The following is a 226924-nucleotide window of genomic DNA, read 5'->3' as shown; positions in this document are numbered from 1 at the left end:
GCACGAGACGATCACCGCCGAGCAAGAGGCGTGGGGGTCGATCGCGCAACTCGCGGCTGAGTACGAGACGATCGCGCAAGCCGCCCAACACGACCGCTTCGCCACCCTCATCCGCCAATCCGGGCTCACCCCGGACGAATTAGAAGACGCGATCCACTCCGACGCCTTTGGGGCGCTCTCCGCTGAGCTGAGGCGTGCGGAGGCGAACCACCACAACATCGACACGCTCATGCCGCGCCTGGTCGCAGCCCGCGGCTTCGAGGACGCCGACGACATCGCCTCCATCCTGCACCACCGCCTCGCCCGCGCCACCGCACGCCCCGCGGGCTCTGGCCGCACTCGCAAGGCGCCCCGTCTGATCGCCGGCCTGATTCCTGAAGCCACCGGCCCGATCAGCAACGAGATGAAGAAGGCACTCACGGAGCGTCGCGAACTGATCCAGCAGCGCGCCGAAGCCGTCCTCGACCAAGCCCTCAGCGAGCGGCAGGAATGGGCGTTAGCACTCGGGGACGCACCCGCCGAGCTGGAAGCCGCAGCAGCATGGCGGCGGCAAGCGCAGACGGTGGCCGCCTACCGTGACCGCTACGGCATCACCGCGAAGAGACCACTTGGCCCGGCACCCGAGGGCGATGCGCAGAAGATCGACGCCGCACGTGCGAAAGCGGCCCTCGCACGGCTCCGCGTCTTCGCCAGCCCCGACGGCGGCGAGGATTCGTCGCGGACAGCTCGGCGGGAGGGCGCGAGCCGGGGCCTATGACCGGATTGCCCTTCCGAATGTCACCGGTGCGTCGTATCTTGTTAGAAGAGGCGGTTTTCTCCTTGATATGACGCTCCTAGGGGCAGGCCGCAAGGCCACTCACACACGCACCGCCTCCGACAATCTGTCGTGCATGTGAGAGGAACTCCCCGTCATGATCCGCCAGTTCTGGACCCTCAGCGTCCACACCCGCGCATTCCTGCGCCGCTACATGCCCACCAACATCCTTCTCGACACCATCCGTACCCGAAGAGGACTCAAATGGGGCCTACCCGCGATGCTCCTCGCCGCGCCCTACCTCCTCGCGGCGAGTACCTTTACCACCCTCATCGCGGACGACGGACCCGGATGGCTCAACCTCTTCGTCCTCCTGTGTCTGTGGAACACAATGAAGTTCATCATCATGGGACCGGTCAGCCTGATCCTGCTCGCCCGCGTCCGCGTGCGTGAGCGCGTCAACGTTCGGGCGGGACGGCGAGCAACGAGAGAGCCGGTCAGTCTGTCGGTCTGAACGACTGTTGACGATCCGGGCAGAGTCACGCGGCTTCGTCTGAGGAAGACGTGCATGTGATCCGACGGTGGGGGCGTGGCGTTATCCCAAGGCCTGGCGAAAAAGCCCGGAGACGTCAGTCAACGAGATAGTGCGCTTCGGCGTAGGCGACGGTCGAGTCGTACGGCTCGCCGACAGGTTTCAGCTTGTAGCGCCTGAACACGGCTGCCGCAGCTCGCCGAAGCGCTCTTCCGCGCGCTTCGGCGTTGTCGTATTGAGCGGCAAGCGTGTGCCGCACCACTTTGTCGATTTCCTCGGCCAGCCGGCGTTCAGTGACTGATAAGCCCTTTGGCGGATGATCCGCAATGATGCGCGACAGGACACCGACGTGGTCATCGTCCACAACGACAACCTCATCCGGCTTCTTCTGAGCGTCGACCACCGTCTGAGCGATCTTCAGGGCTTCGGTCAGAAAGTCGAGTGCATCGGATGCGCCCTGGATGATGCGTTCTCGCAGGTCCCGCAGCCGCTCTGCGAGTGCCACGTACTTCACTGAGTGTTCGTCGACGCCTTCGTCGAGCACTGCCTTTACTCGGTCGAGGATTTCCTTCGCAGTCGGCCTCTTCTCGTCTGTCTCATCGACCTCATCGGGCTTCTTCACCAAGTTCATCAGGTCCCTCAGCACCCGCAGACCTTGTGCATCCAGGGTCAGCGACTCTTCCTGGGACGCAGCGACCTCGAAGGAGTGCACGTTGGCGTTGATGATGTCGAGCACCATCGGGCCGAGTTCGGCGAGTCGCTCCTTGCGCTCCGTGTCCGTCACTTTCTTGAAGAGCGTCACGTAGACGGAGCCGAAGAGCGCGAACGAGTCTCGGTATCGGTCGACTCGCTTGTCAGTGGAAATGTATGGAAAAATCCGAGACAGCATGAGGTAGTTGTGCTTGAACGTCGCGGCAGCTGCATCGTCGGTGTGGAGAAAGGTCGAGATGCTCCGAACTGAGTCGTACGAGTTGCTGTTGATGTCCAAGTTGTCGGCGCCGGCGAGGAGATCCTCGAGGTGCGCGAACGCCTGCCGAAACTCGGCGAGGAGATCATTGACATCGTTGATGAATGAGCGGCCCGTGGGCGACTGGCCCGTCGACGTTGGGTCCTTGACGGCGGCTTGCACCTCATTCGCCAGGCCGATGTAGTCCACCACGGCGCCGCGCGGTTTCACATAGCCGCTGACCGGGGAAACCCAGGTTCGGTTGGGTCGGGTGATCGTCTGGAAGAGCGTGTGAGCTTTTAGCGGCTTGTCGAGGTACAGAACGCCTTCGTTCGGGGCATCGAATCCCGTCATCAATTTCGCGGTGACCACCAGGAAGGACAGCGGGTTCTCGGGTGTAAGGAAGCGACGTTTCTGGTCCTCCTCCTGCACCTCACTCAGTCGGAATGGACGCATCGCAGGGTCTTCATCCTTGGCGTCCGAGACCGATATGTTGACCTCGGCGGTGATCGCCTCGTGGCGCGGCTTACCGTCCTTGCCGAGGACGCTCTGCAAGACCTGCTTGACCTCGTAACCGCTCAGGATCTCGTTGATCTTGTCGGCGTAGGCGACCGCGAGTTCCCGGTTGTAGGCGACGACCTGTGCCTTCATTCCGTTGCGGTAAGTGCTGGCGAGGTAGTGATCGACGATGTGTTGACAGACGGCCGCGATACGATCCGGATTGGCGAAGACCGACGTCAGGCGGCCGAACTTGCGTGAGAGCGCTTCGCGATCCGCGTCGTCTAGGTCCTGTTCATCTGCGAACTCGTCGAACTCCTCCTGGAGGGCCTTGTCGTTCATCTCGAAGCCTACGGGGTGCGGCTCCAAAATGACGGGGACGGTCGCCTCATCTAGGAGGGAGCGTGTCATCGAGTACCGGTGCAGGACGCGGTCGGGGTCCTTCGGGTCGCCGAAGAGCGCGAAGGTATCGGTATGCAGGTTGCGGACCGGCGTGCCTGTCATGCCGAAGAACCGCGCGTTTGGGAGCGCCGCGCGCATCCGCCCAGCCAGCGAGGTATCCCTTGCCGAATGAGTGCGGTGTGCCTCGTCGGCCATCACCACGATGTTGTCGCGCAGCGAGAGATTCGCCCCCGCGTCCGCGAACTTTTGGATCGTCGTGGAGATGACGCCAGCAACACCGTCCGCGAGGAGGGTGCGAAGGTTTGCGCTCGTGGCGGGCTCGTGGAAGTGTGCGTGACCCATGGCAGAGACGAAGACGCCCGCGGTCTGACGTACAATCTGGGTGCGGTCTGAGAGGAGAACGATCGTTGGCGAGTCTGCGCGGGGGTCGTTTAGCAGGAGTGACGCCGTGAACACCATCAGCAGAGTCTTGCCCGATCCCTGATGGTGCCAGATCAGGCCCTTCTTGCCGCCGTCGAGGACCCGCTGGTGGATGAGGTGCGCGGCCTCCTTTTGCGGATAGCGCGGCAGGTACTTGCGGTCCGACCCGCCACCTGACGTGTCGAAGAGGCAGAAGTTCCCGAGAATGTCGAGCAGGTTCGCGGGGGCGAATAGCAACTCGCACGATCGCTGTACGTCGGCGAGACCGTTCAGGCTCTCATCATCCGTGCTCGACCGGAACGGCTGCCACGTATTGGTCGGCGCCCCTGCCGCACCAAAGCGCATCTTCACGCCGTCGGTTCCCACGCAGAAGACGTTCGGGGTGAAGAACCACGGGTACTCGGCGGCGTATACCGTGTTGATCTCGTCTGCAGCACTCCGCCACGACGAGTCGGAGGTCGGCGACTTCACCTCAACTACGACGAGCGGGAGGCCGTTTACGAAGTAGACCAGGTCGAACCGCCGCGAAGTCTTGCCGGGTACTGACATCGCGACCTCGTCGGAGACGACGAGCGTATTGTTGTTTGGCTCATCGAGGTCGACGAAAGCTAGGGCGTTCCATTGGTCGTCCTTGTCGCGAAATTCCTTCCCGCCGCGAAGGATGTTCAGAACGCGCTCGTTGGCCGTGACGACGCCGCCCTCAACGTTGTTCACCGTCGTGATCACTTCGTCGATCACGGCGTCGACGTCGTAGTTGGCGATGACCTTGGGGTTGAGCCGCTGTACTGCATCGCGAAGGTGCTCGGCGATGACGGTCTGCGTCTGCTGGCGAGGCAAGCTGCGCCCGGCGATGTAGGTCCACCCGATCGGGATGGACCACTCGATCATCTTGTTCTGGAACTCGCGCTCCCGAATGCCCTTCGCCATGTCAGGTGACCGTCCTTTCGGCCTGGCTGATTTCGATCTCTCGATTCAGCATTGCGCTCAGAAGCGCAGCGCGAGTGGAGCGAAGGCTCTCGATTTCGGCTCGAGTCGACGCGACCGCCGCCTCCATTGAGTGAAGTTCCGCCACCACCTTCGCTTGCTCTTCTGGAGATGGGATGGCCACCTCAGACGCCAGCAACATGCGCCGGTTTAGGGTCCGGTTCCGCCCAGCGCCGCCTGGTGAGCACGCGGCCAGGAGTCCGACTCCGGCATTGGTGGAGAACATGAAGCGGAGGAACTCGACATCGCCACCGTCCGGGCGTCGGTAAGCCGGGAACCTGTGTGACCCGCAGTAGCCGACTATCTCGGGTGGAATGACGGCCACGGCTCCTTCCCAAGCGAAGACTATGTTGATCACCAGGTCACCGGGCTCTACCCAATAGACCTTCTTGGAACCCAGGTCCTTGCCGCTGACGGCGTCCTTCGAGAAGATGCCGCGGCCATGGGAGCGGACCCCGATCTGGTGGTAGTCGGTAGCGGCGTCGACATCGACCGGTCTCTTGACCTCGTTCATCACGTCGCTTAGGCGCTTCAGTGGGGAGCTCGCGTTGAATGCTGAGAACCGGGACTCTTTGTGGCCGTTCAGCAGCGCGTTGAGCGCATCCGCTTCGGCTTCCAGGGCGGCGATGTGAGCGTCGATCGCGGCAACGGTCTCGATGATTCTTGCCTGGGCAGCGGGCGGAGGTAGTGGAACGACCCAAGCCTCGAAATCGGCTTCCTTCCACCTTGCTCGCCCTTCAGATCCGGCGCGGGCGAGACCGATCTGTCGCCGAACCTCAGCCTGCTGGAAGTAGAGCAACAGGAATCGCGCATCGACTTGCTTCCGGTCGACTTCGTAGAGCGGGAACTCGTTTGTTGCGAGCGAGCCGTCAAGGCCGTGGGGTACGACGTCGAAGGCGCCCTTTTGCGTATCGATGCGATTGAAGACGAAGTCGCCGGCACGTGCCCGGTAGAGAGTCTTCGCCTTCACGGTTTCCGTTGTGATGGTGCCGCGACTGTAGGCACCCTTGCCGTGCCATCGCACCCCCATCGCCCGATATTCGACCCCTGGTTGAAGACGCACCGTCTCGCGGCGCTGCTTCGTGACTGAGCCAGCCGGAACGAAGCGCCACTCCTCACTCATCGAGCCCCTTGACCCCGGCGTTCGCGAGGACTGCGAACATTCGCGCCTCAGTCTCTTGGCGTCTGGATCGTGCGAGGTTGTATCCGTCGATGAGCACACCGAGATCCTCTTGGTCGCCCGCGACTTGCTTGATGTACCGGCTAAAGCTGAGGTCGAAGAGGTTGCTTTCGATCTCCTCGCGCGTCACGAAACGCGTCTGAACGCGCTCCTCAGAAGGTCGGTCGGTCAGGCCGCCTGCCTTGTACGCAGACACAGCAGCAGCGATGTCGTCGTCGGCAAGAACGTTACGGAGCGTGCTCTTGGCATATCGCTGGGAAGCGTCGACGAAGAGCACGCCGTTCTGCCGGTCGACGGGCTTCGTTCCCGCCGCTCGGAACACCAGGATGCAAGTGGCGATCTCAGTGGCGTAGAAGAGGTTCTTGGGAAGAGCGATAACCGCCTCCAGCAGGTCGTCTTCGACTACCTTGCGCCTGATCGCCCCTTCTTGGCCCCCGCGAAAGAGAACACCGTGAGGAAGGACCACACCGGCACGACCCTTGCCGGGCTTCATAGAGGCGATCATGTGCTGGACGAACGCCCAGTCCGCGGAGGTTCGCGGAGCGATTCCGCCAAGCGCTCGCGGGTCGGTTTTCCACGGGGTCCACTTCAGCGAGTACGGTGGGTTTGCGACCACGACGTCGAACTGAGCGACGGAGCCATCCGGCTGCTTGAACTGCGGGTTCTTCAGTGTGTCGCCAACCTCCACCCGGAACTGGGTGAGGTTGTGCATGAACAGGTTCATGCGGGCGACGCCCGCAGTGTCGCCGACAGACTCTTGTCCGTAGAGGTGCAGGGAGTAGCCGCGGCCTCCGTGGCTCTTCAAGAGGTTCGCGGCTGAGATGAGCATGCCGCCGGAGCCGCACGTGGGGTCGTAGACCGACTCGAAGTTCTGCGGATCGAGGATCTCTGTGATGAGTTCGACTACCTCTCGCGGCGTGAAGAACTGTCCAGCGCGGGTGCCGGACCCATCGGAGAATCGCTTCAAGAGGTACTCGTAGGCGCCGCCAAGCACGTCGTGCGACATGTTGCCCTCGTGCATCGCGGGGACGCGGTCCATCGCGCGCATGACGCCGGTCAGGACGCTCGTGCGGAGAACCTCGTCAGAGGTCCATGCGAGCGATCCGAACAACTTCGAGAACTTGTCAGGGTTGGCCGTTTCGATGGTCCGCAAGCAGGTTCGTACCCTGGCCCCGAGCCCGGGTTGTGTAATGGTTGCGCGAACCGCTGACCAGGACGCGCGCATCTCGCCGACCTTGCCCCGCTGGATGAGCGGGATCTCGAACGACTGGTAGTCGCGGTACTCGATCTCGTGGGCCTCTTGTTCGGAGAGGTCCTCTAAGCCCTCGTTCTCCTCCAGGAACAGGGCGTGGTTGTGATCCCACGTGTCCGATAGATACTTCCAGAACATCAGTGGGAAGATCACTGAGGCGTACTGAGCCTCAGGCATCGCGACGCGCAATTCGTCAGCTGCATCCCACAACCGATTCTCGATCGCTGACTGTTTGATCTCTTGCGCTGCCAACTCCCCATCTTCCGTCGCTCAACACCGGGCTAGATTCCGTTCACAAGCCAGTCTACTGGGCGACCTGCGGGCCACATGCCTGGAAGCACACCCTTCGAGGGTGCGGAGGCTGCCCACCTCGCCGGGCTGGCTGGCTAGCCGGGCAAGCGCCGGAGATAGAACAGATAGAGATCGCAGGATCTGGAGGACGGGAGCATCTGTCCTGGCTCCATCTTCCTTTAGACTGAAGACACCGGTGTGAGGTGTACTTTCCATTCCTTGCTGAGGCGGGCGAGTTCGCCGGCCACGCCCTCGACGCCCTGCGACAGCCCTTGGAGTCCGGCACGATCGAGATCCATCGCGCCGGGTTCCGGGCGAGCTTCCCGGCCCGATTCCAGCTCGTCCTCGCCACCAACCCCTGTCCGTGCGGGAACTACGGCGTGCCGGGAGCGGAGTGCACCTGCCCGTCGATCGCGATCCGACGCTATCTGGGAAAGCTCTCGGGTCCGCTGCGCGATCGCATCGACATCGCGCTGTCCCTGCAGCGGGTCGCGACGACGCGCGCCGCCGATGACGGTCTCCGCAGCTCCTCGGTGACCGTCCGCGAGCGCGTCGTGGCGGCGCGCGACCGTGCCCGGTCCCGACTGCGCGCCACGACCTGGCGGACGAACGCCGAGGTCTCCGGATCGTGGCTGCGCAACGGTCCGCTCGCGCCGGACGCGCAGATCCGACGTCCGCTCGAGACGGCGCTGCACCGCGGCACCCTGACCCTGCGCGGCTACGACCGTGTGCTGCGCGTAAATAGTTTGCTTTAGGTCATACTTACTGCATGACTCTTGCAGGGCTCTACCTTCGTCAGTCGATGGACCGCGACGGCCGCTCCGAAGGCATCGACCGGCAGCGGGCGCGCGCTCGTGCGCTCGTCGAGTCTCGCGGCTGGGAGATCGTCGACGAGTACGTCGACAACGACGTTTCGGCGTCTAAGCCGCGCGGCAAGGGCACGGCGTGGCATCGCCTCATCGAGGACGCGAAGGCCGAGCGCGTCGACGTCGTCGTCGCCGTAGATCAGGATCGGATCCTCCGCGGCATCCGCGATCTCGTCACGCTTCTCGAAACGGGCGTGCGCCTCGCGACGGTCGACGGCGAGCTCGATCTCACGACCGCCGACGGCGAGTTTCGGGCGACCCTCGCGGCGGGGCTCGCACGCTTCGAGGTACGCCGCAAGAGCGAACGGCAGAAGCGCGCGAACGCTCATCGTCGCGAGCGGCTTCTTCCCGCGGGCGGGCGACGGGCGTTCGGGTACACGAAGCTTCGCGCGGGCGCGTCGACCGACTGGCCGAAGCGCGTCGCCGCCGATGGGCGAGAGTGGCCGGACTACGGTCACGAGCCGTTCGAGCCCGAGGCGACCGCCGTGAGGCGCGGATACGCGATGCTTCTCGCCGGGGCGACGCTCCGCTCGATCGCTCGCACATGGAACGCCGAAGGGCTCACGACGACCGTCGGCCACGAGTTCGAGGCGTACGCCGTGCGGAACGTGCTCGCGAACCCACGCAACGCCGGGCTCGTGGCGCCGCCGCGATCGGCGAGCACGCCCGGACAGAGCGCCGCGCAGAACCTACGCCTCGCCGATCTCCCCATCGGCTCGTGGGAACCGCTCGTGACGCCCGAGACGTGGGCGGCCGCGCGCGACCTTCTCGCCGACCCCACTCGCCGCACGAACCCCGGCGCTCCGCCGAAGAGCCTTCTCTCGGGGATCGCGAAGTGCGGCATATGCGGGGCGCCGATGAAGGCGGGCGCAGTGGCCGACGTGCGCTCCTACCGATGCGCCGAGCGGCCGCACCTTTCCCGCAAGCGCGAGGACGCCGACCACTTCATCACGCACGTCGTCCTCGACCGCCTCGCTCGGCCGGATGCCGCCGAGATGATCCTTCGACGTGACGACGCGCCGGATGCCGCCGCTCTCCGCGCGAGGCTTCTCGCGAAGCAGCAGGGCGAGGCGAACGTGCTTGCACTCGTCGCCGGCGGGCACACGACGCTCGCGAAGGCCGAGGCGATGCTCCGCGACCTTCGCGCCGAAATGGCCGCCCTCGAGGCGCAGATGACCGACCGGGGCCGGGTCGACGTCCTCGGCGACGTCGTCGCACGCGCAGACGCCGCGGGGGAGGGCTACGCGGCGCGCTGGACGGCCGTCGCGGACGCATGGCAAGCGCTCGACGTGGATCGGCAACGCGCGATCGTGCGGGCGCTCGTCGCGATCGAGATGAAGTCGCCCGGCAAGGGCTCCCGCACGCCGCGCGATCCTGCCGGGCGACTGGCGCACACCAAAGCGACGCTCGCGCTGACGTGGCACTAGCTCCGACCTTGAGCGAGCGCTTCGGCTCGCGTTGATCCGTGAGACATAGCTCGACCGTAAAGTCGCGAGTTATCGGCGCGCTCGGCGCTATCGCTGCGCGGCGGGACGGATAGCGGGGGATCTCGACCGGGCGCTCTCTCTTATCCCTCTCGCGCAGGGGTAGTTACGAGCGACGGCTACTTGCGCGTTGCCTCTCGACCTCGTCACGCGATGCGAGGGGGAGGTCAACGGATTCTCGACCTCTCTTTTCGCCCCTGATCGCCCCTCTGACTTCCCCCCCTTCTAGGGAAGGGGGGATGGGGGAAGTCGTCGGGGGCGCTATTCACGTCCCCCGTGGGGGAGGTCGGGGGGAGGTTGGGGGAAGTGGGGGAGGTCGTTTCCTCCCGCTGACCGGCGCTTCTCGCCCGGTCGAGCCGACACGCCGACACGCCGCCGAGTACGTTACACAGCCGCCGACCTCTGCTAACGTTGGAGCGTCTACAGGCGTTTGATCGCCAGCGGGACCGTGGCACCGAGGAGGTACGCGCGGAGGAAACCCGGTAGGACAGGCTCGAAGGCAGCAGCCCACCGCGGAAGCGGCGGAGGTCATCGCCGGTCGATCCGACACTCGGCCCGAATCTCGGGAAAGGAGTGCTCCGGATTCGACCGATCGGGCTCCTTCATGGCTCTCGCCGCCCCTCTCCTTCCGCTCTCTCCAGATGAGCGCGACGTCATCACGCGCGTCGTCGACAACGCCCCGCCGCTGCGCCCCGCGACCGTCGCCGAGCTCGCCGCCCTTCTTGGACGTGCATCGTGACCGCCGAGAGGCCGGACGGCGCCGAGAACGCTCGGCGCGGTCGTGTGGGCGGGTACGCATCCGCCGCCGCCCTAACGCCAGAGCAACGCCGCGAGCGAGCGCGCAAGGCCGTACAGGCGCGATGGGATCGTGAGAACGCCCGACGCGCTGCCGAGGGCAAGGCGCCGACGAAGAAGACGGCTCCCGCGCTCGACGACGAATCGCTCGACTACTACCTCGCGCAAGTCGACGCGCTCTTTCCGGATCGCGAGTGGAAGTTCGCGAGTGACCGGAAGCGTCAAGCGATTGCGCTCGCTCGTGCCGACGCCGCCCGCGCCGCCGCCGAAGCGTTCCGTCGCGCACAGATGGACCGCGGCGATGTCTGACGGCAAGAAGAAGGCGCAAGCGCTCGGCGCCCTCGGGCTTCCCGTCTTCCCGGTGCGCCCCCTCGACGCCGGCCGCGACGCGAAGACGCCCTATCCCGGCACGCACGGCCACCTTGCCGCGACGACCGACCGGGGGCAGATCGCGAAGATGTGGAAGAAGCATCCCGAAGCGATCCCCGCCGTATGGACGGGCGGCGCGGGGATCGTGGGGCTCGACGTCGACAAGAAGCCGGGCAAGGACGGCCGCGCGACTCTTCGCGAGTCAAACGTCGATGTCCCTCGCTCGCCGCTCAAGTACGCGACGCCGAGCGGCGGGTATCACGCCTTCTACGCCGAGCCCGAGGGCTTCGAGATCCCGAACGGCGTCGCGGACATCGCTTATGAGCGGAAGCGGCTCACCGGCGTAGACCGTCGCAGCGGCTCGTCTTACGTCGTCTGGTGGGGCGACGTCCCCGCGACGCTCCCGAAGCTCCCCACGGCTCCCGATTGGCTCATCGCGACGTCGGGCGTCTCCGACTCTGGCGAGCGAGTGGCCGAGTACGAGGGCAGCGTCGAGAAGTGGCTCGACAAGCGCGGCGGCGGGAAGCCCTCGCTTCTCATGCGCGACGCGATGGAGCGGACGCCCCGCGACGATTTCGGCCGCAATGAGCTCTTCCGCCGCATGGTCGAGATCGTCTCGCTCGGCGCCGAGGGGCAGAAGGGCGCACGACGCGCGCTCGACGACCTTCGGAGCGAGTGGCTCCGCGGCGAGTGGAACACGGCCGACGGCGCTCGCGAGTTCGAGACGTCGCTCGGCCGCGTCGTCAAGGCGCACGGCAAGAAGAAGCCGCCGACGATCACGACGCTCGCTCTGGACGAGCCGCACGAGCTCCGTGAGGACGAGAGCGAGGCCGGCGACACCTGGCGCGCCCGCGACGTCTCCGAGGCCCTGCGCGGCGTGCTCGCGGGCGACGTGGACCGTCCCGCGCCGACGATCGGTCGAGTCGAAGGGCTCGGCGCGGGGATCTTCTATCCGGGGCGCGTGAGCGGCGTTCACGGCGAGTCGGGCGTCGGGAAGTCGTGGCTCGTGTGGCTCGTCTTCGCGCAAGAGATCACGGCCGGTCATCACGTCGTGCTCGTCGATTACGAAGACTCGATCGACGCGGCCTTGCAACGCCTTCTCGACCTCGACGCATCGCCCGCCGACATCGAGCGCTTCTTTCACTACGTCCAACCCGAAGAGCGGAGCGCGGCGGGCATCGCCTACCTCGAAGCGCTTGTCGTCGAGCTCGGCGCGACGCTCGTCGGCATCGACTCGACCGGCGAGGGACTCTCGATCGACGGCGTCCAGCCGAACGCCGACGAAGAGGTCGCGGCATGGTTCCGCAACGTGCCGCGACGCCTCGCGAACCTCGGGCCGGCGGTCGCCGTCCTCGACCACTCTCCGAAGGCGACCGGCGACGGCGAGCTCTTCCCGATCGGATCGCAGCGCAAGCGCTCGGCGATCAACGGCGCGCAATACCTTCTTCGAGCCGGCGCCGCCTTCTCCCAGGGCAAGGCGGGTTACTCGACGCTCATCTGTGCGAAGGATCGCGGCGGGCACTACGCGAAGGGCTCGCGCGTCGCACGTCTCGCCGTCTCTGCCGAGGGCGGCTTCACGCTGACGGCCGAGCAAGCGCCCGTCGAGGACTTCCGGCCGACCGCCCTTATGGAGCGCGTCTCGCGCTTCATCGAGTCTTCGAGCACGCCGCCGTCGCGGAACGCCGTCGAAGACAACGTGACCGGCAACAAGGCCGCGATCGCGCGGGCGATCGATCAGCTCGTCGCCGAGGGCTTCGTGCGCCGCGATCCCGGCCCGCGGAAGTCGACCTTGCACACGTCGCTCGGCGTCTACCGGCAAGCGAACGACCCGAAGTCCGACGCCTACGTCCCCGCGACGGCAACAACCCTCCCCCTCGAAACAACCGAACCCACGAAGAGAAAGAGCGACAAATGACCATCGAATACAACCTCCGCACGAGCGTTGGCGGCTCGTACCTGATTAACCTTCCCGACCCGTCGCGCATCCCGGTTCCCGCCGTGCGAGAGGCCGTCGAGAAGCTCGCGAAGCACGTCGCGAAGCACCGCGACGCCGCGGCCGCGCTTGCGACCTCTCGGAACGCGATCGACCGGGCGAAGGAAGCCAACGGCGCCGAGGCAGCGGAAGCCGCGCTCGACGGCGGCGGCGTCCCCACGAAGAAGCTCGTCAAGCGTCTCCGCGCTGCCGAGGACGCACACGAAGAGGCGAAGCTCGAATACGCGGCGCGAGAGTCCGCTCTGATCAAGGCGTACGGCTCGCTCGTCGCGACGATCCAGCATCACGCCCCGGCATGGCGCGCCTCCGCTGACACCGCCGCCGACGCCGCCGTGCTTCGAGTCACGACCGCCCGCGAAATGCTTCGCAAGGCCGGCGCGGATCTCGAAGAGTCGCTCGGCACGCTCGGAATGCTCGACCGGCTCACGACCGGCTACCGCGTCGCGGGCAGGGGCGAGCCGGTCGTCGACAACGTCCCGGTGCTCTCGCCCATCGACAAGTCGAGCATGTACGTCTCGATCGCCTTCGAGAACATGGCTTCGGCGATCGGCGAGGCGATGGACTCGCTCGACGTGCAGCGGGGCGCCGTGAGCTCGAAGCCCGACGTCGTCGTCCCCGTTCCCGAGCACGAGACGGTCGACGAGTTCGCGATCAAGGCCGAGACGGACTCGGACGATGAGTAAGAAGTCGAAGGGCGACGTCGCGGTCGTCGCCGAGATCGAAGCCGACCGCGCCGTCGAGCGGGCGATCCGCGCCGTCGTCATGCGTCGCGAAGGCTCGTCGTGGGGCGACATCGCCGACCGGCTCGGCGTCTCGCAGATTGAGGCGCAAGAGCTCGCCCGCGTCGCGTACGCGCGGCTCGGCGAGGCCGAGGCCGATCACCTTCGGACGGAAGTCGAGGATCGCATCGACTCGATCGTCCGAAAGGCGAATATCGACCTCGCGCTCTGCCAGTCGCAGGGGGAGCGGACGGCGATCTATCGCGTCCTTCTCGCCGCCGAAGCGCAGCGGTCGCGGCTTCTCGGGCTCAACCTCCGAGCGGACGACGATCATGCCGCGTAAGCGCGTAGCCGCCGCGCAGCGGGAGACGCCGGCAATGCGCGCGCTCCGCGCGGCCGTGCTCGAAGAGCTCTCGCAACCGATCGGCGGGCTCTCGCCGAAGCGCGAGGCGAAGATCGAGCGAAAGGCGCGGCGATACGTTGACGCGCTGCCGAGCGACGACGGCGCGGCGCTCGCGATCATCCGCGCCGACGCCGCTCGCCACGCGACGAAGGCGGCGCGGCGCCCGAAGGCCGATGCCTACGCCGCCCATCACGCGACGTCGCTCCGAAACATCGCCGCTGCCGAGGCTGTGCGCCTCGCTCCCGCGACGAGAGAGGCAACGGCGACCGATGAGCCGCCCGAGCCGCCGAAGGCTCGCAAGCGCCGTCCGGCCGGGCTCGTCGCCTACATCGACCCCCGACTAATCGACTCTGACGAATGGGAGTGACTGACCATGACCACCGAAGAACGTGTGCAAGTGCTCGAAGCGCTTGAGGCGCTCGAAGCTCAACTCATCCGCTTGAGCGCGACGCTCACGGCAGACACGGCGGCGAACGCATGAGCGCCGAGTGCTGGTCGTGCGGCGTCGCGCAGGAACCGCGCCGGCCGATCCGATCCGACTTCGCGTCCGAGCCCGAGTGGTTGACGGCGTGCGCGGTATGGCTCGACTTCACCTTTCCGGCCCGCGTGCAGCAACGCGAGCGCATCCGCGAGTGGGACCGCCTCGCACTCGAAGCCGACCCGGTCGCCCTTCGCGGCCGGATCGCCGACCTTCTCTTCGCCGACGACCTCACGCCCGAAGACGACGTCGAGCTCGACCGGCTCATCGCCGCATGGAAGACCCTCCGACACGAATCACGACCCACACGAAAGGCAACATCATGAACGCATCCGAAGCCGCCGCCGCGCACATGCTCGCCACGCCCGGCACCGACCGCCCCGAGACGCGCGAGGCGACCGGCGACTACGCCCGTCTCCGTGAGTACGTGCTCGACCGCGACGACCTCACGGCCGACGAAGAGGCCGACTTCGCGGATCTCGTGGCGAAGCGCCGCGCGGGGACGCTCGAAGGTGCGCCCGCGCGCGTCGTGCGGAAACGGCAGAGCGTCGCCGGCGAGAGACAGCACGACGATGACTCGTCGGGATCGTCGAAGCCCGAGAAGACCGCGAGCGAACTCGCGGCCGAGCGGGTCGAGAGGTACTTCTGATGCGTAGCTCTCGGCAAGGCGCCATTCCGTCCGAGCTCGGGAACCTGATCGACGAGCTCGACGATATCCAGCGACGCCTACGCACTCTCGAAGCGCCCTCGGGCGAGTCGCTCGGAAACACGGTCGCGAAGCTCTCGGCGCTCGTGGCCGACATTCAAGCCGAGCTCGATGCGTGGGCCGCGACGCGCTGGACTAACGATCAGATCAACGCTCGCATCCTCTCGCTCATCGCGTCGCACATGGCGGGGAACGTCTCGATCGGCGGGGCGCTCAACGTGCTCGGCACGCTCGACGTCGCCGGCGAGGTCACGATGCCGAACGTCTTCGCGACCAACATCGTCCCGCTCGGCGGCACTCGATACGCCGCATGGGTCCGCGACGGCGGTCGTCTTGGACACACGTAAGCCGATGACCGCTCACGCCTGTCGCGTCGACTACAGCCGCGAGACGGGGACGCTCGTCGCGTGTACGTGCGGCTTCGTCCTCGGGCCGTTTCGCGACAAGGCGAACGCCGTCGAAACCGCGAACGCGCATCGTCGCGTGCATGAGCCGCCGACGCCGCCGACGCCGGAACAGAAGGCGCTATACGTCGCCCGTCAACGCGAGAAGCGGGCAGCGAGGCGGCGACTCAAGTAGTGGACAAGCGCCCCGGACTTCGGTTCGGGGCGCTTCGTCGTGGGGAGAGGTACGTCTCAGAGCGATCATTTGCGTGGCGTGGTCGGTCGCCGATCTGGCGGGCCACGACCGGCTGCAATCCTCGGACGTGGGACGGGCGCTGTACCTCAAGCAAGGCTTCGCGGGATGAGCGCCGTGCCCGATGCCGCATCCGCTCGACGTGCGCTGGCGGGTCTGGTCGACGACGGACTCGGTGACGACGACGTGCGCCGCATCTACGCGACGGCGGTCTGGTCGACACTCATCGAACCGGGCGACGGCGTCGCCGGTGCGCTCATCCGCGCGCTCGGCGCCGTCGACGCGCTCGAGACCGCGCTGTCGACGGCATCCGCCGGCGCGGCGGCGACCGCGGCCGGGATCGATCACGACGACGTGCATGCGGCGCGCCGCCGCTGGCAGCTCCGACAAGACGCGGTCGAAGGCGCACTGAGCGCGGCGCGGCGCGCTCGCGTGACACTCCTCACGCCCCGCGACAGCTCCTGGCCGCACCGGCTCGATGACCTCGGAGTGCACGCGCCGCTCTGCCTCTGGGTGCGCGGCGACCTCGCGGTGGCGGACGCCGAGGGCGCGGTGGCCGTGGTGGGTGCGCGCGCGGCGACGGCGTACGGCGTGCACGTGGCGGCGGGGCTGTCCGCCGACTGCGCGAGCGACGGCATCACGGTCGTCTCCGGAGCGGCCTACGGCATCGACGCGGCCGCGCACCGGGCCGCGCTGCGCGCCGGTGGTGCGACTGTCGCGGTGCTCGCGGGCGGCGTGGACCGTCCGTATCCGGCGGGGCACGAGGATCTCATCTCTCAGATCGCCGTCCGGGGCGCGGTCGTGGCCGAAGTGCCCTGCGGGAGCGCCCCGACGAAGTGGAGGTGTGTTTACCGGACTTGCGGTGCGGTAACTACGTTCACCGTGCGAGGCTCATCGTCGTGTCGTCAGGTCTGGCTGTGGGAGCGCTCGTTGAACCGCCGTTCTGGGCGGTCGGTGTCGACGGTGCACCGATGGCCGAGGTCGAGGACTTCCTGCTGGACTTCTGGGCGTGCGGCAATGCCGAGTCCAGCTGCCGCGCGTACGCGTTCGGGTTGCTGAGATGGTTTCGGCATCTTCAGATCGCGCAGACTTCGTGGGAGCGCGCCACGCGCACCACCGTTCGTGACTTCGTGCTTGCATGCAAGCAGCCGTCCGCGTTGTCATCGAGAACGTTGAAGCCGCGCACGATCAACCACAATCTCGCCGTCGTGTCCGAGTTCTATCGCTTTCAGCTTGGGCAGGGCCGCGGTCCCGTGTCTAACCCCGTGCCGCAACGCGGAGAGTCTCGTCGCAACGGCACAAGGAGCCCGGAAGCGCCGTTCCGACTGGACCCGCGCGCTGACCTTCGGCAGCGCGTCCCGCAGGGGCAGCCGCGATCGCTACCCGAGTCGCGCATCGCAGAGTTGTTCCGGATCCTCGATCACCCTCGTGATCGCGCACTCTTGGAGTTCTATCTCTCCAGCGCAGCGCGCCCATCGGAACTGTTGGCGATGACGTTCGAGGATGTCGATCCAGGCCAGCAGCAGATCACGGTCACGCGTAAGGGCACCAGAGCCCGCCAAGCGCTACCGGCGTCGCCGGAGGCCTTCGTGTGGTTGGCGCTCTATCAGCAGTCACTGCCGCCCGAGTTGCTCGCGCCGGGAAACCCAGTTTGGTGGACGACGAGACGCCCGCTTCGACAGCTGAACTATGACGCAGCACGCGCGATCCTGCGACGGGCAGGGTCCGCGTTGGGCAAACACGTCAAGCTCCATGACCTACGCCACACCGCCGCAGCGCAGATGGCACAGGACTCCGCGCTGAGCCTGTCCGACATACAGCGGGTGCTCGGTCACGTTCACCTCTCCACCACGCAGCATTACCTTCGCCAGCACGACTCAGACGTGCTCGCACGCGTGATCGAGCACCTACAGCGCCGGAACGAGCCACGCCCTCCACCATCGCGACCGCCGCTGGCGTATGACCCCGCGGATCTACACGAGCTAACCGGAGACGACGCATGGTGAAGGACCTGGTCGACGTCGACCTGGACGACGTACTTGACGCCGAGGAGACCTCGCCGCCGGCGAGGGTTCCGATCTTCCGACAGCCCTCCAACGCGGCGATCCCGCGAGAAGATCTGCTGGCCCTGGCTGGCGGGCCGAATCGGCTGGCGCAGAACATCGACCGCGACTACCGCCCGCAGATGGCACTCTTCCTCGATCGACTGCTGCAGGAGCCTGGGCGCACTTGGCAACAGCGATGGGAGGCGAGCGGCGCTGAGCGCGCGACCAAGATCGGAGGATGGGCGGACACCTTCCCCGGGTTGCACGCTGCGTCCGTCGCGCACAGCCGCAGCGGACCGGGCCGGATGATCACCATCCTGCTTCGCGCGGACGTGTTCCGCCCCTCGCTCGAGTTCCTCGCTCTGAACTCGAGGATCGATCTCAGCGGTCTTCCGTGGTCGACGCGGGGCCTGGATGAGGCGCTCGAACGATTCGAGCAGCGCAGTCATCTGATCGATACCCCAGCGCCGCGTCGAGGGCTGCTCGCGATCCAAGCTGCTACCGGAAAGCACCTTGATGAGATCGTCGTCGAGGAACTCGTCGTGCTGGGTCGCTCGCTGACCAAGTACCGACGCGCACAGGCAGCGAACGCCTGGGAGGTGCTCAAGCTGATGGGCATCGCTCCGACCGATGCACCGAGCCTCCGGCAGCTGACCCGAGCACCACGCCGCGACGCCACAAGCATGGTCGACTTCTACCAGGTGGAGCCACCCGCTATCCGAGAGATGTTCCTGCGATACCTCCGCGGGCGCGAAGCAACCGTCGACTACTCCACACTGCGCAACCTCGCCTACGAGCTCCTCAAGAACTTCTGGTCCAAGATCCGCGAGCACAACCCTGCTCAGGAGAACCTGCACCTCAGCCCAGAACTGGCGCATTGGTGGAAGGTCGAGAACGCCCGAGATCGAGTCGACGTGCACCGCACGCTGTTCATGGTCCGGGGTCTCTACAACGACATCGCCGCCTGGGCAACGCAGGACGCCTACTGGGCGGGATGGGCTGCGCCCTCGTTCTTGACGAAGAACGACACCGCTGGGCACATGAAGAACAAGCGGCGCATCCAAGCCGCGATGCACCAGCGGATCCGGCACTTCATCGACCGAGTCCCGCAGCTGCTCGACGCGATCGACACCGACAAAGAGAAACAGACGGCATTGCTCGCGATCGCCCTCGAGACTCCGATGGGCGAGCAGTTCGAGTTCCGCGGCGCACGCTACACGCGTCTCGCGCGGCCGCTGCCCGGCCCTGCGACCAAGGTCTGGATCCGCGACGAGGACACCGGCGAGCAGATCCCGCAGGCACGCATCGAACACTTGTCGTTCTGGGCATGGGCGACGACCCACATCCTCCACGAGACCGGCGTCCGCATGGAGGAGCTCACCGAGCTCACCACGACCGCGCTGTTCACCTTCCAACCTCGGGATGGCGATCGAGTGCTCCTGCTGCAGATCGTGCCGTCCAAATCAGACCGCGAACGGGTGCTCCTGGTCTCCCCGGAGCTCGCTCATGTGCTCGCCTCAGTGCGGCATAGAGTCCGCGGTGACGCTGACAAGGTGCCCCTCGCGGTCCGATACGATCCCCAGGACAAGGTGTTCTCGGAGAAGCTGCCCTTCCTCTTCCAACTACCGGGCCGCGGAACCAACCGAGTGATGGCCTACGCGACCATCTACACGTTCATCCAATACGCCCAGGACATCGCCGGGATCGCGAGTGACGGCACCCGACTGACCGCGCACGATTTCCGGAGGATCTTCGCAACTGACGCGCTTCGCACCGGGCTCCCGGTCCATATCCTCGCCAAGGTCATGGGTCACCAGAACCTCACCACCACCCAGGGATACACTGCCGTCTTCGACGAGGACGTCGCACGTCACTTCCGGGAGTTCGTCGATCGCCGCCGCGCGCTTCGACCCGTCGAGGACTATCGGCGACCCAGCGGGGAGGAACTCGACGAGTTCCAGCAGCACTTCGCGAAACGCAAAGTCGAGCTCGGCTCATGCTCCCGCGGCTACGGCACGCCTTGCATCCACGAGCACGCTTGCATCCGCTGCCCGATGCTGCGGCCTGACCCCGCTCAACGACGCCGACTCGAGTCGATCCGCGCGAATCTGCTCGAACGCCGAGGCGAAGCGACACGCATGGGCTGGCGCGGGGAGCTGGAAGGGATCGAAATCAGCCTCCGCGCCGCCGATGAGAAGCTCGCGCAGATGAGCCGCATAGTTAGGCTGACCCTCGAGCGACGTCGACCCGACTGAGCAACCCGTGACGCCCGGAACAAGAGCGATGGACTCGCGAACCACCTGATGGCTCGAGCATGATGTCGCAGGCAGCGTGTTTGGATGGGAAGCATGAAACGGTGGCTGGCGCGAGCAGTCGGAGCGCCGGGCTCCACGTCTCTGCGTCGCTTTCGTCGCGTTGTCTCACGCGCGAGAGAGAGACAAGAGTGGGCCGACCATCTCGCTGATGATGCGCTGGTCGACGCGGCGCGAAGCTCTTTCGCCGCCGCCGACCCTGGTTCGAGCGTTGAGCCGTCTCCAGAGCTCTTGGCGATCCTGCGCGCTGCCGCGCAGAGGACGCTCGCGCAGACGCCGTTCGATGAGCAGCTGCTGGCGTGCTGCGCGCTGCTAACTGGACATGCCGTCGAAATGGATACCGGCGAGGGAAAGACCCTGGTGGGCGCCCTCGCTGCCGTCGGTTTCGCGATCGCCGGCCGCAGGGTTCACGTGCTCTCAGTCAACGACTACCTCGCCGAGCGAGACGCCGACTGGATGCGTCCCCTGTTCGACGCGCTCGGGGTCAGCGTCGGCTGGATCGGCCAGCACACCGACTCATCGACACGCCGCGAGGTATATCGCAACGATGTCGTCTATGCTCCCGTCAGCGAGGTCGGCTACGACGTCCTCCGCGACAGGTTCGCCACGACCGAAGCCGACCGCGTGCTTCCCGTCCTGGACGTTGCGATCGTCGACGAAGCCGACGCCGTAATGATCGACGAAGCGATGTCGCCGCTCGTGCTCGCCGGGTCCTCGACGGACACGCCCAGTGACTTCACCGCCGCCGATACCCTCGTCCGCGAACTCGCCGCCGGCACGCACTACGCCGTCGACGGAGACCACGCGACCGTCTCGCTCACCGACGCCGGACTGGACCTCTTGGAGCATCGGCTCGGCGGGGTGAACCTCTTCGACACCGAGCACACGGCCACGCTCACACGAGTGAACCTCGCCCTGCACGCGCACGTTCTGATCCAGCGCGACATCGACTACCTCGTCGTCGAAGACACCATCAGGCTGATCAACACCGCCCGCGGCAGGGTCGCTCATCAGCAACGTTGGCCGGACGGATTGCACGCCGCGATCGAGGCGAAGGAGCAACTCGAAGTCTCCTCACCAGGCCTGATTCTCGACACACTGACCGTCCAGGACCTGCTGCGCGACTACGCGACGCTGACCGGCATGAGCGGCACCGTCGTCGCCGTCGCCGAGGAGCTCATCGAGTTCTACTCGCTTCCCGCCGGGCGGGTCGAACGACGGCTACCGAACCAGCGGGTCGATCACACGCCACGAGTGTTCCTCGACGACCAGACCCGTCTGGACGCCGTCGTGACCGAGATCCGTGATCGTCACCACACCGGTCAGCCGATCCTGGTCGGCACGCAGAGCGTCGCCGAGTCCGAGCGCTTCGCCGCTTCCCTCGCCGAAGCAGGCATCCCATCCCGAGTGCTCAACGCCCGAAACGATGCCCACGAAGCCGCCGTGATCGCCAGGGCAGGCGAGCTCGGAGCCGTCACAATCTCGACACAGATGTCCGGGCGCGGCACCGACATCCGACTCGGGGGAACCGACGAGCACGACCATGCTCGCGTGGCCGCGACCGGCGGCCTGGCCGTCCTGCAAGTCGGCCGCTACCCATCGGGACGCCTCGACGCGCAGCTACGCGGCCGCGCCGGCAGACAGGGCGACCCCGGCCTCACCATGACGTTCGTGAGCACCACCGACGAACTCGTGCAAGCCAACGCCCCAGCACATCATCTCGGGAAGATCACCAGACGCGGCCCGCGGTTGGATCAGGCCGCACTCGGAAGCATCGTCGACCAAGCTCAGCGAATCGCGGAAGGCATCCGACACGACCGGCACCGCGACACCTGGGACTTCAACCGCGCGATCGCACGGCAACGCGCCACTGTCCTGGAAGACCGCAACGAAGTCATGCATCACGACCGCGGCCTCATCGAGCTTGCCAACCGCGTCCCGTCGAAACTCGCAGAGCTCGAGTCAACCTCCTCATCCGAAGTCATCGCTCGCTTGGCCCGCGAAGTCACGCTCTGGTGCCTCGACGAACAGTGGTGCGACCACCTCGCCCACCTCAGCGAAATCCGCGACGGCATCCACCTCCAAGCCCTCGCAGGCGTCAACCCTCGCGACGAGTTCCACCGCATCGCACTCCGCGAGTTCCACGGATTCTTCGCGACCGCCTACGAACGAGCCGCCGACATCATCCAGAAGGCAACGCCCGATCAGCTCAGTCAAGGAATCGCAGGCCTCGGCCTGCGCAGACCCTCGGCAACCTGGACCTATATGACCAGCGACAATCCCCTCGGCAGCCCCATGGACCGCGCCACGCGCGAAGCTGGCAAATGGTGGCGATCACGCATATATCGCATCGAGTAGTTCCCGAGGCTCGTTGGACAAGAGGCCAGCACCGATTCGAGTCGCGTTAGTTCGGAGAAGGTTCCTCGCGCGCAACCGTCTGATCGCCGCCATGACCGACGCGACGGTCGTGGTCGAGGCCGCTCACCGCAGCGGCGCGCTGAACACGGCCCATCACGCCGCCGCGCTCGGTCGCCCGCTGGGCGCCGTCCCGGGACCGGTGACCAGCGCCGCCTCCGCCGGCTGCCATCGTCTGCTGCGGGAGGCCGACGCCGTCTGCGTCACCGGTGTCGCCGACGTGCTCGAGCTGCTGGGCCGCGGCGGCGACGCGACGCTCGAGGTCGATCCCGACCGCACGGACGACCGGACACGCGTGCTGGATGCGCTCAGCTCGCGCAGCCCTCGGCTCCTCGCCGACATCGCGCGTCGATGCGGGATGGCGCCGGAGGAGGTCGCCGCGCTGCTCGGCCTGCTCGAGCTCGACGGGGCCGTGGAGCGCCGCGGGGGAGGATGGGCGCGCCGGGCGTCCTCGGCGCCGCGCCACTGAGCCACTGAGCCACTGGGCCGCTGATCCGCTGATCCGCTGAGCCGCTGAGCACGCGCAGGATGACGGCGATCGGTGCGTCGGCGCCGCCGGCGCGCCGATGCGCGCGATGCTGGGAGCATGCGGCTATCGGAGGCGGTGACGACGTACACGCGGGAGCTCGCGGACGTGCGGCGTCTGTCTCCGGCGACGGTCCGCGCGTACGGCGGGGATCTTCGCGACCTGACCGCGGTTGTCGGCGACATCGACGTGCGCGAGATCGACCTCGAAGCGCTGCGCGAATGGCTGTGGGCGGCGACGCGTCGCGGCGACGCCCGCTCCACCCTGGCCCGTCGCACCGCGGCGGCGCGCGGCTTCTTCGCGTGGGCCGTCGAGAACGGACACGTCGGCACCGATCCGTCGCTGCGCCTCACCGCGCCGCGACGGGGGAGGCCGCTTCCCAAAGTGGCCACGGCAGGAGCCATGGAGAGCGTGCTCGCCGATGCCGGCGCCCGCGCCGACGCGGACGCGACGGATCCGATCGCGCTGCGCGACGCGGCCGTCCTGGAACTGCTCTACGCCTCCGCTCTGCGCGTCTCGGAGCTGTGCGGCGTCGATGTCGACGACGTCGACGCCGCGCGCCGGACCGTGCGCGTGATGGGGAAGGGGCGAAAGGAGCGGGTCGTGCCGTACGGCGCGCCGGCGGCGCACGCCCTGGACGCCTACCTCGTGCGCGGCCGTCCGCAGCTCGCGAGTATCGGCGCGGCGACGCCGGCGCTGTTCCTCGGAGCGCGCGGAGCGCGGCTGGGCGCACGCACCGCGTACGACGTGGTCTCGCGTGCGGTCGGCCCGGCCGTCGGCGCGGCGGCCGGGCCCCACACGCTGCGCCACTCCGCGGCGACCCATCTGCTCGACGGCGGCGCCGACCTGCGCACCGTGCAGGAGCTGCTGGGCCATGCGAGTCTCGGCACGACGCAGATCTACACCCACGTCTCTGCGGAACGCCTCGCCGCGGCCTATCGTCTGGCTCATCCGCGGGCGTGAGGGCCGCGGCACTAGCCTGCACTCATGGGAACACGCTCCGTCGTCATCGCCGTCACCGTCGCGGCCGTTCTCGCTCTGACCTCGTGCGCCGCCGAGGCGGCCCCGCGCCGCACCGTGCTGCCGACGCCGGGCATCACCTCGTCGGCATCCGCTTCGGCGACCACGCCGACGACGCCTCCCGCCACCCCGCCGTCCCCGACGGGCGAGCCGTCCGCACCGGCCGGCGCGATCGAGGTCGCCTGTCCGGGTGGAAGCGCCAGCGTGTCGGCGGGCTCCGGCAGCTACGTGCTGACCGAGCCGTGTGCCCGCGTCGCCGTGGCCGGAAACGCCATCATCCTCGAGACGGGAGGCGTCGCCATCGACACCCTCCTCGTCCAGGGCGACGGCAACACGATCAGCGGCAGCGGTGTCGCGGGGGCGGTCACCCTCGAGGGACAGGACAACGTCGTCGCGACCGGTCGCGCGGACGACGTGACGATCCGCGGGCAACGAAACAGCCTCACGAGCGCCGACCGGATCGCGACGCTTGAGATCGCGGGCAGTGCCAACACGATCGCCGCCCCCGGCATCGGCACCTCCACCGTCAGCGGAGACGGCAACACCTACCCCGGGTCGTGAGGCGCGTCGCAGCACGGCAGGAGGATCGCGCGCGGCAGCTCGGCGAGAAGGCGCAGCGGGGTGATGTACGCGCCGTCCTCGCGCGCGCCGAGGTGGAGCTCACCGGTTCTCGTGTGTCCGCCGGTGCCGACCGTCGCCACGACGTCGCCGGCGCGCACGACGGCTCCCGCGGCGACCAGGGGCTCGACCGGCTCCAGCGTGCTGACGAGGCCGCCGCCGTGATCGATCGTCAGGATGCCGCGGTCGACGACGGTGCCCGCGAAGGCGACCACTCCGTCGTCCGGTGAGGTCACCGGGCTGCCGACGGCCGCTGCCAGGTCGATGCCGCGATGCCCCTCTCCGTACGCGTGAGCAGGTGCCCGATACGGCTCGCTGATCCGCGGCGGGCGCACCGGCCAGGCCCATCGCGGCGGATGCTCCGCGTCGCCGTCCGCCGCCGCGGAGACGTCCGCGGGGGCACCTTCGAACGGGTTCCCGGAGGCATGCACCGCCGGCGGGCGCGCAGCGGCCGTCGCCGCCCCGGGCGGCAGCACGAACGCGACCGCCGAGAGGACGATGATCGCCCCGGCGGGGCCGCGTGCACGCATCCCTCCACCGTGGTCGACAGATGCGGTTCGCGCCGGACGACCGCCCGATCCGTGGACGCGAACCCGCGTCGCCGCGGCGGGGGAGGAGGCGGTGCGACTGATACACTGTTGCCTGCACCCCGCGCGTCGGGGTGACTCCGCGTGCCCACAGCGGGACCGTCCTGAGACGGATTCCGCGGCATCCACACCCCGAGGTCTCACCGTGAGAACGGCGAGCGGGTGTGCGCCGGGCGCCAGGCGCACGGGACCGACCGGTCCCCGCGATCAACCCAACGAAAAGGAGAACGGCCATGGCCGTCGTCACCATCCGCCAGCTGCTCGACAGCGGCGTGCACTTCGGACACCAGACCCGCCGGTGGAACCCGAAGGTCAAGCGCTTCATCCTCACCGAGCGCTCCGGCATCCACATCATCGACCTGCAGCAGTCGCTGTCGTACATCGACAAGGCGTACGAGTACGTCCGCGAGACGGTCGCCCACGGCGGCACCGTGCTGTTCGTCGGCACCAAGAAGCAGGCCCAGGAAGTCATCGCCGAGCAGGCGACCCGCGTCGGTCAGCCCTACGTCAACCAGCGTTGGCTCGGTGGCCTCCTGACGAACTTCTCGACCGTCAGCAAGCGCCTCGCCCGCATGAAGGAGCTCGAGGAGCTCGACTTCGACAACCCCGCCGACAGCGGCTTCACCAAGAAGGAGCTCCTGCTCAAGAAGCGCGAGCTCGACAAGCTGCACAAGTCGCTCGGCGGTATCCGCAACCTGCAGAAGACGCCGTCGGCCATCTGGGTCGTCGACGCCAAGCGCGAGCACCTCGCGATCGACGAGGCCAAGAAGCTCGGCATCCCCGTGATCGGCATCCTCGACACCAACGCCGACCCCGACGAGTTCCAGTTCCCGATCCCGGGCAACGACGACGCGATCCGCTCGGTGGGCCTGCTCACCCGCATCATCGCCGACGCCGCCGCCGAGGGCCTCATCCAGCGTCACCAGCCGACCGACGAGTCCGCCGACGCCGAGCCCCTCGCCGACTGGGAGCGCGAGCTGCTCGAGACGCCCGTCGTCACCGACGTGGCCGAGGTCGAGACCATCGCCACCGAGTCGGCCGCCGACGTCGAGGGCGCCGAGGCCAAGGCCGAGGGCGACGCCGCTGCGACTGCTGCCGAGTAAGACCACTTTCGCGCCGGTGCGAAGCCGCTCCTGAGGGACGGCTTCGCACCGGCATCCCACGAGAACTCACGACACGCAAGGAGCCACCACCCATGGCAAACTTCACCATCGCCGACATCAAGGCCCTGCGCGAGCAGCTCGGCACGGGCATGGTCGACACCAAGAAGGCGCTCGAGGAGGCCGACGGCGACCTCGAGAAGGCCGTCGAGATCCTCCGCCTCAAGGGCGCGAAGGGCAACGCGAAGCGTGCCGACCGCTCCACCAGCGAGGGCCTCGTCACCGCCGCGCTGAACGACGGCAAGGTCACCATCCTCGAGCTGAACACCGAGACCGACTTCGTCGCCAAGAACGAGCGCTTCATCGCCCTCGCCGACAAGGTGCTCGCCGCGGCCGCCGCCGTCGGCGCCGACTCCGTCGAGGCCGCGCTGGCCGCGGATGCCGACGGCACGTCCGTCGCCGACCTCATCTCCGACGAGGCCGCGATCATCGGCGAGAAGGTCGAACTGCGCCGCGTGCGCACGCTCTCGGGCGACAAGTTCGAGATCTACCTGCACAAGACGAGCAAGGACCTCCCCCCGCAGGTCGGCGTGGTGCTCGCCTACAGCGGTGACGACGCGGAGACCGCGCGCTCCATCGCGCAGCACATCTCGTTCGCCAACCCGACCTACCTCACGCGCGACGACGTCCCCGCCGACGAGGTCGAGAAGGAGCGCGAGATCGTCACGGAGATCTCCCGCAACGAGGGCAAGCCGGAGGCGGCCCTTCCGAAGATCGTCGAGGGCCGCGTGAACGCGTTCTTCAAGCAGGTCGCCCTGCTCGACCAGGACTACGCGAAGGACAACAAGCTGTCCGTCGCGAAGGTCGCCGGCGACGCCGGGATCACGATCACCGACTTCGCCCGCTTCAAGGTCGGCGCGTAAGTCGTTCGAAGGGGTCCGCATTCATCGAATGCGGACCCCTTTTCCATGCCCTGCCTTCGATAGTCTGCAACTCGACGAGAGGAACCCCCTGTGATCGATGAGAACACCGGACGCCGCCGCGTCCTCCTGAAGCTGTCCGGCGAAGCGTTCGGAGGGGGCCAGCTCGGCGTCAACCCCGACGTGGTCGGTCAGATCGCGCGTGAGATCGCCGCCGCCGTGGATCGTGTCGAGATCTCCATCGTCGTGGGCGGTGGCAACTTCTTCCGCGGAGCCGAGCTCAGCCAGCGGGGGATGGACCGCGGCCGCGCGGACTACATGGGCATGCTGGGAACGGTCATGAACGCCCTGGCGCTGCAGGACTTCCTCGAGCAGGCGGGGGCCGCCACGCGCGTCCAGTCGGCCATCTCCATGACCCAGGTCGCCGAGCCCTACATCCCGCGTCGCGCCGAGCGCCACATGGAGAAGGGCCGCGTCGTCATCTTCGGTGCCGGCGCCGGCCTGCCCTACTTCTCGACCGACACGGTCGCCGCCCAGCGCGCGCTGGAGATCGGCGCCGATGAGGTGCTCGTCGCCAAGAACGGCGTCGACGGCGTCTACACGGCCGACCCCAAGACGAACCCGGATGCCGAGCGCATCGACACGATCACGTACCGCGACGCGCTCCAGCGCGGGCTCAAGGTCGTCGACTCCACGGCGTTCAGCCTCTGCATGGACAACGGCATCGACATGCGCGTGTTCGGCATGGAGCCGGCCGGCAACGTCACGCGCGCGCTGCTGGGCGAATCGATCGGCACGCTCGTCACCGTCTGAGTCGGACGACGCCCCGCACTAGACTTTCCCTGACGTACCGAATGAATGGAGTGACCGTGATCGCCGAGATCCTGGCCGACACGTCCGCCCGCATGGACCGCGCCGTCGAGGCCGCGAAGGACGACTTCGCGACCGTGCGCACGGGCCGCGCGAACCCCCAGCTCTTCCAGAAGATCCTGGTCGACTACTACGGCTCCCCGACGCCGCTCGCGCAGCTCGCGTCGCTGAACACGCCCGAGGCCCGCACGCTCGTCGTGACGCCGTACGACAAGTCGGCGCTGAAGGCCATCGAGCAGGCGATCCGCGACATGCCGAACCTCGGCGCCAACCCGTCGAACGACGGCAACATCGTGCGCGTCTCGATGCCCGAGCTCACCGCCGAGCGCCGCAAGGAGTACGTCAAGCTCGTGCGCACCAAGGGCGAGGACGCGAAGGTGCACCTGCGCGGCATCCGTCGGAAGGCGAAGGACGAGCTGGATGCGCTCAAGAGCGAGGTCGGCGAAGACGATCTCGTGCGCGCTGAGAAGGAACTCGACGCCGTCACGCGCAGCCATGTCGACGACATCGACGAGGCCCTCAAGCGCAAAGAGGCCGAGCTTCTCGAGGTCTGAGGACGTGCCGACCACCGACTCCCCGGGGGATGCCGGGCCCGGAGGCGTTCCGGGGCCGGAGGGCGAGCGCGCCCGCCCCGGGACCTCGGCCGGTTTCCAGGCCCACGTGCGTGCGGCACGCAGCGAGTTCGAGCATCAGATCGATCGCGCGCGCGCCGATTTCGAAGAGGTCAACGACCGCATCAACGCGCGGACGGGGCGCAACCTGCTGATGGCGACCCTCATCGGGCTCGCCGTGGGCGCCGTCGTGCTGGGGTCGTTGCTGTTCATCAAGTGGCTGTTCCTGGTCTTCGCGATCCCGGTGTGCCTGCTGGGGGTCTTCGAGTTCAGCCGTGCCCTCCAGACCGCCGGTCGGCGCGTCGACGTCTGGCCGCAGGTCGTGGCCGGTGCCGTGATCATGCTGTCCGCCTTCTTCGCGGGACACCTCACGCATTGGGCGCTCACCTTCGGCGCCGTCGCCGCCGTCATCGTGTGGCGGCTGCTCGCCCAGATGATCGCCAGTGACGGCCGCCGCTACGGAGACGTGCTCGGCGACGTCTTGATCGCCGGCTTCCTGCCCCTCTACGTGCCCTTCCTCGCCAGCCTGGCGCTCGTGCTGCTGCGTCAGGAGCAGGGCGAGTACTGGGTGCTCGGCATGCTCATCGCCGTCGTCGCCGCCGACACCGGCGCGTACGCCTCCGGTCTCGCGTTCGGCGCGCACCCGATGGCGCCGCGGATCAGCCCGAAGAAGACCTGGGAGGGCTTCGCGGGCGGCGCCGTGGCCACGGTGATCGCGGCCGTGCTGTGGGGCATCTTCGCCCTCCACGTGCCGTGGTGGGCCGGAGCGGTGTTCGGCCTCCTGATCCTGGGCTGCGCCACGGTGGGCGACCTCGGCGAGTCGATGATCAAGCGCGACCTCGGCATCAAGGACATGAGCTCCTGGCTGCCGGGTCACGGCGGTGTGCTGGACCGGCTGGATTCGATCCTGCCGTCCGCGGCTGCCGCCCTCGCCCTCTACTTCCTCTTCTTCCCCCTGGTGACCCTATGAGCGACGTTTCCGAGACCCACGCCCCGGCGTTCCCCCACACGACGGGCCGTACGCGCGGCTACCGGCCCGACGCGGTCGACGCATTCCTCGCGCGGGCGCGCACAGCCTTCGAGGACGGAGAGGCGACCGACATCGACTCGACCGTCGTCCGCACGGCCGCCTTCCCGCTCGTGCGACACGGCTATCAGGTGTCGGCCGTGGATGCGGCGTTGAGCCGGATCGAGGATGCCTTCGCCGCCCGCGAGCGCGAGCAGGCGCTGTCGCGACGGGGTGCCCGCGCCTGGGTCGGGCAGTCGCGCCAGCTCGCCCAGGAGGTGCTGGACCGCCTCACCCGTCCGCGGGGCCACCGGTTCCGCCGGGTCGGCGCCCTCCGCTTCGGCTACCGCGTCGACGAGGTCGACCTCGTCGCCGACAAGATCGCGCGGTTCCTCGAGAGCGGCGAGCCCGTCACGGTGGATCAGGTGCGGTCGGTCGCCTTCCGCATGCAGCGTCGCGGTTACAGCGAGGCGCAGGTGGACGCGGTGCTCGATGCGACCGTCGAGGTGATGCTGGCGGTCGTGTGACCGCCACTCGTGTGGGCGTCGCCGTCGCGAGGCTAGAATCGGAGCACTGTGACTTCTGACGCCGAGCTCACCGCCGCTCCCGCCGCCGCACCGGCGACCCGGGTCGATGGGCGTGCGGCTGCGAGATCCGGAGCGGGGCGACGCCCGGCGAAGGCCGCCCCCGTCAAGTGGACGCGGCGTCGCGGGGCGATGAGCGTGTTCGCGGTCGTCGCGGTGCTCGGCTTCGGCGTGGTGTACATCGCGCCGTTGACGGCCTCGACCCCCGAGGCGCACGCCGCGGAAGTCGCCCCCATCTCTCTCTACGCCTCGACCATCGCCGACGCGCAGGCGTACCTCGCCGCATCCGATCAGACCACCGGGCTCGGCCGCGACGGCGTCGTCTACAGCGTCTACGTCACGCCGAAGCCCACGCCCACGCCGACGGCGACAGCGACCGGCACCTCGTCGTCGTCTGCCGCGTGGTCGCCGCCCTTCGTGGCCCCGGATCCCGGTACCGCGCAGGCGATCGCCTACTCGATGGTGCAGCAGCGCGGATGGGGCGACGACGAGTTCGCCTGTCTCGTCGCGCTGTGGAACAAGGAGTCGGGCTGGCGCGTCGGCGCCTACAACGCCGGCAGCGGCGCGTACGGCATCCCGCAGGCGCTCCCCGGAAGCAAGATGGCCTCCGCCGGTGCCGACTGGGAGACCAACCCGGCGACGCAGATCGCCTGGGGGCTCGGCTACATCGGCGGCCGCTACAGCACGCCGTGCGGTGCCTGGTCGCACTCGCAGTCCACGGGGTGGTACTGATCCGATGCCGCGCGCGAACCGACGGCAGCCGCAACCCGCCGACGATTCGTTCGATCGGCTCCTGAGCGGGTGGAAGCGCTCCGAGCACCGACGCGGCTCGGAGTGGACGGTGCAGCCGGTCAGCGCCGCGCAGGCGCAGAAGAGCTACACCTGTCCGGGGTGCTCTCGTGCGATCACGCCCGGCACCGCGCACCTCGTGGTCTGGCGCGCGGACGGCGTCCTGGGCGACGCGGCGGACCTCGCGGCTCGCAGACATTGGCACACGGCCTGTTGGAGGATTGCCTGACATGGAGATTCGCGGACCCGTCCAGCTTCCCGCGCGGCGCGAGGAGATCGAGCTCACGACGCTCGACGGACTCACGCTGGTGGGGGAGTTGGCGCTGCCCGAGCATCGGGAGCCGGTCGCGACCCTGGTGACGCTGCATCCGCTTCCGACCGCGGGCGGCTTCATGGACTCGCACATCCTCCGGAAGGCCGCGGGGCGGCTGCCCGCGCTGGCCGATCTCGCCGTGCTCCGCTTCAACACGCGGGGCACGAGCTCGCCCCGCGGGACCAGTGAGGGCGCCTTCGACGGCGGACGCGCGGAGGCGTTCGACGTCGCGGCGGCGATGGACTTCGTCACCGCTCGAGGCCTCCCGCACCCCTGGTTGGTCGGCTGGTCGTTCGGCACGGAGCTCGCCCTCAAGTACGGCCGCGACCACGCCGTCGACGGCGTGATCCTGCTCTCGCCGCCGCTGCACCGTGCCGGAGCCGACGAGATCGCGGCCTGGCGGGGCGATCCCCGTGCGGTGATCGTGCTCGTGCCGGAGTTCGACGACTACCTGCGACCGGACGAGGCGCGCGAGCGGTTCGCGCCGATCGCGCACGCCGAGCTGATCGCCGTCGAGGGCGGCAAGCACCTGTGGGTGGGGGAGAACCAGACCCGCCGTGTGCTCACCGAGATCGTGGCCGCGGTCAATCCCGACGCGCTGCCGCTGCCCACGCAGTGGGACGGCGACTGACGGCATCCGCCGCGCAGCGCGTCCCCGCCGCTCAGCGCTCGTTCTGCCGCGGAATGATCACCTGGCGGTAGATGATCAGCACGCTCGCCGCGACCGGGATGGCGATGAGCGCGCCGAGCAGGCCGAGGAGCGATCCGCCGGCCAGGGCGGCGATCACCACGACGGCGCCGGGCACGGAGACGGCGCGGTTCATGATGCGCGGCGACAGGACGTAGGCCTCCACCTGCATGTAGATCGCGTACCAGATGAGCGCGACGATCGCCGTCAGGGGCGAGCTGAGCCCGGGGATCAGGCAGGTCAGCACGATGATCGCCGAGCCGGTGAGCGTACCGACGAGCGGGATGAGCGAGAAGAAGAAGGCGACCACGGCCAGCACGGCGGGAAACGGTGCGCCGATGATCGACAGGAACACGGCGCTGAGCACACCGTTGATCGCGCCGAGCGTGACCTGCCCCATGACGTAGTGGCCCACGGATGCCGTGATCTGCTCCGACAGGTCGACGAACCGCGCGCGCTTCGAGGCCAGCACGAGCTGGGCGACCGACGCCTTCAGCGACGGCGTGGAGGCCGTGAAGTAGATCGTGAGGATCAGGATGATGATGGCCCCGGTGACTCCGGAGATGATCCCCGCGCCGATGCCGAGGATCACGTTGCCGGCAGAGGTGCCGATCTGACCGAAGTCGAGCGTGTTGAACCAGTCCGACACGTACGCGAACGCCTTGTCGACGTCGAGCGCCGGGAAGTTGCTGTGCAGCCACGCCGACAGGTCGTCGACGGGGTTCCAGGCACCGTCCACGGCGCTCTGGACGAGCTGCTGGATCTGCGTCACCAGCTGCGCGATCTGTCCGACCAGGACGGGGATCACGATCAGGACGATGCCCGTGAACACCGAGAGCACGGCGGCGAAGGTGATCAGCAGCGCGGCCCAGCGGGGAAGCTTCCGCCGCTCCAGCCAGCTGACCAGCGGGTCGAGGCCGAGCGCGAGGAACAGCGCGGTGCCCACGTAGAGCAGGATCGTCGACAGGGTCTGCACGCTGGTGATGAGCAGGATGCCGACGCCGACGCCGAGGGTGGCGACGAGGGCCGTGCGGAACGGATGCTGGAGCTTCATGGTGTTGTCAGAATACGCACCGCGTCGGCGTTCCCGTGTCGACACGGCCGAAGCGCGTTCGACCCTCCCGGGCGACGCACAGCCGGATGTCGCTAGTCTGGAATGTCGATTGCGCGCCGTCATCCCGTCTTCGGTGCGCAGGGAGGTGTCTTTCGTGCGTTTCGTCTGGGCTGTAACGGCCTTCGTGCTGGCTGCCCTCATGATCGGGGCGGGGATCGCTCAGCGGACGGTCCTGCAAGGGCCGCGCACGGAGAGCCAGACCATCTCGGTGTCCGGGGATGCCCCCTACGTGTTGATCGACGGCAGCGTCCTCAACAGCCACACCGGCTCGCAGACCCTGCGCGTGAAGGAATCCGGCACGATCTTCGCCTCCTACGGCCGCACCGCCGATCTCGAGGCCTGGCTGACCCCGTCGTCGTACACCCACGTCACCCTGGACGGCGACGAGCTCGCCACCACCGCCGTCGCCGCGAAGACCCCGCCCGCGGAGGGGAGCGCCGCGATCACTCCCGTCGGCTCGGACCTCTGGCTCGACGAGTTCCAGCAGGACGATCTGCTGGTCACCCCCCTTCAGCTGCCGGCGGACATGAGCCTGCTCGTGGCGACCGACGGCATCAAGCCGGCACCGTCGAGCATGACCGTCACGTGGCCGACCGGCGCGACGACCCCCTGGGCCGGTCCGCTCATCGTCGGCGGCAGCATCCTGCTCCTCATCGGTCTCGTGCTGTACGTCCTGGGCGTCCGCCATGCCCGCCGGTCGCGCGGTCCCCGTCGCAAGGGGCTGCCCATGCCCGTCACCGAGCCGATCGATGTCGCGGTGGAGGGCGCCGACAAGGGAGTGATCAGCGCCACGCCGACACGTCGTCAGCTCAGCCGGGGAAAGCGCGCCCTGCTGGCCGCACCCGCCGTGGGCCTGTCAGCCCTCCTGTTCACCGGCTGCACCGCCGATGCGTGGCCTCAGCTGGCCGGCACCCCGACCCCCACGGCATCGGAGAGCGTCGTCGTGCCGCAGGACCAGGGCAGCCCCGCCGTCACGCAGGCACAGGCCGAGCGCATCCTCACCCGGATCTCCGAGCAGGTGGCGAAGGCGGATGCCGCGAAGGATCCCGCCGCCGCCGCCGAGCGGCTCACCGACTCGGCACTGGCCGCACGCGAGACCGACTACCGCCTGCGCGACGTCGCCGGGCACACGGCACTGGGTGCCCTGCCCGACAAGCCGGTCAAGGTCATCCTGCCGGAGGCCTACGCCGGGTGGCCGCGGACGTTCTTCGCCGTCATCGAGACCGGCGACGTCATCCTCAGCGTGACCCAGGAAGACCCGTGGTCGCCCTACAAGGTGACCAACCAGGCCGAGCTGGTGTCGCAGGCGAGCCTCAACCTCGCTCCCGCGTACGTGGGCGCCATCGCGATCGACCCCGACTCGCCGTTCCTCGCGCTCGCTCCGAACAAGGTCGCCGCCGCCTACGCGGACATCCTGACCAACGGCGACAGCAGCCCGTTCGCGGGACAGTTCGACGCCACGAACGACCCGTTCCGCAAGCTCGTCGCCGACAACCGCGCCGCGCGGTTGGAGTCGTTCAACCAGACCGGCGCCCAGACGGGCACGCTGAGCTTCGCCGCCTCGGCGGGGCCGGATGAGCCGATCTCCCTCGCGACACTCGACTCCGGGGCGATCGTCGCGGTCACGGTGCACGAGAGCGACACGGTGAAGCCCACGAACACCGACGCCGTCATCAAGCTCGACAACAACCCGATCGTGCAGACGCTCACCGGCGTGAACCAGTCCTCCAGCGGCTTCACGACGACCTTCGTCGATCAGCTGTTCTTCTTCGTGCCGTCGCAGAGCTCGAACAAGCGCATCCAGCTGCTGGGCTATTCCACCTCCATCCTCGACGCGAAAGTGGTCTCATAAGTGAGCGATCCCACCTCGGGCGCCGTGCTGCGCGGTGCCGTCGACCTGTCCTCTCTCCGATCGCGTGCCGCCGCACCGGCCGGTACGGCTCCCGCCGCGGGCGCGCCGACCGCCACCCCGCTCGTCTTCGACGCGACCGACGCGACCTTCGGCGAGGTCCTCGAGCTCTCGCGATCCGTGCCGGTCGTGGTGGACCTCTGGGCCGAATGGTGCGGCCCCTGCACGCAGCTCAGCCCGATCCTGGAGAAGGTCGTCGTCGAGCTCGGCGGACGCCTCGTGCTCGCCAAGGTCGACGTCGACGCGAACCCCCAGCTCGCCCAGGGGTTCCGCGCGCAGTCCATCCCGATGGTCGTGGCGCTCGTCGCGGGGCAGCCGGTGCCGCTGTTCACCGGCGCCGTCCCCGAACAGCAGGTGCGCGAGGTGTTCGCCCAGCTCCTGCAGCTCGCGGCCCAGAACGGCGTGACCGGCACCGTGCCCGTGGACGGCGCCGGCGCGGATGCCGCCGATGATGCCGAGCCCGCTCTTCCGCCCCTCCATCAGGAGGCCTTCGACGCGATCGAGGCCGGCGACTACGGGCGTGCGGTCTCCGCTTACGAGGCCGCCCTGTCCGAGAACCCCCGCGACGAGCAGGCGCGCGCCGGTCTCGGTCAGGTGCGACTGCTCCAGCGCGTCCAGAGCCTCGATCTCGCCCAGGCCCGCGCCGCCGCGGCGGAGGCGCCCCGCGACATCGAGGCGCAGTTCGCCGTCGCCGACCTCGACATCGCCGGCGGGCACGTCGACGACGCCTTCGGCCGCCTGCTCGACCTCTTCGCCGCGCTGCCGTCAGACGAACGAGCCCCGGTTCGGGAGCGGCTCGTCGAGCTCTTCGCGCTCGTCGGCGACGGCGACGCGCGCGTCATCCGCGCCCGCGGACGGCTGACCTCGCTGCTGTTCTGACCCCGGGTCCCGGTGCCGGCCCCGCCATGTCGCCGCTCTAGGCGGATCGGCCGAGCCAGAGCACGCCCAGCGGCGGCAGCACGAGGGTCGCGCGCCCGTTGCCGTCGGCGTGCACCGTTCCGAGGTTGCCGACGCCGGAGCCGCCGTACGCCTCGGCATCCGAGTTGAGCAGCTCGGTCCACTCGCCGCCGGCAGGAAGATCCAGCGCGTAGTCGTGCAGCGGCACGCCGGAGAAGTTGCACACCACGGCGACGGCGTTGCCCTCGTGGTCGTACCGCGTGAAGGCGATCACGTTCGGGTTCCAGGTCGGGGCGCCGATGCGCGAGAACGCCGAGCCGTCGCTGTCGCGGGCCCACAGGGGGGGATTCTCCCGATAGACGCGGTTCAGCGCGCCGACGAAGTCGAGCAGCCGGCGGTGCGGCGGCTGATCGAGCATCCACCAGTCGAGGCCGCGTCCCTCCGACCACTCGGAGAGCTGGCCGAAATCCTGGCCCATGAACAGCAGCTGCTTACCCGGGTGCCCCCACATGTAGGCGAGGAAGGCGCGGGTGTTCGCCAGTTTCTGCCAGTGATCGCCCGGCATCCGGGTAAATAGCGTGCCCTTGCCGTGCACGACCTCGTCGTGGCTGATGGGCAGGATGAAGTGCTCGCTGAACGCGTAGACGAACGAGAACGACAGCTCGCCCTCGTGATGCGCGCGGTACATGGGGTCGCGCTTGATGTACTCCAGGGAGTCGTTCATCCAGCCCATGTTCCACTTGAAGCCGAAACCGAGCCCTCCGGCGCTGGTCGGGGCCGTCACGCCGGGGTAGCTCGTCGACTCCTCCGCGATCATCGCGATGCCCGGGTAGCGCTTGTAGGCCGTCGCGTTCACCTCTTGCAAGAACCGGATGGCCTCCAGGTTCTCCCGGCCGCCGTAGATGTTCGGCTCCCACTGGCCTTCTTCGCGCGAGTAGTCGAGGTAGAGCATGGAGGCCACGGCATCCACGCGGAGACCGTCGACGTGGAACTCCTCCAACCAGTACAGCGCGTTCGCGACGAGGAAGTTGCGCACTTCGTTGCGGCCGTAGTCGAAGATCAGCGTGCCCCAGTCCTTGTGCTCGCCACGCCGCGGGTCCGGGTGCTCGTAGAGGGGGTCGCCGTCGAAGCGGGCGAGGGCGAAGGCGTCCTTGGGGAAGTGTCCCGGCACCCAGTCCATGATCACGCCGAAGCCGGCCTGGTGCAGACGGTCGATCAGGTAGCGGAGGTCGTCGGGGCTTCCGAAGCGGCTGGTCGGCGCGTAGTAGCCGCTCACCTGGTAGCCCCAGGACCCGCCGAACGGGTGCTCCGCCAGCGGCAGGAACTCGACGTGCGTGTAGCCGACCTCCGTGAGGTAGTCGATCAGGGGCTCCGCCGCGTCGCGGTAGCCGAGACCGGGCCGCCACGAGCCGAGGTGCAGCTCGTAGGTGGACATCGGCTGCGCGAGGACGTCGCGCTCGGCGCGGGCGCTCATCCATGCGCCGTCGCCCCACGTGTGCGCGCTCTCGGTGACGATCGACCCCGTCGCCGGCGGGACCTCCGCGCGTTGGGCCATCGGGTCGGCCTTCAGGATCCAGCCGCCGTGCCGCGTCAGGATCTCGTACTTGTACACCGTGCCGGCGCCGAGCCCCGGCACGAACAGCTCCCAGACACCGCTCGATCCCAGGCTGCGCAGCGCGTGGCCCTGACCGTCCCACGCGTTGAAGTCTCCGACGACGCGGACCGCGCGCGCGTTGGGCGCCCAGACGGCGAAGGACACGCCGGCGACGCCGTCGTAGTGGCGGACGTGGGCGCCGAGCGCCTGCCAGAGCTGTTCGTGTCGGCCTTCCGCGATGAGGTGGCGATCGACGTCGCCGAGGGTGGGGAGGTGGCGATAGGGGTCGTCGGCGCGGAAGTCCGGCGCACCGTCGTACGCGGCGACGATCTCGTAGGCGCGCGGCTGCTCCGCGGCGGAGCCTTCCCAGATGCCGGAGCGTACATGGTCCAGGGGGATGCGGACGCCCTCGTCGGTGACCGCCGTGACCGACGACGCCATCGGGCGCCGGGCGCGGATCACCCAGGTGCCGTCGGCGCGGCGGTGCGGGCCCAGGACGTCGTGCGGTGCGTGGTAGGAGCCGGTGGCGACGGTGTCGAGCACCTCGTCGGATACGTCGCTCATCGGGACTCCTTCACGTGCAGGATGTGGACGGGTTCGTCGAACGCGTCCAGTCGGACGAAGTTGTCGCGGTTCCACGTCCAGGCGGCGCCCGTGATGAGGTCCTCCACGACGTAGTCGCTGCCGGGCGTCACCCCGAAGACGGAACTGTCGATGTGGACGGTCGTCTGCCGCGTGGAGTGCGGATCGACGTTGGCCACGACGATGATCGTGTCGGCCCGTCCGGTCTCGCTCAGGGCGGCGGGCAGGTGCTTGACGTACACCAGGATGGCGTCGTCGTCGCTCCAGTGGATGCTGAGGTCGCGCAGCTGACGAAGCGACGGGTGCGCCCTGCGGATCTCGTTGAGCCGCGTGAGGTAGGGAGCGATCGAGACCCCGGCGGATGCCGCGGCATCCCAGTCGCGCAGCTTGTACTCGTACTTCTCGTTGTCGATGTTCTCCTCGGACCCCGGCCGCGCGACGTTCTCGATGAGCTCGTAGCCGGCGTACACCCCGTACGAGGCGCCGGCCGTGGCGGCCAGGGCCGCACGGATCTTGTACGCCGGCCGGCCGCCGTACTGGAGGTACTCGGTGAGGATGTCGGGCGTGTTGACGAACAGGTTGGGACGCATGAAGTCCGCCGTGTCCTGCGAGATCCAGCGGAAGAACTCCTCGAGCTCGGCCTTGGTGTTGCGCCACGTGAAGTAGGAGTAGCTCTGCTGGAAACCCGCCTGCGCGAGGGCCTGCAGCGGGGCCGGCCGGGTGAACGCCTCGGCGAGGAAGACGACGTCGGGGTGCTCCGCGTTGACCGTCGCGATGAGCCATTCCCAGAACTGCAACGGCTTGGTGTGGGGGTTGTCGACGCGGAAGATCTTCACGCCCTGCGCGATCCAGTGCCGGACGATGCGCAGCACCTCGGCGCGGATGCCCTCGGGGTCGTTGTCGAAGTTGATCGGGTAGATGTCCTGATACTTCTTCGGCGGGTTCTCGGCGTACGCGATCGAGCCGTCGGGCAGGGTCGTGAACCACTCGGGGTGAGCGGCCACCCACGGGTGGTCGGGAGCGGCCTGCAGCGCGAGGTCGAGGGCGATCTCCAGGCCCTCCGCACGCGCGGCACGGACGAAGGCGCGGAAATCGGCGAGGGTGCCGAGATCGGGGTGCACGGTGTCGTGCCCGCCCGCCGCGGATCCGATCGCCCAGGGCGAGCCGGGGTCTCCCGGGCCGGCCGTGAGCGTGTTGTTGGGGCCCTTGCGGTTCCTCTCGCCGATCGGGTGGATCGGGGGGAGGTAGAGCACGTCGAAGCCCATCGCGGAGACCGCGGGGAGCCGCTTGGCGGCCGTGCGGAAGGTGCCGCTGCGGATCGTGCCGTCCTTGAGCCGCTTGGCGCCCTCCGAGCGCGGGAAGAACTCGTACCAGGCGCCCACACCGGCGCGCTCCCGCTCCACGAGGAGCTCCTGCTCGGCCCCCACCGTGAGGAGGGACTGCACGGGTCGTGCGCGGAAGAAGGACGCGAGCGCCGGATCGCGCACCACGACGAGAGCCGACTCGTCCGTGACGTCCCCGTCGCGCAGCGCCGCGGCCGCCGCCGTCAGCGCGCGCCGCTCCGCCGCCGGACGGTCCTTCTCCGCGGCGGCGGAGGTGAGCAGACGCGCGCCCGCCTCGCGCATGAGCGGGGCATCGACACCCGCGGCGATCTTCAGGGCGGCGGCGTGCTCCCACGTCGCGAAGTCGTCCGCGAACGCTTCGAACCGGAACCGCCACACCCCCTCCTCGACGGGCGCGAGCTGCACGCTCCAGCGGTCGAAGCCGTCGCCCACGGGCTCCAGCCGGTGCAGCGACTCGTCGCCCGCGGGGGAGAAGAGCCGCACGTGGACGCCGATGAGATCGTGCCCCTCGCGGAAGGCGGTGACCACGAACGGCACCGCCTCGCCCGCGAAGGCGGACGGCCGGAAGAGACCGTCGGGGACGGACGGGTGGGCGCCGGCCATCGGGATGCGTCCGGTGCGCGTGTCGGCGACGGCACGCCACGGCACGGCCGGGCGGACAGGCAGGGGCGCCGCGCTGCGCAGGGGCGCCGTGCGCGGGGGCGGCGTCGTCGCGCGGGGGAGGTCGGAAGGAACGGAGCGCGTCGTCGATGCCACGTCTCGAACCTACCGCCGAAGCGCCGCGGCGGACACCATCTGCCCGCGGGTCCGGCTCATCGTGCGCGGAACAGGTGCAGTGCCGTGCCGGGCAGCGTCACGACGTCGCCGGGCGCGAACACCGGCTCCGTCGTGTCGGGACGGTCGGGCACGCTCGACCACAGCGACACGTACCCCGTGATCCCGTCGATGCGGGGCAGGGTGACGTCGATGGGGCGTTCGGTGCCGTGCACGACGAGCAGGATGCGGTTGGGCGCCTCCTCCTCCGGCGTGGAGGCGGCGTCGTACTGCAGGGTGCGGTGCGCCGGGTCGGTCCACCGCTCGATCGACATGGTCTCGCCGTTCTCGTCGTACCAGTCGATGACCGACGCGCTGGGCACCACGTGCGCGTCGCGCGCGAAGCGGCGCGGACGCAGGGCCGGGTTCTCCCGTCGCAGGTGCACCAGTCGTCGTACATGGGCGAGGAGATCCTCCTGCCACGCGGCGTGCTCCCAGTTCAGCCAGGTCAGGGGCGAGTCGTGGCAGTAGGCGTTGTTGTTGCCGCGCTGGGAGCGCCCGAACTCGTCGCCGGCGGTGATCATGGGCACGCCGGCCGACAGCAGGAGCGTCCCGACCAGGTTGCGCATCGCCTTCCGGCGCGTCGCGAGGATGGCCTCGTCGTCGGTCGGTCCCTCCGCACCGTGGTTGAAGGACCGGTTGGTGTCGGCGCCGTCGCGGTTCTGCTCGCCGTTGCCGAGATTGTGCTTGACGTCGTACGAGACGAGATCGCGGAGGGTGAATCCGTCGTGGGCGGTCACGAAGTTCACGCTCGCCAGCGGCCCGCGCTCCGCGCTGAAGGTGTTGGACGAGCCCGCCAGCCGCGTCGCGAACCCTCCCACGCCGACCGGCGAGATCGCGGCCCGGCGCGCGTAGTCGACGTCGCTGAGCCAGAAGTTGCGCACCCGGTCGCGGTAGCGGTCGTTCCACTCCGACCAGCCGGCGCCGAAGTTGCCGGTCTGCCAGCCGCCCATGCCCACGTCCCAGGGCTCGGCGATCATCTTCAGGCCCGCCAGGGCGGGGTCTTCCACGATCGCGCGCAGCAGCGGATGCCGAGGATCGAACGTGTTCTGTGCGTCGCGCCCCAGCGTGACCGCGAGGTCGAAGCGGAACCCGTCGATCTGCACTTCTTGCGCCCAGTACCGCAACGAGTCCAGGACGAGGCGGGCGGCGGCATCCGTCGCGGTGTTCACCGCGTTGCCGCAGCCGGTGACGTCGATGTAGGCGCCGTCCTCCTGCTGGCGGTAGTAGCCGCGGTTGTCGATGCCGCGCAGGCTCGAGCGCGGTCCGCCGAGCCCCAGTTCGGAGGTGTGGTTGTAGACGACGTCGAGGATCACCTCGATGCCCGCGGCGTGCAGATCGCGCACCATCGTCTTCACCTCGCGGAGCACGGCGTCGGGGCCGGCGGCGATCGCCTCCGCCGTCGCGTACGCGGCGTGGGGGGTGAAGAAGTTGAGCGTGTTGTAGCCCCAGTAGTTCGTCAGCCCCTGGTTGAGCAGGCGCGGCTCGGTCTCGAAGGCGTGGATCGGCAGCAGCTCGACGGCGGTCACGCCGAGCGCGGTCAGGTGGGCGATCATCGCGGGGTGACCGAGACCGGCGTACGTGCCGTGCAGCGCCGGCGGGATGTCCGGATGCCGCTTGGTGAGGCCCTTCACGTGGGCCTCGTAGATCACGGTCCGATCCAGCGGGACCGCGGGTCGCCCGACGCCCTGCCAGTCGAAGTCCCGGTCGACGACGGCCGAACGCCACTGGCCGATGCGGACCGGGACGAGCCCCCGCGCGTACGGATCGATCAGCAGGCTCTCCGGGTTGAACGTCTGGCCGGGGCCGGCGGGCCCGCTCACGCGCAACGCGTAACAGGCCCCGACGCGCAGTTGCGGTGTCGTGACCTCCCACACGTCGCCGGCCGTCGGCGCGAGGGGCAGGCTCGCGGTGATCCAGTCGAGGTCCTCGCCGTCGAACAGGACGAGCTCGATCGCGGTCGCGTCCTCCGCCCAGACGCGGAGGGTTCCGCCGTCCGGGCCGAGCGTCACCCCCAGGCGGTCGTACGGCGCACCGAGGAAGGCGGCGGGGGGTGCGGTCTCGGACGGCTTCGGGCTGGCCATGCGCTCTAGAGTAGTGACGCGGTGAGACCGCGTCGTCACGAGTGCGGGAGCGTCATGTCGATCTACTTCGACCATGCGGCGTCGGCGCCGCTGCGCGATTCGGCGCGCGACGCGTGGATCTCGGCATCCGCTCTCGTCGGCAATGCCTCGTCGGTCCACGGTGCCGGTCAGGCGGCCCGTCGGCTGCTGGAGGGGTCACGCGAGAGGATCGCGGCGGTGCTCGACTGCGACCCGATCGAGGTCGTGCTGACCTCGGGCGGCACCGAATCGGTGAACCTCGCGCTCAAGGGACTCTGGTGGGCGCGGCCGGCCGATACGGGGGCGATCGTCCTGCCCGACGGCGAGCACCACGCGACGCTGGACGCGGTCGGCTGGCTGCGATCGCAGGGGGCCGCGGTGCGCCCCGTCGGCCTCGACGACGTCGGCCGCATCCGGCAGGAGGACTTCCGCGACGCCCTGACGGCGCCCGAGCCCGCCGCCGTCGCCACCGCGCTCGTCGCGAACAACGAGGTCGGCACCGTCCAGGATGCCGCCGCCCTCGCCGGTGCCGCCGCCGCCGCGGGCGTCGCCCTGCACCTCGACGCGGTCGGCGCCCTGGGCCACGTCCCGGTGTCGTTCTCGGCGTGGCGGGCCGACGCGTCCGGTGCCGGCGGCCTGGTCGCCCTCAGCATCTCGGGACACAAGGTGGGCGCGCCCGTCGGCACGGGAGCCTTGGTCGTCTCCCGCCACGCCCGGCTCTCGCCGCTCGTGCACGGCGGCGGCCAGCAGCGCGGTCTGCGTTCCGGCACGCCGGACGTCGCCGGAGCATCCGCGCTGGCGGTCGCGCTGGAGGAGGCGGAGGCGGAACGCGTCGAGGAGACCGCCCGGCTGCGCCGGCTCGGCGACCGTCTGGTCGCCGGCATCCGCGCGGCCGTGCCGGAGGCGGAGCTCCTGGGCGACGCCGACCGCCGCATCGCGGGGAACGTGCACGTGCACCTGCCGGGCGCGGCGGGGGAGTCGATGCTGTTCCTGCTCGATCAGGCCGGCATCTCGGTCTCGACCGGCTCGGCCTGCCAGGCCGGCGTCGCAGAGCCGTCGCACGTCGTGCTCGCCCTCGGTCGCGACGAGCGGGTCGCGCGTTCCGTGCTGCGGCTCACCCTGGGGCGCACCTCCACGGAGGCGGACGTCGATGCCCTCCTCTCGGCCCTCCCCGGGGCCTATGCCCGGGCGACGGGAGCGGGACGCCTGCGCAGCGCCGGTGCCGCCGTCCCGGGGCGCTCGTAGACTGGAAGGATGCGGATCCTTGCGGCGATGAGCGGCGGCGTCGACTCCGCCGTCGCGGCGGCGCGCGCGGTCGATGCGGGACACGACGTCGTCGGCGTGCACCTGGCCCTGTCGCGCGCCGGCGGCACCCTGCGCACGGGCAGCCGCGGGTGCTGCACGATCGAGGACGCGATGGATGCCCGCCGCGCGGCCGACCTCCTCGGCATCCCGTTCTACGTCTGGGACTTCTCCGAACGCTTCCGCGACGACGTGATCGACGACTTCGTCGCCGAGTACCGCGCGGGCCGCACCCCGAACCCCTGCATGCGCTGCAACGAGAAGATCAAGTTCGCCGCGCTGCTCGAGCGGGCGCTGGAACTCGGGTTCGACGCCGTCTGCACCGGGCACTACGCCACGCTCGTCGACGGGCCCGGCGGACGCGAGCTGCACCGCGCGAGCGACGAGGCGAAGGACCAGTCCTATGTCCTCGGCGTGCTGACGGCCGAGCAGCTGGCGCACACCTACTTCCCGCTCGGGTCGACGCCGTCGAAGGCGGTCGTGCGGGCGGAGGCGGCGGCACGCGGACTGACGGTCGCGCAGAAGCCCGACAGCCACGACATCTGCTTCATCCCCGACGGTGACACCCGCGGGTGGCTCGCCGAGCGGGTGGGGACCGCTCAGGGCGACATCGTCGATCGCACCGGCGCCGTCGTCGGCAGCCACGAGGGCGCCCACGCCTACACCGTCGGCCAGCGGCGCGGTCTGCAGCTGGGCACGCCCGCCGCGGACGGCAAGCCGCGGTTCGTGCTGGAGGTCCGTCCGGTCAGCAACACCGTCGTCGTCGGCCCGAAGGAGGCGCTGGCGACTGCGGAGATCTCGGGCGGGCGCGTCACCTGGACGGGACGCGCGCCGGCATCCACGACGTTCGCGTGCCACGTGCAGATCCGCGCCCACGCCGAGCCGGTGGCCGCCCGCGCCGTGATCGAGGGCGGGATGCTGGCGGTGACGCCCGAGGTGCCGTTCGACGGCGTCGCGCCCGGCCAGACCGCGGTGCTCTACGACGGCACCCGCGTGATCGGGCAGTTCACGATCGACCGCACCGTCTCCGCCGTCCCCGTCTAGCGCTCTCTCGCGGCATCCCGTCGCGATTCGGTCGCTTCGCGCGCCAGATCATGCGCCGGGGCGGGTTTCGGGCGCTCGAGGCGTCCGAAAGTCGCCTCGAGCGCCGGCGCCCTCGCGGTCCGGGGGATGTCGGAGGTGCCGCCTACACTGGCGGGGTGACGGACCACGCAGCACCCCTTCCGACGAGTCTCGATGATGCGCATCGCGAGGCGCAGCGCCTCACCGACCTGATCGTCGGAGCGCGGGATGCCTACTACGGCCGCGACGCGGAGATCGTCGACGACGCGACGTACGACGGGTGGATGCAGCGACTGGAGGCCGTCGAGCGCGCGTTCCCCGAGGTGCAGGGTCAGGACTCGCCGACGCTGTCGGTCGGGGCGGCGGAGAGCACCATGTTCGCGCCCGTGGAGCATGCCGAGCGGATGCTGAGCCTCGACAACGTCTTCAGCACCGAGGAGCTGCGCGAGTGGTGCGCCAAGACGCAGGCCGCGGCCGGGCGCCCCGTGCGCTGGCTGCTGGAGCTGAAGATCGACGGTCTCGCCATCAATCTGCGGTACGAGCACGGCGTGCTCGTGTCGGCGGCGACCCGCGGCGACGGTCGGGTCGGCGAAGACGTCACCGTCAATGCGCTCCAGGTCGCGGGCATCCCGGCTCGTTTGGAGGGGACGGGCCACCCGCCCCTCGTCGAGGTCCGCGGCGAGGTGTACATCCCCGTCGCGGCGTTCGACGAGCTCAACGCCCTGCAGGCGCGTCTGCGTGAGCGGGTCATCGAGGAGGGCCGCGAGCGCGGCGGCGACGAGGAGAAGCTCACCCGCAGCGCAGCCCGTCGCTTCCCGGCCTTCGCGAACCCCCGCAACGCGGCCAGCGGCGGACTGCGTCAGCAGCTCGACAAGAAGATCGGCATGGAGCGGGAGGCGGGGCGTGCGCGACTGAGCTCGCTCCGGCTCTTCGTCCACGGCATCGGCGCCTGGCCCGCCCCGCCGGTCGCATCCCAGAGCGAGGTCTACGCGCTGCTGTCGGCCTGGGGGCTGCCGACCAGCCCGTACTTCCGGACCGCCGACGACATCGACGGCGTCGTGGACTTCGTCGCGCACTACGGCGAGCATCGCCACGACGTCGAGCACGAGATCGACGGCGTCGTCGTCAAGGTCGACGAACTGGCGCTGCACGACGAGCTCGGAGCGACCAGCCGGGCCCCGCGCTGGGCCATCGCCTACAAGTACCCTCCCGAGCAGGTCAACACGAAGCTCCTCGACATCGTGGTGTCGGTGGGCCGCACCGGTCGCGCGACACCGTTCGCCGTCATGGCGCCCGCGCGCGTCGCCGGCTCCGTCGTCCGTCAGGCCACCCTGCACAACCAGGAGGTCGTCGTCGCGAAAGGCGTCCTGATCGGCGACACCGTCGTCCTGCGCAAAGCCGGCGACGTCATCCCGGAGGTGCTCGGCCCCGTCGTCGAGCTCCGCGACGGCAGCGAGCGCGCCTTCGTGATGCCGACGCAGTGCCCCGAGTGCGGAGCGACGCTGGCCCCGGCGAAAGAGGGCGACATCGACCTGCGCTGCCCGAACACCCGCACCTGTCCCGCGCAGGTGCGCGGGCGCGTCGAGCACATCGGCTCGCGCGGCGCGCTGGACATCGAGGCGCTCGGCGAGGTGACCGCGGCCGCGCTCACGCAGCCGTCGGTGCCGGCCGAACCGCCCCTCGCCACCGAGGCCGGCCTGTTCGAGCTGACCCTCGCCCAGCTCGTGCCGATCGAGGTCGTGGTGCGCGACAGCGAGACCGGCGAGCCGAAGCTCGACGACGAGACGGGCGCGCCCGTGACGCGGTCCCCGTTCCGACGCCTGCCGTCCGCGGCGGAGAAGAAGCAGGGCCTCACCGGACCGCAGCCCTCCGCCCAGGCGCTGACGTTGCTGGAAGAGCTGGAGAAGGCCAAGACGAAGGACCTGTGGCGCTTCCTCGTGGCCCTCAGCATCCGCCATGTCGGCCCCGTCGCGGCGCGCGCGCTGGCGCAGTGGTTCGGGTCGCTCGCGGCCATCCGCGCGGCGTCGCGCGATGACCTCGCGGCGGTCGACGGCGTCGGCGGCATCATCGCGGACTCGCTCATCGAATGGTTCGCGGTCGACTGGCACCGCGAGATCGTCGACCGCTGGCAGGCCGCCGGAGCGCGGCTCGAGATCCCCGGGCACCCCGGACCGGGTGCGGCGGCCGCCGCAGGCGGCGTGCTCGACGGTCTCACCGTCGTCGCCACCGGCTCCCTCGAGGGCTACACGCGCGAGGGCGCTCAGGAGGCGATCATCGCGGCAGGCGGCAAGGCCGCGTCATCCGTGTCGAAGAAGACGGACTTCGTCGCGGCGGGCCCCGGCGCCGGCTCCAAGCTCGGCAAGGCCGAGGAGCTCGGCGTGCGGATCATCGACGCCGCGCAGTTCCGCATCCTCGTCGAACAGGGCCCGGCCGCGCTGGACGCCCTCGACCCGGATGCCGGGTGACGACGCTCAGTCCTCCGCGGGCTGGGTGAGGGCCAGCAGCGACTCCCGTACCTGGCGCCGCAGGACCTTGCCGATCAGCGAGGTGGGAAGCTCGTCGACGACGAAGAGGCGACGCGGGACCTTGTAGGGCGTGAGGATGCCGCGCACGAACGTGCGGATCGCCTCCGTGTCGGCATCCGTCGCGGCGGGATCCAGGACGACCGCGGCGACGACCTCCTCGCCGGAGTGCGCGCTGGGCAGCCCCACCACGGCGGCATCGACCACCTGCGGATGCTGGCGCAGGGCGTTCTCGACCTCGGTCGGCGCGACGTTGAAGCCGCCCGTGATGATCAGCTCCTTGATCCGGTCGACGATGCGCACGAAGCCGTCCTCGTCGATCTGGACGATGTCGCCGGTGCGGAACCAGCCGTCCACGAACACGGCCTCCGTCGCCTCCGGCTTGCCGTAGTAGCCCTGGAAGACCTGGGGGCCGCGGACGAGCAGCTCTCCGCGCTCACCCGCGGGGACGTCCCGCGTCGGCTCGTCGGGATCGACCACGCGGCACTCGGTCCCCGGAAGCGGGAGCCCGACGGTGCCCGCCTTGCGGTTGGCCGCGACGGGGTTCGCCATCAGCACCGGTGAGCACTCCGACAGTCCGTAGCCTTCGACGAGGTAGCCGCCGGTCGCCTCCTCGAAGGGCACGACGAGGTCATGGGGAAGCGCCATCGCGCCCGAGATCGCGACCTCGGTGCCCGCCAGGGAGATGCCCTCCGCCCGCGCCGCCGTGAGCAGGCGGTCCGCGATGGGGGGAACCAGCGGGAGGAAGGTCGCCGGGTGCTTCTTGGTGACCGCCAGGACCATCGCCGGCTCGAAGCGGGGGAACAGCACGAGGCGGGCACCCATCGACATCGCGAAGGTGAGGCAGAGCGTGAGGCCGTAGGCGTGGAACATCGGCAGCACGGCGTAGACGACGCATCCGTTGCCGCGCGTGATCTGCGGCACCCAGGCCTGGGCCTGGCGCGCGTTAGAGCGCAGGTTGCGGTGCGTGAGGACCGCGCCCTTGGGGGTGCCGGTCGTACCGCTCGTGTACTGGATGATCGCGACGTCGTCGGTGGCGGGCTTCGGGAAGGACGCCGGCAGGGGCGCCGAGCGCGTCAGATGCTCCCACGGCGTGGCTCCCGTGGTGCGCACCGTGAGCGCGGCCCGCGACTGGCGAGCCTTGGCCACCGGAAGATGCAGGGCGAGGCGGAGCGAGACGGGCATGGCGGTCGTGATGTCGACGCTGATGAGGGTGGACACCGCGAGGTCGGCGGGGAACTCCTGCACGGTCTTGACGACCTTGCTCCAGACGATCGCCGTCGTGGCACCGTGGTCTTCGAACTGCTTGCGCAGCTCACGCGGGGTGTACAGCGGGTTGTGCTCGACGGCGATGGCGCCCAGTCGCAGGATCGCGTAGAACGCGATGATGTGCTGCGGGCAGTTCGGCAGCACGATGGCGACGGTGTCACCCTTGCCGACGCCGCGTTCGCGCAGCCCCGCGGCGACGCGGTCGACGGCGTCGACGAGCTCGCGGTAGGAGGTGGTGCGTCCGAAGAACTGCAGCGCGGGTGCGTCGGGGTAGTCGCGCGCCGAGGCCTCGACGATGTCGAGCAGCGTGCCCGAGACCGGCTCGAGATCGTCGGGCACCCCCGCGGCGTAGCTCGCGATCCAGGGGCGGGGCGGGTCGAAGGAGGTCGCACTGCTCACGCCGGTCAGCCTAGCGGCCGTGAGAACCCGGTCGAAGGGGGTGAAGAGGGGCCGACTAGAATCGACGGGTGTCTGAAATCACCCCTGAACTCGTTCGCCATCTCGGCGTTCTGGCCCGGATTCAGCTCGACGAGCATGAGGTGGAGCGCCTGACGGGCCAGCTCTCCGTCATCGTCGACAACATCGCCAAGGTCTCCGAAGTGGCCACCCCCGATGTGCCCGCGACCAGCCACCCGATCCCGCTCGAGAACGTGTTCCGCGCCGACGTGGTCGGAGAGATGCTCACGGTCGACCAGGTCTTGCAGAACGCGCCGGATGCCGCCGACGGGCGCTTCCGGGTGACGGCGATCCTGGGGGAGGAGCAGTGAGCGACCTGACGCGTCTGACCGCCGCGGATCTCGCGTCGCGGCTCGCCGCCGGCGAGGTGTCGAGCGTGGAGGCCACGCGCGCCCACCTCGACCGCATCGCCGCCGTCGACGGCGACGTGCACGCGTTCCTGCACGTGAGCGACCACGCGCTCGACGTCGCCGCCGACATCGACCGTCGCCGGGCGGCGGGGGAGACGCTCGGCGAGCTGGCCGGTGTGCCGTTGGCCATCAAGGACGTGCTCGTCACGACGGACATGCCCTCCACCAGCGGGTCCAAGATCCTCGAGGGCTTCTTGTCGCCGTACGACGCGACCGTGGTCGCCCGTTCGCGTGCCGCCGGGCTGGTTCCGCTCGGCAAGACGAACATGGACGAGTTCGCCATGGGCTCCTCCACCGAGCACTCGGCGTACGGCCCGACCCACAACCCGTGGGACCTCGAGCGCATCCCGGGCGGATCGGGCGGTGGCTCCGCCGCCGCCGTGGCGGCCTTCGAAGCGCCGATCGCGCTCGGCTCCGACACCGGCGGCTCGATCCGCCAGCCCGCGCACGTCACCGGAACGGTCGGGATGAAGCCGACGTACGGCGGCGTCAGCCGGTTCGGTGCGATCGCGCTCGCCTCGTCGCTCGACCAGGTGGGCCCCGTGTCGCGTACGGTGCTCGACTCCGCACTGCTGCACGACGTCATCGGCGGCCACGACCCGCATGACGCGACGTCGCTCACCGACAGCTGGCCGTCCTTCGCCGCCGCGGCGCGCGAGGGCGCGTCCGGCGCCGGGCTCCGGGGCCTCAAGATCGGTGTCATCCGCGAACTGCCCGACAGCGGCTTCCAGGCCGGTGTGTCGGCGTCGTTCCGCAGCGCGCTCGCCCTCCTGGAGGGGCAGGGTGCGGAGATCGTGGAGATCAGCGCGCCCCACTTCGAGTACGGCGTGGCGGCGTATTACCTCATCCTGCCGGCGGAGGCGTCGAGCAACCTCGCGAAGTTCGACTCCGTGCGCTTCGGCCTCCGCGTGGACGTGCCCGGCGGTACCGTCGAGGACGTCATGGCGGCGACCCGTGACGCCGGGTTCGGCGACGAGGTCAAGCGCCGCATCATCCTCGGCACCTACGCCCTCTCGGCGGGCTACTACGACGCCTACTACGGCAGTGCGCAGAAGGTCCGCACGCTGATCCAACGCGACTTCGACGCGGCGTTCGCGCAGGTCGACGTGATCGCGACGCCGTCGGCTCCGACGACCGCGTTCAAGCTCGGCGAGAAGATCGACGACCCGTTGCAGATGTACCTCAACGACGTCACCACGATCCCGGTCAACCTGGCCGGGGTCCCGGGCATCTCCATCCCGTCGGGTCTGGCGGAGGAGGACGGGCTGCCCGTCGGCATCCAGTTCATCGCGCCGGCACGCGAGGACGCCCGACTGTACCGTGTGGGCGCTGCCGCCGAGGCACTGCTCGTCGATTCGTGGGGCGGCCCGCTGCTGGACCGCGCGCCGCTGCTGGGAGGGAACCGCTGATGGCCAAGGCCGCACTCATGGACTTCGACGAGGCCCTGACGCTGTACGAGCCGGTGCTCGGCTTCGAGGTGCACGTCGAGCTGAACACCGAGACCAAGATGTTCTCGCCGGCGGGAAACCCCGCTCACGCGTCGAACCACGACGCCGCCCCGAACACGCTCGTCGCACCCGTCGACATGGGCCTGCCCGGATCGCTCCCGGTCGTCAACGAGACGGCCGTGCGGTTCTCGATCAGCCTGGGTCTCGCGCTCGGCTGCCAGATCGCGCCGTCGAGCCGCTTCGCGCGCAAGAACTACTTCTACCCCGACCTGGGCAAGAACTATCAGATCTCGCAGTACGACGAGCCGATCGCCTTCGAGGGGCAGGTCGAGGTCGAGCTCACCGACGGCACCGTCTTCGAGGTGCCCATCGAGCGCGCCCACATGGAGGAGGATGCCGGCAAGCTCACGCACGTCGGTGGCTCCACGGGGCGCATCCAGGGAGCCGAGTACTCGCTCGTGGACTACAACCGTGCCGGCGTGCCGCTCGTGGAGATCGTCACCAAGCCGATCTTCGGCGCCGAGCACCGCGCACCGGAGCTCGCCGCCGCCTATGTGCGGGCGATCCGCGACATCGTGCTGTCGCTCGGCATCTCCGAAGCGCGCATGGAACGCGGCAACCTGCGCTGCGACGCGAACGTCTCCCTGCGCCCGCGCGGCCAGGAGAAGCTCGGCACCCGCACGGAGACGAAGAACGTCAACTCCATGCGCTCCGTCGAGCGCGCGGTCCGCTACGAGATCCAGCGCCAGGCCGCGATCCTGGCCGCGGGCGGCAGCATCACGCAGGAGACGCGTCACTGGCACGAGGACACCGGCACCACCTCCCCGGGGCGGCCGAAGTCGGATGCCGACGACTACCGCTACTTCCCGGAGCCCGACCTGCTGCCGGTGGCGCCGTCCACGGAGCTCATCGAGTCGCTGCGCGCCGACCTCCCGGAGCCGCCCGCCGCACGCCGCCGCCGGCTGAAGGCGGACTGGGGCTTCGCCGACATCGACTTCCAGGGGATCGTGAATGCGGGGCTCCTCACCGAGGTCGACGCGACCGTCGCCGCCGGTGCGTCTCCCGCCGCGGCGCGGAAGTGGTGGATGAGCGAGATCTCGCGCCTCGCGAACGCGTCGGGCGTCGAGCCGTCCTCGCTCGTCGAGCCGGCCTCGGTCGCCGCGCTGCAGCAGCTCGTGGACGCCGGGACCCTCACCGACAAGCTCGCCCGCCAGGTGCTCGAGGGCGTCATCGCCGGGGAGGGGACCCCGCAGGAGGTCGTCGACGCCCGCGGCCTCGCCGTCGTCTCCGACGACGGCGCGCTGATCGCCGCGATCGATGAGGCGCTCACGGCGCAGCCCGATGTGCTCGAGAAGATCCGCGACGGCAAGGTCCAGGCCGCCGGCGCCGTCATCGGCGCCGTCATGAAGGCGATGAAGGGTCAGGCGGACGCCGCCCGCGTCCGCGAGCTCGTACTCGAGCGCGCCGCGAAGTAGCCCGGCCATCCTCGTGTCGGTGACGCCGCCGTGTCGGCGGTGTCACCGACAATGGACTCATGGGACGTGGCGACGGATCGGGACGGATCGTCTCCGCCGACGGCGCGGATGACACCGGCACCCGCATCCTCCACGTCGACATGGATGCCTTCTACGCCTCCGTCGAGGTGCTCGACGATCCGTCGCTCGCGGGAAAGCCGCTGATCGTCGGCGGAATGGAGGGGCGCGGCGTGGTGTCCAGCGCCTCCTACGAGGCACGACGGTTCGGCGTGCGCTCGGCGATGGGGGTCGCCCAGGCATTGCGTCTGTGTCCGCAGGCGGTCGTCGTCCCGCCGCACTTCGAGAGGTACGCCGCCCTGTCGCGCCAGGTGATGTCGATCTTCCACGACATCACGCCGTTGGTCGAGCCGCTGTCCATCGACGAGGCGTTCCTCGACGTGTCGGGCGCCCGGCGGCTCTGGGGCTCGCCCGGCGAGATCGCACGGATGCTGAGGGCGCGGGTGCGCAGCGAGACCGGTCTCGTGTGCAGCGTGGGGGTCGCGGCCACCAAGCATGTCGCGAAGATCGCCTCCACGCGTTCCAAACCCGACGGCCTGCTGATCGTCAGCGAGCCGGACACGGCCGCCTTCCTCGCAGGACTCCCCGTGTCCGCGCTGTGGGGCGTCGGCCCGAAGGCCGCGGAAGCCCTGGAGAGCCGGGGCCTGCGCACGGTGTCCGACATCCTCGCGGCGCCGCGCGGCGTGCTCGATCGCGCCCTCGGCGCTGCCGGTGGCGAGCGGATCTGGCAGCTGGCTCACGGCATCGATCCCCGCGCCGTCGAGACCCAGCGTGTCGAGAAGAGCATCGGCCACGAGGAGACGTTCCTGCACGACGTGGCCGACTCCGCCGTCCTGCGCAGCGAACTGCGGCGCCTGTCCGACCGCGTCGCCTCCCGGCTTCGCGCCGGCGGATGGCGAGCGGGCACCGTCGCGCTGAAGCTGCGCTACGCCGATTTCACGACGCTCTCGCGCTCACAGACGCTCGCGGAGCCGTCGGACGTCGGCCAGCGCATCGGCGACGTCGCGATCGCCCTCTTCGACGCGGTCGAGCTGGCGCAGCCCGTGCGGCTGATCGGCGTGCGCGCCGAGAAGCTCCGCGGCGGCGACGGCGGCGCGCTGCCCCTGTGGGACGACGACGCGGAGTGGCGCCGCGTCGACGCAGCGCTCGACGATGCGCGCCAGCGCTTCGGCGGGGGAGCCGTCACCCGTGCCAGCGTGCTCGGCCCGCGCCGCGACGTGAATGCGCTGCCGACGAATCCGCGACTGCCTCGCACCGACTGACGTTCCGGGCTACGGTGGAGCCATGCCCAATCTCGCACTCGAACTCGGCAAGCAGTCCGCAGCGCTCGGCGTGAACAGCGTCTACGGCGAACAGCAGGACGTCGACGGCATCCGGCTCATCCCGGTCGCTCTGTCGTGGTCGGGCTTCGGCGCCGGCGAGGACGAGAGCGGGAACAACGGCGGGGGAGGCGGAGGTTTCGCCGTTCCTCTCGGCGCCTACATCCGCAAGGGCGACGACCTCCGTTTCGAGCCGAACCTGGTGTCGTTGGTGGCCGTGGCGATCCCCTTCGTGTGGGTCGCGGGGCGGACGCTCAGCCGCATCATCCGTGCACTCAAGCGCTGAGCACGCGCACAGCGACGAGGTCGACGCCGCCCTCGACGACGCGGTGACTCTCGTCGAACGGGCCGTGGTCGCGCTGCCTCCGGGCGTCCTTCCCATCGTGCTGATCGACGGGCGCTCCGGCGCGGGGAAGTCGACGGTCGCCGCGCGCGTGCGCGCCCGCTGGGCGGGCCCGGTCACGATGATCGGGCTCGACGAGCTCTACCCGGGGTGGGACGGACTGGCGGAGGGCGCCGAGATCGCGCGCACCCGCATCCTGGAACCCCTCGCCTCCGGGCGCGCCGCGCACTGGAACCGCTGGGACTGGGTGCGAGACGCCCCCGGAGACGGCGTCGTGACCCCGGCCTTCGTGCCGCTGATCCTGGAGGGGTCGGGCGTGCTGACCCCCGCCTCCGCACCTCTCGCGCCGGTCCGGCTCTGGCTGGAGTCGGCGGAGCCGGGCCGCCGCGATCGCGCGCTCGCTCGCGACGGCGACACCTATCGGCCGCACTGGCAGCGGTGGGCCCGCCAGGAGGACGCCCATCTGAGCGCGCACCATCCGCGCGACCTGGCCACCATCCGCGTCGACGTGCCGTAGCGGCCGGCGCCGCCGTCAGTCCTCCATCGCCTGCAGCAGACCTTCGAGACGGAAACCCAGCCAGTTGTAGACCCCGAAACGGGGGTCGTCGTCGTCCTGATCGTCATCCGCGACGATCCCCAGGCGCGTCGCCATGACCAGGCGCACCGCGGTGAGCGTGCGCAGCCAGGCGGTGACGGCGGCGGCATCCAGCTCGACGACGAACGAGGTCTCCGCCTCGACGCGATCGAGGTCGGCGGCGCGCAGGACGGTTCCCTCGCGCTGCAGCGAGGTCAGCACCGTCTGCGCGTCGTCGCGGCGGCGGTCGAGCAGGTCGTCCTGCGTGAAGCGACGGAACTCCGCGGCCGCCTGCGGGTCGTCGCGGTACGCATCCGGCACGAGCCGCGCGATCGCCGGATCGTCCGCGTCGTCGAGCGCATCGGCCAGGAGCTGGGCGAACTGCGCGATCAGGTCGGTGAGGTGGGCGGCCTCGAGCGCCGAGAGCTCCATCCGCACCGCCGTCGTCACGAGTCGGCCTGTCGGACGGTGGCCCACAGGCCGAAGTCGTGCATGGCCTGCACGTGGAGCTCCATCTGCTCGCGGGCGCCTTCCGCCACGACGGCGTGCCCCTCGTGGTGGACGAGGAGCATCAGCTGCTCCGCACGCTCCCGGGAGTAGCCGAAGTAGGTTCGAAAGACGTGGACGACGTAGCTCATCAAGTTCACCGGGTCGTTCCACACGACCGCCTGCCACGGCCCTGCGGTCTCCGAGCGGATGTCGAGGCGGAGGTCCTCCAGAGGGATCGTCACGCCCACCCCAGCTCGTGCAGGCGGGCGTCGTCGATGCCGTAGAAGTGCGCGATCTCGTGGACGAGGGTCGTGTGCACCTCGTCGCGCAACTCTTCGATGCTCTCGCAGGCGTGCAGATGGGGCTCCCGGTAGACGATGATGCGGTCCGGGAGCTCGCCGGAGCCGTAGCGGTCGCGCTCGGTCAGGGCGAGGCCGTCATAGAGCCCGAGAAGGTCCAGCGAGCCGTCCTCCGGGCGATCCTCGACGACGAAGACCACGTTGTCGAGACCGACCAGCATGTCATCCGGCAACAGGTCGATCTCGTCGGACACGAGGTCCTCGAAGCCGTCGGCATCAAGATCGATCATGAGGGACTCCCGACAGGGAAGTGAGTGGGGTGGCTAACGGGGCTTGAACCCGCGACCCCCGCGACCACAACGCGGTGCTCTACCAACTGAGCTATAGCCACCATGTGCCTGCTTCCAGGCAACCAGACGATTCTATTACACACCTGGCGCGAATGACGACACGGCGGCCGCAGCAGCCTCTCTGGCCTGATCGCTCGTCGGTCCCGGCTCGGGCACGAAGACCGCCTGACGGTAGTAGGCGAGCTCGCGGATCGACTCCTGGATGTCGGCCAGCGCCCGATGCCCGCCGTCCTTCGCCGGCGCGTTGAAGTACGCGCGCGGGTACCAGCGCCGAGAGAGCTCCTTGATGCTGGACACGTCGACGCTGCGATAGTGCAGCCACCGGTCCACGCGCGGCATGTACTTGGCCAGGAACATCCGATCGGTGCCGATGGTGTTCCCCGCCAGCGGGGCCTTGCCCTCGGGGGCGAACCGCTGGATGTACTCCAGGGCCTCGAACTCGGCCTCCGCCAGGCTCACGCCGTGGGGGATCTCCGCCAGCAGACCGGACGTCTCGTGCATCCGCGTGACGAAGTCGTTCATGTTCTCGAGCGCGGAGGCGTCGGGCCGGATGACGATCTGGAAGCCGGGATCGAGCGCGTTCAGCTCGAAGTCGGTGACGATGATCGCGATCTCGACCAGCTCGTCGACCTCCAGATCGAGCCCGGTCATCTCGCAGTCGATCCAGACGAGGCGGTCGTTCTCCGCGGCATTCACCATGCGTTCATCCTACTGAGCGCCGCCGACGTCGCGCCGCGTCGCGCACGGCGCAGAGGCGCGACGCGACGCTGCGAAGACGTCCCTCCAGGAGGATTCGAACCCCCGACCTGGCGGGTAGAAACCGCTCGCTCTATCCACTGAGCTATGGAGGGGTGGGACGACATCTCCACCGTACCGGGTGCGCCCCGCTTCGCGCGCGAGCCGTGTGCGAGACGGCCGTCGCCCTCTCGCGCGGACGCGCCCGGGGGCGTAGCGTCGGATCCGACGAGAGGAGTCAGCATGAGCACCACATCGTCCACGCTCTGGGTCGCGTACGGCGCCGAAGGCAACGTCGTCGGCACGGTCCGCAAGTCGCCGGAGGGCTACACCTCCACGATCGCGGGGGCCTCCGCCAGTATCGGCACGTACCCCACCATGGACATCGCCAAGAACGCGCTGCACGGCCATCTTCCCCACGGATCCGACTGGCCGCGGTTCCGCGAGCACTGACACCCGCGCGACGCCTCGCTCACCGCGACGGCTCGGCCACGATCGCGCCCGTCCGGCGTCCCGCGGCCGCCCTGCCGTGCGCGCTGCGCGCGTCGGGGTCCAGCAGCGGGAGCGCCACGTGGACGAGCGGTCCGATGCCCGCCGCGAACAGCAGCGTGCCCAGTCCCACCGTGCCTCCGAGGAGCCAGCCCGCCAGCAGCACGGAGGCCTCGACGAGGAGGCGACAGGCCCAGATCGGCCAGCCGAGGCGCGTGTGCATCCCCGTCATCAGCCCGTCGCGTGGACCGGCGCCGAAGTGGGCGCCGATGTAGATGCCGGATGCCACCGCGACCAGGACCATGCCGAGGACGAACACGGCCAGCTGCGCTCCGAAGCCCGAGACCGCGGGAACGGTGCTGACCGTCACCTGCATGCTCGTCCCGACGATCAGGATGTTCGCGACGGTCCCGATACCCGGCTTCTGTCGCAGGGGGATCCACAGCAGCAGGACCAGCAGTCCGACGATGTTCGTGATCCAGCCGATGCCGACCCCGGTCTGCACCGACAGTCCCTGGGCGAACACGGTCCACGGGTCCAGCCCGATGCCGGCGCGGACCATGACGCCGCACCCCGCGCCGTACAGGGCGAGGCCGACGAGGAGACGGATGACGCGAATCGACATGACGACATCCAATCGCAGTATTGGACCTCTCCGACCAGTCCAATCGCGATACGGTGGACGTCATGGACTCCCGGATCACGGCGCGCGCCCTCTCCTCCGCACTCGGCGGATGGCGGACGCGTGAGCCCGCGTACGAAGCACTCGCCGACGGCATCCGGCTGCTGTGCCTCGACAACCGCATCGCCGCGCACACGGCGTTGCCGGCGGAGCGCGATCTGGCGGCGACCCTGCGGGTGAGTCGAACGACGGTGGCCGCGGCGTACCGCAGCCTGCGCGACAGCGGCCACATCGAGAGCCTCCGCGGCTCCGGAAGCGTGACCCGCCCGCGCCCCCGACGCGACGTGGGTCGCGTCGCCGCGGACGAGGGGGCGATCGACCTGCAACAGGCCAGTCCGGCGGCATGGCCCGGGCTGGCCGGCGTCATCAGCGAGGCGGCGGCCGATGCGGCCAGCATCGTGTCGCGCGCCGGCTACGACGTGCGCGGCTCCCTCGCGCTGCGGGAGGCGATCGCGGGCCGATACCGCCGCCTCGGCATCCCGACGTCGGCGGAGCAGATCGTCGTCACGACGGGAGCGCAGTCGGCCATCCACCTCCTGGCGACCGTGCTGATCGGTCGCGGAGATCGCGCGCTGATCGAGACCCCCACCTATCCGCATGCCGCGGAGGCCCTTCGTTCGGCCGGAGCGCGGCTCAGCGCCGTTCCGGTGGCGACGGCCGGCGGATGGGACCTGGACAGAGCCGCCCAGGTGTTCGCGCGCACGCGGCCCCGGTTGGCGTACCTGATGCCGCGCTTCCAGAACCCGACCGGTCGCTCGATGAGCGCGTCGGAAGAAGCCCTCTTCTCCCGGTCGGCACGCGATGCCGGCACCACCCTGATCGTCGACGAGACCACGGCGGAGCTCGTGATCGACGGCCCGGCGACGCCGCCCGCTTTCGCATCGGAGCGCGTCATCCGCGTCGGATCGGTGGGCAAGTCGGTCTGGGGCGGACTGCGCGTGGGGTGGATCCGAGCCGAGGAGGAGCTCGTGCAGCGCATCGTGGCGGCGCGTCCGCCGCGCGAGCTCGGAACGCCCGAGTTCGAGCAGGTGGTCACGACGCGACTGATCGCACGGATGCCCGAGATCCTCGCGCAGCGGGCCGAGCTCCTACGCGTGGGTCGTGACACCGTCGTCGAGGCGCTCGGCGCCGCACTGCCGACGTGGCACGTGCCGGTCGTCGACGGTGGCGTCGCGCTCTGGGTGGAGCTCGACGCGCCCCTCAGCACCGGTCTGGTGCTGGCTGCTCGTGCCCACGGGGTGTATCTGTCCGCCGGATCGCGCTTCGGCGTGGACGGCCCGCACGATCGGCATCTGCGCATTCCCTTCACCGCCCCTCCCGAAGAGCTCCGGCGCGCCGTCGACGTGCTCGCGCGGGCGTGGCCGACAGTGCGGGCTGCTGCTCCGGTACACGGCGGCGAGTTGGTCGACGCCGTCGTCTGAGTCTCATCGGAGGGGGATCAGGGCCTCAGCGGAGGTAGATCAGGCAGTCGACGGCCTCCCGCGCCGTCCAGAAGGCGCCGAGCGGACGCAGTCGCGCACGCGCCAGGTCGAACCGCTCGGCGTGATAGCGCACGCCGTCGGCGCACTCCTCCCAGCGCACATGGCCGATGACGCGTCCGGAGCGATCGAGCACGCGCCAGCGCTGCGGGGAGACCGGGTGGAACGAGCAGCCGCGAACGGCCGCGGGGACGGGAGCGAGCGTACGTGTCATCGGAACTCCTGACTCTGTCGTGATCGAACATAGCTTCGACGTCCGACATCGAACGGAGCGCGTCGTCCGAGCCTCCTGCACAGGTCGCGGCCCTGCGGAACTCTCCACGGATGGCGCGCGAGACGCCGATCGCGTCGGTGTGCGGAGGGACGCTGTTCGTGCTGCGGCGCCCGGCGGGCACCCGGGTGCCGCAGCGGCCCCGGAGAGTCCGGGGCGATGAGAGGAGTGGGAACCATGAGCGATCGCATCACCGTCGTCGGAAACGTGGCCTCGACCCCGGAACGGCGGGAGCTGCCCGGGGGGATTCCCGCCATCAGCTTCCGTCTCGCGAGCAGCGAGCGACGACACGAGAACGGGCAGTGGGTCGATGCGCACACGAACTGGTACTGGGTCTCGGCCTACCGGCGGCTCGCCGAGCACGCCCTCGCCTCGCTCGAGAAGGGGCAACGCGTCATCGTGACGGGGCGGTTCCGCATCAAGCAGTGGGAGTCGGGAGGAAAGAGCGGCTCGTCGGCCGAGATCGACGCCGACGGGCTCGGCCACGACCTGCTGTTCGGCACGACGACCTTCCACAAGCCGTCCGCGACGTCCGTGCAGCCGCCCGCACCCGCCGCCGACGCGACCGGGTGGTCGGTTCCCGGCGGTGTCGCGCACGACCCGGATGCGATCGGCGCGGAGCAGCCGGTCGCGGCCGCCGACGCGTCGGGGGAGTCTGCGCAACTCGTCGGTGCGGGCGCGTGGTCGCCGGCGCGCGACGACGAGACACCGTTCTGATCACGACCCGCATCCGCCGGGCCTGGCAAGGGCGCGGTCGTGCCGGGGCCGGTGTGGAGTGGGCGTCCAGTGACGCCGCCTAGACTCGAGGCGTGAGAAGAGACGTCCATCGCGCGGCCCCCGGCCTGCTCGCCGTCGGCCTCGCGGTGACGCTGGCTCTCGCCGGATGCGCGCCGTCGCCGACTCCCGCGCCGTCCCCGTCCGTCACCGCGACACCGTCGGCCACGGCCACGCCGACGCCGACGGGACCGGTGCTCGAGCCGGGCGGCACGGCGACGCAGAACCTGCCCTTCTTCAGCTCGATCGTCGACGCCGTCGCCGCCGGCCCCACCGCCCTGCAGGGCCGGGCCTACATCGATGCCCTCGTCGCGGCCGGCTTCGACAAGTCGGCGATGGAGGTCACGCAGGACCTGACGACGGTCGGCAACCAGGCCGACTCCATCCAGTTCTCGGTGCGATGGCAGGGGGAGTGCCTCGTGGGACAGGTCGGCCCCTCCGTCTCCGGCCCGCAGACCCGGGTGCTTCCGGAGGTGCCCGGCGGCACCTGCCTCGTGGGACAGACGCGTCCGATCGACTGGTGACCCGGCCGCGGCCACGCCGCACGCCGCCGTCAGTCCCTCGGCTGTCGCCGTCCCCGCGCGAGCGGGCCGAGCGCACGACCCCGTCCGCGTAGACTTGGGCCGTTATGGCCGAATACATCTACTCCATGGTCCGTGCCCGCAAAGCGGTGGGCGAGAAGCTGATCCTCGATGACGTCACGATGGCGTTCCTCCCCGGCGCCAAGATCGGCATGGTCGGCCCCAACGGCGCCGGTAAGTCGACGATCCTGAAGATCATGGCGGGACTCGACGCGCCGTCCAACGGCGAGGCCAAGCTCACCCCCGGCTTCAGCGTCGGCATCCTCATGCAGGAGCCCGAGCTCGACGACACCAAGACCGTGCTCGAGAACATCCAGGACGGCGTGGCGATCAAGGCGAAGCTCGACCGCTTCAACGAGATCTCCGCTCTCATGGCCGATCCCGACGCGGACTTCGATTCGCTGCTGGCCGAGATGGGCGTGCTCCAGGAGGAGATCGACGCCGCGGACGGCTGGGACCTCGACTCGCAGCTCGAGCAGGCGATGGACGCCCTCCGCACCCCGCCCGCCGACGAGCCGGTCACCAAGCTCTCCGGTGGTGAGCGGCGCCGCGTCGCCCTCGCCAAGCTCCTGCTGCAGAAGCCTGACCTGCTCCTGCTGGACGAGCCCACCAACCACCTCGACGCGGAGAGCGTGCTGTGGCTCGAGCAGCACCTCCAGTCGTACAAGGGTGCCGTCATCGCCATCACCCACGACCGGTACTTCCTCGACAACGTCGCGGAGTGGATCGCCGAGGTCGACCGCGGCCGGCTCATCGGCTACGAGGGCAACTACTCCACCTACCTGGAGAAGAAGGCCGAGCGCCTCGACATCCAGGGCAAGAAGGACGCCAAGCTCGCCAAGCGTCTGAAGGACGAGCTCGACTGGGTCCGTTCGTCGGCCAAGGGCCGTCAGACGAAGTCGAAGGCTCGTCTGGCCCGCTACGAAGAGATGGCGGCCGAGGCGGAGCGCACCCGCAAGCTCGACTTCGAGGAGATCCAGATCCCCGCCGGCCCGCGCCTCGGCACCGTCGTGATCGAGGCGAAGAAGCTGCAGAAGGGGTTCGGCGACCGCTCGCTCATCGACGGTCTCAGCTTCAGCCTGCCGCCCAACGGCATCGTGGGTGTCATCGGACCCAACGGCGTCGGAAAGACGACGCTGTTCAAGACGATCGTCGGCCTCGAGCCGCTCGACGGCGGCGACCTGAAGATCGGTGAGACGGTCAAGATCAGCTACGTCGACCAGAGCCGCGCCAACATCGACCCGAACAAGACGCTGTGGGAGGTCGTGTCCGACGGGCTCGACATCATCACCGTCGGCAAGACGGAGATCCCTTCGCGGGCCTACGTCTCCAAGTTCGGCTTCAAGGGACCCGACCAGCAGAAGAAGGCGGGTGTGCTCTCGGGCGGTGAGCGCAACCGGCTGAACCTCGCTCTCACGCTGAAGGAGGGCGGCAACCTGCTCCTCCTCGACGAGCCCACGAACGACCTCGACGTCGAGACGCTGAGCTCGCTGGAGAACGCCCTGCTCGAGTTCCCCGGCTGCGCGGTGGTCATCACGCACGACCGGTGGTTCCTCGACCGCATCGCGACGCACATCCTCGCCTACGAGGGCACCGACGAGCAGCCGGACAAGTGGTACTGGTTCGAGGGCAACTTCGAGGCGTACGAGGCGAACAAGATCGAGCGCCTCGGCCCGGACGCCGCGAACCCGCACCGCTCCACGCACCGCAAGCTCACCCGTGACTGAGCGCCTCCACGTTCCCATCCATCTGAGATGGGGTGACCTCGACGCGTTCAACCACGTGAACAACGCGACGATGTTGAAGCTGCTCGAAGAGGCGCGCGTGCGGGTGTTCTGGACACCGGTGTTCGGTGACTCGGCGCCCGACACCGCCGTCATCGACGCGGGTGTGGATGCCGGGGTGCTGACGCTCATCGCGCGTCAGGAGATCGAGTACCTCGCGCCGGTCCCGTACCGCCGCGAGCCCCTCGACATCCAGATGTGGTTCGGCAAGCTCGGCGGCTCGAGCATCGAGGTCTGCTACGAGGTGTACAGCCCGCGCAGCGACGGCGACCAGACGCTGTACGCGCGCGCCTCCTCGTCGGTCGTCCTCGTCGACGCGCAGACCTTCCGCCCCGTGCGGCTGAGCGACACGATGCGCGACGCCTGGAGCCCCTACGTGGGGGAGCCGGTCGCGTTCCGGCGGCACTGACCGCGACGACTGCGGCGCGGGTCAGGTGCGATCCGGTACCCGCACCATGATCTCCTGACCGACCGACGCGACCAGATCGCCATCGCGGGTGAAGATGCGTCCGGAGGACAGTCCTCTCCCGGCGCGCGCACTGGGGGAGTTCTGCGCGTACAGGAGCCACTCGTCGACCCGTGCCGGGCGGTGCCACCACATCGCGTGGTCCAGGCTGGCGACTTTGAGCCCCGGTTGCGACCACGCGATGCCGTGCGCGCGCAGCACGGACTCCTGGATGGTCAGATCGCTCATATAGGCCAGGACGGCGCGGTGCAGGGCGGGATCGTCGCCGATGGGCCGCTTCGCGCGCATCCACACGTTCTGCTGCGCGCTGCGCTGCGGGGCCACGGCGTCGTAGATCGCTCCCTCGGCGTGGACGACCTCGATGGGGCTGCTGGCGAGGAGGCGTTGCGACAGCGGATGCCGTCCGGCGGCCGGCCACTGCCGGATCGCCTCTTCGGGTGTGAGGATCCCCTCCGGCATCCCGCTCTGATGATCCAGGCCCGGGTCCTCGCGTTCGAACGAGGCGATCATGGAGAAGATGGGCACGCCGTCCTGGAAGACCTGCGTGCGGCGCGTCGAGAACGAGCGTCCGTCGTGGATCCGATCCACCGACAGCGTCACGCCGCGCCCCGCGTCGCCGGGACGGAGGAAGTACCCGTGCATCGAGTGCGGGACGCGGTCGTCGTCGGTCGTCCGGTCGGCCGCGATGATCGCCTGCGCGAGCACCTGTCCGCCGAAGATCCGTCCGGTCGGCATCGGATGCGAGGCTCCGGTGAAGATGTCCTCGGTCGTGCGCGCGTCTCCCGAGGAGAGGTCGAGCACGTCCAGCATCTCCGCGACGGGATCCTCGCCGCTCACCCTGCCGTCTCCACGTGCTCTCCGTCCGTCTCCGCTGCCGCTTGATAGTTTAGGTGGGATGTCCGCCCACCTCCTGTTCCCCGACGCCCCGAGCGCCGCCGACGTGCTCGTCTTCGCCCAGCGCGCCGCCCGCCTCGGCGATGGGACGGTGCGTCTGCGCGCATCGGGAGGCACCCTCGCCGTGACCTCGGCGCCGCTGGCTCCGCAGACGCTCTTGGAGGCGACGCCGACCGTCCTCGGCATGCGTTTCGTGCGCGTGGATCCCGAGCTGGAGTGCGATCTCGTCGTGGATGCCGCCGCGCTGGCACCCGGCGACGCCCCGAACGCGATCGCCCTGCCGGACTCCGCGGTGACGGCGCCCTGGGCCGGAGTCTCCCCGCCGCGCTCCGGGTGGGAGCGCGCCGCCTCCCTCGATGCGGCGACCCTCGCCGCTCGCGCGCAGTGGGGCATCGCCGCCGTTGCGGAGGCCGTCCCGGACGCGGCGGGCGAAGACGTCGTACGACTGGTGCGGGCGCAGGTGTGGGGGGAGCCCGACGGCGAGGTCGTGGACCTGCCGCGCGGCGTGGCGTTCGCCGCCTTCGCCCTCGGCTTCATCGGGGGCGAGGAGACGGCGACCGTCCATCGCAGCGGACCGTGGACCCGCGTGAGCCTGCGCCGGGGACACGTCCTCACGCGCACCCGGGTGCACTCGGGGCTCACCGAGGTCCGGACGACGGGCGCCGCCTGACCCCCGGTCCGCCCCGTCGACGCGGTGGTCGCGCTCAGAGCGCGGCGGCGGCCGCCCGTCCGGCGATCCTGCCCGAGAACAGGCATCCACCGACGAAGGTGCCTTCCAGCGCGCGGTAGCCGTGCACGCCGCCGCCGCCGAAGCCCGCAGCCTCGCCGGCCGCGTACAGTCCGCCGACCGGAGCCCCGTCGGTGCCGAGGGCACGACCCGACAGGTCGGTCTCGATCCCGCCGAGCGACTTGCGGGTGAGCACGTGGAGCTTCACGGCGATGAGGGGTCCGTTCTGCGGATCGAGGATGCGATGCGGCTTCGCGGTGCGGATGAGCCGGTCGCCGCGGTAGGCACGGGCTGCGCGCAGCATCGCGATCTGCGCGTCCTTCGTGAAGTCGTTCTCGATCTCGCGGTCGCGCGCTTCGATTTCGCGTCGCACGGTGGACGCGTCCAGTGCTTCACCGCCCGGCAGCGCGCGCATGCCGTCGATCAGCTCGTCCAGCGTCCGGCGCACCACGAAGTCCGCACCGTGGTCGAGGAAGTCCTGCACGGGCTCGGCGGCCCCCGCGCCGAGCCGCGAGCGCACCAGCAGGGGCACGTCCTTGCCGGTGAGGTCCGGGTTCTGCTCGCTTCCCGAGAGGGTGAACTCCTTCTCGATGATCTTCTGCGAGAGGACGAACCACGAATGGTCGTGGCCGGTGGCGCGCAGGTGCGCGAGGGTTCCCAGGGTGTCGAAGCCGGGGTAGAGCGGAACGGGAAGCCGCGCGCCGGTGGCGTCCAGCCACACCGACGACGGCCCGGGCAGGATCCGGATGCCGTGGTTCGGCCAGATCGGATTCCAGTTCTGGATCCCCTCGACGTAGTGCCACATGCGGTCGCCGTTGATGAGGTGGGCGCCGGCGGCGGCGGATACCGGCTGCATCGATCCGTCGACGTAGGCGGGAACCCCGGTGATCATCGTGTCGGGGGCGGTCCCGAGGCGGGCGGGCCACTGGGCGCGCACGAGGTCGTGGTTGCCGCCGATCCCGCCCGACGCGACGATCGTGGCGCCCGCAGTGACCTCGAAGGCTCCCACGATCTCGCGCGAGCTGACGGCGCCCCGTGGTGCGCCGGAGGGGGCGAGGATGTCGCCGCGTGCGCCGGTGACGCCGTCCCCGCCGGTGGTCAGGGCCGTCACGCGGTGCCGGGGGAGCACCGTGAGCCGCCCCGTCGCCTCCGCCTGCTCGACGGCCGCCTGGAAAGGGGCGACGAGCCCGGGGCCGGTACCCCAGGTGATGTGGAAGCGCGGGACGGAGTTTCCCGGTCCGGTGGCGTTGTAGCCTCCGCGCTCGGCCCAGCCGACCACGGGGAAGAAACCCACGCCCTTCTCGCGGAGCCAGGCGCGCTTCTCGCCGCTGGCGAACTGCAGGTAGGCCTCCGCCCACCGGCGCGGCCAGAGATCCTCGTCGCGGTCGAACCCGGCGGTGGCGAACCAGTCCTGCCGAGCGAGCTCGAGGGAGTCCGCGATCCCCATCCGTCGCTGTTCGGGGGAATCGACGAAGAACAGGCCGCCGAACGACCAGAACGCCTGCCCACCCAGGTTGGGGCGCGGCTCCTGGTCGAGGAGGGCGACGGTCTTTCCGGCGGCGGCCGCTTCCGTCGCCGCGACGAGACCGGCGAGGCCCCATCCGATGACGAGGACATCGACCTCGCGTGTCGTGGTGGTGCTCATCGTCGACTCCTTCGTCGTCTCGTCGCTGAGATTCGGACCGTCAGCGCTCGGGGGATGACGCGGCATCCTCCGTCGGGCGCGGGTGCACCGGCAGGTGCGCGGCGCTGGACGGACGATCGGGACCGATGCCGCTGGGCTCGAACGTGTTCACCATGGCATGCGCGGCCCGCTGCAGGTAGTCCCAGAGCGTCGCTTCGTGCAGCGGCGAGAGGTCGAGCTCGTCGACGGCGGTGCGCATGTGCGCGAGCCAGCGGTCGCGGGCGTCGGGATTGACGTGGAAGGGGATGTGCCGCATGCGGAGCCGGGGGTGCCCGCGGCGCTCGCTGTAGGTGGTCGGCCCGCCCCAGTACTGCTCCAGGAACAGCGTCAGCCGCTCCGCCGCCGGGCCGAGGTCGGCCTCGGGGTACATCGGCCGCAACACCTCGTCGTCGGCCACGCCCCGGTAGAAGGCGTCGACCAGTCGGACGAACGTGTCATGCCCGCCGATCTCGTCGTAGAAGCTCCCGCTCTGCGCGCTCATGAGTCCTGGCCCTTCGTCTGCGGAGCCGGAGCGCCGTCCGTCGTCGCCGACGAGTTCTCCTCCGCGCCGGTCCGCTTCGAGGCGGCGCCTCCGCGCTTGGGCTTCCAGATGCCCTTGCCGTCGGCGGTCGCCACCGGGGTCGGCCGGGTGCGCGGCGGGTTCGCGCCCCGCACGCGCTGGGCTCCCTCGAGCCCGGCGAGCATGACGGTGTTCATCGACGGCAGCGTCACACCGAGCTCGTCCATCGCGCGCTTGAGCCGCATGCGCAGCTCGCGCGCGACGTCGTCCTTCGCATTGGCCCGCGTCTTCATCACGAGACGGATCACGAGGGCATCGCCGGTGATCGACTCGAGTCCCCACACCTCGGGCTGCTCGATCACGCGCGTGCGCCACTTCGGATCCTTCGCGAGAGACTTCGCTGTGGCGAGCATCGACTTCTCGACCTGATCGATGTCGACGTCGACCGGCAGCGCGAGGTCGATGATGACGCGCGACCAGCCCTGCGACATGTTTCCGATGCGCGTGATCTCCCCGTTGCGCACGTACCAGAGCGTGCCGTTGACGTCGCGGACGTGCGTGATCCGCACGCTGACGTACTCGACGATGCCCGTCGCCAAGCCGAGGTCGACGACGTCGCCGATCCCCACCTGGTCCTCCGCGACGATGAAGATGCCGTTGAGCACGTCCTTGACGATGTTCTGGGCACCGAAGCCGAGGCCGGCGCCGATCGCGGCGGACAGCAGCGCGAACGAGCCGAGCGCGTCGGGGGCGACCGTTCCGAAGATCAACAGGATCGCGATGATCACGATGGCGACGTTGACGATGTTCTGGAGGATCGAACCCAGTGTGCGGGTGCGTTGGACCAGACGCATCGCGGCGAGGGGCGAGCGCTCGAGGGCCTGCGTGTCGTCGACGTTCGCCTTGCTCTTCGCCCCGGACACGATGCGGTTGACGATGCGGCGGATGACGAGGCGAAGGATCCAGGAGGCGAAGAAGGCGCCGACGGCGATGCCGATGCTCGCGAGCACGTTCATGCCCGCCTGGCCGAGGAAGACCAGCACGTTCTCCCACAGCTTCGGATCGATGACGGGGGCGGCGGGATCCCCACCGGTGTCTTGGAAGTACAGCATCGTTCCGATCCTAACGAGCACGCCCTGGGGAGTGATCGTGAGGAGCGTGCGCATCCGGGTCGCGCGGTGCCGGGAGACGATCGAGGAGCGCCTCACCCCGGTGGGCGAGGATCACCGCCTGGATGCGGTCGCGCGCGCCGAGCTTCGCCAGGATGCGGCCGACGTGCGTCTTCACGGTCGTCTCGCCGAGGTAGAGCTCGGCGGCGATCTCGGCATTGGTGAGGCCGCGCGCGATCGCGTGGAACACCTCGCGTTCGCGGGGCGTGAGCTCGGTGAGCCGCGCCGCGAGCTCCGATGCGGCGCCGTCCGCATCCGTCGCGTGGGCGTTCGCCGCGTTGCGGCGCCGGAGAACCTCACGGGTGACGCGGGGAGAGAGCACGGCGTCGCCGGCGGCGACGGCACGGACGGCGCCGACCAACGCCGCGCGATCGACGTCCTTGAGCAGGAAGCCGCTGGCTCCGGCATCCAGCGCACCGAAGGCGTACTCGTCGAGATCGAAGGTGGTCAGCACCAGCACGCGCGTGCGCGGGACGGTGCCGACGATCCGCGCGGTGGCGGCGACACCGTCGAGCCTCGGCATCCGCACGTCCATCAACACGACGTCGGGATCGAGCGCGACGCAGAGCTCGACCGCTTCCTCGCCGTCGGAGGCCTCGCCCACGACGACGATGTCGTCCTCGGCCCCCAGCACGAGTCCGAATCCCAGTCGGATCAGTTGCTGGTCGTCGGCGACGACGACACGGATCGGCTCCGCCGCGGTCGTCACCTCGCCACCGCCGCGTCCTGCGGCACCGTCAGGCGCACGCGCCACCGGCCGCCTCCGATGGGTCCGGCCTCGGCTGCGCCGCCTACGCGTGCGGCGCGCTCGTGCAGTCCACGGATGCCGTAGCCACCGGTGGCGGGGGAAGCCCCTGCGACCACGCCGTCGTTGACGACCTCGACCTCCACTCCGCCGCGGTCGGTCGAGATGGTCACCGCCACGCGGGTCGCCGACGGGGCGTGTCGCATCACGTTCGTCAGTCCCTCCTGTACGACGCGCGCAACGGCCAGTCTGAGGTGGCGGTCATCGATGGGGGGACCCGAGGTCTCCACGGTGACGGGAAGCCCGGCGCTGCGGGCCGCCGCGACCGCGGCACGCACGGTGTCGCCGTCGAGGGGGACGAGCGGTGCGTCGTCCTCGGCATCCCCGTCGCGGAGCAGCCCCAGCATCGCGCGCATCTCGTCGAGCGCACCGCGCGCCGTGACGGCGATCTGCGCCGTCGCGGCCCGACCGCGCTCCGCGTCGGAGGTCGCGCTGGCCCCCTCGGCCAGCGCGACGACGACCGTCAGCGAGTGGGAGACCACGTCGTGCATCTCTCGCGCGATGCGGGTGCGCTCCGCGCTCGCCGCGAGCCGCGCGTGCCGTTCCCGCTCGGCCCAGAGCTGGCGCGACGTGTCCATCAGCGCGGCGAGGTAGCGGGCGCGGTTGCCGACGTTGACGCCGATGAGCGTGCCGAGCAGAAGACTCACGATGAGTGCCGCACAGCCGTTGAGTGCGGCGACGAGGTCGGTGACGCCGCTCAGCACCATCACCCCCGCGCACGCCAGCGCCGCTCCGACGGCGACGGCCCCGGCACGCCACGCCGCGGCCGACCCCGTGTACACGGCGACCGCGAAGACTGCGACGGCGACCGCCGCGCCTCCCACGCCGGCGCCGGACGAGACGGCGAGCACGGCACCCGCCGTCGCGAAGGCGAACGCGACCATCGGCCTCCGCCGCCGCCAGAGGAGGGCGACGCAGGCGACGGCCAGCAGGACGACCGCGAACGGTCGCGCGCTCTCCCAGAGCACGCCCACGTCTCGCGCCTCCGTGCGTCCCGGTGCGGAGAAGGTGAGAATCGCCGTCGCGAGCGCGATCAGAACGTCGGCGGTGCGCCGGTGCCGCGCCCAGAAGCGCCGGATGACTCCCGGCGGACGCGGAAGCCGCAGCTCGCTCGACGCGGGGTCGGGAGAGCCACGGCTTCCGGCAGACACCATGGCGGTGTCAGGCGTCGCGACCGCGCAGTGCCGCCCACGCGCCGAGCAGCAGTGCCGCAGGCCAGGCGGCGAGCGTCAGCAGGCCACGGACGACCTCGTCCCCGCCGGCCGTCGTCGCGGACTGGGCTCCGGACATCGGCAGGTACTGACTCGCATCGACGATCCACTTCCAGCCCTCCCCGGCGAAGGAGAACATCGACAGGACGATGGGCAGCACGAACAGCACACCGACGGTCGCGGCGATCGCACCGGCGCCGTTGCGGACGATGAAGCCGAAGCCGAGTCCGATGAGCGCGAACGTCGCCATCGCGAAGACGCCCGCCAGCAGCGGCGACCACGACTGCGCCGGGTCGGCCCAGTCGATCGCCGTCGTGAGGATCGGCGCCGTCGCCAGCACGGAGATCGCATAGGTGGCGGCGGTGGCGAGGGCCAGGAGCACCGTCACGACGAGCGCCTTGGCCAGCAGGACCGCGCCGCGACGCGGCTCGGCCGTCAGCGTCGAGCGGATCATGCCCGTCGAATACTCGCCCGTGATCGCGATCGCGCCGAGGATGCCCGCGACGAGCATCGTGAACTGCATCGGCATGACCACCACCATGACGGGCGCGAAGCCCGAGTCGAAGTCGCGCAGGGCGGCGGCCATCATGAGGGAGATGCCCACCGACAGCACGACCGTGATGGCGAGCGACCACCACGTCGAGCGCAGCGACAGGAGCTTGATCCACTCGCTGCGCACGACGCGGACGAACGACAGGTGGTAGGGCGACCCGGGGCGGGCCGAGACGGAGCCCGCGGCAGCGGCGGGGACGGTCGCGGTGGTCATGCGATCTCCTTGGTCTTGTACTGGACGGCGCCTTCGGTGAGCGCCATGTAGGCCTCTTCCAGCGAGCCGCTGCGCGGGGTCAGCTCGTGCAGCGGGATGCCGCGCTGCGCGGCGATGTCGCCGATGGCGCTCGCCGCGATGCCGGCGACGACGAGCCTGCCCTCGCCGGTGTCGGTCACGGTGACGTCGGGCGAGCCGAGCGCGGCGGCGAGGTCGGCGGCACGCGGGGTGCGCACGAGCACCTCGTTGCGCGTCCACGCGCTGACGAGCTCGGCCAGCGGCGCGTCGGCGAGCACGCGTCCGCGTCCGAGCACGATCACGTGGTCGGCGGTCTGCGACATCTCGCTCATGAGGTGGCTGGACAGCAGGACCGTCCGTCCCTCACCGGCGAGGTGGCGCACGAACTGGCGCACCCAGCGCACGCCCTCGGGATCGAGGCCGTTGACGGGCTCGTCGAGGATGAGCGTCTGCGGGTCTCCGAGCAGCGCGGCGGCGATGCCGAGGCGCTGCCCCATGCCGAGCGAGAACTTGCCGGCGCGCTTGTTCGCGACGGCCTCGAGCCCTGTCAGCGCGATGACCTCGTCGACGCGGGAGGTGGGGATGCCGTGCGTCGCCGCCATCGCCCGCAGGTGCCCGCGCGCCGATCGACCCGTGTGCACGGCCTTCGCGTCGAGCAGCACCCCGACCTCGGTGAGCGGAGAGCGGCTGTGGGTGTAGAGGTGCCCGCCGACCGTCACACGCCCCGAGGAGGGCGCGTCGAGGCCCACGATCATGCGCATGGTGGTCGACTTGCCGGCTCCGTTGGGGCCGAGGAACCCGGTGACCTGCCCGGGCTGCACGGCGAACGAGACGTCGTCGACGGCGGTGGTGCTTCCGTATCTCTTCGTGAGGTTCTCAGCAACGATCATGCTTCGACGCTACGGGGCCTGCGGTCGGGGCCGCATCCTGCGAGAGGATGAGATCGCGCTGACCGGAAGTCGTTCCCCGGAACGACCCCGATCGCGCCCGGGCGCGATCGCCGGCGGCGTCGTCCCCGCGCATCGGGTCGCGCGCCGCCGCGCGCGCACGACCCGACCGCGTGGCCGACGTCAGCTGTCCGCGTCGCGCTCCTGAACCGCGAGGGCGCGCTCGACTCCCGCGAGGTTCTCGTTCACGAGGCGACGCAGCGCCGCCGGCGCATCCGCGTGGTCCGCGAGCCACCGCCGCGTCGCGTCCCGCAGCGCCACGGACGCCAGGGGAGCGGGGTAGAGCCCCGTGATCAGGTAGTTCGCGATCTGGTAGGTGCGTGATTCCCAGACCGGCAGCAGCATGTCGAAGTAGGCGTCCACGAACGACGCCAGCGCCTCGACGCCGGCCGGGTGCACGAACCCGAGTGCGGCGGAGCGCACGACGGTGTTCGGCAGGTCGGCGCTGTCGACGAGCGAGGCCCAGGCCGCACGCTTGGCGTCGACCGTCGGCAGCGCGGCCTTGGCCTGCGCGGCGAACTCGCCGCCCTTCGCCGTGTTGTCCGCGGCCAGCGCGGCGTCGATCTGCTCCGCGGTGACCACACCGCCGGCCGCGAGCGACACCAGCAGCGCCCAGGACAGGTCGGCGTCGATGTCGAGACCCGGAAGCGTCACCTCACCGTCTCGCAGGGCGCGCACGGTCTCCCACTGGGCGTCGGTCGCCGCCGCCGATGCGAAGGCGGTCACGAACTGGAGCTGGCTGTCACTGCCGCCCTCGGCGCCCTGTGCGAGCTCCCAGAGACCCTCGGCCACCCGCACGCGCGCGGGCTCGCGCTTCTCGGGTGCGACGTAGGCGTTCGCGGCGAGCTGCAGCTGAGCGAGGGTCGTGCGCACCGTCGTCGACTCGGTCTCGGAGCCGATGTTGCGCAGCACCAGATCGATGTAGTCGGATGCCGAGGCCTCGGCATCCCGCGTCTGATCCCAGGCCGCACCCCAGACGAGCGACCGCGCCAGCGGGTCGCTGATGCGGGCCAGGTGGTCGATGGCCGTGGTGAGCGATCGCGGGTCGAGTCGGATCTTCGCGTACGCGAGGTCCTCGTCGTTGAGCAGGATCAGATCGGGCTGACGCTCGCCGACCAGCTCGGGCACTTCGGTGAGATCGCCGTCGACGTCGAGTTCGACGTGGCGCGTGCGCACCAGGGCGTCGCCCTCCAGCGCGTAGAAGCCGACGCCGAGGCGGTGCGGACGGATCGTCGGGTAGTCCGCCGGAGCGGTCTGCACGATCGCGAACCGCGCGATCACGCCGTCGTCGCCGACGCGCAGCTCGGGTGCGAGCGTGTTGACGCCCGCCGTCTCGAGCCACTTCTTCGACCACCCGGACAGATCGCGACCGCTGGTGGCCTCCAGCTCGACGAGCAGGTCGGACAGCTCGGTGTTGCCGAAGGCGTGCTTCTGGAAGTACTGGCCGACGCCCGCGAAGAAGGCGTCGATACCGACCCACGCCGCGAGCTGCTTGAGGACGGAGCCGCCCTTCGCGTAGGTGATGCCGTCGAAGTTGACCTGCACGTCCTCCAGGTCGTTGATGGTCGCGACGACGGGGTGGGTCGAGGGCAGCTGGTCCTGACGGTAGGCCCAGGTCTTCTCCATGGCGTTGAACGTCGTCCACGCCTCGGTCCACTCGGTGGCCTCGGCCGTCGCGATCGTCGACGCCCACTCGGCGAACGACTCGTTGAGCCACAGGTCGTTCCACCACTTCATGGTGACCAGGTCGCCGAACCACATGTGTGCGAGCTCGTGGAGGATCGTGACGACCCGGCGCTCCTTCACGGCATCCGTCACCTTGCTGCGGAAGACGTAGGTCTCGGTGAAGGTCACCGCGCCCGCGTTCTCCATCGCGCCCGCGTTGAACTCCGGGACGAAGAGCTGGTCGTACTTGGCGAACGGGTACGGGACCCCGAACTTCTGCTCGTAGTAGGCGAAGCCCTCGCGCGTCTTGTCGAAGATGTAGTCCGCGTCGAGGTGCTGCCAGAGGCTCTTGCGTCCGTACACGCCGAGCGGGATGACGGTGCCGGAGGCGCTGGTGAGCTCGCTGAAGGTGGCCTCGTAGGGACCGGCGACGATCGCCGTGATGTACGACGAGATCCGCGGCGTCGGCTCGAAGGCCCAGATCGCGGACCCCTCGTCGGCGGGCACGGGCTCGGGAGTGGGGGAGTTGGAGACGACCTTCCATGCGGACGGCGCCGTCACGGTGAAGCGGAAGGTGGCCTTGAGGTCGGGCTGCTCGAAGACCGCGAACACACGACGCGAGTCGGGCACCTCGAACTGCGAGTACAGGTACACCTCGCCGTCGACCGGGTCGACGAACCGGTGCAGGCCTTCGCCCGTGTTCGTGTAGAGGCAGTCCGCGTCGACGATCAGCTCGTTCTGCGCGCGGAGCCCGTTCAGGGCGATCCGCGAGTCGGCGAACGCCGCCGCGTCGACCGCGACGCCGTTCAACGTGATCTCGCGGACATCGCGCGCGATCAGATCGATGAACGTCGAGGCGCCCTCGGTCGCGGCGAAACGCACCACCGTGCGCGAGCCGAACACCTCCGGTCCCCGGGTGAGATCGAGGGCGATGTCGTACGAGTGGGTCTCGACGATCGCGCGGCGCTCCTGCGCTTCGATGCGGGTGAGGTTCTCTCCAGGCACTGCGGTACTCCCGTGGGTGAGGGGCGTGGTCTGAACCGTCCGGCACTGCTGGCGCCGACGGCAACCCACCCAGCCTACGCGCTCGCGGTTTCGCGGCGCACGTGGCTGCGGGCGTGCGCGATGGCGGCCGGCAGCTCGGTGAACAGGTGATTGTGATGACGCAGCGCAGCCAGGACGCCGACCGTGCGGAACAGGTCTTCATGACGCGGCTGCACCCCCTTGATGAGGACGGTGATGCCGCGGCGTTCGAGTGACTGCACGACCTCGCCCAGCATGTGCGCGCCGGTCGCATCCACGAGTTCGAGCTGGCTCATCCGCATGATGACGACGGAGACGCCCCGCACGGCGTCGACCTCGGCGAAGATGCGGTCGGACGAGGTGAACGACAGCGGGCCGTCGAAGCGCAGGATCGCGATGCGCTCGTCGCCCGGTTGCGCGTCGCCGCGGAGGTCCTCCCGGCGCACCCGCGACGCGCGCGACATCCCGCGCAGCGCGAAGAAGCCCGCGAAGGCGACCCCGATGAGCACGGCCACGATCAGGTCGAACGAGACGGTGATCACCGCGGTGGCGAGGAACGCGACCGCGTCCGCGCGCGTCGACCGGAGGATCGCCCGTACCGTGTCGGCGTGCACCATCCGCACGGCGGTGACCATGAGCACGCCCGCCAGGGCCGCCATCGGGATCTGGCCGACCGGGCCGGCGGCCACGAGGACGACGACGAGCAGCACGGCGGCATGCGTGACGGCGGCCAGGCGACTGCGCCCTCCGGAGCGGACGTTCACCGCGGTGCGCGCGATGGCGCCGGTGGCCGGCATGCCGCCGAACAGCGACGAGCCGATGGAGGCGAGCCCCTGACCCACGAGCTCACGGTCGGGATCGTAGGGCCCCGTGTCGGCGAGGCTCGCCGCGACCCGGGCCGACAGGAGCGACTCGATCGCCGCGAGGGCGGCGACCGTCACGGCGGGCACGACGAGCGACCCGAGGGTCGCGGCATCCACCGTGGGCAGAGCCGGGACCGGGAGCGAGGCGGGCAGGGCGCCGATGCGCGCCAGAGGGCTGTCCACGAGCAGGCACACCACGGAGACGACCACGATGCCGACGAGGGAGCCGGGAATCGCCCGGTGCAGCCGCGGTGCGCCGAGCATGCAGACCGCGACGACGACGACCGCGCCCAGCGCCCACAGCGCGTAGCCGGGGTCGAGCCGGGCGAACGACTGCACGGCCGCTACGAGAGCGTTGGAGCTGTGCTCACCGGCGCCCACCGTGTGGGCCGAGACGAGGGAGGGGATCTGCTGGGCGAAGATGATGACGCCGATGCCGAGCGTGAACCCCTCGATGACGGGCCAGGGGATGAAGGAGACGGCGCGACCGAGGCGCAGGGCTCCCGCCGCGATGACGAGGACGCCGGCCATGAGGCTGACGACGGCCACCGCACCGACGCCGTGAGTGGCGACGATGGGGACGAGCACGACGACCATGGCCCCCGTGGGCCCGGAGACCTGCACGTTCGAGCCGCCGAAGACGGCCGCGATCACTCCGGCGATCACGGCGGTGATCAGGCCCGCTTCGGCGCTGAGGCCGGAGCTGACTCCGAAGCCGAGCGCGAGGGGGAGGGCGACGATCCCGACCGTGAGCCCGGCGAGCAGGTCGCCGCGCCACGTCCGCCCGACCTGCGCGTAGTCGGCGCGGGAGGGCAGCAGCGAGCGCACGCCCGCGCTCATGAGCGGGCGCCCGGCACGGGCAGCGCCGGCAGCGCCTGCGCGTCGAGGAGGAGGTCGCCGTCGGCGCTCAGGATGCCCAGAAGCAGTTCGCGCGCCGCCGAGAGCAGATCGGCGACCTTGGGGTCGGACAGCCGGTAATACACATGACTCGCGCGGCGCTCCGACTCGACCAGACGGTGCCGGCGGAGCACCGAGAGATGCTGAGACAGATGCGAGGCCTCCAGACCCGTCTCGCGCTGAAGGTCGGCGACGCTCACCTCCGGCGCCCCCGCGAGGAGTTCGAGCAGCCGGATCCGGAACGGGTGGGCGAGTCCTTTGAACAGGTTGGCCTTGACCTCGTACAACGGTCGTTGCGTCTGGGTGAATGGCATGATGGAGTCATCATATCGCCGCCGCCGCGCGGTCGCGGCCGTCCCTAGGATGGTGACCATGCGCATCCACATCGCCACCGATCACGCGGGGCTCGAGTTCTCGACGCAGCTGCAGCACCACCTCGCCGAACAGGGCCACGACGTCGTGGACCACGGCCCCATCGAGTACGACCCCCTCGACGACTACCCGGCGTTCTGCATCCGCGCGGCCGAAGCCGTCGTGCGCGACCAGGCCGCGGGCATCGAGACGCTCGGCGTCGTCTTCGGCGGCTCCGGCAACGGCGAGCAGATCGCCGCGAACAAGGTGCGCGGCATCCGCGCCGCCCTCGTCTGGAACCTCGCGACCGCCGAACTCGCCCGCGAGCACAACGACGCCAACGTGATCTCGATCGGCGCGCGCCAGCACACGGTCACCGAGGCCATCGCGTTCATCGACCGCTTCATCGCCACGCCGTTCTCGGGTGAGGAACGGCACGCGCGCCGCATCGCCCAGCTCGCGGCGTTCGAGACCGACGGCTCCCTGCTCCCCGACCCCCGCGCGACGGCCGGCGTCCCGGTCGGTGGGGAGTCGGCCGACGCGTTGGACCCCGAAGCCGGCTGATGCCCGAGGGTCACTCCGTCCACCGCATCGCGCGGCAGTTCGAGCGCAACATCGTCGGCCGCGAGGTCGCCGCATCCAGCCCGCAGGGCCGCTTCGCCGAGGGGGCCGCCGTCATCGACGGACGCGAAGCCGTCGAGGTGCGCGCCGTCGGCAAGCAGATGTTCCTCGCCTTCGACGGCGACGTCTGGCTGCGGGTGCACCTCGGCATGTACGGCGCGTGGGACTTCGCCGGCGAGATCGAGGTCGATCCGACGATCGCGTCCGCCAACGGCCGGATGGGTCAGACCAACCAGCGCGGCACCGATCTCGACGCCGTCTTCGACGACGCCGGCGAGAACTCGCTGAGCTCGATCGGAGCGCCGCGTCGCACCCGTGTGCACGTGCGGATGAGCGAGCAGACGCGCGGGCTCGAGAGCGCCGGCGACGACCAGTGGCCGCCGCCGGTGGTCGGGCAGGTGCGGCTGCGTCTGCTGACCGCCGTCACCTCGGCAGATCTGCGCGGACCGACCGCGTGCGAGCTGCAGACGCCGGACGAGGTGCAGGCGACGATCGCCAAGCTCGGACCCGATCCGCTGGTCGACGACCTCGGCGAGGGCGAAGAGCGTTTCGTGACGACCGTCCGCCGCAAGCCCACCCCCATCGGGCTCCTGCTGATGGATCAGTCGGTCGTCAGCGGCATCGGCAACGTCTACCGCGCCGAACTCCTCTACCGGGCGCTGCTCGACCCGCACACGCCGGGCAAGCTCGTGCCCGAGGAGGTCGTCCGGGAACTGTGGCGGGATTGGGCCCGCCTGCTCGTGATCGGCGTCGAGACCGGCCAGATGATGACGATGGACGACCTCGACCCGGAGGCGTACCGCCGGGCCATGGCGAGCCGAGACGACCGGCACTGGGTGTATCACCGGGCCGGCCTGCCCTGCCGGATGTGCGGCACGGAGATCGTGCTGGAGGAGATGGGCGCACGCAAGCTGTACTGGTGCCCGAGCTGCCAGAAGTGACGACGGCGGCCCAGGCCGCCGGGGTGGAGGAGAGCGGATGAGACAGAACCCCAGCTTCGCGATGACGGATGTCGGGGAGCTTCGCCGCATCCTCCAGCTGAATCCCTGGATGACACTGGTCAGCGCCTCCGACGGAGGGCTCGTCGCCTCCCACTACGCCGTCCTGCTGGACGAGGAGCGCGATGACCTCACGGTCGTCGGACACGTCGGCAAGCCCGACGATGCGGTGCACGGGCTGGGGGAGCGCGAACTGCTCATCGTCGCCCAGGGCCCGCACGGCTACATCTCGCCCGGCTGGTATCCGCCGGGGCCCAACGTGCCGACCTGGAACTACGTGGCGGTGCACCTGTCCGGCATCCCCGAGATCCTCACGCCGGAGGAGAACCTGCGCGTGCTCGACCGCCTCGTCGCGCGGTTCGAGAGCGGGCTCCCGCAGCCGCGACTGATGTGGCAGCCGCCCAACGACGAGGAGTACGTGCGGCGGCTGGAGCGGGGTACCGTCGGCTTCCGTCTCACGCCGACGCGCGTGGTGGCCAAACGCAAGCTCAGTCAGAACCGGCCGGACGAGACCGTGGACGAGATCGTGGTGCAGCTGGAGGCCGGCAACAGCCCGTACGCCGATCAGCGACTGGCGGGCGAGATGCGCCGTGCCCACGCGGCGATCCGCGCCGGCCGAGCGGCGCAACTCCGCCAGAACACGGCGGCAGACGCCGCGGCCACACCCCGCAGCGCCGGTGAGGAGGAGTTGTGAGCGGGATGCCCTCGCGCGGCGAGTCGGTCGACGTCATCGCCGACGTGCGCCTCACCGGCGCCGACCGGCTCGACCCGTTCGGAGCGGATGCGGTGGACATCCACCTGTCCCACGGCCGCATCGTCGACATCGCCCCCGCCCGTGCCCTGCCGCGGCAGGGGACAGTCCTCGACGCCGACGGCGGCTGGGTGATCCCCGGCCTCTGGGACCACCACGTCCACACCGTCCAGTGGGCGCTCGTGGCGCAGCGCGAGCCTCTCGGCGACGCGACGTCGGCCGCCGACGCGGCCTCACGGATGGGCCGGGCGGCCGTGCTCGCCGATGGTCGCCGGGTCGGAAGCGGCTTCCGCGACGCGCTCTGGGCCGACGAGATGACGCTCGCGGCCCTCGACGCGGCGACCGGGACGGTGCCCACCTACCTCATCAACGCCGACGTGCACAGCGTCTGGCTCAACACCGCCGCCCTCCAGCGCGAGGGTTTCCCCGTCGACGACACGGGTGTGCTCCGCGAGGAGCCCGCCTTCGAGATCTCGCGGCGCCTCAACGCCGCCGACCCCGCGATCGGCGACCGCCTGGTCCGGTCTGCGCTTCAGACGGCGGCGGCGCGCGGCATCGTCGGCGTCGTCGACCTCGACATGGCCTGGAACGCCGAGGCGTGGGCCCGCCGGCTGGATGCCGGTTTCGACACGACCCGCATCCGCTTCGGGATCTATCCCGGGCAGCTGGAGCGCGCGCTCGCCGAGGGCCTGGCCTCCGGCGACGCGCTCGACCCCGCCGGACTCGTGTGCGTCGGCCCGCTGAAGGTCATCACCGACGGCTCACTCGGCACCCGCACCGCCGCATGCTCGCACGCGTACCCGGGCGACCCGCACAACCACGGCGTGCTCACCGTGCCGCCCGATGCCCTGGTCGAGCTGATGGTGCGCGCGACCGGCGGCGGTCTGGAATGCGCCGTCCATGCGATCGGCGACGTCGCGAACTCCCACGCGCTCGACGCGTTCGCCGCGAGCGGCGCCACCGGGACGATCGAGCATGCGCAGCTCGTGGCCCACGCCGATGTTCCGCGCTTCGCGCGCCTGGGGGTGGGCGCGAGCGTTCAGCCTGAGCATGCCATCGACGACCGCGACATCACCGACACGGTCTGGGCGACGCAGACGGGTCTGCCGTACGGGCTGCGCTCGCTCGCCGCCGCCGGCACGAACCTGCTGTTCGGCTCGGACGCGCCCGTCGCGCCGCTCGATCCGTGGGCCGCGATGGCCGCCGCGGTCTTCCGGACCCGCGATGGCCGGCCCGCCTGGCACCCCGAGGAAGGTGTGGATGCCGCGACCGCGCTGGCCGCATCGACGTGGGGCGGATCGCTCTCGGGCTCGGCGCTCTTCCCGGGCGACCGGGCGGATCTCGTGGTCGTCGACCGCGACCCCCTCGGCGCGTCGGAGACCGAGCTGAGGGCGACGGCGGCGTGCGCCACGATGATCGAAGGCCGGCTCACCCACGTCGCGTGAGGCGCCGTGCAACGACGGAAGCCCCGGGCGACAGGCCCGGGGCTTCCGTTCTGCGTCGAAGACGCGGTTACGCGGCGAGGTGAGCCGAGAGGAACCAACGGTCCTTCTCGAGGCCGGCCTTGATCGCGATGGCGACATCCTGGCTGGTGAGGTCGGTCTCGTCGAGCCCGTCGATCGCGGCCTGGACGTCGGCGATGACGGCATCCATGTCGGCGACGACGGCGACGATCTCGTCCTGCCACTGCGCGAAGCCGGCGGGAACAGCGGTGGTGCCGGTCTTCTCGGCCACCGTCGACACGCGGGCGTCCAGCGGCAGGCCGAGGGCGACGATCCGCTCGGCGGCGAGGTCGGCGAAGCCCTGAGCGTTGCTGACGACCTGGTCGAGCAGTTCGTGGATCGCGATGAAGTTCGCTCCGCGCACGTTCCAGTGCGCCTGCTTGCCGTTGACGGCGAGAGCCTGCAGGCCGAGCACGACGGGCGTCAGGAACTGGGCGGTGCCGGCGGCCGCCTCGGGGCCGGCAGCGGTCATGGAAATGTTCTGCGTCTTGGTCATGTTCTCGTCTCCGTTCGTCGGGGTTGTCCCCCGTTGCTGTCAACGCTACTCAGCCCCGTTCATTCCGCAAGGAAGAGAAGGCTGGGCTTACGCACGAGCCGTGAATTTGGTAGGGCGACTATCGTCGGCGTCATGACGATCGCCGTAGACGCCTCGATCCTGTCGATTCCCGCCGGTACGCCGCGGGTACACGAGAGCGCGTTCGTCGCGGCCGGCGCGCGCCTGGTCGGCGACGTGACCCTCGAAGAGGGTGCGAGCGTCTGGTACAACGCCGTCGTCCGCGGCGACAGCGCCGCCATCACGGTGGGAGCCGGAAGCAACCTGCAGGACAACGTCTCGGTCCACGTGGATGCCGGCCACCCCGTGGTCATCGGACGCGACGTCTCGGTGGGTCACAACGCGGTCGTGCACGGCTGCCGGATCGGCGACGGCTCGCTCATCGGGATGGGCAGCGTGATCCTGTCGGGCGCGGTCATCGGCTCGGGGTGCCTGATCGCCGGGGGAGCGGTCGTCCTCGAAGGCGCCGTCATCCCGGACGGATCGCTCGTCGCCGGCGTCCCGGCCAAGGTGCGCCGAGAACTGACCGACGAGGAGAAGGCCGGGATCCTCCGAAACGCCCAGATCTACCGGGCGCATTCGGCGTCCCACACCGCGGCGTCGGACGCGCGGTGAGTGCAGGTCGCGAAGTGAAGCTGTGGAGGGGATGACGGGAATCGAACCCGCACCATCAGTTTGGAAGACTGAGGCTCTACCATTGAGCTACATCCCCGAGGCCGCGCGGAAGCGGCATCCCGAAGAGTCTACAAGGTCTTGTCGGCTAGACTGACCAACGGCCGTTAGACGGCGCACGCGACCTGCAACGGTGAGTGCGCGCCCGGGGCGTAGCTCAGCTTGGTAGAGCGCCCGCTTTGGGAGCGGGAGGCCGCAGGTTCAAATCCTGTCGCCCCGACAGAACGACCCCAAGACCTAAGAAACCACGGACGTGCACGTGCGCGTCCGGACACGAGGAGAACAACAGGCATGGTCACCAGCACCGTCGAGAAGCTCAGCCCGACGCGGGTCAAGCTGCACATCACGGTCACCCCGGACGAGCTCAAGCCGAGCATCTCGCACGCGTACGAGCACATCGCCCAGGACATCCAGATCCCCGGTTTCCGCAAGGGCAAGGTCCCCGCGCCGATCATCGATCAGCGCGTCGGGCGCGGCGCCGTGATCGAGCACGCCGTGAGCGAAGGCCTCGACAACTTCTACCGCGAAGCCGTCACCGCCAACGAGATCCGCATCGTCGGCCGTCCGTCCGCCGAGGTCATCGAGTGGCCCAGCGACAAGGACTTCTCGGGTGACCTCAAGGTCGAGGTCGAGGTGGACGTCCGCCCCGAGTTCGACCTGCCCGCCCTCGACGACGTCACGGTCGAGGTGGATGCCGTCGAGACCGACGACGCCGCCGTCGACGCCGAGCTCGACCGCCTCCGCGGCCGCTTCGGCACCCTCGTGACCGTCGACCGTCCCGCGGCGAAGGGCGACTTCGTCGAGCTCAACCTCGTCGCCACCATCGACGGTGCCGAGATCGACCGCGCGGAGGGCGTCTCGTACGAGGTCGGTTCGGGCGAGCTGCTCGAGGGCATCGACGAGGCCGTCGAGTCGCTCACCGCCGGTGAGGACACGACGTTCCGCAGCAAGCTCGTCGGCGGCGACCACGCCGGCGACGAGGCCGAGGTGTCCGTCACCGTCACCGCCGTGAAGGAGCGCGAGCTTCCCGAGGCCGACGACGACTTCGCCCAGATGGCCAGCGAGTTCGACACCATCGCCGAGCTGCGCGACAGCCTCGTCGAGCGCGTCTCCGAGCAGTCGGTGTACGTCCAGGGCGCCGCGGCGCGCGACAAGCTCATCGAGGCCCTCCTCGCCAAGGTCGAGATCCCCGTTCCCGCGCAGCTCGTCGAGGACGAGGTGCACGCCCACCTCGAGGGCGAGGGACGCCTCGAGGACGACGAGCACCGCGCCGAGGTCACCGAGGCCAGCGAGAAGCAGTTCCGCACCCAGATGATCCTCGACAAGCTCGCCGAGGCGCACGACGTGCAGGTCTCGCAGGAGGAGCTGACCCAGTACCTCATCCAGTCCGCCGCGCAGTACGGCATGGCGCCCCAGGAGTTCGTCGACGCGCTCCAGCAGGGCAACCAGCTCCCGGCGATGGTCGGCGAGGTCGCCCGTAACAAGGCCCTCGCGATCGCGCTCGGCAAGGTGTCGGTCGTCGACACCAACGGCAAGACGGTCAACCTGACCGGCTTCATCGTCGAGGACGAGGCGGAGGCCGAGGAAGAGGTCGTCGCCGAGGCGCAGGAGATCGCCGACGAGGCCGCCGACGCCGAGGCGAAGCCCGCCAAGAAGGCCCCGGCCCGCAAGCCGGCCGCCAAGAAGGCCGACGCGGACGCCGCCGAGAAGCCGGCCGCGAAGAAGCCCGCCGCCAAGAAGGCTCCGGCCAAGAAGGCGGACGCCGAGTAAAGCTCGCGGCGCGGAGCGTTTCGACTCGCTGCGCTCGCTCAACGACCGGTCGCGGCGGGGGAGCGTTCGACGCGCTTCGCTCGCTCAACGACCGGGTACCCCGGTGCGAAGGGTCGGATGCCACGGCATCCGGCCCTTCGTCGTCCCCGAGACGGCGCGCCCGACACGGTGCTCCGCCGACGGCGAACACGGGCGAGGCGGACGGCGCGCGCAGATAGATTCAATGGCGTACGGAAACCCGGAATCAGGAGTATCCATGGCTGAACCACTTGTCGCTACGAGCGTCTTCGACAGGCTGCTGAGAGACCGCATCATCTGGCTCGGGTCGGAGGTGCGTGACGAGAACGCGAACGAGATCTGCGCCAAGATCCTGCTCCTCGCGGCCGAGGACAGCGAGAAGGACATCTACCTCTACATCAACTCGCCCGGCGGGTCGATCACGGCCGGCATGGCGATCTACGACACGATGCAGTTCGTGCCGAACGACATCGTCACCGTCGGCATCGGCATGGCCGCATCGATGGGCCAGCTGCTGCTCACCGCCGGCACGAAGGGCAAGCGCTACATCACGCCCAACGCTCGTGTGCTGCTGCACCAGCCCCACGGCGGCTTCGGCGGAACCGCGAGCGACATCCAGACCCAGGCGCAGCTCATCCTCGACATGAAGAAGCGTCTCGCGGAGATCACGGCGGCGCAGACGGGCAAGTCCGTCGAGCAGGTCAACGCCGACGGCGACCGCGACCGCTGGTTCTCCGCCGAGGAGGCCCTCGCCTACGGCTTCGTCGACCACATCCGCGAATCGGCCACCGATGTCATCGGCGGCGGCGGCACCAAGAACTGAAGGACCCGATCATGAACATGCCCACCGCCGGCATCCCGCAGGGCTTCCAGATGCCCTCCAGCCGCTACATCCTGCCCCAGTTCGAGGAGCGCACCGCCTACGGCTACAAGCGCCAGGACCCGTACAACAAGCTGTTCGAAGACCGCGTGATCTTCCTCGGCGTGCAGGTCGACGACGCCTCGGCCGACGACGTCATGGCTCAGCTGCTCGTGCTCGAGTCCCAGGACCCCGACCGCGACATCGTCATGTACATCAACTCCCCGGGCGGCTCGTTCACGGCCATGACCGCGATCTACGACACCATGCAGTACGTGTCGCCGCAGATCCAGACCGTCGTGCTGGGCCAGGCCGCCTCGGCCGCGTCGGTGCTGCTGGCCGCCGGCGCCCCCGGCAAGCGCCTCGCGCTGCCGAACGCCCGCATCCTGATGCACCAGCCCGCCGTCGGCGAGGCCGGACACGGCCAGGCGTCGGACATCGAGATCCAGGCCGCGGAGATCATGCGCATGCGCACGTGGCTTGAGGAGACGATGGCCCGGCACACCAACCGCACGCAGGAGCAGGTCAACAAGGACATCGACCGCGACAAGATCCTCTCGGCGTCCGAGGCGCTCGAGTACGGCATCGTCGACCAGGTGCTGACCTCGCGCAAGCGGGTTCCCGCGGCGCTGACCGCCTGATCCCGCGGCATCCGCCGACCGAGGCCCCGTCGTCCCGCCGACGACGGGGCCTCGTCATACGTCGAGACGTTCACTTCCGTGTCGCAATCCGCCGAGATGTCGGTCTCAGCGGTTAGGCTCGAAACGCATCCCTGAGAGTTTTCTGGAGGAGGGGCATCATGGCTCGCATCGGTGAGAGCGCCGACCTGTTCAAATGCTCCTTCTGCGGCAAGAGCCAGAAGCAGGTGCAGCAGCTGATCGCCGGTCCCGGCGTGTACATCTGCGACGAGTGCGTCGAGCTGTGCAACGAGATCATCGAAGAGCGCATGGCGGAGTCTTCCGACGGCGTCGTCAGCGACTTCGACCTCCCCAAGCCGCGCGAGATCTTCTCGTTCCTCGAGGAGTACGTCGTCGGCCAAGATGCCGCCAAGAAGGCGCTCTCGGTCGCCGTCTACAACCACTACAAGCGCGTCCGCGCCCACGGCACCCTGCAGAGCGCCGAGCAGCGGGCCGATGAGGTCGAGATCGCGAAGAGCAACATCCTGCTGCTCGGCCCCACCGGATGCGGCAAGACCTATCTGGCGCAGACCCTCGCGAAGCGGTTGAACGTCCCCTTCGCGGTGGCCGACGCGACGGCGCTGACCGAGGCGGGCTACGTCGGCGAAGACGTCGAGAACATCCTCCTGAAGCTTCTGCAGGCCGCCGACTTCGACGTCAAGCGGGCCGAGACGGGCATCATCTACATCGACGAGGTCGACAAGATCGCCCGGAAGGCCGAGAACCCCTCCATCACCCGCGACGTGTCGGGCGAGGGCGTCCAGCAGGCGCTGCTGAAGATCCTCGAGGGGACCGTCGCCTCGGTGCCCCCGCAGGGCGGCCGCAAGCATCCCCACCAGGAGTTCATCCAGATCGACACGACGAACGTGCTGTTCATCGTGGCCGGTGCGTTCGCCGGTCTCGAGGACATCATCTCGTCGCGGGTGGGCAAGCACGGCGTCGGCTTCGGCGCCCCCCTGCAGGAGAAGGGCAAGGAGCTCGACCTGTTCAGCGAGGTCGAGCCGGAGGACCTGCACAAGTTCGGTCTGATCCCCGAGTTCATCGGACGCCTGCCCGTGGTCACCTCCGTAGCTCCGCTGGACCAGACCGCGCTGATCGAGATCCTCACCGGACCGAAGAACGCGTTCGTCAAGCAGTACCAGCGCATGTTCGAGCTCGACGGCGCCGAGCTCGAGTTCGAGGAGGACGCGCTCCGCGCGATCGCCGATCTCGCCGTGGCCCGCAAGACCGGCGCCCGCGGTCTGCGCGCGATCCTCGAAGACGTCCTCGGTCCGATCATGTTCGAGATCCCCTCGACCGAAGACGTCGCCAAGGTGATCGTCACCCGCGCCGCCGTGACCGAAGGTGCTCCGCCGACCCTCGTGCTGGAGCACAAGCGCAAGAGCGCCTGACCCCGGTGACGGCACCGGATCCGGCCCGCCCGCCGCAGAGCACGGGACTTCGCGTCCTCCGCATCGCACTCGCGACGATCATGGCCGCCCTCATCGTCGCCGGCGTCGGCGCCGTGACCTTCATGCACGCCTTCGGACCGCGCGACGGGGAGTCGATCGCGCACGATCGTGTGGATGCCGCGGCGCGTGCGCTCGAACACCGCCTGTCGGCGCCCCACACGGACACGGATGCCGAGACTCTCGCCGCCACGCAGTTCGGCGACATCGGGGGCGCCCACATCGACGCCTACGCCTGGCGCGGCACGACCTCCGACGCGGACGGCGCCCGCGTCGACGTCGCGATCCGTGTCGACGTCGGCTCCCAGCCGTCGAGGGAGCTGTTCCAGCCCGGGGTCGCGGCGGGCAGCGCTCAGGAGTGCTTCCGCTTCCACGTGCGGGAGAGCCGCGCGTGGTACCGCCCGATCGACTGCCCCGCCAGCATCCCCCCGGCGACCCCGTCCGCATCGCCGACCGCGTCGGCGTCTCCGGCGCCGGCGACACCGACGTCCACCCCGTGATGTGCGGGCGGCCGGGGCACGGTGCCCGGCCGCCCGCACGCACGCGCGTCAGCCGGCGAGACCCCGGCGGGCGAGCAGCGGCGCGATGACCGCATCACGACCTCGGAAGTCCCGGTAGGCCTCGAGCGGATCCTTCGAGCCTCCGACGCCCAGCAGACGCTCGCGGAAGCGGTCGCCTCCCGCACGTGTGAGCCCGCCGTTCTCCTTGAACCACTCGACGGTGTCGGCGTCGAGCACCTCGCTCCAGATGTACGAGTAGTAGCCGGCGCTGTACCCGCCCGAGAAGACGTGGGCGAAGTAGGTGGAGGAGTAGCGGGTGGGGACGACGGGGTTGTCCAGACCGATGTCCGCGAGGGCGGAGGCCTCGAAGCCCGCCACGTCCTCGACGGCGTCCGCGGCCGCGAGGTCGAGGGAGTGCCAGGCCTGATCGAGCCAGGCGGCGGCGAGGTACTCACTGGTCGCGAAGCCCTGGTTGAAGGCTTCGGAGGCGTGGAGCTTGTCGACGACGTCCTGGGGGAGCGGCTCGCCCGTGTCCACGTGCCGAGCGTAGGCCGAGAGGATCTCGGGCCAGAGGATCCACATCTCGTTCACCTGGCTCGGGAACTCCACGAAGTCGCGGAAGACCGCCGTCCCCGCGAAGTGGGGGAAGGTGACGGTCGCGAACAGGCCGTGCAGCGCGTGGCCGAACTCGTGGAAGAGGGTGGTGACCTCGTCGAGGGTCAGCAGCGTCGGCATCCCCGGAGCGGGCTTGGGCACGTTGAGGTTGTTGACGACGATGGGACGCGTGCCGCGCAGACGCGACTGCGTGACGATGGAGTTCATCCACGCACCGCCCCGCTTGGTGTCGCGCGTGTACAGATCGAACAGGAACAGCCCCAGCTCCGACCCGTCGGCGTTGTGGACCTCGAAGACCCGCACGTCGGGGTGGTACGCGGGAAGGTCGGGGCGCTCGGTGAACGTGATGCCGTACAGGGCCGTGGCCGCATGGAACACGCCGTCGATGAGGACCCGTTCGGCCTCGAACCACGGACGCAGCGCGGTGCGGTCGAGGTCGTACTCGGCCGCCCGCACCCGCTCGGTGTAGAAGGCCCAGTCGTGCGCCTCGAGCGGGAAGGGTGCGGACTCGGCATCCACCATCGCCTGCAGCGCCGCCTGCTCGGAGCGGGCGTTCGCCGCCGCCGGTGCCGCCAGCTCCCGCAGCAGCGCGTGCACGGCTTCGGGCGAGCCCGCGGTCTCGTCGCTCGTGACGTAGGCCGCGTGGTTCTCGTAGCCCAGCAGCGCCGCCCGCTGGGCACGCAGGCGCACGATCCGGCGCAGCACGTCGCGGTTGTCGTGGGCGTTTCCCCGAGACCCCCTGGCGCGCGATGCCTCCAGTAGCCGGCGGCGGCTGTCGCGCCGGGTGAGGCTGGACAGATACGGATGCCCGGTGAACAGCGTGAGCGTCACGACATACCGCCCGGGGAGGCCGCGATCCACCGCGTTCTGCGCGGCGGCGGACAGCTCGCCGTCGGTGAGACCGTCGAGCTCGTCCGCGTCGTCGAAGACCACCGCGAGCTCGTTCGTGTCGGCCAGGAGGTTCTTCTCGAACGTCGTCGTCAGCACCGAGAGGTGCTGGTTCAGCTCGGTGAGCTGCGCCTTCTGGGCATCGTCCAGGCCGGCGCCGGCGTGCGTCATCTCGCGGAACCGGCGTTCCACGAGATAGCGCTCCTCCGGTGACAGGTCGAGGCCCTCGCGGCTCTCGTACACGGCGCGCACGCGCGCGTAGAGGGCGCTGTCCAGCTGCACGGCATCGTGGTGCGCGGCCATCAGCGGCGCCAGGGTCTCTTCGATCTGCTGGATCTCGGGCGTCGCGTCGGCGGAGGAGACGGTGTAGAAGGTCCGCGAGACCTGACCGAGCAGGTCGCCGGCACGCTCGAGCGCGACGATCGTGTTCTCGAACGTCGGGGCGGACTCATCGCCGATGATCGCGTCGATCTCCGCACGGTGGCGGGCGAACGCCTCGGTGAAGGCGGGGAGATAGTGCGCGGGCGAGATCGAGGGGTAGTCGGGGAGTCCGTAGGGCAGGGAGGAGGGCGTCAGCAGGGGGTGGGGATCGACGTCGGTCATGACACCAGCGTAGGCCGGTTCCGTGCAAAGATTCACTTGCAAAGCATTCTTTGCAACGCTATCTTTGCACCATGACCACAGACGACGCGGCCCCTGCCGTCCCGAACGCGCGCGAGGAGGAGCGCCGGCTCGATGCCGGCGCCCTGCGCGCGCTCGCGCACCCGCTCCGCATCGAGATCTACGACATCCTCAACCAGTACGGCCCCCAGACGGCGAGCTCCCTCGCGGCGATGACGGGGGAGTCCTCCGGCGCGACCAGCTATCACCTGCGCGCCCTCGCCAAGCACGATCTCATCCGCGAAGTCAGCGACCGCGGCACGGGGCGGGAGCGCTGGTGGGAGCGCCCCAAGGGCGGCATCTCCTTCACGAACCCGGAAGCGATGAAGACGCCCGCGGGCAAGGCCGCGACCCAGCTCGTCATGAGCGAGTTCCTCACCCGCCGCCATCAGCAGCTGATGCGCTACGTCAACGAGACGCTCATCTCCGCCGAGAGTCTCGACGAGGCCGAGGCCATGATCGCCACCTCCACGCTGCGGCTCACGTCCGCGCAGATGGAGGCCTTGGCGACCGAGATCCACGAGGTCGTGCTGCGCTACGTCGATCTCTACCGCGACCAGACCGGCGAGGGCCTGCGCCCGGTCAGCATCCGCACCGACCTGTTCCCCCTCCCCGAAGAAGGACTCAGCTCATGACCGTTCCCACCGCTTCTCCGGATGCCGCCGCGCCGGCATCGGGACCGGACGTGCCCGTGCACAAGCGTCCGCTGGGCCGGGGCTTCCGCACCCTCTGGTCGGCCGCCGTCTTCAGCAACCTCGCCGACGGCATCGGCCGCACGGCCGTGCCGCTGATCGCCATCACGCTCAGCTCCGACCCCCTGGTGATCTCGGTGCTGACCGCGCTCGCCTTCCTGCCCTGGCTGGTCTTCGGGTTGCCGGCCGGCATGATCGTCGACCGGCTCGACCGTCGCTACGTCATGGCGCTGGCCAACGTGATCCGCGGCGGCGTCGCACTGTGGCTCGCGATCCTCGGCGCCTCCGGAGGACTCACCCTCTGGGCGTTGTTCGCCGCGACCCTGATCTTCGGCCTCGGCGAGACCCTGTTCGACAACGCCACGAACGCGGTCATTCCCGGTGTCGTGGAGCGGGATCAGCTGGATCGCGCCAACGGGTGGGTCCAAGCCGCCCAGGTCACCGTGGACAGCTTCATCGCGACGCCGATCTCGGGTGTGCTGTTCGCCGTCTCGCTCGCCCTTCCGCTGTGGATCGGCTCGGCGGGCTACCTCGTGCCGGTCGTGCTCGCCCTGCTGCTGCCGCTGTCGGCGGCGCGCTCGCTCCGCGGCGACACGGCCGCGACCGCGCACACCACCGCGGACACGACACCCGCGCCGCGGACCGGCACGCGCGACGCCCTCGCCTATCTCTGGCACCACCGGTATCTGCGCACCATGGTGATGTTCACGGCCTTCACCGGGAGCGCCCTCGCCTTCGCGCAGGCCGTCCTCGTGCTGTTCTTCATCGACGCCATGGCCGTGCCCGCGGCCGCGATCGGATTCGTCACGGCGGGCATCGGTGTCGGCGCCCTCTGCGGCTCCCTCGTCTCACCGCGCCTGGTCGCGCGCTGGGGTCGCGGGCCGGTGATGTTCTGGGCGATCTTCAGCGGCGGCATCGCCATGCTCCTCACGGGGCTCGCTCCGTCGATCTGGACCGCCATCATCGCGTTCGCCCTCGCGGCGTGCGCCGTGTCGATCTGGAACGTGCCGTGGGGCAGTCTTCGCCAGCAGATCGTGCCCCCCGAGATCTTCGGCCGCGTGCTCGGAGTGGCTCGCACCGTGACGTGGGGGCTGTTCCCGATCGCGACGATCCTCGGCGGCCTGGTCGCCCGTGTCGACCTGCGCCTGCCGTTCCTCGTGGGCGGCGCCGCGACGGCCATCGTCGCCCTGCTCGGCGTGCGGCTGCTCATCGTGGGAACCCGCGAGGCGGGAGCCGAACTGCCGTGAGACGCGTGCGGCCCCCGCGTCGGAGGGGCGTCGGCGTCGGTGTCGGTGACCGCGGCTAGCGTCGTCGGCATGGCACGAATCATCTACGACACCGCCGCCTCGCTCGACGGGTTCATCGCCGACGCCGACAACGCGCTCGCGTGGCTGTTCGCCGCGGCGGGTGACGCGGATCCCGACCCCGAGCTGCTGCCGTCGGATGCGGGGGTTCTCGTGGAGGGATCGACCACCTACGAGTGGGTGCTCGCCGCCGAAGACCTGCTCTCGCACCCCGAACGCTGGCAACAGCTCTACGCGGACAAGCCGACCTTCGTCTTCACCACGCGTGCACTCCCGGTCCCCGTCGGTGCGGACGTCACCCTGGTGTCCGGCTCGGTCGCCGAGGCGCTGCCGCAGATCCGTGCGGCCGCAGGCGATCGCGACATCTGGGTCGTCGGCGGCGGCGACCTGGCCGGCCAGTTCTTCGACGCCGGCGCCCTCGACGAGATCGCCGTGTCGATCGCACCCGTGACGCTCGGCGGCGGCGCGCCGGTGCTGCCGCGACGCATCGAGTCCGACCGCCTGACCCTGCGCCGTGCCGACGCGGTCGGTCCGTTCGCCCGCCTCGTCTACCGCGTCGAGGCCGCAGCCGGAGACACCGACTGACGGCCGTTCCCGCACTCAGGCGAAGTCGTCCTCGTCGTCGTGCCGCACGACCACCTCGCCGGATGCCGTGGCCTCCACGATCACACCGGTGTCGAGTTCCGCGATCGGGCGGCCTTCGAGGAACGTGAGGGTCCACCGCGGACGCGGCTGTCCCAGCTCGTCGCGGGGGAGCGCACGATCGACGGCGTGGATCTGCCCCCGCAGCACCGCCGGAACGGCCGCGGGCGGCTCGTCGCCGCTCGTCCATCGGGTTCCGAGCTGCATCTCAGGCCTCCGGCGCGAGCTCGACGGCATCCACGACGAGGGCCTCGCCGCCGCCGACCAGCTGCAGGTCGGAGATCCGACCGACGGCCTTGAGATCGCCCTCGGCGAGGTGCAGCGCGGCGATCGTCGCGTCATCCCCGCGCAGGACGAGGCGCGCGACCGGCGTCTTCTGCGATGCCTTGGCCTCCGTCTTCGCACGGCGGATGCCGATGAGCGCGGCGCTCGCGGCGACGAGGATCGCGGGGTCGCCGTCGATGCCCGCCGGCTCGGGCCAGGGCGCGGTGTGCACCGAACCGTCCTCGAACCACGACCACGCCTCCTCCGCGGCGAACGCGAGCACCGGCGCGAGCAGGCGCAGCAGCGTCGAGAGGGCCAGCCGCAGTGCGAGCGCGGCCGAGGCCTGGCCCACATCGGTCTGGTTGTAGGCGCGCTCCTTCACGAGCTCGAGGTAGTCGTCGCAGAAGGTCCAGAAGAAGGCCTCGGTGATCTCCAGCGCGCGGGCGTGGTCGTAGGCCTCGAACGCCTTCGTCGCGTCGCGCACGACCTGGTCGAGGGTCGCGAGCATCGCGGCATCCAGGGCGTGCGTCACCTCGGCGCCCGCGGGCACGGGGAACGACAGCACGAACTTCGCCGCGTTCAGGACCTTGATCGCGAGCCGACGGCCGATCTTGACCTGCGTCGGGTTCTGGGGGTCGAAGGCGGCGTCGGCGCCCAGCCGGCTCGAGGCCGCCCAGTAGCGCACCGCATCGGTGCCGTGCTGATCGAGGATGTCGGCCGGCGTGACGACGTTGCCCTTCGACTTCGACATCTTCTTGCGGTCGGGATCGACGATGAAGCCGCTGATGGCGGCATCCGTCCACGGAGCCCTGTCGTCCTCGAGGGCGGAGCGCACCATCGTGGAGAACAGCCACGTGCGGATGATGTCCTGGCCCTGCGGGCGCAGGTCGAACGGCGCGACGAGGTTCCACAGCTCGTCGTCGCGCTGCCACCCGCCCGCGAGCTGCGGCGTGAGCGACGACGTGGCCCACGTGTCGAAGATGTCCTTCTCGCCCTCGAAGCCGCCGGGGACGCCGCGCTGAGCCTCCGTGAACCCGGGCGGCACGTCGGTCGTCGGATCCACCGGCAGGCTCGCTGCCGCGGCGGTGATCACGCCACCCTCGACGCGGTCGCCGTTCTCGTCCAGCGGGTACCAGACCGGGATCGGCACGCCGAAGAACCGCTGACGGCTGATGAGCCAGTCTCCGGTGAGGCCGTTGGTCCAGTTCTCGTAGCGCACGCGCATGAAGTCGGGATGCCAGTTCATGCCCTGGCCGAGCGCGATGAGCTTGTCGCGGAACGCCTCGTCGCGGGCACCGTTTCGCAGGTACCACTGGCGCGTCGAGACGATCTCGAGGGCGCGGTCGCCCTTCTCGTAGAACTTCACCGGGTGGCTGAACGGGGTCGAGACCCCGAGCAGCTCGCCCGACGCCTCGAGGAGCTCGACCATCTTCTTCTTCGCGCTGAAGACCGTGAGGCCGGCGATCTCGGCGTACGCGCTCTTGGCGGCATCCGTCACGAGTGCGTCGGGGGCCTCGGCGAGGATGCGGCCGTCCTGGCCGAGGATCGTGCGGTTGGGCAGGTCGAGTTCGCGCCACCAGATGATGTCGGTGACGTCGCCGAAGGTACAGACCATCGCGATGCCCGAGCCCTTGTCCTGCTGCGCGAGGGGGTGGGCGAGCACCGGGACCTCGACGTCGAAGACGGGCGTGCGCACCGTCGTGCCGAAGTACGGCTGGTAGCGCTCGTCCGCGGGGTTCGCGACGAGCGCGACGCACGCGGCGAGGAGTTCGGGGCGGGTGGTCTCGATGTGGATGTCGCCCGAGCCGTCGCCCTTGTGGAAGGCGAGGCGGTGGTAGGAGGCCTGCTGCTCGCGGTCCTCCAGCTCGGCCTGCGCGATCGCCGAGCGGAAGTCGATGTCCCACAGCGTCGGCGCGAGCGCCTGATAGGCCTCTCCGCGCTCGAGGTTGCGCAGGAACGCGAGCTGGCTCGTGCGGATCGTGTCGTCGGAGATCGTGCGATAGGTCTGCGTCCAGTCCACCGACAGTCCGAGCTGGCGGAAGACGTCCTCGAACGCCTTCTCGTCCTCCAGGGTCAGCTCTTCGCAGAGCTCGATGAAGTTGCGGCGACTGATGGGCACCTGGTCGGCGGGCTTGAGGCTCTTCGCGTCGCCGCGGAACGGGGGAGTGAAGTCGGGGTCGTAGGGCAGCGACGTGTCGCAGCGGACGCCGTAGAAGTTCTGCACGCGGCGCTCGGTCGGCAGACCGTTGTCGTCCCAGCCCATCGGGTAGAAGACGGTCTTGCCGCGCATGCGCTCGAAGCGCACCTTCACGTCGGTGTGCGTGTAGCTGAACACGTGGCCGATGTGCAGCGATCCGGATGCGGTCGGCGGCGGCGTGTCGATCGAGAAGACTCCGGCACGGCCCTTGGCCTTGGCGGCGTCGCGGTCGAACAGGTAGGTGCCGGCCGCGCTCCACCCGGCATCCCACTTCTGCTCGAGGCCTTCCAGGGCGGGCTTGTCGGGAATCTGCGCGTTCGACATGGAGGTCTCCTCGAGCGATATGTGCGGCACTGTGTGAGCGTGCCTGAGTGTGGATGTCCGCCCAGTCTACCGGCCGAGTGCGGATGCCGAGGAGCTGGCGGATGCCGAGGAGCTGGCACCGGCATCCCGTCCTCAGCTCTCGACATCTCCTCGGGATCGGGCGGTGTCCGGCCGCGCCGCCGGCCCCTCCACAGCCCCGCCGACCGCACCGATCGTCCACGGAGGCGTCGACGGCGCCACCTGAGGCGCCGCACCGCGGCACGGTGGTCGCATGGGGATCGAAGACGACGTGCGCGGTGCGGGCGGGATCGTGCGCGTGCGGCGGCTGCGCGAACGCGGCTGGAGCGAACGGCAGCTGCGCGCGGCCGTCGAGACCCGACGACTGTCGCGTCCGCGCAAGGGCTGGGTCGCGCTCCCCGACGCGGACCCACATCTCACGGCGGCGGCCCGCGCCGGGGTGGTGATCTCGTGCGTGACCCAGGCGGAACGACTCGGCCTGTGGCTGCTCGAACGCACCGCCCAGCCGCACGTGGCGGCGTCGCCGCGATCGGGCGCGGTCCGCGCGCCCCGCGCGCACGTGCACTGGGCGCAGCCGATCGTGCCCCGACATCCCGACGCCCTCGTCGACGAGATCGAGAACGTCCTGGCTCTCGTCGCGCAGTGCCAACCGTTCGAGGAGGCGCTGATCGTGTGGGAGTCGGCACTCGACCGCAAGCTCGTGACGCTCGACGAGCTCCGCCGCCTGCCCTTTCGCGGCGCCGCCCGGGAACTGCTCGATCGGGCGAGCCCGTACTCGGGATCGGGACTCGAGACCCTCTTCATCGCTCGCCTGAGCTGGCTGGGCGTGCCGATCGTTCCGCAGGTGTGGATCGCCGGCCACCGCGTGGATTTCCTCATCGGCGCACGGCTGGTGTTCCAGATCGACGGCGGAACGCACGTCGGCGCGCAGCGCACGAGCGACATCGCCCACGACGCCGAGCTCATGCTGCTCGGCTATCACGTCATCCGTGTCGGCTACGGCCAGGTCGTCCACCGCTGGCACGAGGTGCAGGCGCTGGTCATGAGGGCGGTCGCGCAAGGGCTGCACATCGCCCGCTGACCGCACCACCCGGACGCCGGTCCCTCGCCGGATGCGGAGGAGCCGTCGGATGCCGAGGAGCCGCCGGATGCCGAGGGGATGGCGGATGCCGAGGAGCACCCACCGGCATCCCGTCCTCAGCTCTCGACATCTCCTCGCGATCGGTCGGCGGGTGACGGGGCGACCGCGCCGCGCCTCCAGCTCGCGCGATCGACGGCGAAGGCGAGATGCGGCATGTCGACGCCGCGGTAGTGCGTCGTGAAGGTGCGCCGGACCGTCATGCCCAGCCGGATCGCGACGTTCATGGAGGCCACGTTCGTCGCCCGCACCTTCGCGTACAGCTCGTCGATCGGCAGGGTGGCGAAGGCCCAGTCGCGGCATGCCGACGCCGCCTCGACGGCGTACCCGCGGTGCCAGTGCGCCCGTTCGAAGAGGTAACCGACCTCCACGACCTCGTCCAGGTCGATGCGCTGACGCGTGACGCCGCACTGGCCGATCATCTCGCCGGAATCGCGGTGGACGACGGCCCACAGGCCGTGACCGTCGTCGTGGTAGCGCTGCACCTGGCGATCGAGCCACTGCCTCGTCTCCTCCTCGGAGAACGCGCCCTCATACGCGCGCATGGCCTGCGGATCCTGGAGAATCCGGCGAAGGGCCGGCAGATCGTCGACCGTCATCTCGCGGAGCTCCAGGCGCGAGGTCGCGAGGATCACGTCGCGATCCGGATGCCGAGGGCCTGGGCGAACGTCGCCGCGTGCAGTTCCGCCTGTCGGGGTTCGAGCCAGGCACCCGTCAGGGAGCGCGCATCGGTGAACGACAACGCCTCGAGGCCGCGCAGGTCGAGATCCGCCGCGCGGAGACCGCGGGTGTCGACCTCGTCGGCCCGGCATCCCTGGAACGCGACGCGCGTCAGCCGGCCCTCGGGGAGGTCGATCGTCCCGAACCGGCAGTCGACGAAGAGCACGTCCGTCACCTCCGCCGAGGGAAGCGACAGGTAATCGACGTGCACACCGCGCAGCACCACGCTGTCCCAGCGCGCACGGAGTCCGTCGAGCGTCGCGATGCGGCCGCCGGAGATCTCGACGTTGCGCCAGGTGCCGTCGCGGACGATGACTTCGACGGCCCGCAGGTCGTCGACGGCCACATCGACGAGCGTCGTGCCGGTGAGATCGAGATGACCCACCGTCGCCCCGGCCAGACGCGACTCGCCGATGCGGGCGTGCGCGGCATCCACGTCGCCGCCGAGGCCGACCAGCGCGACGCCGAGCAGGTCGTCGCGGGCGTGGACAGCGGAGACCTCCTCGAGCACCGCCGGCAGGTCGGGGACTCCCGTGCGAGGAGCGAGAGGGGTGCGGGAGCGCGCGGCCATGCCTCGAGCCTACGCGGACGGTATGATGGGCTGATCAGCAACGATCCGGCCATCACCGGGGAGCTCGCGGAAGAAAGTCCCTCACGGGGCCGCTAGAACCGCGCGGGGCAGGCCCGTCACAGCCGCAGTACGAGTGGCCGCCGCCTCGCGCGCCGGCAAGCGGGGTGGTACCGCGGTCGCATGATCGTCCTCGCAGGAAGACTGCACGATTCACACGATGCACGAGCCCCTGCTGGAGTGACATGACCTACCCCCGCCCTTCGACGAGCGCCCCCACCGCCGACGGCGCCAGCGCCTTCGGGCCCGCCGCCGAGGTGTCGCCGAACCCGCGATTCCCCGAGATCGAGCGCGACATCCTCGACTTCTGGTCGCGCGACGACACGTTCCGCGCGTCGATCGCCCGCCGTGAAGGCGCCGAGGAGTGGGTCTTCTACGACGGCCCGCCCTTCGCCAACGGCCTTCCGCACTACGGGCACCTGCTCACCGGGTACGCCAAGGACCTCTTCCCGCGCTTCCAGACGATGCGCGGCAAGAAGGTCGACCGCGTCTTCGGGTGGGACACGCACGGCCTTCCCGCCGAGCTCGAGGCCATGAAGCAGCTCGGCATCACCGAGAAGAGCGAGATCGAGCAGATGGGGATCGCCGCCTTCAACGCGAAGGCGCGCGAGTCGGTGCTCGAGTACACGCAGCAGTGGGAGGACTACGTCACCCGCCAGGCGCGCTGGGTCGACTTCGAGCGCGGCTACAAGACGCTCGACACGGGCTACATGGAGTCGGTGCTGTGGGCCTTCAAGGGTCTGTGGGACAAGGGGCTCGCCTACGAGGGCCACCGTGTGCTGCCCTACTGCTGGCGCGACGAGACGCCGCTGTCCAACCACGAGCTGCGGATGGACGACGACGTCTACAAGATGCGTCAGGACCCGTCGGTCACCGTCACCTTCCCGCTCGTCGGGGTGAAGGCGGAGAGCCTCGGACTCACCGGCGTCCGCGCCCTCGCGTGGACGACCACCCCCTGGACCCTCCCGACCAACCTCGCTCTGGCCGTCGGGCCCGAGATCGAGTACGTCGTGGTCCCCGGCGGGCCGCAGGGCGCCGCCGACGTCCCGGCATCCGGCGACGACGAAGGCGCCACGGCGCACCGCTACCTGCTCGCCTCCGACCTCCTCGGCGGCTACGCGAAGGACCTCGGCTACGAGAACGCCGCCGATGCGGCCGAAGCGGTGGAGCGGACGATCCGGGGTGCGGAGCTCGCGGACGTGCACTACGACCGCCTGTTCGACTACTACGCGGATGCCGAGGTGTGGGGGACCGGCACGGCCTGGCGCATCCTCGTCGACGACTACGTGAGCACCACCGACGGCACGGGCATCGTGCACCAGGCGCCCGCCTACGGCGAGGACGACCAGCGGATCACCGAGGCCGCCGGCATCCCGCTCATCATGAGCCTGGACGACGGCGGACGCTTCCTGCCCCAGGTCGCGGACGTGGCCGGCGAGCTCTGGATGGACGCGAACCGTCCGCTGATCCGGCTGCTGCGCGCGGAGGGACGACTGCTGCGCGAGGCCTCCTACGAGCACTCCTACCCGCACTGCTGGCGGTGCCGGAACCCTCTGATCTACAAGGCCGTCTCCAGCTGGTTCGTGCGCGTGACCGCGATCAAGGACCGGCTCATCGAGCTCAACGAGCAGATCACCTGGGCACCGGAGAACGTCAAGCACGGCCAATTCGGCAAGTGGCTCGAGGGGGCGCGCGACTGGTCCATCAGCCGCAACCGCTTCTGGGGCTCGCCGATCCCGGTCTGGCGCAGCGATGACCCGGAGTACCCGCGGGTCGACGTCTACGGGTCTCTGGCCGAGCTGGAGCAGGACTTCGGACGCCTTCCGCGCAATGCGCAGGGCGACGTCGACCTGCACCGTCCGTACATCGACGAGCTGACCCGGCCCAACCCCGACGACCCGACCGGACAGAGCACGATGCGCCGCATCGAGGACGTGTTCGACGTGTGGTTCGACTCGGGCTCGATGCCCTACGCGCAGGTGCACTATCCGTTCGAGAACCGCGAGTGGTTCGACGAGCACGCGCCGGCCGACTTCATCGTGGAGTACATCGGTCAGACGCGCGGCTGGTTCTACGTCATGCACGTGCTCTCCGGCGCGCTGTTCGACCGGCCCGCCTTCACGGGCGTCGCCTGCCACGGCATCGTGCTCGGCAGCGACGGCCAGAAGATGAGCAAGTCGCTGCGCAACTACCCCGACGTCAGCGAGGTGTTCGATCGCGACGGCTCCGACGCGATGCGCTGGTTCCTCATGGCCTCGTCGGTGCTGCGCGGCGGCAACCTGATCGTCACGGAGGAGGGCATCCGCGCGGGCGTCCGCGAGTTCCTGCTGCCGCTGTGGAACACGTGGTACTTCTTCGCGACCTATGCGAACGCCGCGACCGCCGACGGATACGAGGCGCGCTGGCGCACCGACTCGACGAACGTGCTGGACCGCTACATCCTCGCCCTCACCGGCGACCTCGTGCGCGGTGTCGCCGCCGACCTCGAACAGCTCGACTCGACGACGGCCGCGGCGAAGCTCCGCGACTTCGCGGAGGCGCTCACCAACTGGTACGTGCGTCGCTCGCGCGACCGGTTCTGGGTCGGGGTGACCGACGACGAGACGTCGACCGAGGCCTTCGACACCCTGTACACGGTGCTCGAGACGCTCACGCGCGTCGCCGCACCGCTGATCCCGCTCGTCTCCGAGCGCGTCTGGCAGGGGCTCACCGGGGGCCGCAGCGTGCACCTGGAGGACTGGCCCGACCCCGACGCCTTCCCCGCCGCCGCCGACATCCGCACGGCGATGGACGCCGTGCGCGAGGTGTCCAGCGTCGCGAACGCGCTCCGGAAGAAGGAGGGCAAGCGCGTGCGCCTGCCGCTCCCGCGTCTCACGGTCGTCGTGCCCGACGCGCGCGCCCTGGCGCAGTTCGAGGACATCGTCCGCGAGGAGCTGAACGTCAAGGCCGTGGAACTGGTGGAGCTGGAGGCCGGCACCGCCGCGGAGTTCGGCATCACGCACCGCCTCTCGGTGAACGCGCGTGCCGCCGGCCCCCGCCTCGGCAAGCAGGTGCAGCAGGTCATCGGCGCCGCGCGCGCCGGCGAGTGGAGCGAGCACGACGGCGTCGTGACGGTCGGCGGCATCGCCCTCGAGCCGGGCGAGTACGACCTGGTGCTCGAGACGGCGGGGCGTCCCGAGGGGGAGGCGCTCGCCGTGCTTCCGGGCGCTGCCGACCGCCAGGGCGGGTTCGTGCTGCTGGATACGACGACCACGCCCGAGCTGGAGGCCGAAGGGCTCGCCCGCGACACGATCCGCGCCGTGCAGGACACCCGCAAGGCGGCCGGCTTCGACGTGAGCGACCGCATCCGCCTGCAGCTGCTGTTCGAGGCACGCGAGGATGCCGACGCGGTGGCGTCGGCGTTCGGCGCGGCGGATGTGGCGGGGGAGACGCTCGCCCTCGACTACGCCGTGGTCGATCCCGACGGCACGGCGCTGCTCGGCGAGGGCTCGGTGCTGGCCGCGGCCGAAACGATCGACGCCGACCACACCGCGCTGATCGCCGCGGGCACCTATGCCAACACCGGCGCCTTCACGGTGGCCGTCACCCGGATCGGAGCAGACTCGTGAGCGATCGCAACCGCGCCGACGCCGTCTACCGCGCCCTGCTCACCCGACAGGGCGAGCAGTGGGTGCAGCCGCGCGTCGAACGCACGCGTCGGGTCCTCGAGCTGCTCGACGACCCGCAGCGCACCTACCGCGTCGTCCACGTGACGGGCACCAACGGCAAGACCTCCACGAGCCGGATCATCGAGTCCATCGTCCGCGCGCACGGCCTGCGGACCGGCCTGTTCACGAGCCCGCACCTGGAGCGCTTCACGGAGCGCATCATGATCGACGGCGAGCCCATCGACGACGGGCTGATCGCCGACGCGTGGGACGAGATCGCTCCCATCGTCGATCTCGTGGATGCGGAGCTCGCGGCATCCGGCGACGCCGCCCTCACCTTCTTCGAGCTGCTCACGGTGCTGGCCTTCGTCGCGTTCGCCGACGCCCCGGTCGACGTCGCGGTCGTCGAAGTCGGCATGGGCGGCACGTGGGACTCCACCAACACGGCGGACGGCGACGTCGCGGTGATCGCCCCGATCGACCTCGATCACGCCGACAAGCTCGGACACACCATCGCCGAGATCGCGACGGTCAAGGCGGGCATCATCAAGCCCGGCGCCGCCGTGGTGTCCGCGCAGCAGGATGCGTCGGCACTGGCCGTCCTCACCGACGCCGCCGCCGCGCGCGACGCCTCGCTCGCGGTGGAGGGCTCGGCGTTCGGGTTGACGAGTCAGCGCCTGGCGGTCGGCGGCCAGCAGCTCGCCGTCCGCGGCCTCGCCGCCGCCTACGACGACCTCTACCTGCCGCTGTACGGCGCCCACCAGGGACACAACGCCGCGCTGGCGATCGCCGCGGTCGAATCGCTCATCGGCGCCGGCGTACAGCCGATCGCCCCCGACGTGCTCACCGACGGACTCGCGCAGGTGACCTCTCCCGGTCGCCTGCAGCTGATCGGGGTCGCTCCCACGGTGCTCGTCGACAGCGCGCACAACCCGCACGGCGCCCGCGCGCTGGTCGCGGCGCTGGGCGACTCGTTCGACTTCGACGAGTGGGGGATCGTGTTCGGCGCGTTCGGCGACAAGGACACGGCCGGAATCGTGTCGACGCTCGCCCCCGCGGCCGCGCATGTCTTCGTCACCGCGCCGGATTCCGAGCGCGCCGCCGACCCGGAGGCGCTGGCCGATCTGGTCGAGGCCGTCGGCATCCCCGTCACGGTCCACCCCGCCCTGGCGGACGCGGCCGAGGCGGCACGCGAGTGGGCATCGGGTTCGGAGCGGCGTGCCGTGGTCATCGCCGGCAGCGTCGTGCTCGCCGGTGAGGCCCTGCAGCTCGCTGCGGATGAGGACTGGAAGAGCGGATGGCGCGCGTGAGCGGGCGCGTGCGCCGCGCTCGGGGCGCCGAGGAGTCGCTCGCGCAGGTGGTGCTCGGGTTCGAGTCGATCATCGTCTTCCTCGGCGGCCTCGCCGTCTACGGCCTGAACGCCCTTCCTGCCGGCATCGCCTCGTGGTGGGGGATCGTCGCGGGTTCCGTGCTGGCGGTGCTCATGATCGCGACGACCGGCGTCGTCCGCTTCCGGTGGGGTATCGCGCTCGGCTGGCTCTGGCAGGCGCTCATCGTGCTGGGCGGGTTCATCGTGCCGGCCCTCGTGATCGTCGGCGTCATTTTCGGTGGGATGTACGCGTATGCGACGATCAAGGGCAGAGCGCTCGATCGCCGCAATGCCTCGCGCGCGCACGCTTCCTCCCCGCACGCCCCGAACGGAGAATGACATGCCCACCGAAGAAACCCTCGTCCTCGTCAAGCCGGACGGCGTCGCACGCGGTCTCACCGGCGCGATCCTCGCCCGCATCGAGGCGAAGGGCTACGCCCTCGTCGACATCAAACTCGTCGAGCCCGACCGCGACGTGCTCGAGCAGCACTACGCGGAGCACGCCGGCAAGCCCTTCTACGAGCCCCTGCTCGAGTTCATGCTGTCCGGGCCATCGGTCGCCATCCGCCTCGCCGGCAACCGCGTGATCGAGGGCTTCCGTTCGCTGGCGGGCACGACCGATCCCACGACGGCCGCCCCCGGCACCATCCGCGGCGACTTCGGACGCGACTGGGGCCTGAAGGTTCAGCAGAACCTCGTGCACGGCAGCGACAGCCCCGAGTCCGCCGCACGCGAGCTCGCGATCTGGTTCTGAGCCGGTGGCCGGCGCTGCCGGCCACCGCTTTCGGCGTCGATCAGAAGATGACGTCGATCAGCTGAGGGATCGCGTCGAGGCGCAGCTGCGCCAACAGCAGCACGACGGCATAGGTGACGAACGCCATCAGTGGCACCCACGCGCTCAGCGCCGTGCCGACGGCGCGGACACGGGCGTTGTCGGAGACCACGCCCGATCGCAGGAGATGGACGGCGACCGCGTAGAACGTCGGGATCGTCACGAGCCATGTGACCATGCACCACGGGCAGAGCGTGCCCAGGATGTAGATGCTCTGGCTGATGAGCCAGATGACGAATCCGAACGCGAAGGTGATCCCCGCGAAAAAGGTCCACCAGAACCATCGGGCGAAGCGGGCGCCCGCGAGGATCGCCATCCCCACGACGATGGGCGCCATCCATCCCGTCAGCCCGATGATCGGGTTCGGGAACCCGAACGCGCTGCCCTGCGGCGAGTTCAGGTTCGCGCTGCACTGCACCACGATGCTGAAGTCGCAGGATGCCGCGACGGTCGAGTCCGCGACCTTGTCGAACTTCTCGAGCGTCAGGGCGAAGGCGGCGATCCATCCGATCGCTCCGGCGATCACCAGCCAGATCGCGAGGATTCTCGGGCGACTGTCGATCGTGCGTGAGGCCATGACGGCGATTATCGCATCCATGTGCATGAGGTCCGCTGGGTCCACTCCGACGGAACGCGCGATGCTCGGCGGCGCCTCTGCTCAATCCTCACGAGAAGATGCGATAATGGGGGCCGATGCATCGCGGCCGCGCCGCAACCGGCATCACCGAAGACTTCGGGCGATGAACGCCCTTGGCAGCACGAGCCCCGCCGACGAGCGGGTGAGGCTGCAGACCGAGTGAGTACGCGGTTCCCCGGCATCCGGGTGAGGCCGCCAGAGTTCACCCGACGGCACGCGGAGCCGGCGGCGAGGAGTAAGCCAGAGATGGCCGATGACAACAACGATCAGTCCACCATCGCCGCGGACGGGGCGCTGAACGCCCCCGAATCCACCGCTGCGACCGCCCACGAGCCGGCCGAGGTCGAGGTGGCCCCCGCGGCGACCGAACCGGCCGTCGAGACGTCCGCGGAGCCCGAGACGTCCGCTGCACCCGAGACGTCCGCTGCAGACACCGCACCCGAGCCTGCTCCTGCGGACGCGGCTCCCGCAGAGGCCGCTCCTGCGGAGGCCGACGCGGCGTCGGCAGAGGCCGAGGCGCCCGAGACCCCCGCGTCCGACACGCCCTCGGCGGAGACCGATGCCGCCGCGGCCGAGGAGCCCGCCAAGGACGAGCCCCTCACCGCGGTCAGCCTGGGGCTGCTGCCCGCCGACTTCGTCTCGGCGGTCTCCACCCAGCTCGTCTTCTACGCGCCCGCCATCGCGCCGCTCCCGCCGCGCCCGGGTGCGCGGCCCGAGAGCCGCGACGAGCGCGAGGAGCAGGGGCCCGACAGCGGCTCCAGCGCACGCCGGCGCAACCGTCGCCGCGGGGGAGGCGGCTCGGCATCCGACGCCGACGACGCGCCCCGCGAGCAGAACCAGCCGCGCCGCCGCGCCGTCGAGCTCATCACCGAGCCCCAGCGCATCAAGGGCTCGACGCGCCTGGAGGCGAAGAAGCAGCGCCGTCGCGACGGCCGCGAGGCCGGCCGCCGTCGCACCGTCGTCACGGAGGCGGAGTTCCTCGCCCGGCGCGAAGCCGTCGACCGCGACATGATCGTCCGCTCCAAGAACGGTCGCATCCAGATCGCCGTCCTGGAGGACAACGTGCTCGTCGAGCACTACGTCGCCCGCAGCCAGGAGTCGTCGCTCATCGGCAACGTCTACCTCGGGCGCGTGCAGAACGTGCTCCCGAGCATGGAGGCGGCCTTCGTCGACATCGGCCGCGGCCGCAACGCGGTGCTGTACTCGGGCGAGGTGGACTGGGACGCCGTCGAGACCGGCAACCAGCCGCGACGCATCGAGCTCGCCCTCAAGAGCGGCGACCGTGTGCTCGTGCAGGTCACGAAGGACCCGGTGGGCCACAAGGGCGCCCGTCTGACGAGCCAGATCTCCCTTCCCGGCCGCTACCTCGTGTACGTCCCGGGCGGCGCGATGAACGGCATCTCCCGCAAGCTCCCCGACACGGAGCGGGCCCGCCTCAAGCGCATCCTGAAGGAGGTCCTTCCGGAGTCGAGCGGCGTCATCGTGCGGACGGCGGCCGAGGGCGCCACCGAGGAGCAGCTGACCCGCGACGTCCAGCGTCTCACCGCGCAGTGGGAGCACATCTCCACGCAGGTCGAGACGATCGGCGCCCCCGCCCTGCTGCACTCCGAGCCGGACCTGCTGGTGAAGATCGTCCGCGACGTCTTCAACGAGGACTTCTCGAAGATGCTCATCCAGGGCGAGGACGCCTACCAGACCATCACGGCCTACCTCGCGGGTGTCGCACCCGACCTGCTGGAGCGCGTCGAGAAGTACGAGGACGACCAGGATCCCTTCGACCGGTTCCGCGTGACCGAGCAGATCGAGAAGGCTCTCGACCGCAAGGTGTGGCTGCCGTCGGGCGGCTCGCTCGTCATCGACCGCACCGAGGCGATGACGGTCGTCGACGTCAACACCGGCAAGTTCGTCGGCTCCGGCGGCAACCTCGAAGAGACCGTCACCAAGAACAACCTCGAAGCGGCCGAGGAGATCGTCCGACAGCTCCGGCTGCGCGACATCGGCGGCATCATCGTCGTGGACTTCATCGACATGGTGCTCGAGTCCAACCGCGATCTCGTGCTCCGCCGCCTCGTGGAGTGCCTCAGCCGCGACCGGACCAAGCACCAGGTCGCCGAGGTCACCTCGCTCGGCCTCGTGCAGATGACCCGCAAGAAGCTGGGGCTGGGTCTGCTCGAGACCTTCAGCGAGCCCTGCGAGGTCTGCGCCGGCCGTGGCGTGATCGTGCACCACGACCCGGTGGTCAAGCACCGCGGCTCGCAGGCTCCGTCCTCCAACGGCGGTCGCCGCTCGCGTCAGAGCGCGCCCGCCGGCGGCAACGGCGCCAGCGCCAACGGAGGCACGCACGTCATCACGGAGAGCGCGAAGTCCGCGCTCGCGCAGATCGCCGCCTCCACGATCCACACGACGGCCGAGGATGCCGCGGCGCAGGCCGACGCGACGCCCGTGATCACGCTGCCCGACCCGGAGAACGACGCCGCCGCCGAGCGCCCCAAGCGCCCGCGCAAGAAGCGCGAGCCCTCCACGCGCGCGACGGCCGAGAAGAAGACCGAGAAGGACATCCTCCTCGACTCGGTCCTCAGCGCCCTTCCCGAGCCGAAGGCGCCGGGACAGGGACGCGGCCGACGCCGCGTGACCACGGCTGCACTCACCGGCACGCCGGTGGCGGCGACGCCGGCGGGGGAGTCCACGGAGGCCGCGTCGGGCGAGTGAGCCTCAGCTCTCGCGGCGCTCGCGGGCGGTGATCCGCAAGCCCGACGCGATGAGGCGCTTGACCAGCTCGTGGCCGCTGACGTGCTCCGCACCGGCGGCCACGAGACGGTCGAGCGCGTCCTCCGGGACGTCATAGTGATCGCGGTCGAATCCGCGACGGGGGATGCCGTTGGCCGCGGCGAAGGCGTGGAGCTCCTCGAGGTCGCTGTCGCTGACCAGATGGGCCCAGAGCCGCCCATGGGCCGGCCAGCGGGGGTCATCGATGAGGATCGCCATGCCCGCAGTCTAGGTCGACGCGCGACACGCCTCGCTCTGCTTTTGCCGATGTCCCCGGCATCCGGTAAAGTAGACCCTTGGTGCGTCGAGTTCCGCCTCCGCACTGGATGTTTGGGCACGACCTTCCCGGGACGTGCTTGTCCCATGAAGACAGCCGGAGCCGCAGGTTCCGCAGAAGAAAAACAGGTGTGAAGTGGTTTACGCAGTTGTGCGCGCCGGTGGCCGTCAGGAGAAGGTCGAGGTCGGCACGATCGTCGTCCTCGATCGTCAGCAGGCCAAGGTCGGCGAGAAGCTCGAGCTGCCCGCGGTGCTGCTCGTCGATGGCGACGCCGTGACGACCGACGCCGACAAGCTCGCGAAGGTGACCGTCACCGCCGAGGTCCTCGGCGAGGAGCGCGGTCCGAAGATCGTCATCCAGAAGTTCAAGAACAAGACCGGCTACAAGAAGCGCCAGGGCCACCGTCAGGACCTCACGCGCGTCAAGATCACCGGCATCAAGTAAGCGGAAGAGGCAGACGAGATGGCACACAAGAAGGGCGCAAGCTCTACCCGTAACGGTCGTGACTCCAACGCCCAGCGACTGGGCGTGAAGCGCTTCGGCGGCCAGCAGGTCCTCGCCGGCGAGATCCTCGTCCGCCAGCGCGGCACGCACTTCCACCCGGGCGCCAACGTCGGCCGCGGTGGAGACGACACGCTGTTCGCCCTGGCCGCGGGTGCGGTCGAGTTCGGCAGCAAGGGCGGCCGCAAGGTCGTCAACATCGTCGCCGCAGCGGAGTGACCGCGCGGTCGACCACAGACATGAGGTGAGGGGCGGGCTTCGGCTCGCCCCTCCTTCTTTACCACCGAGATCCATCCCCACCTCGACCCATCCCGTCAGGAGACCGACATGGTGACCTTCGTCGATCGAGTGACGCTCCATCTGCGAGCCGGCAAGGGCGGCAACGGCTGCGTGTCCGTCCGCCGCGAGAAGTTCAAGCCGCTCGCCGGTCCCGACGGCGGCAACGGCGGCCACGGCGGCGACATCGTGCTCGTCGCCGATCCGCAGGTGACCACGCTGCTCTCGTACCACCACTCGCCGCACCGCTCCGCGGGCAACGGCGGCTTCGGCATGGGCGACAACCGCTCCGGCGCCGCGGGCGAGAGCCTCGAGCTCGCCGTCCCCGTCGGCACCGTGGTGAAGGATGCCGACGGCGAGACCCTGACGGATCTCATCGTCCCCGGCACCCGCTTCGTCGTCGCCCCGGGCGGCCAGGGCGGTCTCGGCAACGCCGCCCTCGCCAACCCCAAGCGCAAGGCGCCGGGGTTCGCGCTGCTCGGAACACCGGGCTGGGAGGGCGACGTCCTCCTCGAGCTGAAGACGGTGGCCGACGTGGCCCTGGTCGGCTTCCCGTCTGCGGGAAAGTCGAGCCTCATCGCCGCGGTGTCCGCAGCACGGCCGAAGATCGCGGACTACCCGTTCACGACCCTGCATCCGAACCTCGGCGTCGTCCAGGCGGGGGAGACCCGCTACACCGTCGCCGACGTGCCCGGCCTCATCGAAGGGGCCAGCGAGGGCAAGGGGCTCGGACTGGAGTTCCTGCGCCACGTGGAGCGCTGCACCGCCCTGGTGCACGTGCTCGACTGCGCGACCCTCGAGCCGGGTCGTGACCCGCTGAGCGACCTTGACGTCATCCTCGAGGAGCTCGGCAACTATCCGGTGCCCGAGGGGCAGACGCCCCTGCTCGAGCGCCCGCAGCTCATCGCGCTGAACAAGGTCGACGTGCCCGAGGCGAAGGATCTCGCCGACCTCGTCCGCCCCGAGCTCGAGGAGCGCGGCTACCGCGTGTTCGAGATCTCGACCGTGAGCCACGAGGGTCTGCGTCAGCTCACCTTCGCCCTCGGCGACATCGTCGCCGCGCACCGCGCGCACCTGGCTGAGACCCCGGTGGCGGAGCGGATCGTCATCCGACCGAAGGGCGCCGACAAGGACTTCGAGATCCGGGTCGAAGGCGGCACCTACGGCAACGTCTACCGCATCCTCGGCGACAAGCCGCTGCGCTGGGTGCAGCAGACGGACTTCCAGAACGAGGAGGCCGTCGGCTTCCTCGCGGACCGCCTCGAGAAGCTCGGTGTCGAGGACGAGCTCTACCGCGTCGGCGCGGTCGCCGGCTCGACCGTCGTCATCGGCCCCGGCGACGGGATCGTGTTCGACTGGCATCCGTCGCTCTCGTCGGCGGCCGAGCTCATGACGGCGCCCCGCGGCACCGACCCGCGTCTGGACCTGAACCCGCGACGCACCACGTCGCAGCGACGCGAGCGGTATCACGAGCGCATGGACGCCAAGGCGGAAGCGCGCGCCGACCTCGAGGCCGAGCGCCTCGGCGGCGCGGCGGACGCGTACCAGTGGGAGGACGACGAGGAAGCGTGAGCGTGCAGGACCGGTCACAGATCGCAGGAGCGCAGCGGGTCGTCGTGAAGGTCGGCTCGTCGTCGATCAGCGGCGAGAACCACTACCGCATCGAGTCCATCGTCGACGCCCTCGCCGCGGCGCGCGCGCGGGGCACGCAGGTCGTGCTGGTCTCCTCCGGCGCGATCGCGACCGCGCTGCCCTTCCTGCACCTCGAAGGGCGGCCGTCCGACCTCGCGACCCAGCAGGCCGCCGCGGCGGTCGGCCAGAACGTGCTGATGTGGCGTTATCAGACCTCGCTCGACCGGCACGGGATGCTGGCGGGGCAGGTGCTGCTGACCGCCGGCGACCTCGAGAACCCGGCTCACCGCGCCAACGCGCGCCGTGCCGTCGACCGGCTCCTCGGGCTGGGCGTGCTCCCGATCGTCAACGAGAACGACACGGTCGCCACCCACGAGATCCGCTTCGGCGACAACGACCGGCTCGCTGCACTCGTCGCCGAGCTGATCGGCGCCGACGCGCTGGTGCTGCTCAGCGACATCGAGTCGCTGTACACGCGACCGCCGTCCGAGCCCGGGGCCGAGGCCATCTCCACTGTCGACTTCGGCGACGATCTCAGCCGGTACGAGTTCGGCTCGGTGGTCGTCAACAGCGTCGGCACCGGCGGTGCGGCGACGAAGGTCTCGGCCGCGCGTCTGGCCGCCGCTGCCGGGGTGGGCGTGCTCGTCACGAGCGCCGACCTCGTCTCGTCCGCGCTGTCGGGCGCCGACGTCGGCACCTGGTTCGCCCCCAATCCGGTCGCCCCGGTGCGCAGCGGCACGACGCCGATGCCGACCGTCCCCTCGGCGTGACCCGGCATCCGCGCGATGCCGGACGACCGAGACGGCTGGTCGTCCTCGATACACTGAGCGGATGACCACTCCCACCGTCTCTGTCGCCGCCGGCGCCCGCCAGCGCATCGAGCGTGCGCACGACGCCGCGCGGAGCATCGGACTGCTGACCGACGTCGAGAAGGCCGATGCTCTCCGGGCCATCGCCGCGGCGATCGAGGCCGCCTCGGCGGACATCGTCGCCGCGAACGCCGACGACCTCGAACGGGGCATCCGCGACGGTCTGACGGACGGCCTGCGCGACCGCCTCCGGCTCGACGCCTCGCGTGTGCAGGCCCTGGCCGACGCGGTGCGCGACGTCGCCGAGCTGCCCGATCCCGTCGGACGCGTGCTCGACGAGCGCACGCTGCCGAACGGGGTGCACCTGCAGAAGGTCTCCGTCCCCTTCGGCGTGGTGGGATCCATCTATGAGGCGCGTCCCAACGTCACCGTCGACATCGCGGCGCTCGCGCTCAGGTCGGGCAACGCCGTCGTCCTGCGCGGCGGCACGGCGGCGCTGGCCACCAACGCCGCCCTCGTCGCGGCCATGAGATCGGCCCTCGCCGACCGGGGCATCGATCCCGAGGCCATCCAGACGGTCGACGAGTTCGGCCGCGACGGCGCCCACGCCCTCATGCAGGCCCGCGGACTCGTGGACGTGCTGGTTCCTCGGGGGAGCGCCCAGCTCATCGAGACCGTCGTCACGCAGTCGGCGGTGCCCGTCATCGAGACGGGAGCGGGCGTCGTCCACATCGTGCTCGACTCGTCCGCGCCGCTGGAGTGGGCCCAGCAGATCGTCGTCAACGCGAAGGCGCAGCGGCCCAGCGTGTGCAACGCCGTCGAGACGGTCCTCGTCGTCCGCGACGCCGCCGACCGGCTCGTACCGCCGGTCGCCGCCGCACTGCAGGATGCCGGTGTCACCATCCACGGCGACGACGCCGTCCGCGCCCTCGTTGCGGATGCCGTGGCGGCCACCGACGCGGATTGGTCGACGGAGCACATGAGCCTCGACCTGTCGATGCGCGTCGTCGACGACCTCGACAAGGCGCTGGAGCACATCCGGCGCTACTCGACGCACCACACCGAGTCGATCGTGACGGCGGACGACGCGCACGCCGAGCGCTTCCTGGCCGAGGTCGACTCCGCGGTCGTCATGGCCAACGCCTCGACCCGTTTCACCGACGGCGGCGAGTTCGGCTTCGGAGCGGAAGTCGGCATCTCCACGCAGAAGCTCCACGCGCGCGGGCCCATGGGCCTTCCCGAGCTCACCAGCACCAAGTGGCTGGCGCGTGGGTCCGGGCAGATCCGCGCCTGACCGCCTAAACTGGGAAGACCCGACTTTCGAAGGAGTCCGAATGACCCTCGCCACGATCCTCGCCCTCGCCTCGGCGGAGGCGGAGCACCACGGCAACGTCCAGGCCGAGACGTTCATCTTCGGCCTGATCGCGTTCATCGTGTTCTTGGCGCTCGGACTGGTGACGCTGTCGTACCGCAACGTCGCCAACCGTCACTCGCACAAGGCCGAGGCCTACGCCAAGGCGCACCCCGTCGACCAGGCGCAGGTGGGACACGGCCACCACTAGGACGGCAGGATGACTTCGACGCGCGCCCCACGCATCGGGGTCATGGGTGGAACCTTCGACCCGATCCACCATGGACACCTCGTGGCAGCGAGCGAAGTCGCGCAGTCCTTCGACCTCGACGAGGTCGTCTTCGTGCCCACGGGGATGCCGTGGCAGAAGGCAGACGTGACGGCGGGGGAGCACCGCTATCTGATGACCGTCATCGCGACGGCATCCAATCCGCAGTTCACCGTCAGCCGCGTCGACATCGACCGCGGCGGACCCACCTTCACCATCGACACGCTTCGCGACCTCAAGGCCGCACGCCCCGACGCCGAGCTCTTCTTCATCACGGGAGCGGACGCGATCGCGCAGATCCTCGGATGGCGCGACCACGACGGCCTGTGGGACCTCGCCCACTTCGTCGCGGTCTCGCGGCCGGGACACGTGCTGTCCACGGAAGGACTGCCCGAGGAGGTCGTCAGCCGGCTCGAGATCCCCGCCCTGTCGATCTCGTCGACGGACTGCCGCGCACGCGTCAGGAAGGGACACCCCGTGTGGTACCTCGTCCCCGACGGCGTCGTCCAATACATTGCGAAGCACCACCTTTACCGGAGCGAGGCATGAGCACACCCGACCAGCCCGAAACTCCCCAGCTGACCCGGCGGCAGCTGCGCGAGATGCGCAACACCGCCTCGACGCCGGTGATCACCCCCGAAGAGGCCGACAAGGCCGCGCACGCCGCCGAGCCGGCCCCCGCGGTCGTCGCGCCGTTGCCGCGCGCCGCTGAGCCCGCAGACGTGCCCGAGGCGCCCCCGGCGGCAGCCGACATCGACCTCGACGCCCAGCCCGTCACCCGCCGGGCCTCGAGGCGGCAGGAGCGCCTGCGCACGGCATCCGTGACCGTCGCCGACGACACGGCGACCGACGAGGGCGACGGATCCGCCGCGCCCGCCGAGCCCGCCGCGTCACACGATGCCGAGGCAGGTTCCGGTGTCGAGGCTCCCGCATCGCCGGAGGAGACCCCCGCCGTGACCCGCGAGCCCTTCGCGGAGGCGCCCGAGTCTCGCGAGACCGATGAGCAGGAGCGGCCGATCGTCGCGCCGACCTTCGGGTCGGGCCTCCTCGCCGGCGAGAACGTCGACCTGGAGCTGCCCGCATCGTTCGATCAGCTCCTGACCCGCGGCAGCACCGCGACGGGGGCGCTCTCGGCGCCCAACGCGCTCATCCTGTCGCAGACGCCCGAGACGGGCGCGCTCGTCTCGCCCATCACGGCCACCGGGGAAGTGCTCATCACCGGCACCTTCTCGCTGCCCGAGTCCTTCGGCTCGACCGGCACGCTGCCCGGCCTCGCCGACAACAAGGAGACGGATGCCGTCCTCGTCGACGGGGAGCTTCCGGCCTCGTCCTCACCCACCCCGATCGCGGCGAGTTCCGCGATCAGCACGATCAAGAGCGCAGAAGACATCATCAAGCCGCCGGCGCCGGAGAAGGGGAGCCGGCTCATGCTGGCTCTCGTCATCACCGCCGGCGCGCTCGCCCTCGCCCTGACCGGCGTGCTGATCGTCGCACTCGTGACAGGAGCCTTCCGATGACCGCCGCCGACAGCACCCGCGACCTGGTCGCGATCGCCGCGGCCGCGGCAGAGAGCAAGGGCGCCGAGGATCTCCTCGCGTTCGATGTGTCCGAGCCGCTGCCCCTCGTGGACGTGTTCCTTCTCGCCACCGGATCGAGTGAGCGCAACGTCGCCGCGATCGCCGACGCGGTGGAGGAGGCCATGCTCGAACAGGGCGTCAAGCGGCTGCGCCGCGAGGGCCGCCAGGAGTCGCGCTGGATCCTCCTGGACTTCGGCGATCTCGTCGTACACGTCTTCCACGAGCAGGAGCGGGTGTTCTACGGTCTGGAACGGCTGTGGAAGGACTGCCCGATCGTTCCCATCGAGGTCGCCGCGCCGGCCGCCGTGGAGTGACACGTGTTCGTTGCACCCCGCGAGATGTAGTAAGGTAGAGGGGTTGCCGCGAGCGGCAGACAACTGAAAATGGGCCTGTGGCGCAGCTGGTAGCGCACCTGCATGGCATGCAGGGGGTCAGGGGTTCGAGTCCCCTCAGGTCCACCAATATTGCTGATCAAAGGCTGTTCTCGGCATCCCTCGAAGGTCCCCGAGAGCTTCTGTTGAAGCTGATTCGTCGTCGTGTTTCGAGTATTACGGCTCCGTCGAGCCAGCATCACAGATGGAGCCGACCCCGGAGCGCGTGGAGCACTTCTCGCACGCACACCAGAAGGCGGCACAGAAGAGGCGGCACTGCGTTTCGTCGTGCCGCCTCTTCGTCGAGATTCAGTGGCCCTCGTCCGTGCGCAATCTGCCGTTGTGGAAGGCGATGAGCTTCACTCGCCGCCAGTACGGCTCGCCGATGAGTCCGGGCTCTGCAGAACGCGCGACTGCAGCAACGAGCAGCGCAGACAGTCCTGCCGCAACTGCGAAAAGCGGCCCCATCCACGGAGCTTCGGGACCGATGACGACGGCGCCAATGACAATGGCGACGGTAGACATTACTCCGGCCGTCGTGGTGATCACGCGCAGCGGGCTAGCAGGAGCTGCGCCAAAAGACACACCCGTGCTCACGGCGATAAGGGCCGTGATCGTGTAGACGAGCATCTCGTTCATCTTGTCTCCTCGTTCGTCAGCAACCCACGCGCCAGATGCTACCCGGTGCGGGGACGACGTTGAAGAAGAGACACGACCTGGGCTTGTCACTCTGGGCGAGATTCGCCTGTAGCTGGATGTATGAACCCCATACTGCGCACCCCACCGATAGTCCGGGAGCCCTTCTGGAGAACACGCTGCACATGCCGACCGCCGCCGCGTAGTTTCGTACATTCGAAGTCTCGGAGCGAGTGAGTTTCATGCCCCATCCAGCGCCGTCTTGAATCGATGTGTCATCGGTGGCCTTCCAGTTCATGCCAACATTCGTCGGCCGCTTCACACTGACATCCCAGGAGAGGAGATGTCTCTAGTCTTTGGGGGACACGTATACGACTTTCGCCTACTGCTGGTGCATTAATCGTGGGCGCATTGGGTTGCCCTCCGATCGTGCACATGTTGCGCGCCCGCGCTGTCGGATTCGGCGGCCTCAACATCGAGATACGACGTGCAATTGCTCTTCGCCTGAAAAGCCACGCGCGCATGACAATCCAGACTATTTCGGGCTGTCTGGGGCCGTCGGAATAGGACGCGCGGCGAACGAGCTGGGTGTTTCGACGAGCTAGGACGAGGAGGAGAGCTGCGGCGCAGGCGAGTGCGAATGCGCGTCCGCGGCGAACTGAGATCCGCGAACGAGTCACATATGCTCTGACACGAAGGGGCTGATGCCATGACGCGAGTGCCTCAAAGTGGGTGCTTTCGTCTACATCGGCCGCCGACAAGGCACACTCGCTCTCGTCGGCGGTCCCGCATGGTCAGCCGTTCGGATGACGGAGAGGAACGGCATGGTTGCGGCGGTCGACCTGGCATATCCGTTCGCGGGTCGCTGGCTCGTTGGCAACAGCCCGGCAGATCGGGTGCCGAGTCACGGCACGACTCTTTTCGCCACGTCCTACGCCATCGACTTCGTTCCCGTCGACGACGCGGGGCGCACGGCACCGATCACGGCCCGTTCGCTCGTGCGCGCGGAGCCGCCGTCGGTGTTCCCCGGGTTCGGACGCCCTCTGCTGGCGCCCGTCGACGGCGTGGTCGTCGCCGCCCATGACACCGAGTCCGATCACCTCGCCCATCGCGGTCTGCCCTCGATCGCCTACGCGCTCACTCAGCGACGACGCGTCCGCGGCGGATGGGTGGCACTGGCCGGCAACCACGTCCTCATCGACCGGGACGGCGTCATCGTGGCGCTGTGCCACCTTCAGCGGGGGAGCCTCGTCGTGCGCCCAGGTCAGCGCGTGCGGACCGGCGACGTCGTCGGCCGCTGCGGCAACTCCGGCAACAGCACCGAGCCGCACCTTCACCTGCAGGCCATGGATTCTCTCGACGCCGATCGCGCTCGCGCCGTGCGCCTCCGCGTCAACGGCGCGCTTCCGCGTCGCGGGGAGGTCATCGACGCGATCGCAGGAGGGCGTGCGGAGGGGTCAGGTCGCAGCGGAATTAGCTGAATGAATGCTGTGCGCGACCATTGATCAGCGGTAGCGTCCCCTCAGTGGTCCGCAGCGACGCGCGACCCGATTCCCTCAGGGACGGAGTTCACCGATGAAGTTCTTCCAACGACTCGGCCGATCGATCATGCTCCCGGTCGCGGTGCTGCCGGTCGCCGCGATCCTCTCCGGCATCTCCTACTGGATCAGTTCTGCCGCCGGCGGCTCGAACATCGTGTCCGCCTTCCTCGGCGCCGCCGGTGGCGCCCTGCTCGACAACATGCCGCTCCTGTTCGCCGTCGGCGTCTCGATCGGCATGGCGAACAAGACGGACGGCACCTCGGCTCTCGCCGGCCTGGTCTCCTGGTTGACGATCACCACCCTCCTGGCCCCTGCCACGATGCAGAAGCTGCTCGGCATCGAAGACCTCGCGAACGTCAATCCGGCGTTCGGCAAGGTGCAGAACGTGTTCGTGGGCATCGTCGCCGGTCTGATCGGCGCCTGGTGCTACAACAGGTTCAAAGACACGAAGCTGCCCGATGCGCTCTCGTTCTTCTCCGGGAAGCGCTCGGTCGCGATCGTCACGGCCGGGCTCTCCCTGGTGGTGGCCGTGGTCCTGATGTTCGTCTGGCCCGTCGTCTACGGCGCCCTCGTCACCTTCGGCGAGTGGATCTCCACGCTCGGCCCGTTCGGCGCCGGCCTCTACGGCTTCATGAACCGGCTGCTGATTCCCACCGGCCTGCACCACGCGCTCAACTCGGTGTTCTGGTTCGACGTCGCCGGTATCAACGATCTCGTCAACTTCCTCAACGGCACCGGAACCTACGGCGTCACCGGACAGTACATGGCGGGGTTCTTCCCGATCATGATGTTCGGCCTTCCGGGCGCCGCCCTGGCGATGTACCTGACCGCCGACTCACGACGCAAGAAGGTCACCTACGGCATCATGCTCTCGGGCGCGATCGCCTCCTTCTTCGTCGGCGTGACGGAGCCGCTCGAGTTCGCCTTCATGTTCGTCGCCCCCTGGCTGTACCTCATTCACGCCGTCTTCACCGGCATCTCCGTCATGATCGCGGCGATGCTCCCGACGCGACTGGGCTTCGGCTTCTCCGCTGGATTCATCGACATGTTCCTGCAGTGGACGAATCCGATGGCGGAGAACCCGTGGATCCTCCTGCTGCTGGGCGTCGCCTGGTTCTTCATCTACTTCTTCACGTTCTACTTCCTGATCAAGCGGTTCAAGCTGAAGACTCCGGGCCGGGGCGACGAGCTCGACGAACAGGATGCCGACAACGTCGGCACGAGCCTCACGGGCTATCACGGCACGGCGGAGAAGTTCATCGCGGCGCTGGGCGGGAAGCAGAACATCATCGACGTCGACAACTGCGCGACGCGGCTGCGCATGGAGATCGCCGACACCTCTCAGGTCGACGAGCACGCGCTGAAGCGTGCCGGCGCTGCGGGCACCATCAAGCCGGGCGGGCATTCCGTGCAGGTCGTGTACGGCCTCAACGTGCAGTTCGTCAAAGACGCGATGGAGGACATCCTCAACGACCGCAACATCGAGGCCTTCCGCGGTGCGGATGCGGGCCATACCGGCGCGGCGGCGGGCTTCGTGGGCGGCGTCGGGGGCGCGGCGGTGGCGGCGGGCGCCGCCGCCGAACAGCGACTGCGGGCGCGGACCGTGCCCGCGGCGACGCTGCAGCTGCGTCAGCCCGTCGCCGGCACGGTGCTCCCGCTGTCCGAGGTGCCCGACGCCATGTTCGCCGAGGGCACGATGGGTCCCGGACTCGCGATCGACCCCGCGGGCGACACGATCGTGGCGCCCGCGGCAGGAACCGTCGCCTCGGTGTTCCCGACCGGCCACGCGATCGGACTGGCTCTGGCCGACGGCACCGAACTGCTGATCCACATCGGCATCGACACCGTGGACATGAAGGGCGACGGATTCGAGACCCTCGTGAAGACCGGAGACGCCGTGAGCGCCGGCACGCCGCTCCTCCGCTTCGACGCCGACAAGATCCGCGCCGCGGGACATTCCGCGATCACACCGGTCATCGTGCTGAACAACGAGAACGCCACCGTCGAGTTCGTCTGACCGACGGCGATCCGCGCGAGGAGCGGGCGGAAAAGCCCGCTCCTCGCGGTGTCAGGAGACGGGTTCGATCAGTTCCGGACCGTTGTTGCGCACGTTGCCGACCTCGCGACCGACCTGACGCATCATCAGCCCGTCGACGAGCGCCGGAGCGGCGTCGATCGTCGCGTCGAGCAGGTCGCCGACGTTCTCGGTCGTCGGGTCGAGCCACACATCCGCGTAGTCGGCGTCGATGAACAGCGGCATCCGATCATGGATCGACCCCAGCTGACCGACCGCGCCACGCGTCATCACCGTGAAGCTCAGCATCCACCGCGTGGGATCGTCCGGAGCCTTCGCCGGATCCTTCCACCACTCGTAGAGCCCCGCGAAGAACAGCGGCTCATCACCGGCCGGGTGGATGTAGTACGGCGTCTTGACGCCATCCTCGGTCTTCCATTCGTAGTACCCGGATGCCGGGACGATCGCGCGCCGCGCGATCAGCGCCTGACGGAACATCGGTTTGTCCTCGACCTCCTCGGCGCGCGCGTTGATCGCCTTCGCACCGATGCCGGGGTCCTTCGACCAGGAGGGCACGAGCCCCCACCGGGCGGCCTCGAGCCGTCGCGTGGGCGGCTCGGTCTTCGCCGAGTCGAGGACGATCGCGACACGATCGGTGGGTGCGACGTTGTACGAGGGCGCCGGCAGATCGTCACCGATCACGTCCACCCGGAGGACGCCGACGAGCTCGGACCCGGAACTGCCCACGACGAAACGACCGCACATGCGGCCAGCCTACGCGGGGCCTCCGACGCCGTCGGCGTCGAGCACGCCGATCTCCGCGAGACGATCCAGAAGCGCGGCGCCGTCGTCACCCGTCACCCACGGCACCGCCGCGGCGGAGTGATCGTCGACGGCGGTCCGGCCTCCGGCGAGGACCGCCTCGGCGGAGGACAGCCGGCGGATCGCCACCGCCCGCACACGCTCGGGGTTCTCGCTCGTGAAGGCCGTGTACAGCGCGTCGTCGTGCTGGCCGTCGTCACCGATGAGCACCCAGGACACCTGCGGGAACTCCCGGGCGAGGCGCCGCAGGTTCTCCTCTTTGTGGGCGCGACCGCTGCGGAACCACCGGTCGTGCGTGGGCCCCCAGTCCGTCAGCAGCAGCGCACCTGGCGGGAAGAGGTGTCGTCGCAGGAAGCGCTGCAGGGTGGGCGCGACGTTCCATGCGCCGGTGGACAGGTAGACGACCGGAGCCCCGGGGCTCTCGCGCACCAGGCGTTCGAGGAGCACCGCCATGCCGGGCACCGGCTGACGGGCGTGCTCGTCCAGGACGAAGGAGTTCCACGCCGCGACGAGAGGACGGGGCAGGGCGGTGACCATCACGGTGTCGTCGACGTCGGAGATGACGCCGAAGCGCACGTCGGCGCCGACGACGAATACGCGCGTCTCGAAGGGCTCGGAGCCTTCGACGGTCATCGTCAGGGGTTGCCATCCCGGTTGGAGGCGCGCGGGCAGCACGGTGTCGACCACGCCGCCGCGGTCGGCCACGACGTCATGGCTCACACCGTCGATCGTGACCGTCACGTGGGCGTATCCGACGGGCACCGCCGCGAAGCTCCGCCAGCCGCGGACGCCGATGTCTTCGCCGCGATGACGCGTGCGGCGGCGTGTGCGCACGGGCGGCACGATGAGCACCCGGCCCAGCACCCGCACCCAGTCCTCGCCGCCGTAACCCGGGTAGGCGGACACGCTCGGCCGCAGCCCGCGGGCGCGGGAGCGACGCTCGCGCCAGGCGTGGAATCTGTACTCCAGACGAGCGATCCAGAGCACCTTGACACGCGGTGCGGGTTCGGCGTGCATCGCTTCAGTCTTTCATGTCCTCGGTCGGACGGGTGTCCGCGTCGTCGAGGCGCATGTGCCGCGCCTCCCGCGCGACGATCACGCGCTTGGCGATGTACGCGAGCACGAGGAAGACGGCGATGACGGCCACGAAGAGGTATCCGGCGACGTGCAGGCGGTCGGCGAGTTCGCGGTAGGTGCCCGCCGCCGCCGCCGCGACGCTGACGTACGCCACCGCCCAGACGGTGCAGGCCGGCGCGGTCCACGCCAGGAAGCGGCGGTAGGAGAAGCCGCTCATCCCGACCGTGAGCGGCACGAGCGAGTGCAGCACCGGCAGGAAGCGGGACAGGAAGATGGCGGGGCCGCCGCGGCGACGCAGGTAGAGCTCCGCGCGGGTCCAGTTGTCCTCGCCGATGCGACGCCCCAGCCGCGAGAAGCGGATGCGCGGGCCGAGCCACCGACCCAGCCAGAAGCCGATGCTCTCGCCCACCAGCGCCCCGACGACCACGACGACCATCAGCACCGCGGCCTCCGCGACCGACCCGACCGCCGTCGCGGCGACGATGACGACGGTGTCGCCGGGGACGATCAGTCCGACGAGGACGCTCGTCTCCAGCAGGATGGCGATCCCGGCGAGAACCGTGCGCAGCACGGGGTCGACGTTCTGCACGGCATCGAGCAGCCACGAGAGGAACTCGTTCACGCGACCAGCCTATGCGGCACCTGGGTGTGCGTATGCCCCGCGGCGGGTCCCGGTCGGCGCGGCGGCGGGCGTCTAGCCTGGAAGGATGCCCGCGCGCCTCGTCGCACATCCGCTCGCCTGGACCGATCCCGCGGCACTGTTCCGCGGCGGTCTCGGCGACCACGAGCACGCGTTCTGGCTGGATGCCGGGCCGCACGCGACGACCGGGTACAGCTGGATGGGCGTCGGCGTCCCCGACGAGATCGGTCCTTCCGACGTCGTGCTGGCAGCGGACGGCGGCGCGGGCGATCCCGTCCCGCCGGGACTGTTCCGCGGCGGGTGGGTCGGATGGTCGGGCTTCGATGCCGCCGCACGGGCGGCGGGGGCACCGGCCACCGTCGACGACCGGGACGGACCGCAGGAGGCGTGGCTGCGCGTGCGCTGGTTCGTCACCGTCGACCACGCCGCGCGCGCGATGTGGCTGGTCGCCGAGCCGGCGGAGCTGGTCGCGGCGCTCGCGCTCCTCGACGCGCGCCGGGATGCGCCGCCGCCGACGGATGCCGGGGGCGTCGTCGCCACGGCATCCGCTCGCCAGCGACCCTCGGAGTACCGCGCGCTGATCGAACGCTGCCGAGCGGCGATCCGCGCGGGGGACGCCTACCAGCTGTGCCTGACGACGCGCTTCGACGTCGCCGCATCCGACCCGCTCGACCCCGTCGACACCTATCTGCGCCTTCGCGCGGCCCTGCCCGCGCACCACGGCGGCATCATCCGCAGCGGTGCGTTCGCCCTGCTCAGCGCGAGTCCCGAACGCTTCCTCGAGGTGGCCGACGGTATGGTCCGCACGCGCCCGATCAAGGGGACGCGTCCGCGCGGCGGCGACAGCGCCGAGGACGCGGCCCTTGCCCGCGAGCTGGCGGAGAGCGTCAAGGAGCGCGCGGAGAACGTGATGATCGTCGACCTCATGCGCAACGACCTCCAGCGCGTGTGCACACCCGGCACCGTGAGCGCGGAACGCCTGCTCGAGGTCGAGTCGTACTCGGCGGTGCACCAGTTGGTCAGCACCGTCGCGGGACGGCTCAGGCCGGGGACGACGTGGGCGCAGCTGCTCGCGGCGACCTTTCCCGCCGGCAGCATGACCGGGGCGCCGAAGCTGTCGGCGATGCGGATCCTGCACGGGCTCGAGGCCGGAGCGCGCGGACTCTACTCCGGCTGCTTCGGCTGGGTCGGCGACGACGGACGCGCCGATCTCGCGATGACCATCCGCTCGATCGTGCTGCATCCGGGAGGCGCCTACGTGGGGGCCGGGGGCGGCATCACCTGGCTCTCCGACCCCGATGCCGAGGTGGCCGAGGTGGGCGTCAAGGCCCGGGGTCCGCTCGGTGCGCTCGGCGCCACCCTCCCGCCGGGATGGTAGGGCGGGTCCGCTAACCTGGAAGCACGCCTCTCGCGCGTTCCCCAGCTTTCAGATTGGTCTTCCCCTTCCCATGAGCAGCCCCACAGACATCGCCACCGCCGCCGAGAACGGACCGTACGACGTGCACGCCGTGCAGGAGAAGTGGCAGCGCATCTGGGCCGAGAAGGACCCGTTCCGCGCCGGTGGCGACGACGACACGCGCCCCCGCAAGTACGTGCTCGCGATGTTCCCCTACCCCTCGGGTGATCTGCACATGGGTCACGCGGAGAACTACCTGTACTCCGACATCGTCGCGCGCTTCTGGCGGCACCGCGGCTACAACGTGCTCAACCCCATCGGCTGGGACAGCTTCGGCCTGCCCGCCGAGAACGCCGCCATCAAGCGCGGTGTCGAGCCGCGCGGCTGGACCTACGGCAACATCGCGCAGCAGCGCTCGAGCATGCAGCAGTACGGCGTCTCGTTCGACTGGTCGCGCGTGCTGCACACCTCCGACCCCGAGTACTACCGCTGGAACCAGTGGCTGTTCCAGCGCCTGTACGAGAAGGGGCTCGCGTACCGCAAGGACGCGCTGGTCAACTGGGACCCGGTGGACCAGACGGTGCTGGCGAACGAGCAGGTGCTCCCCGACGGCACGTCCGAGCGCAGCGGCGCCGTCGTGGTGAAGAAGAAGCTCACGCAGTGGTTCTTCCGCATCACCGAATACGCCGACCGTCTGCTCGACGACCTCAACCAGCTCGAGGGCTTCTGGCCGCACAAGGTGCTGCAGATGCAGCGCAACTGGATCGGCCGCTCCGTCGGCGCCGACATCGACTTCGAGATCGAGGGTCGCACCGAGAAGATCACGGTGTTCTCGACGCGCCCCGACACCCTCTACGGCGCCACGTTCATGGTCGTCGCCCCCGACTCCGACCTGGCCGCGGAGCTGGTGGCCTCGGCATCCCCGGAGGCGCGCATGCGCTTCCAGGACTACCTCGACACCGTGCAGAAGACGAGCGAGATCGACCGGCAGACGGCCGACCGCCCGAAGACCGGCGTCTTCCTGGAGCGGTATGCGATCAACCCGGTCACGGGGGAGCGGCTGCCCATCTGGGCCGCCGACTACGTGCTCGCCGGCTACGGCCACGGCGCCGTCATGGCGGTGCCCGCCCACGACCAGCGCGACCTCGACTTCGCGCGCGCGTTCGACCTGCCCGTGAAGGTGGTCGTCGACACGACGGCGCCGGTCACCGGCGCGATCCCCGTCATCGAGCTGGATGCCGAGGGCGTGCCGATCGATCCGGGTGCCCCGGGCCTGGACGAGATCGATCCCGCCGTGACGGGCGTGGCGCTCACGGGCGACGGCCGGATGATGAACTCCGGCCCGCTCGACGGACTGAGCAAGCGCAACGCCATCGCCCGGGCCATCGAGCAGCTCGAGGCCGCCGGCACCGGTCGCGCCGCGAAGACCTATCGCCTCCGCGACTGGCTCATCTCGCGTCAGCGCTACTGGGGCACGCCGATCCCGATGGTGCACACCGCCGACGGTCGCATCGTCCCGGTGCCGGACGATCAGCTCCCCGTCGAACTCCCTGCGATGGAGGGTCTGGATCTCACGCCCAAGGGCTCCTCGCCCCTCGGCGCGGCGACCGGCTGGGTCGAGACCGTCGACCCCGAGACGGGCGAGCCGGCCCTCCGCGACCCCGACACGATGGACACGTTCGTCGACAGCTCGTGGTACTTCCTGCGCTTCCTGTCGCCGGGGGACGCCGCACGGGCGTTCTCGTCGAAGGAAGCCGACCGCTGGGGTCCGGTGGACTTCTACATCGGCGGCGTGGAGCACGCGATCCTCCACCTCCTGTATGCCCGCTTCATCACGAAGGCGCTGTTCGACATGGGCCTGGTGGAGTTCACCGAGCCCTTCTCGAACCTCATCAACCAGGGCATGGTCATCCTCGACGGCGCCAAGATGAGCAAGAGCAAGGGCAACCTCGTGCTCTTCCAGGACGAGCTCAACGCCCACGGCGCCGACGCGCTGCGCGTCGCGCTCGCCTTCGCGGGCCCCGTGGAAGACGACAAGGACTGGAGCGACGTCTCGACCACCGGCGCCGCCAAGTTCCTCGCCCGCGCCTGGCGCATCGCGCACGACGTGTCGAGCGCCCCGGACGTCGTGTGGGCCGAGGGCGACACGGCCCTGCGCCGCGTGACCCACCGCCTGTGGGCGGATGCCCCGGCGCTGATCGAGCAGACCAAGTTCAACGTCGTCGTCGCCCGCCTCATGGAGCTCGTCAACGCGACGCGCAAGACGATCGACGGCCCCGCGGGCCCCTCCGATCCGGCCGTGCGCGAAGCCGCCGAGGCCGTGGCGATGATCCTCGACCTGTTCGCCCCGCACACGGCGGAGGAGATGTGGGAGCAGCTCGGGTATGAGCCGTTCGTGGGTCTCGCGACGTGGCGCCAGGCCGACCCCACCCTCCTGGTCGAGGAGTCGGTGACCGCGGTCGTCCAGATCGACGGCAAGGTGCGCGGCACCCTGACGGTGCCCGCACGCATCTCGTCCGACGAGCTCGAGGCGCTCGCGCGCGCGGACGAGAAGGTCGTGCGCTCCCTCGCCGGCCGCGAGATCGCCCGGGTCGTCGTGCGCGCGCCGAAGGTCGTCAGCTTCACGACGGCCTGACCCCGCGAGGGGAAGAGCCCTCCTCCCCAAGACGCTCGCCCCGCCGGCTCTCCACGAACAGCCGCCGGAAGGGGTCGTCGCCGCGCTGAGGGTGTGAGCGTGAGCGGGTGAGTTCTCCCGAGGAGATGGCCGCGGCATCCGCCGACGCCGCTCTGGCCCGTGTGCGGCGACGCCGCCTCGGCACCGGCGCGGCGATCGTGCTGGTGCTCGCGATCGCGGCGATCGCGGTCGTCATCGGGTTGGTGCGCTCGGCCGCGGCGCCCGCCGCCTCGGTTCCCGTGGCGGTCGCGGATCCCGCGCCGCCGCCCGTGTACGTACACGTGTCCGGCGCGGTGGCTCACCCCGGGCTGTACCGGCTCGACGACGGCGCGCGCGTGGTCGACGTCGTGGCCGCGGCCGGCGGACTGGCCGACGACGCGGATGCCGCGGCCATCAACCTCGCGCGCCCGCTGAGCGACGGCGAGCAGCTGCACGTCCCGCGCGTGGGGGAGAGCGCGCCACCGGCCGCAGCCGCGACCGGGGAGGGACGGGTGAACCTGAACACCGCCGATGCCACCGCTCTCGACGCGCTGCCCCGCGTCGGCCCGGCGATCGCGGAGCGCATCATCGCGTGGCGCACCGAGAACGGACGGTTCACGAGCGTCGACGACCTGCTCTCGGTGCCCGGGATCGGCGAGAAGATGCTGGCGGGGTTGCGCGATCGGGTGACGGTGTGAGGGTCGGCGCGCGGACGGAGCGGGCGATCGGCAGACGCCGCCTCCGGCGACGCGACGCCCGGCTGGTGCCGGTCGCGGCCGCCGCGTGGCTCGTCGCGGGCCTGCTGACCGCCCAGGCCGAGGTCTCCGGCGTCGTCGCGACGGCGCTGTGGGCGGCATCCGCGGCCGTGCTGCTCTTCGCGGTGCGCCGCGGCCGTGCGGCGCCCGCGTGCGCACTGATCGCGGTCGCCCTCGCCGCGAGCGGCGCGGTGGCGATGCAGGTCGCCGCAGCCCAGCCGACGCGCGCGGTCGTCGCCGCCGCCGACACGACCGGCGGCCGCGCCCTGTCGGTGATGGCGACCGCGGTCGGCAAGATCGAGCGCAGCGCGACCGGGTGGCGCTTCGACGCGATCCTGGAGCGGCTCGAGTACGGCGACACCGTGATCTCCGCGGCGGCGCCCGTCCTCGTGCGGACGGCCGAGGTGCCCACCGGCCTCGACCTCGGCGCGCGGGTGCGACTGCGGGGGACGGGCTGGCGACCGGACGCGGGCGACCGGGCGGTGCTGGTCATCGACGCCGCGTCCGTGCCCACGCTGCTGTCGGGGCCGACAGGAGCGCTGTCCGCCGCGTCGGAGCTCCGCCGCGGCCTCGTCGAGGTCACGGCCGGACTGCCCGATCCGGGGCGCGGACTCATCGCGGGACTCGCCGTCGGTGACACCTCCACCGTCGACCCGGGGCTGGACACCGCGATGAAGGCGTCGTCGCTCTCGCACCTGACTGCCGTCAGCGGCGCGAACTGCGCGCTGGTCGTGGGGATGGCGTTCGCGGGCGCCGCCGTCTGCGGCGCCCGTCGCGGCATCCGGGTCGGGGCGGGCCTCGCCGCACTGGTGGCGTTCGTCGTGCTCGTCTCGCCCGAGCCGAGCGTCGTCCGCGCCGCGACCATGGCTGCGGTGGCGATGCTCTGCGTGCTCCTCGGACGCACCGGCGCGGGACTGTCTCTGCTCGCCGTCTCGGTCGCGGTGCTCGTCATCATGGATCCGTGGCTGGCACGCTCGCTCGGCTTCGCCCTGTCCGTCACGGCGACGGCCGCTCTGCTGGTCGTGGCCGGCCCGCTGGCAGACGGGTTGGCGCGGTGGATGCCGCATCCCCTCGCCCTGGCCCTGTCGGTGCCGCTGGCCGCCCAGCTCGCCTGCGCCCCGCTCATCGTGCTCATCTCGCCGCAGGTGTCGCTCTACGGGGTGCTCGCGAACGTCCTCGCCGCACCGGCCGCTCCGCTCGGCACGGTCCTCGGTCTCGCCGCGTGCATGTGCGCCGGCATCCCCGCCCTCGGAGCGGGGATGGCCGTGCTCGCCTGGCTTCCCGCGGCCTGGATCGCCGCGACGGCCACCGTCGTCGCGCAGCTTCCGGGCAGCGCCGTGTGGTGGCCGCAGGGTCCGGTCGGGCTCCTCGCCCTCGCCGTGGTGGTCCTCGCGGTCGGGCTCCTTCTCGTCCGGACGCGCCGGGTCTGGCGCATCGCCTCGCTGCTCGTGCTGGCGGTCACCGCCGCGGTGGCGCTGGGCGTGGGGCCGGTCGCGCAGATCGGGGAGCGCGCCCGGATCCCGCCGGACTGGACGATCGCGGCGTGCGATGTCGGTCAGGGCGACGCGCTCGTCGTGCGGTCGACGGCGCACGTGTCGCTGGTCGACACCGGTCCCGACCCGGCAGCGCTGGAGCGCTGTCTGCGCACGCTCGGCGTCGATCGCATCGAGCTGCTCGTGCTGACCCATTTCGACCACGACCACGACGGCGGCGTCGCGGCCGTCGTGGGCCGCGTCGACGTCGTCGTCCACGGACCGACCGGAACCCCCGACGACGAGCGCACGCTCCGACGTCTCGCCGAGGGCGGAGCCCGACCGGTCCGTGCCACCGCGGGGATGACCGGCCTGCTGGGAGACGCGCGGTGGCGCGTGCGGGGGCCGGAGAGCAACGCGGCAGCGGGCAACGACGCCAGCGTGGTCATCGAGGTCACCGGTCCCGCGGTCCCCACGACGCTGATGCTCGGCGACCTCTCGGCGGACGGGCAGCGTCGCCTGGCCGCGAGCGCACCGCTGCTGACGTCCTACGCCGTGGTCAAGGTCTCCCACCACGGCAGCGCGGATCAGGATGCCCGGTTCTACGCCCGCCTGCGCCCGGCTCTCGCGATCGTGTCGGTCGGCGCGAACACCTACGGGCATCCGCGCGCGGAGACCCTCACGATGCTCTCGGGGCTGGGCGCACGCATCGACCGCACCGACGCCGAGGGCCTCATCGTCCTGTGGAGCGAGGAGTCGGCCCTCCGCGTCTGGCGCGAGAGGTCTCCGCCGTGACGGCGGCGGCCCGCGACCACGCGGCGGGCGACGCGACGTCGGACGGCGTCGATAGGCTGGAGGCATGCCACCCGCCGCCCGTCGTCCCGCCGCGCGCGGGGGTTCCCGCACCGCGTCGGCGATCCCTCAGATCTCCTGGCGCAGCCCCCAGCCGGCGCCGATCGTGCTCGTCTCGGGGCCGGAGGACGTCTGCGCGGAGCGTGCGACCGCCGGCATCCGCGAGTTCCTGCGCGCCGAGGACGCGAGCCTCGAGGTCTCCGACCTCCGCGCCGACGACTACACCTCCGGCAGCCTGCTGACACTGACCTCGCCGTCGCTGTTCGGCGAGCCGCGCCTCGTGCGGGTCGGTGGCGTGGAGAAGTGCTCCGACGCCTTCCTCACGGAGGCGCTCGCCTACATCGAGGCCCCGCAGCACGGCGCCACCGTCGTCCTGCGCCACACCGGATCGAGCGTCCGCGGCAAGAAGCTGCTCGATGCGATCCGCTCCGGCACGGGCGGGGGAGTGGAGATCGCCTGTCCCGCGGTCAAGCGTGATTCCGACCGGTTCGACTTCGCCGCCGGTGAGTTCCAGACCGCGCGCAAGAAGATCGCGCCGATCGCCCTGCGCGCCCTCGTCGGCGCCTTCTCCGACGATCTCACCGAACTGGCCGCCGCCTGCCAGCAGCTCATCTCCGACGTGCCCGGTGACATCACCGAACAGGTCGTCGAGCGCTACTACGGCGGCCGCGTCGAGACGTCGGCGTTCACCGTCGCCGACACCGCGATCGCCGGCCGCTACGGCGAGGCGCTCGTGGCCCTGCGCCACGCGCTCGCGAGCGGAGCCGACCCGGTACCGCTGGTGGCCGCGATCGCCTCGAAGCTGCGGACGATGGCGCGGGTCGCCGGCCTGCGCGAGTCGTCGGCATCCATCGCCGCACGCCTCGGGATGAAGGACTGGCAGGTCGACCGCGCCCGCCGCGACCTGACCGGCTGGAACGAGACCAGCCTGGGGCGCGCCATCCAGGCGGCGGCGCGCGCGGATGCCGAGGTCAAGGGCGCCTCGCGCGACCCCGTGTTCGCGGTCGAGCGCCTGATCACGATCATCGCGACGCGCGCCCCCTACGGCGCCTGACCCGCGCCGCACACGACGAAGGCCCGCCCCGGATGCGGGACGGGCCTTCGTGCGACGGGATGCGGCTCAGAGAGCGGCGACCTGCTTCGCGATCGACGACTTGCGGTTCGCGGCCTGGTTCTCGTGGATGACGCCCTTGCTCACGGCCTTGTCGAGCTTCTTCGAGGCCTTGGCGAGAGCCTTCTCGGCGGCGGCCTTGTCGCCGGCGGCGATGGCCTCGCGGGTGCGACGCACCTCGGTCTTCAGCTCGCTCTTGACGGCCTTGTTGCGCTCGCGCGCCTTCTCGTTGGTCTTGTTGCGCTTGATCTGCGACTTGATGTTCGCCACGTTCGACGGCTCTTTCGTTCGGTTTTCGATGGATGTGCCGGGGTAGCGGTAGAGGGACGCCTCCGGCGGCGTGCGGGGTGGGACCCACACGCAAGCCAATCACCGAGTCTATCAGGTTGCCGCGTGGCGACCCCGCAATGCGCCGCGCACCCGCGCGCGTGGGGCATGATCGGATCGACCGGGCCCGATCCGGCCGATCCGACGGAGCACCGACGAAGGAGCCTCCCGTGAGCGCAGGGTCCCCCCAGAACGCCCCGACCGCCCCGACCTCCGGCCGCCGCGCGGGCGCGGGCTGGTTCGCACTGTTCACCCTCGCGTGGCTCGCGATCTGGACCGCGCAGCTCACCCCGCTCCAACTCCTCATCCCGCTGCAGCTGGACACCCCGGGTGATGCCGACCGTTGGATCTCCGGGGTCGTCTCCTCGGGCCTGGTGCTCGCGGCGGGAGGCCTCGCCGGGGTCATCGCCGGACCGCTGGCCGGGGGCATGAGCGATCGGACGCGCGGCAGGTTCGGGCGCCGGCGCCCGTGGGCACTGGGCGGTGTGCTCCTCGGGGCGGGGTCGCTCGTCGCGATCGCCTTCGCGACCGGGCCCCTCGGCGTCGGGGTCGCATGGGTGGGCGTGTCGGTCGGCGTCGCCGTCGCCTCCGCCGCCTTCACCGCCATGATCGCCGACCAGCTGTCGGCCCAGCGAGGCACGGCGTCGGCGGCGATCTCCTCTTCGCAGGCGCTCGGCATCGTGGTCGGCGTCGGCGTCGTCGTGCTGCTCGGACTCGGCGTGGTCGCGGGCTACCTCATGCTCGGCGCCATCCTGCTCGTCGCCGGAGGAGCGGGCGCGCTGCTGCTGCCCGACCCGCCCGCACCGGCGGCGTCGGCGACCGCGCGCACGCGCCGCGCGCTGTCGGCCCGGTTCGCCGCCTTCCGTGATCGAGACTTCGCGTGGATGCTGTGGGGCCGCCTCGTGGCCAACATCGGCAACGCACTCGGCACGGGGCTGCTCCTCTTCTTCCTGCTGTACGGCCTCCACCGCGACCCGGCCGCCGCTCAAGACGAGCTCCTGCTGCTGATCGTCGTGTACACGGTGTTCGTCGTGCTCGCCTCCGTGCTCGCCGGGGCGGTGTCGGATCGCACCGGCAACAGACGGGGGCTGACGGTCGGCGCCGCGCTCGTGCAGGGCGGCGCGGCACTCCTGCTCGCGGTGTTCCCGTCGTTCGAGATGTCGCTCGTGGCGGCCGGTCTGCTCGGCGTCGGATACGGCGCGTACATGTCGGTCGGCCTCGCCCTCGGCACCGACCTGCTCCCGTTCGCGGAGGACAGTGCGCGCGACCTCGGCTTCGTCAACGTGGCCGCGAGCCTCGGTCAGCTCCTCGGGCCGCTCATCGGCGCGGGACTCGTCGCCGCGGTGGGCGGATTCTGGCTGCTGTTCCTGGGCTCCGCGGTGATGTCGGTGGTGGGCGGCCTCATGACCTTGATGGTGCGGGCTCCCCGGCGGCATCCATCGTCGCCAGCGCCAGATCGAGCACGGCGTTGAAGACCCGCGGGCGCATCGCGGTGACCAGGTGCGACGTGCGCGGCACGACGATCAGTTCCGCGCCGGGCACGAGAGAGGCGAAGAGCCGCTCGTTGACGCGCAGCTGGTCGAACTGGCCGTTGACGAACCACGTGGGCACGTCGATCCGGCGCAGGGCGGCCAGCAGATCCAGCACCGACAGGCTCCGCAGCGCGATGTCCTGCGCGTCGTAGGCGTAGCCGCCGGCGCCGAAGTCGGCACGGGTCTCCGAGGGCAGTGTGCGATCGAGAACCCATTCGGCGATGGGAGCGCCCCGCCCCGGGAGACGGTCGAAGCCGCGCGCGAGCGTCCGGTAGGTCTGCAGCGCGAGTCCGCGCGGGATGGCCGTGCACGAGGCCGCCACGAAGGCGTCGAGCGGGGGGCGCGTCTCATCGCCGGCGTACGCGATCGAGAGCAGTCCGCCCATCGAATGCCCGACGAGCAGCACGCGACCCTGCCCGGCCGCCGCGCGGACGGCGGTGTCGATCGTCGCGAAGGCGCCGTCGAGGGTGAACTCCTCGGCCATCCGCGTGCCGTGACCGGGGAGATCGAGGGCGATCGCGGATACCCCGCGGTCCTCGAGATGCTCCACCTGCGCGCGCCACATCGTGGCGGACGTGCGGATGCCGTGCACCATCACCACGGTCGTCCTCACCCGGCCAGCCTAAACGGTGGCCACGCACGCCGACGGCCCCGGACACCCGCCGAAGCGGGGCCGGGGCCGCCGGGACGCGCGGATCAGCCGACGACGCGGCGGCGCCGTGTCGTCATCGCGAGCATCATGCCCGCTGCGAGCAGGAACGCACCGCCGAGCGCGAGGCCCCAGGGGAGCTCGGCGCCCGTCGTGGCGAGCACGCCCTCACCCACCACCTCCAGCGGCAGGTTCAGCACGACGCGACCGTCGGCGCCCAGCACGATGAGGTGATGTGTGCCGGTCTCGAGCGTCCGCGGCACGGCCACCGTGAAGGTGACCCGTCCACTCGCGTCCGCGGCGGGGATGCCGGTGATCACGATGGGCTGGCTGTTCAGCGTCGCCGCGACCTGCTCTCCGGCGCCGAGACCGGTGAGGGTCACGGTGAAGGACGAGCCGCGCTCGATGCGACCGCCGGCGGCGAGGCCGGTCGTCGACACGCCCACGCCCGATCCGCCCGTCGACGGCGCGGTCGTCGTCGGAGACGGCGACGGCGAGTCGGTCGGCGACGCGGTGGGCGAGCCGGTCGGAGTGCCCGTCGGCGACGGCTCCGGTGTCGGCGTGCCGGTCACGAGCTTCGCCCGGCCGAGCGCCGACGGGGCGATCGGGTCGACCGCCTTGGCGTACGCGAGCGTAGCCGCCAGGTCGACCTGGCCGGTGTCGGTGCGATCCGTGCCCTGCGCGAAGGGCGCGAAGCCGTCACCGCCGTTGGCGAGGAACGAGTTCGTCACCACCGTGAAGGTGTCGGTGTCGGCGATCTTCGTGCCGTTCAGCGACATCGAGACGATGTGCCCCGACCGCGATGCGCTCTGACCGGCCGGCGGCGCGTCCTCCGTGTACTCGTAGGAGAAGCCCTGCGAGACGCCGAGGTGCAGCTTCGGGCGGTCACCCGTCGCCTGCCACTGCCGCGTGAGGATGTCCTTGAGCTGGCCACCCGTGAGCGTCACCGTCACGAGCGTGTTCGCGAAGGGCTGCACGTCGGCGAGCTGCTTGTAGGTCACCGTGCCGTCGCCGACGTAGGTGAGGTCCGCGCGCAGCCCGCCCGGGTTCATGAGCGCGATCTGCGCCTTCTTCCCCGCGTACGCCGGGTTCGTGCTGGTCGCCCACAGGTAGACGTCGGCGACGGTGTTGCCCATCGTCGACTCCACTCCGCGGTCGGAGCCCTTCGTCCCGCCGCGCAGGATGTCGCCCGTGATCGTGCCCACGGGCTGCGCTCCGATGGTGTTGGCCTGGTCGCTGAATCCCTTGACGAGTGCCGCGACCTCGGCATCCGGGGTGAACGGCGTGCTGGCGAAGGTCGTGATCGTCGGGGAGATCGACACGAGCTCGTCGGCGCGCTTGTCGTACGTCACGGTCAGCTGACCCAGCGCCTTGCCGTACTCCGAGGCCTGGATGACCGGACGCAGCCCGCCCGTCGACGCGACCTGCACCTCGCACGCGTACGTCTGGTGCGTGTGCGCCGAGACGATGGCGTCGATGTGGGCGGACGCGCCGCGGATCAGGGCGCCGAAGGCCGAGGGGTCGGTGGCGACCGCCTCGCACTGGTTCGACACCGACGATCCGGAGTGCGTCAGCAGCACCGTCACGTCGGCGAGGTCGCCGTCTGCGATCTCGTCCGCCACCCGGTTCGCGGCCTCCAGCTGGTCGCCGAAGTCGAGGTCCGCGATACCGGCGGGGTCGACCATCGTGGCGGTGTCGGTGGTGACGGTGCCGATGAAGGCGACACGCACGCCGTCGATCGTCTTGATCGCGTACTCGGCCAGCGCGGGCGTCTTCGTGCCCTTCAGGTAGACGTTCGCCCCGAGTGCGTAAGGCGCACCCGCCGCGATCTGCTCCGGCGTCGCGCCCGACGGATCGACGTTGCCGCCGAATCGCGGGATGACACGGTCCCTGAGGTCGGCGAAGCCACGGTCGAACTCGTGGTTGCCGACCGCCGAGACCTCGAGCCCGGAGGCCTTCAGCGCATCGATCGTCGGGGAGTCCTGCTGGATCAGCGAGGTGAACGTCGACGCACCGATGTTGTCTCCCGCAGACACGAGAACCGTGTTCGGGTTCTGCGCCTTCTTCGTCGCGACCGCACCGGCGAGCACGGCCGCGCCGGCCTCGCCCTGGGTGCCGGCCTCGATGCGTCCGTGGAAGTCGTTGATCGTGAGGATGTCGATCGTCGTCGGCGCTCCGGCGCCCGCGGACAGCCCGACCTTCAACGGATCGTGGTCGCTCGAGCGATAGGGCCCCTCCTGCCAGAACAGCGTGCCGTGGTTGTTGTAGCGGCTGTACTCGAGCGCCACCGACTCACCGGAGTTGATGTTCCAGACGTCGCCGCCGGTCACGCGCTTCCATGCGGCCTCGTTGAGGAGCACGTGGTCGAGCGAACCGGAGAGACCGTCGAAGGAGTAGGTCGAGCGACCCAGCTCCAGCCCCGACTCGGCATCCGTGTACCCGGCGTCGTAGAGGACCTTCAGCGGGTCCTCCTGGGTGTAGGAGTTGAAGTCGCCGACGAGGACGGCGGCGTCTCCGGTGCTCGTGAGCGACGTCACCCAGTCGCGCAGCGCGGTCGCCTGCGCGACGCGCGCCGGGTTCCAGGCGCCCTGGCCGTCCTTCTGGTCGGCCTGCGCGCCCGACGCGCCGGACGAGCCCTTCGACTTGAAGTGGTTCACGACGAACAGGAACGGCTCGCCGCCCGCGACCGGTGCGAACTTCTGCGCGATCGGCTCACGGGCGTTGTCGAACGCCTGGCCGGAGCCCGACAGCGTTCCCAGCGCGAGCGCGTCACCCACCCGCTCCACACGAGCGGGCTGGTAGATGATCGCGTTGCGGATGACGTCCTGCTCGGACGCGTCGGGCAGCTGCGCGGATGCCGGCACGTATGCCCACTTCGAGGAGCCCGCCGCGGTGTTGAGTGCGTCGACGAGCGTGGAGACCGCCGTGTCGGGCGTGCTCGGCGTGGTCTTCGCCGAGTTCTCGATCTCCATCAGACCCACGACCGACGCGTCCAGGGTGTTGATCGCCGAGACGATCTTGGACTGCTGGCGCGCGAGGTCGGCAGCACCCCAAGCGCCGCGCAGGTCGCACCCGGTGCGGACGTTGGTGCCGACGCCGGCGCGATCGGTGTACGGCTGGCACGCCGCGTTCGACGAGCCCAGCGTGGTGAAGTAGTTGAGCACGTTGAACGAGCCGACGCTGAGGTCGCCGCCGACGGAGGCCGGTGCCGCCGTGCGCGGATTGCTGAACGTGGCCTGACCCTGCGTGACACCGTCGCCGGGCAGGAACGATGCCGGGTTCAGCTTCCACGCGTTGTTGCGGTAGTCGAGGACGAACGAGCCGGTGAGGGTGGCGGTGCCGCCCACGACGACCGGGTGGTCGACGGAGACGTAGGCCGGGGTCAGGTCGCCGTTGAGGAGCGCTCCGGTGCCGCTGTTCGCACGCGCGGCGTAGTCGAGCGATCCGCCGTCGTCGAGGACGACGCCGCGCGCGAGGTTGTCGGCCGCGACGGCCTCCGCCTCGGCGGAGCCGGGGCGCGCGACGTCGGTGGGCTGGCGCAGCACGCCCGTTCCGGCGGCGAGACCGACCTCGCCGTAGCGGTTCGTGTTGTTCGTGTTGGTGACCGTGAAGGTGCTCGAGACGGTGACGAGCATCGACTCGAGGCTCTCACGCTGCGCGATCGACGTCGGCCAGCTCGTGAGCGTGACCGGCGCCGGCTTCGCGGCATCCGCGATCTTCGTCGTCTTGCCGGCCTCGACGCTCAGCTGGGTGAGTCCGTTGAACTCGCCCGCCGTCCCCGTCACCCGCACGGTGTCGCCGAGCGCGACCTCGTTCGCGACGGACGCGGTCCTGGTGTACACGAAGACGGCGTCGGATGCGGTGTGGCTGCCCAGATCGATCGCACCGCCGGTGCCGGGCGTCTGGATGACGTAGCCGTTGTAGCCGCCCACCGGGTAGTGCGCGGTGACGACGCCCTCCGTGGTGACGGTCTGGCCGTTGAGGGGCGTGGCGTCGCCCGTGCCCTGGATCGCGGCGATGGGAGTCACGGTGTCGGTGCCGGGAGCCGTGGACGTCGGGCTCGGGCTCGGCGATGCCGTCGGCGACGCCGTCGGCGATGCCGTCGGCGAGGGCGACGGGACGTTGCCGGCCGCGTTCTGCGGCGTGGGGTCGGCCGCCACGAAGTCGGCGCCGTTGACGGCGGTGTTCGTGTGGGCGGCGTCGCGCGTGATGCTCGTCGCGTTCGTCGTCGCGGGGGCGGGCGATCCGCCGGCGGCGGGGGCGGCGGCCGAGCCCCAGGCGACGTAGTCGACGACGTCGGCATCCGTCGGGCCCGTGATCGCGGCCGCGCTCGACACGAGTGCGACCTTGCCGGTGGTGCCGCTCATGGCCAGGTCGCCGATCGCGTCCGGCGTGGGCAGGGCGGTCGTGCCGCCGGCACCGATCTTCTCCTGCACGAGGAAGGTCGATCCCGCCGGGATCGATCCGGAGAGGGCGTTCTTGGTCCACGTGGTGCCGGTGGCCGAGGCGTACTGCAGCGACCACCCCTCCAGGCTCACCGCCGAGGAGGAGACGTTGACGAGCTCGACGAAGTCGTGCGTGTAGGTCGCGCCATTGTTGCCACCCCCGCCGTAGACCTCGTTGATGAGCACAGCCGCGCCGGTGTCGACGGCGGCTCGCGCCGGAAGGGCGGCGAGCCCCAGACCGCTGAAGGCGAGGGCTCCGGCTGTGATGGCGGCGACGACCGAGCGTCGCTTCCGCCTGTCGGCGGTGGGACGCGGTGCGTCCGGTGTCTGATCTGACACGTGTTCTCCCTGGTTTCGCATGCAACAAGCGACGGCCGCCGAGCGGTCGTCCGTCAGTGTGGATTCGGACCCATGATGGGGATGCCGGGGGGCGGGGCGGTTGCGTGCAGGTGAACACGCGACGGCACCCCGTGTCATCGGGTCTGAGATCGAGCATCGGCGGCGCCGGGCCGCCCGGACAAGGGCGGGAAGCGTTAACTCTTTCTCATCGGCCGGTTCTCTGGCGCGCCGCCGTCGCCGTCGGATAGGGTGCCGCCGCCGCGGGCGGGCGCGACGCGGCGACGCCGGTAGACTGCTCGGGACATGTCACCGCGCGCCCTGAAGCCTCTCGAGCCGTCTGCGACCCCTCCAGAGCTGATCCGCAATTTCTGCATCATCGCCCACATCGACCACGGCAAGTCGACGCTGGCCGACCGCATGCTGCAGATCACGGGCGTCGTGTCCGACCGCGACATGCGCGCGCAGTACCTCGACCGCATGGACATCGAGCGCGAGCGCGGCATCACGATCAAGTCGCAGGCCGTGCGGATGCCGTGGGCGACCTCGGACGGCACCTTCGCCCTCAACATGATCGACACCCCGGGTCACGTCGACTTCACCTACGAGGTCTCCCGGTCGCTGGCGGCCTGCGAGGGCGCCATCCTCCTGGTGGACGCCGCTCAGGGCATCGAGGCGCAGACGCTCGCGAACCTCTGTCTCGCGCTCGAGAACGATCTGCAGATCATCCCCGTGCTCAACAAGATCGACCTCCCCGCCGCCGACCCGGAGAAGTACGCCGCGGAGCTCGCCAACCTCATCGGCGGCTCACCCGACGACGTGCTGCGCGTCTCGGGCAAGACCGGCATGGGCGTCGAAGAGCTCCTCGACCGCATCGTCGAGCGCATCCCGGCGCCCGTCGGCGACGCGTCGGCTCCGGCACGGGCGATGATCTTCGACTCCGTGTACGACGCCTACCGCGGCGTCGTCACCTATGTGCGCATGGTCGACGGCAAGCTGGAGCCGCGAGAGCGCATCCAGATGATGTCGACGCGCGCGACGCACGACCTGCTGGAGATCGGTGTGTCCAGCCCCGAACCCGTGCCGACGCGCGGGCTCGGTGTCGGCGAGGTCGGCTATCTCATCACCGGCGTGAAGGACGTGCGCCAGTCGAAGGTCGGCGACACGATCACCAACCATCGCAAGCCGGCGACGACGGCCCTGGCCGGATACACCGACCCGAAGCCGATGGTGTTCAGCGGCGTCTACCCCATCGACGGCAGCGACTACGCGGATCTGCGCGAAGCGCTCGACAAGCTGAAGCTGTCCGACGCCTCGCTGCAGTACGAGCCGGAGACCTCGGTGGCGCTCGGCTTCGGCTTCCGGTGCGGATTCCTCGGTCTGCTGCACCTCGAGATCATCACCGAGCGCCTCTCGCGCGAGTTCGACCTCGACCTCATCACCACCGCGCCGTCGGTGACGTATGAGGTCACGACCGACACCGGCGAGCACGTCGTGGTCACCAACCCCAGCGAGTACCCCGACGGCCGCGTCGCGTCGGTGTCCGAGCCCGTCGTGAAGGTCGGCATCCTGCTGCCCAAGGATTACGTCGGCACGGTGATGGAGCTGTGCCAGCAGCGCCGCGGAACGCTGCTGGGCATGGACTACCTCTCCGAGGACCGCGTCGAGCTGCGCTACAACATGCCGCTCGGCGAGATCGTGTTCGACTTCTTCGACCAGCTGAAGTCGAAGACGCAGGGCTACGCGAGCCTCGACTACGAGCCGGCGGGCTCCCAGGAGGCCGACCTCGTGAAGGTCGACATCCTGCTGCAGGGCGAGAAGGTGGATGCCTTCAGCTCGATCGTGCACCGCGAGAAGGCCTATGCCTACGGCACCCTCATGACCGAGCGCCTGCGCAAGCTCATCCCGCGTCAGCAGTTCGAGGTGCCGATCCAGGCCGCGATCGGCGCCCGCATCATCGCCCGCGAGAACATCCGCGCCATCCGCAAGGACGTGCTCGCGAAGTGCTACGGCGGCGACATCACGCGTAAGCGCAAACTGCTCGAGAAGCAGAAGGAGGGCAAGAAGCGCATGAAGATGGTCGGTCGCGTCGAGGTGCCCCAGGAGGCCTTCATCGCCGCCCTCTCGGGCGACGTCGAGGGCAAGGACAAGAAGTAGGACGCCCCCGTTAGGCTGGAGACCATGCGTCGCGGAAGCTTTCAGGACGACACCGTCGACTACGCCGCGGTCGGTGCGACGCAGGCGCACGACCTCATGAGCTACCCGCCGGAGAACAGTGTCCCGGCCGAGGACTCGCTGCTGCTGGGCAGCGGACAGGCTCGCTTCGAGTCGTCCGCGGAGGCCCTCCTGTCGTGGTCGGCCCTGCGCGGCGCCGGACTGCAGATCAGCGATGTGCGCCCGGCGGCAGGCCCGATGTACACGGGCGTCGGCTACGACATCGACGGCACGCCCACGGTCGCGAGCCGCCTCGAGGCCGACCAGCGCTTCGATGCGGACGGCACACCGTATGTGGCCGCGGGCACCACGATCCGCGTCCACGGTCACGTCAAGCGCATGAGCGCCGACGGCGAGCTGCGGGTCATCTACGCGATCGAGGAGCCCCGTCGGGTCGGTTTCGCGCTCGGCACCGTGGGCGGCTCGGTCGTCAGCGGTGAGGAGTCCTTCGTCGTGACGTGGGCCGACAACGACGAGGTGCGCTTCACGGTGCGCGCCTTCGACCGCCCCGTCTCGGCGCTGTACCGACTGATCCCGCCCCTGCTCAAGCGCCGCCGCCGCGAGCTCTTCCGGGGCTATCTGCGCGCCATCTCCCCGATGTACACGACCCCCGCCTGATGGGATCCGCCCTCCCTCTCGGCGATCCCGCGCCCTCCGACGGCGCCCTGCCCCCCGACATCGTGATCGACCCCGATCGTGACTTCGGGGTCTACCTGCACGTGCCCTTCTGCCGTGTCCGCTGCGGCTACTGCGACTTCAACACCTATACGGCCGGCGAGCTGCGCGGAGCGCGGCAGGACGCCTACGCCGACGAGGTCCTGCGCGAGATCGCGCTGTCGCGGGAGGTGCTGAGCGCGCGGGGGCCGCTGCGGGCGGCATCCACCGTCTTCTTCGGCGGGGGCACCCCCACCCTGCTGCCCGGGGGCGACCTCGCCCGCATGCTCGACGGCGTCCGCACCGGCTTCGGCCTCGCCGACGGCGCGGAGGTCACCGTCGAGGCCAACCCCGACACCGTCACGGATGCCCTCGCGCGCGAGCTGGCCGCCGCCGGAGTGACGCGGATGTCGATCGGCATGCAGTCCGCCGTGCCGCACGTGCTCGCGGCGCTCGACCGCACGCACGACCCGGCAGGCGTGCGCACCGCCGTCGAGGCGGCGCGCACCGCCGGTCTCGACGTCAGCGTCGACCTCATCTACGGCGCGCCGGGGGAGTCGCTCGACGACTGGCGCCGCTCTGTCGAGACGGCCGTCGGGCTCGAGCCCGACCACATCTCCGCATACGCGCTCATCATCGAAGACGGCACCAAACTGGCGCGGCAGATCCGCCGCGGCGATGTCGCGGCCCCCGACGACGACCTGCAGGCCGACATGTACGAGCTGGCGGACGAGGCCTTCGCCGCCGCCGGATACGACTGGTACGAGGTGTCGAACTGGGCGCGCAGCCCGCAGCAGCGCTCCCGGCACAACCTGGCCTACTGGCGGGGCACCGACTGGTGGGGCTACGGCCCGGGGGCGCACAGTCACGTGGACGGGCTGCGCTGGTGGAACGTCAAGCACCCGGCCGCGTACGCGCAGCGCCTGGCCGCCGACGAGTCGCCCGCCGCGGCGCGCGAGCGCCCGGATGCCGCGGCGCGCCGGCTCGAAGACGTGCTCCTGCGCTCGCGCATCGCGGAGGGGATCGCCGTCTCGGATCTCACCGGCGAGGGCCGTCACGCCATCGCGGCCCTGATCGCCGACGGCCTCATCGACGGCGCCGCCGCGGTGCGCGGTCGTGTGGTGCTCACGCGGCGGGGACGCCTTCTCGCCGACGCCGTGGTCCGCGCCCTCACCGTCTGAGGCGGCGCACGCGGTAGGATTGGCACTCGACAACCCGGAGTGCCAACGAGGAGGAGTGATGGTCTCGGAACGCGGCCTGCAGGTCCTCCGCGCGATCGTGCAGGACTACGTCGACACGCACGAGCCGGTCGGGAGCAAGGCGATCGTCGAACGACACCAGTTCGGGGTCTCCGCGGCCACGATCCGAAACGACATGGCGCTGCTCGAAGACGAAGAGCTCATCGCCGCTCCGCACACCTCGTCGGGGCGTGTGCCGACCGACAAGGGCTACCGCGTCTTCGTCGACCACCTCGCGGAGCTGCGTCCCCTCTCGGGCGCGCAGCGCTCGGCGATCTCGTCCTTCCTCAGCGACCCGGGCGATCTCGACGATCTGCTGATGCGGACGGTGCGCGCCCTCACCCAGCTCACCGGACAGGTCGCGATCGTCCAGTACCCCTCGTTCGCGCGGGCGAACGTCTCGCACGTCGAGTTCGTCCACCTCGGAGGCGCGCGGGTGGTCGTCATCGTGGTCACCGACACGGGGCGCGTCTCGCAGCGGGTCGCCTTCCTCGCGGAAGAGCTGAGCGAGCAGTCGGCCGCACAGGTGAAGACCGCGATCGCCCAACTCGTGACCGGGAAGCCCGTCGGAGACGCCGCCGCCGCGATCGCGGAGCTCGCGGCATCCGTGCCCACCGGAACCCGCATCGACGACGCGCTGCGGGTCGTCGCCCGGATCGTCGGCGAGGAGCTCGACGACTTCCGCCAGGATCGGTTGGTCATGGCCGGCAGCGCGACCCTCGCCCGACGTGAGAGCGACTTCCGCGGCAGCATCTATCCGCTCCTCGAGGCCATCGAGGAGCAGGTCACCCTCCTGCGGCTGATGGGGGAGATGGTCGCCGACGAACACGGTCTCGCCGCGAGCATCGGGCGCGAGAACGCGGCGTTCGGTCTGACGGAGGCCTCGGTCCTGACGAGCGACTACGACACGACCGGAACCCGCGCCCGCGTGGGCCTGCTCGGTCCGACGCGCATGGACTATCCCACCAACCTCGCGGCGGTCCGCGCCGTCGCGCACTATCTGAGCCGGCTCCTCGACGAGGACGACGCGTCCCGCTGAGCGATCCGCTCCCGAACACCCACCCGCGCCCGAGAGGGCAGGAAAGGCGATTGTGGCCGACCACTACGAAGTCCTGGGCGTCTCCCGTGACGCGAGCCCCGAGGAGATCAAGAAGGCGTACCGGCGTCTGGCGCGCGAGCTGCACCCCGACGTGAACCCGGGCGCCGATGCGTCCGAGCGGTTCAAGCTCGTCACGCACGCCTACGACGTGCTCAGCGACCCCGAGCAGCGTCAGCGCTACGACATGGGCGGCGACGGCTCGCCCTTCGGCGGGGGAGCGGGCGCCGGCTTCGGCGGGTTCGGCGACATCTTCGAGACCTTCTTCGGCGGCGGCGGAGCCCGGACCGGACGACCCCGATCGCGCCGGGAGCGGGGCCAGGACGCGCTCGTGCGCGTCACGCTCGATCTCGCCGACGTGGTCTTCGGCACGCACCGCGACATCGAGGTCGACACCGCGGTGCTCTGCGACACCTGCCAGGGCTCGTGCTGCCAGCCCGGCACGCAGCCGACCACCTGCGACATCTGCCACGGCTCCGGCCAGGTGCAGCGGACGGTGCGCAGCCTGCTCGGCAACGTGGTCACGTCGCAGCCGTGCACCACGTGCCAGGGCTACGGCACGACGATCCCCTACCCGTGCGCCACGTGCCAGGGGCAGGGCCGGGTGCGCGCGCGCCGCACGGTGTCGGTCGACATCCCGGGCGGCGTGGAGACCGGCCTGCGCCTGCAGCTGCCCGGGTCCGGCGAGGTCGGTCCCGCGGGCGGACCCAACGGCGACCTCTATCTCGAGGTCACCGTCGCGAACCACGAGGTCTTCAGCCGCGAAGGCGACGATCTGCTCGCCACGCTGGAGGTGTCGATGCCGGACGCGATCCTGGGTACCCGCACCACGATCTCCTCGCTCGACGGCGACGTCGACCTGGAGGTCCGATCCGGGGTGCAGTCCGGCGATGTGCTCACCGTCAAGGGTCGCGGCATCACGCCGCTGCGCGGCGGCACGCGCGGCGATCTGCGCGTCGGCGTGCAGGTCGTCACGCCCACGAAGCTCGACGCCAAGGAACGCGCCCTCATCGAGGACTTCGCCAAGCGGACCAAGGCTCCCGCCCCCCGGCTGGCGCAGTTCCACCAGGGCATGTTCTCCAAGCTCCGCGACCGGTTCCGCGGCTGACATGGCGCTCCACTTCCTCGTCGATGAGCCATCGGTCGACGGTGCCGACGTGTCGACCGCCGACGCCGGCGACGAGGTCGTCATCACGGGCGCGGAGGCGCATCACGCCGCCGTCGTGCGGCGCGTGCGCATCGGCGAGGAGGTGACCGTCGGCGACGGCCGGGGCGTCTGGCTGACCGGCGTCGTCACCGCATCCGCCCCCAAGCGGGTCGTGGTGTCGGTGACGTCGCGGTCGCAGCAGGCGGCCGCGAGCCCCCGCATCGTCCTCGCCCAGGCCCTCGCGAAGGGAGACCGTGACGAGCTCGCGGTGCAGGCGGCCACCGAGCTCGGAATCGACGAGGTCGTGCCGTGGCAGGCGGCACGCAGCATCTCGCGCTGGACGGGCGAGAAGGCCGTCAAGGGCGTCGGCCGCTGGCAGAGCATCGTGCGCGAGGCGGCGAAGCAGGCGCACCGCGCCTGGACCCCCACCGTCGGCGCCGTGCTCACGACGCGCGAACTGGCCGCTCGCGCAGACCGGGCGCGCGTGCTCGTGCTGGAGCCGACCGCCCGCACCGCGCTCACCGCCGTTGCGCTCGACGACGTCGCGGAGGTCGTGCTCGTGGTCGGCCCGGAAGGCGGCGTCTGCGCGGAGGAGATCGCCGAGCTCACGGAGGCCGGCGCGATCGCCGTGCGCCTCGGCGACACGGTGCTGCGCACCTCGACGGCCGGGCCCGCCGCCCTGGCCATCGTCAACGCCCGGCTCGGCCGCTGGTGACGGGCGCTGACTACACTCGGAGTATGAGCGAACCGTCCATCTTCACGCGCATCCTGCAGGGGGAGATCCCGGCCGAGATCCTCGCCGAGACCGAGAACGTGTTCGCGATCCGCGACATCGCACCGCAGGCGCCCGTGCATCTGCTGGTCATCCCCAAGTCCGCCGCGCACCGCGACGTGGTCGAGCTCGCGGCATCCGACCCCGCTCTGCTCAGCGAGATGGTGGGCCTCGCCCACACGCTCGCCGCCGAGCACGCCGACGGCGACTTCCGTCTGATCTTCAACACCGGCTCCGGCGCGGGGCAGACGGTGTTCCACGTGCATGCCCACGTCCTCGCCGGTGGACTCGACGAAGGGAGCCTCGGTGGCTGAACCCGCCGACAGCGAACAGGGCGCGGCCGTCGAGCGGATCCTCGCCGACGGCATCGCGATGGTGCAGCTGCTCGGACCGCAGGATCGCCTGCTGCGGGTCGTCGAGCGTGAGCACCCGGATGTCGAGGTGCACGTACGGGGCAACGAGATCACCCTCAGCGGGGATCGGGATGTCGTGGCCCGGGCACGCGCACTCGTCGACGAGCTGATCGCCATGGCGCGGGCGGGCCAGGGCCTGGAGCCCGCCGACGTGCGCACGTCGGAGCGGATCCTCCGCGCCGACACGGGCGAACGGCCGTCCGAGGTGCTGGGCGAGGCGATCCTCAGCTCGCGCGGCCGCACGATACGACCGAAGACGCTCGGTCAGAAGCGGTACGTGGACGCGATCGACGAGAACACCATCGTGTTCGGCATCGGCCCGGCCGGGACCGGCAAGACCTACCTCGCCATGGCGAAGGCCGTCCAGGCGCTGCAGCGCAAGGAGGTCGACCGTATCATCCTGACGCGACCGGCCGTCGAGGCCGGTGAACGCCTCGGGTTCCTCCCGGGCACGCTGACCGACAAGATCGATCCGTACCTGCGACCGCTCTACGACGCGCTCAACGAGATGATGGACCCGGAGATCGTCCCCAAGCTCATGGCGTCGGGGACGATCGAGGTCGCCCCGCTGGCGTACATGCGCGGGCGCACCCTGAACAACTCGTTCGTCGTGCTCGACGAGGCGCAGAACACGACGCCCGAGCAGATGAAGATGTTCCTCACCCGGCTGGGCTTCGGCACGCGCATGGTCGTGACCGGCGACATCACCCAGATCGACCTGCCGCAGGGCGCCTCCGGACTCCGGCTGGTGACCCGCGTGCTGAAGGACATCGACGACATCCATTTCTCGCTGCTGACCAGCGAGGACGTCGTCCGCCACAGCCTCGTCGGACGCATCGTCGACGCGTACAGCGTGTACGACGAGCAGCGGCTCGCGTCGCGACGCGAACGCGACGAGGCCTCCGAGTTCGCCAGCCGCGCCGAGCGGCGGGGCCAGACCCGAGGCGGCGGCCCCCGAGACCACCTGCCGCCGCGAGGAACCCAGCGAGGACGCGCATGACCATCGAGATCACCAACGAGTCCGGCGTCGACATCGACGAGACGGTGCTGCTGCGCCTCACCGAGAACAACCTGGCGGAGCTGCACGTTAGCCCCGACGCCGACGTGGCGATCCTGCTCGTCGACGAGGGCGCCATGGAAGCCCTGCACGTGCAGTGGATGGACGAGCCGGGGCCGACCGACGTGCTCAGCTTCCCGATGGACGAGCTGCGCCCCGGCACCCAGGAGCAGCCCACGCCGCCCGGGCTGCTCGGCGACATCGTGCTCTGCCCGCAGGTCGCCGAGACGCAGGCCCAGGCCGCCGGTCACACGACCATGGACGAGCTCATCCTGCTGACCACCCACGGCCTGCTGCATCTGCTCGGATTCGACCACGCCGAGAAGGAGGAGGAGCGCGAGATGTTCGGGCTCCAGCGCGACCTCATCGCGGCCTTCCACGTGTCCGAGCGCCGACGACGCGCATGACCGAGATCCTCCTCCTGGTCGCCGCCGCCCTCCTCGTCGCGCTGGGGGGCTTGATGGCCGCCCTCGATGCCGCGCTCGGAGTGACCTCCCGCGCCGACCTGGCGGAGATGTCGGTCACCGGTCGCAACGGCGTGGCGCTGGCGCGCATCGGCGCCGATCCCGAGGCGCACGGCAACGCGGTCGTGTTCATCAGGATCCTGGCCGAGACGACGGCGGCGGTGGTGGTCACCGTGGCCTTCACCCTCGCCTTCGACAGCATCTGGTGGGCGATGCTGGCCGCGGCCATCCTGATGACCGTGGTCTCGTTCGTCCTCGTGGGCGCCAGTCCCCGCGCCGTCGGTCGCCAGCATGCCCGGGGACTCCTTCACGCCTGCGCGCCCCTCGTGCGCGGCGCACGCATCGTTCTGGGCCCGCTCGCGCACCTCCTCGTCATCGTCGGCAACCGGGTGACGCCCGGCATTCACCGCGGCACCTCGTTCGCCAGCGAGGAGCAGCTGCTGAGCATGGTCGACGAAGCCGCGTCGCAGGACCTCATCGAGGAGGACGACCGCGAACTCATCCACTCCGTGTTCGAGTTCACCGACACGTTCGTGCGGGAGGTCATGGTCCCGCGCACCGACATGGTGACGATGGATGCCGCCGCGACGACCCAGGAGGCCATGCAGCTGTTCCTCGACAAGGGCGTCTCGCGCGTCCCGGTCGCGGACGGCGAGGCCGACGACATCACCGGCGTGGTCTATCTGAAGGACCTGGTGCAGTTCGCCTACCGCGACGAGACGGCGTGGCGCGACGCGCCCGTCGCGCAGATCGCGCGCCCCGCCGTGTTCGTGCCGGAATCGATGAAGGCCGAGACCCTCCTGCAGCAGATGAAGCGGGATGCCGTGCACGTCTGCCTCGTCGTGGACGAGTATGGCGGCGTCTCCGGCCTCGTCACCCTGGAAGACCTCATCGAGGAGCTGGTCGGCGAAATCTCCGACGAGTACGATCCGCGCTCGAGCGAGGTCGTCGAGCTCGGCGCGGGACGCTACCGCGTGAGCGCACGCCTCGGCCTCGACGAGGTGGGAGAGCTGTTCGGCCTCGAGCTCGAGGACGACGACGTCGACTCGATCGGCGGTCTGCTCGGCAAGCTCCTCGGACGGGTGCCGCTTCCGGGCGCGACCGCCGAGTACTCCGGCCTGCGACTGACCGGCGGCACCTCGCGCGGCCGCGGTCGGGGTCTGGCCACCGTCTTCGTCGAGGCCACGGACCGACTCCGGGCCGTCGACGCCGCCTGGGGCGATGAACGCCGCACCGAACGAGAAGAGGCCGGCCGATGACCCCTCCCGCCGACGACCGCACCCGATCGGGATTCGTGACCTTCGTGGGCCGGCCCAACGTGGGCAAGTCCACCCTCACCAACGCCCTCGTGGGCGAGAAGGTCGCGATCACCTCCGACAAGCCGCAGACCACCCGACGGGCCATCCGCGGCATCGTCAACCGCCCGGCCGGCCAGCTGGTGATCGTCGACACCCCCGGCATCCACAAGCCGCGCACGCTGCTCGGACAGCGCCTGAACGACCTCGTGGAGCAGGTACTCGGCGACGTCGACGCCATCGGCTTCCTCGTTCCGGCGACCGAGAAGGTCGGCCCCGGCGACCGCCGTATCGCGGCATCCCTCGACGGCTACCCGCGGGCGAAGAAGGTGGCCATCGTCACCAAGACCGACATCGCCTCCCGCGACGAGATCACCGAGCGTCTCATGGAGGTCGACAGCCTGCGCGAGGACTGGGACGCCGTGATCCCGCTGTCGGCCGTCGCGAACGAACAGCTCGACGTGCTCGCCGACGAGCTGCTCACGCTCATGCCGACCGGCCCCGCGCTCTATGAGGAGGGGGTGGTCACCGACGAGTCCCTCGAGGACCGGATCGCGGAGATCATCCGCGAGGCGGCGCTGGAGGGCGTGCGTGACGAACTGCCGCACTCGATCGCCGTGACCATCGACGACATCTCCCGCCGCGACGAAGGTGAGCTCACCGACATCTACGCGAACCTCGTCGTCGAGCGCGACAGCCAGAAGGCGATCATCATCGGCCACAAGGGGTCGCGACTGGCGGCCGTCGGCGCGCGGGCGCGGGCGCAGATCGAACCCCTCGTCGGCACGAAGGTGTTCCTGAAGCTGCACGTGCGCGTCGCGAAGGAATGGCAGCGCGATCCCAAGCAGCTCGGACGGCTGGGGTTCTGACGTGGCGCGCCAGTGGATCGCCCGCCGGGCCGGAACGCCCGCGACGTGGGAGTTCGCCGATGTCGAGGTGCCCGCTCCCGGCCCCGGCGAGGTCACGATCCGCGTTCACGCCGCCGGTGTGAACCCCGCCGACGGGAAGCACGTCGCCGCCGAGAACGGTCAGTCCTGGCCCGTCGCGATCGGGTACGAGGTCTCGGGTGAGATCGTCGCTCTCGGCCCCGACACGGTGATCGGGTCGGGGCCCGCCGCGATCGGCGACGAGGTCGTCGCGTTCCGGATCGCCGGCGGCTACGCGACGGCTCTGACCGTGGATGCCGCCACGGCGTTCCACAAGCCGTCGCCGCTGACCCACCCGGAGGCGGCGAACCTCCTGCTCACCGGCACGACCGCCGCCGAGATGCTGCACGTCGTGGAGGCGAAGCCGGGGGAGACGATCCTGCTGCACGGCGCCTCGGGCGCCGTGGGCGTGGCCGTGCTGCAACTGGCCGCACTGCGCGGCATCCACGTCATCGGCACCGCAGCCGAGACCTCGTTCGACCGCGTGCGCCGCTTCGGCGGCGAGCCGGTGGTCTACGGACCCGGCCTCTCCGAGCGCCTGGCCGCCGTCACGGGCGACGTTCCGATCGTCGCGGCGCTGGATGCCGTCGGCACCGACGAGGCGATCGACGTCTCGCTCGCCGTCGTCTCCGACCGGCATCGGATCGTGACGATCGTGAATCCCGCGGGCGCCCGGCAGGACGGCTTCCGCTGGATCGCCGGCGCCCTGCCGGACAGCGCCCGCTTCCGCGACGAGGCGCGCGCCGGGCTCGTCGCGGCCGCGCAGGCCGACACGCTCGTCGTCCCGGTGGCTCGGACGTTCCCGCTCAGCGAGGCGCCGGCTGCGCTCGCGCTGCTCGCGGAAGGACACCCCGGCGGAGCGCTGGCGCTGATCCCGTGAGTCGCACCGCCTCGCGTGGCGGTGTACGCTGTCGACATGCGCGCGTTCGGCCTCCTTCTTAGCCGCCGCGACGAGACCTCGTTCTAGGGCCTTCCTCGTCGCGGAGCTTGGCATTTCCTGCCGCCGGCGGCCCGCCCTCATTAGACGAGAGAAGCGAACCCCATGAAGAACACGCAGCAGCCGTCCGGCATGCCGATCCACAAGTACCGTCCGTTCCACGAGCAGATCCGTGTCGACCTGCCCGATCGCACGTGGCCCGACGCCCGCATCACGACCGCGCCGCGCTGGTGCGCCGTCGACCTGCGCGACGGCAACCAGGCGCTCATCGACCCGATGAGCCCCGAGCGCAAGCTCATCATGTTCGAGCTGCTCGTCGGCATGGGCTACAAGGAGATCGAGGTCGGCTTCCCCTCCGCCAGCCAGACGGACTTCGACTTCGTGCGCCAGCTCATCGAAGAGGACCGGATCCCCGACGACGTCACCATCCAGGTGCTGACCCAGGCGCGCGAACACCTCATCGAGCGCACCTACGAGGCCATCGCGGGCGCCAAGCAGGCGATCGTGCACCTCTACAACTCGACGAGCGTGCTGCAGCGCGAGGTCGTGTTCCGCAGCGACAAGCAGGGCATCATCGACATCGCGCTGAACGGGGCGCGCCTGTGCCGTGAGTTCGAGAAGCGCATCCCCGAGACGGCCGTCTACTACGAGTACTCGCCCGAGTCGTACACCGGCACGGAGCTCGAGTTCGCCGTCGACATCTGCAACCAGGTCATCGAGGTGTTCGAACCTACGCCCGAGCGCAAGGTCATCATCAACCTGCCCGCGACCGTGGAGATGGCGACGCCGAACGTCTACGCCGACTCGATCGAGTGGATGAGCCGCCGCCTCGCGCACCGCGAGAACGTCATCCTGTCGCTGCACCCGCACAACGACCGCGGCACGGCGATCGCCGCCGCCGAGCTCGGCTACATGGCGGGCGCCGACCGTATCGAGGGGTGCCTGTTCGGCAACGGGGAGCGCACCGGCAACGTCGACCTGGTGGCCCTGGGCATCAACATGCTGACGCAGGGGATCGACCCGCAGATCGATTTCAGCGACATCGACCAGGTCAAGCGCACCGCGGAGTACTGCAACCAGCTGCCCGTCCACGAGCGCAGCCCCTGGGCGGGCGACCTCGTGTTCACGGCCTTCAGCGGCTCGCACCAGGACGCCATCAAGAAGGGCTTCGAGGCGATGGAGGCGCGGGCCGCGGCATCCGGAGTCACCGTCGACGAGATCGAGTGGGCGGTGCCGTACCTGCCGATCGACCCGAAGGACCTGGGCCGCTCGTACGAGGCCGTCATCCGCGTCAACTCGCAGTCCGGCAAGGGCGGCGTCGCGTACCTGCTGAAGACCGACCACGCGCTGGATCTGCCCCGCAAGCTGCAGATCGAGTTCTCCGGGGTCGTGCAGGCCAAGACGGATGCCGAGGGCGGCGAGGTCTCCAGCGCGCAGATCTGGGACATCTTCACCGATGAGTACCTGCCGGCCCGTGACGCGGACGAGAAGTGGGGCCGCTTCGAGCTGCTGTCCACCCGGACGCAGAGCGACATGTCGGGCGAGGTGTCACTGGAGGTCACCCTCCGCGACGGCGAGGAGACCTTCTCGACCCGCGGCGTCGGCAACGGCCCGGTGTCCGCGTTCCTCGAGGTCGTGCGTGCGCAGGGCTTCGAGGTGACGCTGTACGACTACGTCGAGCACACGCTCAGCGCCGGCGGCGACGCGCAGGCCGCCTCGTACGTCGAGCTGCAGGTCGACGGCGAGCGGCTGTGGGGCGTCGGCATCGACGGCGACATCTCCACGGCATCCCTCAAGGCGATCGTGTCGTGCGTCAACCGCGCGATCCGCACCCGCGAGCGCTCGGCGTCGCTGGCCGCGGTCTGAGGTCGCCGCGTTTCGACTCGTCGCTGCGCTCCTCGCTCAACGACCGGGAGGCTTCCCGCCCCCGGTCGTTGAGCGACGCCCACCACCCCCGGCCGTTGAGCGACGCCCACCCCCGGTCGTTGAGCGAGCGCAGCGAGTCGAAACGCCTCAGGGCCGGATGATCGGGATCGCGCTGGTCTCCACCGCGACCTTGCGGCGGTACAGGGCTCGCTGCTCGGGCAGCGAGATGTCGAAGATCACGGCGAGCAGCCGGATGACCGTCGTCACGATCACGCACGCGACGGCTGCCGCGACCAGCGGCGCGCCCAGGGCGTGCGCGAACGCGAGGATGGCGCAGCCGACCGCCGCGGCGACCGCGTAGAGGGAGCCGACGTGCATGATCGCCACCGGCAGCCCCATGATGACGTCGCGCAGGATGCCGCCGCCCACCGCGGCGCAGACACCCACGAACACGGCGGGCACCACGGGCAGTCCCAGCGCCAGCGCCTTCGAGGTGCCGAACGCGCCGAAGAGCCCGATGACCACGGCATCCAACGCGACGATCACGCCGTTGAGGCGCTCGAAGATGTTGGCCAGCAGCATGCCGACCAGCGCCGCACCGACCGCCGTGATGAGGTACCAGTTGCTCTGCAGCGTCGCGGGCTCGACGTTCAGCAGCAGGTCGCGGATGATGCCGCCGCCCATGCCCATGACGGTGCCCACGATGACGACGCCCAGCAGGTCGAGCCGGCGCTGCCCGACGAATCCCGACGAGAACAGCGCCCCCTGCACGCCGCCGAGACCCACGGCGAGGAGGTCGGCCCAGAGGGGGATCACGAACAGCTGCTCCGTCACCCGTCCATTGTCTCCAATACCGCCCGATGTCCGCGCCGACGGGGATAATCGAGGGGTGCCCACCTACCGCGACGAGGTCGTGGTCCTGCGGACCCACAAGCTCGGGGAAGCGGACCGGATCGTGACGATGCTCAGCCGTCGCCACGGCAAGGTGCGCGCGGTCGCGAAGGGTGTGCGGCGCACGTCATCGAAGTTCGGCGCCCGCCTCGAGCCGTTCATGGTCGCCGACGTGCAGCTGTACCAGGGGCGCTCGCTCGACATCGTGCAGCAGGCCGAGTCGCTCGGCTCCTACGGCGCCGCGATCGTCGCCGACTACGACAGCTACACCGCCGCCCACGCCATGGTCGAGACGGCCGACCGTCTCAACGAGGCGGAGGCGACGCCGCAGCAGTACCTCCTGCTCGTCGGCGGGCTCCGCACGCTCTCGCAGGGCGGGCGCGCCGCGCGCTCGGTGCTCGATTCGTATCTCCTGCGCGCGATGTCCCTGTCGGGGTGGGCGCCGGCGCTCACCGACTGCGCACGCTGCGGCGCCGTGGGTCCGCACGACTGGTTCGTCGCCCAGCTCGGCGGCGTGGTGTGCGGCGACTGTGCCCCGGCCGGCTCCGCACGGCTGCGCCCCGAGACGGGCGTGCTGCTGCGCGCGCTGATCGCGGGAGAATGGGACATCGTGGATGCCGCGACGCACGCCGCCACGGCGTCGGCCTCCGGTCTCGTCGCAGCCTACGCGCAGTGGCACCTCGAGCGCGGCATCCGATCCCTGTCCCACGTGGAGTCCCCCCGGTGAGCCCCAAGCCCTACACGCACCGCGATGCGGTCCCGTACCGTCCCCTCGACTGGACCGGCATCCACCCACCGCGCTTTCCGAAGGGCGGTGTGCCGAACCATGTCGCCATCGTCATGGACGGCAACGGCCGCTGGGCGAACCGGCGCGGGCTCACGCGCATCGAGGGGCACCGCGCGGGCGAGGAGGTGCTGCTCGACGTGGTCGCCGGCGCGATCCAGGCCGGGGTGAAGCACCTCAGCGTCTACGCCTTCTCGACCGAGAACTGGGCCCGCTCGCCCGACGAGGTGCGCTTCCTCATGGGCTACAACCGCGACGTGCTGCACCGCCGCCGCGACCAGCTCAACGAGTGGGGCGTGCGCATCCGCTGGGCCGGACGCAAGCCGCGCCTGTGGGGTTCGGTCATCAAGGAGCTGCAGTACGCCGAGCAGCTGACCGCGGGCAACGACACCCTCACGCTCACGATGTGCATCAACTACGGCGGCCGCCACGAGATCGTCGACGCGATGCGGGCGATGGGGGAGCAGATCGCCGCGGGACGCCTGAAGCCGTCGGCCATCACGGAGAAGACCCTCCGCAGGCACCTGTACGTGCCCGACATGCCCGACGTCGACCTGTTCCTGCGCTCCAGCGGTGAACAGCGCACCTCGAACTTCCTGCTCTGGGAGTCCGCCTACGCCGAGATGGTGTTCCTCGACACCCTGTGGCCGGACTTCTCGCGCACCGATCTCTGGGGCGCCATCGAGCTCTACCTCGGCCGCAGCCGCCGCTTCGGCGGCGCCGTCGACGCCCCGACCGCCGACTCCGCGGAATAGACCGCGATGCGAACGGAGTTGCACCAGGCATGACGGAGAAGATCACGATCGACGTGTGGAGCGATATCGCCTGCCCGTGGTGCTACATCGGCAAGCGCAACCTCGAGACCGGGCTGGCTCAGATCGCCGACGATCCCGACGCCCCCCAGGTCGAGGTGACCTTCCACTCCTTCGAGCTCTCACCCGACACACCGGTGGACTTCGAGGGCGACGAACTGGACTTCCTCGCCGGGCACAAGGGGATGCCGCGCGAGCGGGTCCGCGAGATGCTCGACCAGGTGACGGGGGTCGCCGCGGGGTCGGGCCTCGAGTACCGTTTCGACCTGCTGCAGCACACGAACACCGTGAAGGCGCACGAACTGCTGCACTTCGCGAAGGCGCAGGGCCGCCAGAACGAGATGGCGGAGCGTCTGATGTCGGCTTACTTCACCGAGGGCAAGCACGTCGGCCGGGTCGACGACCTGGTCGCGCTCGCGTCCGAGATCGGGCTGGATGCCGACGAGGTGCGCGATGCGCTGGAGTCGAGCCGTCATCTCGCCGATGTCCGCGCCGATCAGGCGCAGGCGCAGGCCTACGGCATCCAGGGCGTGCCGTTCTTCGTGATCGACGGCAAGTACGGCGTCAGCGGCGCACAGCCGGCCGACGCGTTCGCGCAGATCGCACGGCAGGTCTGGACGGAGAAGCAGGACGCCTGAGGCGGCTGCGTTTCGACTCGGCTGCGTTTCGACTCGCCGCTGCGCGACTCGCTCAACGACCGGTGGAGGGCGGCGGCGCCACCCGGTCGTTGAGCGAGCGCAGCGCGTCGAAACGCCCGTCCGCGACGATCAGGCGGGCAGGCTCGCCTCGATGGCGGCGATGATCTCGGGCGCGTCCGGCTTCGTCTGAGGACGGAACCGGTGCACCTGACCCGAGGGGGTCAGCAGGAACTTCTCGAAGTTCCACATGACCGGACCCTTCGCGCCCTCGGCGTTCTTCGCCTTCTTCAGCGCCTTGTACAGCGGTGCCGCGTGCGAGCCGTTGACACGGACCTTGTCCATGATCGGGAAGCTCACGCCCCACGTGACCGCGCAGTACTCGAGGATCTCTTCCATCGAGCCGGGCTCCTGCCCCATGAACTGGTTGCACGGGAACCCGACGACCTGCAGGCCGCGCGCGCCGTAGGTGCGCTGGAGCTCCTCGAGTTGCTCGTACTGCGGCGTGAGCCCGCACTTGGAGGCGACGTTCACGACGAGCACGGCCTTGTCGCCCCACTCGGAGAGCGTGTGCTCGACGCCCGACGCGTCGGTGTAGGGGATGTCGCGGATGTCCACCGTCTGTGTCTCGGCCATGTTCTCCACGATAGGGCCGTACGCCGCCTTCGTGACCGCGGGAGTCTGGGAGAATGGACAAGATGTCCCTCTCCGTCTCCACCGGCCCCGCGTTGCGCATCGGGCCCATCGCGCTCGACGCGCCGGTCGTCCTCGCGCCGATGGCGGGGATCACCAACACGGCGTTCCGTCGGCTGTGCCGTGAGTACGGCGCCGGCCTCTACGTCTCCGAGATGATCACGACACGCGCGCTCGTCGAGCGCAACGCGACGACCATGCGCCTGATCACCCACCACGAGTCGGAGAAGCCGCGCTCGATCCAGCTGTACGGCGTCGATCCCGCCACCACGGAAGCAGCGGTGCGCCTGCTCGTCGAGGAGGACCGCGCCGACCACATCGACCTCAACTTCGGCTGCCCGGTTCCCAAGGTGACCCGCAAGGGCGGGGGAGCGGCGCTGCCCTGGAAGCTCGGGCTCTTCCGCGAGATCGTCACCCGCGCCGCGCGCGCCGCCGGCGATGTGCCTCTGACGGTGAAGATGCGCAAGGGCATCGATGCAGACCACCTCACCTTCCTCGATGCGGGACGCATCGCCGAGGATGCCGGTGTCGCCGCCGTCGCGCTGCACGCCCGCACCGCCGCGGAGTTCTACTCCGGCCACGCCGACTGGTCGGCCATCACCGCCCTCAAGCAGGCCGTCACGTCCATCCCGGTGCTCGGCAACGGCGACATCTGGTCGGCGGACGACGCCGCGCGCATGATGGCCGAGACGGGATGCGACGGCGTCGTGGTCGGCCGCGGCTGCCTCGGCCGCCCGTGGCTGTTCGGCGACCTCGCCCGCGGCCTCGGAGGCCCGGGGGCCGCCGCCGGTGCGCCCGTCGACGCGACGCTCGGGTTCGTCGCAGCCGCGTTCCGCCGTCACGCGGAGCTGCTGGTCGAGTTCTTCGAGGACGAGGGCCGCGGATGCCGCGACATCCGCAAGCACGTCGCCTGGTACTTCAAGGGCTATCCCGTCGGCGGCGAGACCCGCGCCCAGCTGGCGACGGTGTCGACCCTCGCCGAGATCGACGACCTGATCGCCACCCTCGATCTCGATGCCCCGTACCCGGGGGCGGCGGCGGAGGGCCAGCGCGGGCGCGCCGGCACGCCCAAGCGGCCCGCCCTGCCCGACGGGTGGCTGCACAGCCGCGAGATGAGCGGTGACGCCGCACGCGAGCTGGCCGAGGCGGAGGTCGACACCAGTGGCGGGTGATGGCAGCGGCGTCGGCATCGCCTCCGGCCGCCCGTCCGGCTACGACGATCACGACGCGGAACGCTTCGTCCCGGAACAGCACCGTTCGCAGCGCGACGGCTTCGCCCGCGATCGGGCTCGCGTGCTGCATTCTGCGGCGCTGCGGCGCCTCGCCTCCAAGACGCAGGTGCTGAGCCCCGCCAGCCCCGCCGACTTCGCCCGCAACCGTCTCACGCACTCGCTCGAGGTGGCGCAGGTGGGCCGCGAGCTCGCGATCGCCCTCGAGCTGTCGCCCGACGTCGTCGACACGGCGTGTCTGAGCCACGACATCGGGCACCCTCCGTTCGGGCACAACGGCGAACGGGCGCTGAACGACTGGGCGGAGGACATCGGCGGGTTCGAGGGCAACGCGCAGACGCTGCGCATCCTCTCCCGCCTGGAGCCGAAGGTGATGGATGCCGCGGGCCAGAGCGCCGGTCTCAATCTGACCCGCGCCAGCCTCGACGCCACCTGCAAGTACCCCTGGACGGTGGAGCACGGCGTGCCCGATCCCGGCGGCCGCGAGAAGTTCGGCGTCTACCCCGAGGACGAAGCCGTCTTCCGCTGGATGCGCCTCGGCGCGCCGGGGAGGGTGCGCTGCATCGAGGCGGAGGTCATGGACCTCTCCGACGACATCGCCTACTCGGTGCACGACTTCGAGGACGCCGTGCTCAACGGCTACCTCGACCCGGCCCGCCTCGCCGACGCCCGCGAGCACGAGGCGCTGCTGACGGCTATCCAGGCATGGGTGGGCTTCGGGTTCACCCGTGACGAGCTCGCCGACGCGCTCTACCGGCTCACCCGCATGCCCGAATGGCTGCCCGGCTTCGACGGGTCGCGCGCCGCGCTGGCCGGGCTGAAGAACCTCACCTCCGACCTGATCGGCCGCTTCGCGCGCGCCGCGACGACCGCGACCCGCGAGCACTACTCGGTTCCGGTGCTCACGCGCTACCGGGGGCGCGTCATCGTCCCGCGCGTGATCGAGGCGGAGATGGCGGTGCTCAAGGGCATCATCGGCGCCTTCGTCGTCACGATCGACGGCCGCCGCGGCCTCTACAAGGAGCAGCGGCGCGTGCTCAAGCGGCTCGCGAGCGCCCTGTGGGAGCGCCCCGAGCACCTGGACCGCTTGCACGCGGAGGATTTCGCCGCGGCATCCACCGATGCCGCGCGCAAGCGCGTCGTCGTCGACCAGGTCTCCAGCCTCACGGACCGGTTCGCGATCGAGTGGCACGCGCGCCTCATCGGTCCCGTCGACCTGCGCGAGCTCGGACTGCGCTCCGGCGACGACCGGACGATCGCCCCCAGCGGCTTCGCCCTTCCGGAGCCGATCGCCGGACTCTGGCCCGCCGAGGGGCACTGATGGCGCGCATCCGACAGTCGGACGTCGACGAGGTGAAGGCCCGCATCAACATCGGCGACGTGATCGGTGAGCGGGTCGCCCTGAAGTCGGCCGGGGTGGGGTCGCTGAAGGGATTGTGCCCGTTCCACGACGAGCGCAGCCCGAGCTTCCACGTGCGACCGCAGGTCGGCTACTACCACTGCTTCGGGTGCGGGGAATCGGGGGACGTCTACTCGTTCCTGCGGGCGATGGACCACGTGTCCTTCACGGAGGCGGTCGAACGCCTCGCCGCCCGCGTCGGCTACACCCTGCATTACGAGGACGGCGGCGCCGCGCCTGAGAACAGTGGGCGCACGAGGCTGTACCAGGCCAACGCGGCGGCCGCCGAGTGGTTCCGCGGCCAGCTCTCCTCGCCCGAGGCCGATGCCGGGCGCCGCTTCCTCGGCGAGCGGGGGTTCGATGCGGGCGCGGCCGCGCATTTCGGCGTCGGGTACGCGCCCCAGGGCTGGGACAAGCTCCGCGACGCGATGCGCGGGCAGGGATTCAGCGACGAGGAGCTGTCGGCGGCGGGCCTCGTCTCGCAGGGCCAGCGCGGCGTGTACGACCGCTTCCGCGGACGCGTCGTGTGGCCCATCCGCGACGTGACGGGACAGACGATCGGATTCGGCGCGCGACGGCTGTACGAGGACGACAAGGGGCCGAAGTACCTCAACACCCCTGAGACGACCATCTACAAGAAGGCGCAGGTGCTGTACGGGCTCGACCTGGCGAAGAAGGACGTGTCGCGCTCGCACCGCGTGGTCGTCGTCGAGGGCTACACCGACGTCATGGCCTGCCATCTGGCCGGGGTCACGACCGCCGTCGCCACGTGTGGCACCGCGTTCGGCTCCGACCACATCACCGTGCTCCGACGGGTCATGGGAGACGACTCGGCCGCCGGGGAGGTCGTCTTCACGTTCGACCCGGATGCGGCGGGCCAGAAGGCCGCACTGCGAGCCTTCGCCGACGCGAAGCGGTTCAACGCGCAGACGTACGTCGCGACGGGCCCGCAGGGGCTCGACCCGTGCGACCTGCGCCTCGAGCGCGGGGATGCCGCCGTCCGCTCGCTCATGGAGACCAAGGTCCCGATGTTCGAGTTCGTCATCGACCAGCGACTCGCGGGGTTCGATCTGTCGAGTGTGGAGGGACGCGTGGGCGCCCTCCGCGCCGCTGCGCCGGTCGTGGGGGAGCTGCGCGACCCCTTGCTGCAGCCCGAGTACACCCGGGTGCTCGCGCGCCGCCTCGGGATGGACACCGAGGCGGTGCGACGCGAGGTCGAGCGGGCGGGCCGCGAGGCGGCGCGACGCGGCGACGACGCACGGACCGGCGGTGCGGCGTCGTCCGACGCGACGCCGCGCGGTGAGCGGTCGGCAGACGCCTCGGCCTCGGCACCGGGCGAGCCGGCGCTGCGGATGAGCCTGCGCACGCTGCCGCGCTCGGCCGACGCGGCGCTGGAGCGGGACGCCCTGATGGGGGTGCTGCAGTACGGTCACCTCGTCGACGGGGGTGAGCTCGATGCCGCCCTCGCGCTGCCGATGACCGTGCCGGCGCTGGATGCCGTGCGCCAGGCGCTCCTCTCGCACACCGATCGCACCCGGATCGGTTGGGCCTCCACGGCCGTGGAGGCCGTCCGAGAGCCGTACCGGTCGCTGGCCGTCGAACTGCTCACCGCCGACTTCCCGGCTCTCACGGAGACGGAGGCCGCGGCATCCACGCACGCGCTCGCCCGCCGGCTGCGGATCCGAGCGCTCGATCGTGAGAAGAGCGAGATGCTCGGCGCCATCCAACGTCTGCCCGCCGAGTCCGAGCAGGGTCGCACCGTGCGGCTCGCGCTGCGCGAGCTCGACGCACGCCGACGGGCTCTGACGGACAACGCGTCCTGACGCCGCGCGGCGGCGGCGCGAGCCCGCTGGCGCGACGGCGCCGGAGAGGGCAGGATGAACCCCATGCCTCGTCGATCCTCCCTCGACGCCGTCACCGCCGCGGTCCGGTGCGACGACCTGTCCGTGGCCCGCGGCGGCGTGCGCGTCGTCGACGGCGTCAGCGTGCGCCTCGACGCCGGCCGAGCCCTGGCCGTCATGGGTGCCACGGGCGCCGGGAAGTCGAGCCTGGCCGCGCTCCTGGCCGGAACCGATGACGGCTCGCTCACGGTCGTCGGCGGCGACGCCTGGGTCGACGGCACCCCGATCCGCAAGAAGGGGCGCGCGGCCCGTGTGCGCGCCTACTACACGGGCTACGTGCCGCAGCGCGCCGGCGCCGACCTGCCGGCGCGGCTCACGGTCGGGGAGGTCATCGGCGAGCCCATCACGAGTCGCGACCGACGCGTCAACCAGCGGGCGCTCGCGGTGCGGGTGGCCAGTCTGCTCGACGAGTTCGAGCTTCCGCTGGGCGCCGCGGCCCGGTATCCGTATGAGCTCAGTTCGGGCATGCGCCAGCGTGTCGCGATCGCGCGTGCCCTCGTGCTGCAGCCGCGGGTGTTCATCGGCGATGACCCCTACGCCAACCTCGACCTCGAGGTGCGGCAGGCGGTTCGCGACGCGCTCCTGCGCCGCCGCGACGAGAGCGGGATGGCGATCCTCATGGTGACCAACGACGCGGAAGCCGTGCGCGAGATCGACGCCGATGTGCTCGTGCTCCGCGGGGGACGTCCGGTGGCCTACGGCCACGGCACGGCCGACCTGCTGTGGACGCCGGACGGCGGCGTGCGACTCGTGTCGTGATCGCGTGTCGGTTGTCACGACCACGCCCCGACCTTTGCTAATATGGACGGGTTGCCCGCTCGCGGGTGACTGATCCTCGGTAGCTCAATTGGCAGAGCAGCCGGCTGTTAACCGGCAGGTTCTTGGTTCGAGTCCAAGCCGGGGAGCGAACGGCCCCAGACTCCACTCTGGGGCCGTTTTCGTTTCCCGCGGGAGGGGTGAACGTCGATCAGGCGTCGAGGTCGTCGACGCCGGGGGTCCACGACGCGCCGGGACGTCCCCACCCGCGCTTGCGGGCGATCTTCTGCACCGTCTTCCAGTCGCCGTCGTCGAGACGGTCGATGTAGAGGATGCCGTCGAGGTGATCGAACTCGTGCTGCATGATGCGCGCACGCCACCCGTCCACCTCGATGCGCACGGGCGCGCCGTCGAGGTCGACGCCGGTCACGAGCACCTCGTCGGAGCGCCGCAGCGGGAACCGCTCGCCCGGGAACGACAGGCATCCCTCGGACTCGTCGTCCGGATCCGGCGCGCCGGGCACCGGAGGACGCATCCACAGCTGCGGGTTGATGATCACTCCGCGCCAGGGATTGCCGTCGTCGTCCTGATAGCTGTAGATGTAGATGCGCAGGCCCACCCCGACCTGCGGGGCCGCCAACCCGACGCCGGGGGCGGCATCCATCGTCTCGAACATGTCGGCGACGAGGGTTCGGATCTCCTCCGTCACCTCCGTGACGGGATCGGCGGGGGAGTGGAGGACGGGATCGCCCATGATGCGAATCGGAAGAACAGCCACGTCCTGAGCCTATCGAGCGCACCCGGCGGTTAGTGTCGAGGGGTGTATGCCGCCATGACCGACCTCGGAGACGTGACTGACAAGCTCGTCGGCGTCTTCGCCGACCCCGGCATCCTCATCGGCATCCCGCTGGCCCTCCTCGGTGCCGTCTTCATGTCGTTCGGTGCGCAGTATCAGCACCGCGGCGTGCAGAAGGTCGAACGCCTCACGGCCACGCACGGCTCGTCCGGCCTCACGGGCGGACAGATGTGGAACCTCCTGCGGCGTCCCTCGTGGGTCGCCGGCACCGTGATGCTGGGCCTCGCGATCGTCTGCCAGCTGTCGGCGCTGACGTTCGCGCCGCTGATCCTCGTCCAGCCCGTGGGCGCGGTCTCACTGGTGATCACCACCCTTCTGAACGCCCGCATCAGCGGTCTGCGCCCCACGCGTCGCTCGCTCTCCGCGATCGGGCTGTGCGTCGCCGGCATCTTCGTCTTCGTCACCGTGGCCGCTCTCTACGCGACCGAGACCCCGATCAGCGACGGGCAGCTCATCACGGTGCTCCTCATCCTGGCGGGCGTCGCGATCGTACTCACCGCCCTGTGGGTCTGGCTGCGCGCACGCATGGGAGCGCTGTTCTACATCGTCGCCGCCGGCATCATGTACGGCTTCGTGGCGACGCTCGCCAAGGTGGTGCTCAGCCGCATCCGCTCGGGTGACTTCGAGTGGCTGACGATCGTCTGCATCGTGGCACTGCTGGCCGGCACGGCGATCGGCGCCTACTTCGTGCAGACCGCCTACGCGTCCGGGCCCCCGGACCTGGTCATCGCGGGCCTCACCGTCATCGACCCGATCGTCGCGATCGTGATCGGTCTCGCGGTGCTCCGCGAGGCCGAGGGCGCCCCCTGGGGCGCGTACGTGGGCTTCGTCGCGGCCGGCGCCCTCGCCGTCACGGGCGTGTTCCAACTCGCACGGCACCATCCGCAGATAGTCAGCGACAGCCAGGAGATCCCGATCACCCGCGGCAGCGGAGAGGGCGTGTCGCCGGGCTCCCAGCGCCTCACCGACGCCGTCGCCAAGGTGTGGCCGGAGCCGCCGGTGCGCGACAAGGACGACCCGCGACCCCGCTAGAATTCCCGGGACAAGGGGCGGTGGCCAAGCTGGTCAAGGCAGCGGGCTCATAACCCGACGATCGTGGGTTCAAGTCCCACCCGCCCTACAAAAAATCCCAGGTAATAGGCACTATTTCTGGATTCCTTGACCCGTCTCTCTGGATCGCAGGCCCGGCCGGCGAACACGCTCCCGCTCGTTCGCGAAGATCACGAACCCACTAAGCAGGAAGAAGATGAGGACGGCCTCCTGCCCAAAGGAGAAGATCACGCCTGCAGGACCCGGGAGATTGACCACGTGGTGCAGCACGACATACACGGCTGTCGCGGCGCGAGCCACGTCTAGACCCGCCCGCAACTGCGGTAAAAGCTTGCGCTCGACGACTACCTCTGCCCCCGCGACCATCCTCGGAGCATAGCGATCGGCGGGATTCGAGCAGGTAACGACCCCGTGACATCCAGCGCCGTTCGTGCCCATCTCGCCCTGCCTATGGTCGATTGTGGGGTCGTCGTCTCACAAGCTCACCTCTCGACAGCCGATCGTGACCGACAAGCGCTCCGATTCCCCCGATCGAGGCGATCGAAGGAAGCTCAGGAAAACGAAGCGTTCGTTCGAGCGTAGGGTAGATCTGTCGGACGTAGGGCAGAAGCGGCTCGGTCTCGCGGACTTCGAGCGGGGAATAGTTCAATCCTGGGACATCGTGGCAGAAGATCACGAAAGCAACTGACCGGACCCGGATGACGGCCCTGAACAAGTGCCCGATGACTTCCGCTCGCCGGACTATCTCGAACTGGTCCGAGTATGCGTCCACTGTCCGTGCGCGGTCGTCTCGGATGGTTTCGGTCGGGTCGCTGCGTGCTAGGAGAACCGTCGTGCGGTCTGGCATGGTCGATCCATTTGTAGCCCCAAACGAGAGCGCGAGCCCTGGCGCAACATGGCTCTTCCGCTTGAACCGGTAGACCTCATCCGCGACAGATGCCGTCTTGAAAGCCCACCGTGCGAGTAGGTCCTGTTCAACGGCGCTCAGCGGCGGCAGTTGCGGAGTGTCCATCATCAACGGCGTCAGCACAGGCTTAATCGCATCCTCGAGATCACTCATCCAGCCGGTGTTGCATGATTCGCAGACAACCTTCTCTCGAGCGATAGCCATCCGACCGGTGTACTCCCGGTCAACCTGGCCGTCGGAAGCTCGACCCCCGATCCAGTCCGACTGTTTGCCGCCCGGGATCACGTTGCGCACCCATTGTGGCAGCACGTGTTCCTCGCTCATTCGGTTCCCTGCTTCGCCGCCACGACCGCAGAAGATGCACTTGACCGATGAAGACATGGACCGGATGCTACTCGCCAGCCCCCGGCTGCCTCACTTCGAGGTGGTCGGGGGCTCTCTCGCGTAATAGGCGCGACGTCGGAGTCGTCCGCTATCTTTTCTCCCATGTCGGGGCCAGAGCAGCGGGTGTGCATCTTCTGTGGCGGGAGACCGCTCACGAAGACGCACATCATCGCGCAGCGAGCGATACGGAGATTTCTCCCGCGAACCGGCGCGGGTATTGATCGAGTCGACATCTGGCCGTCGCCGCACGGACCCAATGTGAGGACGCGAAAGTACCCTCTGGACCCGCTCGGCCAGCATGTGAAGCGGGCGTGCGACCCCTGCAACCGAGTATGGATGGGTGCTATCGAGAACGATGCGGCATCCGACGTCATTCAGCTGGCACTTGGCGATCGTACGCGACTCGAGGAGGAGCAACGATCACGCGTAGCGCTCTGGGCCACTGTCGTTGCCATGCTCAGAACCACCCAGGACCCGGGAGATCCCACGTTCGACCCAGAGGATGCGCGGTCTATCAGACGCACCTCGAAGCTGCCCGCTGGCTATGTCGTCTGGCTGATGCGCGGGACACCGCGCTGGGACTCTCCCTCTCGACATCAGAGACTCCTGATCGGACCGAGCGTCGCTCCCTCGCATGTCACATGGTTTTGGATTGGACAAGCCGTCTTCATGGTCACGCACCCACTCGCGGCGGGGCTAATGAGCCGCATGAACGTGCTCGGGGATGCCGTCGAGATTCTCGCGCCGTACGGCCCCGACCCCGTCGAGTGGCCGTTTCGGACGAGTGTCACGTTTGAATCCTTGGTGAATCTGACGTCGACCCTGCAGCGACGCTAGAGACCGCGGGGCTCTTCGTATTTCCCGATCCCAGCTGGCATGCTCGTCTCCGGGGTCCGGTGCCCTCCCGCTCCGCGCCTCTGCACACCGAGCGCGATGTGGGCGACGCATCCGGGGAACGCATCAACGAGCGCCGCCGCGCGGGTCTTCGTGTACTCGTCTCCGTAGTACCCGACCCACACGCCGACTTCATGGTCACGCAGGTCGGTGTGCACGCCCGCGATGCGCCGGATCTCGTCGACGGCCGCGGCGTGCACGACTGGGTCTGTGGAGTACTAGTCGCGGCTGCACAGGCTGCTGATCTGCACGCCGAGGTGCACGAGCGGGTGGAGGACGGACTCGGTCATGCGGTCCAGTGTGCGCGCCGGGTCAGACGCCGTTGGAACGCAGGTCAGGCCGGTAGGGCTGCCTGCGGCGCAGGACTCCCGCCTCGATCGGCTCGTAGACGCCGAGATCAACCAGCACATCCAGATACTCGAGCTCAAGCTCGACAGCGATCGACGTTATGGCATCGGCTTCGTGGCGGACATCCGAAGCGCTCACGTCGAGAGACTCGAAGCGACCGGTCTTACGTACGCGGTTGCGCACTTGGGTTTCCGCGTCGCGGTTAAGCGCCCAAAGTCCGTGCAGATATCGGTTGCGGGTCTGCATCGCTTTCTTGGCATTGTCCAGAAGCGTCTGAACGAGCTTGAGATCTTCGTGGCCGACGCCGAGGCGGGTCTCCAGAAGCTGGCTCAGTAACGACACTCGTCTGTCGAACGGCATCCCCGAGACAACGCGAACAGCGACTTCGGTGTCCGGAGTGATGGCATCCATGGTGAAGTTCTCGACCACGCTCTCGAGGTGAGCCGCGGCTGCAGCGAGGCGGCCGAGTGCTTCGTAATGCTCGGCGTCCAGTTCGACAGCCATCAGGTGTTCCTCACGTTTAGCAGCCGATCAGTACCCCGCCAGCCTACGAGCTGGCGGCGAGCTTCAGTGCGCGTTCCGTGTAGAACTCGACGTGCCCGGTGGTGGACTCGACACCATAGAGGTAGGTCTGGCCGACCTCTCGAATCTCGATGATCGTTCCGCGAGGCCCCGCGGTGAATACGTCGTCCCCGATGGTGAATCGTGCAGCCATGCCGCTGATGATCCCACGGTGGGTGTCGGACGCCAAGAGCAGAGTGGAAGCATGCTCCCCGTCGCCACCCTGCTCGCCTTCGAAGCGAAGTGGGGTGCGCACACCGGCGGCAAGGAGGAAGCGATCCGCCACGAGCTCGGCGTCACACCGGCGAGGTACTACCAGCTCCTCGGCCGCGCGATCGACACGCGTGAGGCGCTCGAGCTGGACCCGCTGCTGGTGCATCGCCTGCGGGATGCGCGGGCGCGGCATCGTCGTCGGCGCTCTATGCTCGCGGTGTGAAGAAGCTTGGGGGAGCGGCACTCGTCGCCGTCGCACTGATCCTTGCCGGATGCTCCGCGAAGGCGGCACCCGAGCCGCCAGCTTCGTCACAGGCGCCGGCCGTCGAAGAGGCGCCAACGCGGCTCGGTGAGCTGCAGGCGGCCCACGTGGACGCGGGAGGGCAGTGCGAGACGATCAAGCCGCGTAGTGTGGCCGGCGCTCGGGACGCGGGTGACTGCGACAGCGGCGCGCCCCTGACCACGTACAACTCGGAGGGGCTGCGAGACGCGGCCATCCGCACGCTTGAGACGCTGCAGGACTCGAACCCCTCGCCGTATGAGATCGCGGTCGGCGACGACTGGATCGTGAACGGCGCCGACGCCGGTTCGTTCGCCGATGCGATGGGTGGCGAGGCGAAGCGGATCGGCTGGCCGCGTGCCCACATTCTGCCCACAGTCGATGCCGACCCCGTATGACGCCCGGTCAAACCGTCCCAACTCCCGCGTGATGCCGAGGATCCTGCACCGATGCGCGGGCGTGCAGAGAGTTCAAGTCCCACCCGCCCTACCAATGACACGGTTGTGATTCCACGTCGTTATCGGCAATAATGGGCGCACAACCACATAGCCGCCATGCATCCGGACTCAGGTCGTAGGGGAAGACGTACCTGAAGAAACGGAGAATCGCGATGGCGACCACGTCGACCCCACAGGCGCGCGGAGTGATCTACATCCACTCCGCGCCACGAGCGCTGTGCCCCCACCTCGAGTGGGCTGTCGGTCGCGCCCTCGGACGGGCGGTCAATTTCGAGTGGGCGGAACAGCCGGTGCTCTCCGGCAGCCGTCGTGCCGAGTTCTACTGGGAGGGCCCCGCCGGCACCGGCGCCGCTCTCGCCACCGCGATCCGCGGCTGGGAGCACCTGCGCTTCGAGGTCAGCGAGGACCCGACGCCGCGCTCGGACGGCGGTCGCTGGATGCACACGCCGGATCTCGGCATCCACTTCGCCCAGACCGACACCGCGGGCAACGTCGTCATCGGCGAGGACCGCATCCGCTACGCACTCGAGATCGCGGCCGGCGACCCGTACGACCTGCAGCGCGAGCTCCAGGTCGCCCTCGGATCGTCCTGGGACGAAGAGCTCGAGCCGTTCCGCCACGCCAGCGACGACGCCCCCGTCGTCTGGCTCCACAAGGTCGGCTGAGCACCGACCCCCTGAGCCCAGACGAGTCGAGGCGCCGGTACCGGCTTCGGACGGCTTCCCGGAGACCGAGACAGCGCATCCTCGTCTGACACGAAGACGCCCCCGTCATCCGAAAGGATGCGGGGGCGTCTTCGCGTCCGGCTCGAGGCCGGATCAGACCGAGGCGAACGCGGCGACCGCGTTGTGTCCGCCGAAGCCGAACGAGTTGCTGATCGCGAGCTGCTGTCCGTCGCCGAGCGGGGTCGGCGCGCCCGACAGGCGGAAGGGGACCGCAGGGTCCTGCTCCGTCAGGTTGATCGTCGGCGGTGCGACACGGTCGCGCAGCGCGAGGATCGTGAAGATCGCCTCGAGCGCTCCCGTCCCGCCCAGCAGGTGTCCCGTGGACGCCTTGGTCGCCGACACGGGGATCTCATCGATCCGGTCGCCGAAGACGCTCTTGAGCGCCACGTACTCGTTCGGATCGCCGACCGGGGTGGAGGTGGCGTGGGCGTTGATGTGGGTCACGTCGTCGGGCGACGCGTCCGCCATCGCGAGCGCGAGGTTCACGGCGCGCGCGGCGCCGGTGCCCTCGGGGTCGTTGGCGGTGATGTGGTACGAATCGGCCGTGACGCCGCCGCCGACGACCGCGGCGTAGATCTTCGCTCCGCGCGCCTTGGCGTGCTCCTCCGTCTCGAGGATCAGGACGCCCGCGCCCTCGCCCATGACGAATCCGTCGCGATCGATGCTGCCGGGGCGCGACGCGGTCTCGGGGGAGTCGTTGCGCTTGGACAGCGCCTGCATCGACGAGAACGACGCGATGGTGACCGGGTGGATGACCGACTCGGTGCCACCGGCGATCACGACATCCGCGAGACCGTCACGCAGGTGCTCGATCGCGTTCACGATCGACTCGGTGCTCGATGCACAGGCGCTCGCGACCGTACGTGCGTACGCACGCGCACCGAAGTGCAGCGACAGGTTGCCGGCCGCCGCGTTCGGCATGAGCATGGGCACCGTCATCGGCAGCACGCGACGCGGGCCCTTCTCGCGCAGCGTGTCCCACGCGTCGAGCAGCGTCCAGAGGCCGCCGATCCCGGTCGCGAAGTCGACTCCCAGGCGTTCCGGGTCGACCTCCGGGCTTCCGGCATCCGCCCACGCCTCCATGGCCGCGACGAGCGCGAACTGCGAGGACGGGTCGAGACGCTTGGCGATCGGCCGTTCCAGCACGGTGTCGGGGCGGACGGCGGCCTGCGCGGCGAACGTGACGGGAAGGTTGTACTGCTCGACCCAGTCGTACTCGAGCGTGCGCGCGCCGGAGGCGCCACCCAGCAGCGCGGACCAGCTCTCCGGCGCGGTCCCACCGATGGGGCTGGAGGCGCCGATGCCGGTGACGACGATTCGGGGAATGCTCATGGTCTCCTCGTTGCTCCGGTGGGGGCGCTCAGGCCCCCACCGGGGTGCAGGTGGCGAGGCCTGAGGTCAGGCCTGGTTGGTGGTGATGAAGGTGACGGCGTCGCCGACGGTCTTGAGGTTCTTGACCTCTTCGTCGGGGATGGTGACACCGAACTTCTCCTCGGCGTTGACGACGATCGTCATCATCGAGATCGAGTCGATGTCGAGGTCGTCGGTGAACGACTTCTCCAGCGCGACCTCGTCCGCCGAGATGCCGGTCTCGTCCGTGATGAGTTCGGCGAGCCCTGCGAGGACCTCGTCGTTGCTGAATGCCATGGGATTCTCCTTGTTTATCGGGGTTTCACCGGCCCTGCGGGGCCGACGTTCAGTCTAGGTGCGGCGGCCGCCGCGCCCGCGGATCTCGGGCCGTCAGGGCAGGACGACGACCTGGGCGCCGAACACGAGCCCGGCGCCGAAACCGATCTGCAGGGCGAGTCCGCCCGACAGCTCCGGGTGCTCGACGAGCAGGCGGTGCGTGGCGAGCGGGATGGATGCCGCCGACGTGTTGCCGGTGGTCTCGATGTCGCGGCCGATGACGACCGTCTCGGGCAGCTTCAGCTGCTTGGCGAACTCGTCGATGATGCGCATGTTGGCCTGGTGCGGCACGAAGGCCGCCAGATCGGAGGCCTGCACTCCGGCGACCTCGAGCGCCTGCCGAGCGACCTTCACCATCTCCCAGACGGCCCAGCGGAAGACCGTCGGACCCTCCTGGCGCAGCGTCGGCCACGGCGACTGGCCGTCGCGGAACTCGACGAGGGTGTGGTTCATGCCCACGGCCTCGGCCTTCGAGCCGTCCGAGCCCCAGACGGTCGGTCCGATGCCGGGGAAGTCGCTCGGTCCGACGACGGCCGCACCGGCGCCATCGCCCAGGAGGAACGAGATGGACCGGTCGGTCGGGTCGACGATGTCGCTCAGCTTCTCGGCGCCCACCACGACCGCGTAGTGCGCCGAGCCCGCGCGGATGAGCGCGTCGGCCTGCGCGACGCCGTAGGCGAAGCCGGCGCAGGCGGCGTTGAGGTCGTACGCCGCCGCGGGGTTCGCGCCGATCCGGTCGGCCACGATCGCCGACACCGAGGGGGTCTGCTTCGGGTTGGAGATCGTCGCGACGATCACGGCGTCGATGAGCGCAGGGTCGATCCCCGCGGTGGCGACAGCTTCGGCCGCTGCGTCGGATGCCAGGTCGATCGCGGTGGTGGCGGCATCCGCCCGCACACGCGTGACGATGCCGGTGCGCTGACGGATCCACTCGTCGCTGGAGTCGATGGGACCGACGAGATCGTCATTGGGAACGGCGTTCTCGCCGCGCGCCGCGCCGTAGGCGTAGATGCGCGTGTGGGCCGGCCCCGTCGACTGGACGAGGGCGGGTCGGGTGGGCGCGTCGGTCACGCGTCGCCTCCTGTCAGCAGGGCGGCCGCAGCCGCGAGGTCGTCGGGTGTCTTCACGGCCACGGTCGGCACGCCGCGCAGGGCTCGCTTGGCGAGACCCGTGAGGGTGCCGGCCGGGGCGAGCTCGATGATGCCGGTCACGCCCGCAGCCGAGAACGCGTCCATGCACAGGTCCCAGCGGACGGGGGAGGAGACCTGTGCGACGAGCAGGTCGAGAGCCTCACGACCTGCCACGACCCGCGCACCGTCTCGGTTGGTCCAGAGGGCGACGGTCGGGTCGGATGCCGTCACCTCTGCGGCGGCGGCGCGCAACGACTCGACCGCGGGGGCCATGTACGAGGTGTGGAAGGCGCCCGCCACCTGCAGCGCGATGACGCGGCTTCCCGCGACCGGGTGGGCCGCGAGTTCCGCCAGCGCGTCCAGCGCGCCGGCCGCCACGATCTGTCCGGCACCGTTGTGGTTGGCCGGGGTGAGGCCCAGCTCATCGAGGAGGGCGAGGACCGCGTCGCGGTCACCGCCGAGAACGGCGCTCATCCCGGTGTGCTCGCGCGCAGCCGCATCGGCCATCGCTCGTCCCCGAAGACCGACGAGACGCATCCCGTCGTCGTCCGTGAGCACTCCCGCCGCGACGAGAGCCGCGATCTCACCCACGGAGTGGCCGGCGACACCGCCGGGCGCGGTGGCCGCGGCCTCCTGCAGAGCGGCGTACGAGACCAGGCTCGCCGCGACGATCAGCGGCTGCGCGACGCTCGTGTCGCGGATGCGGTCGGCGTCCCATTCGGTGCCGGCCGCGAGGAGGTCGACGTCCGCCTCCTCCGCGTACCGCTCGACGCGCTCGCGGACCCCGTCGAGCTCGAGCCACGGAGCGAGGAACCCGGGGGTCTGTGAGCCCTGCCCGGGGAAGACGGTGATGATCACGTGCCTATCCTTCCAACTTCTGCGCCGCCGCGCTGGCGAACACGTCACAACAAACGCGGATTGCTTTGTATCCGATCGATAACAGCACCGGGACGGTGGGATGTCAGTCGGTGCGAGAGGGGCGTCGCGCCGCGCTTCCCCGACGGCGCGTCGCCTCGGTGCCGATCGACCCGATGATGAGGGCCGTCTGCAGGATGAGCGCCTCTCGCGGCCCGGTCGCATCCCAGCCGATGACGTCCGAGACGCGCTTGAGGCGGTACCGCACGGTGTTCGGGTGGACGAACAGCTCGCGCGCCGTCGCCTCGAGGGAGCGCCCGTTGTCGAGGTAGCTCCAGAGTGTCGTGACGAGATCGGCGGAGTGCGCCTGCAGCGGACGGTAGATCCGCTCGACGAGGGTCGCCTTCGCCATGGCGTCGCCGGCCAGCGCACGCTCGGGCAGCAGATCGTCGGCCTCGACCGGACGCGGGGCGTGACGCCATGCCCCGGCGACGGCGAACCCCGCCAGCGCCGCGCGCGCACTCAGCCCGGCATCCACCAGCGCGGGCACCGTGGGACCGAGGACGAGGTGGCCGGGACCGAAGCCGGGCTCCAGCCGTCGTGCGATCTCGGGGAACGGCAGCTCGTCGCTCACCGGCTCGCGTCCGGGCAGTACCGCACGCCCGATCACCAGCACGAGGCGCGACCCCTGCACGCCGATGAGCACGTCGACGCCGAGCTTGCGCGCGAGCCGCCGCAGATGATCGACATCCAGCTGCGGGGGCGTCGTACCCACGAGCACGGCGACCTCTCCGTGGCCGTGCCAGCCGAGCGCGGCGATACGGCTCGGCAGCTCCTCGTCGGCCTCGCCCGTGAGGATCGAGTCGACGACGAGCGCTTCGAGTCGCGCGTCCCAGAGCCCGCGGGCCTCTGCGGCCCGCGCGTAGACGTCGGCCGACGCGAACGCGACCTCCCGGGAGAACAGCAGGATGCTCTCGCGCAGGTCCTCCGCGCGGCCCGCGACGCGCTCCTCGGTGACGGCGACGGTCACCCGGATGAGCTGCAGCGTCTGCGTCAGGCTGACGCTGCGCAGCAGTTCACGGGGGGCTGCGGCGAAGATGTCGGCGGCGATCCAGGGCGTGGAGCCCGGATCCTCGTACCACTGGATGAACGAGGCGATGCCCGCCTGCGCCACGAGGCCCACGGCCGACCGGCGTGCCGGCGGCATGTCGGCATACCACGGCAGCGAGTCTTCGAGTCGCTTGATGGTCGCCGTGGCCAGGTCCCCGGAGATGCGGCGGAGCCACGCGAGTGTCTCCGCCTTCTCCTGAGGTGTGGGGCGGGCGGGCATCGAACCGGTCAGCTCTCGCCGCCGGCGTTCCCGGTCGTTCCGGCCGTCACGTCGTGCAGACGGTACTTCTCGATCGCCTGGGCGGACAGCGAGCGGTCGACGAGTCCTTCCTCGGCCAGCGCCTGCAGCGCGCGGACCACGATCGACGGGCCGTCGATCTTGAAGAAGCGACGCGCCGCGGCACGGGTGTCGGAGAAGCCGAAGCCGTCGGCACCCAGCGTCACGTACCGACGGGGCACCCACTCGCGGATCTGGTCCTGGACCGCGTGCATGTAGTCGCTCACGCCCAGCACCGGACCCGCGGTGTCGCGGAGCTTCTCGGTCAGGTACGCGGTACGCGGCTCGGCGAGCGGGTTGAGGAAGTTGTGCTCGTCGGCGGCGAGACCGTCGCGGCGCAGCTCCGTCCAGCTCGTGACCGACCAGACGTCGGCGGCCACACCCCAGTCGTCGCGCAGCAGCTGCTGCGCCTCGAGCACCCACGGCACGCCGACGCCCGACGCGAGCAGCTGCACGCGGTGACCCTCGCCGGAGCCCTCGGAGATACGGTGGATGCCGCGGACGATGCCGTCGACGTCGACGCCCTCGGGCTCGGCCGGCTGCACCAGCGGCTCGTTGTAGAGGGTGATGTAGTACATCACGTTGGGGTCGGGGTGGTTGCCGCCGTACATGCGGTCCAGGCCGGAGCGCACGATGTGGGCGATCTCGTACCCGTACGCCGGGTCGTACGACACGGTGGCGGGGTTCGTCGAGGCCAGCAGGTGCGAGTGGCCGTCGGCGTGCTGGAGGCCCTCACCGGTCAGCGTGGTGCGACCGGCCGTCGCGCCCATGATGAAGCCGCGGGCCATCTGGTCCGCCGCCGCCCACTGCGCGTCGCCGGTGCGCTGGAAGCCGAACATCGAGTAGAAGATGTAGACCGGGATCAGCGGCTCGCCGTGCGTGGCGTACGAGGTGCCCGTGCCGGTGAAGGCGGCGACCGCACCCGCCTCGTTGATGCCGACGTGCATGATCTGCCCCTGCGGGCTCTCCTTGTAGGCGAGGAGGAGCTCACGGTCGACCGAGGTGTAGTTCTGACCGTTCGGGTTGTAGATCTTCGCGGTCGGGAAGAACGCGTCGAGACCGAAGGTGCGCGCCTCGTCCGGGATGATCGGGACGATGCGGTTGCCGAAGTCCTTCGAGCGCAGCAGGTCCTTCAGCAGGCGGACGAAGGCCATCGTCGTGGCGACCTCCTGCGTGCCGGAGCCCTTCTTCGGCAGCGCGTAGGCGCTGTCGTCGGGCAGGCTGATCGGCACGTGGTGGGTGCGGCGCTCCGGCAGGAACCCGCCGAGGGCGCGACGCTTCTCCACCATGTACTGGATGGTGTCGTCCTCCATGCCCGGGTGGAAGTACGGCGGGGCGTAGGGGTTCTCCTCGAGCTGGGCGTCGGAGACCGGGATGCGCATCGAGTCGCGGAAGTGCTTGAGGTCGTCGAGCGTCATCTTCTTCATCTGGTGGGTCGCGTTGCGCCCCTCGAAGTGGTGACCGAGACCGTATCCCTTGATGGTCTTCGCGAGGATGACCGTGGGCTGGCCCTTGTGCTCGGTGGCGGCCTTGTAGGCGGCGTAGAGCTTCTGGTAGTCCAGGCCACCGCGGCGCAGCTTGCCCCAGATGTCTTCGTCCGACCAGTCCTTCACCATGGCGGCGGTGCGCTCGTCGCGGCCGAAGAAGTGGTCGCGGATGAACTTGCCGTCCTCCGCGCGATAGGTCTGGAAGTCGCCGTCCGGCGTCGTGTTCATGAGGCGCACGAGAGCACCGTCGGTGTCGACCTGGAGCAGGTCGTCCCAGCCGCGGCCCCAGACGACCTTGATGACGTTCCAGCCCGCGCCGCGGAAGAACGCCTCGAGCTCCTGGATGATCTTACCGTTGCCGCGCACCGGTCCGTCGAGGCGCTGGAGGTTGCAGTTCACCACGAAGGTGAGGTTGTCCAGACCCTCGTTGGCCGCGACCTGGAGCTGTCCGCGGCTCTCGACCTCGTCCATCTCACCGTCGCCGAGGAAGGCCCAGACGCGCGAGCCCGAGAGGTCCTTGATCCCGCGGTTGGTGAGGTACTTGTTGGTCATCGCCTGGTAGATCGCGTTGATGGGTCCGAGACCCATCGACACGGTCGGGAACTGCCAGTACTCGGGCATGAGCCGCGGGTGCGGGTACGACGGGATGCCCAGCGGTGCCTTCGACTTCTCCTGACGGAAACCGTCGAGCTGGTCGGCCGACAGACGCCCCTCGAGGAAGGAGCGGGCGTAGATGCCGGGGGAGGCGTGGCCCTGGATGAAGATCTGGTCGCCGCCCGTGGGGTCATCGAGGCCGCGGAAGAAGTGGTTGAAGCCGACTTCGTACAGCGACGCGGACGACGCGTAGGTCGAGATGTGTCCGCCGACGCCGATACCGGGGCGCTGAGCACGGTGCACGGTGAGCGCGGCGTTCCAGCGGATCCACCGGCGGTAGCGACGCTCCATCTCCTCGTCACCGGGGAAGGCGGGCTCGTTCTCCGGCGCGATCGTGTTGATGTAGTCGGTCGTGGGGACCTGGGGCACGTTCAGCTGCAGCTCGTGCGACTTGTTCAGCAGGCTGAGCATGATCTCGCGACCGCGCCCCGCCCCCTTGCTGTCGACGAGCTGCTGCAGCGATTCCTGCCACTCGTGCGTCTCTTCGGGGTCGCTGTCCTGCGGTCCCTGAGAGTACGGATCCTGATCGTTGACCGTCACGAGACACCTTTCGTCGTCTGGCAGATCGTGCCAGGGATGGGGCTTGGGATGCGCGCGGCTTTGTGCAGCGTCGACAACGCGTCCTGGATCAGCCTAGTCACATCGCGATGGGGTGGACCGCGCGGGACGCGAGTGGGCCCTGCCGGGATCGAACCGACGACATCCACGGTGTAAACGTGGCGCTCTACCAGCTGAGCTAAAGGCCCTGACCCCCTCAGTCTATGAGGAGGGGCTGCGGTCAGCCGTCGCGCCCGACGACACGCGGCTCGGCGGGATTGAGGTACATCCCGTCGTCCTTGCCCAGTCGGGAATGACCGCGGGAGTAGGCGAAGTAGACCACGAACCCGATGACGAGCCAGATGAGGAACCGCAGCCAGGTCTCCACCGTCAGGTTCAGCATCAGGTAGACGCAGATGAGCGCCGAAAGGAGCGGAAGCACCGGGTTGCCGGGCACCCGGAAGCCGCGCTTGAGGTCGGGGCGGGTGCGCCGCAGCACGACCACACCGACCGACACCAGCACGAAGGCCGACAGCGTGCCGATGTTCACCATCTCCTCGAGCACACCGATGGGGGTCAGTCCGGCGACGACGGCGACGATCACGGTGACCACGATGGAGATCACCCAGGGGGTCCGTCGGGTGGGGTGCACCTTGGCGAGCCGCTGGGGGAGCAGACCGTCGCGCGACATCGCGAAGATGATGCGCGTCGCACCGATCATGAGCGTCAGCACGACGGTGGTGAGGCCGGCCACCGCTCCGGCGGAGATGACCGTGGCCATCCAGGCCTGGCCGTGATGCGTGAACGCGTTCGCGAGGGCGGCGGCGGGGTCGAGCTCGTCGTAGCGCACCATGCCGGTCACGACGAGCGCGACGGCGCAGTAGAGAACAGTGCAGATCACGAGCGACGCGATGATGCCGATCGGGAGGTCACGCTGCGGGTTCTTCGTCTCCTCGGCCGTCGTGGCGACGACGTCGAAGCCGATGTAGGCGAAGAAGACGAGGGCCGCGCCCGCGAAGATGCCGCCCACGCCGAACGCCATCGGCGCCGAGCCGGAGAGGAACTGGAGCAGCGGCTGCATGAGACCCGTCGCCGCCTCGCGCGGCGTGGCATCCGGGACGAACGGCGTGTAGTTGGCGGGGTTGATGAACATGATCCCGGCGACGATCACGAACAGGACGATGAAGAGCTTCACCCCGACGAGCACGAGGTTGACACGCATGGACTCGCGGATGCCGATCGTCATGAGGATGCCGAGGACGATGACCAGGAGGATCGCCATGACATCGACCACGCCGCCGTAGCCGATGGCCTCCGGCAAGGGGATGCCGAGCTGGCCGAGGAGCACGCCGAGGTACGCGCTCCACCCCTGGGCGACCACGCTCGCGCCGAGGAACATCTCGAGGATGAGGTCCCATCCGATGATCCAGGCGAACAGCTCGCCGAGCGAGGCGTACGAGAACGTGTACGCGGAGCCCGACACCGGAACCGTCGATGCGAACTCGGCGTAGCACATCGCCGCGAGAGCGCAGGCGACCGCCGCCACGATGAAGCTGACGACCACCGCGGGTCCGGCGACCTCGTGGGCGGCACGGCCGGTCAGGGTGAAGATGCCGGCGCCGATCACCACGCCGACCCCGAAGACGGTCAGGTCGAGCGCGGAGAGCGACTTTCGCAGCCGGAACTCCGGTTCCTCCGTGTCGGCGATCGATCGCTCGATGGACTTCGTGCGCATCACGCTCATGGCGCCTCCTCTGAGGATCCGCAGAGCACGGTGCGCAGCACTGCGGTCAGGGTGAACATGCTAGTGCGACGTCCGCGCCGACCGGAACGCCCCTGCGTCGGGAGCGGTAGGTTGGGACGGTGAAGTCACGACCCGCCGACCAGCAGCTCCTGCTCGAACTCGCGACGCTCGACGCCGCGATCCAGCACGCTGAGCATGCCCGCCGCAACCCGGAGCAGGCCGGCCGTGTGCAGGAGCTGCTCGCACAGCGCCAGGCCCAGTCCGCCGAACTGACGACGCTGCTCGGGGCCCGCGACGACGTGAACGCCGAGCTGGCGCGTCTGGAGTCGGATGTCGCGCTCGTCGAGGCTCGTGTCGCCCGCGACCGGGAACGCCTCGCGGCGTCGGCCAACGCCAAGGAGGCGCAGGGGCTCGAGCACGAGCTGGCGTCGCTCGCGAAGCGCAAGAGCGACCTCGAGGATGCCGAGCTCGAGCTGATGGAGCGGCTCGAGGCCGCCGAAGCCGCCGTCGCGGCGCAGGAGGCGGCCATCGCCGCCGTGAACGAGGAGGGCGGGCGACTGAGCGCCGCCGCGAAGGAGAGCGTCGCCGCCGCGACCGCGCGCAGCGAGGCCGCCACCCGCGACCGCGCCGCCATCGCCGCCCGTGTGCCCGCGGATCTGCTCGCGCTGTACGAGCGCCTGTCCGCTCGCGGTGTCGGCGCCGGACTGCTCCGCCGCCGCACGTGCGAGGGGTGCAACATGGTGCTCGCGGGCACCGATCTGCAGACGATCCGCCAGGCCGCCGACGACGACGTCGTCCAGTGCCCCGAGTGCGGCGGCATCCTCGTGCGCACCGACGAATCGGGGCTGTGAACGCCACCAGCGCGGCACGGAGCACGCCGCGCTGGCGCCTGGTCACGACGTCGGGCGAGCAGGCGGTCGTCACCACGATCGGTGCAGACCTCGATGTCCAGCACGTCGAGCGCCGCACGCTCGACGCGTGGTGGGACGACGACCCGCTCACCCGGTGGGTCTGGTCCGACACGACACGCTGGTATCCGCGGGCGCTCCGCGCCGGCGCCGTCCTCGCACGGTGCCATGACCTGCGGCTCGCGCACGCGATCCTGCGCGACAGCGCTCTCGTCACGGATGCGGCCGCGCTGCGTGCCGCGACGGTGTGGGATGTCGCGGTGGACGAGCCCGCGACACCCACCGCACCCGCACTCTTCGATCTCGACGGCACCGCGCGTTCGGGCGTGCCCGACGATCCCGACGAGGCGCTCGCCGAGTTCCGGCGCCAGCAGCGCACGCTCCGCGACGGCGCAGACCCCGCTCGTCTGCAGCTGTTGATCGCCGCCGAGTCCGCCGGCGCGCTCCTGGCGACGGAGATGAACACGGCAGGTCTGCCCTGGGACCGGCGGACGCACGAGGCGATCCTCGAGGACGTTCTCGGCGCCCGCCCCGCGCCCGGCGAGCTCCCCGCCCGCGTGCGCGACCTCGCGACGGCCGTGCGCGTGGCGCTCGGTGACCCGGCAGCGAGTCTGGACTCGCACCCGAAGCTCCTGCGCAGCCTTCACCGTGTCGGGGTGCGCGCCGAATCCACGAGTCGGTGGGAGTTGGCCGAGTACGATCACCCCGCCATCGCGCCCCTCCTCGCCTACAAGAAGCTCACGCGCCTGATGAGCGCGAACGGCTGGGCCTGGCTCGACGAGTGGGCCGCCGACGGCCGGTTCCGTCCCGTCTACGTGCCCGGAGGGGTCGTGACGGGCAGATGGGCGTCATCCGGGGGCGGCGCACTCCAGATCCCGCGCCAGCTGCGCCGCGCCGTCCGGGCCGATCCGGGGTGGACCCTCGTCGTGGCCGATGTCGCGCAGCTGGAGCCGCGGGTGCTCGCGGCGATGGCGTCCGACGAGTCGCTCGCGTCGGCGGCGCGCGGGCGCGATCTCTACGAGGGCATCGTCGCGAGCGGGGTGGTCCAGACCCGCCAGGAGGCCAAGATCGCGGTCCTCGGCGCGATGTACGGAGCGACGACGGGAGACAGCGGCCGCCTGGTCCCGGCGCTGCGACGCGCCTACCCGCGGGCGATGGGACTGGTCGACGACGCCGCAGCGACGGGGGAGCGGGGAGGAGTCGTCTCGACCTGGCTCGGTCGCTCCAGCCCGCCTCCGTCCTCCTCCTGGCGCGAGATCCAGGCCTCCGCCGCGCTTCCCGACGCGACGGAGGCAGACCGCGTACGCGCCCGCCGCTCCGCCCGCGATCGCGGGCGCTTCACCCGCAACTTCGTCGTGCAGGGCACCGCCGCCGAATGGGCGGCGGCGTGGCTCGCCGACCTGCGCGGCCGCCTCGCGGCCCTGCCCGAGGTGGACGCCGCAGACGGCGCGGCGGCATCGGGACCCGTGTTCGGCCGACGCGCGCACCTCGCCTTCTTCCTTCACGACGAGATCATCGTGCACACTCCCGCCCCGCACGCGGAGGCCGTCGCCGAGGCGGTGCGGGAGGCGGCCGCGAACGCCGCTCGGCTGCTCTTCGGCTCGTTCCCGATCGACTTCCCGCTGGATCTGCGGATCGCCGTCGACGCCGCGAAGGACTGAGGGGTCACCCGCACCCGGGCGCGCTGGTTGCCTCCACGTCGACATCGTTCATCATCGGGGTGTGCACGACGACGGGCTGCAGCCCGGCGCCGCGTGGGGCGACGAAGTGGAACGTCAATGTGCGCTCCTGTCCGGGAGCGAGTGTCACACGCGCGAGGGTCGCCGCCGACGCGTCGCCGTCGACGTCGGTGGAGGAAGCCCGTTCACCGTCGAGCTCCACGCCGCCCAGGAACCATCCGTTGGGGATCATCGCCGTGACATCCGTCGTGATGTCGCCGGGGGCGGACGGGTTCGCCGCTCCCGTCATCCACACGGAGAAGTCGCGAGCCGCCACGGTCGCGCTGCTGCGCAGCGTCACGGCGAGCGTCACGTCGGCGGCGCCGTCGGCCCGGCACGTCTGCACCGACGGAGCGATGCGCGTGTGCAGATAGGTGTCCATCTTCCCCGTCGTGGCATCGTTGAAGAAGACGCCCACGGCGTCGGGTCCCGCCGCGCGCAGGCGGGCGAGCGCTCCGCCGAGCGGGCCCTGCGCCAGCGCCGACCCCTCATCCGCCCGGGCGCTCCACACCGACACGCGCCCCTGCGCGACCGGCTTCGCGAGGGCGTCCATCCAGCGGAGCGGATCGAGGGGACGTGACGAGAGCGCCGCGAACAGCCGATCCGTGAGATCACTCTGCATCGCCGTCTGCTCGTCGGCCGTCTTCTCCAGGTAGGGCCGGACCAGGATGTCCTCGACCACGTCGCCGCGGTCGACGACGGTGCCGTCGGAGAGGGTCAGTGGCCCGGTGATCGTGAGGAGAGACGCGAGCACGGCGGGATCGACCGCCACCACCGTGTCCGGCGCGGCATGGCCGAGCGACTGCCACCACGCCGACGCGAGCCGTGCGCTGAGGGCGAAGTCGGGGGTCATCGTCGCATTCATGACGAACCGCCCGGGAGCCTCACCGTAGAGCGCCACGAGATCGGGAGGAAGCTCCGCGATCGGATGATCGAGCGAGTGGAAGGCGCGGGAGTCGACGTGGTCGGTCACCTCCAGGCGACCGTCGACCGCCCGTATCGCGAGGAAGGAGCCGGTGATGCCGCCGCCGGTGCGCACCTCTGCGGTGTTCTGGATCATGACCAGAATCGTCCGCGCACCGTCGGCACCCAGCATCCCCGGGAGCGCGTTCGCCGCGGCGGCCGCTTCCCGCAGCAGCGGCGCCCCGGCGGCGACCGCGACGCCGGCGCGGTCGGCGGCATCCCGCAGCGGACCGACGAGCTGGTCGCGGGGGAGCGCGGTGAGGGCGCCGTCGGCGGCGGCCACGCGCTGCGCGAGAGCGTCGAGCGGAGCCGAGACCGCGGCGACCCCCGACAGGTCGATCGTTCCGTCCGCACCGCCGGTGGGCTGCGCCGCGACGAGGACGTCTCCGGTCGCGGCGGCGACGTCGCGGACGGTGTCCGCCAGCATCCGCACGGCAGCGGTGTTCGCCCCCACGACAGGGATCGCCTCAGTGGCTCGCCACAGCGGGTCCGACGTCAGGGCGGCCGCGCGCGACGCATGCTCCCGTGCGGCATCGACGACGGGGGTCAGTGCGGCCAGGTCGCCCGCGGCGAGGGCCGCCGACAGGCGCGGTTGCAGCGCGACGACCTCCTCGAGCTCGTTCTTCGCCATCCACCCGCGGATGCCGAGCCATCCCGCCACCGCGAGGAGCAGCCCGACCACCACGACGGCGACCAGAGCGCCCCGCCGCCGCTTCCGGCGGCGCGATCCGGTCGCGGTGGTGGGCGGCGCGATCTCAGTCACGGGCGCGGCGCGCGCGCCGGGCGTACAGCAGGGCACCGCCGCCGACCACGAGCGCGAGCGCGAGGCCCGTGAGCGGGAGCACGGCCGCGCCGTCGCCGCCCGTCGCCGGCAGCGACATTCCCGCCGCCGCGACGGCTCCCGACGTCGCCACACCGGCGGGGTCCGTCAGACACGCGGGCGTCGACGGCGGGTAGGAGAGCGCGACCCGCAGTGACGGGTTCACCTCGACGGTGGCCGAGATGTCGCCCCTCGTCCAGGCGAAGTTGCCCGGCGACGCGACCCACTGGCCGTTCTCGAAGGCCCACCCGGGCCAGCCGTTCCCCTGCCCGTTCTCGTCCACCGATGCGCCGGGCCAGAGCACCCGTCCGGACAGCGTCCCATCGACGATCTCTCCGAGTGCAATGGTGGTGCTCTGCGCGCCGTCGGTCAGCACCAGGCGCGCCGTGTGGCTCGTGGCCTGGCCGTCCGGATCGTTCAGGACCACCGAGTAGTCGATCCACGGCACGTTCGCGTCGCAGGACGGCGAGACCGTCGTCCCGCTCAGCGACGGCGATGACGGCGTGTCGGGGCCGTAGTCGTCGCCGGTATCGGCAGCCGACGCGGCCGACGCACCCCCCGACAGCAGAACGACGGCAAGAAAAACGGGCAGCGCGTACTTACGCATGATGATGCCTCCCCCAGGCGATGCGAGCCCAAACCCCCCAGCCGGGCCTCGTGGCGACACCGTACCACGTCGCAACGACGCGAACCAGTAGGATCGGGGGAGCGAATGGGTCGGCTGGACGGTCGCGTGGCGGGTTCACCCGCACCGAGGAACGTCCGGGCTCCACAGGGCAGGGCGGTGGGTAACACCCACCCGGAGCAATCCGCGAGACAGTGCCACAGAGAGCAGACCGCCCCGGACTCCGCTCGTCGGAGCACCGGGGTAAGGGTGAAAGGGTGGTGTAAGAGACCACCGGGATCGTGGTGACACGGTCCGCACGGTAAACCTCGCCCGGAGCAAGGCCAGACAGGGGATGCCGACGCGGCTCGCCGAGTCCCCGGGTAGGCCGCTGGAGCGGCACGGCAACGTGTCGCCGAGAGAGATGACCGTCCACGGAGCGCGAGCTCCCGGACAGAACCCGGCGTACAGGCCGGCCCATTCGCCTCACCCCGTCCGGCAGGGTTCGCGACCCGACCGTCGGAGGGGTCAGAGGGGTCGTTCGAGCCGGGCCTTCGCCTCGCGCTCGATCAACACCGGCAGGAAGTCCTTGACGCGAGCGCGCGAGAAGTGATCCCGAGCCTCCTCGACGGCGGCCCTCACCACGGAGGCCGGAGCGTTCGGGAAACGCACTTCGAGTCGTTCGACGATCTCTTGGATGACCGCTTCGGGATCCGCGGGCTGGGTCGACATGGCGACGAGCCTACGCCGCGCAGCGCGACGACGGTAAGACGGAGAGAGGCGGAACGCAGCTCTGCGTCCCGCCTCTCCGCCGCTTGCATCAGCGTGTGAAAGTGGAGCTCGACAGTCCCCAGACCGTCAGGCTCACCATAGAGCGAACAGCACGCGCGTGGCAACAGTCGATCGCGCTACACCGCCAGCGCCGCCGCGCCGATGATCCCCGCGTTGTTGCGGTGCGTGGCGGGGACGATGGGTGTGGAGAGCTGCAGCAGCGGCAGGAACTCGTCGGCGTGCTTCGAGACCCCTCCGCCGACGATGAACAGATCGGGGCTCAGGAGGAAGTCGAGGTAGCTGTAGTACCACTGCAGGCGCTTGGCCCACTTCTTCCACGTGAGCTCGTCGCGCTCCATCGCCGAGTAGGCCGCCCACGCCTCGGCATCCTTGCCGTGATGCGCACGCTGGAGATGTCCGAGTTCGGCGTTCGGGATCAGGACGCCGTCGTACAGCATGGCGGTCCCGATGCCGGTGCCGAGCGTCGTCAGCAGCACGAGGCCGGGCACGTCGCGAGCGGCACCGTATCGCGCCTCCGCGACACCGGCGACATCCGCGTCGTTCGCGAAGTGGATCTCACGGCCGAGGCCGTCCTCGAAGAACTTCTCGGCTTCGAAGCCGACCCAGGTGTCGGCGACGTTGGCCGCGGAGAGGGTCTTGCCGTTCTTGACGATCGCGGGGAACGCGACGCCCAGCGGGATGTCGGCGTCGATGACGCCGAGCGTGTCGAGAACGGTCTGCACCGCCGCCAGCACGTCGTCGGGCTCGGCGCCGGTCGGCGTCGCCACCTTCACGCGGTCGCTGAGGAGCTTTCCCTCCTCGAGGTCAACGAGGGCACCCTTGATGCCGGTTCCGCCGATGTCCACACCGACCGCGCGGGTCGCCTTCGTCGTCATGCGGTCCAGCCTATCCAGGTCCTCCGCGCCCATCGTTAGGATCGAGCCAGAGCCCCCACAGGAAGGACCTGCCATGACGTCAGGCGACGAGAAGTACTGGTACAACCTCACGACCGGCGCCGTCGAGCGCGGGTTCGAGTCGCCCGCCATCGACCGCGCCGGACCGTTCGACACGGCCGAAGAGGCGGCGAAGGCTCCGGAGCTGCTCGCGAAGCGTTCGCGCGAGTGGGCCGAGGACGACGCCCGCGAGGGCGACTGGGGTACGTCGGGCGACGCGTCGCACACCGACGGGGACCGATAGTCTGGCCTTCGGCCCGGCTTCCCTTCGAAGCGGCATCTGAGAGGACGCGATGGACAAGCAACGGGACTTCGTACTGCGCACGATCGAAGAGCGGGGCGTGAAGTTCGTCCGCCTCTGGTTCACCGATGTGATCGGAACGCTGAAGTCGGTCGCGATCGCCCCCGCCGAGGTGGAGGGCGCCTTCACCGAAGGACTCGGCTTCGACGGATCGGCGATCGAGGGCCTGACCCGATCGTACGAGTCGGACCTGCTCGCCCACCCCGACCCGACGACGTTCCAGACGCTCCCGTGGCGCGGTGAGATCGACCCGACGGCCCGCATGTTCTGCGACATCACCACGCCCGACGGGCAGCCGGCCGTGGCAGACCCGCGGCACGTGCTCAAGCGCACGCTCGCGAAGGCGGCGGATGCCGGGTTCACGTTCTACACCCACCCCGAGATCGAGTTCTACCTGCTGAAGTCGTCGTCGTTCGGACCCGAAGGCCCGGAGCCGGTGGATTCCGCCGGCTACTTCGACAACGTCCCCGGCGGCACGGCCCACGACTTCCGCCGCCGCAGCGTGCGGATGCTCGAGGACCTCGGCATCTCGGTGGAGTACAGCCACCACGAGGGCGGCCCCGGGCAGAACGAGATCGACCTGCGCTACGCGGACGCCCTCGCGACCGCCGACAACATCATGACCTTCCGCACCGTGGTCAAGGAGGTGGCGATCGAGCAGGGCGTGTACGCGACCTTCATGCCGAAGCCCCTGTCCGGCAAGCCGGGAAGCGGCATGCACACGCACATGTCGCTCTTCGAGGGGGACCAGAACGCCTTCTACGAGGAGGGCGCGCAGTACCAGCTGTCGAAGACCGGTCGCCAGTTCATCGCCGGACTGCTCACCCACGCGAACGAGATCGCCGCGGTGACCAACCAGTTCGTCAACTCGTACAAGCGGCTCTGGGGCGGCGACGAGGCGCCCAGCTTCATCTGCTGGGGTCACAACAACCGCTCCGCCCTCGTGCGGGTGCCCATGTACAAGCCGAACAAGGGGCAGTCGACGCGGGTGGAGTACCGCGCGCTCGACTCGGCGGCGAACCCGTACCTCGCCTTCGCGCTGATGCTCGCCGCGGGCCTGAAGGGCATCGAGGAGGGATACGAGCTTCCGCCGGAGGCCGAGGACAACGTCTGGTCGCTCACGGATGCCGAGCGACGCGCGCTCGGCTACGCGCAGCTGCCCGCGAGCCTCGACCACGCGCTGGAGTACATGGAGGAGTCGGAGCTGGTCGCCGAGACGCTGGGCGAGCAGGTGTTCAACTACGTGCTGCTCAACAAGCGCCGCGAGTGGCACGAGTACCGTGCACAGGTGACGCCCTTCGAGCTGAAGAGCAACCTGGAGATGCTCTGATCCGTCATGACCTCGAGCGAGCGCACGTCGGTTCTGACGCTGCTGGCGCGCGACGGATTCGGTGACCTCGGCGACGCCGACGCGCTGCTGACCGAGCTGGCGGAGGCCCTGGGCCTCTCCCGCGAGGACATCCTGCGCGGCGCCCAGCACGCGGCCGATCCGGACGGCGCTCTGGCGGCGCTCGCGCGCATCGCGCGCCGCGACGCCACCGCCGTCGCGGAGGCGCTGACGCGGGGAGGCTCTGCGCTGTGGCGCTTGCTGGGCGCGTCGACGGGATTCGCCGACTTCTTCCTCCGACACCCCGCCGAGCTCGCCCACCTCGTCGGCCCCGAGGTGCCGCTGCCGACGGCGGAGGAGTTGCGCCGCGAGCTGACCGATGCGGTCGGCGCGGATGCCGACGGTTTCGCCGCGACGGGCGACGAGAGCGCGTGGGTGGCCCTCCGCGTCCGCTACCGGCGCATGCTCGCGCGCATCGCCGCCCACGACCTCGGTGCCGACGACGCCGTCGCCGTGCTCGCACCGGTCGCGGCGAGCCTGGCGGATGCCGCCGGTGCCGCACTCGAGGCATCCCTCTGCGTCGCGCGGACGCGGGTCGCCGGGGGTGCGCCCGGATCGGGTCTGTTCCCGCGCGACCAGGTCGCGGCGACGCAGCTCGCGATCATCGGTATGGGCAAGACCGGCGCGCGCGAGCTCAACTACGTCAGCGACGTCGACGTCATCTTCGTGGGCGGGGGAGACCCGCAACTCGTCGAGCAGGTGGGCGAGAGCCGCGTGATCGACATCGCGACGCGGCTCGCAGTGCAGACGATGCGCGGCATCTCCGGGATGGAGATCGAGCCTCCCCTGTGGGAGGTCGACGCCAATCTGCGCCCGGAAGGCAAGCAGGGCGCCCTCGTGCGGACCCTCGACTCCCACCTCTCGTACTACGACCGCTGGGCGAAGAGCTGGGAGTTCCAGGCCCTCCTCAAGGCACGCCCGTTGGCGGGCGACCGTATTCTCGGTGAGGCATACGTCGCGGCCGTCCAGCCGAAGATCTGGACGAGCGCGGCCCGGGAGAACTTCGTCGACAGCGTGCAGCGCATGCGCGAGCGGGTGACGGACCACATCCCTGCCGCGGAGGTCCCCTACCAGCTGAAGCTCGGTCCCGGCGGCATCCGCGACATCGAGTTCACCGTTCAGCTGCTCCAGCTCGTGCACGGGCTCACCGACGACACGATCCGGCAACGGGGCACCCTCGATGCGCTCGAGGCGCTCGTCGGCGCGGGCTACATCGGGCGCGAGGATGCCGCGACGTTCTCGCATGACTACCGGGTGCTGCGGGTCCTCGAGCATCGCGTGCAGCTGCGTGACCTGCGCCGCACCCACCTCATGCCTCAGCAGCCCGACGGTCTGCGGGTGCTCGCTCGCGCATCGCGCCTGGCGGACGGCGGGCCCGGCGTCTGGGCGCTGTGGGAGGGCATCAAACGCGAGGTGCGCGAGATCCACGTGCGCCTGTTCTATCGCCCCCTGCTGTCGGCGGTGGCGGCACTGAGCTCGGACGAGCAGCAGCTGTCGACCGCGCAGGCGCACGATCGCCTCGCGGCCATCGGGTTCCGCGATCCGGCGGGAGCGCTGCGTCACATCGGCGCGCTCACGGGCGGTCTGAGCCGCAAGGCCACCATCCAGCGTCATCTGATGCCGGTCATGATCCGGTGGTTCGCCGACGGGGTCGATCCGGACTACGGCCTGCTCGCCTTCCGGCGCATCAGCGAACGTCTGGGCGACACGCCCTGGTTCCTGAGGATGCTGCGCGACTCGGCCGGTGCCGCCGAGCGACTCACCCGCGTGCTGTCGGGATCACGCTACATCGGCGAGCTGATGGAGTGGATCCCCGAGTCGGTCGCCTGGCTCGATTCCGAAGACCAGCTCCGCCCGCGCCCCGGCGTCGCCCTCCAGGAAGAGGCGCGCGCGATCCAGACGCGGCACGAGACGGTGGTCGAGGCCATGCGCGCCGTGCGCGCTCTGCGTCGTCGGGAGCTGCTGCGGCTCGCCTTCGGGGCCGTGCTGGGCACGCTGACGATCGATGAGCTCGCACAGGGCCTCACGACGGTCAGCGAGGTGACCATCCAGGCCACGCTGCGCGCGGTCCGCCGCGACATCGTCGGCGCCGAGGACGCCGCGCTGGACTTCTCGGTCATCGCGATGGGCCGCTTCGGCGGGGGAGAGCTGGGCTTCGGGTCCGACGCCGACGTGCTCTACGTCTACGACGCGAACGGCCTCGACCCGCAGCGCGCGCACGATCTCGCGCTGCGCCTGGTCGCCGGCATCCGCACCTACTCCGAAGATCATCGGGTCCCGTTCGAGCTCGACGCCGACCTGCGTCCGGAAGGGCGCAACGGACCGCTCGTGAGGTCGCTGGACTCCTACACGGAGTACTACCGACGGTGGTCGCTCTCGTGGGAGGCCCAGGCCCTGCTGCGCGCTCGCGGCGTCGCCGGGAGCGTGAAGCTCGTCGGCCGGTTCATGGCCCTCGCCGACGAGGTGCGCTACCCCCGGCATCCCGTGCAGCAGGACCTGCGGGAGATCAAGCGGATCAAGGCGCGCGTCGAGAACGAGCGACTGCCCCAGGGCGCCGACCGGTCGCGACACCTCAAACTCGGCCCCGGCGGGCTGAGCGATGTCGAATGGCTCGTGCAGCTCTGGCAGCACGAGCACGCGCACGACGTCCCGGCGCTGCGCACGACATCCACCCTCGACGCACTCGAGGCCGCCCGGGCGGCCGGACTGGTGCCGGATGCCGCCGCGCAGCGTCTCCACGACGCGTGGCGGCTCGCGAGTCGACTGCGGTCGGCCAACACGCTGCTGTCCGGCCAGACGAGCGACGTCCTTCCGACCGATCGCGGCAAGCTCGACGGCATCGGCCGTCTGCTGGAGTACCCGCCGCGGTCGGCCACCCTCGTCGAGGAGGAGTGGCTGCGGACGGCGCGACGGGCGCGCCGCGACTTCGAGAAGCTCTTCTACGGCTGAGCGGATGCCGGGGCCGTGCGCGTGCCGTGCTCGGACTCAGCACGGCGTGCCCAGCGCTGCCAGCTCCCGGTGATGACGGCGGCGCCGGCTCCGATGATCAGCCACGCGGCGGCGGACCCGATCGCGCCGGGCGCGAGCAGCCCGAGAAGCATCGCCACCACGCTCGCCAGGACGACCGCCAGAGCCGTCAGCACCAGATGGAGGGCGGTGCGCCAGGGATGCCGCCGCAGCCCCGTCCCGGCGACGACCGGGCGGTCCGCCGCGATCACGGGGCATGCGATCGCGACCACGACCGGGATCGCGACGGGTGCCGCCACCGCGAACAGGGCGACGGCGACCGCGGCGACCGCCGTGCGGCCCACCGTGCGCGCCCGGAACCGCCCCTGGGCGATCACCCACAGCGCGGCCGCCGCCGCACCGAGGACCACACCGGAGACGACGGCGAGGCGATGGCAGCGGCATCCAGCGGTTGACGCGGCGCGACCGCGACGAGCGCAGCCTGTGCGGCGGCGTTGGCGACCACGACGGCCCCCGCGAGGACCACCCGCGTCAGCGACATCGGGGCGGCGCTCATCCGCGCGCCGCCGCGTCGAGCACATCCGACAGGAGGCCGGAGAAGAGCGTCTGTCCGCCGACGAGCACGTCCAGTCGCGCGTCCGACGAGACGCTGGAGGCGACCGAGACGTCGTGGCCGTCGAGCGTGCGGCCGGTGCAGGTCACCGCGGGCCCTGCCCCCACGGTCGCGCAGACGGGCGCCTCGAGCAGATCGATGCCCTTCTGCTGCAGGACGTCGATCGCTCCGAAGCGCACTTCGGCCAGGCCGTTTCCTCCGACCGGTGCGAGGGCGGCGACCTGCGAGCAGCCCGCCAGGCTCGCGGCGACGGCGCACGCCACGAGGGCGCAGACGAGCCGAGCGGCGCGCATCAGAGGTTCCCTTCGTGGGCGAGGATGCGCGTGCGCGCGGCGAGATGCTGCGCTTCGAGCGCCGCGTCGCTGATCGTCGCGAGATCGAACGGCGCGGGCAGGAGGAGTTCGGTGTTGCGGTCGAGCGCCGACCCGCGGCGCATCAGCGGAGTCTCGGCCCAGTCGTTGGACGCGAGCTCGCGACTGCGCGAAGCGAGCGCGAGATAGTCGCCGCCGCTTCCCGGCCGCGGATCGGCGGCGTGGTCGACGACGGTCGTGAAGATCGAGAGCGTGCCGTCCCGGTTGTCGACGAGTTCCACGGTCTGCTGCTGCTGTGGGAAGTCGATGCAGGATGCGGTCGTGATCTCCCAGAAGCCGCCACCGCCAGGCCCGCGGTGCGCGAGGATCTGGTTCAGGTGGGTGTGTCCGTTCAGCCACACCACCACCACGGGGTATCTCACGAGCATCGCCACGAACTCGTCGGCTCCGAGCAGCACCTCCTCCTGCCCGGGCCGCTGTGCCCGGTTCTCCAGGGTGTCGCTGTTGTGATGGCTGAGCACGATCGCGAGCCGATTCTCCTTGGTGGCCGTGACGAGCTCCGCCTCGAGCCAGTCGAACTGGTTCTTCGGCACGGCGCCGTCGGGGCCCGCGACCTGGTTGCAGGTGTCCAGGCCGAACACCCGCACCCGCGGCGACAGATCGGCCTTCCACCACGTCTGGCCGGAGCGCAGATTCTCCTCGGTGAAGCCGTGCCCCACCGGGCCGGGACGATCCGCCGTGCGGAAATGCTCCGTCATGAACTCCTGCTGCGTGAACAGCGCACGCCCCGGATCGGCGGGGACCGCCTTGAATCCGGGACGCAGCCCCAGCTCAAGCCCCCACGCATCCAGGGTCTGCTGCACGGCGCTCGTGCGCGCCGCGTAGCCGCCGAGCGCCATCGCCGCCGTCGCCTCCAGGGTGTACGACTTGCGTCCGCCCACCGCGAGGGCGCGCAGTTGCGTGTCGAGGTCGAACGTTCCGAGCAGGAGCGTCTCGTGGTTTCCGTAGACGGTGTACCAGGGGGCGGGCAGGCCCACCGACGACACGGGGCGGGCGATCGCCTCGTCGAGCAGGCTCGGCAGGGTGGGGAAGCCGTAGGCGCCGAAAGCGCCGCCCGTCGGATCGGCCGGCCGATAGGCCCAGACGGCCTCGGCCCACGCCTGTACGCCCTGGAACGTGTCGCTCGTGCGCGGGTCGACGGTCAGTCCGTCGAGCAGGTCGATGTACCAGCGCAGCTCGCGGTGCGAGTGCATGTCCGCGCTGTCTCCGGTGACGACGGCGGCATCCATCGGAGCGCCGGTGACCGGGCTGTACCGAAGATCGGAGATCGACCTGGTCATCGCGGCGATCACGTGCGGGCTGAGCGGGTCCTGCGGATGGAATGCCGATCCCCACGCGGCGTGGTCCTGCACGATCATCGGCTCGATGCGGCCGGGCGACTGCGCGTCGATGACGTGCATGTCCGAGAGGTGGGCGAGGTAGAGGAGCGACCGACGTGATGCGGCGCGCCCGGCGTCCGCGGAGCGCCCGAGCACGTCGAAGCGTGCGATGTGGGGCTCACCCGCGCCGGCGACGAGCGTGCGGTAGGAGCCCTTCTGAATCGGCCCCTGCAGGATCGTCTGCAGGAGCGTGCTCGGTGCGTCGGCGACCGCGCGCGGCGGTGCGGCGAGAGCGTGCGCGAGCTCGTCGCGGGGGAGTGCGCCGGCAGCGGCGAGACCGCCGACGACGGCGAGGAACTGGCGGCGGGAGAGCACGCCCACGGGCACCTCCGGGTTCGGCGCGCTGACGCAATCGGGTGCGTCAAATCTAGCGGGCCGCGAGCGCGACTCACCAGATGCGGATGCCGCGACGCGCCGACGACCGCATCCGTGCCCGGATGCCGCTACGCCTGCGCCGGATCGAGCGGCTCGACCACCACGGCCGTGCCGTACGCGCAGAACTCCGTGAAGCTGCCGATCGCACCTGAGTCGAACCGCATCGCCACCACGGCGTTGCCGCCGCGCTGCTGCGCTTCGGCCCACATCCGCTGCATCACCTCGAAGCGCGACTCGTAGATGACCTTCGTGTACTCGGGCATCTCGCCGCCGGCGAGCGAGCGGAAGCCGGCGGTGAAGTTCTGGCCGAAGTTGGCCGACCGCACCGTGAGCCCCATGACCTCGCCGAGGACCTTGGTGATGCGATAACCCGGAACGTCGTTCGTGGTGACAGCGAACATGGTGACCTCGTCTCTGTGATCGGCCCGATGCTCCGTCGCCGAGGCGGCGTACGGATGGTGCCGGGTCGATCCTATGGATGCCGCGGCCCGAGATCGAGCACCACAGCGGCATCGGCTCGGGACCGTGGCAGGTGACAGCCGGCCTCCGACGCGCAGAGACCCGAAACGACAGAGCCCCAGCGGCGACCGGGTTCCTCCAGGGGAGGAAGCGGTGCCACTGGGGCTCTGGGCGACTCGATCCGGCGAGACGGCGACGACGGATCGTCACCGGTCACTCCGGCCCTGCCGCGGGCCGACTAGACGCCGAAGTACAGCTCGTAGGTTCTGAGGCCTAGGGCGGGTTGGTGCGTGGCGTCTCTGCCGCGCAGTTCCGCGGTTGACACGTCAAGCACGGCAGGCGGTGGGGGCAATCGGTGGGAGTTCTGCGGACTTTCTGCGGACTACTGTGGCGGTCATGCGTGGTGCCCGAAAGCTGCAAGCGTCGATGGAAGGCGAAGACTGGCTGTACCGCGATCCGCGGAAGCGGCGTTGGATGCGCGTGGTGCTTCTTGTCGTACCTTCCGACGCGGCGACACGCGTGCGCGTTCAGCATCTCGACCCCAAGATGCAAGGTGCCGCGGAGTGGGTGCCTGCAACGCGGCTCGCTGTGCCGTGGAGCGAACGCGATGACTACATCCGACGATACGAAGAGTTCGAAGGCGCGGAGCGCCTCGCGCCGAGCACGCCGGTTGCAGACTTGGCAGCGGAGGTACTCGCGGCCTACCTGGCAGAGGCGGAGGCGGACTTCGACGGTAATGGGTCTTCAGGGATCCTCAGATTGGTCGACATCGCGGCCGTCGCGGAGGCGAGCGGAATAGCGGAGAACGACTTACGCTCGGCCGAAGGTGCCTTCGTCGATCAGGGCACGGTGTGCCTGCCTTGGCCTCAGGCAGAAAAGGTGTTGATCCGGGTGTGCCGACGTCGCCCCGAAGCGGGCCAACGCTGGTTGCGGGACGCGCAGGTCCACGAGCGCACCTTTGCCCATTCCGTCGCCGCGCACGGTGAGCGCTGGTGGCTGGACCAAACCGATGACGGGTATGACACGCCTCTCGCGTATCGACTTCGACAGTGGCGCAGAGGCGACGGTGAGCGCATGGACGCGATTCAGAGATGGCTGGCCCCCGAGGACCCCTCGATCGCGTCTCGCTACGCCCAGCTCGAACGCATGTACTTGGAGCTCGCCGAGGAAGCGCGACGAGCAATCCCGCGGATACTGATGGTCAGGAGCCAGATCTCACAGGATCATGTCGATCGTCTGCAGTATCTGATCGAGAGGCCGCTTCCAACTGAGAGCGGAGTCTGACGGGGTCACGTGAGCGAGTCCGAGAGGCCGCCGCTGAGGGCTCATTTGCTCTCGAAGTCGAATGGGATGGTGACCACGCGCCCCTCATGTACCTCGACGATGCGTCTGTGCACAAAGGGCAGGTTGAGGTCGAGCAACGGGCTGTTGGCGTAGATGAGGACGAGCGGGATGCCTGGCGCGACGTTCATCGAGACGAGGTCGTAGTCGTGCTCGCCTCCCATCGTCGCGTGCACGGTAAAGGGTCGGTCGCCGAGCTTGTTGCGCAACACGTCGAGATGGAACGCGGTGCGATCGTCGAGGGCGATCTCGATCTTCGAACCGTAGAGGAGCTTTCCCATGGGACCGACCCTATCGGCGGGCGCCCGAAATCAGGCGACGGCTGTCCTCCTGCCACTCGCCACATACCGGTTAACGTGATGGTAGGCGACGCCGAGATCACGGGCGATGTCAGCCTGACTCATCCCCGCTGCGATCCATTTATCGACTTGCGCCTCCTGGTACGGAGATAGGGCGCGCGAAGCGGCGTGCGCGGTCGCCCCGTAGTGGTAGTCCTCGCTAAGGATCTCGGTGAGGTAACCGACGTCTTCGCGGAAAGCGATGGTGACGATCCCGAGGTACTCGTCGATGTCCATCCTGTGCCGGTCGCGGATGTAAGCGACGAGCGCTTCGGACGGCTCCCAGACGATGCCGTGTGTCCTCTCTTGCGTGAGAAGCTGCTCGTCACGGAACTGGTTGCGGGCGTGGTTGATCCACTCAGCCTTGACCTTCGTGATCGTCTGCCTGGAGGACTGGACACTGATCCCGAGCATCTCAGCGGTGGTGGCGTGCGAGAGTTCGTCGAAGTAGCGGAGTGCGATGTTCATCTTCTCCCGCTTGCGGAGGAACACGAAGTAGTCGACGATGTCCGCTTGCACCATCTTCCAGTGAGGGAGCATGTTCGGGGCGTGGAGCGATGTTCGGTACTCGGCTTCGGTGGTCTCGAGCTCGTGGCCTTCGATCGCGGGCCGATCGTCGAGGCTGGTCGCGACAGGGTCGACCTCCCCCTCGGCGGGGTCGCCAGCGTATCGCCGGTATCGGATGATCTTGCGCTTGATGTCTTCCTTGAGCATGACAAAGAAGGCGCCGTCATTGTTGCTCGGGTCCCACCCTCGGTCAGCGGCGATTCTCGGCCACCGGTCGATGTGGCGGAGAAGTGCGATCGACGCGACCTGGATGAGATCGTCGATCGTGACCAGGCAATTCCCACGCCGTTCGAGCCACCCGTACCTGCGGATGACGTGAGCTCGCAACTGGGGCAGGAACTCGTTGACCATGTTCTCCGGGCTTGTCAAAATCTACCGTCCCAACCCCGACGGAACTCCCACAACTTCTGCCGGTTGTTCTCCGCGATCTGCGCTGTCGTGTCCTGAACGGACTTCTCGTACGCCTGAGCCACGAGCTTCTCTGCCTCACTCATCGCCTTCTCGGCGGATACCCGAGTAGCGTTCTGGCGATCGGTGATGTCGACGCTGATCTGCTGCGCTGATCGCGCGTGGACTGTCATTTCGCCCCGCCCTGTCTGCCATTCGACCGACACAACTTCCGCGGCGAGCACACCCGATTTCAGGTGCAGTTCGATCGGTGCGCCCGGTGTCGCTTCAGTGCGGATTTGCGTGGTCACCACGATGTCCCGGCCTCGCCGGAACGTTCGACTGACGACCGAATCAGCGAGGTTTCCCGATGGCTCTCCTGCCGTGATCTCGATTACGCGACCCCGCGACCGTGCACTTCCCTCGGCGAAGTGCCGCCATGTGCGGGTGCTGTCGAACGCCGGAGACTCACCGACGACGACCACGGTGTCAGCCCAGTCGCCGTCTCTAGAAGCGGTGTCGTTGAAGGACAGGATGATGGGCTCGACGCCGGCGGGCAGATCGTCGTCGTGGGATGCCCATCGCAGGTTGACGGGATCGCTTGGTGCGACCTTGTCGCGGCTGGCGACGTACCAGCCGAGGCCCCAGGCGTCGAACAGGCGCATGCCGAGTGAAGACAGCTCGGTCTCGATGAGCTGCATGAACGACGCTCCGGCTGGCGCGGGGATAGGTATCTCGACGTGCTCAGGGTTTGACAGACGAGTTCCAGGGCCGGCGGATCTTGAAAGCACCGCGGCTGCCGCATCATCGGCAGGATTCGCATGTCCGGCACCGAACGTGAGTCCGAGAAGAGCGTCGACGTAGCCGCCGAGCGTCCTGGGCTGAGCGAGCACGTTCGATATCTCGTATCTCGACGTCAGACGCCCGGTGTCCTCGATAACGAGACGATCGTCGACCATCGTTTCGCCGCCGCCGAGCATGATCGTGGCCACGTTGAGATCCCGAGTGACGCTTCGCACGTACATCGTCGCCCACTGGTTTGTTGCTTCGCCGACCCGTGGCAAGTATCCGATGACAGCACCTGCCGGATCGAGCTGCCGCACTCGCCAGCGCACCTGACCACCTTCATGAGGATCGACGAGGCGCGGGTCAAGGAGAGCCCATTGCTGTTCACTGAGCGCACCAGCGGTGATTGTGGCCGCAGCGAAGGGGACCCGGTCCAGATCCGCAGAGGGGACGATGTCGGTGGCGGGCAGAGCGATCCACTGGTTGCCGTCGCGGACCTCAGCCTCGTACTCGTAGTGGACGGAGTTCATGCAATGACCTCCCGCCACGGAAGAGTGAGCGTCCAGGATCCGGTCTCTTGAGTGATGGCGATATCGCCGCCCGTGACCACGAAGCGTGCGGAGAGCTCGGGCGGGTCGACTGGGTACATATCGAACTCAGCCGCGGTCGAGAAGAAGTCCCGCGCTGCGTATGCGCTGGCGGCGTCGGGAAAGCGGAGCGTCATAGCTCCGGCAGATGGTCGAGGCGGCCGGAGCGTGTATAGCGTCTTTGAAGACTCGAGCAGTTGGTGCTCGATTGTGCGGGACTCGCGGGCGGACGTCCACGGGGCATCGATCGAGGGGACGTCGAGCTGGTCGATGGGGCCGGTGTAGGGGTAGCGGGTGAATGTGATCACTGGATCACCCTTCCGAGAGTCGGGTTGACGACGACTGAGACCCCTTCCGCGGCGCGGCGGTTGATGGCAGCCATCTTTCGGTCGAAGTCGCTGGTGTCGATATCGATCTGCAGCTTGCTGGTGACGAGTTCGGGGATGCCGTCGAGGTCGCCCTTGAACTTCGAGATATCCGTGGTCGCTTGCTCGGTCTTCGCGTCGATCATGATCTGGGTGCCGTCGGGCAGGGTGTAGACCGCGTTTCCGAGATCGTCGACTTCCTTGGTCGCTCCTTGCGCGTCGTTGATCAGCCCCTTCAGTACGGCCTGCTGGTCGTTGAACTTCGTGTTTGCCTGGTCGATGACGCCGGTTAGTTCCCGCTGAGCGCCGATCGCAGCCATGTTCTGCTGAAGGCTCTTCTGCTGTTCCGGGGTGAGCTCCTTGAGGGATTGCTTCTGCGCGTCTGCGATCGCGAGGTTCTCTTCCTTGGCTTTCCCTGCCTGAGCGTCGACAACCTTCATCGCGTTCGCGTCGCCGACGTACGCGCGCACTGCTGTGGCGAGGTCGATGCCGAGTGCGTCGGCGTAGGCCTGAACTTGCTTGCGCTTGTCTTCGTCCGTGATGACGTCGGCGGATGCGGCGGCGATGCTCGTCGCGCTGAGGACGTTGCTGCCGGCGTCGATGAACGCCTGCGCCATCTCTCCTGCACGCTGGGCGAGTTCCTGGTTCCTCTCGTCGATCTGATCCATCGCGCCGATGATCAGACCGAGGCCCGCCGCGCCTGCGGCTGTGGCAGCAAGACCTCCGATCCCGCCGAGCGCACCCGACCCGGCGAGGCCGCCGAGGGTGTCCTGCGCTATCTGTGGGAGGTCTTCGAGGTCACCGCGGAACGAGGAGAACGTCTCGCCGAGGTTCTGCCGAAGCTCCCCAGATACCTCAGCCCCCTTCTCGCCGAGTCGCTTGAAGCCCCTCTCGCCGGTGTCGCCGACGTCTCGCAGACCCTTCTCGGTGCGTTCGGATTCCTTGCGGGCGTCCTGCAGTGCCTCCTCGAGTCGGGAGACGTCGCGAGCGCCGTCGCGACCGACATCGGAGGCGGCGCGTTCGAGGTCTTTGAACGCGTCCTCGGCTTTCTCGAGCGGCTTGATGATGCCGCTGCGGACGCCTTCGTCGAACCCGCGGGTATCCGCGGCGATGCCGATCTCGTGGACGGAGGCCATCATCGTCCTTTCAGTTCGAGGTGGTCGAGGGCGGTACGGGTGGCGGTCTGGATCATCAGAGACGAGAACCTCACGATCGAGTCGCCGGCGGCGGGGTTGAAGACGTTGCCTCCGCGGCGGGGTGCACCGAACACGGAGCCCATGCGTCGGGGATACTTCTTGCCGCGTCGGGAGCGTTGGATGATTCGTTTGGCGGGGTTGCCGCCGTACTCCGCACCCTTCGCGACGACGGAGACCGGGGTCCCGTCGGAGAGCTTCCCAACGGAGCCGGAGCGGAGGAACAGGTTCCGGGCGGTGACGCCGACGCGAGCGCTGTTGACGAGCGCTCGCTGTTGCAGTCGGGTCGCCGCCCGGTCCCGGACCTCTTCGAACCAGATCGGCTCGGCCGCCTTCTTCGTCTGGACGCCGATCTCCTTGCGGACGTCGGCGGGCAGCTCGCGGGCGGCGAGGAGCATGTCGCGCAGCGGCGAGTCGACCAGGAGGCTGATGCGGCCGCTGCTCGCCATGGTCAGGCTCCGAAGTCGGGCTGCCCGTTGACGCCGAGGTTCAGGGTGGCCTTGTTGATGCCGCCCGCCGCGCCACCGATCTGCGACGGCTGGAACACGACCTCGACGGTCACGACCTCCGCGCCAGTCTGCGGGGTGAACTCGATCGTCTTGGTCTGCCCGGCCCACTCGATGCTCTTCTGCGAGAGGGAGCCTTCGGAGGCCCAGTCTTGCGCGAACGACATCTGACACACCCAGGTCGGGGTTCCGACGACGGACTGGACACCGCCGCCGATGTCGGTGTGCTGCGCGGTCGGGGTGGTGGGCACGAGCGCGAAAGAGTCGACGCCCTTGGTGTAGTTGTCCGCGCCGATCTTGATCGTGCCGGACTTGTTGTACGTTGCGACGTTGGGTGCGTCGGCCATGGTCACTCCTCGATGGTTGAGAGCAGGGTCAGGGGGAACCGCCAGGCGAGCGCCCCGGTGCTGAGGCGTTCTTTCTTCGCGGTGTCCCAATAGATGTCGTCGCACTGCTGCAGAGCGTGTGCGAGGGTGACGAGGTCGGCGTCCGCCCCGTCCTCGTCGCCGGCCCCGGCGGAGGCGACGACGAGGTCGAACTTCGGGGCGACGGTGAACCGGTCCAGCGCCGTCCCGTTGACGGACGAGCTGACCTCGGTGAACTCGAAGTACAGGACCGTGACGACCGTGTCGATCGCTTCGGACAGGTTGTTGATGATCCGCCAGTTCGCCGGCAACAGCGGTTTGAGACGGTCGCGCAGATCGGTGCGGATGGTGGCGGGGTCAGAAAACACTGGCGACTCCGGAGGTCGGGCGGATGACCCGCTGAATGTCCTTCGACAGCGGTCGCGGGGAGAACGTGAACCCCTCGGGACCGTCCTCGCCCTTACCTGCGAGCCAGAGGTTCTTCGCCTGCATGAGCTGCGCGTACACGTACCGGGTCGGTACGCCGGGGGTGCTGGCCTCAAAGTCGAGGAGCGTGATCACCTGAGCGATCTTCGCGTCCTCGACCCCGAGGTTGTGCAGCAGATCCGTGACCTGCACGCCAGGTTCATCGTCCGCCGCGTACTCGAGGACCTGCTCGCGCGCGACGTCCAGGAGCATCCCCGCGAGATCTTCGTTCTCGACGGGGAGCTCGGGTAATGCTCCGTGCGCGCGCTCGAGGTAGTCTGCGGTGAACCAGATGGCCATGGTCAGGGCTTGGTGCCGATGAAGACCGTGGACTCCGGACGGACGATGAACGTCTCCAGGAATCCGACGATGGAGCGGTCGAGACCGAACTTCGCGACCTCGACGGCGTCGATCTGGATCGGGGTCTCACCGAGCTCCTTGAACTCGACCGCCGCCTTCGACCCAGCCGCCACCTGGGGGTCGGTCGCTTTCGTGCCGGGGAAGGCGGACTGCGGGGCCTTCTTGACCACGACCTTCCCCTCGACCGACGCCTGGCCAGAGCCGGGCGTGACGGCGAGGGAGATGAACTCGGGCAGCAGATCCTTCGGCGTGTAGATGAGCTGCTTCCACAGCACCGGGTTGACGATGGCCCAGGCCGGGTCATCGTCCGCGTCGCTGATCGCTTCGATCGCCTGGATCAGCTGCACCACACCGGGGTAGTACGCGGAGTTGGCGGGCGTGCCGGCAGGCAGCGACTCGGGAGCCACGAGGGCGGACAGGGCCGCGCCGTCGCGGTTCATGGCCACGCGGATGAGGGTGTCGCGGGCGTCCACGTCGGTGACCTTCGCGTAGCTGTCGGCGACGCCCTGCCAGAACTGCTGCATGACGTCCGCTCCGCCGGAGAGGTAGTTCCACTCCTGCGCGACGTCGGCGGCGTAACCGTAGCTGTCGCGGGTGGAGCTGCGCTTGTCGCTCGTCGCGGAACCGGTCGGCAGCTCGGTCTTCTCGCCCGTGGTGCGCTTCTTGACCAAGCCGTCGGTGTCGTTCAGGCGGTAGCCCTCGCGGCCGTTGATGTCGATCGGACCGTAGACGTGCGTGGCGAGGTCGATGAACTTGCGGACGTACCGCTTGCCCTGCCACAGGCGCCCGACCCAGGCCTTCGGCGCGAGGCCGGCTCCGAGCCCGGACGCGCCGGGATCGGTGGTCTTGATGTCGGCGAGCGCCATGAGCGCGTTCTCTGTGTCGACCGAGCGGGCGGTCTTCATCGCGTGGAAGGCGGAGAAGAACGCGTTCATGTCGACGTCGGCGGGGTCGGCGGCGGGTGCGGGTGCTCCGCTGAACAGGGCCGGTGCGGCCGGGGTCTGAGGCTCCGCGGGAGCGGCAGCTGCGGTCATGGTCTCCTCCTCGGAGCTGGTGGTGTTGTCCTCGGCCGGGGTTTCGGCGTCGGTGATCTTCTCGACGGTGGACTTGCTGGAGTACTCCTCGATGCGCCGCCAGCGGACGCCCTCGGAGTCGGTGAACTCCGACACCGTGCGCGAACTGTTGTCGCGGTCTGGTGCGGAGTACTCGTCGCTGGCCGGCACTTCGGTGGTGAACTCGACGTTCTGACCGGGAGCGAGGGAGAACAGGGCGGCGGACTCGAACGCACCCTCGGCGCAGACAGCCGCCCCGGTGAGGCGGGAGCGGACGGCGTTGATGCCGTTGCGCACGAGAGAGCCAAGTTCGGCGGACAGCTTGCGCTTGCCTGTGCCGTCACCGTAGGAGGCGAGGAACGCGTCGCCCTCATCGGTGTTGGCGATCGCGAACCGGCCTACGACGCCGGCCTCGGTCATGGTGAACTGCACGCCGCGGCCGAGCGGGTTGAACCGGTCGTGCTCATCGTTCAGGGTGACGATCGACGGGTCACGGGGGAGCGCGACGGCGGAAGCGCTGAACATGACCGGCTCGGTTCCGGAGAGGTTCGGGCGGGAGAGCTCGCCGAACGGGAGCAGCAGACCCTCGATCTCGCGGGTCCCTGCGACGCGGGAGAACAGGCCCGCTTCGGTCGTGTTGGTCATGCTGTCTCCTGGGAGGCGTCGCCGGCCTCCGGGTCGATGGATGTGGGAGCGGGTACGGAGAAGTGCGACAGGTCGGCGCGGACCTCGGCATTGGGGCCGACGACGTCGTCGCCGGAAAGTGCGGCGGCGATCGCGTAGGCGTACTCGGCGGACCCGTACGTCCACATCTCGGACTGGCGGTCCTGCTCGTTCGAGTAGGAGAGGTCGCTGCCTTCCTTGCCGCCCTCGACGAACGACGCCGGCACGCCGCCGTGCATCGCGAGTTCGAGACGTAGAGAGTTCTTCGCGTCCTCGAACAGGTCGAGTTGCCCGGACACGCCGCGCTCCTTGACCTCGATGTAGCTCGGCGTGACGGAGACGGAGTGCTTCGCACGGGTCTCGACGTAGGAGGTCGCGAGTGTCTCCTTCTCCTTACGCTTCATCTGGTCGAAGGCGGGGTCGGTGATGTGCAGTTCTGTCGCGGCGGGCGGGGCGTCGAGGCGGGTCTGTCGGGCCTTTTCGAGCTTGCGTGCCTGACGGATCGAGTCGATCCCGTCGGCCATGACACCGTTCGCGCCGAGCGGGACGAGCACGACGCGCATCCGGTACTCGGCCGGGATTGAGTCGTGCAGGGTAACGCGCTGCGTCGACGGGTCCATCGACCACAGATGCCGGGGCACGGGTACCCAATCCCACACCGTGTCATCAGTCGCGAGACGGCACCCAAGGACGGCGAAGCCTTCCCAGAACAGTTCTTCGACGAGCTTCTTGATGGCGATGTGGCGGGACATGCCGGGGTAGTTGCAGGAGCCCACCCAGTACGGCTGGGGGTCGGCCTTGGTGTCGTTCTCGAACTTCTCAAAGCGCAGCGGCGACACGAGCGCCTGGTGCCCCTTCAACGCCCGCTTCAGCTCAGGGACGCGAGCGGCGGTCACGCGGGTGACGAGTTCCTCCGGAAGAGTCCCGAGGATGTCGCCGACGATCGCCTGTTGCAGGCTGTCGCCAGAGCCGGGGGCGGCGAGCGCGGGCGCGCCGCTGGCGGAGGTGGGGGAGACGTCCCCCATCAGCCATGCCCAGAATCCCGCCATGTCTCCACGGTGACGGGCCTCTGAGCGTTAACGGTTACCACCCGGGAGTGTGCTAGACGCCTACCAACTCCGGGACACCGCCGGGGCCCTTCTCGTCGTCGAGCGCGTAGAGGGCGCGAGCGACTGCCTCGATCGGTGTGATGTCGTCGTCGGGCCGGGTCTTCTCGTCCGGCCTGCCGAACGCCCACGCCCCGGTCTGGCCGAACGCGCGGCGCACAACGATCTCCGCGGCGTCGTCGAGCGGGTCTTGCCCGTGGTAGGTGACGAGGTCGCCGGCGTTGAGGAACCGCATGAACAGCACCGCCGACCGAGGTATCTCCATCCGTGCCAGCGGGCGGGTGCGCATCGGCGGGCGGCCAGCGACGAGCGGCGCGATCTCGACGTTCTCGACCGGGCGGCCCGGATCGAAGATCACGCGACGGTTCAGCTTCCGAGCCCGGAGAAGTACATTCTTGCCGAACCCGTCGACGCCTTCCTGGTGGTGCAGCAGTGCCACGTGCCGGCGTCCCTTCGTCCCGTGCCAAGCTGCGGCGAGAGATGCCCACTTGCCGTCTGGATGGATAGCGATCGCGAGAGCCACAACCGACGGCATCGACTTCGGGAACGCCTTCTCGGTTCGCGTCTTCGTCCACAGCGGTTGCTTGATCAGCGCCGTCGCCGACCCCTCCTCGCCGGGAAGCGACAGGTACTCACGCTGGAACGCCTTCGACGACATCGCGTGGAAGTTGTCGAGCACGTCAGACAGGGGAGTCGTGTAGCCAATGCCCGGATGGTTCAGTTCGATCAGCTCACGCACACGGGCGTGCGGGTGCTCCTCATCCGGCTCCCACGCCTCGAGCTCCGCGGGGTCGGTGTCCTCGGGGATGCCATGCCGGACCACGCCGGCACCGGGCATGGTCAGCAGCTTCCACAGCAGGTTTCCCTGCTGGAAGTCGGGCGCTGTACCCGACGCGATCATCTGCGGCAGGAACCGACCATCGAGCGTCGGGGGTATCGAGGTCATCATGTCCTCGGCCATCTCCGGCGTCGCGTCCTGCGCCTCGTCGACCCAGGCGACGTCGTACGCGCCGGACGTGAACGCCTCGTTCCCCGGCGCGTACGCGTTGAAGTACGAGCCGTTCGGCCAGCGGATGTGCTCGGTGCCCTTGCCCGTGTTGATGATGAACGGGCGCGTCTTCGGGTCCGGGTACAGGCGCTCAACGTGCGTGACGATGTCCTTGCGGAACCGCTCGCCGGTCTTCTGCCCGCCGTCCTTCTTGGCCAACGTCCAACCGACGAGGTAGTCCTCGCGCAGGCTGCAGCGCCCCAGGATCACGGCCTGGACTGCAGTGGTCTTCGTCGTGCGTCGCGGCTCCATGATGCCGTTGAACTTCTTACCGGCATTCAGCATGTCCGCGATGACCAACTGGATAGGCGACGGCCCCGAAAAGCCATCCCCACCCCGACGTCGCACGTCCATCCGCAGAAGACGAGCACCCTCCAAGAACTCCGCCCTCGTCTGGTCGGTCGTGACGAGTTCCGTCACGTGCGCCGCCACCGGGATGCGCGAACGCCACTCGAGCCACGTCGCCTCGTCCTGAAGGTCCGCCACCGACGGCACGACGCCCGTGGGCGCGACCAGAACGCCGCCGCTCGTCACGACACCTCCCGAGCCCGATCGACAGGGAGAGGGGCGCGTGTTGAGCCGTAGGCGGGGAGCCGAGCGACTCGCGCCAAAAAGACGCGGGTTCGCCGTCCTTCGTGGTGGATCATCCCGATGCCGAGTGCGGCCATCGCGAACGTGGGTGAGCCGAACGGCAGCCCGGTGATGGTCGCGATGGTGGACGCGATGGCGAGCGCCAAGTAGGCGATCTCGAGGGCGGGGCTTCCCGCCTTCGGTTCCTTCGTCATGCCCATGGTGGTGTGACCAGTCCTGTCGTTCGGGCGCGTCTGCGCTGGTTGGTGATGCGGGCGCCGATCTTTCCGCCGTGGCTGCGGTTGCCGTGTCGGCATTCGGGTGCGGCGTTGTCGATGGTGTTGCCGCCGTGGAGCGAGATGTGCCCGACGTCGTAGCTGGAGCCTTCGGGGATGAGGTCTCCGTGGCGCCAGCAGGCGACGTCCTCACCTCGTGCCCATGCCTGGCTAACCTGAGCGCGGATGATGCGGGTGGTGCGTCGCCATTCGGAGTCGCGGTGCTTGGCGGTCATGTGTCGGTCCTGGTGCGGGCGAGGGATTTGGTGACTCCGGCGTTGGAGAGCCCCACGACTTCGGCGATCTGTCTGATGCTGTGCCCTGCGGTGCGGAGTGTTCGGATGCGGTTGTCTCGGTTCTGGTCGGCGGTGGGGCCTCGGTGGGCGCGGATGACGTTGACGGTGGTGCCGCCGTGGCTGCGGGCGTGGATGCGGGCTTCGAGGCGGGCGGTGGTGTGGTCGGAGCACCAGGCGCCGTGCTCGCAGGTGGTGCATCCCCAGACGGCGGAACCGTTGTCGTGTGGCTGTTCGGCCCAGACGGTCATGCTGCGTCGCTCCTCTGCTCCCCGTCGGCCGTCGCCGACGATGCGGGATGAGATGAGGGTTCAGCTAAGGGATCTAGTAAGGGATAGGGTCGCGCTCTGCTACTACCCCCGTAGCGCTCTGCGACTACCCCCCGTAGCGCTCTGCGACTACCCCCCGTAGCGGAGCGAGACTTGTGGTCGGCGCCTGAGAGCGGGCGGTCGACGGTGTTATCCACATGCACATGTCGCTCTCCGCTACTAGGCCGCATAGCCGGGTACCTCCTCGCCGTGACGGAACTGATGTGGGAAGGTGTCGTACTCGACCACACCGTCTTCGTTGAACTGGGCGTAAGCGATGACTGGGAGGCGCTGAGCTCGCTGAGACTGCGGGTCGTACATCGGCAGGCAGTAGCGGTTGTTGAGGGCCCCGCCGGCGTCTGCTTTCGTCCACGGCTCGACCTCGACGAGGCCGTGTCCCTCGAGCTTCTTGATCGCGCGCATGACGGTCGTGCGATGGAGTGCTGTCTCGTTCGCGAGGCGTTCGATGCTCGGCCAGGATCGGTGAACTCGATCGTTGTAGTGGTCCGCGATCATGACGAGCACGAACTTCTCCGGCGAGGTGAGCCCGTTCCAGGTGAGCGCCCAGCGGTATGCGTCCATACTCAAAGGGCACCTCCTTCCATATGGGTAGGGCCGCCCCCGTAGGGACGGCCCTGACCTTCAGTCGTCAAGCTCACGGAGATGGTCATCTACTTCTGGTCGGCGTCGGATGCGCGCGGTCAGCTTCTCCGCCTTCACGGCAGCGTCAACGAGTGCGGCGGCGAGCGCGCGAGCCTCGTGTGGGAACAGCGCCGTCTCCCATCCGGGGGCGTCGATCGTGACGAGCTTCGTCGCGGCGTCATAGGTCGCGTGCCCTTGGTCGATGGTGATAGGCCCGCCCGCGAAACGCGCATTCACGATGCTCATCGGGCACGCTCGATCGAGACAGGCACGAACGTGTAGACGTCGCCCGAGCGGCCCTTGCCGAGGAGGCTCTCTCGCGATTCCTGCTCAACGCCGGCAAGGATGTGGTCGGGTTGACGGGTCCAGAAGGAGCGCGACCCGACATGCGAGTACTTCGGGAACTTGACCGTCGCATCCGGCTTGCACCACTCGCGGGCGCAGTTCGCTGCGGGGTGAGCGTGGAGGTCAACCCATTCGTCGTCGCCCGACTCGCGGACGCATTCGACGACATGGAACACGTCGCCGGTGCTCGCGGTCTCGCGGTCGTCGACGTCGAAGTAGTCGAGACGATGGATGGGCGTGTCCATGAACTCGCAGTCGGCGACGAGCTGGGCGAGCAAGCGCGAGCGTCTCGCTTCGAGGTCCCGGATCTCGCTGGCGATGTTGATGAGTGGGGTGATGTTTGGGGTAGGTACGGCTATGATGGTCATGATTGGTTGCCTTTCGAGGTGACTTCGCCGTCGTCCTGGTGCAACAGGGCGGCGGCTTCTTCTTTGATGCGGCCGTGGAGTTCGCCGGCAGGGTCGCGGCGGACATGGATTATCCCCGCAAGAGTTCGGGCGGTGGCTCGGTCGAGCCAGACACGTTCGGAGGTTGCGCCGCGAAAGACAAGCGCCGCGGGCCTGTCAGCGGTCTCGATGCTCCTGATCGCAGCGTTGGCGGTCGGGTCCTTCGGCATCAGCCGACATCCGCGAATGCGTCGTTGATGAACTTCTCGAGGTCGCTGCGCCGCACGACGACACGCCCGCCGAGCTTCGCTGCCTTGAGCTGCTTCGTGTTGATGAGCCACCGAATGCTGTCGACCGAGCGGCGCAGGCGCTCTGCCACCTCCGAGACGAACAGGATGTCCGGCTGCGCCGCGTGAGTGGTGACGGTCATGTCCCCTCCTTGGAATCTAGTCGCTCGCAACTTGGAGCGCTAGTTACGGATTACATCAGAAAATCTGGTCGAGCGCAACTAGAACTGCGCGTGCACTAGGAGTCCGAGTGGATCACGACTATGCTCTAGACCATGCTGAGCGATGAACAGGTGGGACGAAACCTCGCGGCTCTGCGCGGCACGGTGAGCCAGAAGGACCTCGCCGCTGCGATGCGCGAGCTGGGGTTCAAGTGGTCTCAAGCGACCGTTTGGTCCATCGAGAAAGGAGAACGCCCGCTCCGCTTGGTAGAAGCGCAAGCATTGGGTGTTGCCCTGGGGAAGTCGAACGCATGGCTATTGGTGTCGTCCAATGCCGCCTCTGATGCGATGAGCGCCGGCATGCGGGCCGCAAAGCTCCACGACGCGCTTCTCGAGCTAATTGAGCAGTACCAGGAGGCGCGAATGGGCCTCGCTTTCGCGCTTGACGAGGTCAAGGATGAGGACCTGACCAACGGCCTCGTCGGGCTTGGTAAGTCATGGCTCAACGTGAATCCAGAGGATGTTGTTGCGGCTTATCGGCGCGAGGCTGGGGATGCGTCCGAAGCAGAGGTGGCTGCGCTTGAGGCGAGGTTTGAGAGGCGCTCAGAGCTGACTTTCGACTCGTGGTTTAACCGCTTCAACGCGATCAACTATGGCGAGCGTCAAGCAGAGGCCTGATGGCTCCTGGCGCGCCCGATACAGGGGCCCTGACGGTCGGGAGTACGCGAAGCACGCCAAGCTGAAGCGCGACGCTCAAGCATGGCTCGACGAGGCCAACGCGGCGATGAAGGCCGGGACGTGGGTGGACCCGGCTACATCGAAGATGACTGTCGGGGAGTGGCTCACTAAGTGGGAGGCCGGCTACGCGGTCAACAAGTCGGGGACGGTGAAGTCCGCGTCCGTGCATGTGAAGCTCATCCGGGCGAAGTTCGAGACCCGACAGCTGCGGACGATCCGTGCGTCGGACGTGAAGGAGTGGATGGCGGAGCTGTCGCAGAAGTACGCCCGCTCATACGTGTACTCGATCCACAGGCGCCTGCATCAGGTGCTCGAGGATGCGGTGCACGACGGCATCCTCGTGAAGAACCCGGTGTCGCGGCGCACGTCACCACCGACACCGCAGCAGCGGCCCTACGTCGCGACGACGGAGCAGGTGTGGGCGCTGTACGACGCCCTGCCGAAGGAATACCGGTCGGTGGTGCTCCTCGGTGCGTTCGCGGGCCTCAGGGCGGGGGAGATGGCCGCTCTGACCCGAGATGACATCGACTGGGGCGGGCACTCGATCACGGTGTCCGCTCAGCATCACGACGAGGATCTGAAGTCAGACGCATCTGCCGGGACGATCCCGATCCCCGCGGAGCTCACGGCGATGCTGCAGGCGGACGCGGGCGCGCGGATGATCGTGCCTGGCGTCTTCGGCCGCGGGGTCACCGCCTGGCAACTCAACCGGGTCTGGGCGGACACGCGCGGGAGCGTGAAGGGCCTGCCCGAAGGGTTCCGCATCCACGACCTGCGGCACTACTTCGCGTCACTCCTAATCGCTGCGGGCCTCGACATCAAGGTCGTGCAGACGCGGATGCGCCACGCCTCTCCGGTTGTCACGCTCCGGACGTACGGGCACCTGTGGCCCGACACTGACGACACCTCGCGCGCCGCCGTCGCCGCCGTCTTGGGCGCGCGAGAGTCAGTCCCCGCGGTTCCCTCTGACAGCGGACACAACTAGCGCGACGCTACTCAGAGCCGCAGGCACGAATCCGAACAACGACTCCGCGGAGAACCCAAGAATGATGAGCGTCGTGCCGGCGGCGAGCCCGCCAACGGCGACAAGCTGAGCGCCGATCGTCCCGACGATCACGCCAAAGGACTCGGCTCGAGTTAGCCGAGTAAGTGCCCCTGACCTAGCATTCTGGTTGCCGACGTAGGCATTGATTATGTTCCCCGCGCTTCCAGGGACGAGTTCCTCGTAACCGCGGAGAATGCTCGCTGGGGGCAACGGGCCCTTGAAGCTGGCTACAGCGTTTAGCGGGTTCCCTCGTTCGAGCTCTTCTTCGAGCTCGGCTTCGAGCGCGTCGACTTCGGACCGTTCAACGTCTCCACCATTTGCGACAGACGTGCTCGGTTCCCCGTCAGACCCACGAACGTCCCGTGGGAAAGACCCCTCATAGTTGCTCGTGTCGTCGGTGTCATGGCTCAACCTTAGTTTCCTTGCCTTGGTACCGGCTGATCGTGAGGAGCTGTTCCTCACTTGTGATCATAGTGCGGAAGAGCCCCCGGAGTGCGGACTCTGGGGGCTCTCCCGAAGATTCTGCGGACTAAATGCGGACCAGACGCCCGACTCGGCCCGGAATCATGCGACTTCTCGCTAGACGCCGAAGTACAGCTCGTACTCGAACGGGTGCGGGCGCGCGGCGAGCGGCTTGATCTCGTTCTCGATCTTGTACTCGATCCAGGTCTCGATGAGCTCGGGCGTGAACACACCGCCGGCGAGGAGGAACTCGTGGTCTGCGCGGAGCGCCTCGAGCGAGTCGAGCAGCGAGTTCGGCACCTGCGGGATGTTCTTGGCCTCCTCGGGCGGCAGCTCGTAGAGGTCCTTGTCGACCGGCTCGTGCGGCTCGATGCGGTTCTTGATGCCGTCGAGGCCCGCCATCATCTGCGCGGCGAACGCGAGGTACGGGTTACCCGAGGCGTCGGGCGCGCGGAACTCGATGCGCTTGGCCTTGGGGTTGCTGCCCGTGATCGGGATGCGGATCGCGGCCGAGCGGTTGCCGGCCGAGTAGACCAGGTTGACCGGGGCCTCGTAGCCCTTGACGAGACGCTTGTAGGAGTTGAGCGTCGGGTTGGTGAAGGCGAGCACGGCCGGCGCGTGCGCCAGCAGACCGCCGATGTACCAGCGGGCGAGGTCGGACAGGCCGCCGTAGCCCTTCTCGTCGTAAAAGAGCGGCTTGCCCTCGAGCCACAGCGACTGGTGCGTGTGCATGCCCGAGCCGTTGTCGCCGAAGAGCGGCTTCGGCATGAAGGTCGCGACCTTGCCCCACTGCTCGGCGACGTTCTTGACGATGTACTTGAACTTCAGGATGTCGTCGGCCGCGTGCACCATGGTGTCGAAGCGGTAGTTGATCTCCTGCTGGCCGCCGGTGCCCACCTCGTGGTGAGCGCGCTCGAGGATGAGGCCCGAGTCGATGAGGTGCAGGCTGATGTCGTCGCGGAGGTCGGCCGTCTTGTCGACGGGGGAGACGGGGAAGTAGCCGCCCTTGTACGCCGTCTTGTTGGCGAGGTTGCCGCCCTCTTCGGCGCGACCGGTGTTCCAGGCGCCCTCTTCGGAGTCGACGCTGTAGAAGGAAGCGTTCTGCTTCACCTCGTAGCGCACGTCGTCGAAGATGTAGAACTCCGCCTCGGGGGCGAAGAAGGCCGTGTCGGCGATGCCGGTGGAGGCGAGGTACTTCTCCGCCTTCTTGGCGACCTGACGCGGGTCCTTGCTGTAGATCTCGCCGTTGCGCGGGTTGTAGATGTCGAAGAGCATGATGAGCGTCTTCGCCTCGCGGAACGGATCGATGTAGGCGGTCGAGACATCGGGGATGAGCTGCATGTCGGACTCGTGGATGTTCGCGAAACCGCGGATCGACGAGCCGTCGAAGAGCTGACCGACCGTGAAGAACTCCTCGTCGACGGTCGAGGCAGGGATGTTGAAGTGCTGCTGCACACCAGGCAGATCCGTGAAACGGATGTCGAGGAACTTGACGTCCTCGTCCTTGATGAACTTCAGAACCTCGGATGAATCTTTGAACATGGAGTCTCCAAGATCGGGTGTGAAACACGCCTGAACGGGATCAGGCTCTCCTCGACGCTATCGAGGACCGGTTGCCCGGCAGTATCCCCTGTGTTTCGGGGATGTTACGGCGGCGCGGATAAGCTGAGCCGGTGACAGCCGGTACGACTGAGAATACGGGACATTCCGACGACAGCTATCCCGGCGAGCGGCTCGGGCTGCCGCAGACCGGCGCGGGAAGCATCGCCCGGATCGGGCGCCGCATCGGCGCCCTGGCGATCGATCTGGCCACGGCGACCCTCATCGCGTACGCGTTCTTCCCGACCATCGACGAGGTCACCGGCTTCCGCAACGCCAACCCGGTGGCGTCGAACATCATCTTCCTCGCGGTGCAGATCCTGTTCATCCCCACCCTGGGCGGCAGTCCGGGGCACCGGCTGCTCGGCATGAGGGTGATCCGTGTCGGGGGCGGGTGGACGGGGCTGTGGCGGCCGCTCGTGCGGACGTTGCTGCTGGCGCTGGTCATCCCCGCCGTGATCTGGGATGCGGATCAGCGGGGACAGCACGACAAGGCCGCAGGGACCGTTCTCGTCAGAGGGTGACGGTCACCGCGGGCGCGGGGCGCGGGCGCGCATCGGGTCGATGCCCTTGGGGATCGGCAACGACGTCACCGACTGCGAGACGGAGTCCACGCGCTTGACGACGGCCGCCATCGTCGCGCGGTCGACCTTCTTCGGGAACGACTTGATCGTGGCCGAGAGCTTGGAGATCGGGATGTCGCCCTCGCCGTGACCGATGTAGAGCACGTTGATCGGCACTCCCGATGCCACGCGCTGCACCTTCATCTTCTCGTCGTTGACGAGCCGCGTCAGGCGCCCACGGGCACCTTCTCCGACGATGACCACGCCGCCGCGTCCGATGACGCGGTAGACGGCGTCCTGCGTCTTGGGGTTGACGCCGACGGGCATGTCGGAGGCGACCCAGCTGCGCCCGAGCGAGGTGGAGAGCACGTGCCCGGCGGCGCCCGGCATCCCGTCGAGCTTGATGTACATCGCACGCGTCGACAGGCGCGTGAGCACGATCATGGCGCCGAGCAGACCGAACAGCAGACCGGTGACGCCCCAGAGGATGATGCTCCAGATCGCGGTGGGCGGGATCAGGAAGCCCACGAGTACGCCGATGCCGATGCCCACGACGACGACCGCCGCCAGAACCCACGGAAGCCACGAGAACTCGGCCTTCGTGAAGGTGTACAGGGAGCGGAGCTGGGAGAAGAAGCCGGGGCCCTTCTCGGGAGCGGTACTGCGGGATGCCATGGCACACAGCCTACCGTCGCGGGGCAGCCCGCACGCGCGGGCCTACGCCTGCCCACGCACCTCCTCCCCAGCCGTCGGATCTCCCGCATCGTCCACAGATGAGGGGCGGCGGGGTCAGCGCGCCAGGCCGCTCCACGACGCTCGGAGCATGACGTTCGACGCCTCTCCGCTCGCCCCGCCGCCGATGCTGCGGAGGCTGCGCGCGGACGAATCGCCGTTCCCCGGCGTCCTGCGGGCCGGAGACCCGCCGACGGTGTGGGTGCCCGCCGATGAGCTTCCGGACGCCGTGTGGCGGGCGCGCGGCGACGAACACGTGCTGGCGCCGGTGGATGTCGCGCGCTCCGCCGACGGCCATGTGGCGCTGCTGCCGCACTGCGCGCAGCGCCTGACGACGGTCATCGCCGCCGGTGCGCCGCTGTCGCCCGGAGCCGTGGTCACCGCGGCGATCAGCATGCTGCGCGGCGCCGCCGAGGCCCTGCGCTGCGGCATCTCGACGGGATCATGGTGGGTGGATGCCGATGGTCGCCCCGTCCTGGCCGCGGACGGCTCCGCGCCGTGGCGGCAGGAGACGGTGCGGATGCTGGAACTGCTGTCCGACGACTCTCGCGGCTCTCGAGGCTCTCGCGGCGCACTCGGTGCCGCGCTCGCGGAAGCGATCGAGCTCGTGTCCGCCGACGAGATCACTCCGCGTCGGCACGAGCGCGTGGAGCAAGCCCTGTTCTCGGCGGCGGAGCCCTCATCGCTGATCGGCGACGAGCGACGGGAGGACGCGACGTCGCGCCCGCGGCGCGCGGCGACGGTGCAGATCGCGGACGACAGCCCCGTGACCGGCACGGCACGCTTCGCCGGAGGGGCCGGCGCGCTGTTCGATCATCACCTCGTCGAGCGTGCGCATGAGGCGATCCGTGCGACCGCCTCGTCGATCTCGCGGTTGCGCGAGATCCGCGGACGCGCGCAGGTGACGCCGCGTCGGCACGCCCGCGGCGGTGAGCCGGCGGTTCCGAGCGCCGCGGCGTCGCCGGCGCGGCGCTCGCACCGTCACCGCGCTCCCGCGCTCGTCGCCGCGGCCATCGCCCTGGTCGTGGTCGGCGTCGGCGTGGCGTGGCCCGTCGACGACTCGCCGTCGGCGGCGATCGGCACCGCCTCCACGGGCGCGCACCGCTCCGCCTCCGAGGGGGCGAGCACGCCCTCCCCGACGGCGACGGCGACGGCACCGCGGGCCGCCCCGACCGCGGGAGCGGGCGTGGACGCCGCAGACGAGCGCGCACAGGTCGACGGCCTGCTGTCGGAGCTCGCCGCGTGCGTCGCCGGCGGCGTGTGCGACGGCGTCCTGGAGGATCCGACCGCCTCGATGCCGGTCGGGGTCGCGACCGACGCCGCTGCCGCGCGTCGCATCGACGTGCTGGACGAGTACGGCGGCGTCGCGGTCTACCGCGTCAGCGCCGACAGGCGGGAGCCGCAGGTGGTCGTCCTCGTCAGCACCGACGGAAAATGGCTGGTCCGCGACGTGTACGACGTCGCGGACCAGCCATGAGGACGACCCGGGTGAGCGGGGCGCCCGAATCAGATGCCGAGCGTGCTCTCGAACTGCGCGTCCTCGAGGCGCGTCTTGACCGCGCCCAGGAAGCGCGCCGCGTCGGCGCCGTCGATGATGCGGTGGTCGTAGGACAGCGCGAGGTACACGTAGGAGCGGACCGCGATCGCCTCGACGCCGTCGACCTTCACGATGCCGGGCTCCTTGACGACCGCACCCGTACCGAGGATCGCGGACTGCGGAAGGAACACCACCGGAGTGTCGAATAGCGCGCCGCGCGAACCCGTGTTCGTCACGGTGAACGTGCCACCGGCGAGCTCGTCGGGCTTCAGCTTGTTGTCGCGCGTCCGCGCCGCCAGGTCGGCGATCTCCGAGGAGATGCCGGCGAGCGTCTTGCCGCCCGCATCGCGCACCACCGGGGTGAGCAGACCGCGCTCGGTGTCCACCGCGATCGAGATGTTCTCGGTCGCCGGGTACACGATGTCGGTGCCGTCGACGGTCGCGTTGATGACCGGGAACGCCTGCAGCGCCTCGGCGGCGGCGAGCACGAAGAACGGCAGGAACGACAGCTTGCCGCCCGTCTTGGCGACGAAGTCCTTCTGGACCGCGGCCCGGTACGCCGCGACCTTGGTCACGTCGACCTTGACGACGGTCGTCAGCTGAGCCGTCTGCTGCATGGATGCGACGGCGCGCTCGGCGAGGACCTTGCGCAGGCGCGACATCGGCTGCGTGGTGCCGCGCAGCGGCGACACCTCCAGAGGCGCGGGCGCCGCGGCGGCGGGAGCCGCAGCGGGCGCGGCCGGGGCGCTCTGGGCGGCCTCGGCGGCCTTGAGGACGTCCTCCTTGCGGATGCGTCCACCGACCCCGGTGCCGACGACGGAGGCGAGGTCGACGCCCTGCTGCTGCGCGAGGCGTCGGACCAGCGGCGTCACATAGGTCGCGACGTCGTCGTCCGTCGCCGCGGCGGCGGGGGCCGGAGCGGCAGCCGGTGCAGGAGCGGCAGCCGGTGCAGGAGCGGCCGGCGCGGCGGGAGCGGCAGCCGGGGCGGGCGCGGCAGCCGGAGCGGGAGCAGCAGCCGGGGCGGGCGCCGCAGCCGGTGCAGCGGGCTCGGGAGCGGGCGCCGCGGCGGCCGGGGCGGGCGCCCCGGAGCCGATGCGGGCGAGCGTGGCGCCGACGGCGACCGTCTCGTCCTCGGAGACGAGGATCTCCTGCAGCGTGCCGGCCACGGGCGAGGGGATCTCGGTGTCGACCTTGTCGGTCGAGATCTCCAGCAGCGGCTCGTCGACCGCCACGTCGTCGCCGACCTGCTTCAGCCAGCGCGTGACGGTGCCCTCGGTGACGCTCTCGCCCAGCTCGGGCAGGACCACGTCCTTCGCGTCGCCGGAGGCGGCGGGCGCCTCGGCCGGCGCGGGCGCGGCGGGCGCTTCGCTCTGTGCGGGCACGGCGGGCGCGGGCTCGGGCGCGCTCTGCGCGGCGGCGGGCGCGTCGTCGGAGGCCGGGGCGGCGGAGCCGTCGCCGATCTTCGCCAGGACGGCGCCGACCTCGACGGTCTCGTCCTCGGCCACGAGGATCTCCTCGATCACACCGCTGACGGGGGAGGGGATCTCCGTGTCGACCTTGTCGGTCGAGATCTCGAGCAGCCCTTCGTCGGCCTGGATCGTGTCACCGACCTTCTTGAGCCAACGGGTGACCGTTCCCTCGGTGACGCTCTCTCCGAGCGCGGGGAGGACCACGGATGTGCTCATGACTGTGTCTCCTTCAGAAGTTCGATGTCCGACAACTAGCTTAGTGACCCTTGCGACCGCACAGCGGCCCGGGCGTCGGACGCGGGTTGGGGTGGCGGATGGGGCTCAGATGGCGTGCAGCGGCTTGCCCGCCAGGGCGAGGAAGGCCTCTCCGAGGGCCTCGCTCTGCGTGGGATGGGCGTGGATGTAGGGGGCGATGTCCTCGGGATGGGCCTCCCAGCCGACGGCCAGCTGACCCTCGGTGATGAGCTCGCCGACCCGATCCCCGACCAGGTGGACCCCGACGACGGGGCCGTCGGCGACCCGCACGACCTTGACGATGCCGCCCGTGCCGATGATCTCGCTGCGTCCGTTGCCGGCGAGGTTGTACTCGTACGCGACGACGGCGTCGCCGTGGGCCGCGCGCGCTGCGGCTTCCGTGATGCCCACCGACGCGACCTCCGGGTGGGAGTAGGTCACGCGCGGGATCGTGTGCTCGGGCACCGCGATGGGGGAGAGCCCGACGATCTCCTCCGCGACGAAGATCCCCTGCTGGAACCCGCGGTGGGCCAGCTGCAGGCCGGGGACGATGTCGCCCGCCGCCCACACGTGGGCCACGCTCGTGCGCAGGCGGTCATCGACGACGACGAAGCCGCGCTCGATGCCGACGCCGGCCTCCTCGAATCCCAGGTCGGCCGTCGCCGGGCCGCGCCCGACGGCGACCAGCAGGTACTCGGCCGACAGCTCGCTGCCGTCCTCGAGAACGAGCGTGACCGCGGCATCCGTGGGCGTCACCGACGCGAAGCGCGACCCGAGCCGTGCCGTGATGCCCCGCTTGCGGAAGGCACGTTCCAGCGCCTTGCTCGAGGAGACGTCCTCCGCGGGGACCAGGTGATCGAGGGCCTCGACGATCGTGACCTCGGCCCCCATCGAGCGCCAGGCGCTCGCGAACTCGACGCCGATCACGCCGCCTCCGAGGACGATGACGGATGCCGGCACCTCGGTCAGGGCGAGGGCCTCCTCGCTCGAGAGGATGCGCCCGCCGATCTGGATCCCCGGGAGCGTGCGCGTGTAGGAACCGGTCGCGAGCAGCACGTCGGTGCCGCGATAGAGGTCCTCGCCGACGGCGATCGCCGGCCCGTCGGCATCCACCGCGAGCCGTCCGGCTCCGGCGACGACCGTGATCCCGCGCGCCTTCACGAGACCCTCGAGACCCTTGTACTTCTTGGCGACGATGCCCTCGCGGAACGCCGTGACGGCGGCCGCGTCGATGCCCTCGAACGAGGCGCGCACGCCCACCTGGGCGGCGTCGCGCACGCTGTCGGCGACTTCCGCCGCGTGCAGGATCGCCTTCGTCGGGATGCAGCCGCGGTGCAGGCAGGTCCCGCCGAGCTTGTCCTTCTCCACGAGCACCACCGAACGGCCGAGCTCGGCCGCTCGCAGGGCGGCGGCGTAGCCGGCGGAGCCTCCGCCGAGGACCACCAGGTCGGCGCGGTGTTCGGTCATCGTGCGTCTCCTTCGACGAATGCGAGCAGCGAACGGATGGTCGCCGCGGTCGGACCTTTGTCCGTGGCACCGGTGGCGGATTTCGTGGATCCGCTGCCGGCGATGTCCAGGTGCACCCAGGGGATGCGGGGCGCGTCCTCGGCATCGGACGTGCGTCCGACGAATCGCTGGAGGAACAGTCCCGCGAACAGCGAACCCCCGGTGGGGTCGCCGATCTTCGCGTTGACGAGGTCGGCGATGGGGGAGTCGAGCTCTTCCTCCATGTGGGCGGGAAGCGGCAGCGGCCACGCGGGCTCGTCGACGGATGCGGCGGCCTCGAGATACTCCGCGACCGCGTCCTCGCTTCCCATGACCCCGGTGTGCCGCGATCCGAGCGCGACCGAGATCGCACCGGTCAGCGTCGCGACGTCGATGAGGACGTCGGGGCGGGTGCGGCTCGCCGCCACCAGACCGTCGGCCAGCACCAGTCGCCCCTCCGCGTCGGTGTTCAGCACCTCGACGGTCGTCCCGCCGAGGATGCGCAGCACGTCGCCGGGGCGGATCGCGCGGCCGGAGGGCATGTTGTCGGCGAGACACAGCCATGCCGACACGCGCACCGGCAGCCGCAGCTGCGCCGCCGCGCGTACGACGGCGAGCACCGTCGCCGCACCGCACATGTCGTACTTCATACCGACCATGCCGGCCGCGGGCTTCAACGACAGGCCGCCCGTGTCGAAGGTGATGCCCTTGCCGACGAGCGCGACATGCCGAAGGGCGTCGGCCGGGTGGTAGTCCACCCGCACGAGTCGCGGGGGGCGATCCGACCCCTGGCCCACGCCGAGGATTCCGCCGTATCCGCCGTCGGCCAGCTGCGTCTCGTCGAGCACCTCGACCTCGACGGGGAGGTCACGCAGGACGTCCACGGCGGCGTCCGCGACATCCTGGGGGCCGAGCCATTCGGCGGGGGTGTGCACGAGGTCCTTGACCAGCGCGGCCGCCGCACCGACGGCGCGGACGCGTTCGAGCTCCGACTCCGACGGCGCGTGGTCCGCCCGCAGGATGACGCGACGGGCACGAGCCGGCGCCGCGGTGGTCTTGTATCCGTCGAACCGGTAGCCGCCGAGGACGGCGCCCTCCGCCGCACCGCGCCAGCCGTCGGCATCCGCGCCCACGGCCTCGATCGCGATGGTGTCGAAGCCCGCCGTGGTGCGGATCGCGGCGCCGACCGCGTCGCGCAGCGCCGACGCCCCGGGGCGCGAACCTGTTCCGACGACGATCAGGGGGAGGCGGGTGGAGTCGGCCACCGCGACGCGGATCGCCCCGCCCGGAGCGCCCGTGAAGCCGACCGCCTCGAGAGCGTCGGACAGGCCGGGCCAGTGCCCCAGCTCGTCGGCGACCTCCTCGAGAGGCGGCAGGGCCAGGACGAGGGCATCCGCCTCGATCCCGCGCAGAGGGTCGGTGGTGTACGACAGCTCGGGAAACGCCATGACCTCCATCCTAGGTTTGCCGTTCGCCGCTGTGGCGTGCGCCCGCCCCCCACCGGCGCGCCGCCCGCGCGTCGTGTTCGCTGTCAGCGGCACGCGGCGCCGCACGCGGCGGGGGCTCGTACAGTGGAACCATGCCCTTGAGCGGTCCCCTCTACGAGCGCGTCGCGTCGGCCCCACCCGTGCCCGCGGGCATCCCGATGGTGATCGTGCTGACCGGATTCACGGATGCCGGCGGTGCGGTCTCGCAGATGGTCGACATCTTCCGCGAGGACCTGGATCCGGCGCCGCTGGTGACCTTCTCGGCCGACGTGCTCCTCGACTACCGTGCGCGGCGCCCCACGATCACCTTCGACGCCGACCATCTCTCGGACTACCGCCCTCCGCGGCTGGAGCTGTCGCTCGCGCACGACGCGATCGGCCAGCCGTTCGTGCTCCTCGCCGGGTACGAGCCCGATTTCGCCTGGGAGTCGTTCGCGGAGACGGTCATCGGGCTCGCCGAGGGCCTTCAGGTGTCCTCGGTGACCTGGGTCCACGCCATCCCGATGCCGGTGCCCCACACGCGCCCCATCGGAACGACCGTCAGCGGCACCCGCAGCGATCTGACGCAGGCGCACTCCGTGTGGCAGCCGCACACGCAGGTGCCGGCGACCGTGGGACATCTGCTCGAGCACCGCTTCGCGCAGAGCGGCGCCTCCGTCTCAGGGTTCGTGCTCCTCGTGCCGCACTACCTCGCCGACACCGACTATCCCGCCGCGGCGTTGGCCGGTCTCGACAGCCTGTCGGTCGCGACGGGCCTCGTCTTCGACGCGGACGGCGTGCGCGAGGAGAACCGGGAGTACGTCTCGAAGGTCGACGACCAGGTCGAGGGCAATCCCGAGCTGACCGCGATGCTGCGCACTCTCGAGGAGCGGTACGACTCCTACATGGCCGGCTCCAACCTGGGCCAGCCGATCATCCACACCGGAGATCTGCCCAGCGCCGATGAGCTCGCCGCCGAGCTCGAGCGCTTCCTCGCCGATCGTCGCACCGATGACCACCGCCGCGACGACGACCGCCGCGGCGAGGACCGCAAGGGCGACGAATGGCGCGGCGACGACCGGCGCGGCCGGCGCTGAGGGGAATGCCCGCCCGTCCCACGACGTTGTGGATGCTGTGGGGATCCTGATCGACTGTTGCGCACGGTGGATCCGATGATGTATGCGACAATGGATCCCTGACCCGTTGTCGACCGAAGGCCGTTTCCCCTGGAAGCGGCTGCGGACTTGACAAGGGTCTTACTCCTGTCCGAAAACCCGGCGCTCCCGTCGGTGAAAGGCAAGACGTGACCTCAGGCACGAAGACCACCCGCTCCCGCAAGGTCGAGGAGGAGGAAGCCACGGAGTCCACCACGGAACAGGCCACGAAGAAGCCGGCGGCCAAGAAGGCTCCTGCCAAGGCGCCGGCGAAGGCGAAGGCCGCCCCCAAGACGGCTGCGAAGAAGGCCACGTCGGACGACGACGAGGAGCTGGACGACGACGTCGAGCTCGATGAGGCCGACATCGACGACACCGCCGACGAGGCGACGGACGACGACGCGGAAGACGCTCCCGTGGCCGCGGCCGCCAAGAAGGGCGACGGCGAGGACGACGACGAGGAAGAGGACGGCGCGACCAAGCCGGCCTTCTCCGAGCCGCTGCCGACCGGCGCGATCGTCATCTCGTCGAGCGACGAGGACGATGTCCCGGTCTACTCGACGCAGATCACCGGCGCGACCGCCGACCCGGTCAAGGACTACCTGAAGCAGATCGGCAAGGTGCCGCTGCTGAACGCGGCCGAAGAGGTCGAGCTCGCGATGCGCATCGAGGCGGGTCTGTTCGCCGAGGAGAAGCTGTCGCACATGTCGGCCGCCGAGAAGTCGAGCCAGCTCGGCCTCGACCTCCAGTGGGTCGCCCGCGACGGACAGCGCGCCAAGAGCCACCTGCTCGGCGCCAACCTGCGCCTCGTCGTCTCGCTGGCCAAGCGCTACACGGGCCGCGGCATGCAGTTCCTGGATCTGATCCAGGAGGGCAACCTCGGTCTCATCCGCGCGGTCGAGAAGTTCGACTACACCAAGGGCTTCAAGTTCTCGACGTACGCGACGTGGTGGATCCGCCAGGCCATCACCCGCGCCATGGCGGACCAGGCGCGCACCATCCGCATCCCCGTGCACATGGTCGAGGTCATCAACAAGCTCGCCCGCGTGCAGCGCCAGATGCTCCAGGATCTGGGACGCGAGCCCACGCCCGAGGAGCTGTCGCGCGAGCTCGACATGACCCCCGAGAAGGTCATCGAGGTGCAGAAGTACGGCCGCGAGCCGATCTCGCTGCACACCCCGCTCGGAGAGGACGGCGACAGCGAGTTCGGTGACCTGATCGAGGACACCGAGGCCGTCGTGCCCGCGGATGCCGTCGGGTTCACGATGCTGCAGCGTCAGCTCGAGTCGCTGCTCGACTCGCTGAGCGAGCGCGAGGCGGGCGTGATCCGCATGCGTTTCGGTCTCGGCGACGGGCAGCCGAAGACGCTCGACCAGATCGGCGACACGTTCGGGGTCACCCGCGAACGCATCCGCCAGATCGAGTCGAAGACGATGGCCAAGCTCCGCCACCCGTCGCGGTCGCAATCGCTGCGGGACTATCTCGAATGAGCGCCGACGTTCCCAACGACGGCAAGGTGCTCACCGTCACCGTCGAGGGGACGACGTTCGCGCGGATCCCGATCCGCACGCGCGTCGTCATGCCCGGCGACGACCTGGACGCGTTCGTGACGGAGTACGCCGCGGCCGAGGTGACGGAGGGGGACCTCCTCTTCGTGACCGAGAAGATCGTCGCGATCACGCAGGGCCGCTCCTACACCCTCGACGAGATCCAGTCGCGTGCCCTCGCGCGCTTCCTCTCGAAGTACGTCACCAAGACCTCGTACGGCATCGGCCTCGGCATGCCCGAGACCATGGAGATGGCGCTGCGCGAATGCGGCACCGTGCGCATCCTGTTCGCGGCCGCGGTGAGCGCCGTCACGAAGCTTTTCGGGCGACGGGGCGACTTCTACCGCATCGCCGGTGACAAGGCGCGCGCGATCGACGGGCCCACGAACGGCACGATCCCGCCCTACAACCGTGCGGTCGTGCTCGGACCGACCAAGCCGGCCGAGGTCGCGACGCGACTGCGGACGCTCCTCGGCGGGCAGGTGGAGGTCGCCGTCGTCGACATCAACGACATCGGCGGCAACATCCTCGGCTCGACGCTCGACAAGGCGGGGGAGCGCCGGCTCGTGCGCATCCTGGCCGACAACCCGCTCGGGCAAGGCCACGAGTCGACTCCGCTGGGAATCATCCGCACCGTCTGAGCCCCACGACGCGAGAACGCCGGCGCCTCCGATTCGGGAGCGCCGGCGTTCTCTCGCGTCGAGGGAGTGTCTTGCCGCGTGCGCTCAGAACCCCATCGCGGCGCGATAGCGCGGCAGGTGCCCGTGCCGGATGCCGGTGGCCGACGGCTTGTTCTCGAAGACGCCCGCGCCCCAGTTGCCCTCGACCAGCACGGGACCGGTCGGCGTCACGACGATGTCCCAGCCGACGTAGCGCACCTCGGGGATGACGAGCGCGACGTCCGAGATGAGGGCGCGCACCTCGTCGATCATCGGCAGTCGATAGTCCGCGATGCGAAACCCCGTGTCGGGGTGGGTCTCGAACAGCTCGCCCGACGTGGAGTAGCCCATGCCCATCGCGCGCCCGTCCTCGTGCAGCGCGGTGTAGAAGCCGCCGAACGACGCCTGGTCGCTCACCTGGCCCCGCCCGAACTTCTGGGCCATGTTGATGATCTCGACCGTGCCGTCGTCCTTGACGAACGTGGTCACCCGCGTCGTGTTGGCGGTTCCGGGGGCGATCGCCTCGAGATCCGGATGCTGGACGATGCGCTCCTCGATGAGCACCTCGCCCTTGTTCCTCAGCTCCGCGTGGAACGCCTCCCAGTCCGTCACCTCGGCGGCGTCGTAGCGGCGCACGCCGAGCCCGGACTTGCTGACGGGGACCTTGGCGATGAAGACCGGATGCCGCTGCGCGAAGGCACGCAGTTCCTCGACGTTGTCCGGTACGAGCTCGAGCCACTCACGCCCGAGGAAACGATCGAAGTCGCGGTTGAAGTCCACCTTGTGGTGGAACCGGTGGACCTGGGCGGGATCGTCGTAGCGGTTGGACAGCTCGAGGGCGAGGGGACTCGTGACCCAGGTGGCGCGCTCGGCCCGCGTGAGGATCGCGAAGTCGAACTCCATGTAGTCGTTGAACCCGACGCGGTGGCGCGCCGCCGACCAGAGCATGTCCACCAGCACGAGCGGATAGCTCTTGCCGTGGACGTTCGCGGTGAACCGCGCCCGCTCCGTCAGCGAGGCGACGTCGAGCCCGCGGGCGCGTTCGACGAGGACCGCGAAGCGGTGGAACAGCGGAAGGCCTCGAGATGCCATGGCAGAGTCCTCCCAGGGACGAGCGGGAACGGGGTTCCCCTCAGTCTACGTGGGGGCCTGCGTGAGGCTCAGCGCGCCTCGGCGAGGCGCGCGGTCTCGTCGTGCCACGACGTGGCGACGGCCCGCAGCTTCTCCTCGTACTTGCGTCCGTGGTGCGCGCAGAACAGCAGCTCGCTGCCGTTCACCTCGGCGGCGATGTAGGCCTGCGCACCACACGAGTCGCAACGGTCCGTTGCGCTCAGTCGGTACTCGAGGACGTCGGGCTCTGCGGTGGTCGACATGCTCATTTCGGGTCCTCCTCGGTACATGAGTTGCGGTGCGGTGTCATGACATACAACCACGCCCTGGCCGCAGGAATGCCGCGATCCGGTCACATTTCGCTGTGCGCGTACCCCGCCGCGGTGCGGGAATACGGCGGTTCGGGAACGGAGTGTGTGTCGCGGCCGCAGTGTCGGCGGGGCTGGATACGCTTGAGGATTGTGACAGCCGAGTATTCCGCCCACCACCTGCAGGTGCTCGAGGGCCTGGAGGCCGTCCGCAAGCGCCCCGGCATGTACATCGGGTCCACCGACTCGCGGGGACTCATGCACTGCGTCTGGGAGATCATCGACAACTCCGTCGACGAGGCCCTCGCCGGCTACGGATCGCGTATCGACGTCGTCCTCCACGACGACGGCAGCGTGGAGGTGCGCGACCGGGCCCGCGGCATCCCCGTCGACGTCGAGCCCCGCACCGGCCTCACGGGCGTCGAGGTGGTCTTCACCAAGCTGCACGCCGGCGGCAAGTTCGGCGGAGGCTCGTATGCGGCATCCGGTGGTCTGCACGGCGTGGGCGCCTCCGTCGTCAACGCCCTCTCCGAGCGTCTCGACGTCGAGGTCGATCGCGGCGGCAAGACGTACGCCATGTCGTTCCGCCGGGGAGAGCCCGGTCGCTTCGACGGCCCGAGCCCCGATTCCGCGTTCACGCCGTTCGAGCGCGCGTCCGAGCTGCGGGTCATCGGCAAGGCGGCCAAGGGCGTCACGGGCACCCGCATCCGCTACTGGGCCGATCGGCAGATCTTCACCAAGGATGCGACGTTCCATGCCGACGAGCTCGAGCAGCGCGCGCGGCAGACGGCCTTCCTCATCCCCGGCCTCGAGATCGCGATCGTCGACCAGCGCGGAGCCGAGGTCGTCGAGACGACCCACCGCTACGACGGCGGCATCTCCGAGTTCGCCGAGTTCCTCGCGCCCGACGCGGCCATCACCGACACATGGCGGCTGACGGGCACGGGCACGTTCACGGAGACCGTCCCCGTGCTCCAGGCCGGCGGCGCCATGGTGCCGACCGAGGTCGAGCGCGAGTGCGAGGTCGACATCGCGTTGCGGTGGGGCACCGGCTACGACACGGTCACGCGGTCCTTCGTCAACATCATCGCGACGCCGAAGGGCGGAACCCACCAGGCCGGCTTCGAGCAGGGCCTGATGAAGGTCGTCCGCACGCAGGTGGAGCAGAACGCGCGGCGTCTGAAGGTGGGCGCGGGCGAGAAGCTCGAGAAGGACGACATCCTCGCCGGGCTGACGACCGTCCTGACCGTGCGCCTGCCCGAGCCGCAGTTCGAAGGACAGACCAAGGAGATCCTGGGAACCCCGGCGGTGCGCACGATCGTGGCGAACGTCGTCGCCAAGGAGCTCGGGGAGCGGTTCGCCTCGACCAAGCGCGACGACAAGTCGCAGACCGCCCTGCTGCTGGACAAGGTCGTCTCGGAGATGAAGGCGCGCATCTCCGCGCGCACCCACAAGGAGACCCAGCGCCGCAAGAACGCGCTGGAGTCGTCGTCGCTGCCCGCCAAGCTCGCGGATTGCCGCACCTCCGACGTCGAGCAGTCCGAGCTGTTCATCGTCGAGGGCGACTCCGCCCTCGGCACGGCCAAGCTCGCGCGCAACAGCGAGTACCAGGCCCTCCTGCCGATCCGCGGCAAGATCCTGAACGTGCAGAAGGCGTCGATCAGCGACATGCTCTCGAACGCCGAATGCGCCGCGATCATCCAGACCATCGGTGCCGGCTCCGGCCGCAGCTTCGACCTCGAGGCGGCGCGCTACGGCAAGATCATCCTCATGAGCGACGCCGACGTCGACGGTGCGCACATCCGCACGCTCCTGCTGACGCTGTTCTTCCGCTACATGCGCCCGCTCATCGAGGCGGGACGGGTGTACGCGGCCGTGCCGCCGCTGCACCGGGTCATCGTCGTCAATCCGGGATCGAAGCCGAACGAGACGATCTACACCTACTCGGAGCAGGAGCTGCACGCCTTGCTCGCGAAGGTGCAGAAGTCGGGGCGCCGGTGGCAGGAGCCCGTCCAGCGCTACAAGGGTCTCGGCGAGATGGATGCGGATCAGCTGGCGGAGACCACCATGGATCGTGCCGGGCGGCTGCTGCGGCGCGTCCGGGTCCAGGATGCCGAAGCCGTCTCGGGCGTCTTCGAGCTCCTCATGGGCAGCGACGTGGCACCCCGGCGCGACTTCATCGTCACCTCGAGCGACAAGCTGGACCGCGAGGCGATCGACGCCTGAGGGCCCCTGAAAACGCGCGGGGCCCGAAACCGATCTGGGGGGATTCGGTCTCGGGCCATCGCCGCGGCTACGGGGGACATCCGGATGACGACGAAACCAGATCGGTCTCCTCGTCCCCGAAATCACGGACGTCACGCGCCGTGCCCTGTGAAGAACCGACTGGGGATCAGCTCTTCGGCTAGATAAACAGTAGGCGCGCGAAGATGGCCACGACCTCGACGATAGGCGGATTCGCCTGCGACTTTCGTATAGACCTGTGGCGCGAGGACATCCCGCCGGGATCAGCCGGTCAGGGGGAGCGAAGCGCTCACGACCCAGCCGTTGGACTTGCGTTCGGACTCGAAGGTTCCGCCGAACAGGCGGAAGCGCTCGCGGAGCCGCATGATGCCGTAGCCCGACGCGGGAAGACCCGCGGTGCGCGCCGGCGGGGAGTCGTCGGCGAAGGTGAGATGCACCCAGCCGCGTTCGACCCGCAGGACGATCTTGACGTTGTGGGCACCCGTCGCGTGCTTCAACACGTTCGTCGCACTCTCGCGGATGACGCGGGTGAGAGCGACCAGCGATGCGCTCGGCAGGCGGAGGTCGGCGGGGATGTCCGCGTGCACCTGGATGCCGGCCTGACCGAGTTCCTTCGTCACGGCGGCGATGGTGCCGTTGATGCCGTCCGGAGAGGAGACGCGGTCGGGCGAGAGGTTCTCTTCACCGCGCACCATGCCGAGAACGCGGCGGATGTCGGTGAGGGCCTGAACGGCCGCCTCGCGGATCGCCGTCTGCGACTGCGACCGCGTCTGCACGTCTTCGGTGCGGTCCAGGACCGCCGCGTGCAGGGCGACGATGGTGATCTCGTGCGCGACGATGTCGTGCAGCTCGTCCGCGATGAGATCGCGCTCGTGCTTGAGCTGCTCGGCGACTTCGCGCTCGCTGACTTCGAGTTGTAATGCCAAAGACTGCGCCCTCTCGTACTGTTGCCGGATCGCCAGACCGATCATCAGACTCACGACACTGAGGATGGCGACGATGAGCCCGCCCAGTGGCTGGAAGACGGAATCAGGCCTCCAGACGACCGCGACAAGCCAGACGAGCCATGCCACGAAGTACACGGCCGTGAGCAGACCACTGCAGCTGAACGCCACCAGGCCGAGGATCGCCGCCCCCGCGAGGAGGCTGTCGGCAATTCCCGTGACACCGGCCAGCAGCGCCGCAACCACCAGGACGATGGCCGCGACCGGCGGACGCCATGCGAAGAGGGCAACCGAAAGGGTGATGCTTGTCGTGATGGCGGCAGAGATGATGTTGCCCGGACCTCCGGACGTCGCCCGGAAGAGCGAGTCGAGGATCAGGGCCACTGCCGCGAGAATAATGACGATGCGCCGAGCGGCGGGCCGCAGCGGCTGGTACGCCCAGAAGGGCGCTCGCACGAAGCGAAGAAGGTTCTCTCGAACGGAGGTCACCTCGCGATTATCTCGCGAATGTGCACCCTCACTTGAAGATACCGATGAGCTGTCCAAGCCAGTACCACATGTGTTTCACCTCCTGCAATCTCTCGAATCGATTCTTCAAACAGAGGTCCTCTCGCACGACCGACGTATAGCTACATCAGTTGCGACTTTCGTCGATATCGCGTGGAATCGGCGCCACAGCGCTGTTCGTAAGATGGGGATGTGACGGAACCGATTCGGGTGATCATCGTCGACGACGAGTCGCTGGTGCGCGCAGCACTGCGCGTCTTCCTCGATTCGGCTGACGGCTTCGACCTGGTCGGTGAGGCCGACAACGGCATCGACGCGATCGCGCTGGTACGCAGCACCCACCCCGATGTCGTGCTGATGGACGTGCAGATGCCGAAGATGGACGGCATCGAGGCGACGCAGCGGCTGACGCGGGAGTTCCCGGGCATCAAGATCGTCGCCCTGACCACGTTCTCGTCCGAGCGCGTGATCGTGCCGATGCTCAGCGCGGGCGCCTCCGGCTTCCTCGTGAAGGACACGTCGCCCGACCGCATCCTCGACGCCGCTCGTCTCGCTCACGAGGGCGGATACGTGCTCTCACCCCGGGTGGCGAAGGAACTCGTGAGCTCGGTCCAGCAGAACGAGCCCCCGGCGCCGCGCCAGGTCGGACGGGACGAGGAGCTGACCGAGCGCGAGCTCGAGGTGGTCACCCTCCTCGCCCAGGGCATGTCCAACGCGGAGATCGCCGCCGCGATGTTCGTCTCGGAGGCGACCGTGAAGTCGCACCTGGGCCGCATCACCGCCAAGTGGGGTGTCCGCGACCGCATCCAGGTGCTGATCCGCGCCACGCAGTACGGACTCGTCTCGCTCGGCTGACGCCCCTCAGACGATCGCGGTGCCGACCGCGGCGACGACGGCATCCAGGGCCTGTCCGGACGCGTCGCGCTTGGCGCCGACGTCGGGGAGCGTTCGCACCGCACCGTCGGCCGCGAGCGCACGCGGCTCGACGCCGACCCACGCCAGGGTGAGCGCGTCCTCGCCCTTGAGCAGGCGCTGCGCGCGCACGCCGCCCGTGGCGCGGCCCTTCGGCGGGAACTCCGAGAAGGACGAGACCTTCGCGCTTCCCGCATCGGTGCCGGCGATCGCGAGCAGCGAGCCCGCGATCGTGACGACCACCGCGGCGTCGGCATCCGTGACGGCCGTGAACGCGATCACGCTCGCGCCGTCCGAGAGCCGGATGCCCGCCATGCCGCCCGCCGAGCGCCCCTGGGGACGCACGCTCGACGCATCGAAACGCAGCAGCTGCGCATCGGATGCCACGAACACGAGCTCTGCGCCGTCGGGCGCGATCGCCGCGCCGACGACGCGGTCGCCGTCCTTCAACGAGATGATCTCGACGTCGTGCTTGCCCGGCGCCAGCTCCGCGGTGGAGACGCGTTTGACGACGCCCTGCGCCGTGCCGAGAGCGACGACGACCTCTCCGAGCGGGACGATGCCGACGACGTGCTCGCCCGCCGCCAGGCCCAGGTACTGATCCGCGCGCGTCCCCGCAGCCAGCTGGACGGCATTGGCCGGCACGGAGGGCAGGTCGACGGGGGAGAAGCGCACGAGGCGTCCGAGGCTGGTCACGGCGCCCACATCGCCGCGCGTCGTGGCATCGACGGCGGCGCGGATGCCGTCGTGCTTCGCACGCCGCGTGGGGGCGACCACCTCGCCCGACTCGCCGAGCTCCGCGCGCACCATGCGACCGGTGGCCGACAGGAAGACCCGACAGGGCGCGTCGGCGATCTGCAGGTCGGCCGGCGCCGCGCTGCGCGAGCGCGCGGCGACGGGCCCGCCGTTGAGCAGCATCGTGCGCCGCGGTGTGCCGAACGTCTCCGCCGCGGCATCCAGCTCGTGCGCGACCTGCCGACGCAGCAGCACGTCGCTGGCCAGCAGGGCTTCCAGCTCGGCGATCTCCTTCTTCAGCGCATCCTGCTCGGTCTCCAGCTCGATGCGGGAGAACCGGGTGAGACGGCGCAGGCGCAGTTCGAGGATGTACTCCGCCTGCACCTGCGACAGGTCGAAGACGCTCATCAGCTTGGAGCGCGCCTGCTCGCTGTCATCGGAGGCGCGGATGACCTGGATCACCTCGTCGATGTCGAGGATCGCGATGAGAAGACCCTCCACGAGGTGGAGTCGCTCCTGCTTGCGGGCAAGGCGGTAGCGGCTGCGCCGGGTGACCACCTGGATGCGGTGGTCCAGGTAGACGCGCAGGAGCGGCTTGAGCCCGAGCGTCTGCGGCTGGCCGTCGACGAGCGCCACGTTGTTGATGCCGAACGAGTCCTCGAGCGGGGTGAGGCGATACAGCTGCTCCAGGACGGCCGCAGCGTCGAAGCCGGTCTTGATGCCGATCACGAGCCGCAGCCCGTGGTTGCGGTCGGTCAGATCGTTGACGTCGGCGATGCCGGTCAGCTTCTTCGCGTTGACGGCATCCTTGATCTTCTCGATCACGCGCTCGGCGCCCACCATGTAGGGCAGCTCGGTGACGACGATGCCGGTGCGACGCGGTCCGAGCGACTCGATGGAGGTCTTGGCCCGGGTGCGGAAGGTGCCGCGCCCGGTCTCGTACGCCTCGGTGATGCCGTCGAGGCCGACGATGATGCCGCCGCCGGGCAGATCCGGCCCGGGAACGAACTCCATGAGCTCCGCGGTCGTCGCGTCGGGGTTGTCCAGCAGGTGGATCGCCGCCGCGACGACCTCGATGAGGTTGTGCGGCGCCATGTTGGTGGCCATGCCCACCGCGATGCCCGAGGCACCGTTGACCAGGAGGTTCGGGAACGCTGCGGGCAGCACCGCCGGCTGCTGGAACTGGCCGTCGTAGTTGGGGACGAAGTCGACGACATCCTCGTCGAGGTTCTCCGTCAGCGCGAGCGCGGCCGGAGCCAGTCGCGCCTCGGTGTAGCGGGCCGCGGCGGGACCGTCGTCGAGCGACCCGAAGTTGCCGTGCCCGTCGACGAGGGGCACGCGCAGCGCGAACGGCTGAGCGAGGCGCACGAGCGCGTCGTAGATCGCCGAGTCGCCGTGCGGGTGGAGCTTGCCCATGACCTCGCCGACCACGCGCGCGCTCTTGACGTGTCCGCGGTCGGGCCGCAGGCCCATGTCGGACATCTGGAACAGGATGCGCCGCTGC

At 69.7% G+C, this 226924-nt stretch carries 217 protein-coding genes, 8 tRNA genes and 1 other RNA gene (2 of these 226 cut by a window edge); 128 read left to right on the top strand and 98 right to left on the bottom strand.

Annotation, left to right across the window (positions count from 1 at the left end):
* Both mobF and KY498_RS03295 read left to right on the top strand, forming a co-directional pair.
* A protein-coding gene (gene mobF, locus KY498_RS03300; protein WP_219879476.1) for a MobF family relaxase crosses the window boundary here: on the top strand, positions 1-757 show its 3' portion. It extends 2792 nt beyond the left edge of the window; only the last 757 of its 3549 coding nucleotides appear in the window; its start codon lies off the left edge, out of view; the stop codon is at positions 755-757.
* Positions 758-911: 154 nt separating this feature from the next.
* Entirely contained in the window at positions 912-1268 is a 357-nt protein-coding gene (locus KY498_RS03295; RefSeq protein ID WP_219879475.1) for a sulfate permease, read from the top strand.
* Between the two features lie 115 nt (positions 1269-1383).
* Here KY498_RS03295 and KY498_RS03290 read toward each other — a convergent pair whose 3' ends face one another.
* Genes KY498_RS03290 through KY498_RS03280 form a run of 3 tightly spaced genes read right to left on the bottom strand, consistent with a single transcriptional unit; the run spans position 1384 to position 7220 of the window.
* A complete protein-coding gene (locus KY498_RS03290; RefSeq protein WP_219879474.1) occupies positions 1384-4479 on the bottom strand; it encodes a type I restriction endonuclease subunit R in 3096 nt (1031 codons plus the stop codon).
* 1 nt (position 4480) lies between these two features.
* On the bottom strand, positions 4481-5659 hold the full coding sequence (locus KY498_RS03285) for a restriction endonuclease subunit S (RefSeq protein WP_219879473.1): 1179 nt from the start codon (positions 5657-5659) through the stop codon (positions 4481-4483).
* Positions 5652-7220: a class I SAM-dependent DNA methyltransferase gene (locus KY498_RS03280; RefSeq protein WP_219879472.1), complete on the bottom strand. Its 1569-nt coding sequence runs from the start codon at positions 7218-7220 to the stop codon at positions 5652-5654. The genes KY498_RS03285 and KY498_RS03280 overlap by 8 nt, the downstream gene beginning before the upstream one ends.
* A gap of 242 nt (positions 7221-7462) precedes the next feature.
* On the opposite strand from KY498_RS03280, the gene KY498_RS03275 reads away from it, so the two are divergent.
* From KY498_RS03275 to KY498_RS03195, 18 genes are all read left to right on the top strand, one after another.
* Complete coding sequence (locus KY498_RS03275; RefSeq protein ID WP_219879471.1) at positions 7463-8014, top strand: ATP-binding protein; 552 nt, start codon at positions 7463-7465, stop codon at positions 8012-8014.
* A 14-nt stretch (positions 8015-8028) separates the two neighbouring features.
* Positions 8029-9552: a recombinase family protein gene (locus tag KY498_RS03270; protein WP_219879470.1), complete on the top strand. Its 1524-nt coding sequence runs from the start codon at positions 8029-8031 to the stop codon at positions 9550-9552.
* Positions 9553-10213: 661 nt separating this feature from the next.
* On the top strand, positions 10214-10348 hold the full coding sequence (locus tag KY498_RS16475; RefSeq protein ID WP_258186430.1) for a hypothetical protein: 135 nt from the start codon (positions 10214-10216) through the stop codon (positions 10346-10348).
* Positions 10345-10713: a hypothetical protein gene (locus tag KY498_RS03265; RefSeq protein WP_219879469.1), complete on the top strand. Its 369-nt coding sequence runs from the start codon at positions 10345-10347 to the stop codon at positions 10711-10713. Before KY498_RS16475 ends, KY498_RS03265 begins: the two co-directional genes overlap by 4 nt.
* Positions 10706-12688, top strand: a complete 1983-nt coding sequence (locus KY498_RS03260; protein WP_219879468.1) for a bifunctional DNA primase/polymerase — start codon at positions 10706-10708, stop codon at positions 12686-12688. Before KY498_RS03265 ends, KY498_RS03260 begins: the two co-directional genes overlap by 8 nt.
* Positions 12685-13449, top strand: coding sequence for a hypothetical protein (locus tag KY498_RS03255; RefSeq protein ID WP_219879467.1), 765 nt, complete (start codon positions 12685-12687; stop codon positions 13447-13449). Before KY498_RS03260 ends, KY498_RS03255 begins: the two co-directional genes overlap by 4 nt.
* Complete coding sequence (locus KY498_RS03250; protein ID WP_219879466.1) at positions 13442-13828, top strand: hypothetical protein; 387 nt, start codon at positions 13442-13444, stop codon at positions 13826-13828. The genes KY498_RS03255 and KY498_RS03250 overlap by 8 nt, the downstream gene beginning before the upstream one ends.
* A complete protein-coding gene (locus tag KY498_RS03245; RefSeq protein WP_219879465.1) occupies positions 13818-14255 on the top strand; it encodes a hypothetical protein in 438 nt (145 codons plus the stop codon). The genes KY498_RS03250 and KY498_RS03245 overlap by 11 nt, the downstream gene beginning before the upstream one ends.
* Before the next feature lie 110 nt (positions 14256-14365).
* A complete protein-coding gene (locus KY498_RS03240) occupies positions 14366-14692 on the top strand; it encodes a hypothetical protein (RefSeq protein WP_219879464.1) in 327 nt (108 codons plus the stop codon).
* A complete protein-coding gene (locus KY498_RS03235; protein WP_219879463.1) occupies positions 14689-15015 on the top strand; it encodes a hypothetical protein in 327 nt (108 codons plus the stop codon). Before KY498_RS03240 ends, KY498_RS03235 begins: the two co-directional genes overlap by 4 nt.
* On the top strand, positions 15015-15419 hold the full coding sequence (locus KY498_RS03230) for a hypothetical protein (protein ID WP_219879462.1): 405 nt from the start codon (positions 15015-15017) through the stop codon (positions 15417-15419). Before KY498_RS03235 ends, KY498_RS03230 begins: the two co-directional genes overlap by 1 nt.
* Before the next feature lie 397 nt (positions 15420-15816).
* Positions 15817-16767, top strand: coding sequence for a DNA-processing protein DprA (locus KY498_RS03225; RefSeq protein ID WP_219879461.1), 951 nt, complete (start codon positions 15817-15819; stop codon positions 16765-16767).
* Positions 16680-17714 carry a site-specific integrase gene (locus tag KY498_RS03220; RefSeq protein ID WP_219879460.1) on the top strand — a complete coding sequence of 345 codons (1035 nt, stop codon included), beginning with the start codon at positions 16680-16682 and terminating at the stop codon, positions 17712-17714. Before KY498_RS03225 ends, KY498_RS03220 begins: the two co-directional genes overlap by 88 nt.
* A complete protein-coding gene (locus KY498_RS03215) occupies positions 17708-20008 on the top strand; it encodes a site-specific integrase (RefSeq protein WP_219879459.1) in 2301 nt (766 codons plus the stop codon). The genes KY498_RS03220 and KY498_RS03215 overlap by 7 nt, the downstream gene beginning before the upstream one ends.
* Positions 20009-20092: 84 nt before the next feature.
* Positions 20093-22423, top strand: coding sequence for an accessory Sec system translocase SecA2 (secA2, locus tag KY498_RS03210; protein WP_219879458.1), 2331 nt, complete (start codon positions 20093-20095; stop codon positions 22421-22423).
* 91 nt (positions 22424-22514) lie between these two features.
* Positions 22515-22949: a DNA-processing protein DprA gene (locus KY498_RS03205; RefSeq protein ID WP_375140949.1), complete on the top strand. Its 435-nt coding sequence runs from the start codon at positions 22515-22517 to the stop codon at positions 22947-22949.
* Between the two features lie 117 nt (positions 22950-23066).
* Positions 23067-23969 carry a tyrosine recombinase XerC gene (locus KY498_RS03200; protein ID WP_191008511.1) on the top strand — a complete coding sequence of 301 codons (903 nt, stop codon included), beginning with the start codon at positions 23067-23069 and terminating at the stop codon, positions 23967-23969.
* 24 nt (positions 23970-23993) lie between these two features.
* Positions 23994-24587 (top strand): DUF3060 domain-containing protein, encoded by a 594-nt coding sequence (locus KY498_RS03195; RefSeq protein ID WP_191008512.1) that lies wholly within the window; start codon positions 23994-23996, stop codon positions 24585-24587.
* Here the strand turns inward: KY498_RS03195 and KY498_RS03190 are convergent.
* A complete protein-coding gene (locus KY498_RS03190; protein WP_191008513.1) occupies positions 24572-25174 on the bottom strand; it encodes a murein hydrolase activator EnvC in 603 nt (200 codons plus the stop codon). The genes KY498_RS03195 and KY498_RS03190 overlap by 16 nt on opposite strands.
* A gap of 290 nt (positions 25175-25464) precedes the next feature.
* Between KY498_RS03190 and rpsB the strand changes: the two genes are divergently transcribed.
* The 9 genes from rpsB to KY498_RS03150 all read left to right on the top strand — a co-directional run bounded on the left by rpsB (position 25465) and on the right by KY498_RS03150 (position 32055).
* A complete protein-coding gene (gene rpsB, locus KY498_RS03185) occupies positions 25465-26334 on the top strand; it encodes a 30S ribosomal protein S2 (RefSeq protein ID WP_060958492.1) in 870 nt (289 codons plus the stop codon).
* A 92-nt stretch (positions 26335-26426) separates the two neighbouring features.
* Positions 26427-27254, top strand: a complete 828-nt coding sequence (gene tsf / locus KY498_RS03180; RefSeq protein ID WP_191008514.1) for a translation elongation factor Ts — start codon at positions 26427-26429, stop codon at positions 27252-27254.
* Positions 27255-27344: 90 nt separating this feature from the next.
* Positions 27345-28064, top strand: coding sequence for a UMP kinase (gene pyrH / locus KY498_RS03175; protein ID WP_060958494.1), 720 nt, complete (start codon positions 27345-27347; stop codon positions 28062-28064).
* Positions 28065-28120: 56 nt separating this feature from the next.
* A complete protein-coding gene (frr, locus tag KY498_RS03170; RefSeq protein WP_060958581.1) occupies positions 28121-28675 on the top strand; it encodes a ribosome recycling factor in 555 nt (184 codons plus the stop codon).
* A gap of 4 nt (positions 28676-28679) precedes the next feature.
* Positions 28680-29702, top strand: a complete 1023-nt coding sequence (locus KY498_RS03165; protein ID WP_101306246.1) for a phosphatidate cytidylyltransferase — start codon at positions 28680-28682, stop codon at positions 29700-29702.
* Positions 29699-30265 carry a DivIVA domain-containing protein gene (locus tag KY498_RS03160; RefSeq protein WP_060958496.1) on the top strand — a complete coding sequence of 189 codons (567 nt, stop codon included), beginning with the start codon at positions 29699-29701 and terminating at the stop codon, positions 30263-30265. The genes KY498_RS03165 and KY498_RS03160 overlap by 4 nt, the downstream gene beginning before the upstream one ends.
* Positions 30266-30313: 48 nt before the next feature.
* Positions 30314-31054: a lytic transglycosylase domain-containing protein gene (locus tag KY498_RS16580; RefSeq protein WP_375140948.1), complete on the top strand. Its 741-nt coding sequence runs from the start codon at positions 30314-30316 to the stop codon at positions 31052-31054.
* A gap of 4 nt (positions 31055-31058) precedes the next feature.
* Entirely contained in the window at positions 31059-31340 is a 282-nt protein-coding gene (locus KY498_RS16465) for a hypothetical protein (RefSeq protein WP_060958498.1), read from the top strand.
* A gap of 1 nt (position 31341) precedes the next feature.
* On the top strand, positions 31342-32055 hold the full coding sequence (locus tag KY498_RS03150) for an alpha/beta hydrolase (protein ID WP_101306247.1): 714 nt from the start codon (positions 31342-31344) through the stop codon (positions 32053-32055).
* 31 nt (positions 32056-32086) lie between these two features.
* Here the strand turns inward: KY498_RS03150 and KY498_RS03145 are convergent, their stop codons facing one another.
* Positions 32087-33166, bottom strand: coding sequence for an AI-2E family transporter (locus tag KY498_RS03145; protein WP_219879457.1), 1080 nt, complete (start codon positions 33164-33166; stop codon positions 32087-32089).
* 154 nt (positions 33167-33320) lie between these two features.
* On the opposite strand from KY498_RS03145, the gene KY498_RS03140 reads away from it, so the two are divergent.
* Both KY498_RS03140 and KY498_RS03135 read left to right on the top strand, forming a co-directional pair.
* Positions 33321-35078, top strand: a complete 1758-nt coding sequence (locus KY498_RS03140; RefSeq protein ID WP_219879456.1) for a glycosyl transferase — start codon at positions 33321-33323, stop codon at positions 35076-35078.
* Entirely contained in the window at positions 35079-36014 is a 936-nt protein-coding gene (locus tag KY498_RS03135) for a tetratricopeptide repeat protein (protein ID WP_061781796.1), read from the top strand. It abuts the gene before it with no gap.
* 37 nt (positions 36015-36051) lie between these two features.
* On the opposite strand, the gene glgB is transcribed toward KY498_RS03135, so the two are convergent.
* The 3 genes from glgB to glgX all read right to left on the bottom strand — a co-directional run bounded on the left by glgB (position 36052) and on the right by glgX (position 42448).
* Positions 36052-38190, bottom strand: coding sequence for a 1,4-alpha-glucan branching protein GlgB (glgB, locus tag KY498_RS03130; protein WP_191008517.1), 2139 nt, complete (start codon positions 38188-38190; stop codon positions 36052-36054).
* The gene (locus KY498_RS03125) at positions 38187-40154 is read right to left on the bottom strand and encodes an alpha-1,4-glucan--maltose-1-phosphate maltosyltransferase (RefSeq protein ID WP_191009687.1); all 1968 of its coding nucleotides are present in this window, start codon (positions 40152-40154) and stop codon (positions 38187-38189) included. The genes glgB and KY498_RS03125 overlap by 4 nt, the downstream gene beginning before the upstream one ends.
* 209 nt (positions 40155-40363) lie before the next feature.
* Complete coding sequence (gene glgX, locus KY498_RS03120) at positions 40364-42448, bottom strand: glycogen debranching protein GlgX (RefSeq protein ID WP_219879455.1); 2085 nt, start codon at positions 42446-42448, stop codon at positions 40364-40366.
* 54 nt (positions 42449-42502) lie between these two features.
* On the opposite strand from glgX, the gene KY498_RS03115 reads away from it, so the two are divergent.
* The 3 genes from KY498_RS03115 to ligA all read left to right on the top strand — a co-directional run bounded on the left by KY498_RS03115 (position 42503) and on the right by ligA (position 47295).
* Complete coding sequence (locus KY498_RS03115; RefSeq protein WP_191008519.1) at positions 42503-43711, top strand: cysteine desulfurase family protein; 1209 nt, start codon at positions 42503-42505, stop codon at positions 43709-43711.
* Between the two features lie 9 nt (positions 43712-43720).
* A complete protein-coding gene (gene mnmA, locus KY498_RS03110) occupies positions 43721-44812 on the top strand; it encodes a tRNA 2-thiouridine(34) synthase MnmA (RefSeq protein WP_101306252.1) in 1092 nt (363 codons plus the stop codon).
* Positions 44813-44967: 155 nt separating this feature from the next.
* Positions 44968-47295 (top strand): NAD-dependent DNA ligase LigA, encoded by a 2328-nt coding sequence (ligA, locus tag KY498_RS03105; RefSeq protein WP_191008520.1) that lies wholly within the window; start codon positions 44968-44970, stop codon positions 47293-47295.
* Between the two features lie 6 nt (positions 47296-47301).
* On the opposite strand, the gene KY498_RS03100 is transcribed toward ligA, so the two are convergent.
* Positions 47302-49020, bottom strand: coding sequence for a long-chain-fatty-acid--CoA ligase (locus tag KY498_RS03100; protein ID WP_191008521.1), 1719 nt, complete (start codon positions 49018-49020; stop codon positions 47302-47304).
* Between the two features lie 68 nt (positions 49021-49088).
* Between KY498_RS03100 and gatC the strand changes: the two genes are divergently transcribed.
* From gatC to KY498_RS03070, 6 genes are read left to right on the top strand one after another with little or no spacing between them, the layout of a single operon-like run.
* The gene (gene gatC, locus KY498_RS03095) at positions 49089-49388 is read left to right on the top strand and encodes an Asp-tRNA(Asn)/Glu-tRNA(Gln) amidotransferase subunit GatC (RefSeq protein ID WP_060958507.1); all 300 of its coding nucleotides are present in this window, start codon (positions 49089-49091) and stop codon (positions 49386-49388) included.
* A complete protein-coding gene (gene gatA / locus KY498_RS03090) occupies positions 49385-50896 on the top strand; it encodes an Asp-tRNA(Asn)/Glu-tRNA(Gln) amidotransferase subunit GatA (RefSeq protein WP_060958508.1) in 1512 nt (503 codons plus the stop codon). Before gatC ends, gatA begins: the two co-directional genes overlap by 4 nt.
* The gene (gatB, locus tag KY498_RS03085) at positions 50896-52410 is read left to right on the top strand and encodes an Asp-tRNA(Asn)/Glu-tRNA(Gln) amidotransferase subunit GatB (protein ID WP_061781792.1); all 1515 of its coding nucleotides are present in this window, start codon (positions 50896-50898) and stop codon (positions 52408-52410) included. Before gatA ends, gatB begins: the two co-directional genes overlap by 1 nt.
* A 59-nt stretch (positions 52411-52469) precedes the next feature.
* Complete coding sequence (locus KY498_RS03080) at positions 52470-53729, top strand: DNA polymerase IV (RefSeq protein WP_191008522.1); 1260 nt, start codon at positions 52470-52472, stop codon at positions 53727-53729.
* Positions 53730-53751: 22 nt separating this feature from the next.
* Positions 53752-54072, top strand: coding sequence for a hypothetical protein (locus tag KY498_RS03075; RefSeq protein WP_060958511.1), 321 nt, complete (start codon positions 53752-53754; stop codon positions 54070-54072).
* Entirely contained in the window at positions 54056-54646 is a 591-nt protein-coding gene (locus KY498_RS03070; RefSeq protein WP_060958512.1) for an aminobenzoate synthetase, read from the top strand. The genes KY498_RS03075 and KY498_RS03070 overlap by 17 nt, the downstream gene beginning before the upstream one ends.
* A gap of 15 nt (positions 54647-54661) precedes the next feature.
* On the opposite strand, the gene KY498_RS03065 is transcribed toward KY498_RS03070, so the two are convergent.
* The 6 genes from KY498_RS03065 to KY498_RS03040 all read right to left on the bottom strand — a co-directional run bounded on the left by KY498_RS03065 (position 54662) and on the right by KY498_RS03040 (position 56692).
* Positions 54662-55153 (bottom strand): DUF2017 family protein, encoded by a 492-nt coding sequence (locus tag KY498_RS03065; protein WP_223848920.1) that lies wholly within the window; start codon positions 55151-55153, stop codon positions 54662-54664.
* The gene (clpS, locus tag KY498_RS03060) at positions 55150-55434 is read right to left on the bottom strand and encodes an ATP-dependent Clp protease adapter ClpS (protein WP_060958584.1); all 285 of its coding nucleotides are present in this window, start codon (positions 55432-55434) and stop codon (positions 55150-55152) included. The genes KY498_RS03065 and clpS overlap by 4 nt, the downstream gene beginning before the upstream one ends.
* The gene (locus KY498_RS03055; RefSeq protein WP_060958513.1) at positions 55431-55781 is read right to left on the bottom strand and encodes a metallopeptidase family protein; all 351 of its coding nucleotides are present in this window, start codon (positions 55779-55781) and stop codon (positions 55431-55433) included. Before KY498_RS03055 ends, clpS begins: the two co-directional genes overlap by 4 nt.
* Positions 55782-55806: 25 nt before the next feature.
* Positions 55807-55882 (bottom strand) — tRNA-His (locus tag KY498_RS03050).
* A gap of 34 nt (positions 55883-55916) precedes the next feature.
* On the bottom strand, positions 55917-56540 hold the full coding sequence (orn, locus tag KY498_RS03045; protein ID WP_060958514.1) for an oligoribonuclease: 624 nt from the start codon (positions 56538-56540) through the stop codon (positions 55917-55919).
* Between the two features lie 79 nt (positions 56541-56619).
* Positions 56620-56692: transfer RNA gene (locus KY498_RS03040), tRNA-Arg, on the bottom strand.
* Between the two features lie 127 nt (positions 56693-56819).
* Here KY498_RS03040 and KY498_RS03035 point away from each other — a divergent pair.
* Positions 56820-57029, top strand: coding sequence for a hypothetical protein (locus KY498_RS03035; protein ID WP_060958515.1), 210 nt, complete (start codon positions 56820-56822; stop codon positions 57027-57029).
* Between the two features lie 19 nt (positions 57030-57048).
* Here the strand turns inward: KY498_RS03035 and KY498_RS03030 are convergent, their stop codons facing one another.
* The gene (locus KY498_RS03030; protein ID WP_223848921.1) at positions 57049-57690 is read right to left on the bottom strand and encodes a YitT family protein; all 642 of its coding nucleotides are present in this window, start codon (positions 57688-57690) and stop codon (positions 57049-57051) included.
* Positions 57691-57752: 62 nt separating this feature from the next.
* Between KY498_RS03030 and KY498_RS03025 the strand changes: the two genes are divergently transcribed.
* Positions 57753-59168, top strand: coding sequence for a PLP-dependent aminotransferase family protein (locus KY498_RS03025; protein WP_191008523.1), 1416 nt, complete (start codon positions 57753-57755; stop codon positions 59166-59168).
* Positions 59169-59193: 25 nt separating this feature from the next.
* On the opposite strand, the gene KY498_RS03020 is transcribed toward KY498_RS03025, so the two are convergent.
* A complete protein-coding gene (locus KY498_RS03020; protein ID WP_101306260.1) occupies positions 59194-59439 on the bottom strand; it encodes a DNA mismatch repair protein in 246 nt (81 codons plus the stop codon).
* 234 nt (positions 59440-59673) lie between these two features.
* Here KY498_RS03020 and KY498_RS03015 point away from each other — a divergent pair, with 234 nt between their 5' ends.
* From KY498_RS03015 to KY498_RS03000, 4 genes are all read left to right on the top strand, one after another.
* The gene (locus KY498_RS03015) at positions 59674-60213 is read left to right on the top strand and encodes a single-stranded DNA-binding protein (RefSeq protein ID WP_191008524.1); all 540 of its coding nucleotides are present in this window, start codon (positions 59674-59676) and stop codon (positions 60211-60213) included.
* Between the two features lie 92 nt (positions 60214-60305).
* Positions 60306-60794: a DUF6993 domain-containing protein gene (locus KY498_RS03010; RefSeq protein WP_191008525.1), complete on the top strand. Its 489-nt coding sequence runs from the start codon at positions 60306-60308 to the stop codon at positions 60792-60794.
* A gap of 104 nt (positions 60795-60898) precedes the next feature.
* Entirely contained in the window at positions 60899-62578 is a 1680-nt protein-coding gene (gene ettA, locus KY498_RS03005; RefSeq protein WP_060958520.1) for an energy-dependent translational throttle protein EttA, read from the top strand.
* Positions 62571-63044 (top strand): thioesterase family protein, encoded by a 474-nt coding sequence (locus tag KY498_RS03000; RefSeq protein ID WP_060958521.1) that lies wholly within the window; start codon positions 62571-62573, stop codon positions 63042-63044. Before ettA ends, KY498_RS03000 begins: the two co-directional genes overlap by 8 nt.
* 21 nt (positions 63045-63065) lie before the next feature.
* Here KY498_RS03000 and KY498_RS02995 read toward each other — a convergent pair whose 3' ends face one another.
* Complete coding sequence (locus tag KY498_RS02995) at positions 63066-63938, bottom strand: acyl-CoA thioesterase (RefSeq protein ID WP_371836315.1); 873 nt, start codon at positions 63936-63938, stop codon at positions 63066-63068.
* 58 nt (positions 63939-63996) lie between these two features.
* Here KY498_RS02995 and KY498_RS02990 point away from each other — a divergent pair, with 58 nt between their 5' ends.
* Positions 63997-64665 (top strand): hypothetical protein, encoded by a 669-nt coding sequence (locus tag KY498_RS02990; protein ID WP_191008526.1) that lies wholly within the window; start codon positions 63997-63999, stop codon positions 64663-64665.
* 34 nt (positions 64666-64699) lie between these two features.
* Here KY498_RS02990 and KY498_RS02985 read toward each other — a convergent pair whose 3' ends face one another.
* The 10 genes from KY498_RS02985 to KY498_RS02940 all read right to left on the bottom strand — a co-directional run bounded on the left by KY498_RS02985 (position 64700) and on the right by KY498_RS02940 (position 76583).
* Positions 64700-66367, bottom strand: coding sequence for an FAD-binding dehydrogenase (locus KY498_RS02985; RefSeq protein WP_191008527.1), 1668 nt, complete (start codon positions 66365-66367; stop codon positions 64700-64702).
* 40 nt (positions 66368-66407) lie between these two features.
* Positions 66408-66887: a globin gene (locus tag KY498_RS02980; protein ID WP_191008528.1), complete on the bottom strand. Its 480-nt coding sequence runs from the start codon at positions 66885-66887 to the stop codon at positions 66408-66410.
* Complete coding sequence (locus tag KY498_RS02975) at positions 66884-68017, bottom strand: mechanosensitive ion channel family protein (RefSeq protein WP_191008529.1); 1134 nt, start codon at positions 68015-68017, stop codon at positions 66884-66886. The genes KY498_RS02980 and KY498_RS02975 overlap by 4 nt, the downstream gene beginning before the upstream one ends.
* A gap of 10 nt (positions 68018-68027) precedes the next feature.
* Positions 68028-68762, bottom strand: coding sequence for a response regulator transcription factor (locus KY498_RS02970; protein WP_101307228.1), 735 nt, complete (start codon positions 68760-68762; stop codon positions 68028-68030).
* Positions 68763-68779: 17 nt separating this feature from the next.
* A complete protein-coding gene (locus KY498_RS02965; RefSeq protein ID WP_191008531.1) occupies positions 68780-70033 on the bottom strand; it encodes a sensor histidine kinase in 1254 nt (417 codons plus the stop codon).
* A 7-nt stretch (positions 70034-70040) separates the two neighbouring features.
* Complete coding sequence (locus tag KY498_RS02960) at positions 70041-70856, bottom strand: ABC transporter permease (RefSeq protein ID WP_060958527.1); 816 nt, start codon at positions 70854-70856, stop codon at positions 70041-70043.
* Complete coding sequence (locus KY498_RS02955; RefSeq protein ID WP_061781789.1) at positions 70853-71764, bottom strand: ABC transporter ATP-binding protein; 912 nt, start codon at positions 71762-71764, stop codon at positions 70853-70855. Before KY498_RS02955 ends, KY498_RS02960 begins: the two co-directional genes overlap by 4 nt.
* Before the next feature lie 180 nt (positions 71765-71944).
* Positions 71945-74491: an aminopeptidase N gene (pepN, locus tag KY498_RS02950; protein WP_191008532.1), complete on the bottom strand. Its 2547-nt coding sequence runs from the start codon at positions 74489-74491 to the stop codon at positions 71945-71947.
* Between the two features lie 74 nt (positions 74492-74565).
* Positions 74566-76212 carry a SulP family inorganic anion transporter gene (locus KY498_RS02945; protein ID WP_191008533.1) on the bottom strand — a complete coding sequence of 549 codons (1647 nt, stop codon included), beginning with the start codon at positions 76210-76212 and terminating at the stop codon, positions 74566-74568.
* Positions 76209-76583, bottom strand: a complete 375-nt coding sequence (locus KY498_RS02940) for a helix-turn-helix transcriptional regulator (RefSeq protein ID WP_191008534.1) — start codon at positions 76581-76583, stop codon at positions 76209-76211. Before KY498_RS02940 ends, KY498_RS02945 begins: the two co-directional genes overlap by 4 nt.
* A gap of 58 nt (positions 76584-76641) precedes the next feature.
* Here KY498_RS02940 and KY498_RS02935 point away from each other — a divergent pair, with 58 nt between their 5' ends.
* The 4 genes from KY498_RS02935 to KY498_RS02920 are packed head-to-tail and all read left to right on the top strand — an operon-like array spanning position 76642 to position 80435.
* A complete protein-coding gene (locus KY498_RS02935) occupies positions 76642-77184 on the top strand; it encodes a ribose-5-phosphate isomerase (protein WP_101306270.1) in 543 nt (180 codons plus the stop codon).
* On the top strand, positions 77184-78182 hold the full coding sequence (locus tag KY498_RS02930; protein ID WP_191008535.1) for an Fpg/Nei family DNA glycosylase: 999 nt from the start codon (positions 77184-77186) through the stop codon (positions 78180-78182). Before KY498_RS02935 ends, KY498_RS02930 begins: the two co-directional genes overlap by 1 nt.
* Positions 78183-78219: 37 nt before the next feature.
* On the top strand, positions 78220-78933 hold the full coding sequence (locus KY498_RS02925; protein WP_191008536.1) for an FMN-binding negative transcriptional regulator: 714 nt from the start codon (positions 78220-78222) through the stop codon (positions 78931-78933).
* Positions 78934-78938: 5 nt separating this feature from the next.
* Positions 78939-80435: an amidohydrolase gene (locus KY498_RS02920; RefSeq protein ID WP_191009689.1), complete on the top strand. Its 1497-nt coding sequence runs from the start codon at positions 78939-78941 to the stop codon at positions 80433-80435.
* A 67-nt stretch (positions 80436-80502) separates the two neighbouring features.
* On the opposite strand, the gene KY498_RS02915 is transcribed toward KY498_RS02920, so the two are convergent.
* Positions 80503-80988, bottom strand: coding sequence for a Dps family protein (locus tag KY498_RS02915; protein WP_060958536.1), 486 nt, complete (start codon positions 80986-80988; stop codon positions 80503-80505).
* Positions 80989-81120: 132 nt separating this feature from the next.
* On the opposite strand from KY498_RS02915, the gene KY498_RS02910 reads away from it, so the two are divergent.
* Positions 81121-81660: a gamma carbonic anhydrase family protein gene (locus tag KY498_RS02910; RefSeq protein WP_191008537.1), complete on the top strand. Its 540-nt coding sequence runs from the start codon at positions 81121-81123 to the stop codon at positions 81658-81660.
* A gap of 23 nt (positions 81661-81683) precedes the next feature.
* Here the strand turns inward: KY498_RS02910 and KY498_RS02905 are convergent.
* Positions 81684-81757, bottom strand: a tRNA-Gly gene (locus KY498_RS02905).
* Positions 81758-81863: 106 nt separating this feature from the next.
* On the opposite strand from KY498_RS02905, the gene KY498_RS02900 reads away from it, so the two are divergent.
* From KY498_RS02900 to KY498_RS02875, 6 genes are all read left to right on the top strand, one after another.
* Positions 81864-81937 (top strand) — tRNA-Pro (locus KY498_RS02900).
* A 71-nt stretch (positions 81938-82008) separates the two neighbouring features.
* On the top strand, positions 82009-83487 hold the full coding sequence (tig, locus tag KY498_RS02895; RefSeq protein WP_061781787.1) for a trigger factor: 1479 nt from the start codon (positions 82009-82011) through the stop codon (positions 83485-83487).
* Between the two features lie 256 nt (positions 83488-83743).
* Complete coding sequence (locus tag KY498_RS02890) at positions 83744-84328, top strand: ATP-dependent Clp protease proteolytic subunit (RefSeq protein WP_060958539.1); 585 nt, start codon at positions 83744-83746, stop codon at positions 84326-84328.
* A gap of 11 nt (positions 84329-84339) precedes the next feature.
* On the top strand, positions 84340-85005 hold the full coding sequence (locus KY498_RS02885) for an ATP-dependent Clp protease proteolytic subunit (RefSeq protein ID WP_060958540.1): 666 nt from the start codon (positions 84340-84342) through the stop codon (positions 85003-85005).
* Positions 85006-85163: 158 nt separating this feature from the next.
* Entirely contained in the window at positions 85164-86432 is a 1269-nt protein-coding gene (gene clpX, locus KY498_RS02880) for an ATP-dependent Clp protease ATP-binding subunit ClpX (RefSeq protein WP_060958541.1), read from the top strand.
* Positions 86433-86437: 5 nt separating this feature from the next.
* A complete protein-coding gene (locus tag KY498_RS02875; RefSeq protein WP_223849524.1) occupies positions 86438-86989 on the top strand; it encodes a hypothetical protein in 552 nt (183 codons plus the stop codon).
* A gap of 48 nt (positions 86990-87037) precedes the next feature.
* Here KY498_RS02875 and KY498_RS02870 read toward each other — a convergent pair whose 3' ends face one another.
* Positions 87038-89095 (bottom strand): M3 family metallopeptidase, encoded by a 2058-nt coding sequence (locus tag KY498_RS02870; RefSeq protein ID WP_191008538.1) that lies wholly within the window; start codon positions 89093-89095, stop codon positions 87038-87040.
* Between the two features lie 71 nt (positions 89096-89166).
* On the opposite strand from KY498_RS02870, the gene KY498_RS02865 reads away from it, so the two are divergent.
* The 3 genes from KY498_RS02865 (at position 89167) to KY498_RS02855 (ending at position 91733) form a co-directional block, all read left to right on the top strand.
* A complete protein-coding gene (locus tag KY498_RS02865) occupies positions 89167-89787 on the top strand; it encodes a helix-turn-helix domain-containing protein (protein WP_191008539.1) in 621 nt (206 codons plus the stop codon).
* Positions 89784-91091 (top strand): MFS transporter, encoded by a 1308-nt coding sequence (locus tag KY498_RS02860; RefSeq protein ID WP_191008540.1) that lies wholly within the window; start codon positions 89784-89786, stop codon positions 91089-91091. The genes KY498_RS02865 and KY498_RS02860 overlap by 4 nt, the downstream gene beginning before the upstream one ends.
* Before the next feature lie 69 nt (positions 91092-91160).
* Positions 91161-91733 (top strand): dihydrofolate reductase family protein, encoded by a 573-nt coding sequence (locus KY498_RS02855; protein ID WP_191008541.1) that lies wholly within the window; start codon positions 91161-91163, stop codon positions 91731-91733.
* A 15-nt stretch (positions 91734-91748) separates the two neighbouring features.
* On the opposite strand, the gene KY498_RS02850 is transcribed toward KY498_RS02855, so the two are convergent.
* Positions 91749-91997, bottom strand: coding sequence for a hypothetical protein (locus KY498_RS02850; protein WP_060958545.1), 249 nt, complete (start codon positions 91995-91997; stop codon positions 91749-91751).
* Position 91998: 1 nt separating this feature from the next.
* Positions 91999-94575 (bottom strand): valine--tRNA ligase, encoded by a 2577-nt coding sequence (gene valS / locus KY498_RS02845; protein ID WP_191008542.1) that lies wholly within the window; start codon positions 94573-94575, stop codon positions 91999-92001.
* A gap of 49 nt (positions 94576-94624) precedes the next feature.
* Here valS and KY498_RS02840 point away from each other — a divergent pair, with 49 nt between their 5' ends.
* Together KY498_RS02840 and KY498_RS02835 are read left to right on the top strand one after the other, a co-directional pair.
* Positions 94625-94819: a hypothetical protein gene (locus KY498_RS02840; RefSeq protein WP_191008543.1), complete on the top strand. Its 195-nt coding sequence runs from the start codon at positions 94625-94627 to the stop codon at positions 94817-94819.
* A 27-nt stretch (positions 94820-94846) separates the two neighbouring features.
* Positions 94847-95674 (top strand): endonuclease domain-containing protein, encoded by an 828-nt coding sequence (locus KY498_RS02835; protein ID WP_191008544.1) that lies wholly within the window; start codon positions 94847-94849, stop codon positions 95672-95674.
* A 116-nt stretch (positions 95675-95790) separates the two neighbouring features.
* Here the strand turns inward: KY498_RS02835 and KY498_RS02830 are convergent, their stop codons facing one another.
* Positions 95791-96366 (bottom strand): GNAT family N-acetyltransferase, encoded by a 576-nt coding sequence (locus KY498_RS02830; RefSeq protein WP_223848923.1) that lies wholly within the window; start codon positions 96364-96366, stop codon positions 95791-95793.
* Positions 96363-97022, bottom strand: a complete 660-nt coding sequence (locus KY498_RS16460; protein WP_223848924.1) for a hypothetical protein — start codon at positions 97020-97022, stop codon at positions 96363-96365. Before KY498_RS16460 ends, KY498_RS02830 begins: the two co-directional genes overlap by 4 nt.
* Positions 97023-97264: 242 nt before the next feature.
* On the opposite strand from KY498_RS16460, the gene ileS reads away from it, so the two are divergent.
* Genes ileS through ndk form a run of 4 tightly spaced genes read left to right on the top strand, consistent with a single transcriptional unit; the run spans position 97265 to position 102849 of the window.
* The gene (gene ileS / locus KY498_RS02825; RefSeq protein ID WP_191008546.1) at positions 97265-100687 is read left to right on the top strand and encodes an isoleucine--tRNA ligase; all 3423 of its coding nucleotides are present in this window, start codon (positions 97265-97267) and stop codon (positions 100685-100687) included.
* Positions 100684-102036, top strand: a complete 1353-nt coding sequence (locus KY498_RS02820) for a folylpolyglutamate synthase/dihydrofolate synthase family protein (protein ID WP_191008547.1) — start codon at positions 100684-100686, stop codon at positions 102034-102036. Before ileS ends, KY498_RS02820 begins: the two co-directional genes overlap by 4 nt.
* Entirely contained in the window at positions 102024-102434 is a 411-nt protein-coding gene (locus tag KY498_RS02815) for a DUF4233 domain-containing protein (RefSeq protein ID WP_060958551.1), read from the top strand. The genes KY498_RS02820 and KY498_RS02815 overlap by 13 nt, the downstream gene beginning before the upstream one ends.
* 1 nt (position 102435) lies before the next feature.
* Complete coding sequence (gene ndk, locus KY498_RS02810; RefSeq protein ID WP_005053482.1) at positions 102436-102849, top strand: nucleoside-diphosphate kinase; 414 nt, start codon at positions 102436-102438, stop codon at positions 102847-102849.
* 40 nt (positions 102850-102889) lie between these two features.
* On the opposite strand, the gene KY498_RS02805 is transcribed toward ndk, so the two are convergent.
* The gene (locus KY498_RS02805) at positions 102890-103504 is read right to left on the bottom strand and encodes a vitamin K epoxide reductase family protein (protein ID WP_060958552.1); all 615 of its coding nucleotides are present in this window, start codon (positions 103502-103504) and stop codon (positions 102890-102892) included.
* Between the two features lie 306 nt (positions 103505-103810).
* Between KY498_RS02805 and KY498_RS02800 the strand changes: the two genes are divergently transcribed.
* Positions 103811-106273, top strand: coding sequence for an Rne/Rng family ribonuclease (locus KY498_RS02800; RefSeq protein WP_191008548.1), 2463 nt, complete (start codon positions 103811-103813; stop codon positions 106271-106273).
* A gap of 3 nt (positions 106274-106276) precedes the next feature.
* On the opposite strand, the gene KY498_RS02795 is transcribed toward KY498_RS02800, so the two are convergent.
* Positions 106277-106549: a DUF4031 domain-containing protein gene (locus KY498_RS02795; RefSeq protein WP_060958554.1), complete on the bottom strand. Its 273-nt coding sequence runs from the start codon at positions 106547-106549 to the stop codon at positions 106277-106279.
* Positions 106550-106742: 193 nt separating this feature from the next.
* On the opposite strand from KY498_RS02795, the gene rplU reads away from it, so the two are divergent.
* From rplU to KY498_RS02745, 10 genes are all read left to right on the top strand, one after another.
* A complete protein-coding gene (gene rplU, locus KY498_RS02790) occupies positions 106743-107051 on the top strand; it encodes a 50S ribosomal protein L21 (RefSeq protein ID WP_060958555.1) in 309 nt (102 codons plus the stop codon).
* Positions 107052-107069: 18 nt separating this feature from the next.
* Positions 107070-107327 (top strand): 50S ribosomal protein L27, encoded by a 258-nt coding sequence (gene rpmA / locus KY498_RS02785; protein WP_060958556.1) that lies wholly within the window; start codon positions 107070-107072, stop codon positions 107325-107327.
* A gap of 108 nt (positions 107328-107435) precedes the next feature.
* Positions 107436-108956: a GTPase ObgE gene (gene obgE / locus KY498_RS02780; protein WP_101306287.1), complete on the top strand. Its 1521-nt coding sequence runs from the start codon at positions 107436-107438 to the stop codon at positions 108954-108956.
* Positions 108953-109786 carry a glutamate 5-kinase gene (gene proB / locus KY498_RS02775; RefSeq protein ID WP_060958558.1) on the top strand — a complete coding sequence of 278 codons (834 nt, stop codon included), beginning with the start codon at positions 108953-108955 and terminating at the stop codon, positions 109784-109786. Before obgE ends, proB begins: the two co-directional genes overlap by 4 nt.
* Positions 109787-109847: 61 nt before the next feature.
* The gene (locus tag KY498_RS02770; RefSeq protein ID WP_191008549.1) at positions 109848-111119 is read left to right on the top strand and encodes a glutamate-5-semialdehyde dehydrogenase; all 1272 of its coding nucleotides are present in this window, start codon (positions 109848-109850) and stop codon (positions 111117-111119) included.
* A 40-nt stretch (positions 111120-111159) separates the two neighbouring features.
* Positions 111160-111387 (top strand): hypothetical protein, encoded by a 228-nt coding sequence (locus KY498_RS02765; RefSeq protein ID WP_060958560.1) that lies wholly within the window; start codon positions 111160-111162, stop codon positions 111385-111387.
* Positions 111388-111396: 9 nt separating this feature from the next.
* A complete protein-coding gene (nadD, locus tag KY498_RS02760; protein WP_060958561.1) occupies positions 111397-111993 on the top strand; it encodes a nicotinate-nucleotide adenylyltransferase in 597 nt (198 codons plus the stop codon).
* Positions 111990-112961: a hypothetical protein gene (locus KY498_RS02755; RefSeq protein ID WP_191008550.1), complete on the top strand. Its 972-nt coding sequence runs from the start codon at positions 111990-111992 to the stop codon at positions 112959-112961. The genes nadD and KY498_RS02755 overlap by 4 nt, the downstream gene beginning before the upstream one ends.
* A complete protein-coding gene (gene rsfS / locus KY498_RS02750) occupies positions 112958-113335 on the top strand; it encodes a ribosome silencing factor (RefSeq protein WP_191008551.1) in 378 nt (125 codons plus the stop codon). Before KY498_RS02755 ends, rsfS begins: the two co-directional genes overlap by 4 nt.
* Before the next feature lie 71 nt (positions 113336-113406).
* Positions 113407-113482, top strand: a tRNA-Ala gene (locus KY498_RS02745).
* 219 nt (positions 113483-113701) lie between these two features.
* Here KY498_RS02745 and KY498_RS02740 read toward each other — a convergent pair.
* Positions 113702-114031 carry a hypothetical protein gene (locus KY498_RS02740; RefSeq protein ID WP_191008552.1) on the bottom strand — a complete coding sequence of 110 codons (330 nt, stop codon included), beginning with the start codon at positions 114029-114031 and terminating at the stop codon, positions 113702-113704.
* Positions 114032-114852: 821 nt separating this feature from the next.
* On the opposite strand from KY498_RS02740, the gene KY498_RS02735 reads away from it, so the two are divergent.
* Both KY498_RS02735 and nagE read left to right on the top strand, forming a co-directional pair.
* Complete coding sequence (locus KY498_RS02735; RefSeq protein ID WP_191008553.1) at positions 114853-115509, top strand: M23 family metallopeptidase; 657 nt, start codon at positions 114853-114855, stop codon at positions 115507-115509.
* 94 nt (positions 115510-115603) lie between these two features.
* On the top strand, positions 115604-117586 hold the full coding sequence (nagE, locus tag KY498_RS02730; RefSeq protein ID WP_191008554.1) for an N-acetylglucosamine-specific PTS transporter subunit IIBC: 1983 nt from the start codon (positions 115604-115606) through the stop codon (positions 117584-117586).
* A gap of 51 nt (positions 117587-117637) precedes the next feature.
* Here nagE and KY498_RS02725 read toward each other — a convergent pair whose 3' ends face one another.
* Genes KY498_RS02725 through KY498_RS02715 form a run of 3 tightly spaced genes read right to left on the bottom strand, consistent with a single transcriptional unit; the run spans position 117638 to position 120104 of the window.
* Complete coding sequence (locus tag KY498_RS02725; RefSeq protein WP_191008555.1) at positions 117638-118348, bottom strand: SOS response-associated peptidase; 711 nt, start codon at positions 118346-118348, stop codon at positions 117638-117640.
* Between the two features lie 9 nt (positions 118349-118357).
* Positions 118358-119422, bottom strand: a complete 1065-nt coding sequence (locus tag KY498_RS02720; protein WP_101306294.1) for an App1 family protein — start codon at positions 119420-119422, stop codon at positions 118358-118360.
* Between the two features lie 4 nt (positions 119423-119426).
* Positions 119427-120104 (bottom strand): DedA family protein, encoded by a 678-nt coding sequence (locus KY498_RS02715; RefSeq protein WP_060958569.1) that lies wholly within the window; start codon positions 120102-120104, stop codon positions 119427-119429.
* Positions 120105-120189: 85 nt separating this feature from the next.
* Between KY498_RS02715 and KY498_RS02710 the strand changes: the two genes are divergently transcribed.
* The 5 genes from KY498_RS02710 to holA all read left to right on the top strand — a co-directional run bounded on the left by KY498_RS02710 (position 120190) and on the right by holA (position 128304).
* Complete coding sequence (locus tag KY498_RS02710) at positions 120190-121500, top strand: anthranilate synthase component I family protein (protein ID WP_191008556.1); 1311 nt, start codon at positions 120190-120192, stop codon at positions 121498-121500.
* Between the two features lie 70 nt (positions 121501-121570).
* Positions 121571-124153: a leucine--tRNA ligase gene (leuS, locus tag KY498_RS02705; protein ID WP_101306297.1), complete on the top strand. Its 2583-nt coding sequence runs from the start codon at positions 121571-121573 to the stop codon at positions 124151-124153.
* A 125-nt stretch (positions 124154-124278) separates the two neighbouring features.
* Positions 124279-124869: a ComEA family DNA-binding protein gene (locus KY498_RS02700; RefSeq protein ID WP_191009691.1), complete on the top strand. Its 591-nt coding sequence runs from the start codon at positions 124279-124281 to the stop codon at positions 124867-124869.
* Positions 124866-127193: a ComEC/Rec2 family competence protein gene (locus tag KY498_RS02695; RefSeq protein WP_191008557.1), complete on the top strand. Its 2328-nt coding sequence runs from the start codon at positions 124866-124868 to the stop codon at positions 127191-127193. Before KY498_RS02700 ends, KY498_RS02695 begins: the two co-directional genes overlap by 4 nt.
* 64 nt (positions 127194-127257) lie before the next feature.
* Positions 127258-128304 (top strand): DNA polymerase III subunit delta, encoded by a 1047-nt coding sequence (holA, locus tag KY498_RS02690; protein ID WP_191008558.1) that lies wholly within the window; start codon positions 127258-127260, stop codon positions 128302-128304.
* Between the two features lie 66 nt (positions 128305-128370).
* Here the strand turns inward: holA and rpsT are convergent, their stop codons facing one another.
* A complete protein-coding gene (gene rpsT / locus KY498_RS02685; RefSeq protein WP_036285140.1) occupies positions 128371-128631 on the bottom strand; it encodes a 30S ribosomal protein S20 in 261 nt (86 codons plus the stop codon).
* 227 nt (positions 128632-128858) lie between these two features.
* On the opposite strand from rpsT, the gene KY498_RS02680 reads away from it, so the two are divergent.
* Positions 128859-130160, top strand: coding sequence for an MFS transporter (locus tag KY498_RS02680; RefSeq protein WP_223848925.1), 1302 nt, complete (start codon positions 128859-128861; stop codon positions 130158-130160).
* Here KY498_RS02680 and KY498_RS02675 read toward each other — a convergent pair.
* On the bottom strand, positions 130090-130833 hold the full coding sequence (locus KY498_RS02675; RefSeq protein ID WP_191008559.1) for an alpha/beta fold hydrolase: 744 nt from the start codon (positions 130831-130833) through the stop codon (positions 130090-130092). The two genes, KY498_RS02680 and KY498_RS02675, sit on opposite strands and share 71 nt — an antisense overlap.
* 83 nt (positions 130834-130916) lie before the next feature.
* Positions 130917-135653, bottom strand: coding sequence for an ExeM/NucH family extracellular endonuclease (locus KY498_RS02670; protein ID WP_191008560.1), 4737 nt, complete (start codon positions 135651-135653; stop codon positions 130917-130919).
* Positions 135654-135956: 303 nt separating this feature from the next.
* Between KY498_RS02670 and lepA the strand changes: the two genes are divergently transcribed.
* From lepA to leuA, 13 genes are all read left to right on the top strand, one after another.
* On the top strand, positions 135957-137807 hold the full coding sequence (lepA, locus tag KY498_RS02665; protein WP_219879454.1) for a translation elongation factor 4: 1851 nt from the start codon (positions 135957-135959) through the stop codon (positions 137805-137807).
* 24 nt (positions 137808-137831) lie between these two features.
* Positions 137832-138482 carry a DUF1990 family protein gene (locus KY498_RS02660; RefSeq protein WP_060958949.1) on the top strand — a complete coding sequence of 217 codons (651 nt, stop codon included), beginning with the start codon at positions 137832-137834 and terminating at the stop codon, positions 138480-138482.
* Entirely contained in the window at positions 138482-139699 is a 1218-nt protein-coding gene (gene hemW, locus KY498_RS02655) for a radical SAM family heme chaperone HemW (protein ID WP_191008561.1), read from the top strand. Before KY498_RS02660 ends, hemW begins: the two co-directional genes overlap by 1 nt.
* A gap of 58 nt (positions 139700-139757) precedes the next feature.
* Positions 139758-140795 (top strand): heat-inducible transcriptional repressor HrcA, encoded by a 1038-nt coding sequence (gene hrcA / locus KY498_RS02650; RefSeq protein ID WP_191008562.1) that lies wholly within the window; start codon positions 139758-139760, stop codon positions 140793-140795.
* A 52-nt stretch (positions 140796-140847) separates the two neighbouring features.
* A complete protein-coding gene (dnaJ, locus tag KY498_RS02645; protein ID WP_060958946.1) occupies positions 140848-141960 on the top strand; it encodes a molecular chaperone DnaJ in 1113 nt (370 codons plus the stop codon).
* Position 141961: 1 nt separating this feature from the next.
* On the top strand, positions 141962-142714 hold the full coding sequence (locus tag KY498_RS02640) for a 16S rRNA (uracil(1498)-N(3))-methyltransferase (RefSeq protein WP_191008563.1): 753 nt from the start codon (positions 141962-141964) through the stop codon (positions 142712-142714).
* Between the two features lie 23 nt (positions 142715-142737).
* On the top strand, positions 142738-143085 hold the full coding sequence (locus KY498_RS02635) for an HIT domain-containing protein (protein WP_101306307.1): 348 nt from the start codon (positions 142738-142740) through the stop codon (positions 143083-143085).
* Entirely contained in the window at positions 143036-144184 is a 1149-nt protein-coding gene (locus tag KY498_RS02630) for a PhoH family protein (RefSeq protein ID WP_060958943.1), read from the top strand. The genes KY498_RS02635 and KY498_RS02630 overlap by 50 nt, the downstream gene beginning before the upstream one ends.
* Positions 144181-144648: an rRNA maturation RNase YbeY gene (gene ybeY / locus KY498_RS02625; protein ID WP_191008564.1), complete on the top strand. Its 468-nt coding sequence runs from the start codon at positions 144181-144183 to the stop codon at positions 144646-144648. The genes KY498_RS02630 and ybeY overlap by 4 nt, the downstream gene beginning before the upstream one ends.
* Complete coding sequence (locus KY498_RS02620) at positions 144645-145964, top strand: hemolysin family protein (RefSeq protein WP_060958941.1); 1320 nt, start codon at positions 144645-144647, stop codon at positions 145962-145964. Before ybeY ends, KY498_RS02620 begins: the two co-directional genes overlap by 4 nt.
* Positions 145961-146869 (top strand): GTPase Era, encoded by a 909-nt coding sequence (era, locus tag KY498_RS02615; protein ID WP_060958940.1) that lies wholly within the window; start codon positions 145961-145963, stop codon positions 146867-146869. The genes KY498_RS02620 and era overlap by 4 nt, the downstream gene beginning before the upstream one ends.
* A gap of 1 nt (position 146870) precedes the next feature.
* A complete protein-coding gene (locus tag KY498_RS02610; RefSeq protein WP_219879453.1) occupies positions 146871-147806 on the top strand; it encodes an NADP-dependent oxidoreductase in 936 nt (311 codons plus the stop codon).
* Positions 147807-147968: 162 nt separating this feature from the next.
* On the top strand, positions 147969-149729 hold the full coding sequence (gene leuA, locus KY498_RS02605; RefSeq protein WP_060958938.1) for a 2-isopropylmalate synthase: 1761 nt from the start codon (positions 147969-147971) through the stop codon (positions 149727-149729).
* A gap of 147 nt (positions 149730-149876) precedes the next feature.
* Here the strand turns inward: leuA and KY498_RS02600 are convergent, their stop codons facing one another.
* Entirely contained in the window at positions 149877-150563 is a 687-nt protein-coding gene (locus KY498_RS02600) for a trimeric intracellular cation channel family protein (protein ID WP_060958937.1), read from the bottom strand.
* Positions 150564-150618: 55 nt separating this feature from the next.
* Here KY498_RS02600 and recO point away from each other — a divergent pair, with 55 nt between their 5' ends.
* The 3 genes from recO to KY498_RS02585 are packed head-to-tail and all read left to right on the top strand — an operon-like array spanning position 150619 to position 152854.
* Positions 150619-151347, top strand: coding sequence for a DNA repair protein RecO (gene recO, locus KY498_RS02595; RefSeq protein WP_060958936.1), 729 nt, complete (start codon positions 150619-150621; stop codon positions 151345-151347).
* A complete protein-coding gene (locus KY498_RS02590) occupies positions 151344-152159 on the top strand; it encodes an isoprenyl transferase (RefSeq protein WP_060958935.1) in 816 nt (271 codons plus the stop codon). The genes recO and KY498_RS02590 overlap by 4 nt, the downstream gene beginning before the upstream one ends.
* 29 nt (positions 152160-152188) lie before the next feature.
* Positions 152189-152854, top strand: coding sequence for a DsbA family protein (locus KY498_RS02585; RefSeq protein WP_101306311.1), 666 nt, complete (start codon positions 152189-152191; stop codon positions 152852-152854).
* 129 nt (positions 152855-152983) lie between these two features.
* Here KY498_RS02585 and KY498_RS02580 read toward each other — a convergent pair whose 3' ends face one another.
* The gene (locus KY498_RS02580; RefSeq protein ID WP_191008565.1) at positions 152984-153487 is read right to left on the bottom strand and encodes a glutathione peroxidase; all 504 of its coding nucleotides are present in this window, start codon (positions 153485-153487) and stop codon (positions 152984-152986) included.
* Positions 153488-153549: 62 nt separating this feature from the next.
* On the opposite strand from KY498_RS02580, the gene dusB reads away from it, so the two are divergent.
* From dusB to KY498_RS02555, 5 genes are all read left to right on the top strand, one after another.
* Positions 153550-154716: a tRNA dihydrouridine synthase DusB gene (gene dusB / locus KY498_RS02575; RefSeq protein ID WP_191009692.1), complete on the top strand. Its 1167-nt coding sequence runs from the start codon at positions 153550-153552 to the stop codon at positions 154714-154716.
* On the top strand, positions 154706-156094 hold the full coding sequence (locus tag KY498_RS02570) for a deoxyguanosinetriphosphate triphosphohydrolase (RefSeq protein ID WP_060958932.1): 1389 nt from the start codon (positions 154706-154708) through the stop codon (positions 156092-156094). The genes dusB and KY498_RS02570 overlap by 11 nt, the downstream gene beginning before the upstream one ends.
* On the top strand, positions 156094-157995 hold the full coding sequence (gene dnaG, locus KY498_RS02565) for a DNA primase (protein ID WP_191008566.1): 1902 nt from the start codon (positions 156094-156096) through the stop codon (positions 157993-157995). Before KY498_RS02570 ends, dnaG begins: the two co-directional genes overlap by 1 nt.
* A gap of 63 nt (positions 157996-158058) precedes the next feature.
* Positions 158059-158832 carry an ATP-binding cassette domain-containing protein gene (locus KY498_RS02560; protein WP_101306316.1) on the top strand — a complete coding sequence of 258 codons (774 nt, stop codon included), beginning with the start codon at positions 158059-158061 and terminating at the stop codon, positions 158830-158832.
* Between the two features lie 73 nt (positions 158833-158905).
* A tRNA-Asn gene (locus KY498_RS02555) sits at positions 158906-158978 on the top strand.
* Between the two features lie 62 nt (positions 158979-159040).
* Here the strand turns inward: KY498_RS02555 and def are convergent.
* Positions 159041-159607 (bottom strand): peptide deformylase, encoded by a 567-nt coding sequence (gene def, locus KY498_RS02550; protein ID WP_191008567.1) that lies wholly within the window; start codon positions 159605-159607, stop codon positions 159041-159043.
* 54 nt (positions 159608-159661) lie between these two features.
* Here def and KY498_RS02545 point away from each other — a divergent pair, with 54 nt between their 5' ends.
* Complete coding sequence (locus KY498_RS02545; RefSeq protein ID WP_232783901.1) at positions 159662-160717, top strand: DMT family transporter; 1056 nt, start codon at positions 159662-159664, stop codon at positions 160715-160717.
* Between the two features lie 14 nt (positions 160718-160731).
* Positions 160732-160805, top strand: a tRNA-Ile gene (locus KY498_RS02540).
* 23 nt (positions 160806-160828) lie between these two features.
* Here KY498_RS02540 and KY498_RS02535 read toward each other — a convergent pair.
* The 4 genes from KY498_RS02535 to KY498_RS02520 form a co-directional block, all read right to left on the bottom strand.
* Complete coding sequence (locus KY498_RS02535) at positions 160829-161101, bottom strand: acyltransferase family protein (RefSeq protein WP_191008568.1); 273 nt, start codon at positions 161099-161101, stop codon at positions 160829-160831.
* Between the two features lie 82 nt (positions 161102-161183).
* Entirely contained in the window at positions 161184-162023 is an 840-nt protein-coding gene (locus KY498_RS02530; RefSeq protein WP_191008569.1) for a hypothetical protein, read from the bottom strand.
* A 1209-nt stretch (positions 162024-163232) separates the two neighbouring features.
* A complete protein-coding gene (locus KY498_RS02525) occupies positions 163233-163772 on the bottom strand; it encodes a hypothetical protein (RefSeq protein ID WP_191008570.1) in 540 nt (179 codons plus the stop codon).
* 43 nt (positions 163773-163815) lie between these two features.
* Positions 163816-163983, bottom strand: coding sequence for a hypothetical protein (locus KY498_RS02520; RefSeq protein ID WP_191008571.1), 168 nt, complete (start codon positions 163981-163983; stop codon positions 163816-163818).
* 51 nt (positions 163984-164034) lie between these two features.
* On the opposite strand from KY498_RS02520, the gene KY498_RS02515 reads away from it, so the two are divergent.
* The 3 genes from KY498_RS02515 (at position 164035) to KY498_RS02505 (ending at position 165445) form a co-directional block, all read left to right on the top strand.
* A complete protein-coding gene (locus tag KY498_RS02515; RefSeq protein WP_191008572.1) occupies positions 164035-164265 on the top strand; it encodes a DUF3263 domain-containing protein in 231 nt (76 codons plus the stop codon).
* Positions 164262-164720 (top strand): hypothetical protein, encoded by a 459-nt coding sequence (locus tag KY498_RS02510; RefSeq protein ID WP_191008573.1) that lies wholly within the window; start codon positions 164262-164264, stop codon positions 164718-164720. The genes KY498_RS02515 and KY498_RS02510 overlap by 4 nt, the downstream gene beginning before the upstream one ends.
* 212 nt (positions 164721-164932) lie before the next feature.
* Positions 164933-165445, top strand: a complete 513-nt coding sequence (locus KY498_RS02505) for a DUF3145 domain-containing protein (RefSeq protein WP_101306318.1) — start codon at positions 164933-164935, stop codon at positions 165443-165445.
* A 153-nt stretch (positions 165446-165598) separates the two neighbouring features.
* Here the strand turns inward: KY498_RS02505 and KY498_RS02500 are convergent, their stop codons facing one another.
* The 8 genes from KY498_RS02500 to KY498_RS02465 form a co-directional block, all read right to left on the bottom strand.
* Complete coding sequence (locus KY498_RS02500) at positions 165599-166837, bottom strand: beta-ketoacyl synthase (protein ID WP_060958927.1); 1239 nt, start codon at positions 166835-166837, stop codon at positions 165599-165601.
* A 66-nt stretch (positions 166838-166903) separates the two neighbouring features.
* A complete protein-coding gene (locus tag KY498_RS02495; RefSeq protein ID WP_005049448.1) occupies positions 166904-167152 on the bottom strand; it encodes an acyl carrier protein in 249 nt (82 codons plus the stop codon).
* A gap of 93 nt (positions 167153-167245) precedes the next feature.
* A complete protein-coding gene (locus KY498_RS02490; protein WP_060958926.1) occupies positions 167246-168262 on the bottom strand; it encodes a beta-ketoacyl-ACP synthase III in 1017 nt (338 codons plus the stop codon).
* A complete protein-coding gene (locus tag KY498_RS02485) occupies positions 168259-169179 on the bottom strand; it encodes an ACP S-malonyltransferase (protein WP_191008574.1) in 921 nt (306 codons plus the stop codon). Before KY498_RS02485 ends, KY498_RS02490 begins: the two co-directional genes overlap by 4 nt.
* A gap of 103 nt (positions 169180-169282) precedes the next feature.
* Entirely contained in the window at positions 169283-170506 is a 1224-nt protein-coding gene (locus KY498_RS02480) for a CdaR family transcriptional regulator (RefSeq protein WP_101306320.1), read from the bottom strand.
* Positions 170507-170514: 8 nt separating this feature from the next.
* Positions 170515-173244 carry a pyruvate dehydrogenase (acetyl-transferring), homodimeric type gene (gene aceE / locus KY498_RS02475; protein ID WP_191008575.1) on the bottom strand — a complete coding sequence of 910 codons (2730 nt, stop codon included), beginning with the start codon at positions 173242-173244 and terminating at the stop codon, positions 170515-170517.
* 133 nt (positions 173245-173377) lie between these two features.
* Positions 173378-173450 (bottom strand) — tRNA-Val (locus KY498_RS02470).
* 32 nt (positions 173451-173482) lie between these two features.
* Positions 173483-174985, bottom strand: a complete 1503-nt coding sequence (locus KY498_RS02465; protein ID WP_191008576.1) for an amino acid permease — start codon at positions 174983-174985, stop codon at positions 173483-173485.
* Between the two features lie 119 nt (positions 174986-175104).
* On the opposite strand from KY498_RS02465, the gene KY498_RS02460 reads away from it, so the two are divergent.
* Positions 175105-175836: a zinc ribbon domain-containing protein gene (locus KY498_RS02460; RefSeq protein ID WP_061781770.1), complete on the top strand. Its 732-nt coding sequence runs from the start codon at positions 175105-175107 to the stop codon at positions 175834-175836.
* Positions 175833-177554, top strand: a complete 1722-nt coding sequence (locus KY498_RS02455; protein WP_258186429.1) for a bifunctional 3'-5' exonuclease/DNA polymerase — start codon at positions 175833-175835, stop codon at positions 177552-177554. Before KY498_RS02460 ends, KY498_RS02455 begins: the two co-directional genes overlap by 4 nt.
* A gap of 4 nt (positions 177555-177558) precedes the next feature.
* Here the strand turns inward: KY498_RS02455 and KY498_RS02450 are convergent, their stop codons facing one another.
* Positions 177559-179337, bottom strand: coding sequence for a DUF4012 domain-containing protein (locus KY498_RS02450; RefSeq protein WP_191008578.1), 1779 nt, complete (start codon positions 179335-179337; stop codon positions 177559-177561).
* Positions 179330-180001, bottom strand: a complete 672-nt coding sequence (locus KY498_RS02445; protein WP_191008579.1) for an LPXTG cell wall anchor domain-containing protein — start codon at positions 179999-180001, stop codon at positions 179330-179332. The genes KY498_RS02450 and KY498_RS02445 overlap by 8 nt, the downstream gene beginning before the upstream one ends.
* 106 nt (positions 180002-180107) lie before the next feature.
* Here KY498_RS02445 and rnpB point away from each other — a divergent pair.
* Positions 180108-180482, top strand: an RNA gene (rnpB, locus tag KY498_RS02440) — RNase P RNA component class A.
* A gap of 44 nt (positions 180483-180526) precedes the next feature.
* Here the strand turns inward: rnpB and KY498_RS02435 are convergent.
* Together KY498_RS02435 and ppgK are read right to left on the bottom strand one after the other, a co-directional pair.
* Positions 180527-180730, bottom strand: coding sequence for a three-helix bundle dimerization domain-containing protein (locus KY498_RS02435; RefSeq protein ID WP_191008580.1), 204 nt, complete (start codon positions 180728-180730; stop codon positions 180527-180529).
* A gap of 176 nt (positions 180731-180906) precedes the next feature.
* The gene (gene ppgK / locus KY498_RS02430; RefSeq protein ID WP_191008581.1) at positions 180907-181665 is read right to left on the bottom strand and encodes a polyphosphate--glucose phosphotransferase; all 759 of its coding nucleotides are present in this window, start codon (positions 181663-181665) and stop codon (positions 180907-180909) included.
* Between the two features lie 73 nt (positions 181666-181738).
* Here ppgK and KY498_RS02425 point away from each other — a divergent pair, with 73 nt between their 5' ends.
* Genes KY498_RS02425 through KY498_RS02415 form a run of 3 tightly spaced genes read left to right on the top strand, consistent with a single transcriptional unit; the run spans position 181739 to position 186359 of the window.
* Entirely contained in the window at positions 181739-181966 is a 228-nt protein-coding gene (locus KY498_RS02425; RefSeq protein ID WP_060958916.1) for a hypothetical protein, read from the top strand.
* A 49-nt stretch (positions 181967-182015) separates the two neighbouring features.
* On the top strand, positions 182016-183353 hold the full coding sequence (glnA, locus tag KY498_RS02420; protein ID WP_060958915.1) for a type I glutamate--ammonia ligase: 1338 nt from the start codon (positions 182016-182018) through the stop codon (positions 183351-183353).
* 6 nt (positions 183354-183359) lie between these two features.
* Positions 183360-186359, top strand: a complete 3000-nt coding sequence (locus KY498_RS02415) for a bifunctional [glutamine synthetase] adenylyltransferase/[glutamine synthetase]-adenylyl-L-tyrosine phosphorylase (protein ID WP_061781767.1) — start codon at positions 183360-183362, stop codon at positions 186357-186359.
* Here KY498_RS02415 and KY498_RS02410 read toward each other — a convergent pair.
* From KY498_RS02410 to KY498_RS02390, 5 genes are all read right to left on the bottom strand, one after another.
* Positions 186350-186787 carry a hypothetical protein gene (locus KY498_RS02410; protein ID WP_219879451.1) on the bottom strand — a complete coding sequence of 146 codons (438 nt, stop codon included), beginning with the start codon at positions 186785-186787 and terminating at the stop codon, positions 186350-186352. The two genes, KY498_RS02415 and KY498_RS02410, sit on opposite strands and share 10 nt — an antisense overlap.
* Positions 186751-186933 (bottom strand): hypothetical protein, encoded by a 183-nt coding sequence (locus tag KY498_RS02405; RefSeq protein WP_219879450.1) that lies wholly within the window; start codon positions 186931-186933, stop codon positions 186751-186753. Before KY498_RS02405 ends, KY498_RS02410 begins: the two co-directional genes overlap by 37 nt.
* Complete coding sequence (locus KY498_RS02400) at positions 186930-187283, bottom strand: hypothetical protein (protein WP_191008583.1); 354 nt, start codon at positions 187281-187283, stop codon at positions 186930-186932. Before KY498_RS02400 ends, KY498_RS02405 begins: the two co-directional genes overlap by 4 nt.
* Positions 187283-189061: a TIGR03767 family metallophosphoesterase gene (locus KY498_RS02395; protein ID WP_191008584.1), complete on the bottom strand. Its 1779-nt coding sequence runs from the start codon at positions 189059-189061 to the stop codon at positions 187283-187285. The genes KY498_RS02400 and KY498_RS02395 overlap by 1 nt, the downstream gene beginning before the upstream one ends.
* A 122-nt stretch (positions 189062-189183) precedes the next feature.
* Positions 189184-189516 carry a YbjQ family protein gene (locus KY498_RS02390; RefSeq protein WP_060958910.1) on the bottom strand — a complete coding sequence of 111 codons (333 nt, stop codon included), beginning with the start codon at positions 189514-189516 and terminating at the stop codon, positions 189184-189186.
* A 454-nt stretch (positions 189517-189970) separates the two neighbouring features.
* Between KY498_RS02390 and KY498_RS02385 the strand changes: the two genes are divergently transcribed.
* Positions 189971-190858: a hypothetical protein gene (locus KY498_RS02385; protein WP_219879449.1), complete on the top strand. Its 888-nt coding sequence runs from the start codon at positions 189971-189973 to the stop codon at positions 190856-190858.
* 41 nt (positions 190859-190899) lie between these two features.
* Here KY498_RS02385 and KY498_RS02380 read toward each other — a convergent pair whose 3' ends face one another.
* The 20 genes from KY498_RS02380 to KY498_RS02285 form a co-directional block, all read right to left on the bottom strand.
* Positions 190900-191196, bottom strand: a complete 297-nt coding sequence (locus KY498_RS02380; protein ID WP_219879448.1) for a hypothetical protein — start codon at positions 191194-191196, stop codon at positions 190900-190902.
* A gap of 30 nt (positions 191197-191226) precedes the next feature.
* Complete coding sequence (locus KY498_RS02375) at positions 191227-192171, bottom strand: hypothetical protein (protein ID WP_219879447.1); 945 nt, start codon at positions 192169-192171, stop codon at positions 191227-191229.
* Between the two features lie 14 nt (positions 192172-192185).
* Positions 192186-193523 (bottom strand): hypothetical protein, encoded by a 1338-nt coding sequence (locus KY498_RS02370; protein ID WP_219879446.1) that lies wholly within the window; start codon positions 193521-193523, stop codon positions 192186-192188.
* Positions 193520-193888: a hypothetical protein gene (locus KY498_RS02365; protein WP_219879445.1), complete on the bottom strand. Its 369-nt coding sequence runs from the start codon at positions 193886-193888 to the stop codon at positions 193520-193522. Before KY498_RS02365 ends, KY498_RS02370 begins: the two co-directional genes overlap by 4 nt.
* Positions 193885-195084, bottom strand: a complete 1200-nt coding sequence (locus tag KY498_RS02360) for a hypothetical protein (protein ID WP_219879444.1) — start codon at positions 195082-195084, stop codon at positions 193885-193887. The genes KY498_RS02365 and KY498_RS02360 overlap by 4 nt, the downstream gene beginning before the upstream one ends.
* A complete protein-coding gene (locus tag KY498_RS02355) occupies positions 195081-195587 on the bottom strand; it encodes a hypothetical protein (RefSeq protein WP_121191267.1) in 507 nt (168 codons plus the stop codon). Before KY498_RS02355 ends, KY498_RS02360 begins: the two co-directional genes overlap by 4 nt.
* A 2-nt stretch (positions 195588-195589) precedes the next feature.
* Positions 195590-195991 carry a hypothetical protein gene (locus KY498_RS02350; protein WP_016465179.1) on the bottom strand — a complete coding sequence of 134 codons (402 nt, stop codon included), beginning with the start codon at positions 195989-195991 and terminating at the stop codon, positions 195590-195592.
* A 2-nt stretch (positions 195992-195993) separates the two neighbouring features.
* On the bottom strand, positions 195994-196377 hold the full coding sequence (locus KY498_RS02345) for a hypothetical protein (RefSeq protein WP_016465180.1): 384 nt from the start codon (positions 196375-196377) through the stop codon (positions 195994-195996).
* Positions 196367-196774: a hypothetical protein gene (locus tag KY498_RS02340; protein WP_016465181.1), complete on the bottom strand. Its 408-nt coding sequence runs from the start codon at positions 196772-196774 to the stop codon at positions 196367-196369. Before KY498_RS02340 ends, KY498_RS02345 begins: the two co-directional genes overlap by 11 nt.
* A 2-nt stretch (positions 196775-196776) precedes the next feature.
* Complete coding sequence (locus KY498_RS02335) at positions 196777-198531, bottom strand: hypothetical protein (RefSeq protein WP_191008121.1); 1755 nt, start codon at positions 198529-198531, stop codon at positions 196777-196779.
* Complete coding sequence (locus KY498_RS02330; RefSeq protein WP_191008122.1) at positions 198528-199598, bottom strand: hypothetical protein; 1071 nt, start codon at positions 199596-199598, stop codon at positions 198528-198530. The genes KY498_RS02335 and KY498_RS02330 overlap by 4 nt, the downstream gene beginning before the upstream one ends.
* 52 nt (positions 199599-199650) lie before the next feature.
* Positions 199651-201237 (bottom strand): hypothetical protein, encoded by a 1587-nt coding sequence (locus KY498_RS02325; RefSeq protein ID WP_219879443.1) that lies wholly within the window; start codon positions 201235-201237, stop codon positions 199651-199653.
* Positions 201234-201488, bottom strand: coding sequence for a hypothetical protein (locus tag KY498_RS02320; protein WP_147424888.1), 255 nt, complete (start codon positions 201486-201488; stop codon positions 201234-201236). Before KY498_RS02320 ends, KY498_RS02325 begins: the two co-directional genes overlap by 4 nt.
* Entirely contained in the window at positions 201485-201784 is a 300-nt protein-coding gene (locus KY498_RS02315; protein ID WP_219879442.1) for a hypothetical protein, read from the bottom strand. Before KY498_RS02315 ends, KY498_RS02320 begins: the two co-directional genes overlap by 4 nt.
* Positions 201781-202092, bottom strand: coding sequence for a hypothetical protein (locus KY498_RS02310; RefSeq protein ID WP_219879441.1), 312 nt, complete (start codon positions 202090-202092; stop codon positions 201781-201783). The genes KY498_RS02315 and KY498_RS02310 overlap by 4 nt, the downstream gene beginning before the upstream one ends.
* Before the next feature lie 237 nt (positions 202093-202329).
* Positions 202330-202731: a helix-turn-helix domain-containing protein gene (locus tag KY498_RS02305; protein ID WP_258186447.1), complete on the bottom strand. Its 402-nt coding sequence runs from the start codon at positions 202729-202731 to the stop codon at positions 202330-202332.
* Between the two features lie 60 nt (positions 202732-202791).
* Entirely contained in the window at positions 202792-203037 is a 246-nt protein-coding gene (locus tag KY498_RS02300; protein WP_219879439.1) for a hypothetical protein, read from the bottom strand.
* On the bottom strand, positions 203034-203504 hold the full coding sequence (locus tag KY498_RS02295) for a hypothetical protein (protein ID WP_219879438.1): 471 nt from the start codon (positions 203502-203504) through the stop codon (positions 203034-203036). The genes KY498_RS02300 and KY498_RS02295 overlap by 4 nt, the downstream gene beginning before the upstream one ends.
* Entirely contained in the window at positions 203501-203752 is a 252-nt protein-coding gene (locus KY498_RS02290) for a hypothetical protein (protein ID WP_219879437.1), read from the bottom strand. The genes KY498_RS02295 and KY498_RS02290 overlap by 4 nt, the downstream gene beginning before the upstream one ends.
* Positions 203752-203952 carry a helix-turn-helix domain-containing protein gene (locus tag KY498_RS02285; RefSeq protein WP_219879436.1) on the bottom strand — a complete coding sequence of 67 codons (201 nt, stop codon included), beginning with the start codon at positions 203950-203952 and terminating at the stop codon, positions 203752-203754. The genes KY498_RS02290 and KY498_RS02285 overlap by 1 nt, the downstream gene beginning before the upstream one ends.
* Before the next feature lie 132 nt (positions 203953-204084).
* Here KY498_RS02285 and KY498_RS02280 point away from each other — a divergent pair, with 132 nt between their 5' ends.
* Complete coding sequence (locus KY498_RS02280) at positions 204085-204648, top strand: hypothetical protein (RefSeq protein WP_219879435.1); 564 nt, start codon at positions 204085-204087, stop codon at positions 204646-204648.
* Between the two features lie 145 nt (positions 204649-204793).
* Positions 204794-205693, top strand: coding sequence for a site-specific integrase (locus KY498_RS02275; RefSeq protein ID WP_258186428.1), 900 nt, complete (start codon positions 204794-204796; stop codon positions 205691-205693).
* Here KY498_RS02275 and KY498_RS02270 read toward each other — a convergent pair.
* Both KY498_RS02270 and glnA (KY498_RS02265) read right to left on the bottom strand, forming a co-directional pair.
* On the bottom strand, positions 205655-206164 hold the full coding sequence (locus KY498_RS02270) for a hypothetical protein (protein WP_147424868.1): 510 nt from the start codon (positions 206162-206164) through the stop codon (positions 205655-205657). The genes KY498_RS02275 and KY498_RS02270 overlap by 39 nt on opposite strands.
* 168 nt (positions 206165-206332) lie before the next feature.
* Entirely contained in the window at positions 206333-207757 is a 1425-nt protein-coding gene (gene glnA, locus KY498_RS02265) for a type I glutamate--ammonia ligase (RefSeq protein ID WP_060958909.1), read from the bottom strand.
* A 131-nt stretch (positions 207758-207888) separates the two neighbouring features.
* Between glnA (KY498_RS02265) and KY498_RS02260 the strand changes: the two genes are divergently transcribed.
* Positions 207889-208338: an RDD family protein gene (locus KY498_RS02260; RefSeq protein WP_191008585.1), complete on the top strand. Its 450-nt coding sequence runs from the start codon at positions 207889-207891 to the stop codon at positions 208336-208338.
* Positions 208339-208341: 3 nt separating this feature from the next.
* Here KY498_RS02260 and KY498_RS02255 read toward each other — a convergent pair whose 3' ends face one another.
* Positions 208342-209052 carry a DUF4191 domain-containing protein gene (locus tag KY498_RS02255; protein WP_060958907.1) on the bottom strand — a complete coding sequence of 237 codons (711 nt, stop codon included), beginning with the start codon at positions 209050-209052 and terminating at the stop codon, positions 208342-208344.
* A gap of 148 nt (positions 209053-209200) precedes the next feature.
* On the opposite strand from KY498_RS02255, the gene KY498_RS02250 reads away from it, so the two are divergent.
* A complete protein-coding gene (locus KY498_RS02250; RefSeq protein ID WP_191009708.1) occupies positions 209201-210586 on the top strand; it encodes a hypothetical protein in 1386 nt (461 codons plus the stop codon).
* 29 nt (positions 210587-210615) lie between these two features.
* Here KY498_RS02250 and sucB read toward each other — a convergent pair whose 3' ends face one another.
* From sucB to KY498_RS02235, 3 genes are all read right to left on the bottom strand, one after another.
* The gene (gene sucB, locus KY498_RS02245) at positions 210616-212331 is read right to left on the bottom strand and encodes a 2-oxoglutarate dehydrogenase, E2 component, dihydrolipoamide succinyltransferase (protein WP_191008586.1); all 1716 of its coding nucleotides are present in this window, start codon (positions 212329-212331) and stop codon (positions 210616-210618) included.
* 105 nt (positions 212332-212436) lie between these two features.
* Positions 212437-213816 carry a dihydrolipoyl dehydrogenase gene (lpdA, locus tag KY498_RS02240; RefSeq protein ID WP_191008587.1) on the bottom strand — a complete coding sequence of 460 codons (1380 nt, stop codon included), beginning with the start codon at positions 213814-213816 and terminating at the stop codon, positions 212437-212439.
* The gene (locus tag KY498_RS02235) at positions 213813-215282 is read right to left on the bottom strand and encodes a leucyl aminopeptidase (RefSeq protein WP_061781760.1); all 1470 of its coding nucleotides are present in this window, start codon (positions 215280-215282) and stop codon (positions 213813-213815) included. The genes lpdA and KY498_RS02235 overlap by 4 nt, the downstream gene beginning before the upstream one ends.
* A 131-nt stretch (positions 215283-215413) precedes the next feature.
* Here KY498_RS02235 and KY498_RS02230 point away from each other — a divergent pair, with 131 nt between their 5' ends.
* The 3 genes from KY498_RS02230 (at position 215414) to KY498_RS02220 (ending at position 218642) form a co-directional block, all read left to right on the top strand.
* Positions 215414-216397 carry a proteasome assembly chaperone family protein gene (locus KY498_RS02230; RefSeq protein ID WP_060959542.1) on the top strand — a complete coding sequence of 328 codons (984 nt, stop codon included), beginning with the start codon at positions 215414-215416 and terminating at the stop codon, positions 216395-216397.
* A gap of 206 nt (positions 216398-216603) precedes the next feature.
* The gene (locus KY498_RS02225; RefSeq protein ID WP_191008588.1) at positions 216604-217944 is read left to right on the top strand and encodes an RNA polymerase sigma factor; all 1341 of its coding nucleotides are present in this window, start codon (positions 216604-216606) and stop codon (positions 217942-217944) included.
* Positions 217941-218642, top strand: coding sequence for a coenzyme F420-0:L-glutamate ligase (locus KY498_RS02220; protein ID WP_191008589.1), 702 nt, complete (start codon positions 217941-217943; stop codon positions 218640-218642). The genes KY498_RS02225 and KY498_RS02220 overlap by 4 nt, the downstream gene beginning before the upstream one ends.
* 84 nt (positions 218643-218726) lie before the next feature.
* On the opposite strand, the gene KY498_RS02215 is transcribed toward KY498_RS02220, so the two are convergent.
* The gene (locus tag KY498_RS02215; RefSeq protein ID WP_191008590.1) at positions 218727-219752 is read right to left on the bottom strand and encodes a sugar-transfer associated ATP-grasp domain-containing protein; all 1026 of its coding nucleotides are present in this window, start codon (positions 219750-219752) and stop codon (positions 218727-218729) included.
* 68 nt (positions 219753-219820) lie between these two features.
* Positions 219821-220039: a hypothetical protein gene (locus KY498_RS02210; protein ID WP_060959546.1), complete on the bottom strand. Its 219-nt coding sequence runs from the start codon at positions 220037-220039 to the stop codon at positions 219821-219823.
* Positions 220040-220231: 192 nt separating this feature from the next.
* Here KY498_RS02210 and KY498_RS02205 point away from each other — a divergent pair, with 192 nt between their 5' ends.
* Positions 220232-222304, top strand: coding sequence for a type IIA DNA topoisomerase subunit B (locus KY498_RS02205; RefSeq protein ID WP_375140947.1), 2073 nt, complete (start codon positions 220232-220234; stop codon positions 222302-222304).
* 281 nt (positions 222305-222585) lie between these two features.
* On the opposite strand, the gene KY498_RS02200 is transcribed toward KY498_RS02205, so the two are convergent.
* Positions 222586-223755, bottom strand: coding sequence for a sensor histidine kinase (locus KY498_RS02200; protein ID WP_223848929.1), 1170 nt, complete (start codon positions 223753-223755; stop codon positions 222586-222588).
* A gap of 210 nt (positions 223756-223965) precedes the next feature.
* Here KY498_RS02200 and KY498_RS02195 point away from each other — a divergent pair, with 210 nt between their 5' ends.
* Positions 223966-224628, top strand: coding sequence for a response regulator transcription factor (locus KY498_RS02195; protein WP_082734145.1), 663 nt, complete (start codon positions 223966-223968; stop codon positions 224626-224628).
* A gap of 6 nt (positions 224629-224634) precedes the next feature.
* On the opposite strand, the gene KY498_RS02190 is transcribed toward KY498_RS02195, so the two are convergent.
* Positions 224635-226924: the 3' portion of a DNA topoisomerase (ATP-hydrolyzing) subunit A gene (locus KY498_RS02190; protein WP_191008591.1), read on the bottom strand. The gene runs 155 nt beyond the window's last position; only the last 2290 of its 2445 coding nucleotides appear in the window; its start codon lies off the right edge, out of view; it ends in the stop codon at positions 224635-224637.

This window comes from Microbacterium sp. PAMC21962 (assembly GCF_019443465.1).
GTDB lineage: Bacteria > Actinomycetota > Actinomycetes > Actinomycetales > Microbacteriaceae > Microbacterium > Microbacterium hominis.
Note: the sequence above shows the minus strand (reverse complement) of the source record. Positions and strands in the feature narration are given on the sequence as shown.

Excerpts from the sequence above, each read along its gene's own strand:
- KY498_RS03295 (WP_219879475.1), top strand. The coding sequence starts at position 912 with ATGATCCGCCAGTTCTGGACCCTCAGCGTCCACACCCGCGCATTCCTG.
- KY498_RS03290 (WP_219879474.1), bottom strand. The coding sequence starts at position 4,479 with ATGGCGAAGGGCATTCGGGAGCGCGAGTTCCAGAACAAGATGATCGAG.
- KY498_RS03285 (WP_219879473.1), bottom strand. The coding sequence starts at position 5,659 with ATGAGTGAGGAGTGGCGCTTCGTTCCGGCTGGCTCAGTCACGAAGCAG.
- KY498_RS03270 (WP_219879470.1), top strand. The coding sequence starts at position 8,029 with ATGACTCTTGCAGGGCTCTACCTTCGTCAGTCGATGGACCGCGACGGC.
- KY498_RS16475 (WP_258186430.1), top strand. The coding sequence starts at position 10,214 with ATGGCTCTCGCCGCCCCTCTCCTTCCGCTCTCTCCAGATGAGCGCGAC.
- KY498_RS03260 (WP_219879468.1), top strand. The coding sequence starts at position 10,706 with ATGTCTGACGGCAAGAAGAAGGCGCAAGCGCTCGGCGCCCTCGGGCTT.
- KY498_RS03255 (WP_219879467.1), top strand. The coding sequence starts at position 12,685 with ATGACCATCGAATACAACCTCCGCACGAGCGTTGGCGGCTCGTACCTG.
- KY498_RS03250 (WP_219879466.1), top strand. The coding sequence starts at position 13,442 with ATGAGTAAGAAGTCGAAGGGCGACGTCGCGGTCGTCGCCGAGATCGAA.
- KY498_RS03245 (WP_219879465.1), top strand. The coding sequence starts at position 13,818 with ATGCCGCGTAAGCGCGTAGCCGCCGCGCAGCGGGAGACGCCGGCAATG.
- KY498_RS03240 (WP_219879464.1), top strand. The coding sequence starts at position 14,366 with ATGAGCGCCGAGTGCTGGTCGTGCGGCGTCGCGCAGGAACCGCGCCGG.
- KY498_RS03235 (WP_219879463.1), top strand. The coding sequence starts at position 14,689 with ATGAACGCATCCGAAGCCGCCGCCGCGCACATGCTCGCCACGCCCGGC.
- KY498_RS03230 (WP_219879462.1), top strand. The coding sequence starts at position 15,015 with ATGCGTAGCTCTCGGCAAGGCGCCATTCCGTCCGAGCTCGGGAACCTG.
- KY498_RS03225 (WP_219879461.1), top strand. The coding sequence starts at position 15,817 with ATGAGCGCCGTGCCCGATGCCGCATCCGCTCGACGTGCGCTGGCGGGT.
- KY498_RS03220 (WP_219879460.1), top strand. The coding sequence starts at position 16,680 with ATGGCCGAGGTCGAGGACTTCCTGCTGGACTTCTGGGCGTGCGGCAAT.
- KY498_RS03215 (WP_219879459.1), top strand. The coding sequence starts at position 17,708 with ATGGTGAAGGACCTGGTCGACGTCGACCTGGACGACGTACTTGACGCC.
- secA2 (WP_219879458.1), top strand. The coding sequence starts at position 20,093 with ATGGGAAGCATGAAACGGTGGCTGGCGCGAGCAGTCGGAGCGCCGGGC.
- KY498_RS03205 (WP_375140949.1), top strand. The coding sequence starts at position 22,515 with ATGACCGACGCGACGGTCGTGGTCGAGGCCGCTCACCGCAGCGGCGCG.
- KY498_RS03200 (WP_191008511.1), top strand. The coding sequence starts at position 23,067 with ATGCGGCTATCGGAGGCGGTGACGACGTACACGCGGGAGCTCGCGGAC.
- KY498_RS03195 (WP_191008512.1), top strand. The coding sequence starts at position 23,994 with ATGGGAACACGCTCCGTCGTCATCGCCGTCACCGTCGCGGCCGTTCTC.
- KY498_RS03190 (WP_191008513.1), bottom strand. The coding sequence starts at position 25,174 with ATGCGTGCACGCGGCCCCGCCGGGGCGATCATCGTCCTCTCGGCGGTC.
- rpsB (WP_060958492.1), top strand. The coding sequence starts at position 25,465 with ATGGCCGTCGTCACCATCCGCCAGCTGCTCGACAGCGGCGTGCACTTC.
- tsf (WP_191008514.1), top strand. The coding sequence starts at position 26,427 with ATGGCAAACTTCACCATCGCCGACATCAAGGCCCTGCGCGAGCAGCTC.
- KY498_RS03160 (WP_060958496.1), top strand. The coding sequence starts at position 29,699 with ATGAGCGACGTTTCCGAGACCCACGCCCCGGCGTTCCCCCACACGACG.
- KY498_RS16465 (WP_060958498.1), top strand. The coding sequence starts at position 31,059 with ATGCCGCGCGCGAACCGACGGCAGCCGCAACCCGCCGACGATTCGTTC.
- KY498_RS03150 (WP_101306247.1), top strand. The coding sequence starts at position 31,342 with ATGGAGATTCGCGGACCCGTCCAGCTTCCCGCGCGGCGCGAGGAGATC.
- KY498_RS03145 (WP_219879457.1), bottom strand. The coding sequence starts at position 33,166 with ATGAAGCTCCAGCATCCGTTCCGCACGGCCCTCGTCGCCACCCTCGGC.
- glgB (WP_191008517.1), bottom strand. The coding sequence starts at position 38,190 with ATGAGCGACGTATCCGACGAGGTGCTCGACACCGTCGCCACCGGCTCC.
- KY498_RS03125 (WP_191009687.1), bottom strand. The coding sequence starts at position 40,154 with ATGGCCGGCGCCCACCCGTCCGTCCCCGACGGTCTCTTCCGGCCGTCC.
- glgX (WP_219879455.1), bottom strand. The coding sequence starts at position 42,448 with ATGGCCAGCCCGAAGCCGTCCGAGACCGCACCCCCCGCCGCCTTCCTC.
- KY498_RS03115 (WP_191008519.1), top strand. The coding sequence starts at position 42,503 with ATGTCGATCTACTTCGACCATGCGGCGTCGGCGCCGCTGCGCGATTCG.
- mnmA (WP_101306252.1), top strand. The coding sequence starts at position 43,721 with ATGCGGATCCTTGCGGCGATGAGCGGCGGCGTCGACTCCGCCGTCGCG.
- gatB (WP_061781792.1), top strand. The coding sequence starts at position 50,896 with ATGGCCAAGGCCGCACTCATGGACTTCGACGAGGCCCTGACGCTGTAC.
- KY498_RS03080 (WP_191008522.1), top strand. The coding sequence starts at position 52,470 with ATGGGACGTGGCGACGGATCGGGACGGATCGTCTCCGCCGACGGCGCG.
- KY498_RS03075 (WP_060958511.1), top strand. The coding sequence starts at position 53,752 with ATGCCCAATCTCGCACTCGAACTCGGCAAGCAGTCCGCAGCGCTCGGC.
- KY498_RS03055 (WP_060958513.1), bottom strand. The coding sequence starts at position 55,781 with ATGATCGATCTTGATGCCGACGGCTTCGAGGACCTCGTGTCCGACGAG.
- orn (WP_060958514.1), bottom strand. The coding sequence starts at position 56,540 with ATGGTGAATGCCGCGGAGAACGACCGCCTCGTCTGGATCGACTGCGAG.
- KY498_RS03035 (WP_060958515.1), top strand. The coding sequence starts at position 56,820 with ATGAGCACCACATCGTCCACGCTCTGGGTCGCGTACGGCGCCGAAGGC.
- KY498_RS03030 (WP_223848921.1), bottom strand. The coding sequence starts at position 57,690 with ATGTCGATTCGCGTCATCCGTCTCCTCGTCGGCCTCGCCCTGTACGGC.
- KY498_RS03025 (WP_191008523.1), top strand. The coding sequence starts at position 57,753 with ATGGACTCCCGGATCACGGCGCGCGCCCTCTCCTCCGCACTCGGCGGA.
- KY498_RS03020 (WP_101306260.1), bottom strand. The coding sequence starts at position 59,439 with ATGACACGTACGCTCGCTCCCGTCCCCGCGGCCGTTCGCGGCTGCTCG.
- KY498_RS03015 (WP_191008524.1), top strand. The coding sequence starts at position 59,674 with ATGAGCGATCGCATCACCGTCGTCGGAAACGTGGCCTCGACCCCGGAA.
- ettA (WP_060958520.1), top strand. The coding sequence starts at position 60,899 with ATGGCCGAATACATCTACTCCATGGTCCGTGCCCGCAAAGCGGTGGGC.
- KY498_RS02990 (WP_191008526.1), top strand. The coding sequence starts at position 63,997 with ATGTCCGCCCACCTCCTGTTCCCCGACGCCCCGAGCGCCGCCGACGTG.
- KY498_RS02985 (WP_191008527.1), bottom strand. The coding sequence starts at position 66,367 with ATGAGCACCACCACGACACGCGAGGTCGATGTCCTCGTCATCGGATGG.
- KY498_RS02980 (WP_191008528.1), bottom strand. The coding sequence starts at position 66,887 with ATGAGCGCGCAGAGCGGGAGCTTCTACGACGAGATCGGCGGGCATGAC.
- KY498_RS02975 (WP_191008529.1), bottom strand. The coding sequence starts at position 68,017 with ATGCTGTACTTCCAAGACACCGGTGGGGATCCCGCCGCCCCCGTCATC.
- KY498_RS02965 (WP_191008531.1), bottom strand. The coding sequence starts at position 70,033 with ATGGTGTCTGCCGGAAGCCGTGGCTCTCCCGACCCCGCGTCGAGCGAG.
- KY498_RS02960 (WP_060958527.1), bottom strand. The coding sequence starts at position 70,856 with ATGACCACCGCGACCGTCCCCGCCGCTGCCGCGGGCTCCGTCTCGGCC.
- KY498_RS02955 (WP_061781789.1), bottom strand. The coding sequence starts at position 71,764 with ATGATCGTTGCTGAGAACCTCACGAAGAGATACGGAAGCACCACCGCC.
- KY498_RS02945 (WP_191008533.1), bottom strand. The coding sequence starts at position 76,212 with ATGAGCGCGGGCGTGCGCTCGCTGCTGCCCTCCCGCGCCGACTACGCG.
- KY498_RS02940 (WP_191008534.1), bottom strand. The coding sequence starts at position 76,583 with ATGCCATTCACCCAGACGCAACGACCGTTGTACGAGGTCAAGGCCAAC.
- KY498_RS02935 (WP_101306270.1), top strand. The coding sequence starts at position 76,642 with ATGCGCATCCACATCGCCACCGATCACGCGGGGCTCGAGTTCTCGACG.
- KY498_RS02930 (WP_191008535.1), top strand. The coding sequence starts at position 77,184 with ATGCCCGAGGGTCACTCCGTCCACCGCATCGCGCGGCAGTTCGAGCGC.
- KY498_RS02925 (WP_191008536.1), top strand. The coding sequence starts at position 78,220 with ATGAGACAGAACCCCAGCTTCGCGATGACGGATGTCGGGGAGCTTCGC.
- KY498_RS02920 (WP_191009689.1), top strand. The coding sequence starts at position 78,939 with ATGCCCTCGCGCGGCGAGTCGGTCGACGTCATCGCCGACGTGCGCCTC.
- KY498_RS02915 (WP_060958536.1), bottom strand. The coding sequence starts at position 80,988 with ATGACCAAGACGCAGAACATTTCCATGACCGCTGCCGGCCCCGAGGCG.
- KY498_RS02910 (WP_191008537.1), top strand. The coding sequence starts at position 81,121 with ATGACGATCGCCGTAGACGCCTCGATCCTGTCGATTCCCGCCGGTACG.
- tig (WP_061781787.1), top strand. The coding sequence starts at position 82,009 with ATGGTCACCAGCACCGTCGAGAAGCTCAGCCCGACGCGGGTCAAGCTG.
- KY498_RS02890 (WP_060958539.1), top strand. The coding sequence starts at position 83,744 with ATGGCTGAACCACTTGTCGCTACGAGCGTCTTCGACAGGCTGCTGAGA.
- KY498_RS02885 (WP_060958540.1), top strand. The coding sequence starts at position 84,340 with ATGAACATGCCCACCGCCGGCATCCCGCAGGGCTTCCAGATGCCCTCC.
- clpX (WP_060958541.1), top strand. The coding sequence starts at position 85,164 with ATGGCTCGCATCGGTGAGAGCGCCGACCTGTTCAAATGCTCCTTCTGC.
- KY498_RS02870 (WP_191008538.1), bottom strand. The coding sequence starts at position 89,095 with ATGACCGACGTCGATCCCCACCCCCTGCTGACGCCCTCCTCCCTGCCC.
- KY498_RS02865 (WP_191008539.1), top strand. The coding sequence starts at position 89,167 with ATGACCACAGACGACGCGGCCCCTGCCGTCCCGAACGCGCGCGAGGAG.
- KY498_RS02860 (WP_191008540.1), top strand. The coding sequence starts at position 89,784 with ATGACCGTTCCCACCGCTTCTCCGGATGCCGCCGCGCCGGCATCGGGA.
- KY498_RS02855 (WP_191008541.1), top strand. The coding sequence starts at position 91,161 with ATGGCACGAATCATCTACGACACCGCCGCCTCGCTCGACGGGTTCATC.
- KY498_RS02850 (WP_060958545.1), bottom strand. The coding sequence starts at position 91,997 with ATGCAGCTCGGAACCCGATGGACGAGCGGCGACGAGCCGCCCGCGGCC.
- valS (WP_191008542.1), bottom strand. The coding sequence starts at position 94,575 with ATGTCGAACGCGCAGATTCCCGACAAGCCCGCCCTGGAAGGCCTCGAG.
- KY498_RS02835 (WP_191008544.1), top strand. The coding sequence starts at position 94,847 with ATGGGGATCGAAGACGACGTGCGCGGTGCGGGCGGGATCGTGCGCGTG.
- KY498_RS16460 (WP_223848924.1), bottom strand. The coding sequence starts at position 97,022 with ATGGCCGCGCGCTCCCGCACCCCTCTCGCTCCTCGCACGGGAGTCCCC.
- ileS (WP_191008546.1), top strand. The coding sequence starts at position 97,265 with ATGACCTACCCCCGCCCTTCGACGAGCGCCCCCACCGCCGACGGCGCC.
- KY498_RS02815 (WP_060958551.1), top strand. The coding sequence starts at position 102,024 with ATGGCGCGCGTGAGCGGGCGCGTGCGCCGCGCTCGGGGCGCCGAGGAG.
- ndk (WP_005053482.1), top strand. The coding sequence starts at position 102,436 with ATGCCCACCGAAGAAACCCTCGTCCTCGTCAAGCCGGACGGCGTCGCA.
- KY498_RS02805 (WP_060958552.1), bottom strand. The coding sequence starts at position 103,504 with ATGGCCTCACGCACGATCGACAGTCGCCCGAGAATCCTCGCGATCTGG.
- KY498_RS02800 (WP_191008548.1), top strand. The coding sequence starts at position 103,811 with ATGGCCGATGACAACAACGATCAGTCCACCATCGCCGCGGACGGGGCG.
- KY498_RS02795 (WP_060958554.1), bottom strand. The coding sequence starts at position 106,549 with ATGGCGATCCTCATCGATGACCCCCGCTGGCCGGCCCATGGGCGGCTC.
- rpmA (WP_060958556.1), top strand. The coding sequence starts at position 107,070 with ATGGCACACAAGAAGGGCGCAAGCTCTACCCGTAACGGTCGTGACTCC.
- obgE (WP_101306287.1), top strand. The coding sequence starts at position 107,436 with ATGGTGACCTTCGTCGATCGAGTGACGCTCCATCTGCGAGCCGGCAAG.
- KY498_RS02770 (WP_191008549.1), top strand. The coding sequence starts at position 109,848 with ATGACCACTCCCACCGTCTCTGTCGCCGCCGGCGCCCGCCAGCGCATC.
- KY498_RS02765 (WP_060958560.1), top strand. The coding sequence starts at position 111,160 with ATGACCCTCGCCACGATCCTCGCCCTCGCCTCGGCGGAGGCGGAGCAC.
- nadD (WP_060958561.1), top strand. The coding sequence starts at position 111,397 with ATGACTTCGACGCGCGCCCCACGCATCGGGGTCATGGGTGGAACCTTC.
- KY498_RS02755 (WP_191008550.1), top strand. The coding sequence starts at position 111,990 with ATGAGCACACCCGACCAGCCCGAAACTCCCCAGCTGACCCGGCGGCAG.
- rsfS (WP_191008551.1), top strand. The coding sequence starts at position 112,958 with ATGACCGCCGCCGACAGCACCCGCGACCTGGTCGCGATCGCCGCGGCC.
- KY498_RS02740 (WP_191008552.1), bottom strand. The coding sequence starts at position 114,031 with ATGAACGAGATGCTCGTCTACACGATCACGGCCCTTATCGCCGTGAGC.
- KY498_RS02735 (WP_191008553.1), top strand. The coding sequence starts at position 114,853 with ATGGTTGCGGCGGTCGACCTGGCATATCCGTTCGCGGGTCGCTGGCTC.
- nagE (WP_191008554.1), top strand. The coding sequence starts at position 115,604 with ATGAAGTTCTTCCAACGACTCGGCCGATCGATCATGCTCCCGGTCGCG.
- KY498_RS02725 (WP_191008555.1), bottom strand. The coding sequence starts at position 118,348 with ATGTGCGGTCGTTTCGTCGTGGGCAGTTCCGGGTCCGAGCTCGTCGGC.
- KY498_RS02720 (WP_101306294.1), bottom strand. The coding sequence starts at position 119,422 with ATGCACGCCGAACCCGCACCGCGTGTCAAGGTGCTCTGGATCGCTCGT.
- KY498_RS02710 (WP_191008556.1), top strand. The coding sequence starts at position 120,190 with ATGCCCGCGCGCCTCGTCGCACATCCGCTCGCCTGGACCGATCCCGCG.
- leuS (WP_101306297.1), top strand. The coding sequence starts at position 121,571 with ATGAGCAGCCCCACAGACATCGCCACCGCCGCCGAGAACGGACCGTAC.
- KY498_RS02700 (WP_191009691.1), top strand. The coding sequence starts at position 124,279 with ATGGCCGCGGCATCCGCCGACGCCGCTCTGGCCCGTGTGCGGCGACGC.
- holA (WP_191008558.1), top strand. The coding sequence starts at position 127,258 with ATGCCACCCGCCGCCCGTCGTCCCGCCGCGCGCGGGGGTTCCCGCACC.
- lepA (WP_219879454.1), top strand. The coding sequence starts at position 135,957 with ATGTCACCGCGCGCCCTGAAGCCTCTCGAGCCGTCTGCGACCCCTCCA.
- KY498_RS02660 (WP_060958949.1), top strand. The coding sequence starts at position 137,832 with ATGCGTCGCGGAAGCTTTCAGGACGACACCGTCGACTACGCCGCGGTC.
- hemW (WP_191008561.1), top strand. The coding sequence starts at position 138,482 with ATGGGATCCGCCCTCCCTCTCGGCGATCCCGCGCCCTCCGACGGCGCC.
- hrcA (WP_191008562.1), top strand. The coding sequence starts at position 139,758 with ATGGTCTCGGAACGCGGCCTGCAGGTCCTCCGCGCGATCGTGCAGGAC.
- KY498_RS02640 (WP_191008563.1), top strand. The coding sequence starts at position 141,962 with ATGGCGCTCCACTTCCTCGTCGATGAGCCATCGGTCGACGGTGCCGAC.
- KY498_RS02635 (WP_101306307.1), top strand. The coding sequence starts at position 142,738 with ATGAGCGAACCGTCCATCTTCACGCGCATCCTGCAGGGGGAGATCCCG.
- KY498_RS02630 (WP_060958943.1), top strand. The coding sequence starts at position 143,036 with ATGCCCACGTCCTCGCCGGTGGACTCGACGAAGGGAGCCTCGGTGGCT.
- ybeY (WP_191008564.1), top strand. The coding sequence starts at position 144,181 with ATGACCATCGAGATCACCAACGAGTCCGGCGTCGACATCGACGAGACG.
- KY498_RS02620 (WP_060958941.1), top strand. The coding sequence starts at position 144,645 with ATGACCGAGATCCTCCTCCTGGTCGCCGCCGCCCTCCTCGTCGCGCTG.
- era (WP_060958940.1), top strand. The coding sequence starts at position 145,961 with ATGACCCCTCCCGCCGACGACCGCACCCGATCGGGATTCGTGACCTTC.
- leuA (WP_060958938.1), top strand. The coding sequence starts at position 147,969 with ATGAAGAACACGCAGCAGCCGTCCGGCATGCCGATCCACAAGTACCGT.
- KY498_RS02585 (WP_101306311.1), top strand. The coding sequence starts at position 152,189 with ATGACGGAGAAGATCACGATCGACGTGTGGAGCGATATCGCCTGCCCG.
- KY498_RS02580 (WP_191008565.1), bottom strand. The coding sequence starts at position 153,487 with ATGGCCGAGACACAGACGGTGGACATCCGCGACATCCCCTACACCGAC.
- dusB (WP_191009692.1), top strand. The coding sequence starts at position 153,550 with ATGTCCCTCTCCGTCTCCACCGGCCCCGCGTTGCGCATCGGGCCCATC.
- dnaG (WP_191008566.1), top strand. The coding sequence starts at position 156,094 with ATGGCGCGCATCCGACAGTCGGACGTCGACGAGGTGAAGGCCCGCATC.
- KY498_RS02560 (WP_101306316.1), top strand. The coding sequence starts at position 158,059 with ATGCCTCGTCGATCCTCCCTCGACGCCGTCACCGCCGCGGTCCGGTGC.
- KY498_RS02545 (WP_232783901.1), top strand. The coding sequence starts at position 159,662 with ATGACCGACCTCGGAGACGTGACTGACAAGCTCGTCGGCGTCTTCGCC.
- KY498_RS02535 (WP_191008568.1), bottom strand. The coding sequence starts at position 161,101 with ATGGTCGCGGGGGCAGAGGTAGTCGTCGAGCGCAAGCTTTTACCGCAG.
- KY498_RS02530 (WP_191008569.1), bottom strand. The coding sequence starts at position 162,023 with ATGTCTTCATCGGTCAAGTGCATCTTCTGCGGTCGTGGCGGCGAAGCA.
- KY498_RS02525 (WP_191008570.1), bottom strand. The coding sequence starts at position 163,772 with ATGGCTGTCGAACTGGACGCCGAGCATTACGAAGCACTCGGCCGCCTC.
- KY498_RS02520 (WP_191008571.1), bottom strand. The coding sequence starts at position 163,983 with ATGGCTGCACGATTCACCATCGGGGACGACGTATTCACCGCGGGGCCT.
- KY498_RS02515 (WP_191008572.1), top strand. The coding sequence starts at position 164,035 with ATGCTCCCCGTCGCCACCCTGCTCGCCTTCGAAGCGAAGTGGGGTGCG.
- KY498_RS02505 (WP_101306318.1), top strand. The coding sequence starts at position 164,933 with ATGGCGACCACGTCGACCCCACAGGCGCGCGGAGTGATCTACATCCAC.
- KY498_RS02500 (WP_060958927.1), bottom strand. The coding sequence starts at position 166,837 with ATGAGCATTCCCCGAATCGTCGTCACCGGCATCGGCGCCTCCAGCCCC.
- KY498_RS02495 (WP_005049448.1), bottom strand. The coding sequence starts at position 167,152 with ATGGCATTCAGCAACGACGAGGTCCTCGCAGGGCTCGCCGAACTCATC.
- KY498_RS02480 (WP_101306320.1), bottom strand. The coding sequence starts at position 170,506 with ATGCCCGCCCGCCCCACACCTCAGGAGAAGGCGGAGACACTCGCGTGG.
- KY498_RS02465 (WP_191008576.1), bottom strand. The coding sequence starts at position 174,985 with ATGAGCGTGATGCGCACGAAGTCCATCGAGCGATCGATCGCCGACACG.
- KY498_RS02445 (WP_191008579.1), bottom strand. The coding sequence starts at position 180,001 with ATGCGTAAGTACGCGCTGCCCGTTTTTCTTGCCGTCGTTCTGCTGTCG.
- KY498_RS02435 (WP_191008580.1), bottom strand. The coding sequence starts at position 180,730 with ATGTCGACCCAGCCCGCGGATCCCGAAGCGGTCATCCAAGAGATCGTC.
- ppgK (WP_191008581.1), bottom strand. The coding sequence starts at position 181,665 with ATGACGACGAAGGCGACCCGCGCGGTCGGTGTGGACATCGGCGGAACC.
- KY498_RS02425 (WP_060958916.1), top strand. The coding sequence starts at position 181,739 with ATGACGTCAGGCGACGAGAAGTACTGGTACAACCTCACGACCGGCGCC.
- glnA (WP_060958915.1), top strand. The coding sequence starts at position 182,016 with ATGGACAAGCAACGGGACTTCGTACTGCGCACGATCGAAGAGCGGGGC.
- KY498_RS02415 (WP_061781767.1), top strand. The coding sequence starts at position 183,360 with ATGACCTCGAGCGAGCGCACGTCGGTTCTGACGCTGCTGGCGCGCGAC.
- KY498_RS02405 (WP_219879450.1), bottom strand. The coding sequence starts at position 186,933 with ATGAGCGCCGCCCCGATGTCGCTGACGCGGGTGGTCCTCGCGGGGGCC.
- KY498_RS02400 (WP_191008583.1), bottom strand. The coding sequence starts at position 187,283 with ATGCGCGCCGCTCGGCTCGTCTGCGCCCTCGTGGCGTGCGCCGTCGCC.
- KY498_RS02390 (WP_060958910.1), bottom strand. The coding sequence starts at position 189,516 with ATGTTCGCTGTCACCACGAACGACGTTCCGGGTTATCGCATCACCAAG.
- KY498_RS02385 (WP_219879449.1), top strand. The coding sequence starts at position 189,971 with ATGCGTGGTGCCCGAAAGCTGCAAGCGTCGATGGAAGGCGAAGACTGG.
- KY498_RS02380 (WP_219879448.1), bottom strand. The coding sequence starts at position 191,196 with ATGGGAAAGCTCCTCTACGGTTCGAAGATCGAGATCGCCCTCGACGAT.
- KY498_RS02375 (WP_219879447.1), bottom strand. The coding sequence starts at position 192,171 with ATGGTCAACGAGTTCCTGCCCCAGTTGCGAGCTCACGTCATCCGCAGG.
- KY498_RS02370 (WP_219879446.1), bottom strand. The coding sequence starts at position 193,523 with ATGAACTCCGTCCACTACGAGTACGAGGCTGAGGTCCGCGACGGCAAC.
- KY498_RS02360 (WP_219879444.1), bottom strand. The coding sequence starts at position 195,084 with ATGATGGCCTCCGTCCACGAGATCGGCATCGCCGCGGATACCCGCGGG.
- KY498_RS02355 (WP_121191267.1), bottom strand. The coding sequence starts at position 195,587 with ATGGCGAGCAGCGGCCGCATCAGCCTCCTGGTCGACTCGCCGCTGCGC.
- KY498_RS02350 (WP_016465179.1), bottom strand. The coding sequence starts at position 195,991 with ATGGCCGACGCACCCAACGTCGCAACGTACAACAAGTCCGGCACGATC.
- KY498_RS02340 (WP_016465181.1), bottom strand. The coding sequence starts at position 196,774 with ATGGCCATCTGGTTCACCGCAGACTACCTCGAGCGCGCGCACGGAGCA.
- KY498_RS02335 (WP_191008121.1), bottom strand. The coding sequence starts at position 198,531 with ATGACCAACACGACCGAAGCGGGCCTGTTCTCCCGCGTCGCAGGGACC.
- KY498_RS02330 (WP_191008122.1), bottom strand. The coding sequence starts at position 199,598 with ATGGCGGGATTCTGGGCATGGCTGATGGGGGACGTCTCCCCCACCTCC.
- KY498_RS02320 (WP_147424888.1), bottom strand. The coding sequence starts at position 201,488 with ATGACGAAGGAACCGAAGGCGGGAAGCCCCGCCCTCGAGATCGCCTAC.
- KY498_RS02315 (WP_219879442.1), bottom strand. The coding sequence starts at position 201,784 with ATGACCGCCAAGCACCGCGACTCCGAATGGCGACGCACCACCCGCATC.
- KY498_RS02310 (WP_219879441.1), bottom strand. The coding sequence starts at position 202,092 with ATGACCGTCTGGGCCGAACAGCCACACGACAACGGTTCCGCCGTCTGG.
- KY498_RS02305 (WP_258186447.1), bottom strand. The coding sequence starts at position 202,731 with ATGGACGCATACCGCTGGGCGCTCACCTGGAACGGGCTCACCTCGCCG.
- KY498_RS02300 (WP_219879439.1), bottom strand. The coding sequence starts at position 203,037 with ATGAGCATCGTGAATGCGCGTTTCGCGGGCGGGCCTATCACCATCGAC.
- KY498_RS02295 (WP_219879438.1), bottom strand. The coding sequence starts at position 203,504 with ATGACCATCATAGCCGTACCTACCCCAAACATCACCCCACTCATCAAC.
- KY498_RS02290 (WP_219879437.1), bottom strand. The coding sequence starts at position 203,752 with ATGCCGAAGGACCCGACCGCCAACGCTGCGATCAGGAGCATCGAGACC.
- KY498_RS02285 (WP_219879436.1), bottom strand. The coding sequence starts at position 203,952 with ATGACCGTCACCACTCACGCGGCGCAGCCGGACATCCTGTTCGTCTCG.
- KY498_RS02280 (WP_219879435.1), top strand. The coding sequence starts at position 204,085 with ATGCTGAGCGATGAACAGGTGGGACGAAACCTCGCGGCTCTGCGCGGC.
- KY498_RS02275 (WP_258186428.1), top strand. The coding sequence starts at position 204,794 with ATGACTGTCGGGGAGTGGCTCACTAAGTGGGAGGCCGGCTACGCGGTC.
- glnA (WP_060958909.1), bottom strand. The coding sequence starts at position 207,757 with ATGTTCAAAGATTCATCCGAGGTTCTGAAGTTCATCAAGGACGAGGAC.
- KY498_RS02255 (WP_060958907.1), bottom strand. The coding sequence starts at position 209,052 with ATGGCATCCCGCAGTACCGCTCCCGAGAAGGGCCCCGGCTTCTTCTCC.
- KY498_RS02250 (WP_191009708.1), top strand. The coding sequence starts at position 209,201 with ATGACGTTCGACGCCTCTCCGCTCGCCCCGCCGCCGATGCTGCGGAGG.
- sucB (WP_191008586.1), bottom strand. The coding sequence starts at position 212,331 with ATGAGCACATCCGTGGTCCTCCCCGCGCTCGGAGAGAGCGTCACCGAG.
- lpdA (WP_191008587.1), bottom strand. The coding sequence starts at position 213,816 with ATGACCGAACACCGCGCCGACCTGGTGGTCCTCGGCGGAGGCTCCGCC.
- KY498_RS02235 (WP_061781760.1), bottom strand. The coding sequence starts at position 215,282 with ATGGCGTTTCCCGAGCTGTCGTACACCACCGACCCTCTGCGCGGGATC.
- KY498_RS02230 (WP_060959542.1), top strand. The coding sequence starts at position 215,414 with ATGCCCTTGAGCGGTCCCCTCTACGAGCGCGTCGCGTCGGCCCCACCC.
- KY498_RS02220 (WP_191008589.1), top strand. The coding sequence starts at position 217,941 with ATGAGCGCCGACGTTCCCAACGACGGCAAGGTGCTCACCGTCACCGTC.
- KY498_RS02215 (WP_191008590.1), bottom strand. The coding sequence starts at position 219,752 with ATGGCATCTCGAGGCCTTCCGCTGTTCCACCGCTTCGCGGTCCTCGTC.
- KY498_RS02210 (WP_060959546.1), bottom strand. The coding sequence starts at position 220,039 with ATGAGCATGTCGACCACCGCAGAGCCCGACGTCCTCGAGTACCGACTG.